This window comes from Afifella sp. YEN Y35 (assembly GCF_047553465.1).
Taxonomy (GTDB): Bacteria; Pseudomonadota; Alphaproteobacteria; order Rhizobiales; family Afifellaceae; genus Afifella; species Afifella aestuarii.
This window is the reverse complement of record NZ_CP180203.1, coordinates 1019830-1247267: the sequence shown is the minus strand read 5'-3', so window position 1 is coordinate 1247267 and position 227438 is coordinate 1019830. Positions and strand designations below refer to the sequence as shown.

At 62.2% G+C, this 227438-nt stretch carries 211 protein-coding genes, 4 tRNA genes and 4 pseudogenes (2 of these 219 only partly in view); 103 read left to right on the top strand and 116 right to left on the bottom strand.

Annotated features, from left to right (window positions below; all coding sequences use genetic code 11):
* A protein-coding gene (gene topA, locus ACK8CP_RS06025; RefSeq protein WP_414833671.1) for a type I DNA topoisomerase crosses the window boundary here: on the bottom strand, positions 1-1438 show its 5' portion. It extends 1196 nt beyond the left edge of the window; only the first 1438 of its 2634 coding nucleotides appear in the window; it begins with the start codon at positions 1436-1438; its stop codon lies off the left edge, out of view.
* 148 nt (positions 1439-1586) lie between these two features.
* Between topA and ACK8CP_RS06020 the strand changes: the two genes are divergently transcribed.
* A complete protein-coding gene (locus ACK8CP_RS06020) occupies positions 1587-1817 on the top strand; it encodes a hypothetical protein (RefSeq protein ID WP_234627908.1) in 231 nt (76 codons plus the stop codon).
* A gap of 27 nt (positions 1818-1844) precedes the next feature.
* Here ACK8CP_RS06020 and dprA read toward each other — a convergent pair whose 3' ends face one another.
* The 4 genes from dprA to ACK8CP_RS06000 are packed head-to-tail and all read right to left on the bottom strand — an operon-like array spanning position 1845 to position 5867.
* The gene (dprA, locus tag ACK8CP_RS06015) at positions 1845-2978 is read right to left on the bottom strand and encodes a DNA-processing protein DprA (RefSeq protein ID WP_234627909.1); all 1134 of its coding nucleotides are present in this window, start codon (positions 2976-2978) and stop codon (positions 1845-1847) included.
* Positions 2975-3589, bottom strand: a complete 615-nt coding sequence (plsY, locus tag ACK8CP_RS06010) for a glycerol-3-phosphate 1-O-acyltransferase PlsY (protein ID WP_234627910.1) — start codon at positions 3587-3589, stop codon at positions 2975-2977. Before plsY ends, dprA begins: the two co-directional genes overlap by 4 nt.
* A gap of 24 nt (positions 3590-3613) precedes the next feature.
* The gene (locus ACK8CP_RS06005; protein ID WP_128294009.1) at positions 3614-4921 is read right to left on the bottom strand and encodes a dihydroorotase; all 1308 of its coding nucleotides are present in this window, start codon (positions 4919-4921) and stop codon (positions 3614-3616) included.
* Positions 4922-4925: 4 nt separating this feature from the next.
* On the bottom strand, positions 4926-5867 hold the full coding sequence (locus ACK8CP_RS06000; protein ID WP_128294010.1) for an aspartate carbamoyltransferase catalytic subunit: 942 nt from the start codon (positions 5865-5867) through the stop codon (positions 4926-4928).
* A 163-nt stretch (positions 5868-6030) separates the two neighbouring features.
* Here ACK8CP_RS06000 and ACK8CP_RS05995 point away from each other — a divergent pair, with 163 nt between their 5' ends.
* Positions 6031-7686, top strand: coding sequence for an isovaleryl-CoA dehydrogenase (locus ACK8CP_RS05995; RefSeq protein ID WP_414833670.1), 1656 nt, complete (start codon positions 6031-6033; stop codon positions 7684-7686).
* A 3-nt stretch (positions 7687-7689) separates the two neighbouring features.
* Here the strand turns inward: ACK8CP_RS05995 and ruvX are convergent, their stop codons facing one another.
* Positions 7690-8172, bottom strand: a complete 483-nt coding sequence (gene ruvX, locus ACK8CP_RS05990) for a Holliday junction resolvase RuvX (RefSeq protein ID WP_261211722.1) — start codon at positions 8170-8172, stop codon at positions 7690-7692.
* A gap of 64 nt (positions 8173-8236) precedes the next feature.
* Here ruvX and parC point away from each other — a divergent pair, with 64 nt between their 5' ends.
* Positions 8237-10504 carry a DNA topoisomerase IV subunit A gene (parC, locus tag ACK8CP_RS05985; protein ID WP_414833669.1) on the top strand — a complete coding sequence of 756 codons (2268 nt, stop codon included), beginning with the start codon at positions 8237-8239 and terminating at the stop codon, positions 10502-10504.
* Positions 10505-10510: 6 nt separating this feature from the next.
* On the opposite strand, the gene ACK8CP_RS05980 is transcribed toward parC, so the two are convergent.
* The 5 genes from ACK8CP_RS05980 to hemB form a co-directional block, all read right to left on the bottom strand.
* A complete protein-coding gene (locus ACK8CP_RS05980) occupies positions 10511-11482 on the bottom strand; it encodes an endonuclease/exonuclease/phosphatase family protein (RefSeq protein WP_414833668.1) in 972 nt (323 codons plus the stop codon).
* On the bottom strand, positions 11476-12222 hold the full coding sequence (locus tag ACK8CP_RS05975) for an arginyltransferase (RefSeq protein ID WP_092812433.1): 747 nt from the start codon (positions 12220-12222) through the stop codon (positions 11476-11478). The genes ACK8CP_RS05980 and ACK8CP_RS05975 overlap by 7 nt, the downstream gene beginning before the upstream one ends.
* A gap of 11 nt (positions 12223-12233) precedes the next feature.
* Positions 12234-14036, bottom strand: a complete 1803-nt coding sequence (locus ACK8CP_RS05970) for an SLC13 family permease (RefSeq protein WP_414833667.1) — start codon at positions 14034-14036, stop codon at positions 12234-12236.
* A 92-nt stretch (positions 14037-14128) separates the two neighbouring features.
* Positions 14129-14620, bottom strand: coding sequence for an RDD family protein (locus tag ACK8CP_RS05965; RefSeq protein WP_234627917.1), 492 nt, complete (start codon positions 14618-14620; stop codon positions 14129-14131).
* Between the two features lie 70 nt (positions 14621-14690).
* Complete coding sequence (gene hemB, locus ACK8CP_RS05960) at positions 14691-15722, bottom strand: porphobilinogen synthase (protein ID WP_234627918.1); 1032 nt, start codon at positions 15720-15722, stop codon at positions 14691-14693.
* Positions 15723-15843: 121 nt separating this feature from the next.
* Here hemB and ACK8CP_RS05955 point away from each other — a divergent pair, with 121 nt between their 5' ends.
* The 16 genes and pseudogenes from ACK8CP_RS05955 to ACK8CP_RS05880 all read left to right on the top strand — a co-directional run bounded on the left by ACK8CP_RS05955 (position 15844) and on the right by ACK8CP_RS05880 (position 32297).
* Positions 15844-16008 (top strand): hypothetical protein, encoded by a 165-nt coding sequence (locus tag ACK8CP_RS05955; protein ID WP_414833666.1) that lies wholly within the window; start codon positions 15844-15846, stop codon positions 16006-16008.
* Positions 15990-17075, top strand: a complete 1086-nt coding sequence (locus ACK8CP_RS05950; RefSeq protein WP_414833665.1) for an enoyl-CoA hydratase/isomerase family protein — start codon at positions 15990-15992, stop codon at positions 17073-17075. The genes ACK8CP_RS05955 and ACK8CP_RS05950 overlap by 19 nt, the downstream gene beginning before the upstream one ends.
* The gene (locus ACK8CP_RS05945) at positions 17072-17479 is read left to right on the top strand and encodes a DUF6163 family protein (protein ID WP_234627920.1); all 408 of its coding nucleotides are present in this window, start codon (positions 17072-17074) and stop codon (positions 17477-17479) included. Before ACK8CP_RS05950 ends, ACK8CP_RS05945 begins: the two co-directional genes overlap by 4 nt.
* Before the next feature lie 257 nt (positions 17480-17736).
* Positions 17737-18252 (top strand): transcriptional regulator LdtR, encoded by a 516-nt coding sequence (gene ldtR / locus ACK8CP_RS05940; RefSeq protein WP_128294017.1) that lies wholly within the window; start codon positions 17737-17739, stop codon positions 18250-18252.
* A 241-nt stretch (positions 18253-18493) separates the two neighbouring features.
* On the top strand, positions 18494-19744 hold the full coding sequence (locus tag ACK8CP_RS05935) for a L,D-transpeptidase family protein (protein WP_234627921.1): 1251 nt from the start codon (positions 18494-18496) through the stop codon (positions 19742-19744).
* A gap of 166 nt (positions 19745-19910) precedes the next feature.
* Positions 19911-20822 carry a DMT family transporter gene (locus tag ACK8CP_RS05930; RefSeq protein WP_414833664.1) on the top strand — a complete coding sequence of 304 codons (912 nt, stop codon included), beginning with the start codon at positions 19911-19913 and terminating at the stop codon, positions 20820-20822.
* Positions 20823-20966: 144 nt separating this feature from the next.
* Positions 20967-23157, top strand: a pseudogene (locus ACK8CP_RS05925) (esterase-like activity of phytase family protein).
* A 177-nt stretch (positions 23158-23334) separates the two neighbouring features.
* Positions 23335-24642 carry a serine hydroxymethyltransferase gene (gene glyA, locus ACK8CP_RS05920; RefSeq protein ID WP_414833663.1) on the top strand — a complete coding sequence of 436 codons (1308 nt, stop codon included), beginning with the start codon at positions 23335-23337 and terminating at the stop codon, positions 24640-24642.
* Between the two features lie 10 nt (positions 24643-24652).
* Positions 24653-25177 carry a transcriptional regulator NrdR gene (nrdR, locus tag ACK8CP_RS05915; RefSeq protein WP_128294021.1) on the top strand — a complete coding sequence of 175 codons (525 nt, stop codon included), beginning with the start codon at positions 24653-24655 and terminating at the stop codon, positions 25175-25177.
* Positions 25170-26273 carry a bifunctional diaminohydroxyphosphoribosylaminopyrimidine deaminase/5-amino-6-(5-phosphoribosylamino)uracil reductase RibD gene (ribD, locus tag ACK8CP_RS05910; RefSeq protein WP_414833662.1) on the top strand — a complete coding sequence of 368 codons (1104 nt, stop codon included), beginning with the start codon at positions 25170-25172 and terminating at the stop codon, positions 26271-26273. Before nrdR ends, ribD begins: the two co-directional genes overlap by 8 nt.
* A gap of 1 nt (position 26274) precedes the next feature.
* A complete protein-coding gene (locus tag ACK8CP_RS05905; protein ID WP_414833661.1) occupies positions 26275-26874 on the top strand; it encodes a riboflavin synthase in 600 nt (199 codons plus the stop codon).
* An 18-nt stretch (positions 26875-26892) separates the two neighbouring features.
* Positions 26893-27339, top strand: coding sequence for a 6,7-dimethyl-8-ribityllumazine synthase (gene ribH, locus ACK8CP_RS05900; protein WP_234627926.1), 447 nt, complete (start codon positions 26893-26895; stop codon positions 27337-27339).
* 61 nt (positions 27340-27400) lie between these two features.
* Positions 27401-27829, top strand: coding sequence for a transcription antitermination factor NusB (nusB, locus tag ACK8CP_RS05895; RefSeq protein WP_414833660.1), 429 nt, complete (start codon positions 27401-27403; stop codon positions 27827-27829).
* Positions 27830-27835: 6 nt separating this feature from the next.
* A complete protein-coding gene (gene thiL / locus ACK8CP_RS05890) occupies positions 27836-28807 on the top strand; it encodes a thiamine-phosphate kinase (protein ID WP_414833659.1) in 972 nt (323 codons plus the stop codon).
* The gene (locus tag ACK8CP_RS05885; protein WP_414833658.1) at positions 28807-30030 is read left to right on the top strand and encodes an MFS transporter; all 1224 of its coding nucleotides are present in this window, start codon (positions 28807-28809) and stop codon (positions 30028-30030) included. The genes thiL and ACK8CP_RS05885 overlap by 1 nt, the downstream gene beginning before the upstream one ends.
* 152 nt (positions 30031-30182) lie before the next feature.
* Positions 30183-32297 (top strand): sodium-translocating pyrophosphatase, encoded by a 2115-nt coding sequence (locus tag ACK8CP_RS05880; RefSeq protein WP_234627928.1) that lies wholly within the window; start codon positions 30183-30185, stop codon positions 32295-32297.
* A gap of 325 nt (positions 32298-32622) precedes the next feature.
* Here ACK8CP_RS05880 and ACK8CP_RS05875 read toward each other — a convergent pair whose 3' ends face one another.
* A complete protein-coding gene (locus ACK8CP_RS05875; protein ID WP_414833657.1) occupies positions 32623-33396 on the bottom strand; it encodes a hypothetical protein in 774 nt (257 codons plus the stop codon).
* 461 nt (positions 33397-33857) lie between these two features.
* Positions 33858-34298, bottom strand: a complete 441-nt coding sequence (locus tag ACK8CP_RS05870; RefSeq protein ID WP_128294025.1) for an outer membrane protein assembly factor BamE — start codon at positions 34296-34298, stop codon at positions 33858-33860.
* A 110-nt stretch (positions 34299-34408) separates the two neighbouring features.
* Between ACK8CP_RS05870 and ACK8CP_RS05865 the strand changes: the two genes are divergently transcribed.
* From ACK8CP_RS05865 to ACK8CP_RS05840, 6 genes are all read left to right on the top strand, one after another.
* Positions 34409-34957 (top strand): ubiquinol-cytochrome C chaperone family protein, encoded by a 549-nt coding sequence (locus ACK8CP_RS05865; protein WP_414833656.1) that lies wholly within the window; start codon positions 34409-34411, stop codon positions 34955-34957.
* 1 nt (position 34958) lies between these two features.
* Entirely contained in the window at positions 34959-35516 is a 558-nt protein-coding gene (locus ACK8CP_RS05860) for a YceD family protein (protein WP_414833655.1), read from the top strand.
* A gap of 91 nt (positions 35517-35607) precedes the next feature.
* Positions 35608-36681 (top strand): phosphate acyltransferase PlsX, encoded by a 1074-nt coding sequence (gene plsX / locus ACK8CP_RS05855; RefSeq protein ID WP_234627932.1) that lies wholly within the window; start codon positions 35608-35610, stop codon positions 36679-36681.
* Positions 36678-37649: a beta-ketoacyl-ACP synthase III gene (locus tag ACK8CP_RS05850; protein WP_414833654.1), complete on the top strand. Its 972-nt coding sequence runs from the start codon at positions 36678-36680 to the stop codon at positions 37647-37649. Before plsX ends, ACK8CP_RS05850 begins: the two co-directional genes overlap by 4 nt.
* A gap of 84 nt (positions 37650-37733) precedes the next feature.
* Positions 37734-38150, top strand: a complete 417-nt coding sequence (locus ACK8CP_RS05845) for an integration host factor subunit alpha (RefSeq protein WP_234627934.1) — start codon at positions 37734-37736, stop codon at positions 38148-38150.
* Complete coding sequence (locus tag ACK8CP_RS05840; RefSeq protein ID WP_414833653.1) at positions 38147-38677, top strand: MerR family transcriptional regulator; 531 nt, start codon at positions 38147-38149, stop codon at positions 38675-38677. The genes ACK8CP_RS05845 and ACK8CP_RS05840 overlap by 4 nt, the downstream gene beginning before the upstream one ends.
* A 77-nt stretch (positions 38678-38754) precedes the next feature.
* On the opposite strand, the gene ACK8CP_RS05835 is transcribed toward ACK8CP_RS05840, so the two are convergent.
* A tRNA-Pro gene (locus ACK8CP_RS05835) sits at positions 38755-38831 on the bottom strand.
* 197 nt (positions 38832-39028) lie between these two features.
* Between ACK8CP_RS05835 and ACK8CP_RS05830 the strand changes: the two genes are divergently transcribed.
* Positions 39029-40306 carry an O-antigen ligase family protein gene (locus tag ACK8CP_RS05830; RefSeq protein ID WP_414833652.1) on the top strand — a complete coding sequence of 426 codons (1278 nt, stop codon included), beginning with the start codon at positions 39029-39031 and terminating at the stop codon, positions 40304-40306.
* A gap of 208 nt (positions 40307-40514) precedes the next feature.
* On the opposite strand, the gene ACK8CP_RS05825 is transcribed toward ACK8CP_RS05830, so the two are convergent.
* Entirely contained in the window at positions 40515-42035 is a 1521-nt protein-coding gene (locus ACK8CP_RS05825; RefSeq protein WP_414833651.1) for an undecaprenyl-phosphate glucose phosphotransferase, read from the bottom strand.
* A gap of 92 nt (positions 42036-42127) precedes the next feature.
* Positions 42128-42688, bottom strand: coding sequence for a polysaccharide biosynthesis/export family protein (locus ACK8CP_RS05820; RefSeq protein WP_370642299.1), 561 nt, complete (start codon positions 42686-42688; stop codon positions 42128-42130).
* A 152-nt stretch (positions 42689-42840) separates the two neighbouring features.
* On the opposite strand from ACK8CP_RS05820, the gene ACK8CP_RS05815 reads away from it, so the two are divergent.
* Positions 42841-44922: a GumC family protein gene (locus ACK8CP_RS05815; RefSeq protein ID WP_414833650.1), complete on the top strand. Its 2082-nt coding sequence runs from the start codon at positions 42841-42843 to the stop codon at positions 44920-44922.
* Positions 44923-44960: 38 nt separating this feature from the next.
* Positions 44961-46040: a polysaccharide deacetylase family protein gene (locus ACK8CP_RS05810; RefSeq protein ID WP_414833649.1), complete on the top strand. Its 1080-nt coding sequence runs from the start codon at positions 44961-44963 to the stop codon at positions 46038-46040.
* Here the strand turns inward: ACK8CP_RS05810 and ACK8CP_RS05805 are convergent.
* Complete coding sequence (locus tag ACK8CP_RS05805; protein WP_128294036.1) at positions 46006-46215, bottom strand: DUF2842 domain-containing protein; 210 nt, start codon at positions 46213-46215, stop codon at positions 46006-46008. The genes ACK8CP_RS05810 and ACK8CP_RS05805 overlap by 35 nt on opposite strands.
* A gap of 105 nt (positions 46216-46320) precedes the next feature.
* Between ACK8CP_RS05805 and ACK8CP_RS05800 the strand changes: the two genes are divergently transcribed.
* Genes ACK8CP_RS05800 through ACK8CP_RS05790 form a run of 3 tightly spaced genes read left to right on the top strand, consistent with a single transcriptional unit; the run spans position 46321 to position 49944 of the window.
* Complete coding sequence (locus ACK8CP_RS05800) at positions 46321-47400, top strand: COX15/CtaA family protein (RefSeq protein WP_414833648.1); 1080 nt, start codon at positions 46321-46323, stop codon at positions 47398-47400.
* A gap of 53 nt (positions 47401-47453) precedes the next feature.
* Complete coding sequence (locus tag ACK8CP_RS05795; protein WP_414833647.1) at positions 47454-49574, top strand: molybdopterin-containing oxidoreductase family protein; 2121 nt, start codon at positions 47454-47456, stop codon at positions 49572-49574.
* 46 nt (positions 49575-49620) lie between these two features.
* Positions 49621-49944, top strand: a complete 324-nt coding sequence (locus ACK8CP_RS05790; RefSeq protein ID WP_261211661.1) for a hypothetical protein — start codon at positions 49621-49623, stop codon at positions 49942-49944.
* 12 nt (positions 49945-49956) lie between these two features.
* Here the strand turns inward: ACK8CP_RS05790 and purN are convergent, their stop codons facing one another.
* Both purN and purM read right to left on the bottom strand, forming a co-directional pair.
* A complete protein-coding gene (gene purN, locus ACK8CP_RS05785; RefSeq protein WP_414834197.1) occupies positions 49957-50574 on the bottom strand; it encodes a phosphoribosylglycinamide formyltransferase in 618 nt (205 codons plus the stop codon).
* Between the two features lie 41 nt (positions 50575-50615).
* Complete coding sequence (gene purM / locus ACK8CP_RS05780) at positions 50616-51686, bottom strand: phosphoribosylformylglycinamidine cyclo-ligase (RefSeq protein ID WP_414833646.1); 1071 nt, start codon at positions 51684-51686, stop codon at positions 50616-50618.
* An 89-nt stretch (positions 51687-51775) separates the two neighbouring features.
* Between purM and ACK8CP_RS05775 the strand changes: the two genes are divergently transcribed.
* The 5 genes and pseudogenes from ACK8CP_RS05775 to ACK8CP_RS05755 all read left to right on the top strand — a co-directional run bounded on the left by ACK8CP_RS05775 (position 51776) and on the right by ACK8CP_RS05755 (position 57895).
* Positions 51776-52330, top strand: coding sequence for a CDP-alcohol phosphatidyltransferase family protein (locus tag ACK8CP_RS05775; protein WP_234627945.1), 555 nt, complete (start codon positions 51776-51778; stop codon positions 52328-52330).
* Positions 52330-53415 carry an AI-2E family transporter gene (locus tag ACK8CP_RS05770; RefSeq protein WP_234627946.1) on the top strand — a complete coding sequence of 362 codons (1086 nt, stop codon included), beginning with the start codon at positions 52330-52332 and terminating at the stop codon, positions 53413-53415. Before ACK8CP_RS05775 ends, ACK8CP_RS05770 begins: the two co-directional genes overlap by 1 nt.
* A gap of 5 nt (positions 53416-53420) precedes the next feature.
* Positions 53421-54104, top strand: coding sequence for an HdaA/DnaA family protein (locus ACK8CP_RS05765; RefSeq protein WP_414834196.1), 684 nt, complete (start codon positions 53421-53423; stop codon positions 54102-54104).
* 84 nt (positions 54105-54188) lie between these two features.
* A complete protein-coding gene (locus ACK8CP_RS05760) occupies positions 54189-56387 on the top strand; it encodes an RNA degradosome polyphosphate kinase (RefSeq protein WP_414833645.1) in 2199 nt (732 codons plus the stop codon).
* A pseudogene (locus tag ACK8CP_RS05755) lies at positions 56380-57895 on the top strand (exopolyphosphatase). The gene ACK8CP_RS05760 and the pseudogene ACK8CP_RS05755 overlap by 8 nt, the downstream one beginning before the upstream one ends.
* Before the next feature lie 5 nt (positions 57896-57900).
* Here ACK8CP_RS05755 and rnd read toward each other — a convergent pair.
* Positions 57901-59091 (bottom strand): ribonuclease D, encoded by a 1191-nt coding sequence (gene rnd, locus ACK8CP_RS05750; protein WP_128294043.1) that lies wholly within the window; start codon positions 59089-59091, stop codon positions 57901-57903.
* A 236-nt stretch (positions 59092-59327) separates the two neighbouring features.
* Here rnd and aspS point away from each other — a divergent pair, with 236 nt between their 5' ends.
* Positions 59328-61112, top strand: a complete 1785-nt coding sequence (gene aspS / locus ACK8CP_RS05745) for an aspartate--tRNA ligase (RefSeq protein WP_414833644.1) — start codon at positions 59328-59330, stop codon at positions 61110-61112.
* Positions 61113-61242: 130 nt separating this feature from the next.
* Here aspS and ACK8CP_RS05740 read toward each other — a convergent pair whose 3' ends face one another.
* From ACK8CP_RS05740 to ACK8CP_RS05730, 3 genes are all read right to left on the bottom strand, one after another.
* The gene (locus tag ACK8CP_RS05740; RefSeq protein WP_414833643.1) at positions 61243-63288 is read right to left on the bottom strand and encodes a hypothetical protein; all 2046 of its coding nucleotides are present in this window, start codon (positions 63286-63288) and stop codon (positions 61243-61245) included.
* Between the two features lie 32 nt (positions 63289-63320).
* The gene (locus ACK8CP_RS05735) at positions 63321-64454 is read right to left on the bottom strand and encodes a hypothetical protein (RefSeq protein ID WP_414833642.1); all 1134 of its coding nucleotides are present in this window, start codon (positions 64452-64454) and stop codon (positions 63321-63323) included.
* A 103-nt stretch (positions 64455-64557) separates the two neighbouring features.
* Positions 64558-66408 (bottom strand): PHA/PHB synthase family protein, encoded by a 1851-nt coding sequence (locus tag ACK8CP_RS05730; protein ID WP_414833641.1) that lies wholly within the window; start codon positions 66406-66408, stop codon positions 64558-64560.
* Between the two features lie 96 nt (positions 66409-66504).
* Between ACK8CP_RS05730 and ACK8CP_RS05725 the strand changes: the two genes are divergently transcribed.
* The 5 genes from ACK8CP_RS05725 to recJ all read left to right on the top strand — a co-directional run bounded on the left by ACK8CP_RS05725 (position 66505) and on the right by recJ (position 72583).
* On the top strand, positions 66505-66981 hold the full coding sequence (locus ACK8CP_RS05725; protein ID WP_414833640.1) for a hypothetical protein: 477 nt from the start codon (positions 66505-66507) through the stop codon (positions 66979-66981).
* A 61-nt stretch (positions 66982-67042) separates the two neighbouring features.
* The gene (locus tag ACK8CP_RS05720; RefSeq protein WP_414833639.1) at positions 67043-68260 is read left to right on the top strand and encodes an LL-diaminopimelate aminotransferase; all 1218 of its coding nucleotides are present in this window, start codon (positions 67043-67045) and stop codon (positions 68258-68260) included.
* A 30-nt stretch (positions 68261-68290) separates the two neighbouring features.
* On the top strand, positions 68291-69607 hold the full coding sequence (locus tag ACK8CP_RS05715) for a homoserine dehydrogenase (protein WP_234627954.1): 1317 nt from the start codon (positions 68291-68293) through the stop codon (positions 69605-69607).
* Positions 69608-69633: 26 nt separating this feature from the next.
* Complete coding sequence (gene glpX / locus ACK8CP_RS05710; protein WP_128294050.1) at positions 69634-70623, top strand: class II fructose-bisphosphatase; 990 nt, start codon at positions 69634-69636, stop codon at positions 70621-70623.
* A gap of 289 nt (positions 70624-70912) precedes the next feature.
* Complete coding sequence (recJ, locus tag ACK8CP_RS05705; protein WP_414833638.1) at positions 70913-72583, top strand: single-stranded-DNA-specific exonuclease RecJ; 1671 nt, start codon at positions 70913-70915, stop codon at positions 72581-72583.
* Positions 72584-72598: 15 nt separating this feature from the next.
* Here the strand turns inward: recJ and ACK8CP_RS05700 are convergent, their stop codons facing one another.
* Positions 72599-74389 carry a B12-binding domain-containing radical SAM protein gene (locus ACK8CP_RS05700; protein WP_414833637.1) on the bottom strand — a complete coding sequence of 597 codons (1791 nt, stop codon included), beginning with the start codon at positions 74387-74389 and terminating at the stop codon, positions 72599-72601.
* Between the two features lie 216 nt (positions 74390-74605).
* Between ACK8CP_RS05700 and ACK8CP_RS05695 the strand changes: the two genes are divergently transcribed.
* Positions 74606-74929, top strand: coding sequence for a YARHG domain-containing protein (locus ACK8CP_RS05695; RefSeq protein ID WP_414833636.1), 324 nt, complete (start codon positions 74606-74608; stop codon positions 74927-74929).
* A gap of 49 nt (positions 74930-74978) precedes the next feature.
* Here the strand turns inward: ACK8CP_RS05695 and fghA are convergent, their stop codons facing one another.
* Positions 74979-75812, bottom strand: a complete 834-nt coding sequence (fghA, locus tag ACK8CP_RS05690) for an S-formylglutathione hydrolase (RefSeq protein ID WP_414833635.1) — start codon at positions 75810-75812, stop codon at positions 74979-74981.
* A 32-nt stretch (positions 75813-75844) separates the two neighbouring features.
* A complete protein-coding gene (locus ACK8CP_RS05685; protein ID WP_414833634.1) occupies positions 75845-76972 on the bottom strand; it encodes an S-(hydroxymethyl)glutathione dehydrogenase/class III alcohol dehydrogenase in 1128 nt (375 codons plus the stop codon).
* A 197-nt stretch (positions 76973-77169) separates the two neighbouring features.
* Between ACK8CP_RS05685 and ACK8CP_RS05680 the strand changes: the two genes are divergently transcribed.
* From ACK8CP_RS05680 to ACK8CP_RS05665, 4 genes are all read left to right on the top strand, one after another.
* The gene (locus ACK8CP_RS05680; RefSeq protein WP_414833633.1) at positions 77170-79194 is read left to right on the top strand and encodes an acetyl-CoA carboxylase biotin carboxylase subunit; all 2025 of its coding nucleotides are present in this window, start codon (positions 77170-77172) and stop codon (positions 79192-79194) included.
* 90 nt (positions 79195-79284) lie between these two features.
* Positions 79285-80532 carry an SAM-dependent methyltransferase gene (locus ACK8CP_RS05675; RefSeq protein ID WP_234627962.1) on the top strand — a complete coding sequence of 416 codons (1248 nt, stop codon included), beginning with the start codon at positions 79285-79287 and terminating at the stop codon, positions 80530-80532.
* A 19-nt stretch (positions 80533-80551) separates the two neighbouring features.
* Positions 80552-80836, top strand: coding sequence for an acylphosphatase (locus tag ACK8CP_RS05670; RefSeq protein WP_414833632.1), 285 nt, complete (start codon positions 80552-80554; stop codon positions 80834-80836).
* Between the two features lie 192 nt (positions 80837-81028).
* On the top strand, positions 81029-81343 hold the full coding sequence (locus ACK8CP_RS05665) for a hypothetical protein (RefSeq protein WP_128294058.1): 315 nt from the start codon (positions 81029-81031) through the stop codon (positions 81341-81343).
* A gap of 19 nt (positions 81344-81362) precedes the next feature.
* Here the strand turns inward: ACK8CP_RS05665 and lipB are convergent, their stop codons facing one another.
* Entirely contained in the window at positions 81363-82124 is a 762-nt protein-coding gene (gene lipB / locus ACK8CP_RS05660) for a lipoyl(octanoyl) transferase LipB (protein ID WP_414833631.1), read from the bottom strand.
* A 215-nt stretch (positions 82125-82339) separates the two neighbouring features.
* On the opposite strand from lipB, the gene ACK8CP_RS05655 reads away from it, so the two are divergent.
* The 5 genes from ACK8CP_RS05655 (at position 82340) to ACK8CP_RS05635 (ending at position 85693) form a co-directional block, all read left to right on the top strand.
* A tRNA-Leu gene (locus ACK8CP_RS05655) sits at positions 82340-82424 on the top strand.
* Positions 82425-82527: 103 nt separating this feature from the next.
* On the top strand, positions 82528-83937 hold the full coding sequence (gene mgtE / locus ACK8CP_RS05650) for a magnesium transporter (RefSeq protein ID WP_234627966.1): 1410 nt from the start codon (positions 82528-82530) through the stop codon (positions 83935-83937).
* A gap of 116 nt (positions 83938-84053) precedes the next feature.
* Entirely contained in the window at positions 84054-84827 is a 774-nt protein-coding gene (locus tag ACK8CP_RS05645; protein WP_414833630.1) for a GH25 family lysozyme, read from the top strand.
* 4 nt (positions 84828-84831) lie between these two features.
* Complete coding sequence (locus ACK8CP_RS05640; protein WP_414833629.1) at positions 84832-85269, top strand: N-acetyltransferase family protein; 438 nt, start codon at positions 84832-84834, stop codon at positions 85267-85269.
* On the top strand, positions 85250-85693 hold the full coding sequence (locus ACK8CP_RS05635; protein ID WP_414833628.1) for a VOC family protein: 444 nt from the start codon (positions 85250-85252) through the stop codon (positions 85691-85693). The genes ACK8CP_RS05640 and ACK8CP_RS05635 overlap by 20 nt, the downstream gene beginning before the upstream one ends.
* A 31-nt stretch (positions 85694-85724) precedes the next feature.
* Here the strand turns inward: ACK8CP_RS05635 and ACK8CP_RS05630 are convergent, their stop codons facing one another.
* Entirely contained in the window at positions 85725-86132 is a 408-nt protein-coding gene (locus tag ACK8CP_RS05630; protein ID WP_414833627.1) for a methyltransferase family protein, read from the bottom strand.
* A gap of 13 nt (positions 86133-86145) precedes the next feature.
* Between ACK8CP_RS05630 and ACK8CP_RS05625 the strand changes: the two genes are divergently transcribed.
* From ACK8CP_RS05625 to ACK8CP_RS05570, 12 genes are all read left to right on the top strand, one after another.
* Positions 86146-87096 carry a glutathione S-transferase family protein gene (locus tag ACK8CP_RS05625; protein ID WP_414833626.1) on the top strand — a complete coding sequence of 317 codons (951 nt, stop codon included), beginning with the start codon at positions 86146-86148 and terminating at the stop codon, positions 87094-87096.
* Between the two features lie 45 nt (positions 87097-87141).
* Positions 87142-88509, top strand: a complete 1368-nt coding sequence (locus ACK8CP_RS05620) for a DUF2254 domain-containing protein (RefSeq protein WP_414833625.1) — start codon at positions 87142-87144, stop codon at positions 88507-88509.
* Between the two features lie 76 nt (positions 88510-88585).
* Positions 88586-89419 carry an aldo/keto reductase gene (locus tag ACK8CP_RS05615; RefSeq protein ID WP_414833624.1) on the top strand — a complete coding sequence of 278 codons (834 nt, stop codon included), beginning with the start codon at positions 88586-88588 and terminating at the stop codon, positions 89417-89419.
* Positions 89420-89516: 97 nt separating this feature from the next.
* Positions 89517-90314, top strand: coding sequence for a YdcF family protein (locus ACK8CP_RS05610; protein WP_414833623.1), 798 nt, complete (start codon positions 89517-89519; stop codon positions 90312-90314).
* Positions 90315-90472: 158 nt separating this feature from the next.
* On the top strand, positions 90473-91807 hold the full coding sequence (locus ACK8CP_RS05605; protein ID WP_414834195.1) for a mechanosensitive ion channel family protein: 1335 nt from the start codon (positions 90473-90475) through the stop codon (positions 91805-91807).
* A 465-nt stretch (positions 91808-92272) separates the two neighbouring features.
* Positions 92273-92398, top strand: a complete 126-nt coding sequence (locus ACK8CP_RS05600) for a hypothetical protein (RefSeq protein WP_255701274.1) — start codon at positions 92273-92275, stop codon at positions 92396-92398.
* Between the two features lie 152 nt (positions 92399-92550).
* Positions 92551-92976, top strand: a complete 426-nt coding sequence (locus tag ACK8CP_RS05595; protein WP_414833622.1) for a rhodanese-like domain-containing protein — start codon at positions 92551-92553, stop codon at positions 92974-92976.
* A 128-nt stretch (positions 92977-93104) separates the two neighbouring features.
* A complete protein-coding gene (locus tag ACK8CP_RS05590; protein WP_414833621.1) occupies positions 93105-95465 on the top strand; it encodes a glucose/quinate/shikimate family membrane-bound PQQ-dependent dehydrogenase in 2361 nt (786 codons plus the stop codon).
* A 154-nt stretch (positions 95466-95619) separates the two neighbouring features.
* Positions 95620-97041 carry a dihydrolipoyl dehydrogenase gene (lpdA, locus tag ACK8CP_RS05585; protein WP_414833620.1) on the top strand — a complete coding sequence of 474 codons (1422 nt, stop codon included), beginning with the start codon at positions 95620-95622 and terminating at the stop codon, positions 97039-97041.
* 43 nt (positions 97042-97084) lie between these two features.
* Positions 97085-97339, top strand: a complete 255-nt coding sequence (locus tag ACK8CP_RS05580; RefSeq protein WP_234627979.1) for a GlsB/YeaQ/YmgE family stress response membrane protein — start codon at positions 97085-97087, stop codon at positions 97337-97339.
* A 9-nt stretch (positions 97340-97348) separates the two neighbouring features.
* Positions 97349-98329: a lipoyl synthase gene (gene lipA / locus ACK8CP_RS05575; protein ID WP_234627980.1), complete on the top strand. Its 981-nt coding sequence runs from the start codon at positions 97349-97351 to the stop codon at positions 98327-98329.
* Between the two features lie 4 nt (positions 98330-98333).
* The gene (locus ACK8CP_RS05570) at positions 98334-98804 is read left to right on the top strand and encodes a type II toxin-antitoxin system RatA family toxin (protein ID WP_234627981.1); all 471 of its coding nucleotides are present in this window, start codon (positions 98334-98336) and stop codon (positions 98802-98804) included.
* Positions 98805-98812: 8 nt separating this feature from the next.
* Here ACK8CP_RS05570 and ACK8CP_RS05565 read toward each other — a convergent pair whose 3' ends face one another.
* Both ACK8CP_RS05565 and ACK8CP_RS05560 read right to left on the bottom strand, forming a co-directional pair.
* Entirely contained in the window at positions 98813-99325 is a 513-nt protein-coding gene (locus ACK8CP_RS05565; RefSeq protein WP_414833619.1) for a CinA family protein, read from the bottom strand.
* Positions 99318-100529 carry a bifunctional 2-C-methyl-D-erythritol 4-phosphate cytidylyltransferase/2-C-methyl-D-erythritol 2,4-cyclodiphosphate synthase gene (locus ACK8CP_RS05560; RefSeq protein WP_414833618.1) on the bottom strand — a complete coding sequence of 404 codons (1212 nt, stop codon included), beginning with the start codon at positions 100527-100529 and terminating at the stop codon, positions 99318-99320. Before ACK8CP_RS05560 ends, ACK8CP_RS05565 begins: the two co-directional genes overlap by 8 nt.
* A gap of 166 nt (positions 100530-100695) precedes the next feature.
* Here ACK8CP_RS05560 and dusB point away from each other — a divergent pair, with 166 nt between their 5' ends.
* The 9 genes from dusB (at position 100696) to hflX (ending at position 112088) form a co-directional block, all read left to right on the top strand.
* Positions 100696-101649, top strand: coding sequence for a tRNA dihydrouridine synthase DusB (gene dusB, locus ACK8CP_RS05555; RefSeq protein WP_414834194.1), 954 nt, complete (start codon positions 100696-100698; stop codon positions 101647-101649).
* On the top strand, positions 101649-102776 hold the full coding sequence (locus ACK8CP_RS05550; protein WP_414833617.1) for a two-component system sensor histidine kinase NtrB: 1128 nt from the start codon (positions 101649-101651) through the stop codon (positions 102774-102776). The genes dusB and ACK8CP_RS05550 overlap by 1 nt, the downstream gene beginning before the upstream one ends.
* Complete coding sequence (gene ntrC / locus ACK8CP_RS05545) at positions 102773-104212, top strand: nitrogen regulation protein NR(I) (RefSeq protein WP_234627985.1); 1440 nt, start codon at positions 102773-102775, stop codon at positions 104210-104212. Before ACK8CP_RS05550 ends, ntrC begins: the two co-directional genes overlap by 4 nt.
* 96 nt (positions 104213-104308) lie before the next feature.
* The gene (locus ACK8CP_RS05540) at positions 104309-106588 is read left to right on the top strand and encodes a sensor histidine kinase NtrY-like (RefSeq protein ID WP_234627986.1); all 2280 of its coding nucleotides are present in this window, start codon (positions 104309-104311) and stop codon (positions 106586-106588) included.
* Positions 106588-107949: a sigma-54-dependent transcriptional regulator gene (locus ACK8CP_RS05535; protein ID WP_234627987.1), complete on the top strand. Its 1362-nt coding sequence runs from the start codon at positions 106588-106590 to the stop codon at positions 107947-107949. The genes ACK8CP_RS05540 and ACK8CP_RS05535 overlap by 1 nt, the downstream gene beginning before the upstream one ends.
* 40 nt (positions 107950-107989) lie before the next feature.
* Positions 107990-109366: a Trk system potassium transporter TrkA gene (gene trkA / locus ACK8CP_RS05530; protein ID WP_092812276.1), complete on the top strand. Its 1377-nt coding sequence runs from the start codon at positions 107990-107992 to the stop codon at positions 109364-109366.
* Positions 109367-109487: 121 nt separating this feature from the next.
* Positions 109488-110351 (top strand): D-amino-acid transaminase, encoded by an 864-nt coding sequence (locus tag ACK8CP_RS05525; RefSeq protein WP_234627988.1) that lies wholly within the window; start codon positions 109488-109490, stop codon positions 110349-110351.
* A gap of 103 nt (positions 110352-110454) precedes the next feature.
* Positions 110455-110697, top strand: coding sequence for an RNA chaperone Hfq (gene hfq / locus ACK8CP_RS05520; RefSeq protein ID WP_092812272.1), 243 nt, complete (start codon positions 110455-110457; stop codon positions 110695-110697).
* Positions 110698-110762: 65 nt separating this feature from the next.
* Entirely contained in the window at positions 110763-112088 is a 1326-nt protein-coding gene (gene hflX, locus ACK8CP_RS05515) for a GTPase HflX (protein ID WP_414834193.1), read from the top strand.
* Here the strand turns inward: hflX and mazG are convergent.
* The 10 genes from mazG to ACK8CP_RS05465 all read right to left on the bottom strand — a co-directional run bounded on the left by mazG (position 112085) and on the right by ACK8CP_RS05465 (position 122463).
* Positions 112085-112918, bottom strand: coding sequence for a nucleoside triphosphate pyrophosphohydrolase (gene mazG / locus ACK8CP_RS05510; protein WP_414833616.1), 834 nt, complete (start codon positions 112916-112918; stop codon positions 112085-112087). The two genes, hflX and mazG, sit on opposite strands and share 4 nt — an antisense overlap.
* Positions 112919-113140: 222 nt before the next feature.
* Positions 113141-114505: a TrkH family potassium uptake protein gene (locus tag ACK8CP_RS05505; protein WP_414833615.1), complete on the bottom strand. Its 1365-nt coding sequence runs from the start codon at positions 114503-114505 to the stop codon at positions 113141-113143.
* On the bottom strand, positions 114505-115179 hold the full coding sequence (locus ACK8CP_RS05500; protein WP_414833614.1) for a potassium channel family protein: 675 nt from the start codon (positions 115177-115179) through the stop codon (positions 114505-114507). The genes ACK8CP_RS05505 and ACK8CP_RS05500 overlap by 1 nt, the downstream gene beginning before the upstream one ends.
* A 117-nt stretch (positions 115180-115296) precedes the next feature.
* On the bottom strand, positions 115297-116133 hold the full coding sequence (locus tag ACK8CP_RS05495) for an MBL fold metallo-hydrolase (RefSeq protein WP_414833613.1): 837 nt from the start codon (positions 116131-116133) through the stop codon (positions 115297-115299).
* A gap of 2 nt (positions 116134-116135) precedes the next feature.
* Positions 116136-116915 (bottom strand): TatD family hydrolase, encoded by a 780-nt coding sequence (locus tag ACK8CP_RS05490; protein ID WP_414833612.1) that lies wholly within the window; start codon positions 116913-116915, stop codon positions 116136-116138.
* A complete protein-coding gene (gene metG, locus ACK8CP_RS05485; RefSeq protein WP_414833611.1) occupies positions 116915-118477 on the bottom strand; it encodes a methionine--tRNA ligase in 1563 nt (520 codons plus the stop codon). The genes ACK8CP_RS05490 and metG overlap by 1 nt, the downstream gene beginning before the upstream one ends.
* A 15-nt stretch (positions 118478-118492) precedes the next feature.
* Complete coding sequence (locus ACK8CP_RS05480; RefSeq protein ID WP_414833610.1) at positions 118493-119584, bottom strand: DNA polymerase III subunit delta'; 1092 nt, start codon at positions 119582-119584, stop codon at positions 118493-118495.
* A 1-nt stretch (position 119585) separates the two neighbouring features.
* The gene (tmk, locus tag ACK8CP_RS05475; protein WP_414833609.1) at positions 119586-120236 is read right to left on the bottom strand and encodes a dTMP kinase; all 651 of its coding nucleotides are present in this window, start codon (positions 120234-120236) and stop codon (positions 119586-119588) included.
* Positions 120227-121402 (bottom strand): D-alanyl-D-alanine carboxypeptidase family protein, encoded by a 1176-nt coding sequence (locus tag ACK8CP_RS05470; RefSeq protein WP_414833608.1) that lies wholly within the window; start codon positions 121400-121402, stop codon positions 120227-120229. The genes tmk and ACK8CP_RS05470 overlap by 10 nt, the downstream gene beginning before the upstream one ends.
* Before the next feature lie 56 nt (positions 121403-121458).
* The gene (locus ACK8CP_RS05465) at positions 121459-122463 is read right to left on the bottom strand and encodes a septal ring lytic transglycosylase RlpA family protein (protein WP_414833607.1); all 1005 of its coding nucleotides are present in this window, start codon (positions 122461-122463) and stop codon (positions 121459-121461) included.
* 381 nt (positions 122464-122844) lie between these two features.
* On the opposite strand from ACK8CP_RS05465, the gene ACK8CP_RS05460 reads away from it, so the two are divergent.
* A tRNA-Ser gene (locus ACK8CP_RS05460) sits at positions 122845-122934 on the top strand.
* Between the two features lie 7 nt (positions 122935-122941).
* On the opposite strand, the gene ACK8CP_RS05455 is transcribed toward ACK8CP_RS05460, so the two are convergent.
* The 11 genes from ACK8CP_RS05455 to ACK8CP_RS05405 form a co-directional block, all read right to left on the bottom strand.
* Positions 122942-124042, bottom strand: a complete 1101-nt coding sequence (locus tag ACK8CP_RS05455; protein ID WP_414833606.1) for a tyrosine-type recombinase/integrase — start codon at positions 124040-124042, stop codon at positions 122942-122944.
* The gene (locus ACK8CP_RS05450; RefSeq protein ID WP_414833605.1) at positions 124032-124238 is read right to left on the bottom strand and encodes a hypothetical protein; all 207 of its coding nucleotides are present in this window, start codon (positions 124236-124238) and stop codon (positions 124032-124034) included. Before ACK8CP_RS05450 ends, ACK8CP_RS05455 begins: the two co-directional genes overlap by 11 nt.
* Positions 124239-124243: 5 nt before the next feature.
* Complete coding sequence (locus tag ACK8CP_RS05445; protein WP_414833604.1) at positions 124244-124534, bottom strand: hypothetical protein; 291 nt, start codon at positions 124532-124534, stop codon at positions 124244-124246.
* A gap of 52 nt (positions 124535-124586) precedes the next feature.
* The gene (locus ACK8CP_RS05440; protein WP_414833603.1) at positions 124587-124910 is read right to left on the bottom strand and encodes a DUF2190 family protein; all 324 of its coding nucleotides are present in this window, start codon (positions 124908-124910) and stop codon (positions 124587-124589) included.
* Between the two features lies 1 nt (position 124911).
* On the bottom strand, positions 124912-125127 hold the full coding sequence (locus ACK8CP_RS05435) for a phage head-tail joining protein (protein ID WP_414833602.1): 216 nt from the start codon (positions 125125-125127) through the stop codon (positions 124912-124914).
* Complete coding sequence (locus ACK8CP_RS05430; protein WP_414833601.1) at positions 125127-127055, bottom strand: prohead protease/major capsid protein fusion protein; 1929 nt, start codon at positions 127053-127055, stop codon at positions 125127-125129. Before ACK8CP_RS05430 ends, ACK8CP_RS05435 begins: the two co-directional genes overlap by 1 nt.
* Complete coding sequence (locus ACK8CP_RS05425; RefSeq protein WP_414833600.1) at positions 127055-128437, bottom strand: phage portal protein; 1383 nt, start codon at positions 128435-128437, stop codon at positions 127055-127057. Before ACK8CP_RS05425 ends, ACK8CP_RS05430 begins: the two co-directional genes overlap by 1 nt.
* A 121-nt stretch (positions 128438-128558) precedes the next feature.
* Positions 128559-129206 carry a hypothetical protein gene (locus ACK8CP_RS05420; protein WP_414833599.1) on the bottom strand — a complete coding sequence of 216 codons (648 nt, stop codon included), beginning with the start codon at positions 129204-129206 and terminating at the stop codon, positions 128559-128561.
* Positions 129196-129813 carry a hypothetical protein gene (locus ACK8CP_RS05415; protein WP_414833598.1) on the bottom strand — a complete coding sequence of 206 codons (618 nt, stop codon included), beginning with the start codon at positions 129811-129813 and terminating at the stop codon, positions 129196-129198. Before ACK8CP_RS05415 ends, ACK8CP_RS05420 begins: the two co-directional genes overlap by 11 nt.
* Positions 129814-129893: 80 nt before the next feature.
* Positions 129894-130286 (bottom strand): hypothetical protein, encoded by a 393-nt coding sequence (locus tag ACK8CP_RS05410; protein WP_414833597.1) that lies wholly within the window; start codon positions 130284-130286, stop codon positions 129894-129896.
* Positions 130283-131032 carry a hypothetical protein gene (locus ACK8CP_RS05405; protein WP_414833596.1) on the bottom strand — a complete coding sequence of 250 codons (750 nt, stop codon included), beginning with the start codon at positions 131030-131032 and terminating at the stop codon, positions 130283-130285. Before ACK8CP_RS05405 ends, ACK8CP_RS05410 begins: the two co-directional genes overlap by 4 nt.
* Positions 131033-131173: 141 nt before the next feature.
* On the opposite strand from ACK8CP_RS05405, the gene ACK8CP_RS05400 reads away from it, so the two are divergent.
* The 5 genes from ACK8CP_RS05400 to ACK8CP_RS05380 all read left to right on the top strand — a co-directional run bounded on the left by ACK8CP_RS05400 (position 131174) and on the right by ACK8CP_RS05380 (position 132545).
* Positions 131174-131368, top strand: coding sequence for a hypothetical protein (locus ACK8CP_RS05400; RefSeq protein WP_414833595.1), 195 nt, complete (start codon positions 131174-131176; stop codon positions 131366-131368).
* A 44-nt stretch (positions 131369-131412) separates the two neighbouring features.
* The gene (locus ACK8CP_RS05395) at positions 131413-131610 is read left to right on the top strand and encodes a hypothetical protein (RefSeq protein ID WP_414833594.1); all 198 of its coding nucleotides are present in this window, start codon (positions 131413-131415) and stop codon (positions 131608-131610) included.
* Between the two features lie 70 nt (positions 131611-131680).
* Positions 131681-131944 (top strand): hypothetical protein, encoded by a 264-nt coding sequence (locus tag ACK8CP_RS05390; protein WP_414833593.1) that lies wholly within the window; start codon positions 131681-131683, stop codon positions 131942-131944.
* A 20-nt stretch (positions 131945-131964) separates the two neighbouring features.
* A complete protein-coding gene (locus ACK8CP_RS05385; RefSeq protein ID WP_414833592.1) occupies positions 131965-132195 on the top strand; it encodes a hypothetical protein in 231 nt (76 codons plus the stop codon).
* A 17-nt stretch (positions 132196-132212) separates the two neighbouring features.
* Positions 132213-132545, top strand: a complete 333-nt coding sequence (locus ACK8CP_RS05380; RefSeq protein WP_414833591.1) for a hypothetical protein — start codon at positions 132213-132215, stop codon at positions 132543-132545.
* Positions 132546-132632: 87 nt separating this feature from the next.
* Here ACK8CP_RS05380 and ACK8CP_RS05375 read toward each other — a convergent pair whose 3' ends face one another.
* From ACK8CP_RS05375 to ACK8CP_RS05330, 10 genes are all read right to left on the bottom strand, one after another.
* Positions 132633-133223 (bottom strand): hypothetical protein, encoded by a 591-nt coding sequence (locus ACK8CP_RS05375; RefSeq protein ID WP_414833590.1) that lies wholly within the window; start codon positions 133221-133223, stop codon positions 132633-132635.
* A gap of 10 nt (positions 133224-133233) precedes the next feature.
* Positions 133234-135336 carry a phage tail tape measure protein gene (locus ACK8CP_RS05370; RefSeq protein WP_414833589.1) on the bottom strand — a complete coding sequence of 701 codons (2103 nt, stop codon included), beginning with the start codon at positions 135334-135336 and terminating at the stop codon, positions 133234-133236.
* 1 nt (position 135337) lies between these two features.
* The gene (locus ACK8CP_RS05365; RefSeq protein ID WP_414833588.1) at positions 135338-135808 is read right to left on the bottom strand and encodes a hypothetical protein; all 471 of its coding nucleotides are present in this window, start codon (positions 135806-135808) and stop codon (positions 135338-135340) included.
* Between the two features lie 107 nt (positions 135809-135915).
* Entirely contained in the window at positions 135916-137715 is a 1800-nt protein-coding gene (locus ACK8CP_RS05360) for a phage terminase large subunit family protein (RefSeq protein ID WP_414833587.1), read from the bottom strand.
* Entirely contained in the window at positions 137705-138208 is a 504-nt protein-coding gene (locus ACK8CP_RS05355) for a DNA packaging protein (protein ID WP_414833586.1), read from the bottom strand. The genes ACK8CP_RS05360 and ACK8CP_RS05355 overlap by 11 nt, the downstream gene beginning before the upstream one ends.
* Before the next feature lie 122 nt (positions 138209-138330).
* Positions 138331-138513: a hypothetical protein gene (locus ACK8CP_RS05350; protein WP_414833585.1), complete on the bottom strand. Its 183-nt coding sequence runs from the start codon at positions 138511-138513 to the stop codon at positions 138331-138333.
* Positions 138503-139210: a hypothetical protein gene (locus ACK8CP_RS05345; protein ID WP_414833584.1), complete on the bottom strand. Its 708-nt coding sequence runs from the start codon at positions 139208-139210 to the stop codon at positions 138503-138505. The genes ACK8CP_RS05350 and ACK8CP_RS05345 overlap by 11 nt, the downstream gene beginning before the upstream one ends.
* Positions 139207-139410, bottom strand: coding sequence for a hypothetical protein (locus ACK8CP_RS05340; RefSeq protein WP_414833583.1), 204 nt, complete (start codon positions 139408-139410; stop codon positions 139207-139209). The genes ACK8CP_RS05345 and ACK8CP_RS05340 overlap by 4 nt, the downstream gene beginning before the upstream one ends.
* The gene (locus ACK8CP_RS05335; RefSeq protein WP_414833582.1) at positions 139411-139788 is read right to left on the bottom strand and encodes a hypothetical protein; all 378 of its coding nucleotides are present in this window, start codon (positions 139786-139788) and stop codon (positions 139411-139413) included.
* A gap of 374 nt (positions 139789-140162) precedes the next feature.
* The gene (locus tag ACK8CP_RS05330) at positions 140163-140912 is read right to left on the bottom strand and encodes an SDR family oxidoreductase (RefSeq protein ID WP_414833581.1); all 750 of its coding nucleotides are present in this window, start codon (positions 140910-140912) and stop codon (positions 140163-140165) included.
* 279 nt (positions 140913-141191) lie between these two features.
* On the opposite strand from ACK8CP_RS05330, the pseudogene ada reads away from it, so the two are divergent.
* Positions 141192-142278, top strand: a pseudogene (gene ada / locus ACK8CP_RS05325) (bifunctional DNA-binding transcriptional regulator/O6-methylguanine-DNA methyltransferase Ada).
* On the top strand, positions 142275-142496 hold the full coding sequence (locus ACK8CP_RS05320) for a hypothetical protein (RefSeq protein ID WP_414833580.1): 222 nt from the start codon (positions 142275-142277) through the stop codon (positions 142494-142496). Before ada ends, ACK8CP_RS05320 begins: the two are co-directional and overlap by 4 nt.
* 162 nt (positions 142497-142658) lie before the next feature.
* Here ACK8CP_RS05320 and ACK8CP_RS05315 read toward each other — a convergent pair whose 3' ends face one another.
* Both ACK8CP_RS05315 and ACK8CP_RS05310 read right to left on the bottom strand, forming a co-directional pair.
* On the bottom strand, positions 142659-143219 hold the full coding sequence (locus tag ACK8CP_RS05315; RefSeq protein ID WP_414833579.1) for a DUF2269 family protein: 561 nt from the start codon (positions 143217-143219) through the stop codon (positions 142659-142661).
* Positions 143220-143367: 148 nt separating this feature from the next.
* Complete coding sequence (locus ACK8CP_RS05310; RefSeq protein ID WP_370642304.1) at positions 143368-144684, bottom strand: alanine/glycine:cation symporter family protein; 1317 nt, start codon at positions 144682-144684, stop codon at positions 143368-143370.
* Between the two features lie 423 nt (positions 144685-145107).
* Here ACK8CP_RS05310 and ACK8CP_RS05305 point away from each other — a divergent pair, with 423 nt between their 5' ends.
* Positions 145108-146286 carry an ATP-binding protein gene (locus tag ACK8CP_RS05305; protein ID WP_414833578.1) on the top strand — a complete coding sequence of 393 codons (1179 nt, stop codon included), beginning with the start codon at positions 145108-145110 and terminating at the stop codon, positions 146284-146286.
* Here the strand turns inward: ACK8CP_RS05305 and ACK8CP_RS05300 are convergent.
* Entirely contained in the window at positions 146261-147232 is a 972-nt protein-coding gene (locus tag ACK8CP_RS05300) for an NAD-dependent epimerase/dehydratase family protein (RefSeq protein ID WP_414833577.1), read from the bottom strand. The two genes, ACK8CP_RS05305 and ACK8CP_RS05300, sit on opposite strands and share 26 nt — an antisense overlap.
* Before the next feature lie 277 nt (positions 147233-147509).
* Here ACK8CP_RS05300 and ACK8CP_RS05295 point away from each other — a divergent pair, with 277 nt between their 5' ends.
* On the top strand, positions 147510-149201 hold the full coding sequence (locus tag ACK8CP_RS05295) for an HAD-IIB family hydrolase (protein WP_414833576.1): 1692 nt from the start codon (positions 147510-147512) through the stop codon (positions 149199-149201).
* 65 nt (positions 149202-149266) lie between these two features.
* Here ACK8CP_RS05295 and ACK8CP_RS05290 read toward each other — a convergent pair whose 3' ends face one another.
* From ACK8CP_RS05290 to ACK8CP_RS05255, 8 genes and pseudogenes are all read right to left on the bottom strand, one after another.
* Positions 149267-150214 carry a glycine betaine ABC transporter substrate-binding protein gene (locus ACK8CP_RS05290; RefSeq protein WP_164879711.1) on the bottom strand — a complete coding sequence of 316 codons (948 nt, stop codon included), beginning with the start codon at positions 150212-150214 and terminating at the stop codon, positions 149267-149269.
* A 53-nt stretch (positions 150215-150267) separates the two neighbouring features.
* The gene (locus tag ACK8CP_RS05285; protein ID WP_234629328.1) at positions 150268-150834 is read right to left on the bottom strand and encodes an ABC transporter permease; all 567 of its coding nucleotides are present in this window, start codon (positions 150832-150834) and stop codon (positions 150268-150270) included.
* A 990-nt stretch (positions 150835-151824) separates the two neighbouring features.
* Positions 151825-152877: pseudogene (locus ACK8CP_RS05280) on the bottom strand (quaternary amine ABC transporter ATP-binding protein); the annotation flags it as partial.
* 104 nt (positions 152878-152981) lie between these two features.
* Positions 152982-154157, bottom strand: coding sequence for an alpha/beta hydrolase (locus ACK8CP_RS05275; protein WP_414833575.1), 1176 nt, complete (start codon positions 154155-154157; stop codon positions 152982-152984).
* Positions 154158-154283: 126 nt separating this feature from the next.
* On the bottom strand, positions 154284-155015 hold the full coding sequence (locus ACK8CP_RS05270; RefSeq protein ID WP_234628082.1) for a TetR/AcrR family transcriptional regulator: 732 nt from the start codon (positions 155013-155015) through the stop codon (positions 154284-154286).
* Between the two features lie 20 nt (positions 155016-155035).
* Positions 155036-156562: an efflux transporter outer membrane subunit gene (locus ACK8CP_RS05265; RefSeq protein ID WP_414833574.1), complete on the bottom strand. Its 1527-nt coding sequence runs from the start codon at positions 156560-156562 to the stop codon at positions 155036-155038.
* Positions 156563-156571: 9 nt separating this feature from the next.
* Complete coding sequence (locus tag ACK8CP_RS05260) at positions 156572-158143, bottom strand: DHA2 family efflux MFS transporter permease subunit (protein ID WP_414833573.1); 1572 nt, start codon at positions 158141-158143, stop codon at positions 156572-156574.
* Positions 158140-159360: an HlyD family secretion protein gene (locus tag ACK8CP_RS05255; RefSeq protein ID WP_414833572.1), complete on the bottom strand. Its 1221-nt coding sequence runs from the start codon at positions 159358-159360 to the stop codon at positions 158140-158142. Before ACK8CP_RS05255 ends, ACK8CP_RS05260 begins: the two co-directional genes overlap by 4 nt.
* A 286-nt stretch (positions 159361-159646) precedes the next feature.
* On the opposite strand from ACK8CP_RS05255, the gene ACK8CP_RS05250 reads away from it, so the two are divergent.
* Positions 159647-160144 carry an Hsp20/alpha crystallin family protein gene (locus ACK8CP_RS05250; RefSeq protein WP_234628086.1) on the top strand — a complete coding sequence of 166 codons (498 nt, stop codon included), beginning with the start codon at positions 159647-159649 and terminating at the stop codon, positions 160142-160144.
* 95 nt (positions 160145-160239) lie between these two features.
* On the opposite strand, the gene ACK8CP_RS05245 is transcribed toward ACK8CP_RS05250, so the two are convergent.
* From ACK8CP_RS05245 to ACK8CP_RS05220, 6 genes are all read right to left on the bottom strand, one after another.
* Positions 160240-161091 (bottom strand): ABC transporter permease, encoded by an 852-nt coding sequence (locus tag ACK8CP_RS05245; RefSeq protein ID WP_414833571.1) that lies wholly within the window; start codon positions 161089-161091, stop codon positions 160240-160242.
* Positions 161092-161099: 8 nt separating this feature from the next.
* A complete protein-coding gene (locus ACK8CP_RS05240) occupies positions 161100-162386 on the bottom strand; it encodes an ABC transporter permease (RefSeq protein ID WP_128294103.1) in 1287 nt (428 codons plus the stop codon).
* Between the two features lie 68 nt (positions 162387-162454).
* Entirely contained in the window at positions 162455-163549 is a 1095-nt protein-coding gene (locus tag ACK8CP_RS05235) for an extracellular solute-binding protein (protein ID WP_092812216.1), read from the bottom strand.
* Positions 163550-163650: 101 nt separating this feature from the next.
* Positions 163651-164766: an ABC transporter ATP-binding protein gene (locus tag ACK8CP_RS05230; protein WP_414833570.1), complete on the bottom strand. Its 1116-nt coding sequence runs from the start codon at positions 164764-164766 to the stop codon at positions 163651-163653.
* Between the two features lie 259 nt (positions 164767-165025).
* The gene (locus ACK8CP_RS05225) at positions 165026-166222 is read right to left on the bottom strand and encodes a M24 family metallopeptidase (RefSeq protein ID WP_414833569.1); all 1197 of its coding nucleotides are present in this window, start codon (positions 166220-166222) and stop codon (positions 165026-165028) included.
* A 119-nt stretch (positions 166223-166341) separates the two neighbouring features.
* The gene (locus ACK8CP_RS05220; RefSeq protein ID WP_414833568.1) at positions 166342-167727 is read right to left on the bottom strand and encodes an aminotransferase; all 1386 of its coding nucleotides are present in this window, start codon (positions 167725-167727) and stop codon (positions 166342-166344) included.
* Between the two features lie 372 nt (positions 167728-168099).
* On the opposite strand from ACK8CP_RS05220, the gene doeB reads away from it, so the two are divergent.
* Entirely contained in the window at positions 168100-169110 is a 1011-nt protein-coding gene (doeB, locus tag ACK8CP_RS05215) for a N(2)-acetyl-L-2,4-diaminobutanoate deacetylase DoeB (RefSeq protein WP_414833567.1), read from the top strand.
* A gap of 211 nt (positions 169111-169321) precedes the next feature.
* Here the strand turns inward: doeB and ACK8CP_RS05210 are convergent, their stop codons facing one another.
* Genes ACK8CP_RS05210 through ACK8CP_RS05200 form a run of 3 tightly spaced genes read right to left on the bottom strand, consistent with a single transcriptional unit; the run spans position 169322 to position 171780 of the window.
* Entirely contained in the window at positions 169322-170299 is a 978-nt protein-coding gene (locus ACK8CP_RS05210; protein WP_414833566.1) for a quinone oxidoreductase family protein, read from the bottom strand.
* The gene (locus ACK8CP_RS05205) at positions 170296-171024 is read right to left on the bottom strand and encodes a TerC family protein (RefSeq protein WP_414833565.1); all 729 of its coding nucleotides are present in this window, start codon (positions 171022-171024) and stop codon (positions 170296-170298) included. The genes ACK8CP_RS05210 and ACK8CP_RS05205 overlap by 4 nt, the downstream gene beginning before the upstream one ends.
* An 18-nt stretch (positions 171025-171042) precedes the next feature.
* Complete coding sequence (locus tag ACK8CP_RS05200) at positions 171043-171780, bottom strand: CDP-alcohol phosphatidyltransferase family protein (protein WP_111328846.1); 738 nt, start codon at positions 171778-171780, stop codon at positions 171043-171045.
* A gap of 260 nt (positions 171781-172040) precedes the next feature.
* On the opposite strand from ACK8CP_RS05200, the gene ACK8CP_RS05195 reads away from it, so the two are divergent.
* Complete coding sequence (locus tag ACK8CP_RS05195; protein WP_414833564.1) at positions 172041-173213, top strand: FAD-dependent monooxygenase; 1173 nt, start codon at positions 172041-172043, stop codon at positions 173211-173213.
* A gap of 3 nt (positions 173214-173216) precedes the next feature.
* Here ACK8CP_RS05195 and ACK8CP_RS05190 read toward each other — a convergent pair whose 3' ends face one another.
* Positions 173217-174182 (bottom strand): AEC family transporter, encoded by a 966-nt coding sequence (locus ACK8CP_RS05190; RefSeq protein WP_414833563.1) that lies wholly within the window; start codon positions 174180-174182, stop codon positions 173217-173219.
* A gap of 215 nt (positions 174183-174397) precedes the next feature.
* Here ACK8CP_RS05190 and ACK8CP_RS05185 point away from each other — a divergent pair, with 215 nt between their 5' ends.
* Both ACK8CP_RS05185 and hspQ read left to right on the top strand, forming a co-directional pair.
* Complete coding sequence (locus ACK8CP_RS05185) at positions 174398-175240, top strand: lysophospholipid acyltransferase family protein (protein WP_414833562.1); 843 nt, start codon at positions 174398-174400, stop codon at positions 175238-175240.
* A gap of 75 nt (positions 175241-175315) precedes the next feature.
* Positions 175316-175636: a heat shock protein HspQ gene (hspQ, locus tag ACK8CP_RS05180; protein ID WP_414833561.1), complete on the top strand. Its 321-nt coding sequence runs from the start codon at positions 175316-175318 to the stop codon at positions 175634-175636.
* 24 nt (positions 175637-175660) lie between these two features.
* On the opposite strand, the gene ACK8CP_RS05175 is transcribed toward hspQ, so the two are convergent.
* Entirely contained in the window at positions 175661-176971 is a 1311-nt protein-coding gene (locus ACK8CP_RS05175; RefSeq protein ID WP_414833560.1) for an Nramp family divalent metal transporter, read from the bottom strand.
* Between the two features lie 185 nt (positions 176972-177156).
* Positions 177157-177795 (bottom strand): invasion associated locus B family protein, encoded by a 639-nt coding sequence (locus ACK8CP_RS05170; RefSeq protein ID WP_234628098.1) that lies wholly within the window; start codon positions 177793-177795, stop codon positions 177157-177159.
* A gap of 194 nt (positions 177796-177989) precedes the next feature.
* Between ACK8CP_RS05170 and ACK8CP_RS05165 the strand changes: the two genes are divergently transcribed.
* On the top strand, positions 177990-179819 hold the full coding sequence (locus tag ACK8CP_RS05165; protein WP_414833559.1) for an extracellular solute-binding protein: 1830 nt from the start codon (positions 177990-177992) through the stop codon (positions 179817-179819).
* A gap of 37 nt (positions 179820-179856) precedes the next feature.
* Positions 179857-180540, top strand: coding sequence for a DsbA family oxidoreductase (locus tag ACK8CP_RS05160; RefSeq protein WP_414833558.1), 684 nt, complete (start codon positions 179857-179859; stop codon positions 180538-180540).
* Positions 180541-180578: 38 nt separating this feature from the next.
* Here the strand turns inward: ACK8CP_RS05160 and ACK8CP_RS05155 are convergent, their stop codons facing one another.
* Complete coding sequence (locus ACK8CP_RS05155; protein WP_414833557.1) at positions 180579-181220, bottom strand: cation transporter; 642 nt, start codon at positions 181218-181220, stop codon at positions 180579-180581.
* Positions 181221-181286: 66 nt separating this feature from the next.
* Here ACK8CP_RS05155 and ACK8CP_RS05150 point away from each other — a divergent pair, with 66 nt between their 5' ends.
* Entirely contained in the window at positions 181287-181706 is a 420-nt protein-coding gene (locus ACK8CP_RS05150) for a MerR family transcriptional regulator (RefSeq protein ID WP_414833556.1), read from the top strand.
* Here ACK8CP_RS05150 and mfd read toward each other — a convergent pair.
* Together mfd and ACK8CP_RS05140 are read right to left on the bottom strand one after the other, a co-directional pair.
* The gene (gene mfd / locus ACK8CP_RS05145) at positions 181703-185212 is read right to left on the bottom strand and encodes a transcription-repair coupling factor (RefSeq protein ID WP_234628102.1); all 3510 of its coding nucleotides are present in this window, start codon (positions 185210-185212) and stop codon (positions 181703-181705) included. The genes ACK8CP_RS05150 and mfd overlap by 4 nt on opposite strands.
* Complete coding sequence (locus tag ACK8CP_RS05140; protein ID WP_261211462.1) at positions 185190-185486, bottom strand: succinate dehydrogenase assembly factor 2; 297 nt, start codon at positions 185484-185486, stop codon at positions 185190-185192. Before ACK8CP_RS05140 ends, mfd begins: the two co-directional genes overlap by 23 nt.
* A gap of 117 nt (positions 185487-185603) precedes the next feature.
* Here ACK8CP_RS05140 and recG point away from each other — a divergent pair, with 117 nt between their 5' ends.
* Entirely contained in the window at positions 185604-187697 is a 2094-nt protein-coding gene (gene recG / locus ACK8CP_RS05135) for an ATP-dependent DNA helicase RecG (protein ID WP_414833555.1), read from the top strand.
* 39 nt (positions 187698-187736) lie between these two features.
* On the opposite strand, the gene ACK8CP_RS05130 is transcribed toward recG, so the two are convergent.
* From ACK8CP_RS05130 to glmU, 3 genes are all read right to left on the bottom strand, one after another.
* Entirely contained in the window at positions 187737-188474 is a 738-nt protein-coding gene (locus tag ACK8CP_RS05130; RefSeq protein WP_234628105.1) for a DUF502 domain-containing protein, read from the bottom strand.
* 81 nt (positions 188475-188555) lie between these two features.
* A complete protein-coding gene (gene glmS / locus ACK8CP_RS05125) occupies positions 188556-190382 on the bottom strand; it encodes a glutamine--fructose-6-phosphate transaminase (isomerizing) (RefSeq protein WP_414833554.1) in 1827 nt (608 codons plus the stop codon).
* Between the two features lie 113 nt (positions 190383-190495).
* Positions 190496-191830, bottom strand: coding sequence for a bifunctional UDP-N-acetylglucosamine diphosphorylase/glucosamine-1-phosphate N-acetyltransferase GlmU (gene glmU / locus ACK8CP_RS05120; RefSeq protein ID WP_414833553.1), 1335 nt, complete (start codon positions 191828-191830; stop codon positions 190496-190498).
* A 104-nt stretch (positions 191831-191934) separates the two neighbouring features.
* Between glmU and ACK8CP_RS05115 the strand changes: the two genes are divergently transcribed.
* From ACK8CP_RS05115 to ACK8CP_RS05100, 4 genes are all read left to right on the top strand, one after another.
* Positions 191935-192894 (top strand): DMT family transporter, encoded by a 960-nt coding sequence (locus ACK8CP_RS05115; protein WP_414833552.1) that lies wholly within the window; start codon positions 191935-191937, stop codon positions 192892-192894.
* A 53-nt stretch (positions 192895-192947) separates the two neighbouring features.
* A tRNA-Lys gene (locus tag ACK8CP_RS05110) sits at positions 192948-193023 on the top strand.
* Between the two features lie 296 nt (positions 193024-193319).
* On the top strand, positions 193320-194498 hold the full coding sequence (locus ACK8CP_RS05105; protein WP_234628109.1) for an efflux RND transporter periplasmic adaptor subunit: 1179 nt from the start codon (positions 193320-193322) through the stop codon (positions 194496-194498).
* A 35-nt stretch (positions 194499-194533) separates the two neighbouring features.
* Positions 194534-197689, top strand: a complete 3156-nt coding sequence (locus ACK8CP_RS05100; protein WP_414833551.1) for an efflux RND transporter permease subunit — start codon at positions 194534-194536, stop codon at positions 197687-197689.
* An 88-nt stretch (positions 197690-197777) separates the two neighbouring features.
* On the opposite strand, the gene ACK8CP_RS05095 is transcribed toward ACK8CP_RS05100, so the two are convergent.
* Positions 197778-197999 (bottom strand): hypothetical protein, encoded by a 222-nt coding sequence (locus ACK8CP_RS05095; protein ID WP_414833550.1) that lies wholly within the window; start codon positions 197997-197999, stop codon positions 197778-197780.
* Between the two features lie 346 nt (positions 198000-198345).
* On the opposite strand from ACK8CP_RS05095, the gene ACK8CP_RS05090 reads away from it, so the two are divergent.
* A complete protein-coding gene (locus ACK8CP_RS05090) occupies positions 198346-198888 on the top strand; it encodes a hypothetical protein (protein ID WP_234628112.1) in 543 nt (180 codons plus the stop codon).
* Positions 198888-199016 carry a hypothetical protein gene (locus ACK8CP_RS05085; protein WP_414833549.1) on the top strand — a complete coding sequence of 43 codons (129 nt, stop codon included), beginning with the start codon at positions 198888-198890 and terminating at the stop codon, positions 199014-199016. The genes ACK8CP_RS05090 and ACK8CP_RS05085 overlap by 1 nt, the downstream gene beginning before the upstream one ends.
* Positions 199017-199110: 94 nt before the next feature.
* Here the strand turns inward: ACK8CP_RS05085 and tgt are convergent, their stop codons facing one another.
* The 8 genes from tgt to gyrA all read right to left on the bottom strand — a co-directional run bounded on the left by tgt (position 199111) and on the right by gyrA (position 206856).
* Positions 199111-200229: a tRNA guanosine(34) transglycosylase Tgt gene (tgt, locus tag ACK8CP_RS05080; protein WP_414833548.1), complete on the bottom strand. Its 1119-nt coding sequence runs from the start codon at positions 200227-200229 to the stop codon at positions 199111-199113.
* On the bottom strand, positions 200226-201326 hold the full coding sequence (gene queA, locus ACK8CP_RS05075; RefSeq protein ID WP_414833547.1) for a tRNA preQ1(34) S-adenosylmethionine ribosyltransferase-isomerase QueA: 1101 nt from the start codon (positions 201324-201326) through the stop codon (positions 200226-200228). Before queA ends, tgt begins: the two co-directional genes overlap by 4 nt.
* A gap of 38 nt (positions 201327-201364) precedes the next feature.
* Positions 201365-201829: a peptidylprolyl isomerase gene (locus ACK8CP_RS05070; RefSeq protein WP_414833546.1), complete on the bottom strand. Its 465-nt coding sequence runs from the start codon at positions 201827-201829 to the stop codon at positions 201365-201367.
* 128 nt (positions 201830-201957) lie between these two features.
* Entirely contained in the window at positions 201958-202209 is a 252-nt protein-coding gene (locus ACK8CP_RS05065; protein ID WP_414833545.1) for a hypothetical protein, read from the bottom strand.
* A 108-nt stretch (positions 202210-202317) separates the two neighbouring features.
* A complete protein-coding gene (locus ACK8CP_RS05060; protein ID WP_414833544.1) occupies positions 202318-202881 on the bottom strand; it encodes a peptidylprolyl isomerase in 564 nt (187 codons plus the stop codon).
* 45 nt (positions 202882-202926) lie between these two features.
* Positions 202927-203427 carry a pantetheine-phosphate adenylyltransferase gene (coaD, locus tag ACK8CP_RS05055; RefSeq protein WP_128294131.1) on the bottom strand — a complete coding sequence of 167 codons (501 nt, stop codon included), beginning with the start codon at positions 203425-203427 and terminating at the stop codon, positions 202927-202929.
* A gap of 61 nt (positions 203428-203488) precedes the next feature.
* Complete coding sequence (locus tag ACK8CP_RS05050) at positions 203489-204100, bottom strand: LysE family translocator (RefSeq protein ID WP_414833543.1); 612 nt, start codon at positions 204098-204100, stop codon at positions 203489-203491.
* A gap of 14 nt (positions 204101-204114) precedes the next feature.
* Positions 204115-206856: a DNA gyrase subunit A gene (gene gyrA / locus ACK8CP_RS05045; RefSeq protein ID WP_414834192.1), complete on the bottom strand. Its 2742-nt coding sequence runs from the start codon at positions 206854-206856 to the stop codon at positions 204115-204117.
* Between the two features lie 337 nt (positions 206857-207193).
* Here gyrA and ACK8CP_RS05040 point away from each other — a divergent pair, with 337 nt between their 5' ends.
* Complete coding sequence (locus ACK8CP_RS05040) at positions 207194-207829, top strand: MarC family protein (RefSeq protein WP_414833542.1); 636 nt, start codon at positions 207194-207196, stop codon at positions 207827-207829.
* A 75-nt stretch (positions 207830-207904) separates the two neighbouring features.
* Here the strand turns inward: ACK8CP_RS05040 and ACK8CP_RS05035 are convergent, their stop codons facing one another.
* Complete coding sequence (locus ACK8CP_RS05035) at positions 207905-208468, bottom strand: type 1 glutamine amidotransferase domain-containing protein (RefSeq protein ID WP_234628116.1); 564 nt, start codon at positions 208466-208468, stop codon at positions 207905-207907.
* Between ACK8CP_RS05035 and ACK8CP_RS05030 the strand changes: the two genes are divergently transcribed.
* Entirely contained in the window at positions 208467-209192 is a 726-nt protein-coding gene (locus ACK8CP_RS05030) for a hypothetical protein (protein ID WP_414833541.1), read from the top strand. The genes ACK8CP_RS05035 and ACK8CP_RS05030 overlap by 2 nt on opposite strands.
* A 103-nt stretch (positions 209193-209295) precedes the next feature.
* Here the strand turns inward: ACK8CP_RS05030 and ACK8CP_RS05025 are convergent, their stop codons facing one another.
* From ACK8CP_RS05025 to ACK8CP_RS05005, 5 genes are all read right to left on the bottom strand, one after another.
* A complete protein-coding gene (locus ACK8CP_RS05025; protein WP_092816670.1) occupies positions 209296-209454 on the bottom strand; it encodes a DUF1127 domain-containing protein in 159 nt (52 codons plus the stop codon).
* 176 nt (positions 209455-209630) lie between these two features.
* A complete protein-coding gene (locus tag ACK8CP_RS05020; protein WP_414834191.1) occupies positions 209631-210392 on the bottom strand; it encodes a potassium channel family protein in 762 nt (253 codons plus the stop codon).
* 265 nt (positions 210393-210657) lie between these two features.
* Positions 210658-211086: an NUDIX domain-containing protein gene (locus ACK8CP_RS05015; RefSeq protein ID WP_414833540.1), complete on the bottom strand. Its 429-nt coding sequence runs from the start codon at positions 211084-211086 to the stop codon at positions 210658-210660.
* 47 nt (positions 211087-211133) lie between these two features.
* Positions 211134-214016: an excinuclease ABC subunit UvrA gene (gene uvrA, locus ACK8CP_RS05010; protein ID WP_414833539.1), complete on the bottom strand. Its 2883-nt coding sequence runs from the start codon at positions 214014-214016 to the stop codon at positions 211134-211136.
* Positions 214017-214133: 117 nt separating this feature from the next.
* Complete coding sequence (locus ACK8CP_RS05005; protein ID WP_414833538.1) at positions 214134-214559, bottom strand: VOC family protein; 426 nt, start codon at positions 214557-214559, stop codon at positions 214134-214136.
* Between the two features lie 170 nt (positions 214560-214729).
* Between ACK8CP_RS05005 and ACK8CP_RS05000 the strand changes: the two genes are divergently transcribed.
* Positions 214730-215215: a single-stranded DNA-binding protein gene (locus ACK8CP_RS05000; protein WP_414833537.1), complete on the top strand. Its 486-nt coding sequence runs from the start codon at positions 214730-214732 to the stop codon at positions 215213-215215.
* Positions 215216-215312: 97 nt separating this feature from the next.
* Here ACK8CP_RS05000 and ACK8CP_RS04995 read toward each other — a convergent pair whose 3' ends face one another.
* Both ACK8CP_RS04995 and ACK8CP_RS04990 read right to left on the bottom strand, forming a co-directional pair.
* Positions 215313-216377 carry a cytochrome-c peroxidase gene (locus tag ACK8CP_RS04995; protein WP_370642307.1) on the bottom strand — a complete coding sequence of 355 codons (1065 nt, stop codon included), beginning with the start codon at positions 216375-216377 and terminating at the stop codon, positions 215313-215315.
* 224 nt (positions 216378-216601) lie between these two features.
* On the bottom strand, positions 216602-217561 hold the full coding sequence (locus ACK8CP_RS04990) for a cation diffusion facilitator family transporter (protein WP_414833536.1): 960 nt from the start codon (positions 217559-217561) through the stop codon (positions 216602-216604).
* A gap of 193 nt (positions 217562-217754) precedes the next feature.
* Here ACK8CP_RS04990 and trmFO point away from each other — a divergent pair, with 193 nt between their 5' ends.
* On the top strand, positions 217755-219155 hold the full coding sequence (gene trmFO / locus ACK8CP_RS04985; protein WP_414833535.1) for a methylenetetrahydrofolate--tRNA-(uracil(54)-C(5))-methyltransferase (FADH(2)-oxidizing) TrmFO: 1401 nt from the start codon (positions 217755-217757) through the stop codon (positions 219153-219155).
* Between the two features lie 33 nt (positions 219156-219188).
* On the opposite strand, the gene ACK8CP_RS04980 is transcribed toward trmFO, so the two are convergent.
* From ACK8CP_RS04980 to yajC, 5 genes are read right to left on the bottom strand one after another with little or no spacing between them, the layout of a single operon-like run.
* Complete coding sequence (locus tag ACK8CP_RS04980) at positions 219189-220028, bottom strand: phytoene/squalene synthase family protein (protein WP_414833534.1); 840 nt, start codon at positions 220026-220028, stop codon at positions 219189-219191.
* Between the two features lie 17 nt (positions 220029-220045).
* Entirely contained in the window at positions 220046-220459 is a 414-nt protein-coding gene (locus ACK8CP_RS04975) for an Mth938-like domain-containing protein (protein WP_414833533.1), read from the bottom strand.
* Positions 220459-221397 carry a protein translocase subunit SecF gene (gene secF, locus ACK8CP_RS04970; protein WP_234628128.1) on the bottom strand — a complete coding sequence of 313 codons (939 nt, stop codon included), beginning with the start codon at positions 221395-221397 and terminating at the stop codon, positions 220459-220461. Before secF ends, ACK8CP_RS04975 begins: the two co-directional genes overlap by 1 nt.
* 8 nt (positions 221398-221405) lie before the next feature.
* Positions 221406-223010: a protein translocase subunit SecD gene (gene secD, locus ACK8CP_RS04965; protein ID WP_414833532.1), complete on the bottom strand. Its 1605-nt coding sequence runs from the start codon at positions 223008-223010 to the stop codon at positions 221406-221408.
* A gap of 19 nt (positions 223011-223029) precedes the next feature.
* Positions 223030-223368 carry a preprotein translocase subunit YajC gene (yajC, locus tag ACK8CP_RS04960; RefSeq protein ID WP_092816151.1) on the bottom strand — a complete coding sequence of 113 codons (339 nt, stop codon included), beginning with the start codon at positions 223366-223368 and terminating at the stop codon, positions 223030-223032.
* A gap of 155 nt (positions 223369-223523) precedes the next feature.
* On the opposite strand from yajC, the gene ACK8CP_RS04955 reads away from it, so the two are divergent.
* The gene (locus ACK8CP_RS04955; protein WP_414833531.1) at positions 223524-224390 is read left to right on the top strand and encodes an ATP-binding protein; all 867 of its coding nucleotides are present in this window, start codon (positions 223524-223526) and stop codon (positions 224388-224390) included.
* 33 nt (positions 224391-224423) lie between these two features.
* Here the strand turns inward: ACK8CP_RS04955 and ACK8CP_RS04950 are convergent, their stop codons facing one another.
* The 4 genes from ACK8CP_RS04950 to serS all read right to left on the bottom strand — a co-directional run.
* Complete coding sequence (locus tag ACK8CP_RS04950) at positions 224424-225626, bottom strand: peptidoglycan DD-metalloendopeptidase family protein (protein WP_414833530.1); 1203 nt, start codon at positions 225624-225626, stop codon at positions 224424-224426.
* 95 nt (positions 225627-225721) lie between these two features.
* Positions 225722-226393, bottom strand: a complete 672-nt coding sequence (locus tag ACK8CP_RS04945) for a protein-L-isoaspartate(D-aspartate) O-methyltransferase (RefSeq protein ID WP_205649959.1) — start codon at positions 226391-226393, stop codon at positions 225722-225724.
* Positions 226390-227178, bottom strand: coding sequence for a 5'/3'-nucleotidase SurE (gene surE, locus ACK8CP_RS04940; RefSeq protein WP_414833529.1), 789 nt, complete (start codon positions 227176-227178; stop codon positions 226390-226392). The genes ACK8CP_RS04945 and surE overlap by 4 nt, the downstream gene beginning before the upstream one ends.
* A protein-coding gene (serS, locus tag ACK8CP_RS04935) for a serine--tRNA ligase (RefSeq protein ID WP_414833528.1) crosses the window boundary here: on the bottom strand, positions 227175-227438 show its 3' end. Its footprint extends 1038 nt past the window's final position; 264 of the gene's 1302 nt are visible here — the last part of the coding sequence; the start codon falls outside the window, past its right edge — the gene reads right to left on this strand; its stop codon occupies positions 227175-227177. Before serS ends, surE begins: the two co-directional genes overlap by 4 nt.

Below are 227438 nucleotides of genomic sequence, written 5' to 3'. Positions count from 1 at the left end.
CCATCTTCTTGATGAGAGAGGCTTCCGTGTAGCGGGGAGGTGGCTCGGTAAAGTGCTGATCGGCACTGACGGATTTCGCGTCGAGACCATCGCCGGCGGTGACGGCCGGCAGACGCCCATCCTCCTCCTCGTCGGGGTCGTCGCGACCCTCCTGGTAGAGGGTCAGAAAGCCGTCGAAGCGCACCACCGAACCCGTCGCTCGAAGGCCGAGGCGATGTTCGCCGTTCTTCGCATCGACTTCGATTGTCGTGCGCTCCATCTCTGCAGAGCTCATTTGGCTGGCGACGGTGCGCTTCCAGATGAGCTCGTAGAGCCTGGCCTGATCGCGATCGAGCTGACGTTCGACATGGGCGGGCAAGCGCGCCGGATCTGTCGGCCGGATCGCTTCGTGCGCCTCCTGCGCGTTCTTCGCCTTGACGAAATAGCGCCGCGGCTGGTCGGGCAGATAGCGCTTGCCGAAATCGCCACTGATCAGATCGCGCACGGCCGCGACCGCTTCCGGTGCCATGTCGACGCCGTCGGTTCGCATATAAGTGATGAGGCCGATCGTCTCGCCGCCGATATCCACGCCCTCATAGAGGCGCTGGGCGACCTGCATCGTGCGACTCGCATCGAAGCCGAGCTTGCGCTGCGCTTCCTGTTGCAGGGTCGAGGTGGTGAAAGGCGGCTGCGGATTGCGCGAATGCGGTTTCGATTCGACGCTCGCGACGGAAAAGTCTGCCCCTTCGAGAAGGGTCTTCAGACTTTTCGCCTGCGCCTCGTCACCAATGGAGAGCTTGGTCAGCTTCTTGCCGTCTGCAGCGACGAGACGGGCGACAAAGGTATCCTTGGCCGGTGTCGCGAGATTGGCCGCCAGCGACCAATATTCCTGCGGCCGAAACCGTTCGATTTCCGATTCGCGCTCGCATACGAGACGCAGCGCCACCGATTGCACGCGTCCGGCGGAACGCGCGCCCGGCAGCTTGCGCCATAGGACCGGCGACAGGGAAAAGCCGACGAGATAATCGAGTGCGCGGCGGGCGAGGTAAGCCTCTACCAGCGCATCGTCGATCATGCGCGGATGCGCCATCGCCTCTTCCACTGCGCGCTTGGTGATGGCGTTGAAGACGACGCGGGCCACGGGCTTGTCCTTCAAGCCTTTGCGGGAGCGCAGCACCTCGAGCACGTGCCAGGATATGGCTTCGCCTTCGCGATCGGGGTCAGTGGCGAGCAGGATGCGGTCGGCCGACTTGGCCGCTTCCGCGATGTCGCTCAAACGCTTCTTGGCCTTGTCCGCGACTTCCCACGACATGGCGAAGTCCTCGTCGGGCCGCACCGAGCCGTCCTTGGAAGGCAAATCTCTCACATGCCCATAGGAGGCGAGCACCCGATAATCGGGTCCGAGATACTTATTGATCGTCTTCGCCTTAGCGGGCGATTCGACAATCACGAGGTCCATACGGGTACTCCATTGGGCGGGGAAACAGGCGGCACGCGCACGGCCTCACTTGGATTGGGAAACAGGCGCGGTCAAGGCCACGGGACGACAAGGTGGGTCGGCGGCGCACTTTCGCCCCCTGTTCTCTTAGCTTAAAATCAACTAAAGCGTGTACATTGATTTACGAATCGTGCCGAAGATGCACCGCGCCTTGCAGACATTGAATGAACAGGAACGGCGGGATTTAGCCGAGGATATCGCTGTCGAGGCAAGCCAATGGCGCCGCCGCGCCGATGAGGCGAATCTGCCATTTCTCGCTTATCTCATCGAGATGGTCGTCCTTGAGGCCTGGCGGGAAGCCACGGAAGAAAATGTGAATGATATCAATCCTCAAAACTGAACGCAGAGGGTGGGTGGCGACCCTGCTTCAGTAGATGAGCGAGATCCGGCCACCCGGATGTCGCTCCAGGCGCCCGGCAAGCTCGAGTTCCAAGAGGACGACAGCCACGAGGCGGGCAGGCAGCCTTGTATGCGCGATCAACTCGTCGACATGCACCGGCGTCGGCCCGAGCGCCTCGAGGATGCGACTGCGATCATCATTTGCTGGTTCAATCAGAGGTTGCTTTTCGGGCTCCTCAGGCGGGAGTTCGAAACCCTCTCGCGTGGGCGGTGCGAGGACTTGCGGCAAGGCCTCGATGACGTCGGCAGCCTCCGTGATCAGATGGGCCCCCTGTTTTAGGAGGCGATTGGTGCCGGCCGCACGAGGGTCGAGGGGCGATCCGGGGACGGCCATGACCTCGCGGTTTTGTTCGAGCGCGAGGCGTGCGGTGATGAGTGAGCCCGACCTTTCTGCGGCTTCCACGACGACGGTCGCAAGGCTCATGCCTGCGATAATTCGGTTGCGCCGCGGAAAGTCGCGTGCCCGCGGCTGCCAGCTCATCGCCATTTCGCTGATTGCGGCGCCCCGCTGCGCGAGGATCTTGTCGAGAAGGGGACGATGTTCCTCCGGATAGACGACGTCGACGCCGCCGGCAAAGACGGCGACGGTCCCCGTCGCAAGAGCGGCCTGGTGCGCACTCTGATCGATGCCGCGGGCAAGGCCGGAAACGATCGAGAAACCGGCCTCTCCAAGCCCGGATGCGAGACGCTGCGCCATCCTTTGCCCGGCGAGGGAGGCATTGCGGGCGCCGACGATGGCAATGGCCGGGCGGGCCAGAACCTCGGATGCACCCCGCATGCAAAGAAGAGGCGGTGGCTGGTCGGCATGACGCAGCCACGGCGGGTAGTCCGGTTCGCCCATGCCGATGAAGCGTGCGCCGGCACGCTCTGCCGCGGCGAGCTCGCGGTCGATATCGTCCTCGCTGGCGATCCGGATGTTGCGTCTCGCGCCGCCCCGGCGGGAGAGATCAGGAAGCGCTTCGAGGGCCGCAGAGGCTGAGCCGAAATGATTGATAAGAGAACGAAATGTCTGCGGACCGACATTTTCGCTCCGGATGAGACGCAGCCAGGCCCGTCGCTGCTCTGCCGTCAGGCGAACGCCTTCCGGGGGCGGCGTGCTCACTTCTGCCCGATCTTCGATTCGGTGCCGTTGAGGAGACGCCGAAGGTTCTCCCGATGCCGGAACCACAAGATGAAAGTGACCGCGAGGAAGAGCTCGGCCAGGAGCGTCTGGCCGCTGACGAACAGGATGACAGGCGTCAATGCACTCGTCAGCAGCGCCGCAAGGGACGAATAGCGCGTGAACCAGGCGGTCCCGATCCAGATCGCCGCCGCGGCAATCAGCGTTGGCCAGGAGAGCGGCAGAAGAATGCCGAAGAAGGTGGCGACGCCTTTGCCGCCCCTGAAGCCGAGCCAGACCGGAAAGCAATGCCCGAGAAAGGCGCCGAAGGCCGCGGCCAGCGCTGGCTCAAAGCCCCATTGCCAGGCAATGAGAATGGGGATCGTACCCTTGAGCGCATCCGCCAGAAGCGTCGCGGCCGCGAGCTTCTTGTTGCCGGTCCGCAAAACGTTGGTGGCTCCGATATTGCCGGAGCCGATCTTGCGAATGTCGCCGAACCCGGCCAGCCGCGAGAGGATCAGGCCGGAGGGGATGGACCCGAAGAGGTAGCCGAGAACAAGGCCGCCGATCAGGGTTGGCAGGAGAAGTGTCCAATTGCTCGCATCGGCGGTCACAGCTTCTGCCCCCGTTTCTGTGGCCTAATTCCGTTGCCCTTCTCCATAAGGATAGACGGTTTTGCCGGCAACCAGTGTGCGAACCACCCGGCCAGTCAGTCGCGCCCCTTCGAAGCAGGTGTTCTTCGAGCGGGAATGCAGGCTTTCTTCCTTCACGACCCATGGCTTGTCGAGATCGACGATCGCGAGATCCGCCGGCGCGCCAGGGCGAAGTGTCCCAACCGGCAGACCGAGAAGGCGGGCGGGCGTCGTCGCCATCGCTTCGATGAGACGTATGAGAGGGACCTCTCCGCTATGGACGAGACGCAAGCCGACCGAGAGGAGGGTTTCCAGGCCCACAGCTCCGTCCGCTGCCTCCGCGAATGGCTGCCGCTTTCCTTCCACGTCCTGCGGATCGTGCCCGGAGACGATGACGTCGAGCGTGCCGTCGGCGAGCGCTGCCACCATCGCCTGCCGGTCATCCTCGCTTCTGAGCGGAGGCGACATTTTGAAGAACGTTCGGTACGACCCGATATCGCCCTCGTTCAAAGCGAGATGCGCGATCGCTGCTCCCGCTGTCACGCCCACACCATTCTCTTTTGCCTGGCGCAGCACGGCGATGGAGTCCGCGCAGGAGAGCTGGGCGGCGTGGTAGCGCCCGCGGGTGAGTTTCGCCAGCCGCAGGTCGCGGTCGAGCATGATCGTTTCCGCTTCCCGCGGAATCCCCGGAAGCCCGAGCCGCGTCGCAACTTCGCCGGCATTCATGACCCCCGCACGGGCGAGGTCGGCATCCTGGGTGTGATGGACGATGAGCGCGTCGAAATCGCGGGCATAGGTGAGGGCATTGCGCATCACCTGGGCGGAACGAAGGGATTTTCGCCCCTCGGAAAAGGCGACCGCGCCGGCGTCCTTGAGGAGACCGAACTCGGAGAGTTCATCTCCCTTGAGGCCCTTGCTGATCGCCGCCATCGGATGAACGTGCACGAGCGCGTTGTGCGTGGCGCGGCGCAGGACGAAATCGACGAGGGCGGGATCGTCGATCACCGGATCCGTGTCCGGCATGGTGACGATTGTGGTGACGCCGCCGGCCGCCGCCGCACGGCTTGCGGTTTCCAGCGTTTCCAGATGTTCGGCGCCGGGTTCGCCTACGAAGACCCGCATATCGACCAGGCCCGGAATGATCGTCTTGCCGGTGCAGTCGACCACCTCCCAGCCTTCGGGGACACCGTGGTTATGAGCTTCGGGACCCGCGGCGACGATGCGCCCGTCGGAGACGACGACGGCGCCTGGGCTGTCGAGACCGCGTGCGGGATCGACGATGCGGGCATTGGTGAGAAGAATTGGACGGGCCATTGGATCAGTGATTGGGCAGGTGTTGGGCGAGGGCTTCGAGGACGGCCATTCGGACGGCCACGCCCATCTCCACTTGTTCGCGGATCACGCTTTGCGGGCCATCGGCGACGAGTGGATCGATCTCAACGCCGCGATTCATCGGGCCTGGATGCATGACCAACGCATCCGGGCGGGCGAGGGCGAGCTTTTCCTCGTCGAGCCCGTAATAGCGGAAATACTCTCGGATGCTCGGGACGTAAGCGGCGGTCATGCGCTCCCGCTGGAGGCGCAGCATCATGACGACGTCGGCGTCCTTGAGGCCGGTGCGCATGTCGTTGAAGACGTCCGCGCCGTAGCATTCGATGTTGGACGGCAACAATGTCGACGGCGCGATCAGCCGGATCCGTGCGCCCATCACCATGAGCAGCAGGATGTTGGAGCGTGCGACGCGCGAATGACGAATGTCGCCGCAGATCGCGACGGTGAGCCCGTCGAGGCGGCCTTTGTGGCGGCGGATCGTGAGAGCGTCGAGGAGCGCCTGCGTGGGATGCTCGTGGGCACCGTCGCCAGCGTTGATCACCGAACATTCGACCTTCTGCGCAAGAAGCTCGACGGCGCCCGCCGCATGATGGCGGACCACCAGAATGTCCGGTCGCATGGCGTTCAGGGTCATCGCCGTGTCGATCAGGGTCTCGCCCTTCTTCACGGAGGAAGACGAGACGGCCATGTTCATGACATCGGCGCCGAGCCGTTTGCCGGCGAGCTCGAAACTCGATTGCGTTCGTGTCGACGCCTCGAAGAACAGATTGATCTGCGTGCGTCCGCGCAGGGTCTGCTTCTTCTTTTCAATCTGGCGAGAGACGGCGATTTGCTCCTCAGCGAGATCTAAAAGCGAACCGATCTCGAGCGGAGACAGCCCTTCAATACCGAGAAGGTGCTGATGGGGGAAAGAGGATGCTGGGGTCATTAAAGGGGTGCCTATAGGCACAATCGTCCAAGACGGCAACATGGGAGCCGCCCGCCGCGGCGTTTTTCCCCTACGTTTGCAGCCCCGACACGGGCCTGTGAGCGGCGCTTAAAGCTCTGCGGAAAAAGCTTTAATATTATGCAGATTCGTGCAGGCTCACCCTATGACAGAGACAATGAATCCGGGCCGGGATGCCACGCATGCGGTGTTCAATCAGACGCCGCCGCGCATCAATCTTGACCTGTTTCAAACGGACCCGCTCCTCGATCTGATGTGCGCCGGGTTCGCCGATCCGATCCGCGAGAATCTACAGCAGAACGGCCGCTTCTGGGGGAGCGGCGAGGCCCGCGAATTCGCGCGCCTCGCCAACAGCGATCTGCCGGAATTGAAGCGTTACGATGCCTGGGGCCGGCGCATCAACGAGGTCGAATTCCATCCGGCCTATCACGCCTTGATGCGTCGCTCGGTCGCCTCGGGCCTGCATTGCTCGGTCTGGGAGCGTGGCGGCGAGGAAGAACCCGTCCGCCACCGGGCCCGTGCCGCTCGGCTCTATATGACTGCGCAGGCCGAGTGCGGGCATATTTGTCCGATGACGATGACGAATGCGTCGGTCGCCAGCTTGCGCCACAGCCCGGATCTCTTGAGCGAATGGGGACCGCGGCTCCTGTCGCGCACCTACGACCGTGCCTCGCGCAATCCTGCGGAAAAGCAGGGCGTGACGATCGGCATGGGCATGACGGAAAAGCAGGGCGGCACGGATGTGCGCCAGAACCGCACCCATGCAGAGCCGACGAACCAGGGCTTCCACCGTTTGACGGGCCACAAATGGTTCATGTCGGCCCCGATGTCGGATGCCTTCCTCGTCCTTGCACAGACCGAAAACGGTCTGAGCTGCTTCCTGATGCCGCGTTTTTTGCCGGACGGAACGGCGAACACCATCCGCTTCGAGCGCTTGAAGGACAAGCTCGGCAATCGCTCCAACGCCTCGTCGGAGGCGGAATTCGATGGCGCTCATGCCTGGATGGTGGGCGAAGAAGGCAAGGGCGTGCGAACCATCATCGAAATGGTGACCTATACGCGCCTCGATTGCGCTGTCGCCTCGACCGGGCTCATGCGCGCCGGGCTTGCCGAAGCCGTCCACCATTGTCGCCATCGCCATGTTTTTGGTTCAGAACTTCTCGATAAGCCTCTGATGCAGAGGGTCTTGTGCGATCTGACGCTGGATCTTGCCGCGGCAGTTGCTTTGTCCTTCCGTCTTGCAGAAGCTTTCGATCTCGCCGCCGACAGGCCCGAGGAAGAAGCCTTCGCGCGGTTGATGACGCCGGTCGCAAAATACTGGATCTGCAAATCGGCGCAGCCCTTCCTGGCCGAGACGATGGAGTGCCTCGGCGGCAATGGCTATGTCGAGGAAAGCATCATGCCACGTCTGGTGCGCGAGGCGCCGGTCAACGCCATCTGGGAAGGCTCCGGCAACGTCATGGCGCTCGACGTCCTGCGCGTACTGGGCCGCGATCCTCAGATCCTGGCGATGGTTCTTGAAAGCTTCCGCCAGGAACTCGGCCACAATGGCCGTGCGGCCGTCGATGTTCTCGCGGCGGCGGCCGAGGTCGCCATGGAGGACGAGGGAAGCGCGCGCGTACTGACCGAGCAATTGGCGCTGACGGCGGCTGCGGCCGCGCTGCGGCGCGATTTCCCGCCCGTCTTCGCCGATGCCTTCATCGAGACGCGGCTCGGGCGGCCCTGGCGCTCGACCTATGGAATGCTGGACCGGCGCTTCAACATGCGGGCGCTCCTGGATTATGCATTTCCGGAGCCTTGATCCTCAGACGCGCTGGCGCCGCAATGTCGCCAGCCGATCGAGTGCACCTTGCAGAATATAGGCGGCCGCCGCGGCATCGACCCGCTCGGCACGTTTGCGCCGGGACAGGTCGGCCTCGATCATCGCCCTTTCGACCGCCATCGTGGACATGCGCTCGTCCCACAAGGTGATCGGCAAATCCGTGAGCGTCTTCAGATTGCGGACGAAGGCACGCGTCGCCTGACAGCGCGGGCCCTCGCTGCCGTCCATGTTGACGGGCAGGCCGAGGACGAGACCGCCGATTCTCTCCGTCGTGCACAGTGACAGGAGGCTCGCCGCATCCTGTCCGAACTTGACGCGGCGGATCGTCGTCACGGGGCTCGCGACGTTCTGTCCCGGATCCGAAACGGCGATCCCGATGGTCTTTGTCCCGAGGTCGAGACCCGCAAGCCGCGTTCCCATGGGGGCGGCGGTGGAAAACTCTTCGATTGTGAGGTCAGCAGCCATTCGATTCGCCTAGCACGGCCCGCGTGCATTGTCGCGGCTTCAAGAATTCGCCACATAGGGCGCCATGGGCAAGGAACTGATTCCGCCTCCAGGCGGAGGCGAGGGCGACGAGAACATCGTCCCCATCAATCTGCGTGAAGCGCTTGAAGAGCGCTATCTCGCCTATGCGCTGTCGACGATCATGAATCGGGCGCTGCCGGATGTGCGCGACGGGCTGAAGCCCGTCCATCGGCGCATCCTGCATGCCATGCGTCTGATGCGGCTTCTGCCGGGCTCGGGCTTCAAAAAGTCGGCGAAGGTCGTCGGCGAAGTGATGGGTAATTTTCACCCACACGGCGACCAGGCGATCTACGACGCCATGGTCCGCCTCGCGCAAAGCTTTGCGGTCCGCTATCCGCTCGTCGACGGGCAGGGCAATTTCGGCAATGTCGACGGCGATAATGCCGCTGCCATGCGCTACACCGAAGCGCGGCTGACCGAGGTTGCGAACCTTCTGCTTGAAGGCATCGACGAGAACGCCGTCGATTTTCGCGCCACCTATGATGGCGAGGACGAGGAGCCGGTCGTCCTTCCGGGAGCGTTCCCGAACCTTCTGGCGAACGGCGCGTCGGGCATCGCCGTCGGCATGGCCACGAACATTCCTCCGCACAACGCGGCCGAATTGTGCGACGCGGCTCTCCACCTCATCAAGCACCCGAATGCGAGTGCGGAGAAGCTGCTCGAATTCGTCCCGGGTCCGGATTTCCCGACCGGTGGCGTCATCGTCTCTCCCGCCTCCGATCGGCTGGAAGCCTATTCGACCGGGCGCGGCATGATGCGCGTGCGTGCGCGCTGGGAAAAAGAGGAAGGCAGCCGCGGCACCTGGTCCGCGATCATCACTGAAATCCCCTATCAGGTGCAGAAGGGGCGGCTGATCGAGCAGATCGCGAGCCAGATCGAGGCCCGCAAATTGCCCCTCGTCGGCGATGTTCGGGACGAGAGCGCGGAGGACGTGCGCATCGTCATCGAGCCGAAGAGCCGCACGGTCGATCCTGACCTGATGATGGAATCGCTTTTCAAGCGTGCCGATCTCGAAGTGCGCTTCTCGCTCAACATGAACGTCATCTCGCAAGGCCGCGTGCCGAAGGTGATGTCCTTGCGAGACGTCTTGAACGAATGGTTGCACCACCGGCGCGACGTGCTTCTGCGCCGCACCCGCCATCGTTTGGATAAGATCGCCCACCGTCTGGAAATTCTGGGCGGCTATCTTATTGCCTATCTCAACCTCGACGAGGTGATCCGCATCATCCGCGAAAGCGACGAGCCCAAGCCGGAGCTGATGCAGGCCTTCGATTTGACCGATGTCCAGGCGGAGGCGATCCTCAATATGCGCCTGCGCGCTTTGAGGAAGCTCGAAGAGATCGAGATCCGCAAGGAGCACGAGGCTCTGACCGCCGAGCAGACGGATCTGACGGGCCTCCTTGAATCGGAAGAGCGGCAGTGGAAATGCGTCTCTTTCGAAATTTCTTCAGTGAAGAAGAAGTTCGGTCCGGACACCGAGATCGGTCGCCGGCGCACGACGTTTGCCGATGCCCCGGAGATCGACGTCGAGGAGATCCAGCAGGCGATGATCGAGCGCGAGCCGATCACGGTCATCCTGTCTGAAAAGGGCTGGCTGCGCACCATGCGCGGCCATATGACCGATTTCTCGTCGCTGAGCTTCAAGGAAGGCGACCGTCTCAAGATCGCGTTCCCGGCGCACACGACCGACAAGATCTTGTTCTTTTCCACCGGCGGTAAGGCATTCACCCTCGAGGCCGCCCGGCTGCCCGGCGGCCGCGGCCAGGGAGAGCCGGTCCGGCTCATGGTGGAGATGGACAAGGACAGCGACGTCCTTGCCGCCTTCGTGCACGACCCTCAGGTAAAACGCCTCGTCGCATCATCCGTCGGAAATGGCTTCATTATCGCCGAAAGCGATATGGTAGCAAACACTCGTAAGGGCCGGCAGATATTGAATGTATCGGGATCGGATGAGGCCCGGATTTGCGTTCCGGCCGCCGGCGACCATGTCGCCGTCATTGGAGAGAACCGCAAGCTTCTGATTTTCCCAAGGGAGCAGCTGCCGGAAATGACCCGCGGCAAGGGCGTCAGACTGCAGCGCTACAAGGATGGCGGCATTTCGGACGTGCGCGTCTTCGAAGGCGAACAGGGTCTCTCCTGGAGCGATTCTGCCGGCCGTACGCATGCGCGCTCTTATGGCGATCTGTCTGAGTGGCTCGGTGAACGCGCGCAGGCGGGACGGATGGCACCGCAGGGTTTTCCGAAGTCGAACCGCTTCAGCCCCGCGTCCTGAGGGCGATCAGTCGACAAGTTTGAGGTCGGCGATCACCGGGTAATGGTCGGAACCGAGATAGGGGCCCCGTCTCACATCGGTTTTGCGGATGGCTTTTCCGATGAAGATATGGTCGAGCGGCATGAAGGGGCCGAAGGCGCGAACCGAGTGACGGCCGCGAAAGACGGCCTTTTCGCTCGGCCAGGTCGGCATAGCGCGCGTGATACGGTGCAACGGGATCGCCGCTCCGAATCTCTGCAAGGCAAAGGACCACGGCGTTGAATTGAAGTCGCCCGCGAGGATCGTGTTGGGTCCGGCATCCTGCAGATCCTTCCTCATGGCCTCAAACTGCATCGTCTGGCCGCGCGCCGGTACCGGCCAGTCGAGATGCGTGCCCCAGACGGTGACGGGAATGCCGTCCTTCTCAAACGTGACGCTCATGAGCGAGACGTTGTTTTCCCGCGGCTCGCCGGCAGGAGGATCCCACACATAGGTCTTGGTGAACGGATGGCGGGTAAGGATCGCGACGTCGCAGAAATGCGCTGAGAAGCAATCGAGCCGATAGGGCAGAAAAGGCTTCAGCTCCGCCAGAACATGCGCCGTATTGGGCCAGGCCTCGATCAAGACGAGGACGTCCGGGCGCTCCCGCTCGACCATCCGGGCGAGCCCCGCAGCGTCGACGCGTTTGTCGAGCATGTTGAAACTGATCACTTTCAGAGGAACGCCAGCGGTCTCGGCCGCGATGCTTCCGAAATGCGCTTCGGGCAAAATCTCCGCGATCAGGAACCAGCCTTGGGCGAGAACGAGGAAGACGCCGAGTGCGAAGGCCAGCCTCAAGCGGGCAAAGAGGGCGAGTGCCGCGACAAGCGCGAACCCAGCAAAGAGAAAGGGCCGGAAGTGATTGATGCTGTCGAGCGACGGCCACCAATAGCCGCCAAAGCTGATCAGGCTCGCCAGCATCACACCGACGAGCCCCACCCACACGAGAAATCTCAGCAAAAGCGTTCCCAGCCTCGCATGGTCAGCCGTTCCTGCGGTCGGAAACGCGATTTGTACGCCATCTTTCGGGAACCCTCGACCCAATAGCCGAGATAGACATAGGGCTTTCCGAGCCGCTTGGCGCGCTCGATGTGATCGAGGATGATGAAGGTGCCGAGGGAGCGGTCTTTCGCCTCCGGGTCGAAGAACGAATAGACCATCGAGAGCCCGTCGGCGAGCACGTCGGTCAGAGCGCAGGCGATGAGTTCGCCGTCGCCCCGCCGTCCGGTGGCGCTGTCGGCGGTGCGGCGCCGGTATTCGACGAGCTTCGTCTCGACATGGCTGTCTTCGACCATGAGCGAATAATCGAGAACCGTCATCTGCAGCATGCCGCCACCGGAATGGCGCTCTTCGAGATATCGGTAGAAGAGAGAATACTGATCGGTGGTTGCGATGTTGTCGCGCCAGTCGGAGACGAGATCGCGATTGCGCTGCGTGATTCGACGCATCGAGCGCGTCGGAGAAAAAAGGTCGGCGCAGACCCGAACCGACACGCAGGCCGCGCAGCGGTCACAGGCCGGGCGATAGGCGATCGTCTGACTGCGCCGGAAGCCGCCCTGGCTCAAAATGTCGTTCAAAGGCGCCGAATGCGGTCCCGCGAGCTGGGTGAAGACTTTGCGTTCCTGCCGACCGGGAAGATAGGGGCAGGGGCCGGGGGCCGTGAGATAGAATTGCTGAGCTTCTGCAATCGGCCGCGTCATATGAACCTCACTCAGATGCCATAATACCACGGCGCGAACAGTGAAAACACAAGCCATGAAATGATGGTGAGCGGTCCGCCCGCCAAGAGGAAATCGACGAAACGATAATTTCCCGGGCCCATGACGAGGAGATTCGTCTGGTACCCGATCGGTGTCGCAAACGATGCGTTGGCGGCGAAGATCACGGCCATGACGAAGGGCAGGGCCGGAGCCCCGATGGCCGCGGCCGCTGAGACCGCGATTGGCGTGAAAAGCACGGCTGTCGCATTGTTCGACAAGACGTTGGTGAGGATCGCGATCAACGCGAAGAGCGCCGAGAGCAGCAGACGCGGCCCTCCATGTTCCGTGATCGCGACGAGGTGCTCCGCCAGGAATTGCGCGCCGCCCGTCCGCTCCAGCGCGGTCGCCAGGGCGATCGAGGCGCCAATCAACATGAAAATGCGGCTGTCGAAGGCCCGCCGCGCCTGGCGAATGTTGAGGCAGCCGAAGACGAGCATCAGGAGGGCCGCACCAAGCGCTGCGATCGCGATGGGAACGAGCCCGGTCGCGGCGAGAACGACAAGACCTGTGAAGATGAGGATCGAGCGAAGCGAATCGCGTCGGGCCGGCAGAGGTGCGAACGATTTTTCGAGGAGAAGCAGATCGCGGCTGCCCCGCAGCCGATCGAACGATGCGTCAGTCCCCGAGAGCAGCAGCACATCGCCTTCTTCCAGGCGAACTTCCGAGAACGCCTGACGGGACATGCGGCCGCGGCGTTCGACGGCGACGACATTGATGCCGCTCGTCTGCTCGATACCCGTCTCGGCCGGCGAACGGCCGATGATGCGGCCTCCGGGCGCCACGATCGCCTCGCCGACGGAATGCGTGCCGCCGCCGGCGGTATCGGCTCCGCGTTCGCCACGCGCCGGTTTGATGATGCCGTGACGGGCCAGATCCTCGCGCACACCGCTGAACACGGCGAGGTCGCCCGGCTGCAGCTCGAGATCTTCGAAAGGAGGCAGGTGGATGGCGGTGCCGCGCCGCACCAGGCGGACGGTGACGTCGCGAAGCCCTGGGAACAATCCGGCGACCGAGCGCATGCCGACGAGCGGATGCCCCTCCGGCAGAACGATTTCGGTGATGAACTGCTTGCCGCTCGCGAACTTGACCGCTTCCTGGGGACGTTTCCCGAAGAACCGGGGAATGACGAACAGGATGTAGGGAACTGCCACAGCGGCGATTGCAAGTCCGGGCGCCGTGAGATCGAAGAGCCGGAGATTGATGCCGGCTTCGTGATGCGCCACCTGCGCGACCAGAAGATTGGTCGACGAGCCGATCAATGTCGTCGAGCCGCCGATGATGGTCGCAAAATTCATCGCCATGAGAAGCTTCGCCGGTGAGATCCGCTGCTCACGGGCGAGCGACATCAGCACCGGGATCATCATCACCACGACGGGCGTGTTGTTGAGGAAGGCCGAAAGTGCGCCCGCAAAGACGATGAGGAGTATGAAGACCGCAGATGGCGGCAGGCGGGTGTTGCGCGCAAGGTGCCGGCTCGGAGCGTCGAGCGCGCCGGTCTGAAACAGACCTTGCCCCACCACGATGAGGCTGAGCACCGCCACGAGGGCGGGGTTGGCGAAGCCCTGCAGCAGATCTTCAAACGACAACGGGGAGGACAGGCCGAAGGCCCCGGGAGCAACGACGAAGACGAGCGTCAGCAGAACCAGCGAGGCGAGCGCGGTCGTCTCGACCGCCACGCGCTCGAGCGAAAAGCCAACGATGGTCAGTGCGATCACCCCGAAGGTGAGCCACATCTGCAAATCGGAAAAAGTCATGCCCGGCTCCGTCGGCAAAGTACCGGCGGAGTCAAGACCCTACAATCCCAGATTGTCGCGGCGATCGGCGAGGGACGGACGCTTGGCGCGCCTCAAAGCCGGCCGTCATCCCTGCGGATGACCGTCGTTCCAAGAACGATGTCGTGGAGAAGCCTTTTGCGCGGAGAGAACAGGGAAACAAGCAGAACAAAGGGCGTCAGCACCGTCACCGAGAACCAGAAGAGGACAGCATGAACGAAGGCGAGGAGGCTGTACATGCGCCCGCCGTCGAACGTGCGCATCTCGATCCCCATGGCGCGCATCCCGGGCGTGGCCGATTCGGAGCTGCCCAGGGTGAACATCGTGTAGAGGATCGGGACGACGGGCCAGATCAGCCCGAAGAGAAGCCAGCCGAGGCCGAGTGTGAAGAGGCCAAGGAAGGTGATGGCGACGAACGATACGGTCATCAGCACGACCATGATGACGGCATCGACCAGAAAGGCCGAAATACGGCGCGTTCTGACATTGTCGTAGAGCTCGGGATGCTGTGTCGGATCAAGCATCCGAGTCTCGTCCAGGTCGATCACGTCGTGGATTGCAGTCATGGGCCTCTCCTTCGATCCTGAGGAAGTGGGGAGGCCCATGCTCGGCTTCAAGTTCTGCCAGGCGCAGCTTTCAGAGGCTGGCGCGTAGGATCTCTGCGGCGCGTGGCGCGAAATAAGTGAGGATGGAATCGGCACCCGCCCGCTTGAACGCGACCAGCTGCTCCATCATCGCCCGCTCGCCGTCGAGCCAGCCATTCGCGGCGGCTGCCTGGATCATCGAATACTCGCCAGACGTATTGTAGGCGACGGTCGGCATGCCGAACGTATCTTTCAGGCGTCGGATGATATCGAGATAGGGAAGCCCTGGCTTCACCATGATCATGTCGGCGCCCTCGGCGATGTCGAGTTCGGCCTCGCGCAAAGCCTCGTCCGAATTGGCGGGATCCATCTGATAGGTCTTCTTGTCGCCCGACAGCATGGTTCCGGAGCCGACGGCGTCGCGGAACGGCCCATAGAAGGCCGAGGCGTATTTCGCGGTGTACGCGACGATCTGCACATGACCGTAGCCGGCGGCGTCCAGCGTTTCGCGGATGGCGCCGACGCGCCCGTCCATCATGTCGGACGGCGCGACGATGTCGCAGCCGGCCTGCGCCTGCACCAATGCCTGACGGGCAAGCACCGACACGCTTTCGTCGTTGACGATCTGACCTTCGCGTAGAAGGCCGTCATGGCCGTGGCTCGTATAGGGATCGAGCGCGACGTCGGTCAAAAGGCCGACTTCGGGGACCGCTTTCTTGATCTCCCGGCATGCGCGGCAGATGAGGTTGGAATCGTTGAGCGCCTCGCTGCCTTGATCGTCACGCTTTTCCGGATGCGTATTCGGGAAGAGCGCGAGTACCGGAATGCCGAGATCTCTCGCACGCTCTGCGGCTTTGACTGCGAGATCGACCGAAAAGCGCTCCACGCCCGGCATCGAAGGGACGGATTCGCATGTGTTCTCGCCTTCGATGACGAAGATCGGCCAGATCAGATCGTCGAGCGAGAGACGGTTTTCGCGAATAAGACGCCGCGACCAGTCGGTGCGGCGATTGCGGCGCATGCGCCGCCGCCCGGTGATCCGGTCGACATCGGGCAGCGCGTCACTGTGAAAGGACAAGTTCATGGAAACCCCCGGTTTCGTCGCGCGGACCATAGACCCGCGTAAAGGCCGCGCCAAGGGAATGGCTCCTTTGCAAAACCGCGGCGTCATTGACGCTCGATCGGGTGCTGCATAAAGCTCCGGCATGGAATTTGACCTTTGCGGCGATCCGCTTCCGCTCATGGCGGGCGTGCAGAGCATCGAGCGCGACAAAATGGCGCTGCCTGCGGAGCTGCTCACCGAAGCGCCTCCGTCGCTTTCGCCCACGATGAAGAACGGATGCCAGATGAAATGGCCGCTGAGATGCTGAAAGCCGAAGACGACGTCCGTATCGAGAAGCGTGGCCGGCTGGGTCTCATCAGCCTCAACCGCGGCCGCGCCTTGAATGCACTCAACCTTGATATGGTCCAGGCCCTGCTGCGGGCGCTGAACGCATGGCGCGACGACGACGAGGTCGCGCATGTGGCGATCCGCTCGCTCGACGAGAAAGCCTTTTCAGCGGGCGGCGATCTGCACCGCCTTTGGGAGGCTGGATTCTGGGCGAAGGCGGAAGGTGGACCGCTTCCTCTGACCTTCTTTCAAGAGGAATACCGCCTCAACCACCTCATCAAGACCTATCCCAAACCCTACATCGCCTTGCTCGACGGCATCGTCATGGGCGGAGGTTTTGGCATTTCGGTTCATGGAAGCGTGCGTCTTGCCGGCGAACGGATCAGCTTCGCCATGCCTGAGGTCGGCATCGGTTTCTTCCCCGATGTCGGCGCGACGCATTTTCTTCCCCGGCTGCCATGTTCCATCGGGACCTTTCTCGCTTTGACTGGAAGCCGCATTGGTCGTGATGACTGCCTCTGGAGCGGTATCGCCACGCATGCCGTGCCAGGGCGAAGTTTCGACGCGCTGATCGACGAACTCGCACGCGAGGACGATCACTGGCAGGTCATCGAGAGATATGCGCAGGCCCCAGGGGAAGTCCGATCTGGCCTGGCCGGTGATGCCGAGCGGATCGACAGCGTCTTTTCAGCGACTTCGATTGCGGAGATTCGGAGCCGTCTTGCCGACCGGCCGGAATGGGAACGTGGCCAGAAGGCATTGCAGGCGATCGGCCGGATGTCGCCGACAAGCCTGGCGATCGCGCTGTGCCAGATGCGGCTCGGCCTTCAAATGGATTTTGCCGAGGCGATGCGTTTGGAATACCGCATCGTCAATCGCATCCTTGCCGGAGAGGATTTTTACGAAGGGGTGAGGGCGCAGCTGATCGACAAAGACCATGCTCCGCGCTGGCATCCTGCCGACCTTGCCGATGTGCAAGAGACCGAGATCAACGCCTATTTCGCACCGCTCGAAGAAGAGCTCGCTTTATCGGGAGATCGGGGATGAGTGACGCTGTCGATCTCCTTGACTACGACCCCAATCGCGGTCGCCTGACACGCTATTATCTGCGGGTCGTCGCGTTGCTTCTGCTTTCTGCGGGACTCGTGAGGGCGGCGCAGATCATGGGTGTCGGCTTTGATGCCGGTCACTTCCTGACCTTCGAGCGACCCTGGCAGGCCGCGATGGTCGTCCTTTGCATTCTCGACCTCCTCGCGGCCGTCGGCCTGTGGATCAGCGCCGTGTGGGGGCCGGTGATCTGGGCCGTGGCCGCGATCACCGAGATCGCAATGTACACGCTGTTCCGGGATATCTACGGACACCACCAGGAGAGAATTCTCGCGCACGCAACCTTGATGGGCCTCTACGTCGCGGTTCTCCTGGGCGACCGCCGTCGCCGTCGGGACGAGTAGCAAGGCTGTGACGCCCGCTCGTGGCGGTTGACGAGACGCGAGAGATGACGGCGTTTTGTCTCGTGTCGACAGACGAGTGGGCCCCCAAAAGGTGCCGGATGTCGGCGTTCAGAGCCTCTTGCCGTGAGGCAGCAGAAAATTTACCCTTTTTCGAGCAAGATTTCATTCATGCTGACGCTTAAATCTCCATTTAAATTGGCTCTCTATCCTGCACAAGTAACGGGGAGAAGGCTGAAGAAAAATGACGGAGAGGCGTAATGTTGCTAGCAGAGCGGACAGCGCTCGCCTACGAGAGGGGCGAGTCTGAGCCAGAGGACCTCAAGACACTCTATCTTGATGCTCTGACCTTGGTGGAGCGGCTGCATCGGCGGCTGCTTGATGTCATCAAAGATGAATTTGATCGGATGGGCCGCTCCGACGTGAACAGCGTCCAGGCGCTGCTTCTTTTCAATATTGGAGATGCGGAACTGACAGCCGGCGAGTTGCGGACACGCGGCTATTATCTCGGTTCCAACGTTTCCTATAACCTGAAGAAGCTCGTCGACGCCGGCTACATCTATCACGAGCGCTCGCGTGTCGACCGTCGGTCGGTGCGTGTCTCGCTGACGGAGAAGGGCAAGGAGGTCGCCGATGTCGTCGACCGCCTCTATGAGCGCCATATCGGTTCGATCGAAAAGGTCGGAGGCGTTTCGGAGGACGATTTCAAGCGCCTCAACAAGACCCTGCATCGGTTGGAGCGGTTCTGGACTGATCAGATTCTCTATCGTCTCTGACAGACCCACATTGACATCTTTGCAACAGGGCCCGGCATGACCGGGCCCTTTTGTTTTCGATCACGGATTGGCCATAAATCCATGAAAGGTGGGCATTTGAGCGCTTCGAATGATTCACAGTGTTGATCGCTGGGTGCGATGCATTTGTGGAGACCGGGTCCTTGATGGTAATCCCGTTCTCAAAGGGTGCGTTCGGGGGCGCATTCACCGGCATTTGTCTGACGAGAGGCACACCATTCCTATGACCGCTTTTTCGCTTCTGCGATCCTCCCTTTGCGCCGCGGCGCTTCTGTTTCCGCTGGCCGCACAGGCGCAGAACATGATGCCCGTCAATCAGTCGGAATGGAGCGAATCCTTTGATACGGGGCCCCGGACCGCTGCGCCGGTCACTTCGACCGTACCGATTCTGTCGCCTTACACGGTTCCTGCCATGGATCAGGCGATCGAATGGTACCAGGGCCTGGTCGATTCGGGCGGCTGGAATTCCGTGCCCTCCGAGCCGACGCTCAAAATCGGCATACGCCATCCGAATGTCGTGGCCCTGCGTCAGCGTCTCATCGCGTCCGGTGATTTGCGGCAGACGACAGGCTCCGATGCCTTCGATTCTTATGTGCAGTCGGCCGTCATGCGCTTTCAGGAGCGCCACGGCATTCCGGCCGACGGCGTCGTCGGTGCAGGCACCTTCAAGGCGCTCAACGTTCCGGCCGAGGTTCGCCTCAATCAATTGCGGGTCAATCGCGAGCGCATCGCCGCGATGAAGGATCCTGCCAGCCGGTATGTGATGGTCAACGTCCCGGGTGCCCAGATCGAGGTGGTCGAGGACGGACAGGTCGTCTCCAGGCACACTGCGGTGGTCGGCAAGGTCGACCGGCAGACGCCGCTTTTGTCCAGCAAGATCCATGAGATCAACTTCAACCCGTACTGGACGGTGCCGAACTCCATCATCCGCAAGGATCTGATCCCGAAGATGCAGAAGGATCCGGAGTATCTGACGCGCAACCGTATTCGTATCTTCACCCAGAAGGGCGAAGAGCTGCAGCCGAGCCAGGTGAACTGGCATTCCGACGAAGCGACCAATTACATGTTCAAGCAGGACCCAGGCGATCAGAACTCGCTCGGTTCGGTGCGCATGAACTTCTACAATCCGTATTCGGTCTTTCTGCACGACACGCCGTCGAAGGGCCTCTTCGGCTCGGACTATCGCTTCGAATCGTCGGGCTGTGTGCGTGTGATGAATGTGCGCGAGCTCGTTGCCTGGATTTTGCGGGATAACGGGTATACGCGCGCCACGGTCGATCAGACGATCCGCTCCGGCGAGCGTCTCGATGTGGATGTGGCCAACCCGCCGGCCCTCTACACGGTCTATTTCACGGCCTGGACGACAGGTGATGGCGTCGTTCATTTCCGCGACGACATCTACAATTTCGACGCTCCGGGCGAGGTAGCGCTCAATCAGCCGTCAGAACTGATCGGCTCGCCGCTGCCGCAATAAGCCTCGGCTCTATCGGATTTCCGACCCCGCGAGCCCGCCTCGCGGGGTTTTTTGTATGCTGAAACGTGGCGGTCGCGTGGGAGGTACCCTTGCGTTGCGAGGGCCGGCGTGCGTTGACCTGCCGCAGGGGTTCCCTTTACGTGTTCCTGAACGAACCAGGGACGTGATGACGGTACGAACCTCGCGGAAGCAGCCGGCTACCGCCGACAATCTCACCGCGGCGGCGGCCGTCATCTTGATGACGGACCTCGCATTGTCGCTCGGCGATGCGCTCATCAAGCTGACGAGCGGGACGATCGCCGTCTGGCAGCTCTTCCTTCTCCGCTCGCTGATGGCTTTGCCGCTGCTCGTTCCGGCGGTCCTGGCAAGCTCGGGCGCGACGCTTCGGCCACGGGCCCTGGCGTGGACGACGCTGCGCAGTCTGATGCTGGTTTTGATGTGGCTCGCCTATTATGCGGCGCTTCCCCATCTTCAGCTGTCTGTGGCCGCCGTCTCTTATTATACGCTGCCGGTCTTCATCACCTTGTTTTCCGCTCTGTTCGTCGGCGAACGTGTCGGGCCGATCGGTTGGATGGCGGTCGCATTGGGCCTTGCCGGCGTCCTCCTGATTCTGCGGCCGGACGCGGTGGCGTTCAACGCTTATGCCCTGCTGCCGCTTCTCTCGGCGGTCCTCTACGCCTTGGCGATGATTCTGACGCGTACGAAATGCCGCGACGAACATCCTCTGACATTGTCCCTCGCACTCAATCTCGCATTCGTGGTGGTGGGTCTCGGCGGTGTTGGTGTGTTCCAGGAGAGAAGTGGCGAGGGAGGCTACCTCACCACCGGCTGGTTGCCGCTCAGTGCCGCCGAGATCGGTACGCTCGTCCTCCTGTCTGCGGCGATGATCATCGGCAGTCTGGGTGCAGCTTTTTCCTATCAGCGCGCGCCGTCGAACGTGATTGGCACGCTCGATTTCTCCTATGTCGGTTTCGCCGCCATTTGGGGTCTCCTGCTGTTTCAGGAGATTCCCTCGCTCATCACCCTTTGTGGCATGGCGCTCATCGTTGGGGCCGGCATTCTCGCCCTTCGACGGTGACCGATTAACCGGTCAATCGTGTGCCAGGCCTGGCTAGATACTCAGGCTCCAGGGAGCGTTTCTGTCATCGAAGCGTGATCTCCCGATCATAAGAGGCTGGCAGCCACAACGGCTCGATGCCCATCCCGATTGAACGGAGATCCGATGCGCCTCTTCCTCTCCACCAGCGCGCTCGCCCTCGCTGCGGCCTGGAGCCTGCCTGCGGCGGCTCAGAACCCTGAAGTCTTCAATCGGATTGCGACCTTTCCCGTCGCAGCCAACATGCCGGCCGACCGCGATGCGGCCTTACCCACTGTGGCGGAGATCATTGCGGCGACCGAGGATGGTGAGACGCTGGTCTACACGGACGCAGCCCAGGAGGCCGTCGGCATCATCGATATCACCGACGCACATGCGCCGCAGCCCGGAGGCTTCGTGGCGCTTGCGGGTGAGCCAACTTCTGTTGTTGTGACGTCTGGCAAGGCGCTCGTGGCCGTCGTGACCTCGGAAAGCTATGCGAAGCCTTCCGGTGAGCTGGCCACGGTGGACATTTCCACGAAATCCGTGGCGGCGCGCTGCGCGCTTCCCGGTCAGCCAGATTCCGTCGCGCTGACGGCGGATGCCACGAAGATTGCAGTGGTCATCGAAAACGAGCGCGATGAAGATCTGAATGAGGGAGCGATCCCGCAGGCGCCCACCGGTCTTCTCGTGACCTTCCCGGTCGACAAGGGGGCAGTCGATTGCGCCGGAATGCAGGAGATCGATCTGACCCGGTATCTCGGAGATTGCCCCGGATGATGCCGAACCGGAATTCGTCGATGTGAACGAGGCGGGCGAAGCCGTCGTAACGCTTCAGGAAAATAACGCCATTGCCATCGTCGACATGGCGACGGGCGAGGTCACAGGCGGCTTTTCGGCCGGCTCCGTCGATGTCGATGGAATCGATACCGAAAAGGATGGCCGCATCTCGCCGACAGGCAGCCTGAAGGCCGTCAAGCGCGAGCCCGATGGCGTCCAATGGCTGAATGAGGATCGCTTCGTGACCGCCAACGAAGGCGATTACGAAGGTGGCTCGCGCGGCTTCACGATTTTCGAAAAGGGCGGCAGCGTCCTTTGGGATTCCGGCAATGCGCTCGAGCGTCTCGCAATGCGCATCGGGCATTATCCGGAAAAGCGCTCGGCCAAGAAAGGAACCGAGCCGGAGGCCATCGAAGTCGGGACATTCGGCAACGATCGGCTGATCTTTGTCGGCACGGAGCGGTCTTCGTTCGTTGCCGTCTATCGGGACACCGGCGCTGCGCCGCAGTTTCTCCAAGTGCTGCCGTCGGGCATGGGCCCGGAAGGGCTTCTCGCCATTCCCGCACGCAAGCTCATCGTCACCGCCAATGAGGAAGACCTGGTCGAGGAAGGCGGCGCCCGTGCCACGGTGATGATCTATGAGCAGGGCGGGGAAGCTGCCTCATATCCGATGATCGAGGCGGCTGAGGATGTGGGTGGCTGGGGAGCGCTCTCCGGTCTCACGGCGGATCCCGACGTTGCCGGCAGACTCTATGGCGTCTCCGACAGCTTCTACGACGAGGCCAAGATCTTCACGATCGATGCCGGCGCAACTCCCGCGCGGATAACCGCTGCAGTCACCGTCACCAAAGACGGGAAGCCGGTTGAGGATCTTGATCTGGAGGGCATCGCCGCCCGCCGCGACGGAGGTTTCTGGCTCGTCTCCGAAGGAAATCCGGAAAAAGAAAAATCCAACAGGCTCCTCCGCGTTTCTGCTGAAGGTGAAGTCGAGGACGACATTTTGCTTCCCGAAGAGATCGCCTCAAAGGCTTCGCGTTTCGGTCTGGAAGGTGTGACGGTCATCGGCAGCGGCGATGACGAGACGGTGTGGCTCGCTGTTCAGCGACCATGGGGTGATGACGGAGAGGATCTCGTCAAACTCCTCTCCTACAAGCCCGCAAGCGCCACTTGGGGCGTCGTGCACTATCCGCTTGAAAAGACCGAAAATGGTTGGGTCGGATTGTCCGAAATCACGGCGGCGGGAGAGGGACGTCTCCTGGTGATCGAGCGCGACAATCAGATCGGCGAGGCTGCCAGGATCAAACGGCTTTATGCCGTGTCGCTCGAGGGGGTGACGCCGGCCGCCCCAGGAGACAAGGCGCCGATCGTCGAAAAGACGCTGGTGCGCGATCTCTTGGACGACCTCAAGTCGACCCACGGCTATGTCGTTGACAAGGTCGAAGGCTTCGCACGCGACACGGACGGAACCGCTTACATCGTGACCGACAACGATGGAGTCGACGATTCCAATGGCGAGACGATCTTCATGCGCCTGGAGGATGTCGGTCTCACCAACTGATTGCAGGAACCGCATTTCGGATGGCCTCGAGCATCCCGCGACGTCGCCGTCCATGCGGGGGAGCGACTCCGGGCCTCCGCGCTTTCCGTCCCCGGGCGATTGTGTTATCGCCGCGTTGCCGGCCTGCCGCGCATTCGTGGCGCATAACGGCCGATGCCAGCCAACGGATTTTCGCCCATGCAAGATGTCGCCCGGCCTGTGAGCGCCACGCCCTCTGATTTCTTTTCTGCCTCTCTGCGCGATTCCGATCCGGATATCGCCGCGGCCGTCAAGGCCGAGCTTGGTCGTCAGCAACACGAGATCGAGCTGATTGCGTCTGAAAACATCGTCTCGCGCGCCGTCCTGGAAGCGCAGGGCTCGGTTCTGACCAACAAATACGCCGAAGGTTATCCGGGCCGTCGCTATTACGGCGGCTGCCAACATGTCGACGTGGTCGAAAACCTGGCGATCGAGCGCGTGACGAAGCTCTTCGGGTGCAACTTCGCCAACGTGCAGCCGAATTCCGGCAGCCAGGCCAATCAGGCGGTTCTTCTCGCGCTCGCAAGCCCCGGCGACACCGTCATGGGGCTGAGCCTCGATGCCGGTGGGCATCTGACCCACGGCGCCAAGCCGAACCTTTCGGGCAAATGGTTCAACGCCGTGCAGTACGGCGTCCGCAAGCAGGATGGGCGCATCGACGAAGACGTCGTGGCCGAGCTTGCCCAGGAGCATCAGCCGAAGATCATCATCGCCGGCGGCTCTGCTTATAGCCGCGAGATCGATTTCAAGAAGTTCCGCGAGATCGCCGACAAGGTCGGTGCATATTTCATGGTCGACATGGCCCACTTCGCTGGCCTCGTCGCAGGCGGCGTCCATCCGAGCCCGTTCCCGCACGCGCATGTCGTGACATCCACGACGCATAAGACGCTGCGCGGCCCGCGCGGCGGTCTCGTTCTGACCAATGACGAGACGATCGCCAAGAAGATCAATTCGGCGGTTTTCCCCGGCCTGCAGGGCGGCCCGCTCATGCATGTGATCGCGGCGAAGGCTGTCGCGTTCGGCGAGGCACTTCACCCGCAGTTCAAGGAATATGCGAAGCACGTCATTGAGAACGCGAAAATGCTTGCAGAAACGCTTCAGCGCGGTGGATGCGACATTGTCTCCGGCGGCACGGATACGCACCTTCTCCTGGTCGATCTGCGCCCCAAAGGCCTGACCGGAAAGGTGGTCGAGACGGCCCTCGGTCGCGCCAATATCACCTGCAACAAGAATGGCGTTCCCTTCGATCCGGAGAAGCCGACGGTCACTTCCGGCATTCGCCTCGGTACGCCGGCCGCGACCTCGCGGGGCTTCGGCATGGCGGAATTCCAAGAGGTGGGTGAGCTGATCGTGGAAGTGCTCGACGGACTTGCCGCCAACGGCGAAGATGGCAACGAGGCTGTTGAAGCGTCCGTGCGCGAGCGCGTTGCCGCTCTGACCGATCGTTTCCCGATCTACAACGACTGAGCGAGGCGCCATGCGCTGTCCCTATTGCGGGGCCGACAATTCGCAGGTGAAGGATTCCCGCCCGACCGAGGACGGGAATGCGATCCGCCGGCGGCGTGTCTGCGGCGATTGCGGTGGCCGCTTTACGACCTTCGAGCGCGTGCAATTGCGCGAGCTCACCGTCGTGAAAAAGTCCGGTCGTCGCGTACCCTTCGATCGCGACAAGCTGATGCGGTCGGTTCAGGTTGCGGTGCGAAAACGCGACGTCGACCCGGATCGCGTCGAGCGCATGGTGTCGGGGATTGTCCGACAGCTCGAATCGCGCGGTGAATCGGAAATTCCTTCAAGCGACATCGGCATCCTCCTCATGGAGGGGCTGCGTCGTCTCGATGACGTGGCCTATGTGCGTTTTGCCTCGGTCTATCGCGATTTCCGCGAAGCCAAAGACTTCGAGGAACTGCTGACGGAAATCAGCGGCGGGCGCCACGACGACCTCAATCGCGACATCAAGGAGCGTCTGGAGCTTCCTGAGCGTCCCTTCGACGACGATGTCTGAGGCGCAGCCTCTGGATCTCGACAGCCGCTTTCTCGCCGCAGCCATCCGTCTCGGTCGGTTGTCGCTCGGAGAGGCGGCGCCAAACCCGGCCGTGGGCGCCATCGTTGTGAAGGATGGCGCCGTTGTCGGGCGAGGGCGCACCGCGATCGGTGGTCGCCCGCACGCCGAGACAGCGGCTCTTGTCGAAGCCGGCAAACAGGCGCGGGGAGGGACGTTGTACGTCTCTCTGGAACCCTGCGCCCACCATGGCCGGACGCCGCCTTGCGCAGATGCGATCGTCGACGCGGGTATTGCCCGCGTGGTGATGCCGATCCGCGATCCCGATCCGCGGGTCGACGGCAAAGGCGTCGCGAAGCTTCAAGCGGCCGGCGTCGAGGTGCGGGAAGGTCTGCTGGCTGACGCCGCCAAAGATGCGCACCAAGGATATCTGACGCGCACCACGAAAGGCCGACCTTACGTTCTCCTGAAGCTCGCCGTCTCAGCGGACGAAGGCATCGGCCTCAACGGGAGCGGACAGATCGCCATCACCGGACCGCTCGCCCGACGCCACGTGCAGGCGCTGCGGAGCCGCGTCGATGCCATTCTCGTCGGCGCTGGAACCTTGCGGGCGGACGATCCGCTTCTGACATGCCGGCTGCCTGGCCTGTTGGCGCGTTCGCCGGTTCGCGCGGTCTTGAGCGGTTCAGGCGTTTTGCCGGAGCATGCCAAAATGTTTGTCGCGGGCCCTGACACCTGGGTCTTGAGCCCGAAATCTCCATCTCTTGTCATGCAGGAGCTGATAGATGCGCGAGATGGAGCTCTGCGCTGGCTTCAGCTCCCGGCCAACGGCGATGCGCCCGCAGAAGCGCTCGCCCAGCTCGCGGCGTGCGGGGTCAACACGTTGCTTCTCGAAGGCGGGGCGCAGACGGCCTCGGCGTTCCTTCAGGCGGGCCTCGTCGATGAGCTCCTGCTTTTCCGCAGCCCCATTCTGTTGGGCGAGGAGCGCATTGCCGCTTTTCCCAACGGCGCAGTTTCCGATATGATCATACCGTTTCGGGCCGTTGAGCGGCGGCGTTTCGGACCCGATGATTTCACCCGCTACAAGCGAGCAGCCTAAAATGTTCACAGGCATCATCACCGATGTCGGCGAAGTCCTGACCACATCTGACCTTGCGGCCGGACGTCGCTTCGAGATCGCCACCGCCTATGATCCTGAAACGATCGCGATCGGTGCATCGATCGCCTGCGCCGGCACCTGCCTGACAGTGATCGAGTTCGGCACGACCCAAGGCGGTGGCTGGTTCGCCGTCGAGGCCTCGAGCGAGACTTTGGAGCGGACCGCCCTGGGCGGCTGGGAGACCGGAACGCGGATCAATCTCGAGCGCGCGTTGCGCGCCTCCGACGAACTCGGCGGCCACATCGTGACCGGGCATATCGACGGTGTCGCCGAGATCATCGGGCGCACGGACGAGGGCGACATGGCGAAGTTCACCTTCGGCGTTCCCGACGACCTCGCCCGTTTCATCGCCGAAAAAGGCTCCGTCGCCCTGGATGGCACGTCGCTCACCGTCAACACGGTGGAAGGCGCAACGTTTACCATCATGCTCATTCCTCACACGCTCCAGGTCACCACCTGGGGCGAAAAGAAAGTCGGCGATCACGTCAACCTTGAGATCGATCTCATGGCGCGCTACCTCGCCCGTCTTCAAAGCGCATAAGGCTTCGGCAAAACTCAGATGAGTCATTTCCTTTTGATTGAGGCGCGGTTCTACCGCGACCTCTCAGACGAACTCGCTCGCGGCGCGATCGCGGAGCTGGAACGTCGTGGCGCGACGTACGATCGTATCGCCGTCCCGGGCGTCCTCGAAATTCCGGGCGCCCTTTCTATGGCCTTGATTGCGGCCGAAGAGGGAAACATAAGCTCTTATGACGGTTTCGTTCTCCTGGGCTGCGTGATCCGAGGAGAGACGTCGCACTACGATATCGTGGCCGTGGAATCGGCGCGCGCCGTGATGGATCTGGTATCTGCTTATGGCCTTGCGCTCGGAAACGGTGTCTTGACGGTCGAAAACGGCGATCAGGCATGGGCCCGCGCCGGCGTTGAAGGAAAGAACAAGGGTGCGGCTGCGGCTGCGGCGGCCTGTGACATGGCCGAGTTGCGCGAAAGGTGGGGCCTTGCCTGAGAGTGAGCCAGCCATAGCGGCCCGAGGGGCCAACCAACGCGGCGCCGCGCGACTCGCGGCCGTGCAGGCCCTCTATCAGATGGATGTCGGGCGGGTGAGCCTGCCCCGTGTCGTCGCGGAGTTCGAAGCCTTCCGCCTTGGCCAGGAGATGGAAGGCGAGACGCTGCGCAGCGCCGATGCTGCATTTTTCCGTCTGCTCGTGGCAGGCGTCGTCGAGGAGCAGGAGGTCATCGATCCCCTCATTCACGCGACGTTGCCGCCTTCCTGGCCTTTGGCGCGCCTCGATGTGACGCTTCGCTCGCTGTTGCGCTGCGGCGTGTATGAGCTGAAGTCGCGTCGCGACGTCCCGGCCCGCGTCGTCATCAGCGAATATCTCGACGTGGCCCATGCCTTCTTCGAAAAGGAAGAGCCCGGGCTTGTGAACGCGGTGCTCGACAAGGTCGCCCGGGATGTCAGGCCGGACGAATTCGGCAAAGCGGGTGCCGGCTAAATCTTCATGGATGAGCTGGAACTGATTGATCGCTTTTTCCGTCCGCTCGCCGGAGAAGGTGCGCTCGGGCTTCTCGATGACGCGGGATTCGTGAGCCCGTCTTCGGACCGGGATCTCGTCGTCACCAAAGACATGATCGCCGAGGGAGTACATTTCCTTCCGGGCGATCCTCCGGAAACGGTGGCCCGCAAAGCATTGCGGGTCAATCTGTCGGACTTGGCTGCGAAAGGGGCAAAGCCTCGCGGCTATCTTCTCGCCCTTGCCCAGGCGCCCCATTGCGACGAGCCCTGGCTCAAAGCTTTCTGCGAGGGGCTTGCCGGTGATCAAGAACGCTATCGTATCGCGTTGATCGGTGGCGACACGATCGCATCCCCGGATCGGATCACGGTCTCGATCACGGCGATCGGCACGCTGCCGACGGGCACCATGGTGCATCGCTCCGGAGCGAAACCTGGCGACATTCTGTATCTTTCGGGGACGATCGGCGGATCGGGCGCCGGTCTGGCGGTCCTTCAGGACCGTGCAGAGGCAGAACTCGCCGCAGACGACAGGGATCGTCTCGTCCTCCGCTACCGCGAGCCAGAGCCGCGCACAGGGCTTGCGGAGGCCGTCCGTCGCCATGCGAGTGCGGCCCTCGACATCTCTGACGGGCTCGCCGGCGACGCGGACAAGCTCGCCTCGGCAAGCGGCATCCGCGCCGTGATCGAGGGGCTGAACGTTCCGCTCGACCCGGCTTTGAGCCAGCTCTTCGGTCACGGTTTCTCACTGGAGGAGGCGCTGACCGGCGGCGACGATTACGAAATCCTCGCAGCGATTCCACCGGGCGAGGAGGGGGCTTTCAAGGAGGCCGCGGCGGGCGCCGACATCCCCGTGACGGCCATCGGACATGTCGAGGCGGGCGGCGACCGGGCCGTGATTCTCAAAGATGGGAAGGAAATGGCTTTTTCCCGTCGATCCTTCGTCCACGGCAGCCATTGATGGACGATTCCCGCGACGTGACCATGCATCCACCGGTGGACGACCGAGTCGCTCGGCGCAATGTGATGGTCCTTGCGACGGCTCAGGCGATCGCGGGGGCCGGAGCCCCGATCAACTTTTCCATCTCTTCGCTTGCGGCTCACATGCTGTTGGGGCCGGACAAGTCTTGGGCGACCTTGCCACTCAGCGCTTTCGTTGTCGGCACCGCGATCGGCACCATGCCGGCCGCGCTTCTGCAGCGGCGAATCGGTCGTCGTTTCGGTCTCATCTGCGGGATGCTGATCGGCGCAATGGGCGCACTCATGGAAGCAGTGGCCGTGACGGTCTTCTCGTTTCCAATCCTCTGCCTCGGCGCCTTCATGATGGGTTTTACGGCCGCCTTCGTGCAGCAGTTTCGTTTTGCAGCGGCCGATACGGCCAGTCCGTCCTTCCGGCCGAAGGCGATGTCATATGTGCTGATTGGCGGCGTGATGGCGGCCATTATCGGTCCTCAGACCGTCATCCACACGCGCACAGCCTTCCCGATCGAATTTGTCGGGGCCTATGTCGGCGCTGCCGGACTGATGGTGCTGGCGGCAATTGTTCTCGCGTTCTTGCATGCTCCGGCCGTGACGCCCGTCCACACCCATGCAGGACGTCCGTTGCGGAAGATTGCAGCGCAGCCGCGCTTCATCGTGGCCGTCGCCTGCGCCGTGACCGCCTATGCCCTCATGAATCTGATGATGACGGCGGCCCCGCTGGCGATGGTTGGCTGCGGCTTTCCGACCGATGCGGCCGTTCTCGGCATCCAGTGGCATGTCATCGCAATGTTCGCTCCAAGCTTCTTCACAGGGTCATTGATCCTGCGCTTTGGAGCAGAGCGTGTGGTTGCGGCCGGACTTGTGCTTCTCATCCTGTGCGGCTTCATCGCTCTTCAAGGCATAGACCTGATCAATTTCTGGGGCGCTCTCGTTGTTTTGGGCGTTGGCTGGAATTTTGGATTTCTGGGCGCGACGGCACTTGTTGCAACCACTTATGAGCCGGTTGAGAAGGAGAAGGTGCAAGGCCTCAACGACCTGCTCGTCTTTGCCACGGTGGCGCTGGCCTCGTTTTCTTCGGGTCAAATCCTGTCTATCGGCGGCTGGTCTGCAGTGGCGTTGACCGTGATACCGATCGCCGTCGTCGCTCTTCTTGGGCTTGCATTGCTTCTTTTGCGGAGTGGTCGCCAGGAGGCGTCCCGCTAAACCAAGCGGGCAGCGCGATTTTGCAGCCCTTGACGGGGCTTGTTCTTTCGTCAATACCCCGCCGCGATACAGGAAGCCGCCCCCGGCTCTGTCGGAGGGACCGGCCTCCATTCCCGGTCGGCAATCCGCCGGCCATCTTCCGGGGGAAATCAATGATTTTGCTTTATTTCGTTATAGCATGCGGTGTCTTGTCCATCGTCTATGCCATCTGGGCGATCCAGTCCGTCATGGCAGCCGATGCGGGCAATGCGCGCATGCAGGAGATCGCCGGGGCGATCCGTGAGGGTGCGCTCGCATACCTCACACGCCAGTACACGACCATCGCCATCGTCGGTGTCGTCGTTTTCATCCTGGCTTGGTGGCTTCTGTCTGCAGAGGCTGCGATCGGCTTCCTGATCGGTGCGGTGCTCTCCGGAGCTGCCGGCTTCATCGGCATGCTGGTATCGGTGCGTGCGAACGTACGGACGGCCCAGGCCGCGTCCATCTCGCTCGGCGGCGGTCTTGAGATTGCCTTCAAGTCGGGTGCCATCACGGGTCTTCTCGTGGCCGGTCTCGCGCTTCTCGGCGTCTCGGGCTACTTCACCATCCTGACCCAGTTCATCGGCTATGGCCCGACTGAACGCGTCGTGATCGATGCTCTCGTGGCCCTCGGCTTCGGCGCTTCGCTCATCTCGATCTTCGCCCGTCTCGGCGGCGGCATCTTCACCAAAGGTGCAGACGTCGGCGGCGACCTGGTCGGTAAGGTCGAGGCCGGCATTCCGGAAGACGATCCCCGCAACCCGGCCACGATCGCCGACAACGTCGGTGACAATGTCGGCGACTGCGCGGGCATGGCAGCCGACCTTTTCGAGACCTACGCGGTGACGATCGTCGCCACAATGGTTCTGGCCTCGATCTTCTTCACGGGCGAGCAGGCGACGACGCTGATGCTCTTCCCGCTGTTGATCGGCGCGACCTGCGTCATCACTTCGATCGCCGGCACCTTCTTCGTGAAGCTCGGTGCCAACAATTCCATCATGGGTGCGCTCTATAAGGGCTTCATTGCCACCGCCGGTCTGTCGGCCGTGGCTCTGGCTCTGATCGTGCTCTTCTTCACCGGCTGGGGCACCGAGTTCACGAGCCCCGTCGGCCCCTCCTTCTCGGGTGGCAGCCTGTTCTTCTGCGGCATCGTCGGTCTCGCCGTGACGGGCCTCATCATCTGGATCACCGAGTACTACACCGGCACGAACTACCGCCCGGTGCGCTCGGTCGCTGACGCCTCCGTCACCGGACATGGCACCAACGTCATTCAGGGCCTCGCGATCTCGATGGAATCGACGGCTCTGCCGGCGATCGTCATCATCGCGGGCATTCTGGCCTCTTATGGTCTTGCCGGCCTTTTCGGTATCGCCATTGCGGTGACGACGATGCTGGCGCTTGCCGGTATGGTCGTGGCGCTCGACGCCTTCGGACCTGTGACCGACAATGCCGGCGGCATTGCCGAGATGGCAGATCTGCCTGCTGAAGTGCGCAACACCACCGACGCGCTCGACGCCGTCGGCAACACGACGAAGGCCGTCACCAAAGGCTATGCGATCGGCTCCGCCGGTCTCGGTGCCCTGGTGCTCTTTGCCGCCTACACCTCGGACCTCCACTTCTTTGCCGAAGAAGCGGCGCCGGGCACCTTCTTTGACGGTGTTAGCGTCGACTTCTCACTGTCGAACCCATACGTCGTTGTCGGCCTGCTGTTCGGCGGTCTGCTGCCGTATCTCTTCGGCGGCATCGCGATGACGGCCGTCGGTCGCGCAGGCGGCGCGGTCGTGGAGGAAGTGCGTCGGCAGTTCCGTGAGAAGCCCGGCATCATGCAGGGGACGGAACGTCCGGATTATAAGCGCGCGGTCGACATGCTGACCAAGGCTGCGATCCGCGAAATGATCGTGCCGTCGCTGCTGCCGGTCCTGTCGCCGATCGTCTGCTTCTTCGTGATCTACCTCATCGCGGGCAAGTCGAACGGTTTTGCGTCGCTCGGTGCCATGCTCCTCGGCGTGATCGTGACCGGCCTTTTCGTCGCCCTCTCCATGACGGCTGGCGGCGGTGCCTGGGACAACGCCAAGAAGTACATCGAGGATGGACATCACGGCGGCAAGGGCTCCGATGCCCACAAGGCTGCGGTGACCGGCGATACGGTGGGTGATCCTTACAAGGACACGGCCGGACCGGCGGTGAACCCGATGATCAAGATCACCAACATCGTCGCGCTTCTGCTTCTGGCCGTCCTGGCCCACTAAGCAGATCGCTCGAAACAAAAACGAGGCCCCGCGTTACGCCGCGGGGCCTTTTTTGTGTCTGCAGCCCAGCGCTTGGGTCGTGGTCAGACGAGGCACGCTATCCCCGTATCCCCACCTAGAAGCAGGGTTTCAGGGTGGGATCGTCGTTGTCGATCGCCATCGCACTTGCGGCTCGTCGCCCCTTGGCCCGGCACGCCTGTCGCATCAATGCGCATCATCACCCCCAGAGCCAACACGTTTTGGCCAACACTCCGGGCACGGCGTGAGGGGCATCAGGTTGCGGGGGCCAGGTCGCCCCGAAGGATTTTGCGCGATCCGCAGCTGCTCATTTGAAGCACAACGCCGCGCTTTCGCGCTCAGGCGTCGTCGAATCGTCGAGCCAATCATCCACCGACGTTTTGTCGAGGCTTGCGAGCTCGTTGGCATAAGCGTGGATGAGGTCGGAGAGCACGGCATATTCGGTCCGATGGACCATGTATTCCTGCTCGTTGACCTCCGATTTCCCGTCCTCCTCGTGGCGCATGTAGAGCGTCGTATAATAAATAAAGACGCGCGGTCTCGAGAGATTGGAGAAATCAATCGTCGATTGCGAAAACAGATTGCGCCATTGCTCCGACTTGTTTTCACCGAACACTGATTTCGCCATGTCGGTGATATCCTCTTTGATCTTCTCCTGGTCTCCGGCGCTGACCGAATCGTAAAGGCTGACGACTTGATCGATCAGCTTGTTGTAGTCCTTCGAATAGAAGGTCTGTTTAACGTAATCGTGCTTCTCGAGGTGAAAGAAAGGCGTGTCGTCGACCTCGGTGATGTAATCATTATATCTCTCATAGAGATCCTCTGGTGGACTGCTGGCCGGGTGAAAGTTTGAGCGCTTCTGCGCATGGTTCATGATGCTCGATATCGCGGTCGGGAGATTTTCCGGCTCGGAGTAGATCTCAGTGCCATTGGCCTGGGGATCGGAATTGTCATCCCCAAGAGTTGAGCCGCGTGCGGTCGCGGCCGCGGCATCATCACTGAGCCGGGTTGCCGTCCGAGAGAGGCGAGGAACGATGTGGATCCATTCGCCGACGATTTGCGGGATCTTTGCGTTGGCCATAACCTTAACCTCCATGGCAAGATATGACGGGATGTGTCTTGTCTTTCTGTATTAAGAAAACACCGAAATGCGAGAAGCACTGTATTGCGGGAAAGTCATCACATATCGGATCTAAGACAGAAATAGAGCGCAAAAAATAGTATGAAAGGGTGTCGTGCAGAAAAATACAAAAGTATATTTGTCGTAGGAAATATTATAGACTTAGATATCGAACCATAGATAATTATAAGGTGTATTGAGTTTTTGGCAGCTGAGAACGTAACGCGATCCCCCGGCAGCTAAGAGCGGGAGATGTCACGGGCGCGAGCCAACTCCGGACAGCCGCCCATCGGCTCGGACACTAAAAAGGCGGCCGGATAGGGCCGCCTTTTGTCAATCCTGCGTCAAGCAGCGTTCGATCAAAGCGCTTCCACGCAGGAGCTTTGATCGGCTGAAGCCGGCCGATGAATGGCCGAGCGTGTCTAGAAGGCGACCCGTCCAGCGGCCGACAGAAGCTGCGACACGAACGAGAAGTCCTTGCCCGCCGTCGGAGTGGTGCGAGAGACGAAATCGAAGACCTTGCCGTCCTTCAAACCGTAATTGGCGACGCGCGTGACCGTCTGATCCTTGTCGAAATAGACAGCCAGAACGCGCTGGTCGACGATATGCGGGTTCAAGAAGGCGACCGGGCGCGAAGCCGTCTGCGAGATGTAGTAGAACACCTCGCCGCCGAAGTCGGCGGTCGTGGAGGGCGTGCCGAGCACGATCAACACCTGGTCGCGGCTCGATCCTTCTGGAATCTGTTCCAGGGCGAGCTCGTTGGCGATATAGCCGCGGTGCTGGGTTTCCCCGATGCAGCCCCCCAGGGCGCCGGCTGCGGCGACCGAAACGAGAAGGGCGAGAACGTGAGTTTTTTTGGTCATTGGCGGTCCCGTTGAACTCCGCTTGCTAGCGGGGTGAATGCGGCATTGCAATGGCCTTCGCGGGGCTCTGCCGCATTGTCTTGAAGGTGTAGAAGGGCATAGATGGCACGATGGGTTGGTTTCAAAGCCGCAAACGGCAGGAGCGCGAGCGCGCGGCGGCACTTTATGGCGCGGCGGCGGCTGCTGCGCGTCATCCGCAACTCTATGAAGAATATGGTGTCGATGACACGGTCGACGGTCGCTTCGAGATGCTCTCGCTGCATCTTTTTGCGGTCGTCCATCGGCTGACTTTTGGGGCCGACCCAGATCCCGAGCTGGCGCGGCTGACCACCGAAGCCTTCGTCGTCGATATGGATGCCACGTATCGAGACATCGGTGTCAGCGATCGACGCATCCCAAAGCGGATGAAAACGCTATTTTCCTCATACGGCGGCAGACTCGGAGCTTACGGATCGGCACTGTCTGCAGGCGGCGATGCGCTTGAAGGTGCGATTGCGCGCAATATCTTTGGAGAGGAAAGCGATTCGAATGCGTCGCGACGCCTCGCGGACTATCTGCGTGCGTTGCTCGCCTGGCTGGACAATGTTCCCAGCGCCGCCCTGAAAGAGGGACGCATCGTCTTCCCGGATCCCATCAGCCTCGCTGCGGAGAACAGTTGAAATGAACACCGCGTCTTTCGCCAAGCCGTTGCGCCTGGTCGAGATACCCGCCTCGGGACGCAGACTGCATTTGGAGGCGAACCCGGCGGAACGGGAAAAAATGGCGGACCAACTCGGCATCCCCTCCGTCGACGACCTCTCGGCCGACATCGACGTGACACCCATGGCTGGCGATCACTACCGCGTCGAGGCGAAGATCTCCGGCCATGTCACGCGGCGTTGTGTCGTGACGCTGGCCCCCGTCGAGGAAGAGATTTCGGAAGATGTGAGCCTTGTCCTGCGGCCACCGAAACCCGGCGAATCCCGGGATGGAGGCGGAGAGGCGAGCGGCGATCGCTCCAACGATCCTTTCGACGTGGAAGTCGACGGGGCGGAAGACACCGAGCCCTATTTCGGAGACAGGGTCGACCTCGGCGCCTTGCTCGTCGAATATGTGGCGCTTGGTCTCGACCCCTATCCGAGGGTTGCGGGCGCTGAATTTAAGGAACATGTGGAGGATGATACGGCGGAGGCGTCGCCATTTGCCGTATTGGAGCGTCTGAAGCAGCAACGTAACTGACGCACCTTACCAGCCTTTTTCTCCAAACGGCTTGTCATGACCGGGCGAGTGGGTATTGTCCCGCGGCCGGCGACCCGACCAGAAGAAAGCGATGCCGTCACCTCTCACCATCTCTCTTGACGCCATGGGCGGCGATGCCGGTCCCGAAATGGTGATCCCGGGCGCAGCCGTGGCGTTGAAGCGTCGGCCGGATCTGCGTTTCATTCTTTATGGCCAATCCGAAGCGGTCGAGCCGTTGCTCGCCCGCTATCCCGATCTCGTCGCCGCCTCGCGCTTCGTGCATTGCGAGATTTCCGTGCGCATGGACGACAAGCCGAGCCAGGCACTCCGCCTCGGGCGCTGGAAGTCGTCGATGTGGCGGTGCGTCCAGGCGGTGCGGGACGGGGAGGCGGACGTTGCCGTCTCCGCCGGAAACACCGGCGCCCTCATGGCGATGTCGAAATTCTGCCTCCGCACGCTTCCCGATATCGATCGGCCGGCGATCGCGGCCATGTGGCCGACGCTGCGCGGCGAAAGCATCGTCCTCGACGTCGGCGCCACGATCGGCTCGGATGCGAAGATGCTCGTCCATTTCGCCGTCATGGGCGCAGCCATGGCGCGTGCTCTCTTCGGGCTGGAGCGGCCGACGGTCGGTCTCCTCAACATCGGCGCTGAAGAGGTGAAGGGTGTCGAGGAGGTGCGCGAGGCAGGCCACATTCTGCGCGCCATCGACCATCCCAATTTCGAATATTATGGCTTCGTCGAGGGCGACGATCTCGGCAAAGGCACCGTCGACGTCGTGGTCACGGAAGGCTTTTCAGGCAATATCGCGCTGAAGACCGCCGAGGGGACCGCACGGCAGCTCGCCGAGTATCTCCGTTCGGCGATGACGCGGACCCTGTCTGCCAAGATCGGCTATTTCTTCGCGCGCTCAGCCTTCGCCCGACTCAGGGAAAAGATGGACCCGCGCAAGGTCAACGGCGGCCTTTTCCTCGGCCTCAATGGCCTCGTCGTGAAAAGCCATGGCGGCACGGATTCGGAAGGCTTTGCCGCCGCCATCGAGCTCGGCCGTGACATGGTGCTCGGAAGTCTCACCAGCAAGATCGCCAACGATTTGGAATACACCCTCGGATCGATGCGCAAGCAGTTCGCCGAGCAAACGGCCGCGCAGGCACAGACCGCATGAAACGCTCCTTGATCGCCGGCATTGGCAGCGCCCTGCCGGAGAAAGTCCTTACCAACCGCGATCTCGAAAGCATCGTCGACACATCGGACGAATGGATCGTACAGCGCACCGGCATTTCAGAGCGCCATGTCGCTGCCGAAGGCGAAACGACATCGGATCTTGCGCTGGCCGCGGCTGAGAAAGCGCTTGCAGACGCCGGCATGACCTCTGCCGACATCGATCTCATCGTCCTGGCGACCGCCACACCGGATCAGACGTTTCCGGCGACCGCCTGCACGGTGCAGGATCGGCTCGGCATGCATCACGGATACGCGTTCGATGTTCAGGCCGTGTGCTCGGGCTTTTTGTTCGCGCTCACCACGGCCGATGCGCATTTGAAGGCCGGCTCGGCAAAGCGTGCGCTCGTCATCGGAGCCGAAACATTTTCGCGCATTCTCGATTGGAGCGACCGCGGCACCTGCGTCTTGTTCGGCGACGGGGCTGGTGCGGTCGTTCTGGAAGCCCACGAGGCAGGCGAGGAGACGGCTCCGCGGGGCCTTCTTACCGCGCATTTGCGTTCAGATGGGCATTTCCGTGACAAACTGTTCGTCGACGGTGGCCCGAGCTCGACGAGGACCGTCGGACACTTGCGCATGGAAGGCCGTGAGGTTTTCAAGCATGCGGTCGCGACCATCACCGATGTCATCACCGACGCATTCGAAGCGACCGGCGAATCGGCGGAAACGATCGACTGGTTCGTTCCCCATCAGGCCAACAGACGCATCATCGATGCCAGCGCCAAGCGGCTCGGCATCGCCGAAGAAAAGGTCGTGGTGACGGTTCAGCATCACGGCAACACGTCGGCGGCCTCTATCCCGTTGGCGCTTGATGTCGCAGTGCGCGACGGGCGCATCAAAAAAGGCGATCTGGTGCTGCTTGAGGCGATGGGCGGCGGCTTCACTTGGGGCTCAGCTCTGATACGCTGGTAGCGGGCGATACGCATCGGGGGGTGCGTGTTGACCTCATTTCGACAGGCGAATACGTTGCTTAAGGACGTGCAGGAGGCGTGTTGCGTGGAGGCAAATGAACTACGCCCAGAGGGGCGCACCGTCACGCGAGCCGATCTCGCAGAGGCGGTTTATCGGGAGCTTGGCCTTTCCAGAACGGAATCGGCCGCCATGGTGGAAATGGTGCTCGCGGAGATTTCAGACACGATCATATCGGGGGAAACGGTCAAGCTTTCCTCGTTCGGTTCCTTCGTCGTGCGCAGTAAGGGGCAGCGCGTCGGCCGCAATCCGAAAACGGGCAAGGAAGTGCCGATTCCGCCGCGCCGCGTGACCGTCTTCAAGCCAAGCAACATCATGAAGCAGCGCATCAACGAGTGCCTCGCCCCGGAAGAAGAGACGGGCGGAGCCGCGGTCAGCACGGGCGCCGACGCCGGCAATGCGCGGCGTCTCAAGGCTGCTGAAGCAGACGTCGCAACGACGTGAGCGTGAAATCACCGGACGCGTTCAGGACGATCAGTGAAGTTGCGGAGGACCTCGATCTTCCGCAACACGTCCTGCGTTTCTGGGAAACGCGCTTCACTCAGATCAAGCCGCTGAAGCGCGGCGGCGGCAGGCGCTATTATCGCCCTGAGGACGTCGACCTTCTCAAGGGCATTCGCCTGCTTCTTTACGGCGAAGGTTTCACCATCAAGGGCGTGCAGCGTCTACTCAAAGAGAAGGGCGTGCGCTTCGTCATTGCCGTTGGGCAAAGCGGCAATGTGGAGACGGTGGCGCCGGCCGAGGCTGATTTTGACACCGAGCGACCGAGCGATGAGGCCCCGGCGAGGGCAGAGCCGATTCGCGAGGAAGCCCAGGACGAGGACGACGAACTGCAACCGTCCTTGCTGCGCGACGAGGCGGAAGAGCCCGTGTCTCGCCGCGTCGACCCCCATGGTCGCGAACGTCTTCAAGCCGTGCTCAGCGATCTGCTCGAGGCGCGGCGGATTCTGCACGACGCCATCTCCGGCTGACCGGATACCCCGGCGGCGCATCGTCCACGCGGCATACCGCCTTGGCGGCGTGATCTCATTTCAAAATCAGTGGGGAATGGTCGGAGCGGCGGGATTCGAACCCACGACCTCTTGCGCCCCATGCAAGTGCGCTACCAGGCTGCGCTACGCTCCGACGCGCGCGGACTATAGAGAGCACATAGGCTCGGCGCAATGCTCATAAGGCGCAGTTTTCGGGGATTCTTTCGCCGTCTTCTCGCAGCTCCATATGGGCCGAGGACGAGCATCGATATGCCACGGAATCAGCAAATCTTAAGGCTTTCCCGCCTAACTCGCGCGCATAGAACGTCTCCGCGCGAGAACCCGGCTTCCATGCAGCCAGACGCCGACCGTCCACGTCTTTATCCGACCTCCGTGAGGAACTTCGTTTTCTTTCTGGCGGTGCTGGCGATGAACTATACGCTGTCGCGGCCGTCGCCCGTCGACTTTCTGTTCATGCTCTCGCTCGCATTGTCGATCATGGTGCTGCAGAAGGTCCGGCTGACCTTCTTCATATTCTTTACGCTCTTGCTCCTGTGGACGCTTTCGTTCTGGTACGCCTCGGTCCCGTTCTTCGGCGATCCTGACGTACGCCAGGAGGCCTTCAAGAAAACCTTCGTCGTGGTTCTCGGCATAACGGCCTGCTACGTCTCCATGGATTGGGGTCCGCGGCAGTTGCATACCTTCATGCGTGTCTACGTTGTCTCCTGCGTGACTGCAGCGATTCTCGGAATCGTGGGCTTTGCGCTCGGAATCGAGGCCCTGCTTTGGGACGGCCGCTCGAAAGCCTTCATCGACGACCCGAACATGTATGCGTCGTTCCTCGTGCCGGGCGTGGTGATGGCGATCTACCTGGTCCAGCAGCGGTTGTGGCCGCGGGCCGCACTTTTTCCGATCATCGGGATCCTCTGCCTCGGCGTGCTGCTGTCATTCTCCCGGGCGGCGACCGTGTCGCTCATCCTGTGCTGCTCCGGCTATATGGTCTTCATCTATCGGCAGCACCTCCTGAGGCTTTTCGCCTACGCCGCTGCCATGGCGGTCTTCGGCGGCATCATTCTCGGAACCACGATCGTCGTCTCTCCGACCTTCACGAAGAAATTCGAGCAGCGCGCCACGCTGGAGGAATCTTACGATGCGGGGCGCGAAGGCCGATACGGCCGCTATGCGCGTTCCATCCCGATGATCCTCAGCAATCCCGTTGGTATCGGGATCAATCAGCAGAACCTGATCTTTCTGGAGCCCATCCATAACATCTGGCTGAGCTCTTTCATGAATTACGGCTGGCTCGCAGGCTTTTCATGGCTCGCGCTGATGTTCCTGTCGGTCCTTTTTGGCCTTGGGAACTACCGTATGACGGCGCATCCGGCAGCCGTCGCCGTTCTGGTCGCCTTCATGGCGCCGCTCATGTGCGCCTCGCTGCATGAAGGCGAGCACTGGCGCCATCTCTGGCTCCTTCTCGGCATCCTCTGGGGCTTCAATCCCGCACGCTTCCATAAGACGACGGAGGCGACCCCGAATGTTCGTGGGAGCGATGCCGTGGAAGCGATGAAACACGCCATCGCCCGCAACAAACACCGCGCCCAGAACGGCCGCTCGATCGTCTCGTCATAGCGTATTGAAGGAACAAAGGCCCCGTACGGGGGAGGGCGTCTTCGTCTGACCCATCCAAGGGACCGTCGGCGTTCGAATGCGTTGCGCCGCAGTCTTCCGGGCGCATCCTTCGACCGAGCGAGTTTCGTGCAAGGGAAGCCGGAGAGCGAGCCCAAAGAAGGCCTTCGGGACCCTACGAGAGTGGGTGAGCCTCATCCCCACGCAGCTCTCAATAGGCGTTCTCGCCGGTGACGAGCCGAATCGGTGTCAAAAGCAGGATGTAGAGATCGAAAAGAACCGACCAGTTTTCGATATAGAACTGGTCATGCTCGACGCGCCGCTCGAGTTTTTCCTGCGTATCGGTTTCGCCGCGCCAGCCGTTGACCTGGGCCCAGCCGGTGATGCCCGGCTTGACGCGGTGGCGGGCGAAGTAGCCGTCGACCACCTGTTCGTAAAGCTGGTTGGCCGCCTTGGCCTGCAAGGCGTGAGGGCGGGGTCCGACGAGGGAGAGATTGCCCTTCAGGACGTTGAACAATTGCGGCAGCTCATCGAGACTCGTTTTGCGGATGAAGCGGCCGACACGCGTCACCCGCGGATCGTCCCGGCTGACGAGCTTTGCTGCGTTGAGGTCCACCTGATCGACATACATCGAGCGGAACTTGAAGACCTTGATCAGCTCGTTGTTGAAGCCGTAGCGGTCCTGACGAAAGAGAACAGGGCCCCGGCTGTCGAGTTTGATCGCGGCTGCCACCGCCAGCATCACCGGCGACAGTCCGATGAGGGCGAGGCTGGCAAAGACGATGTCGAACATCCGCTTGACGACGGAATCCCAACCCGCGATCGGCCGATCGAACAGATCCAAAAACGGCACCGAGCCGATGAAGGAATAGGAACGGGGGCGGAACCGCAGGCGCGTCGTATGCGCTGCCATGCGGATGTCGACCGGTAGCACCCAGAGCTGCTTGAGCATTTCGAGAAGCCGGTTCTCGGCCGTCAGCGGCAGGGCGATGATCAAGAGGTCGATCTGCGCCTGGCGACCGAATTCGACGAGTTCGTCGATTCGCCCGAGCAGCGGGTAGCCTTCCTGAATTGCCGGCGCACGATCACCGCCGCGGTCGTCGAAAATCCCGCAAATACGGATGTCATTCTCGGGTTCGGCGTCGAGGGCGCGGATCAGAGACACCGCTTCCGGGCCGGCCCCGACGAGAACCGCGCGACGCTCCAGGAGACCGACGCGGGTCCAGACGCGCACGAGGCGTGCGAGCAGAACACGCGCCGCCGCAAGCGCTACAAAGCCCATAAAGAACCAGGCGCCGAGCCACAGACGGGAGAAATCGTCGCCGATTTTCAGAAAGAACGCGACGAGGGTGAAGCAGGCAAACACCACCGCCCAAAGCCCGGCGGCACGACCAATGTGTTTCAGCGGATGCCTGTAGGCCGGCAGCGTGTAGCCCTTGAACGTACCGATAAGCGAGATCGTGAACACCGGCAGCAGGATCAGCGGCAGGAGATAGCGCGGAGGCAATTCACCTTCGCTGGACGCGACCCAGAAATGGTAGATCAGTGTGCCGAGGCCGACGAGCGCCGTGAAGTCCGCCAGACGCAGAAGGGCGGCGAGAAAGCCCGCAGAAACGGGCCGGTATTTGAGGTTCGCGGCAACGCGGGCTGCGGCGAGATTGAGGGCCGAGCGACCTGCTCCGGGCCGCCTTGTGCCTGGCTCATTGTCCGCCGGTGCATTGCTCGATGTCACTGTGTAAAATCCCGCTTCGGCCTCGCCGGTAGCTGTCTGTCTTGCGCGATTTTATTCAATCTGTTCCGCCTGCTAGAGTTAATCAACTCGGATCAGAACAGGCGTTCTCCGACATAGACGGTATCGCCGGCACGAATCGGCTGCGTCACGGCAAGGCGGCCTTCGTAAAGGACGCCGTTCAGCTGGCGGCTCAGCCGCACCACCCGTTCGTTCGCACGGGGCGTGAAGCCTCCAGCGACCGCGACGGCGTTCTCCACCGTCATGCCCGGCACATAGGGATACTGGCCAGGACTGCTCACTTCGCCCAGAATAAAGAAGGGGCGATACGAGGCGACCTCGACGGTCACGTCGGGATTACGCACGAAGCGGGTCGAAAGCGCGCTCTGGATGCGTCCCTCGAGCTCGTCGGTGCTGGCACCGCGCGCCGCGATCTCGCCGACGAGAGGCATCGTGACGTAGCCGGCCTGATCGACCTTGTAGACGTTGGTGAGCTCGCTCTGGTCGAAGACGACGATGCGGAGTTCATCGCCGGTATCCAGTCGATAGGGCCCTTTGACTGTCGGTGAACCAGTCGCCAACGGTGCCCGCTCGCCCATGCAAGACGCGAGAAGACAAACAAGTGTGATTATAATGGCGACACGAACCGCGTTCATTGCGAGCACCCAACCTGTGACCGGCCGGAATATGCCGCGCCATAGTTAATGCCGCGCTAAAATTGCCTGAAGCTGGAGGTATGGCGGTCGTTAACCGCCTCCTAACCGTAATCGACGCATCTTGCCGTCAGCCAGCAAGGAGTCGCCACGCTATGGCCGAGCCGCGTCCTATGGAAATGGACATTTCTGCAATTGCCGCCGCGCTGTGGCGTCGCGCCTGGCTTTTTGGCCTGGTGGCGATCCTGGTGGGGGCAGGAACCTATTTCGGTCTCTCGCTCGTCGACCCGCTTTATACTGGCGACGCACGCATTTTGATCGAGGCACGGGAATCGCCGCTGACACGGCCTCGCGACTCGGGCGCAGAAAACCTGACGGTGCAGCTGGACGAATCGGCGATTGCGAGCCAGGTCGAGGTTCTGCGTTCGCGCGACATCGCCAATACCATCATCGACAAGTTCGACCTGACGCATCGTCCGGACTTTGATCCGGCTCTCTCACCGTCTCTGATTGATACAGTCTTGATCGCCTCCGGCCTCAAAAAGGGTCCGGCGGAGAACACGATTCGGCAGCGCGTCCTGGAAACGTATTACAACCGCCTGTCCGTCTATTCTGTCGTCAAATCACGGGTGATCGCGGTCGAGTTCAATGCGCATGATCCCGAGCTCGCGGCGCAAATCGCAAATGCCGTCGCGGAAGCATTCGTGAACCTGCAAAGCGAAGCCAAGAGGCAGTCGACGTCAGCTGCGACCGCATGGCTGCAGACCGAGATCGACCGCTTGCGCGAGCGGGTCGAGGAGGCGGAAGGCGCGGTCGCTGCCTACCGCTCCGAGAACAACCTGTTCGACGTCAATACGTCGAGCCAGCCGGAAACGACCCTGCAGAAGCAGGAGCTGAGCGAGCTCAATGCGGAGCTCGGTCGTGCCAAGGCCGCACAGTCGGAAGCTCAGTCGCGGGCCGAACTGCTGCGCTCGCTGCTGCGCGAGGGGAGCTCCTTCGATTCCGCCGAAGAGGTTCTGAATTCACAGCTGATCCAGCGGCTCCGCGAGCGCCAGGTCGCCTTGCGCGCCCAGATCGCAGAACTGTCGACGAGCCTTCTGCCGCAGCATCCGCGTCTGCAGGCCCTGCGCAGCCAGCTGGCGGATCTCGATGGGCAGGTTCGCACAGAAGTCCGCAAGATCCTGCAATCGCTGGAGACCGCCGCGCGCGTCGCGAGCGCCCGCGTGACTTCGCTCGAAGCGAGGCTGAATGAGGCGAAAGCCGCGGTCGCCCGCTCCAACGAGGAAAGCATCGAGCTCCGCGCGCTGGAGCGCGAAGCTGCCGCGCAACGCGATCTCCTGGAGACCTTCCTCGCGCGCTACCGGGAAGCGGCCGCGCGCACCGATTCCAATTATCTGCCGGCCGACGCACGGATCATTTCGCGGGCGATCCCACCGCGGCGTCCCTCCTGGCCGAAGAAAGGGCTGCTGACGGCCGCAGCCGTCCTCGGTTCCCTGTTCCTCGCCATGGCCATCGTCATTGTGCGCGAATTCGCTTCTGGTCGTGCGTTTCGTCCACTGGATGACATCGAGGTGCCGCCGGCCGGCGAGGTTCCGGCAGAGCCTCTCCTTGTCCTTGGCGCGATTCCCCCGGGCGGAACGCCGAGCCTCGATGCGGCGAAGGAAATCCCAGGCCTGGAAGAGCTCGCCGATCTCATTGCGACGGAAGGATTGAAAACGGTCCTGTTTGCCGGAGACGGTGGCCCAACTGCTGGCGATGCGGCCTTGGGTGCATGTCGGCTTGCAGTCCGTACGGCCTCGTTGCGGATCATTCTGCTCGATATCGGGGTCGAACCGGCCTCGGCGCTCGACCGCGACGGAGGCCCCGGCCTGGGCGATCTGTTAAGCGGGGATGCGCCGTTCGGCGACGCCATCCGCCTCGACGGCGATAGCCGCGTCCATTTCATCCCTCTCGGCTCGATGGCCGAGGATCCGCCCTTGCAGCGCCTCAGCCTCGTCATCGGAGCCTTGAGCAACACGTATGACCGTGTGGTTCTTCTGGCCGACCGTTTCGAGGATTGGCCGAGCGATTACGTGCGGCCGGATCTCGCTGTCATCGTCTGTGACGAAGACATGGGCGCGGAGGCACGCCGCAGACTTCACCGGCAGGCGATGGAGGCGGGTGCGCGCAACGCCATTCTTCTGCAGCGCTCGAGTGAAGAAGGTGCAGAGCCGCAGGCGGCGGAAGAGGCGGCCTGAAAGGCCGTCGCAGCACGTACCGAAAGCGGGGGCATGAGGTGAGCCGACGTCACCAGGCGATTCACGCGGCGCTGAAAACTCTCGCCGCCAGCAAGGCGACGCGATGGTTGCCGGCGGACCCCAAGAGCAGCGGGCTCGTTCTCACTCTTCACGAAGTGAAGCCGGGACTGCCCGCTGCGTTCGCGCCCAATGCCGGGCTCGTAATCGCGCCCGATTTCCTGGATGCGCTTCTGAGGCTCCTAAAGCGGGCGGATCGGCGGATCCTGCCTCTTGGCGAAATGGTGGCCAACCAGATCGCGGGACGTGCGTCGCCGAATGATGTGGCGATCACGCTCGATGACGGCTTCCGTAACAATCTCGAAGAGGCGCTTCCTGTCTTCCAGCGGCATCAGGCGCCGTTCACCGCCTTCATCTGCGCAGGCTTTTGCGATCGTAGCGCTGCACCCTGGTGGGTCGCTCTGGAACGCATGATCGCAGTGCATTCGGAATTCGGTCTGAAAGGCGAGGGGTCGGGGCTCATGCCGACCTCAACGACAGAAGAGAAGTACGCTGCCTTTGCCGCATGGCGGCATGCGCTCCTGTTCGAGCTGGACGGCCTGCGACACCGCGAGGTCATGGCGCGCCTTTACGAAGCTCATGAGTTCGATGAACGAGCGCTGACGGAGGAATTGGTTCTGGATTGGGACGGGGTGCGGCGGCTTGCAGAAGATCCGCTCGCGACGATCGGTGCCCACACCATGACCCATCCGGCCCTCGCCAGGTTGCCTGCCGATGGCGCGCTTGCAGAAATCCGGGAAAGTGCCGACCGCATTGAACAGGAGACGGGAAGAAGGCCCGACCTTCTGGCCTATCCCTACGGATTTGCGGGTGCTGTCGGAGGGCGTGAGGCCGAGCTTGCCGCACAGGCGGGAATGACGGCCGCCTTCCTGACGAGGCCCGGCACGCTTCGGCCGTCTTCCGATCCGCGCTTCCTGCCGCGGGTTTCGGTGAACGGCTATTACCAGGACGTCGATCTGCAGGAGGTTTTGCTCGCCCCGGGGCTGTGGCGGATCGCGGAGCCGCTCTTGGAGGCGAAAAATGCGCTCAGGCGCGGTCGGGACGTGCCATCCACCAGATGATAGCCCCGGCCGGGATCACCCAGGCGATCCCGGCGACCGCATAATAGGCAAGCTGCACGAGCCCGCTGGTGCCGGGAAGCTTCGCAGCTCCGATCGTCATCGCGGTGAGGCTGTAGAAGATCACCCACACGACAAGAAAAACGGTGCCGATCGGTTTGCGGTATTTCTGGCGCATAGAGGCAGCTAGCCGCAATGGACGTGGTTTTCAATCTCTTGTGCCGGGCCGCGGTGTCGCGTAGGCGAGAACTGGCCCACAGGCATATCAGACGGGACGACGCCGATGTCCTTTGACGACAGCATTTTGCCCTTTGCGCAGAGTTCCTTTGGGCCGCGTTCCGAAAAACTTGGCTCGTCGTGGATGCGGCTGCGCAGCGTCAGGCTTTGGCTGGCGATCCTGACCTTTCTGGTCTTCGTCATGGTGCTTGTGGGGGGCATGACGCGGCTGACCGATTCCGGTCTTTCGATCACAGAATGGAAGCCGGTCGTGGGCGCCGTGCCGCCGATGTCCGACCAGGCCTGGAGCGAGGAGTTCAATCGTTACCGGGCGACCTCCCAATACGAGCTGATGAACCGGGGTATGAGCCTTGGCGAGTTCAAACGGATTTACTGGTGGGAGTGGACGCATCGCCAGCTGGGTCGGTTCATCGGTGCGGTCTATCTCGTCGGCCTTGTCGGCTTCGCCATCACCCGGAAACTGACGCTCCGGCTCGGCCTATGGCTTTTCGCCGGCGGGCTCCTTCTCGGGCTTCAAGGCCTGGTCGGCTGGATCATGGTCGCGTCGGGTCTGAAACCGGGAATGATCGCAGTCGCCCCCGTCAAACTGTCGTTGCATCTGACGCTCGCGAGCCTGTTCTTTGCCTTCTTGATTGGCACGCATGCGCGCCTCGGTGGCGCGGAGGCTGTGCGGCGCGCAACCGCCGGCACTGTTGCGGCCTGGCTGATCGCTGTCGCGGCGCTCGTTCAGATCGCCCTCGGAGGCCTCGTCGCAGGCCACGATGCCGGCCTGACCTACAACACCTGGCCGCTGATGGACGGACGCTTCGTACCCGCCGGCCTTCTTGCGATGCAGCCGCTTTGGCACAATTTCACCGACAACATCACGACCGTTCAGTTTGATCACCGCATCGGCGGCTACGTGCTGGCCACACTCGTGATCGGATACGGTCTCTTGCGCCTTGCACTCCGCCGATGGTCCTCGGATCTCGCGCTGATCATGGCCGTCGTCATCGGTCAGGTGGCTCTCGGAATTCTGGCGCTCATTCTCGTCGTTCCCTGGCCGATCGCACTCGCCCACCAGGCGATGGCGCTGATCCTGTTCGGTCTGCTCGTGCGGCATGCGGCAAGACCCGCCTCCAGCTGAACAGCTTGACCTGCCGGAACTGGTAAGCGACTGTCGTCGCTTGGAGATTTCGAATGAATGACATGACGCCGGTGACAACCGGCCATTCCGCCTGCCCGCACGACTGCCCTTCGACCTGTGCACTTGACGTGGAAATTCTGCCTGATGGGCGCGTCGGCAGGCTCAGGGGTAATTCCGAGAACGATTATACGGCTGGCGTGATCTGCGCCAAGGTTGCGCGCTATGCGGAGCGGCTGCACCACCCGGACAGACTCACCAAGGCCCTGAAGCGCAAGGGCGCCAAAGGGGATGGCACGTGGCAGGAGATCTCCGTCGAGGAAGCGCTCGACGAGATTGCCGAGGCTTTCGTCAAGGCCGAGGCGAGACACGGGTCCGAAGCCGTCTGGCCCTATTATTATGCTGGGACGATGGGATTGGTGCAGCGCGACGGGCTCGACCGCCTTCGCCACGTCAAGCGCTATTCCGGAGAATTCGGGTCGATCTGCACCAACATGGCTTGGACGGGCTATGTGGCCGGGACCGGCAGCCTGACCGGACCCGACCCGCGCGAGATCGCAAAAGCCGATCTCGTCGTCATCTGGGGCACCAACGCGGTCGCGACGCAGGTCAATGTGATGACCCATGCGACGACAGCACGGAAGACCCGGGGAGCGAAGCTCGTCGTCGTCGACGTCTATGAAAACGCCACGATGCGGCAGGCGGACCTTGCGCTGTGTCTGAGACCAGGCACCGACGCGGCGCTTGCCTGCGCCGTCATGCATGTTCTCTTCCGTGACGGTCATGCCGACTGGGACTATCTCAATCGCTTCAGCGATCGTCCTCGGGATTTTGCCCGCCACCTTGAGGACAAGACGCCGGAATGGGCATCTGCCATCACCGGTGTCACCGTCGAGGACATCGAGACGTTCGCCGCCTGGATCGGCAAGACGCCCAAAACCTTCATGCGCCTCGGTTACGGCTTTACGCGCAGCCGCAACGGCGCCGTCGCCATGCATGCCGCCTCCTGCATCGCCACTGTCACAGGCGCCTGGCGCCATGAGGGGGGCGGGGCCTTTCACAACAACGGCGGGATTTATCATCTCGACGAGACGATGATCGCCGGTCTCGATCGCCTGGATCCCTCCGTGCGCATGCTCGACCAGTCACGCATCGGTCCGATCCTTTGCGGCAACGACGCCGATCTGAAGGGCGGTCCTCCCGTCGGCGCCATGCTCATTCAAAACACCAACCCGATGAACGTGGCGCCTGACCAGGAACAGGTGCGGCGAGGCTTCCTGCGCGACGATCTCTTCGTTGCCGTGCATGAGCAGTTCATGACGGACACCGCAGAAATGGCCGACATCGTCCTGCCGGCGACGATGTTTCTGGAGCACGACGACATCTACAAGGGTGGAGGTCACCAGAACATACTGTTCGGTCCGAAGCTCGTCGAACCGCCGCAGGGCTGCGTCACGAACCATCAGGTCGTGACGGGCCTCGCAAAGCGTCTTGGCGCGGAGCATCCCGGCTTCGCCATGAGCGCACGCGAGCACATCGATTGGCTGCTGAAGGCCTCGGGCTGGGGTGACCTTGCGAGGCTTGAAACGAACAAATGGATCGATTGTCAGCCGGGCTTTGAGGAGGCGCATTATCTCAAGGGCTTCGGCTTTCCCGATGGCAAGTTCCGTTTCGCGCCGGATTGGGGTCGTTTCGCGGCGCCGAACCGTCCGCAGGACGGCCAGGCGCTCGGCCCGTGGGAATCTCTGCCCGAGTTTCCCGATCAGTGGGAGGCAATCGAGACCGCCGATGAGGAGTATCCGTTCCGCCTCGTCACCGCGCCGGCCCGTTCATTCTTGAATTCCACCTTCTCCGAAACGCCGTCGGGCCAGACGCGCGAGAAGCGGCCCGAGGTGATGATGCATCCACTCGACGCGGAGGCTGCCCACCTGAACGACGGAGATCTCGTGGAGCTCACCAGTCGGCGCGGCGCCTGCCGGCTGCATATGCGGCTGAGTGACGGTCAGCAGCGCGGCACTCTCATTGCGGAGGGCATCTGGCCGAATTCCGCGCACCAAGGAGGGCGCGGCATCAATGCCCTGACAGGCGCCGATGCGGTTGCGCCTTATGGCGGTGCGGCCTTTCACGACAATGCGGTGCGAATTGCGCCCTGTGTTGCGGTGGCGCCGCTTGACTGAATGGGGAGTGCGGAGAATATCGCGCCTCCTTTTTCGGAGATCAAAGATGCGCGTCTCAGCGGTTCCTGCTTTCGTTTTTGCCACGCTTGCGCTGGCGGCCTGCCAGGGAGGTTCCGCGCCTACGACCCTGCCAGCCGGCATGACGCATGAGACGGTGCGCAATCGTCTCGCCGACGCGTGCGTTTACGCCGAATGGCGCAAGCGGGAAGGGGACGCGCTGAAGACCGTCACGCGGGATTGTTCGTGCCTAGCCAAGCGGCTGGAGCCGCAGATGAGCGAACCCGAAGCTGCCGCCTTCGTCGCAACTGGTCAGATCCCGAAGACGACCCAACCCAAATACGTTCAGGCTTTCGAGACCTGCACCCGCTGAGGCGGCTGATCCTCAATCCCGTGGGGCATCGGAGGGCACGATCAAGACGCTGTCCTCTGGCGTCGGCAGCCCCTCGAGAATGACCTTCTCGGCCACGACCCGGGCTTTGCGCCCGGCGACCCAGGAAAGCGCGAGCGGATAGATCCGATGCTCGGCTGCGAGGACGCGCGCGGCCAGGGTTTCTGCGGTGTCGTCGGCAAGCACCGGCACGGCACCTTGAACGATGATCGGTCCATCGTCCATCTCTGCGCGGACGTAGTGGACCGTTGCTCCGTGCACGCGCACGCCCGTCGCCAGCGCACGTTCATGCGTTCGCAGACCTCGAAAGGACGGCAGGAGCGACGGGTGGATGTTGATCACCCGATTGCGCCATCCCTCGACGAATTCATCGGACAGAAGGCGCATGAAGCCCGCCAGACAGATGAGTTCAATTCCGGCCTCGCGCAGCATCGTGTCGAGTGCGGCTTCAAACGCTTCGCGGCTTTCATAATCCCCATGCGGGAGGACCGCGGTGGCAATGCCCGCATCGGCGGCATAAGCGAGACCCGCAGCGTCCGCGCGATTGGAAAGGACCAGTTCGATCGAGGCGGGAAAGTCGGGCTTTTGCGCCGCATCGACGAGGGCGCGCATATTGCTGCCGCGCCCGGAAATCAAAATCGCTGTTTTCACTGTTACTTCTCGTCCAGCGCGAGCTTGCCTTCGAACACGACGGCGGCGTCTTTCCGTGGCTCGATCTCGCCGAGACGGAAGGTCTTTTCACCCGCTTCCGTCAGATGCGCCGTGATCCGCTCAGCCGCATCGGCCTCTGCGATGACGACCATACCGACACCGCAATTGAACGTGCGCAGAAGCTCAGCCTCTTCGATCGGGCCGCTCTTGGCGAGCCAGGGGAAAACCGGCGGCAGCGGGATCTCGTCGAGATGGATGCGAACCGCCTGCCCATCGGGCAAGACTCTTGGCAGGTTCTCCGGCAATCCGCCGCCGGTGATATGCGCCAGCGCCTTGACCGCGCCCGTCTCGCGGATCGCCGAAAGGAGAGGGCGGACATAGATGCGGGTCGGCTCCAAAAGCGCCTCCGCAAGGCTCCTGCCAGGCTCAAACGGTGCCGGAGCGTGCCAGACGAGGCCGCTTTTCTCGACCACCCGGCGGACCAGCGAAAAGCCGTTCGAATGAACGCCGCTCGCGCCGACGCCGATCACCACGTCTCCGGCCTTCACCGCGCGTGGCAGAATCGCTTCCCGTTCGACGGCCCCCACCGAGAACCCGGCGAGATCATAATCTCCGGCGGCATATAGTCCCGGCAGTTCCGCCGTCTCGCCGCCGACAAGGGCGGCACCCGCCTGTCGGCAACCTTCGGCGATGCCCGCGACCACGGATGCCGCCTCGTCGACCGAGAGAGCTCCGGATGCGAAATAATCGAGGAAGAAGAGAGGCTCTGCGCCCTGGACGATCAGATCGTTGACGCACATCGCAACGAGATCGATCCCAACCGTGTCGTGATGTCCGCTCTCGATGGCGATTTTGAGCTTCGTGCCGACGCCATCCGTCGCCGCCACCAGCACCGGATCGCGGTAACCGGTCTCCTTGAGATCGAAAAGCGCGCCGAAACCGCCAAGTCCGCCCATGACGCCGGCACGCCGGGTGCTGACGGCAAGCGGCTTGATGCGGTCGACGAGCGCTGCGCCCGCGTCGATATCGACGCCGGCCTGGCGATAGCTGAGTGTGGTGCGGTCTTCCCCCATGGCTCGAAAGCGGGTAGAGGCGATAGCCTGAATTTGCAAGCGGCGTTGTGCCATTAGGCACTGCGTTTTGGCTCCAGGCACCGTTCTCCTTGACCCTTCCCAACTTCATCACACTCGCGCGGCTCGTCTCCGTTCCGTTGATCGTCTGGTTGATCGTGATCCAGAATTGGACGGGCGCGACCGTCGTCTTCGTTCTCGCAGGGATCAGCGACGGCATCGACGGCCTGATCGCCAAGCGCTTCGGTGCGTCGTCCGATCTCGGCGCCTATCTCGATCCGATTGCCGACAAGGCGCTCCTCGTCTCGCTGTTTCTCGTGCTGGGGTTCCAGGCCGTTCTGCCGCCATGGCTGATAATCCTCGTCGTCAGCCGGGACATTCTCATCGTCGGCGGCGTGATCCTCGCATGGATGCTCGTCAATCCGATCGCCATGCGGCCGCTCTGGGTGTCGAAATTCAACACGACCGCCCAGATCGTTCTCCTCGCGCTGGTTCTCGCCGAACATGCCGGCATCAAATCGCTTTCGATCGCAATCTGGCCGATGATCATCACAACGGCCGGCTTGACCGTCGGCTCAGCCGGTGCCTATCTCGCGGAGTGGCTGCGCCACATGGCCGGCGAGGAGCCACGGCGGGAGGAAGGCTGATGTCGGCCCAGCGTCAGGCGATCTTCTGGCTGGGAGCGCTCGCCGCTCTCATCGTTTTCCTTTGGCTTTTCAGCGGCATCCTATTGCCGTTCCTGCTCGGCATGGCACTCGCTTATTTTCTCGATCCGGTCGCGGACTGGCTCGAGCGGCTCGGCATGAACCGCCTTCTGGCGACCCTCGCGATCCTGATCTTCGCACTCTTGCTGTTCATTGTGGTGTTGGTCGCGATCATCCCGCCGCTGATCGGTCAGGCGAGCGATTTTGCCGACAGGCTGCCCAATCTCATCGAGCGCCTGCGGCATCTCGCAAGCGAGATATTTGCCTCGCCGCTCGCGAAATATCTTCCATCCGGCGGAGAGTTCAACGCCGAGCCGCTTCTGAAGAGCGCCGCCACCTGGATGGCGGGCCTGGTATCCTCGCTTCTCGCCGGAGGTCAGGCGCTGATCAGTGTCGTCAGCCTGTTTATCGTGACGCCCGTCGTTGCCTTCTACCTTCTCTACGATTGGGACCGGATGGTGAAGATGGTCGACAGCTATCTTCCGCGCGACCACGCCGATGTCATCCGAGAATTGGCGGCGGACGTCGATCAGGCGCTCTCAGGTTTTCTCCGGGGGCAGGGGCTCGTCTGCACGCTCCTGGGCGGCTTCTACGTCGTCAGTCTGACCGCGGTCGGGCTCAATTTCGGGCTTCTGATCGGCGTCGTCGCGGGCGTCATCAACTTCATTCCCTATATCGGCTCGACCGTGGGCTTCATTCTGGCTGTCGGTGTGGCACTCGTGCAGTTCTGGCCGGAATGGCCCTGGATCGTCGTGGTCGCGGGCGTGTTCGTCACAGGGCAGGTCGTTGAAGGCAACCTTCTGCAGCCGCGCATCGTCGGCCATTCCGTCGGTGTGCATCCCGTCTGGCTGATGTTTGCGATGTTCGCCTTCGGTGCGCTGTTCGGCTTCGTCGGCCTGCTTGTCGCGGTCCCCGTCACGGCCGCCATCGGCGTGCTTGTCCGCTTCGGCCTCGAGCAATACCGGGAGAGCCGGATCTATCTCGGCACTGGCGATCCGCCGCCACCACCTCCAAGCGAGCTGCAGTGAACGCCATGATCTCGCAACGTCAGATCCCGATCCCGCTCGCGCATGAAGCCGCCTACGACAGCGACAGCTATCTGGTGACGGAAGCGAACCGTGCGGCCTACGAGGTCATCATGAGCTGGCCGAACTGGTCCGCGCCAGTCGTGCTGTTGTGCGGACCTGAAGGCTCCGGCAAAACCCATCTCGCCAGCCTCTGGGCGGAAAGAGCAGGGGCCGTGATCGTCGCGGGAGCGACGCTTGAAGAGAGAGAGGTGGGCGGCCCCGGCCGGCCCGTTCTCGTGGAAGATGTCGCCGCCGACGAAGTTCCCGAGCGCGCACTTTTCCATCTGATCAACCGGGCGCGTGAAGAAGGTTTTACGATCCTCATCACGGCACGCGAACCTCTCGCGCGTTGGCAGCTGTCGCTGAAAGACCTGATCTCGCGCCTGCGGCTTGCGATCCCCATCTCCATCGACCGGCCCGATGAACCCTTGTTGCGACAGGTTCTGGTCAAACTTTTCAGCGACCGTCAGCTTTCGGTGGAGCGCAACGTCGTCGACTACATGGTCGTCCGGATGGAACGCTCGCTGCGCGAGGCCCAGGCGCTCGTCGCAGCCATCGACGAAGAGGCGCTGAGCGAAGGACGGCGTATCACGCGACCTCTCGTTGCGCAGGTTCTCGCGAGCCGTGAAAACCAGGTGATCGGCTCCTGAGGTGCAAGAGCTTGGTTTCCGCGAGTGTCATCCAAGTGTTACGCTCCGCTGCGATCACGCGGTTCGCAGACTGAGAGAGGATCGATGGAAGAGAGCCCGATAGCCACGGATACGGTTGATTCCGAAAATGGGACGATCGCCGTATCGACCAGCGAGCTTCTCGGCGATCCCAAGCGCTTCATCAACCGCGAGATTTCGTGGCTGGAATTCAATCGCCGCGTGCTCGAGGAATCCGAGAACCCAAATCACCCGCTCCTGGAACGGCTGCGCTTTCTGTCGATCTCAGCAAACAATCTCGACGAATTTTTCATGGTCCGCGTCGCCGGTCTGAAGGGGCAGGAGCGCGAGAAGATTGCAACCGTCAGCGCCGATGGGCTGACGCCGTCGCAGCAGCTCATGGAAATCGATCGGAAGGTCGAGGCGCTGGTCAACGATCAGCAGGCGCAATGGATCGTTTTGCGCGAGCTCCTCGACAGGGAGGGGATTTCGATCGTTTGCGGCGAAGAGGTCACCTCTGACGATGCCGAATGGCTTGCGGAATATTTCATGGAGACGGTCTTTCCGGTCCTGACGCCGCTCGCCATCGATCCGGCGCATCCGTTTCCGTTCATTCCCAATCTGGGATTCACGCTGGCGCTTTCCCTGACCGACCCGGTCCATCATCGCTTCATGCGCGCGCTGGTGCGCATGCCGCATACGCTGTCGCGCTTCATCCGCCTGCCGCGCCAGGACGAGAAGCATCCGACACGCTTCATCAGCGTGGAAGAGACCGTCGGCCTTTTTATAGACCGGTTGTTTCCTGGCTATGAGGTCGTCGGAAAGGGCGTCTACCGGGTCATTCGCGATTCCGATATCGAGATCGAGGAAGAGGCGGAGGATCTCGCCCGCCTCTTCGAGCGCGCGCTCAAGCAGCGCCGCCGCGGTTCGGTTATCCGGCTGGAGGTCGAATCCTCGATGCCGGAAGATCTGCGCGCGGTCGTCCAGCAATCGCTTTCCGTCGATAATGACGAGGTCTACGTCATTCATGGCCTGCTCGGGATCAAGGATCTCGAACAACTCGTCGGGATCGACCGACGCGATCTCAAATTCAAGCCTTACACGCCGCGCTTTCCTGAGCGGATCCGCGAGCACGCGGGTGATTGCTTCGCCGCGATCCAGCAGAAGGACATCGTCGTCCATCACCCGTACGAATCCTTCGACGTCGTGGTGCAGTTCCTGCGCCAGGCGGCGAGCGATCCGGACGTGATGGCGATCAAGCAGACGCTTTATCGCACATCAAACGACAGCCCGATCATCAAGGCGCTGACGGAAGCCGCCGAGGCGGGTAAATCCGTGACGGCGCTCGTCGAGCTCAAGGCACGCTTCGACGAGGAAGCCAACATCCGCTGGGCGCGCGATCTGGAGCGCGCCGGTGCGCAGGTCGTTTATGGGTTCATGGAGCTCAAGACGCACGCCAAGCTCAGCCAGGTGGTGCGTCGCGAGCCGAACGGCCTCGTCAGCTATGTACATATCGGCACAGGCAATTATCACCCGATCACGGCTAAGATTTACACTGACCTTTCCTATTTCACCGCGGATCCCGCGATCGCGCGCGACGTCGCTCGCGTCTTCAATTTCATCACCGGCTATGCTCCGCCGCAGGACGTCGTGCGGCTCGCCGTGTCGCCCTACACGCTGCGCTCCCGCATCCTGGAGCATATCGACGCCGAGATCGGTCACGCGGCAGCAGGGCGTCCCGCCCGCATCTGGATGAAGATGAATTCGCTCGTCGATCCGCAGATCATCGATGCGCTTTATCGGGCGAGCGGCGCCGGGGTGAAAGTCGAGCTCGTCATCCGGGGCATTTGCTGCCTTAGACCCGGGCTTCCTGGCCTGTCGGAAAACATCCGCGTGAAATCGATCGTCGGCCGTTTTCTGGAGCATTCGCGCATCCTCTGTTTCGGCAACGGCCATGGGCTGCCATCGGATGAGGCGCTCCTTTATATCGGCTCCGCCGACCTGATGCCCCGCAACCTCGATCGGCGCGTGGAAACGATGGTGCCGATCACCAATCCGACGGTGCATATGCAGATCCTGGACCAGATCATGGTCGCCAACCTGAAAGACAACCAGCAAAGCTGGGAAATCCTCTCTGACGGCACCTCCCGGCGCATCGAACCGGAAGAGGGAGAGGAACTCTTTAACGCCCATCGCTATTTTATGACCAATGCAAGTCTCTCCGGCCGTGGAAAATCGCTCAAATCCGACACACCCCGCACCTTCGCCGACCGGCTTGATAATTGAGCCTGACGCGCCCGGCCGCATTGCCGGCTACGGGCCTGTTGCCGTCATTGACATCGGCTCGAACTCGGTTCGTCTCGTTGTCTACGAGCGAATGGCGCGTTCACCGACGCCGCTCTTCAACGAGAAGGTTCTCGCGGGATTGGGCGAGGGCGTCGCGACCTCGCGCCGTCTCTCGGATGCGTCTGTCGACAAGGCCCTTTCTGCGCTGAGGCGCTTTGCAGCTCTCTGTCGTCAGATCGGTGTTGTGGAACTCAGCGTTCTCGCGACGGCCGCGACGCGTGAGGCAGAGAACGGCTCGAAATTCATCGCCAAGGTAAGGGATATCTGCGGCTGTGACGTCACCGTGCTCACAGGTCCCGCGGAAGCGCATTATGCGGCCCTCGGCGTGGTCGACGGCTTTGAGGTCCCAGAGGGCGTCGCGGGTGATCTCGGCGGCGGCAGCCTCGAACTCACGAATGTCCGCGGCACACGAGTCGGCGATGGCGAAACATTTCCGCTCGGCGGCCTGCGTCTCAAGGACGATTCCGGCGGCGATCTCAAAGCTGCCAAAAAAAATCGCTCGTGCGGCCTTGGAAAACTCCAAGGCCCTTCAGCATATGGAAGGCCGCACCTTTTATGCGATCGGCGGGACCTGGCGGTCGATTGCCAAACTGCACATGCGCCAGACCGGCTATCCGCTTCACGTGATGCATGGCTACACGCTGGAGACCGAACGCAGTCGAGATTTCCTGAAGAGCCTTTACCGGCAGCCGGTCGCATCGATCGATTCCATCGACGCCGTCTCCAAGCAGCGACAGCCGCTCCTGGCATATGGCGGCCTCGTCTTGTCGGAGCTGGTGCGCGCCGGCAAACCCGCCCGCATCGTGATTTCCGCTCTCGGCCTGCGCGAAGGCTTTCTCTATTCCCGCCTGCCGGCCGAAGAGCAGGAAAAGAATGCGCTCATCGCCGCCGCGCGCGAACTCTGTTTTCTACGCTCCCGCTCGCCGGCGCATTCAGAAGAGCTGATCGCCTGGACGGGCGATGCGATGAAAGCGCTCGGCATCGACGAGACGAAGGAAGAGGAAAGGTTGCGGGCTGCGTCCTGTCTGCTCGCGGATATCGGCTGGCGTGCGCATCCCGATTACCGGGGCGAGCAGAGCCTGAATATCATTGCCCATGCTGGGTTCGTGGGTGTCGACCATCCCGGACGCGCCTATCTCGGCCTCTCGGTCTACTACCGCCATTCTGGCCTGTCGGACGATGAACTCGGACCAGGTCTGCGAGAGATCGTTCCGACGCGCTACAAGGAGCGGGCGAGGGCGCTCGCCGCAATCTTTCGCGTCGCCTACCTCGTTTCGGCCTCGATGCCGGGGGTGGTGCCACGTACCGCCTTGCGTCGCACGGACAACGAGCTCCAACTCGTCCTGCCGCCCGATCTCAGCGAACTTGCCGGAGGGCGTCTGGAGACGCGGTTGAAGCAGCTCGCGGCTCTCGTCGGATTGGAGAGCCGCATCGTCATAGACGGCTGAGGCTTTTATTCGGCCGCGGCCTGCATATCTTCGACCTGCACCGCCCGCACACGGCCATTCCCGAGCAGGAGTGCCATCTCCCCGCGCTTCAAGGCGAGGGCCTGGTCCCCGAAGAGCTGCCGTCGCCATCCTTTCATGGCGGGCACATCGGCATGATCGTCGGCTGCGATCTTCTCCAGTTCGTCGACCGTCGCGACGAGCCGCGAGGCGACGCCGTGCTCTTCTGAGACCATCTTCAAAAGCACTTTGAGAAGCTCGGCCGAAGCGCTTGCATGTTCAGGGGCCGGGCGCGGTTTCGGGATCGACGGAAGGTCTGCGTCCGGGACGGCGAGCGCCTCTTCGACTGCTGCAATCAACGCCTGAGCGGCGTGCGAGCGCTCGAAGCCGCGGGGCAGGGCGCGCAACCTTGCCATCTGTTCGGCATTGCGCGGCTGCTGCAGCGCGATCTCGTAGATCGCCTCGTCCTTCAGGACGCGCTGGCGCGGGACGTCGCGGCTCTGCGCTTCCTTCTCCCGCCAGGCGGCAACCTTCTGCATGACTGCGAGCTGACGCGGTTTCCTCACCCGCATCTTGAGCCGCTTCCAGGCATTTTCGGGGTGTGTCCGGTAGGTCTCGACGTCGTTGAGGACGGCAAGCTCCTCGGCGACCCAGTCGCTGCGCTTCTGCTCCTCCAGATTGGCTTTGAGGAAGCGGTAGACGTCGCAGAGATGCGTCACGTCCGAAACGGCGTAATCGAGCTGCTTCTGGCTGAGCGGTCGCCGTTGCCAGTCCGTGAAACGGGAGGATTTGTCGATCCGCACGCCCGTGACGCGATAGACGAGTTGATCGTAGCTGATCTGATCGCCGTAGCCGCACACCATGGCCGCAAGCTGTGTGTCGAAGAGAGGTTGTGGGACAGCACCGTCGAGCTTGACGAAGATCTCCACATCCTGCCGTGCGGCATGGAAGACCTTGGTGACCTTCTCGTTGCGCATCAGCTCGAAGAAGGGTGCAAGATCCAGCCCCTCAGCCAGGGGGTCGACGATGACCGCGACCTCCGGATCCGCCATCTGGATCAGGCAAAGGCGAGCCCAGAAGGTGGTCTCACGGATGAATTCCGTGTCGATCGAGACAAAAGGCGAGGCGGAAAAGCGGCGGCAGATCTCCGCAAGCTGCGCGCTGTCGGTGATGACTTGATAATCGTTTTTGGCACTCATTGCGCTGCTCTATAGCGAATCTGAAAGCAGCTGTCGCCACGCTTTCGTGGCGCACCTTAGGAGTTTTTCGCGGTTCGCAGGAGGATTTGCGTGGGCCATCCCGCCGGGTGCCGCTTGTGGGACGAGCACCCCGCCTGAGGCGGCGGCTCCCTTGACACAAGCCCGTGCTTCTGTGCTTCTCCGGCCGAATTTGTCCGTTTCGGACCACTGTCTCAAAACCCGAAAGAAGCGGTATCATGCATCGCTATCGTTCCCACCATTGCGGCGCGCTTCGCGCCAGCGATGTCGGTGAAAATGTTCGTCTCTCCGGCTGGGTGCACCGCGTGCGCGACCACGGCGGCCTGCTCTTCATCGATCTGCGCGACCACTATGGTCTGACGCAGATCGTCGCCGATCCCGATTCGCCTGCCTTCACGAGTGCTGAAAAGCTGCGCGCCGAATGGTGCGTGCGCGTCGACGGCGAAGTGAAGGCGCGCGCGCCGGAAGTCGTCAATCCGAACCTGCCGACGGGCGAGATCGAAGTCTTTGCCAACGAGATCGAGATCCTTTCCGAAGCGCCGGAGCTACCGCTGCCGGTCTTCGGTGAGCCGGAATATCCGGAGGATACGCGCCTGCGCTATCGCTTCCTCGATCTGCGCCGCGACACCTTGCACAAGAACATCATGAAGCGCTCGGCCGTCATTTCGCGTCTGCGCGAGCTTATGGGCGGGGTAGGCTTCAACGAGTTCCAGACGCCGATCCTTACGGCCTCGTCACCTGAAGGTGCGCGAGACTTCCTGGTGCCGTCGCGCATCCATCCAGGCAAGTTCTACGCGTTGCCGCAGGCGCCGCAGCAGTTCAAGCAGCTGATCATGGTGGCGGGCTTCGACCGTTACTTCCAGATCGCTCCCTGTTTCCGCGACGAGGATCCGCGCGCCGACCGTCTGCCGGGCGAGTTCTACCAGCTCGACATCGAGATGAGCTTCGTGACGCAGGACGATGTCTTCGCGGCGATGGAGCCGGTGATGCGGGGCATCTTCGAGAGCTTCGCGGACGGCCGCGACGTGACCCAGGTCTTCCCGCGGATCGCCTATGCCGATGCCATCCGCAAATACGGGACCGACAAGCCGGACCTCAGAAATCCGATCGAGATGCAGGCGGTGACGGAGCATTTCGCCGGCTCCGGCTTCAAGGTTTTCGCCGGCATGATCGAGCGGGATCCGAAGGTCGAAGTCTGGGCTATACCGGCTCCGGGCGGCGGCTCGCGCGCCTTCTGCGACCGCATGAATTCCTGGGCGCAGGGCGAGGGCCAGCCTGGCCTCGGCTACATCTTCTTCCGCAACGAGGCGGACAAGCTGACGGGTGCAGGCCCGGTCGCGAAGAACATCGGCGAAGAGCGTACGGAAGCAATCCGCAGTCAGCTCGGCCTCACAGAGGGCGATGCCGTCTTCTTCGTTGCGGGCAACCCGAAGATCTTTGCGGATTTCGCCGGCAAGGCGCGTGACCGTGCGGGCCGTGAGCTCAATCTCATAGACGAGAACCGTTTCGCGCTCGCCTGGATCGTCGATTTCCCGATGTACGAATGGGATGACGAGGAGAAGAAGGTCGACTTCTCGCACAACCCGTTCTCCATGCCGCAGGGTGGCCTCGAAGCGCTCGAGACCAAAGACCCGCTGACCATTCCCGCCTATCAGTATGACTGCGTCTGCAATGGCTACGAGATCGCGTCGGGCGCGATCCGCAACCACAAGGCGGAGATCATGAAGAAGGCCTTCGCCATCGCCGGTTATCCGGAAGAGGTGCTGGAGGAGAAGTTCGGCGGCATGCTGCGGGCGCTCCAGTATGGCGCACCTCCGCATGGCGGCATGGCGGCGGGCATCGACCGCATCGTCATGCTTCTCGTCGGCGCCAAGAACCTGCGCGAAGTGACGATGTTCCCGATGAACCAGCAGGCGCTGGATCTCTTGATGGGCGCGCCATCTTCCGTGACGCCGAAGCAGCTCCGCGAGCTCTCCATTCGCGTGACGGCGCCTCAGGACTGAGGCCACAGGATCGAGGTTGGGAGCCGCCAATGGCGGCTCTCTCGTCTCCTCGACATTTTTCCGAGATCACGATGACCCTGTCCCACTGACCGAAACGCCGGCGGGACAGGATGTCGTCCGGACGTCCGTCTTACTTGAGGACCGGCAGTTCAGGCGCCGTCTCACGTGTCTCCAGTGACGCGCCGACGAGCTTGAGCAAGGCTTCCGGATCGTCTTCCGCATCCACCAGAGCCGAGAGAGGCAGGGGCGCCCGCGGCGCCAGCGTCAAAACCAGCGTGTTCCCACTTTCCAGGAAGTCCTTGAGAGGGTCCGCCAGAAACTCGGCGATCTTCGGCGGAACCGCGGTGCCAATCAGGAACGGCAGCGCGCCGACGATTTGATCTTTGTACTGCTCGGCCGGTTGACCTTGCTTCTCCGCGGCCAAAGCGAACGACCGATCGATCAGCGAGTGGTCGGTGAGCGCGACGGTCATCTGCTCCAAACGCAGCTTCGACAGAAGTGTGAAGAACGCTGTGGGGTCATCGCTGTTCTCCATCTGCTGCATCATCAGATCGAGGACCCACTCCTCGGTGAGACCCGTAAGCTTCGCGCCGAATCGCAATCCCGCAGCGTCCGCGACCTCTAAAGCCGTGGTCGTCTCCAGTCTTCCGTCCTCGCTGAGCCGGCTCGCTCCATCGATGTCGATGTGGAGGCCATCATAGCCAAGACCGTCGAAGAAAAGGGCCGACTTCGGATCTCGACGCAGAAGAGCGCCCGGCACGGAGATGTCGGAGATTGCGAGCTCGCCCCGTTCAGGCAGAAGACGGTCCGAAGGGACACTCTTCGTCTGTATGCGATCGACCGAGACGGCCAGAATCCGGTTCTGGCCGACGACCAACCCCTCCATGTCGAGACTGCCGATCTGCGGCGTCATCTGGAAGGGAAGGGCGGCAAAAGCCCGTCTCTCGTCCTCCGAGAGCGAATCGCTTTCGGCCTCTTCCAGAGCGGCAAAGGCCTCCGGACTTGGTAGCGGAAAGACGAGATCGTTGAGTGCAAAGCGGTCGAGTTTCATATAAGCGTCGGGAAAATCCGACTGCAACGCCGTTCCCCAGGCCCGCTCGAAACCGTCTCGGGTGAGGTTTGAGACTCCGATCTCGGCAATCTCTGTGCGGCCTGCCTCTTCGCCAGTCTTTTCCACAATCAGCCGGTGCAACTTGAATTCGCCGAGCCGCATTGCCTCAAAGAAGGTCGTGAGGGCTCCCATCACCTGCTGGTCGTCGATGTCTCCCTCGGTTTCGCGATCCGCCTCTCGCATCGCCTGTTCGAGGGTCGCGATGTAGGGTTTGTCCGGGCGCCGCGTTTCAATGTCGGATAGGGTCATATCATCGATGGAGACCCGCACACCCTCTTCGGTCGTAATGCTGAGGCCCGCATAGGAGATCTCAGCGAAGGCATTCTGCCAGTCCTCGCGCGCGTCGCCATCTGATCCGGTGACATCGTCGGAAAGGAGACGCAGCACGCTGTTGAAATTTGTCTTCTCGACGTTCACCGAAGCAATGCGCGCCGTGGCGGGATCGTCGCCCTCCGTGCGCATCGTGATCGGACCGACCGACGAACGGGCGATAACACCGTCCTTCCAGTCTTCGAGCTCAAGCCCTTCGTAGGTGACGCTCTGCTTCCGCACTGTCGTCAGGCGCGGCAGGACCACCTGATGCAGCTCCGGAATCTCGGCGTGTTCAACCGACACTTCGGAAAGACGCTGATACAGCGTCCGCAGTGACGAGAAGGGGCGATACTGATCAAAACTCAGATCCGCGAGGGTCGGCACGGCAATCCCGGTCATGGAAAAGACCGGGGCCTCGAAGGCCACATCTTCACCAACGACGCTTATCCCGGCCCCCTGAATGCTATCGGCCGAGAGCCCTCCTGCAGCCTCGCGGGGCTGGTCCAGCCGCAGCTCATCGAAAGTGATGTCGAGCGGCGGCTCGGTGCGAACGAAATGCACACCGGTTCCCACGACGACCTCGTCCTCGCTGGTGATGCTGCCGACACTCGCGCTCCAGCCGGGAACGCCATCGAGCTCGCTGAGGAGGTCACGGAACACCTGCTCGCCGACCGGATCCGCCAAGGCTCCGGTCGGCGGCAGCACGGTCAGAGCCAAAAGAAGCGGTGTGCGAACAGAAAAGAAACAACGCATAAAACTATCTCTCAGCTCTGACAGGTCTGCAGTTAGCGGCTTTGGTTTGCGGTGACCGAGACGTTCAAGACATCCGGAAGCGTCTGCGGGGCGGAGCCTGCAATTTGAAGGATCTCGGCGCCAGACATGGGCTTGTCCGGAGCGATCGTGACCGTCAGCGACTGCGGATCGCGAAGGAACGTGCTGACAGCGTCAGAGACCTTTTTCTGGAAATCGGCGTTCTGCATGGCGCTCAGCATGAAGGGGACCGCGGCCGCCAACTGCTCGGCATATTTGTCGCCATCCATGCCCTGCTGCTTGCCGTAAAAGTCGAGAACGCGCCCCGTCAGCGAATCGTCTTCGTAGCGCAGCGTGAAGTCAGACACATTCATCGTGGCAATGCCCGCCATCGGCTGGGCAGCTGTTTCGGCGCCCGGCATCGCGACGTTGCCGAGATTGCCATCGATCATCAAAGTGCCGCCGTCTTTCAGGGTGAGCGCCACCTTGTCGAGCTTCAGATCCTGGCTTTCGGGATCGCGCGAACCGGCCCATTCGATGTTGAAAGCGAGCTCGTCGTAGCCGAGATCGGAAGGCTTCATCTTCTGGTCTGCCGGAACGTAGCTTCCGGGGACCACGAGATCCTCGACGCTGCCCTGGCTCGTCTGCGGCACGCCGTCGACGATATCCTCGCTCGTCATCGTGAAGCCGGACACCGTCACGGGCTCGTTGCGGTCTTTCGGTGTGACGCTGACGTCGCTGCCGACAAGGCGATGGAAGAGAAGGCCCGGGGTTTCCTGCTCAGCCTCTGCCGTCTCGCCGAAAGTCGCTTCTTCCAGCCTGACATTGCCGATCGTGCCAGTCGCATCGCCGGAGAGAGTGCCTCCGTCGAAGACGATTTCGTCGGCCGTGTAGCCGTCGTCTTCCTCGGCCACGCCGGTGAGAGTCACCTCGTCGAATGCGATCACGGTGCCGCCATCCTTCGGCGTCAGCGTGAGGCCGTTGATGGCGACCTCATCGCCACTGCCCGATACGTCCCCCTCATGGGAGACCGTCATCTTGCCGCCTTGCGCCAGGGTCGCTTCAAACGATTTGGCGACGGCTTCCGCATCCTGAGCGAAAGCCGTGCCGGTGAGGCTTAGGAAACCGGCCGCGAGAGCCGGGATGACCAGGGGGGTATGAACGCGCATAGTTGTCCTTCGCGGTATGGAATCATGCGGCGCATCATGCTGCGCCGTTTGCCGAGGGCAAGTGCACGCTCTCACATCGGGTCGGGACAACAATACGGCAAGGTCAGCACTTCATTTTGACGTAGGAGCCCGGAGCGTCCTCGAGCGGCTGGAGCTTGCCCCCGCCGATTTCACGCGCATCCACCCGTTTGTCGTCCAGTGTCTCGATCCAGCGCTGCCAGTCCGGCCACCAGGACCCGGGCTTCTCTTCGGCCTTCTCCATCCACGTTTCGATGTCGCCATCGGCGTTTCCGTCGATCCAGTATTGGTATTTGTTCTTCGCCGGCGGGTTGATGACGCCCGCGATATGGCCCGAGCCTGTAAGGACGAAGCGCACGGGTCCGCCGAAAAACTGGCTGCCGAAAAACACCGATTTTGCCGGCGCGATATGGTCCTCTTTGGTGGCGAGATTGTAGACGGGGATCGTCACGCGGCTGAGGTCGAGCGTCTTGTCGCCGATCTTCATGCGCCCCTGAGAGAGATTGTTCTCGAGATAGCAGTTGCGCAGGTAGAAGGAATGGTTCGCCGCCGGCAGGCGGGTGGAATCGGAATTCCAGTAGAGAAGGTCGAAAGGCAGCGGCTCCTTGCCGAGCATGTAGTCGCTTACGAAATACCGCCAGATGAGGTCGTTCGATCGCAAAAGATTGAAGGCCGTCGCCATCTTCGAACCGTCGAGATAGCCCCGCTCGGCCATGTCTTCCTCGAGCGTTTCGATCTGCTCCTCGTCGGCAAACAGCTTGAGGTCGCCGGAATAGGTGAAGTCGACCTGGGCGGCGAACATCGTTGCGCTCGCGATCCGCTGCTTGCTGCGTCCCTTTGCGAGGTAGGCGAGGGCGACGGCGAGAAGTGTGCCGCCGACGCAATAGCCGATCGCGTTGACCTTGCGCTCGCCGGTGGCGCGCTCGACGACATCGAGGGCATAGAAAATGCCCTCCTTCATATAATGCTCGAAAGTCTTGTCCGCGTGCCGCCGGTCGGGATTCACCCAAGAAACAACGAAGACCGTGTGACCCTGTTCCACCGCCCAGCGGACGAAACTCTTCTCGCTGTTGAGATCGAGAATGTAGAATTTGTTGATCCATGGCGGCACGATCAGGAGCGGGCGTTTCAGAACGCTCTTGGTCGTCGCCTCGTACTGAATCACCTGGCAGAGCTCGTTCTGGGCAACGACCTTTCCAGGCGTCGTGGCAATGTTCTGGCCGATCTTGAACGCCGTTGCGTCGGTCTGGCGCACGCGCAGATCGCCTTTGCCGGCAGCGATGTCTTCTGCCAGCATGTGCATGCCTCTGACCAGATTCTCCCCGTTGCTCTCTGCGGTGGCGCGGAGCACTTCGGGGTTGGTCATGGCGAAATTCGAGGGCGACAGCGCGTTGGCGATCTGCTGCACGTAAAAGCGTGCTTTCTGACGTGTGTGCGGATCGACGTCCTCTGCATCCTCCACCAGGTCCTCGGCCCAGCGCGAGGTTGCGAGATAGAGTTGTTTCAAGACGTCGAACATCGGGTTCTGCGACCAATCCGGATCGGCAAACCGCTTGTCGGCCATGGAGTCCTGCTGACCGTCTGCGCCATCGCCCATGGCTTTGCGCAGGCCGCTGTTCCAGATCGACAGATATTGTGCCCAGAGCTTGGTCTGCGCTTCGATGGTTCGCGCCGGGTCGGACATCCAATATTGCCCGACATGGCTCATCGTCTTCATCACTTCGGCCGTGTGTTCGGCGAGCTGGTCGGCCCCCGTCTGTCCGGTTTCGCGCGGTCGCAGATAGGCCGCGAGCGCCTTTCCGCCTTCCTCGAAGGCACGCGCCATATTGCGGGCAAAGACTTCCGGATCGGCGGCGATGTAAGAGGTGGGCAGCGGCTTGTCCGGCCGTTCCTCTGTGACATCCTCCCGCTCTTTGCGTGATTTTTTCTCCGCCATCCTGACACAATTACCTTATTAGGGGTGATCCGAGCGCCTTATGCGATATAGCACAGCAGCCAGCTCCTTCGAACTCAGCAAGGCCGAGAGCGTCAATTGCGTTTCCTAGCTCAACACTGTCATCAGAATCGCTCACATCCCGTTGGCGGATTGAGAGGGCTGACCGTTGCTGCCCTCGCACTCTTCGCGCTGACGGCCTGCGAAAGCCCCGCTCTCACAGGACTTAAGGAGAGCAGCACGCCGCCGCAAAGGCCGAGCGACCCTCAAAAGGCGGCGGCATACGACCGCACGGTCGCAGAAATCCGGGCACGCGCCGCCGCCGAAGACGCGAATCCTCAAGAGTTTCCAGGCGTGTTCGACACCGCCGTACCGCCGAGTATGCTCGTCAGGCCGACCCGGAATGTCGCTGCATTGAAGGCCGAGCTCGAACAGATTGCCGCCGCTCGCCGCGGTGCCAATGGCCGCAGGCAGCAAGAACTCGCTGCACGAGAGGCGGAGTTGCGGCGCCTCGTTCAGCAAAATCAAAAAGAGACGGCTGAGAAAATTCTCGAAAACTCTACAAACGTGCAATAACCTCGCGGCAGCGAAGCTGGCATAACCAATCCAGTCTTCGCCTGCAAATGGATGAAGGACAATGGACGAATTTCACAAGATCAAACGGCTGCCACCCTATGTTTTCGAGCAGGTCAACAGGCTCAAGGCCGCCGCTCGATCCGGTGGCGCCGATATCATCGATCTTGGCATGGGCAATCCAGATCTTCCGACGCCGGCCTTCATCATCGAGAAGCTGATTGAGACCGTTCAGAAGCCACGAACCAATCGCTATTCGGCCTCGAAAGGCATTCCGGGACTTCGCCGCGCGCAAGCCGCCTATTACGAACGCCGCTTCGGCGTGAAGCTCGATCCGGAACGCCACGTCGTTGCGACGCTCGGCTCGAAGGAAGGCTTCGCCAATATGGCCCAGGCCATCACCGCGCCGGGCGATGTCGTTCTCGTTCCCAATCCGAGCTATCCGATTCACGCTTTCGGCTTCCTGATGGCGGGCGGCGCGATCCGGCACGTGCCGGCCGAGCCGGGGCCGGAGTTTTTCCAGGCGCTGGAACGGGCCGTCCACCATTCCATCCCGAAGCCGATTGCCGTCATGCTCTGCTATCCGTCCAATCCGACGGCGCATGTCGCGGATCTCGAATTCTACCGCGACGTCGTCGCCTTCGCCCGCCGCAACGACATCTTCGTTCTGTCCGATCTTGCCTATGCGGAGATTTATTTCGACGACAATCCTCCGCCGTCGGTCCTGCAGGTGCCGGGTGCGATGGACGTGACCGTCGAATTCACGTCGCTGTCCAAAACCTTCTCGATGCCCGGCTGGCGGATGGGTTTTGCCGTCGGCAACGAACGGCTGATCGCGGCGCTCGCACGGGTCAAATCCTATCTCGACTACGGCGCGTTCACACCCATTCAGGTGGCCGCGGCAGCAGCGCTCAATGAGGAAACCAGCCCGGCCGATGAAGCGCGGCAGATCTACAAGAGCCGGCGCGATTGCCTCGTTGAATCGTTCTCGCGTGCAGGGTGGGACATTCCGGCGCCTGCGGCATCGATGTTCGTATGGGCGCCGTTGCCGGAGCGGTTCCGGGGCGTGAGCTCGCTGGAATTCTCTAAGCTCTTGATCGAGAAGGCGGATATTGCCGTCGCTCCGGGCATCGGCTTCGGGGAACATGGCGATGGCCACGTCCGGATCGCGCTCGTGGAAAACGAGCAACGCATCCGCCAGGCGGCGCGAAACCTTCGGCGTTTTCTTGCCACGGCCGATGAAACGTTGCACAACGTCGTCCCGCTCAAGGCGAACGCCTGACAATTACCAATTCTCTCCGGGAAGGCATCCATGGATCAGCCGCTCAGGCTCGGACTGGCCGGGTTGGGCACGGTCGGCACATCCGTCATTCGGCTTCTTCGAGATCATGAAGAGGCGCTGACGGATCGTGCTGGACGGCCGTTGCGGCTTGTCGCCGTCTCCGCGCGCAACCCGAACAAAGACCGGGGCATCTCGCTCGATGGGCTCAGCTGGCACAGCGATCCCGTCGCACTTGCCTCGTCGCCGGACATCGACTGCTTCATCGAGCTGATCGGTGGCGAAAACGGCGTCTGCCGCGAGGCGACACGTGCGGCCCTCGACTCCGGAAAGTCGGTGGTGACGGCAAACAAGGCGCTTCTGGCAAAGCACGGGCTTGAACTCGCGGCCGCCGCAGAAAAAGGTGGCGGCGTGCTCGCCTTTGAGGCCGCCGTCGGCGGTGGCATCCCGATCGTCAAGGCGCTGCGAGAGGCGCTGGCCGGCAATCGCATCACGCGTCTCTTCGGCATCTTGAACGGCACCTGCAATTACATCCTGACGCGCATGGAAGCCGAAGGGCTCAGCTTCGAGCAGTGTCTCGCCGACGCGCAGGAGCTCGGCTACGCGGAAGCAGACCCGAGCTTCGATATCGACGGACTCGATGCGGCCCATAAGCTCGCCATTCTCACCTCTCTGGCATTCGGGGTGGAGCTCAACAAAGACGCCATCTTCGTGGAAGGCATCGCCTCGATCACGGCCGAGGATATCGCCGCCGCAGAAGAGCTCGGCTACCGCATCAAGCTTCTCGCCGTCGCCCAGGAGACGGACAGCGGCATCGAACAGCGCGTGCATCCGACAATGCTGCCGAAGAACTCGCAGCTCGCCCGGATCTCCGACGTCACCAATGCGGTCGCCGTCGAAGGGGACTTCATCGGGCAGGTGGTCCTGTCGGGCCCCGGAGCCGGTGGCGACGCAACCGCCTCCGCCGTCGTTGGCGATATCGTCGACTGCGCTCGCGGTTTTCGGGCGCCGCCTTTCGGGCGTCCTGTCGCAAGCCTCAAACCGTATGAGCGGGCTCGGATGCGGGCTCATGCCGGCGGCTATTATCTGCGCTTGTCGGTGCCCGACCGCGTCGGTGCCTTCGCCGCGATCGCGCGCGCCATGGCCGACGGCGGTATCTCGCTCGATTCGATCGTGCAGAGAAATCGTCCCGCGGGCGCCGCACCGCGCGGCAATCGCGATGATCTCCGTTCTATCACCATCATCACCCACGATACGACCGAGCAGGCCGTGCGTGACGCATTGGGCCGTATCGAGGGGGAGGGTGACATTGTCGGCCGGCCCCAAATGATCCGGATTGAGGCGCTGTAAGCGCCAGAATTTTGAGGGAGGGCTAAATGGCCGATATCGATTTGTCCGCAATGGACCGGGTTCTGACTCTGGAGCTGGTGCGTGTGACCGAGCGCGCCGCCGTTGCGGCCGCCATGATGCGTGGCCGTGGCGATGAAAAGGCGGCCGATCAGGCGGCTGTCGATGCGATGCGCAACGAGTTGAACCGCCTGTCGATTCGCGGCCGTGTCGTCATCGGTGAGGGCGAGCGCGACGAAGCGCCGATGCTCTTCATCGGCGAGGAGGTCGGCAATGGCGATGGCCCCGAGGTCGATATCGCGCTCGACCCTCTGGAAGGCACGACGATCTGCGCAAAAAACCTTCCCAACTCGCTCGCCGTCATTGCGATCACGCATCGCAACGGCCTGTTGAATGCGCCCGATGTCTACATGGACAAGCTCGCCATCGGCCCGGGCTTCCCGGAAGATTTCATTGAGCTCGATATGCCGCCCGAGGAAATCGTGCGCCGCATCGCCAAGGAAAAGGACGTCCGTCCGCACGAGCTTACGGCATGCATTCTCGACCGGCCGCGTCATCAGAAGCTGATCGAGGCGGTGCGAGACACGGGTGTGGCCATCCGCCTGATCGGTGACGGCGATGTTGCCGGCATCATTCATACGACGGATCCAGAAACGACGGGGATCGACTTCTACATCGGCTCGGGCGGCGCCCCCGAGGGTGTTCTCGCCGCCGCCGCGTTGCGCTGCATGGGCGGACAGATCTGGGGGCGTCTCACGCTCGATACGGACGAGAAGCGCGCGCGCGCCGAACGCATGGGGATCAGCGAGCCGCGCAAGATCTACTCGACGGAAGACATGGCGTCAGGCGACGTGCTCTTTGCGGCCACGGGCGTGACAGATGGCAATCTTCTGCAGGGCGTGAGCTTCCGCCGTGGCGTGGCCATGACCCATACGATCGTCACCCGTTCGCATACGGGCACGCAGCGCTGGGTCCGCGCCAAGCACATCGTTGAGGACAAGTTCGAATTTATCGACTGATCCGTAACAGTCACACAATCCGGCTGCTCCCGGCCCGCCGCGTCGTCACCAGAACGGGTCGTCGCCAGAAAGGCGGGGATCGACGTCGTCAGCCTGTGGCGTCGTGGTGGTGGAGCGCGGGCTACTGCCGCATAATGCCGGCATGTGGGGTCGACCCGAATCATCTCTCAACTTAGAGACGCCGAGCCTCTGTCTCGGCGTCGATGCGTCTCTCAAGGGCCGCGCCTGGCGCATGCGCTTGGATGCGCGCGGTGAAGCCGCGGCCACGGCTCTCGCGCAACGCACCGGCTTGTCCGAGAGCATCTGTCGCGTTCTTGCTGGACGCGGCATCTCGGACGATGGTGCGGAGGCGTTTCTGGGCCCGTCGCTGAAGACGGACATGCCGGACCCATCCTGCCTCATGGATATGGATCTGGCTGCCGGGCGTCTCGCCGATGCCATCGAGCGCCGCGAAAAGGTGGCAATCTTCGGCGATTACGACGTGGATGGTGCGACCTCTGCAGCCCTTCTTTCGGACACGCTCTCCGGGCTCGGGGTCACGACCGAGATCTACATTCCCGACCGCCTGATCGAAGGCTATGGACCGAATCCTGAGGCGATCGACCGTCTCATCGATGCCGGTGCAGAGCTGATCGTCACCGTCGATTGCGGCGCGACGAGCTTCGAAGCTTTGGAGCGGGCACATGCGCGTGGCGTCGATGTCGTTGTCATCGACCACCATCAGATGGGGCTCGAGCGACCGAAGGCCGTCGCCCTCGTCAATCCCAACCGGCAGGACTGCCTGTCGGGCCTCGGCCATCTTGCCGCCGTCGGTCTCGTCTTCATGACGGCCGTCGCCCTCCTGCGGGAATTGCGCCGTCGACGCTACACTGGGGCTCTGCCGGATCTCCTCTCGGGCCTCGATCTCGTCGCCCTTGGCACGATCTGTGACGTCGTCCCGTTGACGGGCCTCAACCGGGCTTTCGTGACCAAGGGTCTTGTTGCGTTACGCCATGGAGGCCGCCCGGGATTACAGGCGCTCGCCGCCGCGGCGCGCCTCAAAGGACCTGTCGAAACCAGCCATTGCGGCTTTCTCCTCGGACCGCGCATCAATGCCGGCGGACGCATCGGTGACGCCGGTCTCGGTGCGCGGCTCCTGACGACGCGGGATGCCGCCGAGGCCGAGAGCATTGCCGCCACCCTCGAACGCCTGAATGCGGAACGCCAGGCGATCGAGGCGGAAGCTGTCGCTGAAGCCTGTGCGCAGGCGGATGCTGCCACTGCAAGGACCGGAGAAACGCCACCCATTCTCGTCGTTGTCGGAGAGACCTGGCATCCGGGCGTCGTCGGTCTCGTTGCCTCGCGTCTCAAAGAGCGCTTCCAGCGTCCGGCTCTCGCCATCACCTTTGACGGGCCGAGCGGAAACGGCACAGGATCGGCCCGCTCGATCGCGGGCGTCGATCTCGGCGCGGCCGTTCGCGCCGCACTTGCCGCAGGATTGCTGGAAAAAGGCGGAGGTCACAAAATGGCGGCGGGCGTGACCGTTCGCAGGGAAAAGCTCGATGAGCTGCAGCGGTTTCTGATTGCGGAGCTCGAAGCACCCGTCGAGACGGCGCTCATCGATGATTGCATGAAGATCGACGGGCTCGTCACCGCCGATGGCGCGAGCCGGGACTTTTTCGCCGAGATCGAAAAATGCGGCCCCTATGGCGCCGGGCACCCGTCGCCGGTATTCGTATTGCCCGCCCATCGCATTGCCTATGTGGATACCGTCGGCAACGGACATATCCGTCTCGAGCTCCGCTCCAACAGCGGAGGGCGGATCAAGGCGATGGCCTTTCGCGAAGCTGAAACGCCGCTCGGCCGCGCGCTTCTGTCGTCACGCGGGGAGGCGATGCATATCGCGGGCACGCTTTCTCTGAATCGCTGGGGCGGACAGGAGAAGGTGGAAATGAAGCTCCTCGACGCAGCCCCGGCCTAGAAGGGGGCAGGGCAATCAACCCGCCTTCGCCAGCGGGTTATCTTCCTTCGATGCCAGAACATGTCTCTGACGTCGATCTTCCGCCTGTCGCCGCGCCTTCTCGACCGCCGCTCGCGCCTGATCGTTGAGTGCGAACATCTCCAGCGTCTCCGTTTCCGCCTCGATGACCGGTGTGATCGCAAGATCGCTGTAGGATTTCGCCTCGGGGTCCCGTGCGATGCGTTTGCGCATGCGGTGGATCTTCCAGGCATAGGCGCCGAAGCGCAGATATTTTGCGGCACTTTCGGCAAGATAGAGAGGATAGAAGACCGCAGCGGCTGGCCGAGGCATGTCGGCGCGCCTCTCCAGACGATCCTTGCGGCGCAAATAGCCGCATTGCTGGGGATGGACGCCTTCGAACTTCGGTGCGCCATAAACCTGCAGGACGGAATGCCAGATCTTCACCGGCTTGATGCCGTAGACGAGGTTGCGGCGCATGATCCGCTCGATATGCGCATCCGTGTAGTACCAGTCCCAGATGTCGCGATAGGCCCGCTGCCACGCCTCGGCGCTCATTCGAGGATGCGCGATCGTCACCGATTCTAGATCGTATTTGTTGAGATCGGGATCCATCCAGATGCCCGCCTCGACGCCGTTCTTGTGATCTTCTGAACCCGGCAGGGGCGTCAGCATGGTGAATTCGAGCACATCGACCGGTAGTTCACGCTGCACGATTTCGATGTCGCGCTTGAGCGTCTCTGGCGTGTCACCGGGCAGACCCATAATATAGCCGGCATAGGTGATGACGCCCGCCGACTTCCACGCCTGGAACATTTTTCGATACTCGGTGATCCGGTTCTGATTCTTCTTCATCTGAAGAAGATTTTCCGCATTCACGCTTTCCAGTCCGACGAAGACGAATTTGCAGCCGGCGCGTGCCGCCTTTTGCACGAACCCCGGGATCTTGTGCGCCAGCGTGTCGACCTGAATGAGGAAGTCGATGCCGCATCCCTCAGCGCGCAGGGCGATCAAGCGATCGAAAATCGCTTCCCAGTTCTTGTTGCGCGCAAAATTGTCGTCGGTGACGAAGAAGCGCCTGATGCCTTCGGCGTGGTTCTTCCGCACGATGGCTTCGATATCGTCGGCGTCGCGCCAGCGGCTCTTGCGGCCTTGCACGTTGATGATGGTGCAGAACGAGCACTGAAACGGGCAGCCGCGCCCGGCATCGAAAGAGGAGACGACACCGTCATAGCGTTTCACGAGCCGCTGCGGCAGGTAGGGCGTGGTCTGACCCTGCAGGGAGGGTAAGTCGTCCATACAATTGTAGATCGACTGTGCGGTGCCGTTATCGACGTCGCGGAGCAAGCTGTCGAAATGCTCTTCGGCCTCTCCTGCAAACAGGATGATACCGAGATCGAGCGCCTCCTGAAGCTCCGCTGGCAGGTCCTTCAGCATAGCGAGGGAGCCGGAAACGTGAAAGCCGCCGATCGCGACCGGCACGCCTGCGGCACGAAACCGTCTGGCGAGAGCCATTGCGCGCGGAAACTGGTTGGACTGCACGCCCACCAGACAGACGAGACCCGAATGTCCGACACGCCCGATCCTCGCGGATATTTCCTCCACGGGCACCCGGATATTCATCTCGTCATAGGCATTCACCTCAATTGCCACATCCGGGCCGAGCACCTGGCGCTCGGCGCTCGTACGCGCAATGGCATTGAGGCAGGCCATCGAATTGGATGGGATCCATGCCTTCCACCATTGAATGACATAGCCATCCTTGTCGTAGTGTGATGGCTTGATGATCTCGACATGGAATGTGCGCACGAGCCCCTCCCTCTACGCCATTCCCCAAAGTTATAGCACAATATGTCTTGCCGGTCGCCCGAAGAAGTCGCCCGGTCAAGCAGATCGTGTTATCCGCATAGGATTTATAGTTATAATTAGTGTGCAATGAGCTTTTTTGCGAGGCGCAGACCGGAAAGCCACTTAAAATGCTTCGCCAAAGACCCCTGGGTTCGTTCGAATTGAAGGAGAAAGGGTATGTTGAAGGCCTTGCTGCCAATCAGTTTTCTGTTTGCGCTCGGCAGTGTCGCGCAGGCGGACTGCTTCGACGGTCTCGGCTGTACCGACACCCATCGTTTCGAGCAGGGCGCGTTGCGCACGATGCGTTGCAGCGACCTCTGGTATATCCGGAACCGGATTTTCGACGAAAATGGCTATTGCTTCAGCACAGCGCGTGGACAGGCCAACTTCGACAATTCCGATTGCTGGGAGCCTGATCAAAGCCGCGTCAGAATGAGCGCGATCGAGCGCGGCAACGTCGATGCGATCATTCGTGCCGAGCGCGCCCTTGGCTGTCGGTAGAAGCGGCCGGGCGCTGACGTGGCGGGGATGGGCTCGCCAGAACGGAGCTTCACGCTTTCAGGCGTTTGGCATGCCAGGCGAGATGGTCCTCCATGAAGGTGGAGATGAAATAATAGGAATGATCGTATCCCGGCTGCATTCGAAGGGTTAGCGGGATGCCGCCCCCGGCGCAGGCTTTCTCGAAGAGCTCGGGCCTCAGCTGCTCAGCCAGAAAATTGTCGCCCGTCCCCTGATCGACCAAGAATTCCGGAAAGCGCGCGCCGTCGGCGATGAGAGCGCAGGCGTCATACTGCCTCCAGCCCTGTTCGTCCCGTCCGAGATAGGCGGGCAATGCTTTCTGACCCCATGGCACGTCGATCGGTGCAACGATTGGAGCGAAGGCCGAACACGCCCGGTAGCGTTCGGGATTTTTGAGCGCCAGCGTCAAAGCACCATGCCCGCCCATCGAATGGCCGAAGATCGATTGCCGCTCGGTATCGACGGGGAAGTTCGCCGCAATCACAGCCGGAAGCTCGTCCCGGATATAGCTTTCCATGCGGAAATGCCGGGCCCACGGGTCTTCCGTCGCGTCGAGATAAAAGCCCGCGCCCTGACCCAGGTCATAGGCGTCGTCATCGGCAACGCCCTCTCCGCGGGGAGAGGTGTCGGGACAGACGACGATCAGGCCGTGTTCCGCCGCCGCGCGGCGGTATTCGCCCTTTTCCATGACGTTGGCATGGGTGCAGGTGAGCCCTGACAGATAGGTGACGACAGGGCAGGGCGCGACCTTCGCCTGCGGCGGGACGAAGACGGCGAAGGTCATCTCGGTTCCGGTCGCTTCAGAGGCATGGCTGTAGACGCCCTGCGTACCGCCATGAGCGGCCCAAGTCGAAATGGTCTTCACGGGGATCTCCCTTGGCTGCGGCGACGGACGCTTCAATAGACGACGACGCTGCGGATCGATTCGCCCGCATGCATCAGATCGAAGCCGCGATTGATCTCTTCGAGAGACAAGAGGTGGGTGATCATCGGATCGATGTCGATCTTTCCCTCCATGTACCAGTCGACGATTTTGGGAACATCGGTCCGCCCCCTTGCGCCGCCGAATGCCGTTCCCTTCCAGGTGCGGCCCGTCACCAGCTGAAAAGGCCGCGTGGAAATCTCCGCACCCGCAGGAGCCACGCCGATGACGATCGACTGACCCCAGCCACGGTGCGCCGATTCGAGGGCCTGGCGCATGACCGTGACATTCCCGGTGCAGTCGAAGGTGTAGTCGGCCCCGCCGATCTGGTCTGCGCCGCGCTTCGTCAGGTTCACGAGATAAGGGACGAGATCCTCGCCAATCTCCTTCGGATTGACGAAATGCGTCATGCCGAAGCGCTCACCCCATTCTTTTTTGGAATTGTTGAGGTCGACGCCGATGATCATGTCCGCCCCGACGAGCCGCAGCCCCTGGATGACGTTGAGGCCGATCCCGCCGAGGCCGAAGACGACGGCCGTGGCCCCGGGCTCGACTTTTGCAGTGTTGACGACCGCTCCGACCCCGGTCGTCACCCCGCAGCCGATGTAGCAGATCTTGTCGAAGGGAGCGTCCTCGCGGACTTTCGCGACCGCAATCTCGGGCAGCACGGTGAAATTCGCGAAGGTCGATGTGCCCATGTAATGGTGTAGCGGCTTGCCGTCGATCGAGAATCGCGAGGTGCCGTCGGGCATCAATCCCTGACCCTGCGTGGAACGGATCGCCGTGCACAGGTTGGTCTTGCGAGACAGGCAGGAGGGGCATTCGCGGCATTCGGGCGTGTAGAGCGGAATGACGTGATCGCCCTTTTTGACGCTCGTGACGCCCGGCCCGACATCGACGACGACGCCGGCGCCCTCGTGCCCCAGAATCGACGGGAAGAGCCCTTCGGGGTCGGCGCCCGACAAAGTGAATTCGTCAGTGTGGCAGATTCCGGTCGCCTTCACCTCGACGAGCACTTCGCCCTCTCTCGGGCCCTCGAGCTGAACATTGGTGATTTCGAGGGGTTTTCCGGCCTCAAAGGCCACCGCTGCGCGCACATCCATATTGGGATCTCCTCCAAACTCTGCAGGTCCATTTGCAAGGCAATCGCGTCTCGACAAGGCCGCATCGCATGGATGACATGCATTTTCGTCGGCAAAGCCACTTTGACCCGAAGACGCGCTTGCGCTCTTTTCGCTTGTCGAGGCGCGCCTTGCTCACATAAACGGGCACCACCGCAAGAGGGGGGAAGTTTTTTCGAATGTTCCGTAAGATATTGATCGCCAATCGCGGCGAGATCGCCTGCCGCATCATTCGTTCAGCCCAAAAGATGGGAATCGCCACTGTTGCGGTCTATTCGGAAGCGGACCGAAACGCGCTGCATGTGGAGATGGCGGACGAGAAAGTCGCGATCGGCCCGGCGCCTGCCGCTGAAAGCTACCTGAAGCCCGACAAGATCATCGAGGCTTGCCGCCAGACCGGCGCCGAAGCCGTTCATCCGGGCTACGGCTTCCTCTCAGAAAACGCGAACTTCGCGAAGGCTCTGGCAGAGGCCGGAATCGTCTTCATCGGCCCGCCGATCGGCGCCATCGAAGCCATGGGCGACAAGATCACCTCCAAAAAAGTCGCCAAGGACGCGGGCGTGAGTGTGGTGCCCGGGCATATGGGCCTGATCGAAAGCGGCGATGAGGCCGTACGTATCTCTGCCGAGATCGGCCTGCCGGTCATGCTGAAGGCATCTGCCGGCGGTGGCGGCAAGGGCATGCGCGTGGCCTGGAACGAACAGGAAGTGCGCGAGGGTTTCGATCTCGCCCGCCGTGAAGCCAAGTCCTCCTTCGGCGATGAACGAATTTTCATCGAGAAGTTCGTCGAGCAGCCGCGTCACATCGAGATCCAGGTCCTGGCCGACAAGCACGGCAACGTGATCCATCTGGGCGAGCGCGAATGCTCCATCCAAAGGCGCAACCAGAAGGTGATCGAGGAGGCGCCGTCTTCCTTCCTCGACCCGGAGACGCGCGCTGCAATGGGGGCTCAGGCTTGCGCTCTCGCTGCCGCAGTCGGCTATGAGACCGCCGGCACCGTCGAGTTCATCGTCGACCGCGATCGCAATTTCTACTTCCTGGAGATGAACACCCGGCTGCAGGTGGAACATCCGGTGACAGAGCTCGTCACCGGTCTCGATCTGGTCGAATTGATGATTCGCATTGCTGATGGCGAAAAGCTCCCGCTTGCGCAGGAAGACGTCGTCCTGAAGGGTTGGGCGATCGAAGCGCGCCTCTACGCAGAGGACCCCTTCCGCGGGTTTCTCCCGTCGACAGGTCGCCTGCGCCGCTATCGGCCGCCCGAAGACGCCGCTCGGGAAGGCACCATCATCCGCAATGATACGGGGGTCGTCGAAGGTTCCGAGATCACCCTCTTTTACGATCCGATGATCGCAAAGCTCTGCACCTATGCAGAGGGCGAGGGCATGGCCGCACGCGAAAAAGCGATAGACGTCATGTCGGATGCGCTCGACGCCTTCACGATCACCGGCATTCGCAACAACATCGCTTTCTTGAGCGGTCTGATGGCGCATCCGCGGTTCCGCCGCGGCGATCTCTCCACCGCATTCATCGCAGAGGAGTACGGCAAGAGCTTCGCGGGAGCCGAGGCGACCGACGAGGATGTACGGATTCTGGCGTCGATCGCCACCTGCGTCCAATTGATCGAGCGGGTTCGGCTGGACAATCTATCGGGTCGCCTGCGGCCCCATCCCGGCACCATTCGCCCGAATTGGGTGGTTCTGATCGATGGCGAAGCGGTCGATATCACCATCACCTCGGGGATGCCTTCGATCCCGTTCGACGTCGAAATGATCGTCGACGGCATCGAGCATCGGGTGGTGACGGCCTGGAAGCCGGGCGATCTTCTTTGGCACGGCATCGTCGACGACCAGGAGGTGTTTGCCCAGATCGAACGCCGCGGTGCTGCCTTGCGTGTCGAGCGACGCGGTGTCGCCCGAATGACGCAGCTCATCCGTCCCTCCGTTGGCCAGATTTATCGCCATATGCCGGAAAAGGCGGTGAGCGAGCTCGACAACCGCCTGGCGTGTCCGATGCCGGGGATCGTCGTGTCGCTTCCAGTTGAGGAAGGACAAAAAGTCGAGGCCGGCGAGACTCTCGCCACCGTCGAGGCGATGAAGATGGAGAACGTGCTCCGGGCCGAGCGCGATGTCGTCATCAAGAAGATCTGCGCGGCCCCGGGCGACGTCGTGGCCTTCGATCAGGTGCTCATCGAGTTCGAGTAAGCCGCCTGAATGATCACAACCGGGAGGGGGTTTCACTCGTCAGATTGCGCGCGATAAAATTGGGTGTGACAAAAAGGGAGATTTTTCCCGATGTGGCTCCTGAAAAGCATCCTTCGACAATTCGTGCGCAATGGTCGGCTCACTCTGATCGACGCCGAAGGTCGCGAGCATCTTTTTGGCGGCAAGAAGCCCGGCCCGGTTGTGACCATGCACCTGCATGATCCGAAGCTTCATTGGCAGATGGCGATGAATCCGGAGCTCGTCGCTCCGGAAGCCTATATGGACGGGACACTGACATTCGAAAACGGTGCCACGGTCCATGACTTCTTGAGGCTCTTTTCGATCAATCAGGATTACCTCTCCGCCCATCCGGCGCAGACCGTCGTCAACACCGGCTATCGCGCTCTGAGACGCTGGCATCAGAACAACATGCCAGGCAGGTCGAAGCAGAACGCCAAGCATCATTACAACGTCAAAGAGGATGTCTACCGCCTCTTTCTCGACGATCGGATGCAGTATTCCTGCGCCTATTGGCGTGACCCGGATCACGAGACGCTGGAGGAGGCCCAGCTCGCAAAGCTGCGCCATATCGGCGCGAAACTTCGGCTCCAGCCCGGAATGAAGGTCCTGGAGATCGGCTCCGGATGGGGAGGTCTTGCGATCTTTCTGGCCGAGACGTTTGATGTCGAGGTCGTCGGTGTCAATCCGGCAACGGAACAGCTGGCGGCGGCCCGCCGATGGGTCGAAGAAAAAGGCCTGTCCGACCGGGTCGAATTCGTCGAGAAGGACTACCGTGAAATCGAAGGCGAATATGACCGCATCGTCTCGGTCGGAATGTTCGAGCATGTCGGCTATCGTTTCTACGATGCCTTCTTCCGAAAGGTTTTCAGCCTGTTGAAGCCCGACGGCTTCATGGTGCTGCACTCGATCGGCCGCATGTCACCGCCGGGAATCACAGGGCCATTCCTCAACAAGTACATTTTCCCCGGCGGCTATGTGCCGGCCATATCGGAGGTTTTTGCGGCGACGCAGCGCAACCGCCTATGGGTCTGCGATGCGGAGGTGCTCCGCCTCCACTACGCCTATACGATCAGAGAATGGTACAATCGCTTCCAGGCCAACCGCGACAAGGCGATCGAATTGATGGACGAGCGCTTCGTCCGGATGTGGGAATTCTATCTGGCAGCGGTGGAACTCGGCTTCGTGCACGGCTCCAACATGGTCTTCCAGCTTATCCTGTCCCGCCAAAGGGATGCCGTCCCGATTGTGCGGGACTGGATCCAGGAGACCGAAGAGCACCTGCGCCAGGGTTCCCTCTTGGCCGACGCAGCGCAATGACGTCAAAGGCACGGTGATCGTGGCAGATAAGACCGTTCGAGTGGTCATAAAAGGACGTGTCCAGGGCGTATCTTACCGGGCGTGGACCAAAGGCAAGGCGCGTGACCTCGACCTTTCGGGCTGGGTGGCAAACCGGAGCGACGGGGCGGTGGAGGCTGTCTTCACCGGCCCGGTCGACAATGTGGACAAGATGCTCGCTGCGTTGCGCTCGGGACCGGCTCTGGCCTCGGTCGAGTCCGTCGAGGTGGTTGGCGGAGGGGAGCCCCAAAGCGGGCCCTTCCGCGTGGAGCATCTCGGCCGTTAACATTGATTTAAGTTTGAATTAACGTTTCAACTCTTCGTTAAGGTAGGCTTGCGCCTGCAAGGCGAACGGGTTGGGATGATGCCGTCTTCGAAAGGCTCAAGGCTGCGTTGGGCGCTTTTCTGCGGGCTCGCAATCGGTGCGGCCGCGGCATCCGGCGTGGCGTCCGGCAGACCTTTGGACGGCCGGAATACGATGCTTGCTGCGGACCATTCCAGCGACAGAGTGGCCAATGTGCGTCTGCATTTCATGCCTGAGGACGATCCTCGCGAGGGGCATGTGAAAGTGCTCCTGACACCCGAAAGCCGGCCTCTGAGCTTTTTCGAGGCTCGTCAGGCGGTTCAGCAGGCGTTTCTGGAGACGCTGAAGGAGCCGGGCTTGCCCGACAACCTGACCCGGGTCTCCGTGACGGTGCAGCTCGCCCCTGCCGGCACCGAGCCGGAACAAAGCCGCACCTACCTCTACATTCGCAAGACGGCCAAGACCTGGACAGTGATGGCCGCGCCGTAGCTCGTGCTCGAGCGCGCGCTCACGGTTCGCGGGCGAGGGGGCCGAAGACGTCTTCGAAGGCAGCGATGAGAGCCCGATCTGCATCCGCCATATTCGCGGAGATGCCGAGATCCTTGAGGCTGGTGACGCCGTAGGCCGTGATTCCGCAGGGGACAATCCCGGAGAAATGCTCAAGATTGGGCGCCACATTGAGCGATATGCCGTGAAAGGTGACCCAGCGGCGGACCCGCACGCCCAGAGCCGCGATTTTGTCTTCGGTCGGTGAACCGTCAAAGAGCGGGGGCTTGTCCGGCCTCTGCACCCAGATTCCGACCCGCCCGTCGCGGCGCTCTCCGGTCACGCCGAAACGCACCAGAGCCGAGATCAGCCATGCCTCCAGGCAGCGCACATAGACGCGGATATCCCTTTGCCGCTTTTCCAGGTCGAGCATCAGATAGGCGACCCGCTGGCCCGGCCCATGATACGTGTATTGCCCGCCTCTGCCGGTCTTGAAGACAGGAAAACGCTCGGGCGTCAGCAGGTCCTGAGCACGAGCGCTCGTTCCGGCGGTGTAAAGCGGGGGGTGTTCGAGAAGCCACAGGCATTCTGGAGCCTCGCCGGCACGAATCGCGGCAGCGCGCTCTTCCATGAAGGTCAGCGCGGCTTCGTACGGAATCGGTCCGTTGGAAACCCGCAGCTCGACCGGCGCACCTGGATGAGCGGGCCATAGACGTTCGGTTTGTCTCTCACCTCCGGCAAGAGATTGGACGCCCCGTGCAGGGGCTTCAGGCAATGAGGTCATGGCGGATCACATAATCCTCGGCGCCAGCAAAGGCGAGGGGTGGCAAAGGCCAGACCTGGCAAAGGCGACAGCGGCCGCCCCGTGCGCGTGACCCGTACCGAGCCCCGTCCGACCGCGTCATTTTGGGAAAGCGCATCTTGTGGCGAGACTGGCCTTGTTTCGGCTCCGACCATTTGCTACATGACCGCGCGCTGGCTTGACCGGCGCAGGATTTCGCGGTCGTGGCGGAACTGGTAGACGCGCAGCGTTGAGGTCGCTGTGGGGCAACCCGTGGAGGTTCGAGTCCTCTCGACCGCACCAATTTAAAAAGGTGGCTTCGGCCACCTTTTTTTATTGTCTGCAACACCGGCGTTTCTGGCCGGCTCCGCTGGACCCGGTCGAGCCGCAGCCCTAAAGACGTGCGATGCAGACAGATACGCTCCCACGCGAAGACGAAGAGACGGCGCTTCCGCAAGTTCGCGACGAGGAAGGCTCGCTCAACGGTGCCTACCTGGCGGCGGTCTCGGAGGCGATCGAGACGAGCGACGCCGAGCGACTGCGCGTTCTGATCGGCGATCTCCACGAATCAGATCTCGGCGATGTTCTGCAGGCGATCAGCCGCGAAGAACGCGAGGCGCTGATCGCCCTCATGGGCGGCGATTTCGACTGGACGGCGCTGACCGAGGTCGACGAAACCGTCCGCGACGAGATTCTCGAAACGATCCCCAATACGGCCATCGCCGAAGCCGTCCGCGAACTCGATTCGGACGATGCGATCGGCATCCTCGAGGATCTCGCGGACGAGGATCGTGAGGAGATCCTGGCCGCGCTGCCGCTTGCCGAGCGAATCAAGCTGGAGCGCAGCTTCGACTATCCGGAGGAATCGGCCGGTCGTCGAATGACGACGCGGTTCATCGCGGTTCCGCCCTTCTGGACCGTGGGGCAGACGATCGATTTTCTTCGGGAAGATGATCGGCTGCCCGACGATTTCACCGAAGTCTTCGTCGTCGATCCGCGGTTCTGTTTCCTCGGCACGGTGTCGCTCGATCGTCTGCTGCGCACGAAGCGGCCCGTGCGCATCGAAGAAATCATGGGCGAAGTCACCCATTCGGTCTCCGCGACAGACGACCAGGAAGAGGTCGCTCGTCTGTTCGAGCGCTACAACCTTCTCTCCGTCGGTGTCGTCGACGAAAGCGATCGGCTCGTTGGTGTGATCACCATTGACGATATCGTCGACGTCATCGAGGAAGAGGCCGACGAAGATATCAAGCGCCTCGCTGGTGTCGGCGACGAAGAGCTGACGGATACCTTCGTGAGCGCGGTTCGCTCTCGCTTCATTTGGCTGCTGCTCAACCTCGGCACGGCGCTGCTCGCATCGGCGGTCATCGGCCTGTTCGATGGCACCATCTCGCAGATGGTGGCCCTTGCCGTGCTCATGCCGATCGTTGCCTCGATGGGCGGAAATGCCGGCACTCAGACCATGACGGTGGCCGTGCGGGCTCTGGCGACACGTGACATCGAAACCATCAATCCGATACGCTTCATCTCAAGGGAAGCCCTCGTAGGCCTCGCCAATGGCGTCCTCTTCGCGATCATCATAGGGGTCGTGGCAGGCTTATGGTTCTCCAGCACCCAGCTGGGCGGGATTATCGCCGTTGCGATGATCATCAACATGGTGGCCGCTGGGCTCGCCGGCATTCTCATTCCACTCGCTTTGGAAAAAGCCGGTGCCGACCCCGCGATTGCCTCTTCCGTCTTCGTTACGACCGTCACCGATGTGGTGGGCTTCTTCGCATTCTTGGGCCTTGCAGCCTGGTGGTTCGCCATTTCGTGACGGCGCCGATGTCACGCAGAAAAAAGATTTCTCAGCGGCCGGGCCCCCAGGGTGCGTCATTAACGACCGATAAAGGCTAACCGTCCATGAAGGGCCGATCCTTGGGGACGGCTTACATGACGCGCGCATTTCCCGTTTCGTACCGCAGGCTGGCGCCTGTTTTTCTCGCAGGCCTCTTGCTCACCGGCTGCGGCGGAGCTGCAATCAAATATCTGCCGGATTCAGACCCGCATCCGGGCGTGGCACGCGCCCATGCCATGCCCGTCCAGGGCATCGACATCTCCAAATATCAGGGAGATATCGACTGGAATCGGGTCCGCGCCGACGGCATTCGCTTCGCCTACATCAAGGTGTCGGAGGGCGGTGACCATGTCGACGAGAATTTCTACGACAATTGGGAAGCCGCAGCCCGTGCGGGCGTCCCGCGCGGCGCCTACCATTTCATGTATTGGTGCCGAACGGCGGCCGAACAGGCGTTGTGGTACCAGCTCGCCGTGCCGCAGGATAAGACCCAGCTTCCCCCGGTTCTCGACCTGGAATGGAATCATCAATCGCAGAGCTGCCCTCACAAAATCTCCAAGGAAGAGGCTCTCGCCAAGATCGATGTGATCCTGAAGGCGATGGAAGAGCACACCGGCAAGAAGCCGATCATCTACACCGACATCAACTTCCATAAGGACATTCTGGAAGGACGCTATAAGGATTACCCGTTCTGGCTGCGCAGCGTCGCGGCCGAGCCGAAGGAGCGCTTCAAGAACCGGCCGTTCCTGTTCTGGCAGTTTACGGCCACCGGTCGCGTCGACGGAATCAAGGGCGCTGTTGACCGCAACGCGTTCAACGGTGACGAAAAAACCTGGAGACGCTGGTTGAGAAGTCAGACAGGGCTTTGATTCGATGACGGTCAATATCCGCAGATTGAAAGCCTCCGACCGTTCCGCCTGGGAGCCTCTGTGGCAGGCCTATCTCGCCTTCTATGGTGTCGATCTCGCGCCGGAAGTGTGCGATGTGACGTGGCGTCGGCTGGTTTTGGAAAAGGGCGCGATGTTCGCGCTTGGCGCCTACGATGCCGACCGGCTTGTCGGTTTTGCCCATTGTCTCTTTCATCCGGCAACGTGGGCGATCGCCGATCGGCTCTATCTCGAAGACCTGTTCGTGGCATCGGACGCGCGCGGGCTCGGTGCCGGCCGGGCTTTGATGGACGCCGTCTTCGCCGAAGCGGAAGCGCAGAATGCCGACAAGGTTTACTGGCAGACAGAGGCTTCGAACCGACGCGCACGTGCCCTTTATGACCAAGTTGGAACATTGACCGCCTATGTCAGATACGAACGTTGAGAAAGCTGCGGCCCCAAAGATCGAGGGCATTCTAGAAACCGCCGTCTATGTCGCGGATTTGGCGGCAGCCCATGGCTTCTACGGAGAAACGCTCGGTTTGGAGCGTATGACCGGCACGTCGCGGATGATGACCTACGCGGTGGGACCATCCGAGGTTCTCCTCGTATTTCATCGTGGCGATACGCTGGAAGACACAAAGACGGCGGGCGGAGTGATTCCGGGCCATCATTCTGAAGGCCCGGCGCATTTCGCCTTCCGCATCGCCACCGACAGCTACGGTAAGTGGAAACGCCATCTGCAGGCGAAGGACATCGCTATCCTCAGCGAAGTCAGCTGGCCGCGCGGCGGGCGCAGCCTCTATTTTCGCGATCCAGACGGCAACGTCGTTGAGCTCGCCACTCGCGGACTTTGGCCGAACTTCTGAAGCTGGCGGCCAGTCGGGCTCGCCGTAGCGCTTACAGCCACCGGCCGACGCGCGCCTTGTAGGCGAGATATTCTGCGCCGAAAGCGTCTTCGAGGTGCTTCTCTTCCGGCTGTGCAGCGAGGCGATCCATCAGCACCAACGCGACCGGCGCGAGCAAAACCAGCCACCAATTGGCGAAGGCGAGTCCGAGCCCGACAACGAGCATGACGTTGCCGACGTAAAACGGATTGCGGGAATATCGAAACGGGCCCTCGGTCACGAGGGCGGAGGCCGCCCGATCGGGTCGCAGGGTCGTTCTGTGGGGCTTGAAGGTTCTATAACCCCACAGGTCGATCGCGAGAGCGGCAAGAACGATCAAGCCTCCGAGACCACGCAGGGCGCCGTCTGAATCGGGCCAGGGCAGGGGCGCGATATAGGCGAGGAGCAGCCCGAGAAACACTGATCCGGCCACGATGATGGGTGGCCAGGGGACCGAGCTTGGCGCGGTCTGCGGATTTGAGTCGTTTTCCACGGTGCCTCCCGTCGAAGCTGTTGTGGTCGCCAGTCGGATCTGGTGGTGCCTCAACACAGTCTCGCCGACAATTAGACTTGCGTTCTTTCCCGGCGCTCAAAGCGCGCGAAAAATCGGCGCATCCCTTGGTGAGGCACACCACAGGGCGCCCGGACGCCCCACAGACCCGAACGTCCCACAGAAGAGTCCGAGCCTTTCAATCCCCCAGACATTTCGAAGATCGCAGCACGCCGTGATTGACGGATCGCTGTGCGGCGACGCATCTTCCTGCATGCTCAAAATCTACGGCCGCCCCAATTCGATCAATGTCCAGAAAGTGGTTTTCTGCCTGGACGAAATCGGTCTCAGCTACGATCTCGTTTTGGCGGGACGTCAGCATGGACATGTCGACACCCCTGAATTCCGCAAAATGAATCCCAACGGCCTCGTGCCGGTGCTGGTCGATGATGATTTCGTCCTGTGGGAATCGAATGCGATCGTTCGATATCTTTGCGCACAGCACAGCGCGGGCGCGTTGTGGCCGAACGACCTCAGAGTTCGCGCCGATGCGGACCGTTGGATGGACTGGCAGACGACCACGTTCGGTCCGGCGATCGGCCCCGCATTCTACAATCTCATTCGTCAGCCCGAGGATGCACGTGATCATGCGGCGGTCTCGGCCAGCCAGAAGAAGGGTGAAGCCTGCGCTGCGATTCTCGAGAAATGGCTGGGCGACCGGCCATTCGTCTGCGGGGAAACGTTCACCATGGGCGACATCGCCATAGGTGCGATCGTCTTGCGCTGGCTTAACCTGCCGCTCGAACGCGCGCCGGCGCCGAACGTTGAGGCCTATTGCGCGCGGATCATGGAACGTCCCGCCGCACGGAAGGCGCTCGTTCTGCCCTTAAGCTGAACCGAGAGAAGCGCTCATTGACGGGATGGAAAGTGTAGGCCGGCCTTGTTTCTAGATATTCGCGGCCTCCTCCGTCTGGAGCGATGGCGCTTCCGCCTGCAGAATATCCTGACGAGCTTTTGGTTCATCCCGCTTGTGATCGGTGCTGCGGGATGGGTTGCGGCTCTGATTTCGCTCGAGCTCGATCAGTGGCGCGCGCTGCAGAAACTGCTCGGGAATCACTTTTTCCGCGAGATCCAGCCGGATACGGCCCGCGCGATTTTGAGCACCATCGCCGCGGCGACGATCTCGGCGACCTCGATCGTCTATTCTCTGTCTCTCCTGATCCGGAACCTGGCGGCGACGTCGCTTGGGCCACGCCTCGTTCAGGACTTGCGGCAGGATCGGCTGACACGCCTGACGCTGGGAATGCAGCTCGCGGTTTTCACGTACAGTCTGACGATCCTCTACTACGTGGGCACCTTCATCGAGACCCGCACCATCTCGATCGGCCTCGCCATTCTGCTCGTCATCGTGGCGTTGTCGTTTCTCGTCGTCTTCGTCAATCACATCACCGATCAGGTCAGCGTCGATCACATTGTGGCGCGCGTCGCCGGCAATCTGCAGGAGGCTCTCCAGTCCCACCTGAAGGACGCGAAATCCACCGAGGGTCTCGCCCTCCCGGAGCCAAAGCCGGCCAACGGCGCCATCATTTTTGCCGACGCCGAGGGGTATGTGTCCTCCATCAGCTACGAGGCCATCGTCGACGCCGCGGACGACAATATCCGCATGATCGAAATGCTGGTGCAGCCGGGCGACTTCGTCATTAAACGCAAGCCTCTGGCGCGCATCGATTGCGAGGAAATGCCGGACGGCTTTGCCGGCCTCGTGCGTGACGCGGTCATCCTCGGTTCGTCGCGCACCTACTTTCAGGATCTGCCCGCACGATTCAGGCTACTGGTCGAAATCGCACTGCGGGCGCTGTCGCCCGGCGTCAACGACGTCTTCACGGCGGTCGCCTGCGCCAACCATCTCGCGGCCTCGCTTGCATTGCTCGACGGACGCGACCTGACCCCGGCAATTCGTTGGAACGAGAAGCGCGACGTGATGCTGGTGCCCCAGCCGATGCATTTTGAGGAGCTCGTGGGTTCGGTCATCAATCCGCTGCGTCAGGCGGGAAAGGAGGTCTTCGTGATGAACGAAGCGCTTCTGCGCACTCTGGGAGACCTCGCCGCAGCCTCCATCCAACCCAGTCTGCGTGAGGTCTATAAGCGCCATGCGCGGCTCGTCGCCGAGAGTGCCCTTATGAACGATCTCCAGGACGAGGAGCGCTCCATCATTCAGGCGCTGCTTCAGCGCGTGGAGGAGAGGGGCGCGGAAGGCGAGAAGATCGAGCGCGAATTGAGGAGCCGTCGCGCCGCGCGGCAGAGCTGATCGCCGAGCTCCCTTGCTGGCTTGAAGCCCGGCCGAGACGCGCCAGGTTGGGCTTCGAGAGACAAAGGAGCACACTATGACACTCACCGTCACGGCGAATGGCGCCGAGATTCCGGCGCTCGGTTTTGGGACCTGGCGATTGCGGGACGATGTCTGCCGCCACATGGTGGAGGTCGCGCTCGACGCCGGATATCGACACATCGACACCGCTGAAGCCTACGACAACGAGGAAGCGGTCGGCGACGCCCTCGCAAACCATGTCACGCCGCGCGACGACATCTTCATGACCACCAAGGTATGGCACGAGAATCTTCGCGACGGGGATTTCCAGAAATCTGTCGAGGGAAGCCTGAAGCGTCTCCAAATCGACCAGGCCGACCTCGTGCTGATCCATTGGCCGAGCCCGTCGATCCCGTTCGACGAACAGATCCAAAGCCTGTGCAAGGCGAAGAAGCAGGGGCTGACCAAACACATCGGCGTTTCGAATTTTCCGGCCACCCTCATCGAAGCCGCGATGCGCCACGCCGATGAGCCGATCGTCGCAAACCAGGTCGAGTATCACCCCTATCTCGATCAGAGCATCGTTCATGCGGCCTGCCGCAAACACGGCCTCGCGCTGACAGCTTACGCGCCGATCGCCCGCGGCGCGGTCTTGGATGAAGAGGTCGTGCGGGAGATCGCCGAAGAGAAAGAGCGGACACCCGCCCAGGTCATTCTGCGTTGGCATATCCAGCAGGAGGGGGTGGTTGCGATCCCGCGCTCCTCTAAGGCAAAAAGAGTAAACGAAAACAACGATATATTTGATTTTGCTCTGACACCCGATGAAATGGGGCGGATCTCGGCGCTGGCGCGTCCGGATGGCCGCACCATCGATCCGGATTGGGCACCTGACTGGGACGAGGCGGCCTGAGGCTTTGCATGACGGCACCCTTCGTCTGCGCCTTCCCGTGATATGAGCCATCATCTTCGGCCAGTCCGGAGATGATTCGTCGATCGGGCAGGAGCCGATGTTTTTCATAATCTCAAAGGTTGCGGGCTTCTTTCTCGCTCCCTCGAATGCGCTCGTCATTCTGACGATCTTCGGCGTCGTGGTTCAGATGCTGTGGTCGTTTCGCGTCGGCGCTGTCGTGGCGGCGGCCGGGCTCGTCGGCATCCTGGCCTGTGGACTTGGTCCGGTGGCCAACTGGTTGATCCTGCCGCTGGAGAACCGCTTCGAGCAGCCCGCGTCGGACGAACCTGCCCCGGATGGCATCATCGTCTTAGGCGGCGCTCTCTCTGATCGGGTGAGTGGGGAGCGCGACGCCGGGCTCGAGCTGACCGAAGCGGGAGACCGCATTCTCGCTCTCCTGCGCCTTGCGCGGACTTATCCGCAGGCCCGCATCGTCTTCACAGGAGGCAGCAGTGCATTGACCGGCGGGGGCAGGAAGACGGAGGGCGAACTCGTCGGAGAAGCCATTGAGCGTTTCGGGCTCTCGCCGGAGCGCGTGACGATCGAATCCAACTCCCGCAATACGGCAGAAAACGCTCGCTTCTCGAAGGAAATTGCCAAACCGCGAGCGGATGAAACCTGGTGGCTGGTGACATCGGCCTTTCATATGCCGCGAGCTGTCGGCGTATTTCGCGCCGCAGGCTTCCCGGTCACGGCCTATCCGGTGGACTTCCGGGCTGCGCCCGATGATTGGATGCGCCCCTTCGCCACCGTTAGCGACGGACTTCGGCGCACCGATGTTGCGTTCCGCGAATGGGTCGGGCTGCTTGCCTATTACTGGACGGGACGCATCGACACGCTCTTTCCCGGCCCGTAGCGATCGACGTTGCACCCATCCGAAAGGATCGTCTGAGAGCCTGGCTGCGTTAAGAACGTCATTGAAGGCGGAAGGTCTTGCCCTTGGACGAACTCATCGACGGAAATGTCGCCGCCTTGCTCGGCGATGCGGAGACGGGCCTGCTGGCTTTCGTCGAAATGCTCATGCGCCCTTGGATGTTGATCCAGGTCGCCATCATCGTCGCCGCAATCCTTTTGAGTATCGTTGTCGGGCGCTTTGCTGAAGCACGCCTCGAACCGCGGGTGAGGGCGATCCGAGGACAGCCCCGTCTTCTCAGATTCCTCGCACTCCTCCTGCGGCGCACCAACTGGATCGTTCTTTCCCTCATCTTGCTGGCCGTCCTGACGGTCATGCGCACGGTGACCTGGCCGAGCCGCACCTACCTCTTGACGATTGCGGCCTCGCTGGTGGCGGCCTGGGTGCTGATCTCCGTCGTCTCGAAGCTCATTCGCAATCGAGCGCTCGGCCGTATGGTCGCCGTTCTGGCCTGGGCCTTCGTGGCACTGCGCATCACCGGCCTCCTCGATGAGGCGACCACATTGCTCGATGCCGCTGCGCTCCAGATCGGCTCCTTCCGCCTGTCACTGCTCTTTCTGCTCCAGGCGATCTTCCTTTTGAGCGGGCTCTTATGGCTCGCCGTGACCTTCGGCAATTTCGTAGAGCAGCGGCTCGAGCGCGCCAGCGATCTGACGCCCACGATCCGCGTGCTTCTCGGAAAAGTCGTCAAATTCGCGCTCATCGTCGCGGCGGCGGCAACCGCTCTCTCGGCCGTCGGTGTGGACCTCACCGCGCTCACCGTCTTCTCCGGCGCGGTCGGCGTCGGCATCGGCTTCGGCCTCCAGAAGGTCGTGTCGAACTTTATCAGCGGCATGATCATCCTTCTCGACAAGTCGATCAAACCGGGAGACACGATTTCACTCGGCGAGACGTTTGGCTGGATCCGCGAGCTGCGTGCCCGTTTCGTGTCCGTCGTCACCCGTGACGGCAAGGAATTCCTGATTCCGAACGAGGATTTCATCACCCAGCAGGTGGTGAACTGGTCCTTCACCGACACCTTGATTCGCCTCGACGTACATTTCGGCGTCGCATACTCGTCCGATCCGCACCAGGTGAGCCGGCTTGCGATCGACGCGGCGAAATCCGTCGAGCGGGTTCATCAGGCGCCTCCGCCGGTCTGCTGGATGACGGGCTTCGGCGAATCCTCGATCGATTTCATTCTTCGCTTCTGGATCCGCGATCCCCAGAACGGTCTCACCAATGTGCGCGGCAAGGTGCTTCTCGCCTGCTGGGACGCCTTCAAGGAGGCGGGTGTGTCCATCCCATTCCCGCATCGGCAAGTCGTCTTGAGCGAGCCCGTCGAAGTGCGGGTTTCGCGGCCCCCGAGCGCAGAGGCCTCGCCGACAGACAAAGCGCGCTCGAGCCGGGCGAGGGGTGGCGCACGGCCACATGCCGACCCCAAGGCACCACTCTAAACATGTTAACTTTCAGAGGCTTATAGGGAGAAAGAAGCCCAGCGTCTTATGTATGGCTGCTATGTGGATGACGCAGCCGTTAACCTCTATTAAGACTTGCTTTCTCTCGCGCTCATCGCCACATTCCCGCCGCTGATCGGCCCAAGGCCATCAGCCTCTCGGTCACCCTCGAACGCCCCTGCAGCGTAGCCTGCGCAGGGGCGGACCGGCGGGAACGAAGGATGAAGTGGACCGCCCAACTTTTCTAGTCGCGAATGCTTTTTCATCGGCGCAGGCCTCGCGTAAGCCGAGGATGCGTTGATATTTGGCGACGGCGGGCAAGGTGGATGCCGAACGCGATTGAGGCGAAAAGGTGGCAAATTTGGGCCATCTTCAGCTTGAAGTCAGCTTTGGCAAATTGTAACGGTTTTCGGTGTCGGGAGGGTCCAAGGACTCCCTCCTCACCAGGGGACAAAGGGGAATTTGATGCCCGATTTGAACGAGCCGTCCTGCTGGCGGGCGGCGGCGATTACCTTTGTGGTCTGTGCAGGACTGCTGCTGGTGATCTCGCTGGTGGTCAGTGGCGGAGCGACTACGGTGGCGGTCAGCTGACCGCATTCATCCTAGGAAATCGCGCAGTACGCGGGGCCGAAAGGTCCCGCGTTTTTTATTGCCCTTAGCCGCGACGGCTCTCCCACGCCGAAGCGTTTGCATTTCTTCCTGAAGACTGCCTAGCTAAAGAGGCGGAGAAGCAGGAGAAACCCATGCCGCAGCAAATCGTCAAAGGCTACCGTCAGCTCATCGACGAGGCCGAGGCGACAATCGAAACCGTGGGCGCCGATGAGGCGTTCCGGCGGCAGGACCAGGCCAAGGCGGTCCTCGTGGATCTGCGCGATATCCGAGAGCTGCAGCGCGAGGGAAGGATCCCAGGCGCCATACATTGCCCGCGAGGGATGCTCGAATTCTGGATCGATCCGGCGAGCCCCTACCACAAGCCGGTCTTCGCCGAAGACCGCCCATTCATTTTCTTCTGCGCGGCAGGCTGGCGCTCGGCGCTGGCGGCTGGCCGCGCCGCCGAGATGGGCTTGACGCCCGTCGCACATATCGAGGGTGGCTTCGGGGCGTGGAAGAAGGCCGGACTGCCCGTTGAATCGCCCGCTGAAGACGCAAGCCCAAGCCCAAAGAAATGAACTGAAAAGGCCTCGTCCGGCGTAAGGACCCACCCGCAATCTCCGCCGGCAAAGGATTCTGGCGTTGGCGGGAAACCGAGAGCCTCCTTCCGTGTTGGTAAGACATCAACCATCCCGGAGGAGAGAATTTGGTCGCCACAATCACTGGCATCGCCATCGCATTGCTGGGCGCTGCCCTTGCCGTCGGGGGCATCTGGCTCGCAGCCCTCGGTGGCTCCTGGTATTACATTCTTGCCGCTGTCGGCTTTCTGGCCACCGGCATCCTTTTGTTCATGCATCGCGCGGCCGCGCTTTACGTCTACGCTGCCGTCGTCCTCGGCACGCTCGTTTGGGCGATCTGGGAGGCGGGCTTCGATTGGTGGCAACTGGCTCCGCGCGGCGACATCGTCGTCCTCATCGGTATCTGGCTGCTTCTGCCTTTCGTAACGCGCTCATTGAAGCGCGATTTTTTTGACCCGCGGCCTGCCCCCTGGCGCGGGGCGGGGATCCCGCTCGGCGTCTCGCTGGTTCTTGCCGTGGGCGTCGCCATCTATGCGCTCGCAACGCCGTCCGCCGATCTCCAGGGACAGCTTCCGGCGGCACGAATGGCCGACGCGGAGACCGGGCCCTCGGGCGAGGCCACAGAAGTGCCCGAGGCGGATTGGCCGGCCTATGGGCGCACCGAGTTCGGCCAGAAATATTCCCCACTCGACCAGATTCATGCCGGCAATGTCGACCATCTCAAGGTCGCCTGGCAGTATCATACCGGCGACACGAGGCGGCAGGGCGACCCGAAGGAAACCACCTACGAGGTCACGCCGCTCAAGATCGGCGACACGCTCTACCTCTGCACGCCGCACAATCTGGCGATCGCTCTCGACGCCTCGACTGGCGAGGAAAAATGGCGCTTCGATCCCGAAGTTGGGACCGAAGCGAGCCGGCAGCATCAGACCTGCCGCGGCGTATCCTATTACCAATCGCTCGAAGGATCTGACAGCGCGACCGCAACGGAGTGCCCGACGCGGATCTATCTGCCGACATCCGATGCCCGCCTGATCGCTCTCAATGCGGAAACGGGCGAGGTGTGTCGCAGTTTTGGCGAGAACGGCCATGTCAATCTTTGGGCGAACATGCCGAACCTCCAGGAGGGCTTCTATTATTCGACTTCCGCGCCGGTGATTGCGCGCGGTCTCGTGGTCGTGGGCGGCTCGGTCAACGACAACGTCTCGACGACAGAGCCATCGGGCGTCATCCGTGCCTACGACATCGACACGGGCGATCTCCTTTGGAACTGGGATTCCGGCCGGCCCGATGAAACGACGCCGATTGCTGACGGCGAGACCTATACGGCCAACTCGCCCAATTCGTGGACGACCATGAGTGCCGATCCGGAACTCGGTCTCCTCTACGTGCCGCTCGGCAACGCTCCACCCGACCAATGGGGCGGCAACCGCACACCGGAAACCGAGCGTTTCTCTTCTTCGATCGTGGCACTCGATCTCGTCACCGGCGAACTTCGCTGGGTGTTTCAAACCGTGCGCCACGATCTGTGGGACATGGATGTGCCCTCACAACCGAGCCTGATCGACCTTCAGATCGATGGGGACACGGTTCCAGCCGTCGTTCAGGCGACGAAACAGGGTGACATCTATGTGCTCGACAGGCGGACGGGCGATCCCATTCTCCCCGTCACCGAAGAGCCCGCGCCGCAAGGTGCGGCCAAGGGAGATCACGCAGCCAAGACGCAGCCCACATCGGCACTTTCGCTGAAGCCGCCGCGGCTCACCGAGCACGACATGTGGGGCGCCACCATGTTCGACCAGCTCGTTTGCCGTGTCGAATTCCACCAGTATCGCTGGGAAGGCCGCTTCACACCGCCCTCGACGGAAGGCAGTCTCGTCCATCCGGGCAATTTCGGCGTCTTCAACTGGGGCGGCGTCGCCGTCGACCCGGTCCGCCAGATCGTCTTCGGCACGCCGTCCTATCTCGCTTTCGTCTCCAAGCTCATCCCTCGGGAAAATCCGGAGAAGAACTACGTTTCGGAGGGCAAACCCGGCCTCAACGAGAATTACGGGGCCCCGTTCGCGGTGAGCCTGAAGCCCTTCACCTCACCGATCGGGCTTCCTTGTCAGGCTCCGCCCTGGGGCTACGTCGCGGGTGCGGACCTCACCACGGGCAAGGTGGCCTATATGCACCGAAACGGGACCGTGCGTGATCGCTCGCCCATCCCGCTGCCGTTCAAAATGGGTGTGCCGGACCTCGGCGGACCGATCCTGACGGCCGGCAATCTCGCCTTCATGAGCGGCTCGCTCGATTATTATGTTCGCGCCTTTGATGCGACGACCGGCGAGCAACTCTGGCGAGATCGGCTGCCCGCCGGCGGCCAGGCGACCCCGATGACCTATGCCGTTGACGGGAAACAATATCTCCTGGTCGTCGCCGGCGGTCACGGATCCCTCGGCACGAAAACGGGTGACTCAATCATCGCCTACGCGTTGCCGTCGACCTGATCTCGTCCCCGGTGCAGGACGAGCTTGAGAAAAGGAGAGGGCGGTGCATGGCAGCTTCCGCCCCCTTCCTTCTTGATCGAAACGCTGCGGCCATTACCTTGCAGCCTCCGGAGCAATCCGGCAGGACCATGAAAAGAGGATCAGGCGAGGCGAAATGGCGGATAAATCTTATGACGTAGTCGTCATTGGCGCAGGACCCGGCGGCTACGTGACGGCTATCCGTTCCGCGCAGCTTGGCTTCAAGACCGCCATCGTCGAAGCGCGCCACCTCGGGGGAATTTGCCTCAATTGGGGCTGCATCCCGACGAAGGCCTTGCTGCGCTCCGCCGAGATCTTCCATTACATGCAGAAGGCCGGCGATTACGGATTGACGGCGGAAAAAGTCGGCTTCGACATGGGCGCCGTCGTCAAGCGTTCGCGCAATGTCGCCGGTCAGCTCAACCAGGGCGTCGGCTTCCTCATGAAGAAGAACAAGATCGACGTCATCTGGGGCAGGGCGAAGCTTGCGGGCAAGGGCAAGATCGAGGTGTCGCCGAGCGACGAGCCCGCTCCGAAGGGGGCGCTCGAGCCCGGTCAGTACTCCGCCAAGCACATCATCGTGGCGACGGGCGCACGCCCGCGGGTTCTTCCTGGCCTCGAGCCCGACCAGAAGCTCGTCTGGACCTATTTCGAGGCGATGGCACCGAAGAGCTTGCCGAAATCGCTTCTCGTCGTCGGTTCCGGCGCGATCGGGATCGAATTCGCTTCCTTCTACCACACGCTCGGCTGCGACGTGACGGTGGTCGAGGTGCTGCCGCAGATCCTCCCCGTCGAGGATGCGGAAATCTCATCGCTCGCGCGGAAGCGCCTTGAAAAGCAGGGCATCAAGATCCTGACCGAAGCGAAGGTCTCGAAGCTTGAGAAAGGCTCAGACGACGTTACGGCAACGATCGAGACGAAAGACGGCAAGAGCGAGAAGAAGACCTTCGCGCGGGTCATCTCGGCGGTCGGCGTGGTCGGCAATATCGACGGTCTCGGCCTGGAAGAGCTCGGCGTGAAGACGGAGAGGGGGCTGATTGCGGCCGATCCCTATGGCCGGACGAGCGTCGAAGGGGTCTATGCGATCGGCGATGTCGCGGGTCCGCCGATGCTCGCGCACAAGGCCGAGCACGAAGGGGTCATCTGCATCGAGGCGATCAAGGGCATGGAGCCGCACCCGATGGACAAGCTCAAGATCCCGGGTTGCACCTATTGTCATCCGCAGATCGCCTCCGTCGGACTGACCGAAGCCAAAGCCAAGGAAGCCGGACGCAAGGTTCGCGTCGGGCGTTTCCCCTTCATCGGCAACGGCAAGGCCATCGCGCTCGGGGAGCCGGACGGGCTCGTCAAAACGATTTTTGACGCAGAGACAGGGGAGCTTCTGGGTGCTCATATGATCGGTGCCGAAGTGACGGAACTGATCCAGGGATTCGTTGTCGCGATGAACCTCGAAACGACGGAAGAAGAGTTGATGCACACGGTGTTCCCGCATCCGACCCTCTCGGAAATGATGCACGAGAGCGTTCTTGACGCGTATGACCGCGTTATCCACGTATGAACTCGTGCCCGACAGGGCTGAAAGCAATCTAGAGGAGACGGGGATGGAAGGTTTTGGTTGGATTATGACGATCCTTATCGGCGGTCTCGCCGGCTGGATCGCCGAAAAGGTCATGAAGGCCGATCACGGCCTGCTGACGAACATCATTTTGGGTATTCTCGGCGCCGTTATTTTGAACGCCATACTGGTCGGTCTCTTTGGTTCGACGCTGGGTGGTTTCATCGGCCAGCTGGTCGTTGCCGTGATCGGCGCCTGCCTTCTCATTTTTGGTTACCGCGCAGTTCGCGGCCGCAGATAGTCAAGAGTTTTGGTCACTCTCATCAACACAATCGAACCTTCTGAAGATGGCGCGCCCGAGACAACCGCTCGGCCGCGTCATCCAGAGAAGGCCCGCAGGCCGGATTCGCCGATCCAGCGCAAACCCGCTTGGATCCGCGTCAAGGCTCCCGTCTCCCAAGGCTACCGCGATACGGCCGGCATCGTTCGGTCGAACAAACTCGTCACGGTGTGCGAGGAGGCGGGCTGTCCCAATATCGGCGAGTGCTGGGAAAAGAAGCACGCCTCGTTCATGATCCTTGGCGAGACCTGCACGCGCGCCTGTGCGTTCTGCAATGTGCGCACCGGCATGCCGGGGCCTGTGGATCCGGACGAGCCGGAGAATCTCGCGCACGCCGTCGCCCAGATGGGCCTGCAGCATGTGGTGGTGACCTCTGTCGACCGAGACGACCTCGAGGATGGCGGCGCGGCGCATTTCGCAGCTGTCATTCGCGCCATTCGCGAGGCGACGCCGGAGACGACCATCGAGGTTCTGACACCGGACTTCTTGCGCAAGAAGGGTGCGCTCGAGATCGTCGTCGAAGCGCGTCCCGACGTCTTCAACCACAATCTGGAGACGGTGCCGTCACTTTATCTCAAGGTCCGGCCGGGTGCCCGGTATTTCCATTCGATCCGGCTTCTGCAGCGCGTGAAAGAGCTCGACCCGGAGATGTTCACCAAGTCCGGCATCATGGTCGGGCTCGGGGAGACACGCAATGAAGTGCTGCAGCTCATGGACGATCTCAGGACGGCCGAGGTCGACTTCCTGACGATGGGCCAGTACCTGCAGCCCTCGCGCAAGCATTATCCGGTGAAAGAGTTCGTCCCCCCTGAGGGCTTCAAAAGTTACGAGGCAATCGCCTATGCCAAAGGCTTTCTCATGGTGTCGGCGAGCCCTTTGACGCGGTCTTCCCACCACGCCGGAGACGATTTCGCTCGCCTGCGCAAGGCCCGCGCTGCACTCGCCAGCTGATCCCATGCATCATCACGAGACTTCCCGCACCGTCAGCCACTCCGCGGAGGAGATGTTCGATCTCGTCGCGGACGTGGAGAAATACCCGCAATTCGTGCCGTTCTGCGAAAGGCTGAACGTGCGGGGAAGAAAGCAGATCGAGGGTCGTACGATCCTCGTCGCCGACATGACCGTCGGCTACAAGATGCTGCGCGAGACGTTTACCAGCAAGGTGACCCTGGACCGTGAGGCTCTGTCCATCCGGGCCGATTACCTCGATGGGCCGTTTCGGACGATGGAGAATATCTGGACCTTTGAGCGCCTCGGGGAAAACCAGGCGAAGATCCATTTCTGCATCGATTACGAGTTCAAGAGCCGGACGCTCGCCACCCTGATGGGCGCGATGTTCGACCGCGTCTTCCGGACGTTTGCCTCATCCTTCGAGCGGCGCGCAGACGCCCTCTACGGGACAGAAGCCGCGCCTTCCCGCGCCTGAGCGGAGGCTTAATTCGCTTTCTGACCAGGCGCCGCCTGCACCATTCCAATCAGAAAATTGAGTGCGAGGATCGCACTTTCGCGCCGGATCCCTTCGCGACCGAGGAGAGGATCGAACCGGCTCTCGCGGTGAGCGGTCGCGCCATGGCGCTGTGCCACCGCAAAATGGACAAGCCCGACAGGCTTTTCCTCGGTTCCGCCGTCGGGCCCTGCAACGCCTGTGACTGAGACCGCCATATCTGCATGCGAATGGGCGAGGGCACCTTCCGCCATCGCCCGCGCCACGGCTTCACTGACTGCCCCCTCAACGTCGATGAGCGTCTTCGGCACGCCGAGAAGCTCTGTCTTGGCCTCGTTGGAATAGGTGACGAAGCCGCGCTCGAAGACGGAGGATGAGCCGGGGATATCGGTGAGCGCGGCCGCGATGCCGCCGCCGGTGCAGGATTCGGCCGTTGCCAGCCGAATGCCCTTGTCCTTGCAGAGATTAAGAAGTTCGATCGCCTTGGTTTCGAGATCACGCATCGCCGTCTCCCGGCAGCGCGACGCTGACGGCGGCGAGAGCAGCGATCCCTTCGCGCCGACCGGTAAAGCCGAGCCTCTCGCTCGTCGTCGCCTTGACGTTGATACGGTGCCGGGCGATCCCGAGCATCTCGGACAGTCGTTCCGACATGGCTTCGCGATGCGTTCCGACCTTCGGTGCTTCGCAGATCAGCGTCACGTCGACATTGACGATCGCTCCCCCGCGAGCGGCCACGCGTTCAACAGCAGCCTTCAAAAAGATCTCTGAATCTGCACCCTTCCATTGCGGGTCGCTCGGCGGGAAGTGCTGTCCGATATCGCCTTCGCCGATCGCGCCATAGATGGCGTCGGTGAGGGCATGCAGCCCGACATCGGCATCCGAATGACCCTCCAAGGCCATGTCGTGATCGATCTTCACGCCGCATAGGAAGACGTGGTCGCCCGGACAAAAGGCATGCACGTCAAAACCCTGACCTGCGCGATATTCGCGCGCCGGAGCCAGATGGGCAGCAGCTCGCGCAAAATCTTCGGAAGTAGTCAGCTTGATGTTCCTTTCATCGCCTTCGACGGAGCGCACATGGAGGCCGGCCGCCTCTGCGACCGCCGCATCATCGGTCAGGTCGTCGCGTTCCGCAGCGGCCCGGTGCGCGTCCAAAATGGGTTGGAATGGAAAAACTTGCGGCGTCTGGACGGCGCGACAGCTCGATCGCTCGATCGTCCCCAAGACGACGCCGTCCTCGACGTGCTTCAACGAGTCAGAGAGCGCGAGCGTCGGAACCGCTCCGGTCTTGTCGTCGGTTGCCGTCGTCATCCGGGCTATGAGCTCGCGCGAGACGAAAGCGCGCGCCGCATCGTGGATGAGGACGATCTCCGGCCGCTCGTCCGAAAGTGCTTCGAGCCCGAGACGCACCGAGATCTGTCGTGTCGCTCCGCCGGCGATCGGCTCTCCGATCCCGAACAAACCAGCCACCGCCTCGTCGTAAAGAGCACGGTCATCCGGATGGATGACACAGCGGATGACGTCGATCTCGGCGGCCTCCTGGAAAGCGAGCAAGGTGCGACGCAACACCGCCATCCCGCCGATTTGCGCATATTGCTTCGGCAGGCCGAGCCCGGATCTGTGACCCCGCCCGGCAGCCACGATCAGGGCTGCATATCTGGGTCGTGCGGACGAGCGTGGCGCAACATTGCCTTCTTCACCGTTCATGTGTACCGAAACCTCGCTCACGGACTTGCCGAAGCCGTAGACATGACTAGATTATCGGCAAACATAGTTTTTGCCGGATTTTTCATCATTGCCCGACGCAGATCTCACCACCGATAGCTTGAAGATTGCCGGGCTGTCGATTCCCAATCGCGCCCTGCTGGCGCCCATGTCGGGGGTGTCCGACCTCCCGTTTCGGCGGCTCGCCGCGCGTTACGGCGCGGGGCTCGTGATTTCCGAGATGGTCGCCTGCGACGCCGTGCAGCGGCAATCGGAAGAGGCGCGGCTGCGTGCGGAAGGCGAGGGCCTTTCCCTCCATGTCGTGCAGCTCGCCGCGCGCGACGAGGAGGCCATGTCCGAGGGCGTGCGGATCGCCGAAGCGGCGGGAGCCGCAATCATCGACATCAACATGGGATGCCCCGCCAAACGCGTGACCGGCGGCTTTGCCGGGTCCCATCTCATGCGCGATCTCGACATGGCCGAGCGTCTGATCGCCTCCGCCGTGCGCGCCGCCAAAGTGCCGGTCACGCTGAAAATGCGCCTCGGCTGGGACCATACCTCGCTCAATGCGACAGAGCTGGCGCAGCGTGCGGAGAACGTGGGCGTGGCCATGGTGACCGTCCATGGACGCACACGCAGCCAGTTCTACAAGGGCAAGGCCGATTGGGATGCTATCCGGCCCGTGGCTCAAGCGGTCCGCATTCCGCTCATCGCCAATGGCGACCTGACGACGCCCGAAGATGCGCCAGACATGCTGCGGCGTTCGGGAGCGGCGGGAGTGATGATCGGCCGCGGCGCTTACGGGCGCCCGTGGATCGTCGGTCAGGTGGGCGACGTCCTCAAAGGCAAAACCCCGCGACCCGATCCGAAAGGGAGAGAGCGTGCCGACCTCATTATGGAGCATTACGATATGATCCTGGCTCACTATGGGCCGGTTCCAGGCGTTCGCATCGCCCGAAAACACCTTGCCTGGTACCTCGACGATTTTGCGATGGACGCACCGGCGCAGGCTGCTCGCGGCAGGCTTCTGCGCGAAACGGAGGCACGGTGCGTAAAGGCCGAACTCGCAGCCCTCTTGCCCGATCTTCGGGCGGATGCCGCTTCCTTGCGCGAGGCCGCCTGATGAAGCCTTACGCAGAAGAGGGGGTGCCGGCGCTCGCGATCCTCAACGCGCTGCCGCATCCGATTTTCGTGGTCGATGCCGACAACACCATTTTGAACGCGAACCAGGCGGCGGAGAGTTTTTTCGGCGCAAGCTCCGCGGTCATGCATCGCGACGGCCTCGAACGCCTCGTGCCTTTCGGCAGCCCATTGTTTCCCTTGCTCGACCAGGTCCGTTCGCGCGGCGCGGCGATCGCCGAATACCGCGTCGACATGAGTTCGCCACGCATCGGCTCCGACAAGCTCGTCGATATCTACGCAACGCCGGTCTCCATGACGGATGCCTGCGTCTCGGTTCTCCTCCTCCCACGTTCCGTGACGGAGAAGATCGACCGACAGCTGACATATCGCGGGGCCGCGCGCACCGTCACCGGCCTTGCCGCCATGCTGGCGCACGAGATCAAGAATCCGCTGTCCGGCATTCGTGGCGCTGCCCAGCTCCTGGAAGCGTCCGCGAGCCCGGAAGATCGCCCATTGACCCGCCTCATTTGCGATGAGACCGACCGCATCGCAGGGCTGGTCGATCGCATGGAGACCTTCACCGACGCCCGCCCGATCGAGCGTGAACCGGTCAACATTCACCGCGTCCTGGAACGAGTGAAGACACTCGCCACATCCGGCTTCGCGCGCGGCATCCGCATCACCGAAGAATACGATCCGTCGCTGCCGCCGGTCCTGGCAAACCGCGACCAGCTTCTGCAAGTCTTCATAAATCTCGTGAAGAATGCGGCAGAAGCCCTTGCAGATCAAAAAGATTCAGAAATAACATTTCGCACGGCTTACCGGCCTGGGATTCGCTTGTCGGTTCCCGGGACGCAAAGCCGTGTCAGCCTCCCGCTGGAATTCACCGTCATGGACAACGGACCGGGCGTGCCCGACGACGTACTGCCTCATCTCTTTGATCCGTTCGTCACCTCGAAGGCGAATGGCACGGGTCTTGGATTGGCGCTCGTAGCCAAGATCATCGGCGATCACGGAGGCATCATCGAGTGCGAATCCCAGCCCCGCCGCACGCTTTTCCGCATTCTTATGCCGACGCTCGAACAGACGTCGGACGAGCTCGACCTGAAGGAGGATGGAGCCTCGTGAGTCAGAGCACGATTCTCGTCGCCGACGACGACACAGCGATCCGAACAGTCTTGAACCAGGCGCTGTCGCGCGCCGGCTACAATGTCCGTCTGACCTCGAACGCCGCCACGCTGTGGCGCTGGGTGGCGGAAGGCGAGGGCGATCTCGTCGTCACCGACATCGTCATGCCGGATGAAAACGCTTTCGAGCTCTTGCCGCGCATCAAGCGCGTGCGGCCGGAGCTGCCGATCATCGTCATGAGCGCACAAAACACCTTCATGACGGCGATCAAGGCATCTGAACGCGGCGCTTATGACTATCTGCCGAAGCCCTTCGATCTGAAGGAGCTTATCGCGACGATCGGTCGGGCACTGTCCGAACCACGTTCGAAAGTGATGGCCGAACACGACCAGCAGGATGAGGCCATCCCGCTCGTCGGTCGCTCGCCGGCGATGCAGGACATCTACCGCGTTCTTGCCCGGTTGATGCAGACGGATCTGACCGTCACGATTTTCGGCGAATCCGGCACCGGCAAGGAGCTGGTGGCGCGCGCGCTCCACGATTACGGCAAGCGCCGCAAGGGCCCCTTCGTCGCCGTCAACATGGCCGCCATCCCGCGGGAGCTCATCGAATCGGAGCTCTTCGGCCACGAACGCGGCGCCTTCACCGGCGCCCAGCACCGATCCGCCGGCCGCTTCGAACAGGCGGAGGGCGGCACGCTCTTCCTCGATGAAATCGGCGACATGCCGATGGATGCGCAGACGCGCCTGCTACGGGTTCTGCAGCAGGGCGAATATACGACCGTCGGCGGCCGTACGCCGATCCGCACCGATGTCCGGATCGTCGCGGCGACCAACAAGGACCTGAAGAACCTGATCCGCCAAGGCCTCTTCCGTGAGGATCTCTTCTTCCGCCTGAACGTCGTGCCGATCCGCCTGCCGCCATTGCGCGAGCGCACCGATGATATTCCCGATCTCGTGCGCCATTTCCTTGTCCAAGCCGAGCGCGAAGGCTTGCCCGTCAAGACGATGGAGAATGACGCGCTCGATGTGCTCAAACGCCATCGCTGGCCGGGGAATGTGCGGGAACTCGAAAACCTCATCAGGCGCCTGACCGCGCTCTATCCGCAGGAGACGATCACCTCGGACCTGATTCGTCACGAGCTCGATCCGATCGGCGACGTGGAAGAATCCGCGCGCCCAGCGGAGGAAGAGAGCCTCTCGAATTCCGTCGCGCGGCACATGACCAATCTCTTCAACGAGTTCGGCGACGCTTTGCCGCCGCCTGGGCTCTATCATCGCGTGTTGCGTGAGATCGAAGTTCCCCTGATCGGCGCAGCACTGGGCGCCACCAACGGCAACCAGATCCGCGCGGCAGAGCTCCTCGGCCTCAACCGCAACACGTTGCGTAAGAAAATTCGCGATCTGCAGATCCTGGTTGTGCGTGGTCCGAGATAAAAGGGCCGCGCGCACTGTGCGGGCGCCGTTTTTGTGACATATTAGCCACGTTCTGTGCCCACGCATGAGCGATCAATCCGATCGACCGTAGGATCCATGTCCGTCGCCACTAGCCCTGATCTGCCACCCGAACGCATCCGTCCGGGCTTTGGCGAACGCAACCGCATCGCGCGCATGGTCGGCCTGCTCGCGGTTCTGTTGGCGCTTTCAAGCGCCATCGGCACGTTTCTGATCCTCACCGGACAGACCACGATAGAGCCGACGCCCGCGGTCGTGCGCGCGGCCGGCCTTCTGAACGGCATCGTCGTTCTTTTCCTCATTGGGACGGTCGCGTTCGAGGCAACTGGGCTTTGGATTGCGCGCAGGCACGGACGCGCCGCCGCCCGGCTGCATGTGCGCATCGTAGCGCTGTTTTCGATCATCGCGGCTCTGCCGGCGATCCTGACGGCCGGAATCGCGTCGATCACGCTCAACAAGGGCCTCGACCGCTGGTTCGCCGAGCGCACCGAAGCGATCATCGAAAATTCGCGGGAGGTCGCGCAGGCCTATGTGCAGGAGCACAGCCGCATCCTGGCAATCGATCTTCTGGCGATCGCAAGCGAGTTCAACCGCGTCGCTCCGGATCTGGAGCTCAACAAAAAGGCGATTGCCGCCTACCTGTCCAATCAGGCGCAGCTGCGCGGCCTGTCCGCGATCGCGCTCATCCGGCGCGACAGATCCGTGATCGTCGAAGGCAAGACCTCGACCAACCTCAAGGTGCCGCCACCACCGCAGCAGGTGTTCGAAGATGCCGACGAAGGCCGTCCGGCGCTGATCGCACCAGGCACGACCAATCTCGTCGGCGGTGTGCTGAAGATCACCAGCCTCGACGACGTCTATCTCTACCTTGCCCGTCCATTGGACCCGAAGGTGACGCGACAAGTCCGCCTCACGGAGGAGAGTGCCGCCGAATACGGCCAATTGCAGGAGAACCGCTTCGGCGTGCAGATCGCCTTTGCCATCCTCTTCGTCGGCATGGCTCTGGTGGTGCTTTTGTCCGCCATCTGGATCGGTCTCGGCTTCGCCAACGGGCTCGTCGCGCCGATCCGACACCTGATCGGCGCCGCCAGTAAGATTTCAGGCGGCAATCTCGACGTCAGCGTGCCTGTTCAGGAGAAAGCCGGCGACCTCGGCATTCTGTCGGCAACCTTCAATCGAATGGCCGGGCAGCTGCGTTCGCAGCGCAACGCGCTCCTCTCCGCCAACAGCCAGCTCGACGAGCGGCGCCGCTTTACCGAGGCTGTGCTGTCGGGCGTCTCGGCGGGCGTTATCGGCCTCAATGCGGACCGTATCGTCACACTCGCCAATCACCCGGCACTCGAAGCGATCGGCGAAGAAGAGACCGGCATCGTCGGTCGTCACGTCAACGAGCTCCTGCCCGAATTGCAGAACGTTCTCGACGAGGTCGCCAACCGTGGTCGCGGTTCGGCACGCGATCAGATCATCATTGCGCGCGAAGGCGAGCCTCGAACGCTCAATGTGCAGGTGACGATCGAGCAGTCCGACGACAGCTCGCATGACGGGTTCGTCGTCACGCTCGATGACATCACGGACCTCGTCGCCGCGCAGCGCCGGTCGGCCTGGGCCGATGTGGCCCGCCGCATTGCCCACGAGATCAAAAACCCGCTCACGCCGATCCAGCTTTCGGCCGAACGCATCCGCCGCCGTTTCGGACCGCGCATCGACGAAGAGAAAGATCGTGTCGTCTTCGATCAGTGCACGGAGACGATCATCCGCCAGGTCGGCGATATCCGCCGCATGGTGGACGAGTTTTCCGCTTTTGCGCGGATGCCGAAGCCGGTCATGGAAGCGCGCGATCTGCGCGAACTCATCCGCGAAGCCGTCTTCCTCCAGGAAGTCGGCAACCCGAACATCAGCTTCGCACTCGATCTGCCGGAAACGCCCGTCGAGGCGCCGGTCGATCATCGCCTGGTCACGCAGGCGCTCACCAATATCGTCAAGAATGCCACCGAGGCGATCGAGGCCGTTCCCGAAGATGAAAACGTGAGCGGCGAAATCCGCGTGCGCGTGCGCGACGATGTCGATCACGCGATCGTCGATGTGATCGACAACGGCAAGGGTCTGCCCCAGGAGGGTCGCGAGAAGCTTCTCGAGCCCTACATGACAACCCGCCAGAAAGGCACCGGCCTCGGCCTTGCGATCGTGCGCAAGGTGATGGAGGAACACGGAGGCTCCATTGAACTTCTCGACGCACGAGCGGCCGGCGTGGATGCCCGCGGCGCCTGCGTTCGAATGAACTTCCCACATACCAACCATCCGGCCGCGACCGAGGCAGAGACGAAGCCTGCGGAACGCGCCGAACAGGAGAGCAAGTGATGGCTACCGACATCCTTGTCGTCGACGATGAAGCCGATATCCGCGAACTCGTCGCCGGCATCCTTGAAGACGAAGGCCACGGAACACGCACCGCCGCCAACAGCGACGCCGCCCTGGAAGCGATCGCCGAACGCAGGCCCGGCCTCATCTTTCTCGATATCTGGCTGCAGGGAAGCCGGCTCGATGGACTGGCGCTTCTCGATGCCATCCACACCGAGCACCCGGCGTTGCCGGTGGTGATCATTTCCGGTCACGGCAACATCGAGACGGCCGTCTCCGCCATCAAGCGTGGCGCCTACGACTATATCGAAAAGCCGTTCAAAGCCGACCGTCTCGTGCTTGTGGCGCAGCGCGCCCTGGAGGCGTCTCGGTTGAAAAAGGAAGTGGCCGAGCTCAAGCAGCGCTCGGGCGTCACCAACGATCTCGTCGGCTCCTCGTCCGTCATGCACCATCTGCGCCAGACGATCGAGCGTGTCGCTCCCACCAACAGCCGCGTGATGATTTTCGGAGCTTCAGGAGCAGGCAAGGAGCGCGTGGCACGTGCCATCCACGCCGCCTCCCGGCGGGCCAACGGTCCCTTCGTCGTGTTGAGCTCAGCCGCCATCACGCCCGAAAACATGGAAATCGCTCTCTTCGGCACAGAAGCCGCCGAGGGCGAACATCGCCGTGTCGGGGCGCTGGAAGAGGCGCATGGCGGCATCCTCTATCTGGAGGAGGTCGCGGACATGCCGCGCGAGACGCAGAACAAGATCCTGCGGGTTCTCGTCGAGCAGACGTTCGAGCGGGTAGGGGGCAGCAAAAAGGTCAAGGTCGACGTCCGCATTCTCTCTTCCACGGCCCGCGACCTCGAAGCGGAAATCAAGGAAGGGCGGTTTCGCGAAGACCTGTTCCATCGCCTGAGCGTCGTCCCGATCCGCGTTCCGTCATTGGCGGAGCGTCGCGAGGACGTCCCCGAACTCGTCGACTATTTCATGGCACAGATCGCCCAGACGGCCGGTCTGCCGACCCGGCGCATCGCCGATGACGCGATGGCCGTGCTTCAGGCGCACGACTGGCCGGGGAACATCCGTCAGCTGCGCAACAACGTCGAACGGCTGATGATCCTGACTCAGGGAGACGCGGAAGCGATGGTGACGGCCGCCATGCTGCCGCCGGAGATTGGCGAGATCCTTCCTGCGAGCCCCGCCGATGGATCGGCCCACATCATGTCCCTGCCTTTGCGGGAAGCCCGCGAGGTGTTCGAGCGAGAATATCTCTCCGCGCAGATCAACCGTTTCGGCGGCAATATCTCACGCACGGCCGAGTTTGTCGGCATGGAACGCTCGGCCCTGCATCGCAAGCTGAAGAGCCTCGGGGTATAGAGCCTCACGGCGGCGGGATTCTCGCAACAAAGGACATTTCATGCGCGTCATCATTTGCGGCGCTGGCCAGGTCGGATACGGCATCGCGGAGAAACTGGCGACGGAGAACAACGACGTCACGGTGATCGATCGTTCGCCGCATCTGGTGAATGCCATTCGTGACACGCTGGACGTGCGCGGCTTCGTCGGCCACGGATCTCATCCGGACGTTCTGGCGCGTGCAGGCGCCGACGAGGCTGACATGCTGATCGCCGTCACCTTGTACGATGAAGTCAACATGGTCGCCTGCCAGGTTGCCCATTCGTTGTTCAATCTGCCGACCAAGATCGCCCGCATCCGCTCACAGACCTATCTCGCCAAGCACTGGAGCAACCTGTTCTCACGCGATCATCTGCCGATCGACGTGATCATTTCTCCAGAAGTGGAAGTGGGCGAGATGGTGCTCCGCCGCCTGGCGCAGCCGGGCGCCGTCGAGACCATCCCTTTTGCCGACGACAAGGTGACGGTCCTCGGCATCGTCTGCGACGAGAACTGCCCGGTCATCGACACGCCTCTTCGTCAGCTGACCGAGCTCTTTCCCGACCTCAATGCCATCGTCGTGGGCGTTTTCCGCAACGGGAACCTGTTCGTGCCGCGCTCGGCCGACCAGATGATGGCGGGAGACCTCGTCTACGTGATGACCGACACGGGGAGGGTGAAGCGCACCCTCACGATTTTCGGCAAGCAGGAGACGCTCGGATCGCGCGTCGTCATCGGCGGCGGCGGCAATATCGGCCATTACGTTGCCCACCATCTGGAGAAGCGCAATCCGCGCGCCAAGATCAAGGTGATCGAGATGGACCGCGATCGCGCCGTCGAGATCGCCGAGGCGCTCGACCGCACCGTCGTGCTGCACGGTTCGGCGATGGACGACGTCATCCTGAAAGAGGCCGATATCGCTGAGGCCGACACGATGCTCGCCCTCACGAACGACGACAAGGTCAACATTCTCTCTTGTGTGATGGCGAAGAAGCTCGGCTGCCGACGCGCGATGAGCCTTCTGAACGATTCCGCCTTCCCGCCGTTGGTGCGCACGATCGGCATTGACGCTTTCGTCGATCCGCGCGCCGTCACCATCTCGCGCATCCTGCAACACGTCCGCCGCGGCCGTATCCGCAACGTCCACACGATCCAGAACGGCGCCGCCGAGGTGATCGAGGCGGAAGCTCTGGAGACGTCGCCGCTTGTCGGCCGCCCCTTGCGCGAGCTCGATCTGCCGGGCGGCATCCGGATTGGTGCGATCTTGCATGGCGGCGAGGTCATCGTCCCGACGGGCGCAAGCCAGATCCGAAAGGGCGACCGCCTCGTCATCTTCGCCATTGCCAATCAGGTGCACCGTGTCGAGCAGATGGCGCGGGTGAGCCTCGAGTACTTCTGATTGCGCATAGCCGGCGCCTGCGCGTCGAAGGGCACACGCCTTGTCGTGCGGCCTTAATCTTGCTTAGTGCCGTTGCGTAAATCGCGCACGCACGAATCCTGCGTTGTGGAGGAGTTTTCCGATGTCGAGAGTGGCCTATGTCAACGGCCGGTATGTTCCGCACGCCCATGCGATGGTCCATGTCGAGGATCGCGGATACCAATTCGCCGATGGCGTCTACGAAGTCTGCGAGATCTGGCACGGCCGTCTTGTCGATATGAAAGGCCATCTCGACCGTCTCGAGCGCTCGCTGCGTGAGCTTTCGATCGCCATGCCCATGACCCGCTCGGCCCTGACGGCGGTCATGCGCGAAACCGTGCGCCGCAACCGCGTGACCGAAGGCATGGTCTATCTGCAGATCACGCGCGGCGTGGCCCCGCGCGAACACATTTTCCCGCCGGCGAGCACGCGCCCGGCCGTCGTCATCACGGCCAAGACATTTGACCGCATCAAGGCCGACAAACAGGCAGAGGAGGGGGTTGCCGTCATCACGACGCCGGACAATCGCTGGGAACGCGTCGATATCAAGACCGTCGGCCTCCTGCCGAACGCGATGGCGAAGCAGAAAGCCAAAGAGGCCGGCGCCAAAGAAGCCTGGTTCGTGGACGCGGAAGGCTACGTCACCGAAGGCTCATCGACGACGGCCTGGATCGTCACGCAGGATGGCGCGCTCGTCACCCGTCCGAACGGCACGGGAATCTTGCCTGGCGTCACGCGGCAGACGGTGGAAGAGGTTGCCCGACGCGACGGGCTGAAACTTGAAGAAAGAAAATTCACCCCAGAAGAAGCCAAGGGTGCCCGCGAAGCGTTCATGACGGCAGCGACGACCCTCGTCATGCCCATCGTGGCGATCGACGGGCAGAGCGTGGCCAATGGTCGCCCCGGCTCCATTGCGACGGCTCTCCGACAGCGTTTTCATGAGGTGGCGCAACTGGAAGCGCACTAGACGCTACCTATATCTGGGTAGGTCTTGTTGAGGGGTGACAGGCCGAAGCGAAACAGGCAATCTGTTTCGCGCGGCGCAACAACAATAAAGGTCGACGGAGACAATGGGCGACAAAAACCAAAACTTGCAAGATACATTTCTGAACCACGTCCGTAAGGCAAAAACTCCGCTCACAGTTTTTCTCATCAACGGCGTCAAGCTGCAGGGAATTGTCACGTGGTTCGACAATTTTTGCTTGCTTCTAAGGCGTGATGGGCATTCGCAGCTTGTCTACAAGCATGCGATTTCCACGGTCATGCCCAATCAACCTGTGCAGCTGTTCGAACCTGAAGACGACAACGGATAGGCTGATTGCAACCCAAAGACCGCAACACGCTCGACCTGGAAGCCGGACCGGAAGATTCGCTCGATATGTCTCGGGCGCTCATACTTTTGCCGGAGATGCGCGGGCGTGAAGACGAGGCGACCCAGCAACGGCCACCGGAAGCGCGACGGGCGGAAGCGATCGGCCTTGCCGAAGCGATCAAGCTCGACGTTGCCGAGGCCCTTGCCGTCCCTCTGCGAAAGGCGACGCCGGCGACACTGTTCGGCCCGGGCAAGGTCGAGGAATTGTCCGTTCTCGTGCGGACGCTGGCGACGGGCCTCGTCATCATCGATCATCCGATCACGCCCATCCAGCAGCGCAATCTGGAGCGAGCGTGGAACGTCAAGATCCTCGACAGAACCGGCCTCATTCTCGAAATCTTCGGTGAGCGTGCCCACACCAAGGAAGGCACGCTGCAGGTGGAATTGGCCCACCTCAATTACCAGAAGAGCCGGCTCGTTCGTTCATGGACGCACCTTGAGCGTCAGCGCGGTGGTTTTGGCTTCCTCGGCGGGCCCGGCGAGACGCAGATCGAGGCCGACCGGCGCCAGATCCAGGACCGCATTCGACGTATCGAGAAACAGCTGGAGAGCGTCCGCAATACGCGCAGCGTTCACCGTGCCAAGCGCCAGCGCGTGCCTTATCCGGTCGCGGCGCTTGTCGGCTACACCAATGCTGGCAAGTCGACGCTCTTCAATCATCTGACGGGGGCTGAGGTCCACGCCGAGGACCAGCTTTTCGCCACGCTCGATCCGACGATGCGACGGGTCGGCCTGCCACATGGCGAAACGCTGATCATCTCCGACACGGTCGGCTTCATCTCACATCTGCCGACCTCGCTCGTGGAGGCGTTCCGCGCAACGCTCGAAGAGGTTCTCGACGCCGACCTTATCGTTCATGTGCGCGATATCGCATCACCGGATGCTCAGGCGGAGGCGGAAGACGTCAACGAGGTGCTGTCCGAGCTTGGGATCGAAGCGGGGTCCGACCCGCGTCTCGTGGGAGTCTGGAACAAGATCGATCTTCTCGACGCCGATGTCGCCGAGGCGCTCAGACGCAAGGCGGCCGGAGCGACGGACAAGGTCGTTGTTTCAGCGTTGACGGGCGAGGGGTTGTCCGATCTCCTCCATGTGCTGGAAGAGCGCCTGTTCAAGGAACGCGCCGTCGTTGAGGTGGTTTTCCAGGCCGCCCGGTCGGGCGAAGCCGCCTGGCTCTATGACAACGGCGAAGTTCTTTCACGTTCCGACGACCCCAAGACAGGCGAAACGCGCCTCGTTGTGCGTCTGGCGAGCGGGCGTCTCCAGAAGCTTCAGGAACGTGCGCGAGGCGACGGCGTGACGCTCAACGTGCCGAAGGAAGCACAGACCGCTTAATCGGATCCGGGCGAACCTTCGCGCAATTTCGCGGCCTGCCACAGCGCTTCCATCTCATCGAGCGCGGCGTCTTTCATGGATCGGCCGTCCTTCGACAGCCCGTGTTCGACAGCTTCGAAACGGCAGCGGAATTTTTCGTTCGTGCGCCGCAACGCGGCGTCGGGGTCGATCCCGCTCTTGCGAGCGACGTTAACCATAGCGAACAAGGCGTCGCCGATTTCGCCGGTCAGCCGCTCGCGATCGTCAGCGGCGATTTCCGCCTCGACCTCTGCGATCTCTTCCTTGAGCTTGTCGAGAGCGCCCGAAACGTCCGGCCAGTCAAAACCGACTTTCGCGGCTTTCTCCTGCATCTTGAGGGCCTGGAGAAGACCGGGAAAGCTGCGCGGCACATCCGCCAAGAGCCCGGGATCGGCAGGAAGACCCTGGCGCAGCCGCTTTTCCCGACGTCTGGCTTTTTCCTCGGCCTTGATCTCGTCCCAGCGGACTTTCACCGCAGCCGGATCGGCCGCCGTGCCATCGCCGAAGACATGCGGGTGGCGTCGCACCATCTTGTCCACGATCGCATCGGCAACGTCGTCGAAGGCGAAGACACCGGCTTCCTCGGCCATGCGGGCGTGAAAAACGACCTGCAGGAGGAGATCGCCGAGCTCCTCGCGCAGATCTTCGAGATCGGCACGCTCGATCGCATCGGCAACTTCATAGGCTTCCTCGATCGTGTAGGGCGCGATGGAGGAGAAATCCTGCTTCACATCCCACGGGCAGCCGCGTTCCGGATCACGCAGGTCGGCCATAACGGAGATGAGACGATCGATGGGGCGTTGTTCTGACATGAGAACGCCTTAGCGCTCGCCAGGCTGTGCGCCAAGGGGAAGAGCAGTCTGAACGCGCCTCAGCGCAATAACGTGATTCGCATAAGATGCATTATGGAACCTATATGATGCGCTGATTATCGGCAAATCCGCCCCTGGCGCCAACACGGCATTGACGGCCGATGTGTCATCAGCCTGCAAGCGCTGCCAGAACAGCCGAAGAAACAATCCGAGCGTTCTCCCTCAGCCAAGATAGATCCGGCTCGACGGATAACGGATGCGTGGCGGCACCTTCGTCGCGAGAAAGAAGCCCAGGGTGAGCGGCCCGACCCGTCCGATAAACATCACAAGGATGATGACGAACCGCCCGAGCGCGTCGAGCTCGGCCGTGGCGCCCCGCGACAAGCCGACGGTCCCGAAGGCCGACGTCACCTCGAATGCGAGATCGAGGAAGTCGCCGTCGTGCGACAGCGAAATCGTGAAGATCGCGCCCATCACCACCATGACGCTCACGATGCTGAGCGCCAGCACCTTCATGACCTCCTCACGCCCGAGGCTGCGTCCGAAGGCATGCAGGTTTGGCCGCTGCCGGAAAAACGCGACCGTGGCGAGCAGAAGCACGACGAAGGTCGTGACCTTGATGCCGCCCGCTGTCGACGTGCTGCCGCCGCCGATGAACATCAAGGACATGAACATCAGCGCCGTCGCATCGTGGATGCCCGACATGTCGATCGTGTTGAAGCCGGCGGTGCGCGTCGTCAGCCCCTGAAACCAGCTCGCCGTCAGCTTCTCGATGATCGAGTGGTACTGACCTAGGGTCGCAGGATTGGTCCATTCGAGCGCGGCAAAGCCCACAACCGACCAGACGATCAGCGCGAGCGTAACGACCAGCATCAGCTTCGTATGCAGCGTGAAGCGTCGCCACTGGCGCTTCTTCATGATGTCGGAGGTGACGATGAAGCCGATCCCGCCGATGACGAAGAGCGCCGGGATGACGAGGTTGATGATCGGATCGAATACGTAACCGCTCAGGTTGTCGGCAAAGAGCGAGAACCCAGCATTGTTGAAGGCGGAGATCGAATGGAAGATCGCCTGCCACAAACCCTCCCACGGCCCGAAATCGGGCACGAAGACGAATGCCAGAAGGACGACGCCGGCGACCTCGCAGACGACCACCACGCGCAGGATTTGGCGCACCAGGCGCAGAAGATCCGCAAAAGACGTCTGATTGAGTTCTTCGCGGAGGAAGACGCGCTGGGAGACACCGACGGGCAGCCCGAGCATGGTCAGAACGAGGACGGCAAAGGTCATGAGACCAAGCCCGCCGAGCTGGATCAGGACGAGGATGACGAACTGACCGAAAAAGGTAAAATGGCTGCCGGTGTCGACCACGGAGAGACCTGTCACGGTGACAGCGGAGGTCGCGGTGAAGAGCGCCTCAGACCAGGTGGGAGGCAGCCCCCTCGCCGCCCATGGCAGCTTCAGAGCGAGCGCGCCGACGATCACAAGGCCCGCATAGAGAAGAGAGAGTACCGCTGGCGGCGGAAGATCGACCGTGCGACGCCAGATACGCGGGAAAAAGAAACGCTGCAAAAGCGGAAAGCCCATCACGCAAATCGAAGGCTGTCGCCGAGTGATCTGAGATCTTCCCGCCGTCCTAGGAGAAGCAGCTTGTCATCGGTTTCAAGGAGCGTGTCGGCGCCGCTGCAGGGAATATAGTCGCTCTCGCGCATCAAACCGAGGCACCGAACCTCGAACTTCTCGCCAAGCTTCAGCTCACCGATCGATGTCTGATCGAGCTCCTCCGGCACGCGCAGATCGATGATGTGGAAGCCGTTCCCGAGGCTCACGTAATCGCGCACCAGCGGATTGTAGAGCATCTGGGCGATGTGCTGACCGATCTCGCGTTCCGCCTGAATGACCCGGTCGACACCCAGTTTCGTGAGAATGCGATGATGCGTCCGGCTCGTCGCCTTGACCCAGACGGTCGGCACGCCGAGCAGCTTCACATTCATCGTGCACAGAACATTCGCCTCGAGATCCTCTCCGATCGCCACAACGGCGACATCACAGGCTCCGACGCCGGCCTCGCGCAAAGCGTCCTCGTCGCTACCGTCGGCGATGATCGCTTCGGCGATATCGTCGGCAAGGCGTGCGACGTTGCGCTCGTCGATATCGATACCGAGCACATGGTTGCCGAAGCGGGCGAGTTCAGATGCGACGGTGCTGCCGAATGTTCCGAGGCCGATGACGGCAAAACTCCGGTCTTTGCGCCAGGTCATGACAGCCCCTTATGCGTGTTGTTTTGCTCGAACTTATCGCAGCGAGCCACGCGATCCAGCCGTTCCTGCGCCGGCCCCGCGCAACGCCTCCGTGCACGTGAATGCGCGAAGCGTGGTTCAGCTCGCATAGCCTGACGGAAGGTCGGCCCAAGGCAAATCCACACTCAGTCCGTCAAAGGCAGGCGCGACGCCTTCGGGCAGCTCTTCACGCAACGCGTTGTAGTCGAGGTCGACATGCATGTGTGTGAGGAGCGCGCGTCGTGGGCGCAGCGTCTCGATGCAATGGAGAGCCTCCGCGACGGAGAAATGCGACGGATGCGGTTTGTAGCGCAATGCATCCAAGATCCACAGGTCGGAACCTTCGATCGCGGCCATGGCTTCAGGCGTCAGCCGGTTCACATCGGGAGAGTAAGCGAAGTCGCCGATACGGTAACCGAGGGATGGAATGGAGCCGTGCTGCTGCCGGAAAGGCAGCGCTTGGATCGGCCCGCCGGGCCCGTCGATCGTCACGGGCGTCCCGGCCTCGATCACGTGCGCGTTGACGATCGGCGGATAGTCGCTGCCTTCGGGCGTCTTCAGGCAATAGCCGAAGCCTTCTTCGAGACGATCCATCGTCGGCCGATCGGCGTAAATATCGACGCGCGCCTTCATCATCATCACGAAACCACGGAGATCATCGATCCCGTGGATGTGGTCGGCGTGAGGATGCGTGTAGAGCACGCCGTCAATCCGCTTGAGGTCGGCGGACAGCGCCTGTTCGCGGAGATCCGGCGACGTGTCGATCAAGACCTGCGTTCTGTCTCCCGAGGCGGCGATGCGCTCCACGAGAACCGAACAACGACGCCGACGATTCTTCGGCTCGCTCGGATCACACGCCCCCCAATCGCCGCCAATGCGCGGAACGCCGGGCGATGAGCCACAGCCCAGAATGGTGATACGCAGAACGTCCGTCACTGTCAGGGCCGCGGAACTTTGCCGAAAAGACGGAAGAAGTTGTCACTCGTGAGGTCGCCGATCTCCTCGACCGACACGCCGCGACATTCCGCCAGCACCGAGGCTGTGTGGGCGACGAAGGACGGCTCGTTGCGTTTGCCGCGATAAGGCATCGGCGCGAGATATGGGGAATCGGTTTCGACAAGCAGACGGTCGGCAGGCAAATCACTTGCGATTTCACGAAGTTCCGTCGACTTCTTGAAAGTCAGAATACCCGAGAAAGAGACATAAAGACCGAGCTCGATGCCCGTTTCCGCCAAAGCCCGCCCCGATGAAAAGCAATGGAGGAGGGCCGGAAAAGCCCCCTTCCCCATCTCATCCTTCAAAATTGCCGCCATGTCGTCGTCGGCATCACGCGCATGGATGATGAGCGGCAGGCCCGTTTCACGCGCAGCACCGATGTGTCGGCGAAGGCCTGCGGCCTGACCCTCACGCGAGGCTTTGTCGTAGAAATAGTCGAGCCCGGCCTCGCCGATGCCAACGACTTTCGGGTGCTTCGCCAAAGCGACGAGATCCTCAGTCGTCACGTCCGGCTCTTCGTCGGCGTTGTGCGGATGCGTGCCGACCGAGCAATAGATGTCGTCATAGGTTTCGGCGATGCCTCGGATCTTGTCGAACTCCAAGACCCGCGTCGAGATCGTCACCATACGGACGATGCCGGCCGCCCTCGCCCGTTCCACGACAGCGTCGCGTTCCGGCTCGAAATCGGGAAAATCCAAATGGCAGTGGCTGTCGACAAGCATCAGGCAGCCCCCGCCGGAGCCTCGCTCTCGACATAGCGCGGGAAGACCCCCGAGGGCGGAGGCAGCGCCGTTCCCGGAACGAGACGCCCCGATTTGCCGAGGAATTCGAATGTGCGGTTTTCTTCCGCCACGCCCAGAAGGTCGAGCAGCTTGCCGGCCGAACCCGGCATCACCGGCTGAATCAGGATTCCGACCTGGCGGACCACTTCCGCGGTGACATAGAGGACAGTCGCCATCCGCGCGGGATCGCTCTTGCGCAGCGCCCACGGTTCCTGGCCGGCAAAATAGCGGTTTGCATCGCCGACGACCTGCCAAATGGCGGTGAGCGCCTGATGGATCGCCTGCTCGTTCATGGCCTCGCGGCAGCGCTCCAGGAGCGCGTCGGCGGCCTGCAGCATCTCGTTGTCGGCCTCTGAGAACGCACCGGGCTCAGGGACGCTGGCGCCGCAATGCTTGCCGACCATCGAAAGCGAGCGCTGGGCGAGATTGCCGAGATCATTGGCGAGATCGGCATTGATGCGGCCCGCGATCGCGTCATGGCTGTAGGAGCCGTCCTGGCCGAAGGAGACTTCGCGCAGGAAGAAGTAGCGGACGGCATCGAGGCCATAATGTTCGACGATGGCGAAGGGATCGACGACGTTGCCGACCGACTTCGACATCTTCTCTCCCTTGTTGAACAGGAAGCCATGCGCAAAGACGCGCTTCGGCAGCGGCACGCCGGCCGACATCAGGAAGGCCGGCCAATAGACGGCGTGAAAACGCACGATATCCTTGCCGATCAGATGGAGATTGGCCGGCCAGTAGCGCCAGCGCGGAGCCTCCTCGTCCGGAAAACCAGCCGCGGTGATGTAGTTCGTCAGGGCGTCCACCCAGACATACATCACATGGCGCGGATCGCCCGGCACCTTCACGCCCCAATCGAAGGTCGTGCGAGAAATGGAAAGATCCTTCAAGCCCGACTTCACGAAGCTGATGACTTCGTTGCGCCGCTCCTGCGGGCCGATGAAATCCGGATGCGCTCCGTAATGGGCGAGAAGCTTCTCCTGATAGGCGGAGAGACGGAAGAAGTAGCTTTCCTCCTCCACCCATTCGACGGGTGAGCCGAGCGGCTCGCGCCGAACCCCATCTTCGCCGACGGTGGTTTCCTTTTCGTCGAAGAAGGCTTCCTGCCGGACGGAGTACCAGCCCGAATATTTGTCGAGATAAATGTCTCCCGCCGCCTTCATCCGCTCCCATATCGCCTCGCAGGAGCGGTGATGGCGCTCCTCGGTGGTGCGGATGAAATCGTCGTGCGACGTGTTGAGGACGCCCATCATGTCGCGAAAACGCTGCGAATTGCGGTCGGCGAGCTCGGCGGGAGTAATTCCCTCCTTCGCCGCCGTCTGCTGCATCTTCAGCCCGTGCTCGTCGGTGCCGGTCAGGAAGAAGACATCCTTGCCGTCGAGGCGCTGAAAACGCGCCAGCGTATCGGTCGCGAGCGCCGTATAGGCGTGGCCGATATGCGGCACACCGTTGGGGTAGAAGATGGGCGTGGTGATGTAAAAAGTCGGCTTACCGGTCATGGGTGGTGCCCGCGGTCACATGAAAATAGGGCGGTGGGGATGGCGCACGGCGTCGGCGACTGCCTCGAAGACGTTGAGCACGAACTGCCTGCGGTCGAGATTGAAGGTTTCCACCTCCGCCGAGCGTCGGTGGATCTTTTCCCATAGCTCCGCCCACCTGGCAAGCGGGAGCTCGGGCGGCGAAACGCCCTTTTCGGGCTCCGGCAACTGCCGGATGCGTCGGTCGAGATAGCCACCGACGAGATCGAAGAATTCCGCCCATGCTGCGCCACGGGCCGCGGCCGCCTGATTGGCGACAGCGCTCAGAACCGCATGATCGTCACTCGCGAACGCGCGATTGATGGCCCGGTAGAGGCTCAATCCATCGCCGCGTGCCAGTTCGATCGCCCGCCGCGCACTTCCCGAGGCGAGCGACAGGATCGTTTGAAGATCCTTCTCCGGCGGCTGTGGCACGTCGAGCGCTTCGAACACATGAGCGATCGCCTCGGGGCTGAGAAGACCGAAATGGAAGCTGCGGCAGCGGGAGCGAATCGTCGGCAAAAGCTGGCCCGGACGCGCCGTCACCAGCACGAAAATCGTTCGCACAGGCGGTTCTTCGAGCGCCTTGAGGAGAGCATTCGCGGCGCTTCGGTTCATTTCCTCGGCACCGTCCACGATGACCATGCGCCACAGGCCTTCCCCCGCCGTGGTGCCGACGAAAGGTACGATCCGCCTTATCGTTTCGACCGAAATGACGGTACGAAAGGTCTTGCGCTTCTCGTCCCAAGGGCGCTGCAGATGAAGAACGTTGGGGTGCGCCCCCTCCCCGACCCGCCGTTGGATGGGATGATTGGGGGCAATCGCAAGCGAGGTGGCCTTCTGGACCGTGTCCGCCGAAGGATCGGGCTCGGCGAGCAGGAACTTTGCAAGTCGGAACGCGAGCGTTGCCTTGCCGACGCCAACGGGTCCGGACAGAAGCAGCCCGTGCGGCAGGCGGTTGCCCCGATAGGCCGTCAGAATCTGTTCCTCTGCGTGCTCCTGTCCGAAGAGATGCGGATTTTCCTGCGGCAGCGGCACGCCTTCGAGCGCGCTGGGGCTCGGCACCTCCTCGGCTGGCTTGCGAGCCATGTCAGCTGGCTCCGGCGGGACGGGGGAGACGCGCGGCGACCGTCGCTTCGATCTGAGCTGCGATCGCATCCATGCTCAGCCCGGCGTCGATGACGACACAACGTTGAGGTTCGGCCTTGGCAATATCGAGAAATGCCCGCCGTCGCGCTTCGTGAAGTTCGAGTTCATCACCCTCGAACCGGTCGGCCGCACTGCGACCGGCGGCGCGCGCCAGGCCCACCGACGGATCGATGTCGAGAATGAGCGTCAGATCGGGATGAGTGCCGCCGAGCGCCGTCTCTTCCAGCCGCAGGATCGTGTCCTGCGCGACACCAGCAACGCCCTGATAGGCGCGGGTGGAATCGGCGAACCGGTCGCAGATGACGACTTGGCCGTGCTCGAGCGCCGGACGAATGAGATGCAAGACATGCTCACGCCGCGCGACGGCGAAAAACAGCGCCTCCGCTTTGCTGCCGAAAGGCCGGATAAGCCCGGAAAGCAGCATCTCGCGAATTGCCTCGCCATGCGCTGTCCCTCCCGGTTCCCGGGTCAGAACGACATCCCAGCCCTTGCGGCGCAGGAAGGCGTTAAGACGGCGTGCCTGGGTGGACTTGCCTGAGCCTTCACCGCCTTCCAGCGTGATGAAGAAGCCTTGCTGCGGATCTACAGCCATCCGAGAAGAAGCTCGCCAAGAGCATCGAAGGCCCGCTGATGCAGCGTGCCGCGGCCGACCGCCTCCGCCGTATAAAGCGGGGTCTCCTGGATCAGGCGATCACCCTGCCAGACCTTCAGGCTACCGACCCGCATATCGGCCTGGACGGGCGCTTCGAGCGGACCTTGATAGACGACGCGTGCCTTCAAAGGTTCATCTGAGGCGCGTGCAACCAGAATCCGCACAGGGCCTTTGGCCTTGAGCTCGACATGGCCTTTTACGCCACCGAAGACGCTCGCCTCGGCAACCGTCTCGCCGGCCTGAAACGCCGTCACCTGGCGGAATGAGCGGAAGCCCCATTCCAGCAGCTTGCGCGCCTCGCTCGCGCGCTCACGCGAGGTCTTCAGACCGTTGACGACGACGATGAGACGCTGGGTATTGGCGACGGCCGACCCGACGAGGCCGTAGCCCGATTCCTGTGTGTGCCCGGTCTTGAGCCCGTCGGCTCCAATCCCTTCGCGCAGAAGCGGGTTGCGGTTGCGCTGGGTGATGTTGTTCCAGGTGAATTCCGGCTCGGCGAAAATTTTGTAGAGCTCGGGATATTCCGCGATGATCTGGCGGGCGAGGATCGCGAGATCGCGCGCCGTCACCCGCATGTCCGGGTCCGGCAGTCCGGTCGCATCACGGAACGTCGAGTTCTTCATGCCGATCTCGAGCGCCCGCTTGTTCAGGAGGTCCGAAAAAGCGATCTCCGAGCCGGCGATGCCTTCCGCGACCGCCATGGCCGCATCGTTGCCCGACTGGATGATGATGCCGCGCAGAAGATCTTCCAGCCGCACCCGCGAGCCGAGCTTCGCGAACATCGTCGACCCACCAGAGGATGCGCCGCCTTTGCGCCAGGCATGCTCGGAGATGACGAACTCGTCGTCGAGAGAAAGACGGCCTTCCTTGATCTCGTGGAAGATGTACTCGACCGTCATCAGCTTCGCCATGGAAGCCGGCGCCATCGGCTCATCCGCGTTCTTGTCGAGGAGAACCGTGCCGCTGTCGTAATCCATCAGGATGGCGAACGGCGCCTGGGTATCGAAGGTCTGCGCCGAGCCAAGCTGCGGCGTCAGCGCCAGCAGACTGCCCAGGAATAAGGCGAGCAGACGGATGCGGCGAACCTGAAAGGTGATGCTCTTCATACTCGCTTACGTCGTTTTAGCCCCTCCACGCCATAAAGCGCGCTTAAAGCGGGGAATCAACGGGTCGCAAGCCCGGAAGCGTCGGCTGTCCTGGTAAAACGCGCGGTCTCGGCGCCTGAGAGAACCTGGTCGAAAGCCGAAAAGGCCTCATCCACACGCTGATCGGCCGCCTCGGTCGGCCAGAACGAATTGCGCATTTCAGCCTCGGCCGGACGCGCCTGGGGCAGCTCGAAACTCGCCTCCTGAGGCAAGGACGTATCGGCTTCCGCCATCTTGGTGGCTGCGGTGAGAGCCGAATAGGGATCGAATGGCGTGCCGGCGGCGACGTCTTTCATATCCACGGCAACGCCCACATCCGCTGTCTCGTCTTCGGCCGGGCTCGTTGTCGGCGCTTCGGCCGCATAGGCTACCATGATATTCGCGGCCGCGTCGGCCGGATCAGGCCCGGACGGAACATCCGGCCCCACGTAAGAGGCCAGCAGGAACTTCGAATCGTCCTCTTTCAGAGGCGCCGCATCGACATATTCCACTTTTACGTTCGCGGTGCCGATATGTTTGAAGCCGAGCATTTCAGCGGCGTGTTTCGAGACGTCGATCACACGGTCGGACGAGAATGGTCCGCGATCATTGACCCGCACGAGCAGCGAACGATCGTTGTCGAGATTGGTGACGCGGACATAGCTCGGCAGCGGCAAGGTCGGATGCGCCGCGGAGAGCGCGTTCATATCGAAGACTTCACCATTGGCCGTCATCCGGCCGTTGAAGGCGTCACCGTACCAGGATGCCTTGCCGACGCGTTCATACTCTTCGTCGTGCTTGGGCTTATAGAGGCGCCCAGCGACTTCGTAGACTTTTCCGAGATGACGTCGGGCATTGGCCCGCAGCGAATTGTCGGTTGATCCGCCATCGGTCTCGCTGCCTTGAACCTCCGCCGTCTTGGTGGCGCTGTCGGCGAGACCTGCCCCGTCCTGGGTGGAGGACACACATCCTGCAAGGACGGCGCAGGATGCTGCGAAGGCAAAATGGATGACGAAATGCGGCCGGCGGGTTTTTGCCTGCACCCTGTTCTTCCCCGATATTCCGAAGCCCGGCGCAACTCACCGGCACGTTCGAACGCCTCGTTCCTCCGCCTGCGGCCTTATACGCGACCGTCTCGGCGAAGCACTTAACCCCTTACCTCGGGGACCTCCTGGCGAGCAATTGTGACGAAGCTGGGGCAGATCTTCGACACCGAATCTGAGGCGTGCGACACCTTAGCGGATGTTCTTGCGAAAACTCCCCAAAATCTGCTGATCCGGGACGTATCACCGCAATTGTGCATTTCGGGCGATTTCCAGCGATTGTGGCTTCGGCGCCACACGCTTTCGCCATCTTTGCCGCAGCCTATGACCCCCCTTCGGGGGCTGGCCTTTTTCGTAAGGTTCTGCCATGTCTCGCTCGATGGATGGGTGGCCGAGCGGTTGAAGGCACCGGTCTTGAAAACCGGCGTGCGCGAGAGCGTACCGTGGGTTCGAATCCCACCCCATCCGCCACCCGCATTTAATTCTCCTTTGGTTTCAGGGGCTTCGCCCCGTCGTTGGCAAACTTTTCCGCTTGGTTTGCCAATTCCTGTTCTTCATTCTCCCTCAGGAGCTTCCTGATCGCGCTGTCGCCAAGGCGCTTGCGCTCGGCTTCCCGTGTGTATCGTTCCACCTCTTTCAGGGTCTGGTGACCGGTCACGGCCATGATTTCGTGCGAGCTGCATCCGGCCTCGGCAAGCCGGCGCGCGGCCGCCTTGCGCAGCCCGTGCGCCGAGCAATGCCGCAGACCCGCCGCGTCGCAGCATTCGCGGAACCAGTTGCCGAAACCGGCCGGTGTGAACGGTTCACCGCTCTGCGTCCGCAGAAAGGTCAGATCATCGAGGGGGGTCGCATCGAGGATATCGGCAAGCTCAGGGTGAAGCCAGATCGCCAGCCGCGCCCCTGTCTTTTGCTGCTTGACGCGGATGCGCGGGGCCTCGACATGCTGCCACCCCATTTTCACCACATCGGAACGACGCTGGCCCGTATAGAGAAGAAGCGCCAGCGCAAGCCGGGCACGCGAGCCGACGCCATGGGTTCGCTCGAAAGCCTCGATCTCGCTTTCTGTCCATGTATGATAGCCGCCGCCCTTGGTGCGGAGATTGCGAATGCCGATCGTCGGATCGTCGCGCCGCCATTCCAGGTCGATCGCGTAGCGCATCAGAAGGCGCACCATTCGCAAGAAATTGTTGGCCGCCGCAGGCGTTGCCGCCTTTTTATCGATCATCGCCTTCACATGGCGCCGCTCAAGCGCCGCGACGCTCTTGTCGCCATGCTCGGCGCGAAAGCGTTCGATGATTCCGCGGTACGTGGCTTGCGTGCTTGGCGCGAGCTGCCGGAATTCGCCGCTCTGATAGTAGCGCTGCACCAGAGCATCGATTGTGCCAGCCTTCACGCGCCCCGCCCCGACCGGCAGCGGCGTGGCAGCCTTCGCTGCCTCATAGGCGACCACGAATTCGCGCGAGCCGACAGGCCAGGGCAGCGAGACGCGCTTGAAGCCGGGACGGCGAAAATAGAGACGCGGCCGGCCATGCCGGTCCGTGAACTCGTGCACGTAGGGATATGGCGGCTTAGTCTTCATTGAGCACCGTGTCCCAATCGTTGCGGGCGCCCTCGCCCGTTCTCACCGTCGATCCGTCCGCCAATGTGGATGTCACCACGATGCGCCCCGTGCGCGGATCGATTTCGACGCGCTCAACGGGAAGTCCCGCCGCGGCGACGCCTTTCAGCGCTCGCGTAATCTCGCTCTGAGTGACGGCGACGGCCCGGCGCGACATGGCTCCTACTCCCTCTCCGCCGCGTTCAGCGGCTTGCCGGTCAGCGCCTCGTAGGCCGCGATCGCGGCAGCGTTGATCTGGCTTGCGGTTTCGCCGTCACGGCGCCAGGCGACAGGCATGTAGCGGCTGCTCCGGTTGCCCCGCGGCGGCAAGACGATCAGGCCCTCCGCCCTTCTTGCGAGCGCGCATTTGCGGATCAGGAACTCGCCGTCGATGTCGATATCGACGCTCGCCAGCGCGTCCTTATGTGGGCTCGAAAACCCGCTCACTTTGATCGCTGTGACCTTGATCTGCATGCCATTCTCCCGCGACTTCGCGAGGATGGGGCGCCGGCGGCGCCCCGCCTCGTCAGTTGCCCAAGCGCACGTCCATTTCGGTGACCGTATCGGCATAGGCGCCGACGGAATGGCCGATCAGGGTGTTGCCGGAAGCCGTGGTCGTGACGTTGCCGGCGCCCGAGGCCCAATAGACCTTGACGCATTCGGCGACCGCGACCGCCGCTTTCGGCAAGGTGAACACGCCGGCAACGGCAAGCTCGAAGGGCTCGCCTTCGGCCGCGCTCGTGGCCGGAACGCCGAAAAGGTCGCCGATCTTCACGCCGACGCCGGAAACGACGCCGCCTTCCGGCGCGGTGCAGGGCACCATGTTTCCTTCATGTCGAAAATTCTTCATCTCACCAGCCTCGCTGATTTCGGATGTTGACGATCTGGACGGAGGGCCTGCCCTCCGCCGCTGCCAATTGTCTTTCGAGATCCGCGATCGCCCCGGCCATTTCGCCGTCCGACTTGAACGTCACTTCGTCCTCGCCGAAGCGCGTCGTGCGGATACCCGCCGCCCGCAATTCGCGAAGCGTATCGAGCCGGGCGCGGAGCGTCGCAGGATCACTCATCACGCATCGCCCGGGTTGCGGTACCAGCCGCGCCAATCGACGAAGCCGGCCCCGAAAGTAATCTTGAGCTTGAACTCGATCCCCTCGATCTCCCAGCCGACGCGGCTCTCGATCGTCGGCCCTTCCTCGCCATCGATATGGGCGTATTCCAGCGCCGGGGCCGAAACCGGATCGGCCACGACATACCAGGCTTTGGTGTCGGTGAGCCGAGGCTCGACTACGAGCTGCAGCCGCGACGGGAACGGATTCACGTCCCCGACCTTCGCCGCCGTGATCTGGGTCAGCACCTTCTCGCCCCAGGCTTCGCCTTCAGGCGGCACCACGATGAACTTCGGGACGATTGAGACCGGCTGACCCTGGAGGCCTTTCTGCCGCCGCATCGCCGTGCGGATGGCGGCGAGAACGGCGACATCGTCGGATTCGGTCAGCCACGGCGTCACCCCGGGCGCGGCAATGTTGCCATGGTCGGCGTGGAAGACGTTCTTGCCGTCGCTCATCTTCGGACCGCTGCCGCCATTCGCGGTGATCAGCTTGACCAAGAGATCGCCTTCGGTCCCTGCGGCGAGCGAGCCGAAGGCCCGTCCCATCTGTTCGAGCAATCCAATGTCGTCATCAATGATGACGCGGTCGGTCACGCCGAAGCGCAGAGCGTGCTTGTCGACGCTGAACGTCTCCCTCGCATCAATGAACTTGCCGGCCTTGACTTCGCCGTGTTCGTTGACCTTCTCCAGAAGCTGGCCTTCGGAAAGCTGCAGGCTGTGCAGCGGCCGGAAGTCTGGCGCCGTCACCTTCCGCCCCAGCGGTTTCAGCTCGGAACCGAGCACGCGGTAGTGATCGCGCAACACCCGCTGCCCGGTGTCTGCCAGGATGTTGGCGAAATCGCTCGTAGTGGCCATGCGCACCAGGAAACGATTGCGCGACATACCCTCACGGCGGATGCCCCGCATGCCGGCGATCCTCTCGGCGATTTCGCAGAGCGCGAGCCCGGCATAGGGGCGTGCGGGCTCGGAAGGCTCGTGATCGGGATTGAGCCGGGTATACTGCCCTTCGGCCATGGCGCGGAGAACGAAATCCGGATCGGTATAATCGTTGCCGATCTGCACGCGCTGCGTCTGCACGTTGCCGTTTTGCCCGCGCTGGATCATTTCATCGAGCGCCGCGCGGCGTGCGTCTTCGACGGAACGCCCGGCATCGATCTGGCTGTCGATCCACGTTTGCGACAGGCCGAGCGGCCTGGCGATCGCCCGGATCTGCGCATTCACCTCCGCGCGGTTCTGGCCGCCCGGCGTTTCGGAGCGGCTTTCGCTCCTGTTGTCGACGGCCGCCCGTTCGGCGGCGGCCATCGTCTCGTCTGCCGGGGCCGTGCCCGGGTTCGCCGGTGCGTTGCCGCCCGGCTGGTTTTCGACCGTCTCAGGCATCGAAGGGTTGCTCCTCGTGCTGGCGAGCGGGTCGGCAGGGACTGGGACGACGGAAATCTCGCGCACGGTCCACCGGGTCGCAGTCTTCGTGCGCCGTCCGGTTTTCGGGTCCGTGCTTTCTTTCCAGTCGGAAGGCTCAACGGTGTAGCCGACGGAAATGCCGAAGCGGATACCGTCGGCGAGATCGCCGGCGATGCGTTCGGCCTTGGGATGGTGGCGCGACAGCCTGACAATCGCCCGGGCTTCCCTGCCGACCGTCCTCGCAGACAGAACGACACCCAGTTGATCGTCGACGCTGCCGCGCCTGTGGCCATCGAGGACGGGCGTGCCGGGAGCAACCGCATATCCGTCGGCGGCAAGAAACTCGGTATAAGGACCGCGGCTGTCGAAACGCTCGACACCCGCCCCGGCCGCGAAGACGACCTCCACGGTCCGCGCTTCGGCGTCGAAGGTGGACGCCTCCAACGGCGCGCGCCGTTCGATCAGCTCGGGTGCATCACTCACGGGCATCACGCGGCCTCCTTCTGTTGCACCGGCGGTGCGGCGTCCTGGCGGATTTCTTCATCCACCACGTCCGGGTCGCGCCCGCGCGCGCTGATCACTTCGAAGCGGCTCTTGAGCCGCGCCTCGATCGCTTTCGCGTCCGCCTGCGTCTCTTTGAGCGGGTCGATCTGCGCCCAGCCGGGGAAGACGAACTCGGCGCCCGCCGACATGGCGACGCCCATCTCGATCCGTCCGGCAAGCCCTTCCAACAGGAGGAACCGCCGCCACACCGGCAGGAGGAAGCGCGCAATGATCAGGTTGCGCTGCAGCGCCGCGATGCGCCGGCGAAACTCCAGGAGGCCGAGCCGGGCCGACGAATAGTTGACTTGAGAAAGATCGCCGGAAACGAGCTCGTAAGGCATGCCGACACCGGCAGCGATCGAGCGGATTTCCGCCCGCAGGAAATCGACCGCGCCTTCCGTCGACGGCGGCTCGGTGAACTCCACCTGATAGCCCGGGGGCGCGAAGATCATCGCGCCGGGCTCCATCCCATATTCGCCATCGGCCCCTTGCGCCGGCAGCGCCTCGCCGAAGCCGCCGCCGTCCGGCCGGTAGAAGACGCCACCGAAGAGCGCGGCCGTGTTCGCCTTGGCGACGAGCGCGTCTTCCAGCTTGTCGACTTCGGTGATGCGCGTCGCCACCGGCGCGAGCCGGCTGATGCCACGCATTTGCCCCGGAAAATTCGGCTCGAAAATATGGAGCACGTCTTCGGCCGGAATGCGCTTCGTGCCGTAGGGGGTCGCGAAGGGCATGTCGGCGTTTTCGCGCACATGATAGGCGACGCGCCGGCCGAAAGCGTCGATCTCGATCCCGGCGACGATCTTCACCCCATTACCGAGATCGCGCGTGAGATGGGGATCGATCTGTTCCGGCGACCACAGCCTCAGCCGCAGAGCGCCGGTCTCGGGATCGGCGAGAAGGTGCACGAAGGCCTCGCCATAGACGAACTCGGAGCGCGCGACGCGCTGCAGGAAGCCGCCGAGATCGGAAAGCCCGTCGGCGTCGCAGACGTCCCACCACACCGAGAACTCACTCTGCAGCCGCGTCCGCCGACGCTTGCTGACGCCGGTGACGCGCATCGACGGCCCGTCGGCGATCAGGTTCGTCACCCAGGCGGAAAGCACCGCGGCGGCATAGGGAGAATTGGCGACCAGCCAGGCCGCACGCGCTCCGGCGAGCTGGCGGCGGCGAAGGATCTCGCTCGAAGGCGCCCGCAATCCGGCATGCGGCCAACGCCGCCCCGTCCCGCCCGCCTCGATCGACGAGCGGCGGAGGAGCTTGTCGGCGGCACGCTTCGCCTGCCGCCTGACCTGCCGCGAAATGCCGAGAAGCGAGGGCATTGCATTCATCTCCGATCGCCTGAATGAACGCCGCAACGGCGCGTCTGTGATGGGCGGAGAGTATCGGCCCCGCGCACGGCGGGGATTTCCCGGGCCGCATATTCCTCAGTGGGGCCGAAGAGCAGGACCATCAGGCGTCTCCTTTCTTGTCGAGAGGATCGCCTGTACGCACATCAACACCGCCGGCTCGAAGACGGATGACGGAATTCAGGGCGGCCGCGAAGAGGATGTCGAGTTCGATGACAATCGTCACGTATGCTTGGACGACGAGTGCGCGGTTAATGTAGTCGCCCTCGGGATCGGCGGGGATTTCGTAGAACGTATACTCGTCGGGATCGCCGGGCTTCCGATAGATACGGAAGCGGCGATACTCGCCCATGCGCTCGCCCTCGATCCCATACTCCAGAACGCCGGTATCGGTTGGCCTCCGTTCGAAACGCTCAATGAACGAACCGATCTCTTGGATCAGCTCTTCGGCGATCGTTGCCGCCTGAGACGGCTTCAGTCCGACCTTGATCAGCTCGATCATGATGCGGAAGCCCGCCACCGAGATCGCCGACCAGTAAGCTTTCGCGTGCTTGTGTGGCTTCTTATCCACCTTAATCACGCCACGAGCGATCCAGTTCTGAAGCGTCCCAACCGAAAGGCCGGGCACCATCTTCAGGAGGTCGCCCTGCAAGAAGCAGCATTCCTCAATGTCGAAATCCAAAGCCATGCTATGTTTATCGTCCGATAATGATGCGCGGTCAACGGAGATTATCACACGATCAACATCCAACAGGGGGATAACCGCAGCCCTCAGCGGAAATCGTCGGGAAGAAGGAGCCGATAGAAAGACCCAGCTCCCTGCCTGCCTGGTGCGCGCGCCTTACAATGATGGAAAGGTTAAACAACGCGAGATTGTCGACCTTGCCTCCTTCTGCCTCGGTGCGCCGCTGTTCTTCACGGATCTCGTCGACAAGTTCGTCGAAAGCGCCGACCTCAACCCAAGTCCAATGCGCGCGGCTGCCATCCTCGTCTGCTTGCTTCTCGTCGCCGAAATCCCAGGAGCCGACGGCGTACCAGATATCTTCACCGGCCTCCGCACGGCGAACCGCGCCAGGAAGCACGTTCCAAAAACTTTGTGTGATCCTCTTGGCGGCAGCCCGCGAGAATGAATTTTGGGTGACCATGTGCTCGGCTATTGCGAGCAAGATCGCATCAGCCGGCACATAGCCGCGCTCTTCCACCCTCGCATGAAAGGCGACGGCTTCTTCCTCGCTCGGCTTGCGCAGATCGGAGATTGCAGCGCCCAGTAAGGGCACTTGGTTTCGCCGCTGGAGAGCCTTGAATTGATGCGTCTCAACACCGGCGAGAGCAAGATAGTGACGACGTGGTAGAAACATTCGCGGAATACCTTTTGGCGACATTTGTATCCACCGTAGTCGATATCGCGTAAGGATACAAGTGTATCCCATTCGCCTCCCTAGCCTAACTCCGCATCGTCGGCGCACGGCGCGTATCGGCCAAAGGCCTCTTCGCAGCCCGCCGATCCAAGGAACGCTTCGCCGTCGATCACCCGCCCGTCCGGCCCGTCCGGCCACGAAAGCCGCTGATCGACCTCCACGGTCGCACCGAGCCACGGCTCGCCGTCCTCGTCGGGTTCCCCGTCGCCCTCGTCCTCGAACTCGCCGTCGAGCGAGGAGAGCATGCGGCCCGGATGGCCGGAGGCATTCCAGCCGAGCGTCGGCTCGTCGACGTCGTCGTCCTCGAAATCCGGGTCCCCGTCGAGCGTATCGAGAAGCGCGATCAAGCGCTCGATCTCGTCTTCCAGCCGGGCGCGAAGGGCAAGCGCAGTGCGGGTGTCATGGGCCGTCATGATGGGCCCCCCTCAAGAAACGCCATCGCGGCTTTCAGGAACGAGAGGTTGACATCGTACTCAAGGTACCGGCCGGGCTGGTGCCCTTCTCGCATTGCGTCGAAGACGGACCTAAGCGCGGCCACCGCATCTTCGACGTTCGTGATCGGTCGATCGAGCATGTGGCAGTTGACGGCCTCAATCTCCGCCCACCGCGGATCATCATCGTCGATGTCGCCCGTATCGGTGTCGTCCAAAGACCGGTAAAGCGCGGCGCGCCGATCGAGGAGCCGCACAAGCTCAGATCTGGTGAACCCCGCAATTGCGGGCTTTTCGACCTCAGCATCCATCGCCACCATGTCACGAACAATCCCAGCCGCGAGTAGCGCATTCAGGGCGCCATCCGACCCGTCGCACAAATCGCTGAGGTCGCCGCGATGTATCCAATCAATCGCCCGGGCCTTGACCCGAAGCCCCTCGAAGGATCTCGCGGGCACTTTTTCAATCCTCCTGCAAAGAGCCACACCGCGCGTGATCACCTCTTCGCGCACGCGCTCATCATTCAGGTCGTCGGGAAAATCCCCGAGCGTCGCGATAATCTGCTCTTCCTCGATCGAAATTGCTTTGAGAGCCTGGCCTAAGCGGAGCAGCACGTCGTCGACGGAAACTTGCTCCGTCGCTCGAACTGGGATTGTGGGCAAAATCCGGGTGCTTTCCAACGACCTTTTGGCGGCCGAGCTCTCCCATGCGCGGTCATGACTACCCATGCGCGTCCTCCTGTGGTATATCTTGCGGCATCGCTTGCAGCATCACTTCTAGCTTGACTTCCAGCATCACGTCAAGCATCAATCGGGGCATAGTTTCGGATGGATCAGGAGACGAAGGTGAGAGAGAACCGATTGAGGAGAATGGCCGACAGGCGCGGCATGAAACTCGTGCGCTCTCGGCGGCGAGATCCCGAAGCCATCGACTACGGGTGCTACTATCTCGCCGACATCGACACCAATGGCGTCGTTTTCGGGATCGGGGCCCACGGCCGGCCGAGCGCTGATCTTGACGAAATCGAACGCTTCCTGACGGAAGGATCGAGACAAGATCAATAAGTTCTCAGGCAGGCCATAGACGCGCTCAAGCAAAGGACGGTGACATGGACAACGACAACAATTGCGATGAGAATGAGCGAGATTTTACTGACGCGATTGAGCGATATATCAAAGAATTGCAGAAGCGAGGACTCTCTCTGGACGAATCATGCCGAATAGCACAGCAGAAATTCGCCATCGGATATCAAAAATTTCAAGCGACGCGCGCCCAGAACACCAATGTTCGAAAGTGCGACAGGTAGAAACAGGTAAGCGACCTCTTAACTGAAGGCCGAAGTGCTTGTCCGAGGTCGCGCAATGGAGGGGCAGGAGATGCACAAATTTCTCAATTTGATGGCCGTCCTGGAGTTTCTCGGCGGCCTCTCCGTCTTCCTGTCGGCACGAAGCGCGATCCACGAGATCCTCGCAACCTTGATGCTCGGCTTCGCGATCCTGACCTTCGCGCTCGCCGCGATCCTCAAGGAACTGCGGGCGACACGGCCAGAGCCGGCTCCCGCGCCCGCTGCGACGGAAGGCCGGGCTTTCGCCGAAAACGCACGAGGACGCACCAAGAAGGGCTGGGCGCCTTATTTGTAAGAGCTTCGGAAGGAGGACTAATGACCAATTACAATCACTTGCATAAGCCGCGCGGGAGAATGGTGACGTCTTCAGACGGCGGCCTCACGGTCGGCGACATCCGCGATGCAATCGCTGGCTTTCCCGATGACACAGAAGTCATTCTCTCACCATGCAGCGAGTGCGCCGCTAAGCCCTCTCTGTCAGGCTTCGATCAGAAGGGACCTAAAGAGATTCTCTTCAACACCGCCTCACGCGAGATCGACGATTGAAGGCCAACGGATACGATATGAACGTTGCGGCCCTGGACGAGTTGATCGAGCATCTTCAGGATCTCCTGCAGGAGGCCCTCCCAGAAAATATCGCCTTTTTTTACATTGATTGTGACAGGCTTCAGTCCGCCCTCGTGCTCTGCGACCGGATTGAGCGTGGGCTTCGGGACACCGATCCAGGCAGCTACGCAGCCGGCAAAATCGCCGGCAGTCTCCGCCCCGCAATAAAGGCATGCATGAAGAGCTACGCGAATCCCGACAACGTGGCGGCCGTCAACTGGGCCCTGATTGAATTTGAGGGAGCGTGGTGGACGACGCGAAGATGGCGGTTGGATAAGGAGCAATCTTGAAGCGTCCAGCGGAACGTGATGGGCCAAATCACCGACGTGACACGTTGACCCCCTCGCCTTCTAAAACCCGCAAATTTGCCGGTTATCTCAACTCACCACCCCGCCCGTCGCACGCTTGATCTCGTGCGCGATGCGCTCTTGCAGCACCCTCGTGCCGACCTTTTCCCAGGCTGCGGCGGTAGCGCCCTTCACCAGCTCGGTCGGCAGAACGACGCCCGATTTTTTCTTTTCGAACGGCCGTCCCCAGGCTCCGATATCGGTCGCAGCCTCGAAGACATGCCCGCCCATATTGAGCACCTTGCGCCGTGGGAAGAGGCCGCCTTTGATGAAGCTGTGCTCGAAGACCTGGCGCTTGCCGAAGGGCTTCGCCGAGACCCCCTTTCGCGTCTCCTTCGCATCGAAGTATTTGAGCGGCACGTCGCCGCCCTGGACCTTGATCGTATAAAGTAGCCGGCCGGCCTTGGCGCGGGTCGTGCCATCCCTGAGCTTCTTCCCCGTATAGGCTTTTTTCAGGCCCGTTTGCCCGGCAAGCTCACGCCCGGCGGCCGTGCGCGCCTGATCGCCCGCCCGGTTGAGCGCCCTGCGCTTGACGCCGGCGCCTTTCTTCTCGCCGAGCACCTCCACGGCGTCCGCGAAGCGGTCGAAGGATTTCTTGTTCCGCCATTCCAACTTCAGCATTCTCGCCTCCTTATCCGACGGAATATTCGCGGTCGACCTGCAGCCCGGCGAGATCGTCGTCGAGCGCGCGCTGCAGGTTGCGCTCCACTCGCCGGCTGACGCGTTCCACCGCTGCATCCATGTGATTGCCGAGCGCGGCGATCCGGTTTTCGAGAGCACTGAGTTTCTGCATGGCACGCGAGACATCCGCATCGACCGGAACGATCCGGCGCGCTTCGAGCCGCGTTGCCTGATCTTCAACCGCGGACGCCTTGGCTTTGAAGGGTTCAGAATCAGCGTCGATTTCGATCGTCTGCGGCCGCGGTCGCGGCAGATCCTGCGGCCGTGCTTGCGGCAGGTTCGGGCCGTGTCCTGTCGGAAGGCCCGCGCGCTTCGTCACCTCCGCCGTCGTCGCCGGCGTGCCGGTCGCTTTGGCGATCGCCGCGGTCGTGGTCAGCACGACGCCGGCGAATTCTTCCAGCGCTTCGTCGACAAGATCCTGAGTATCCGTCCGCGGTGAGATTGCCTGTCCGTCCGGCATCAGGTATCGGCCGAATTCCTCCTTGAGCGCCTGCATCGACTGCCGCTCGGCGTCGCGATAGGTCACCGCATTGCGCTGGTATTCCCGCCGCGCCTGTTCGCCATGCGTGTCGCTCCTCGCGCGCCGAATCTCGTTGGTGACGCCGGCGAGCACATTGCCGGCGACGACGCCGCCCATGTCCCGCGCACCGAAGGCGCCGACCGCCGGGGCCGAAGGCGTCTTGTCGGCGAGCTCGCGCATGCGCTGCGCTTGCAGGAGTTCCGCCTTGCGCCGGCGGGCGTTGCCCAGCGGGTCGACGATATCGGCGGCCGTCACGCCCTTCTTGTCGAAGTCGCCTTCCGGCCGGCGCCCCATCGCCGTTTGCAACGCGTTCCAGGTATTCTGCAGGGCCTTGATCGCATCCGAGGTTTCGTTGACAGCCCGCCTGGCGTCACCGAGAAAGTCGCCGCCCGGCCCGATGATGAGATCGCCGAGGTCGATCTTCAGCTTCTCCAGATTCGCCTTGAAGATCGCCCACTTTGCTTCAAGCGTATCGAGCTTCTTCTGATATCCCGCCTCGAGTGAACCGGCATAGAGCCGCGGGGTCACAGTGATATCGAGGTTGCGCTCGAGCTCCGGCAGCGCCGCGATCAGCCGGTTCACTTCGTCGGAAAAGCCCTGGCCGAGAATATTCGTCAAAAGCTCCGCACGCTTGAACTTATCGAGTTTGGAAAGCCGCTTGAGGAAGTCCTGTACCGCCTCATTGGCGTCTTCCTTCAGGAGCTCGGTGAAGCTGTCGGCGTCCCCGTAGAGTTGTGCAAAAGCCTTCCGTGACGCCTTCGTCGCCTTCGGCGTCAAAAGCTTCGTCGACAGCGTGTTCATTGCCCGCGACGCAACTTCGGCCGGCATTTTCAGGTTGAGAAGCGAGGCGCCGTAAGCCGCGATCTGCTCATTCGTGAGGCCCAGCATCTTGAGCTGAGCGCCGGAGCGATCGACGAAATCGACGATATCGCTCTCGTCGGAGATGCCGCTGTCTGCGAGCGTGTTGATCAGGTCCGCGAAGCGCCTCGCATCCTTGATCGCCAGGCCAAGCGACTGCTGAAATCCGGCGAAGGCGTTGCCCGTTGCTTCGCCCGACATGTCCCAGGCGTCAGCGGCCTGTGCCGACAGAATGACGAATTCCTTCATCTGCGCGACCGGCAGACCGGCGGCGATTCCGCGCTCGTAGGCCTGCGCGATCTCCAGCGGAGACATCGCCACGCGGCCGCTCTCGACAATGCCGAGGATCTCCGACTTCACTTTCGCGAGGGCATCTGCCGACAATCCGCCTTTCTTGGCGATCTGAACGAGCTGGCTCTCGAAGGCGGCAGCCGTCTTCACCGTCTCCACGCCCGCAAAGCCAGCGGCAAGCGGTCCGGCGGTGGCGGCCATATTGGCAGCGGCGACGCCCATCGCGGCGCCCATTTTCGTCGTCAGAGCTGAACCGCGCGCGAGCCCCATCTGAGCCTTGCGCGCCCGGCTCTCGAACCTGTCGAGCGACGACGAGGCGCGTCGGGCTGGGCCGCTGACGCGATCGGAAAGCTTGAGAATAACCTCGGAGCTGAGACGCGCCATGTCACACCTCGCTTACGGCTGGCTCGATCGCTTGCGCGAAATCCGGCGTCATGTCGAGCGCTGCGGAGATCACCCGTTCCGCATCAGGCATGCGCAGACCGTTCACGACTTCGACCGGCACCCCAGCCATGGCCGCGACCAGTTCTGCCCGGCTCATCTCGCCTTTCGTCACCGCGAGGATGTCGCCGTATGCCGGCGGCAAGAGATCGATCTTCTTGATCTTTTCGCGGACGCTGCCGACCGTGACTTCGAGCGGATAGGCAAGCCGGATAGCGACCGGGGCGACGGCGCGGGAATAGCCCACTTCGACCGGAAGTCTTTCGGCTTCAACGCCTGGCGTCTCTGCGGCTCGCGCCGCCCATTGCTCCTGGGCCTCCGGCGTCATGGCGTCCCATCCCACAACCGGCGGCCCTTCCGTCGGCTCTGTCGCAGCCGTTCGCTCATCGCCGATTTCATCAGTCTCGATCATCATGTGCTCCATAGCTGGCTTGAGAGGCGGCCCCGCCGGCGGTCCAGCTCCCGCCGGCGAGGCCTGCGGCGCGCGTAAGGAGAAAACGCACGCCGGATCTCTGCGAGGAATCATCGCTGCATCCATCGCGACTTCACGCGCCGCGGCGGTGAGCTGGCGACGGCGGCGACCGCCTCGCCTCGCTTCAGCGCCGCGGCGCGTTCCTCGAAATTGACGTTGACGATCTGTCGGGCTGCGAAGCCGTAGACGACGCAATCGAGCGCCTCGGCACGCCGGCCCGGAATACGCTCGAAGCGCCGCACCGGCTGGCCGCGCGTGTAGCGCACCACGACGCGCTCGCTCGCGAGTTGTTCGAACCACACTTCCGGCAAGGTATCGGAGAAGCGGATCGCGTCGCCCCGCGACAGCCTGGCCGTGATGTTCGCCTTGATCCCGTCGACGCCGACGATCCATATCCGGCCGCCGCCCTTGATCTTGCTCTTCGACGCTTCGATCCACGGCCGGTTGCCGCTCGCGCCTTTGATCGCGACAACCTTTCGCGAGATGCGCGGGAACGCGAAGGCATAGACGAGCTCCATCGTCTCACCGTCGCCGCTGTCGATCGCCGTCGCATCGACACCGAGCGAACCTCCCGAGGGATGCGTGAAGCGCATCTTCAGAAGCTCATCGAGCTCGGCCCAGGTCGCGTCATCCTCCGGCAGGCCCCACACCACGCGGTGACCGAGCACGAAGGGCTTGTCGTCGCGGCTGAAGCCGAGGAACGTCGCCTCCAACCGGTCGCGCTGCACGTCGACGCCGACGACGATCACGAGAACCTCTTCCGGCAGCGCATCGAGCGAGAAGGCTTCGGCCCGCGCGGCAAGCGCCGTTTCGTCGATCTCTTCCCCGGCCTCCCGCCAGCCTTGCGCGAGGATCGTGTTGACGAAGGTCTGAAGGAGGCCCGGATCGTTCTTGGCCACCAGAAACTCGGCGGCAAGCTTGCCCCAGGAGGCGTTCGCAAGAAGCGAGACGAGGGCGTTCAAGCGGAAGCCGGCGTGCCCTGCGATCTTCGGCTGCGTCGCCCGCCATCGGCCGGCGGCAACCATTTCAAACTTATGGTTCTCTTCCACGACGGAGCCGCAAGCCGAGCACACATAATGCGCCCGTTCCGGCTCCCCTTCCGGCCATTGGATATCGGCCCAGGAGATTTCGTGGAAGGCGCCGCATTCCGGGCACGGCACTTCGAAGATCCGCGCGTCGGACCGCGCGTAGGATCGCAGCACGTGGCTTGTCTCTTCGAAGACCGGGGTCGAGCCGACGACGATCTTGCGGTCGTCGTATGAGAGGGTGCGCCGCTCTGCCAGCAAGAGCGGCGATCCTTCGACGCCCACCTCCATCGCGTCGACCTCATCGCAGAAGAGCACGCGGGCGGTATGCCGGCGGAGATTTCGCGGCGCCTTGGCAGCAACGAGTTTGAGCGAGCCGCCGGGGAAGCGCCGTGACAGGATGGTGTTGCGACCGCCTTCGTCTTTGGCACCACCGATCAGCCCCGTGAGCGCCGGCGAGGCTTCGAAGATCGGCTCGATCTCCGAAACCATGTGATCCCGGCAGTCGGCTTCGGTAGGCAAAAGACACAAGATCGGCGCCGGGTCGTTCGCGACATAGGCACCGATCGCGCCGATCAGCAGCGTCGTGAAACCGACGCGCACGGGCTTCACGAGCGTGACTCGCTCGATCGTCGGATCTCCGATCGCATCGGCGATTTCCCTTTGAAACGGCCACAACCGCATCTGACCGAAGGTGGAAGCTCCGCCTTCCGGCAGGACGAAATTGTCTTTCTCCTCCAGCCATTCCGAGAGGAGCCGCCGCGGCGGCGGCAGGAGCGCGGTCAGTGCATTACGGCGGAGGGCGACAAGGGCTTCACTCGGCATGGGCGAGCTCCTCTAAAGCGGCCCGAAGCTCTGCCTCGATCGCGGCGACATCGGCGGCCGAGAGATGCGCGCGCGCCTGGCGGAGGCGGGACGGCACGGCGAGGATGCGCGATCGGACACGCCGAAGGACGTTCGTCCATTCGCGCTCGACCTCTTCCGCCTTCACCAGCTCGCGCCGAAGCACCCCGTTCCTCAGCGCGGCGTGGTCGGCCTGTTCCTTGGCGAGCCGGGCACGTTCGGCGGCCGCATCGGGGCGCGCCGCAAACGGCATCTCGCCTTGGGCGGCCTGTGCGGCCGCGCGCCGGGGATCGACGTTGTCGCGCACCCACAGCCGGCCGCGGGCGACATCGATCCGGCCATCCGCTTCCACCGGCAGGCCGTCGCGCACCATCTGCGAGACACGCCCCGCCGAGACGCCGATTGTCTTGGCGAAATCGCTTTTCCGCAGAGTTTTCGGCTCCCCGAGCGGGGTTGAGCTATGCGCGGCTTGCATAACTAACCCCTTGATCGCGTTTCACTTTAGCTTTCAATTTGAGTTCAGCGCGTGAAATCTCGGGCCCTCGCTGACCCGCGGCGGCCAGCCGCCGGGAAGGACCCGCGCGCGTTCGGAAGGCCTCAGCCACGGCGCGCCTCCATCGACAGTGATCGAAGGCGCGCGACGAGCTCGCTCTTGTCTTCGTGGAAACGCTCCGGGTTCCGGTGCGAGGGCGAGAGCCGCTCGGCACGCCGAGCGCAGTCGGCAAGCTGTGCCGCCAGGTCTGCCGGGGGCTTCGTGCCCTTTTCCGCGCTAAGCTGCATGGCTTCGCCCTCCCGGCTCAAGCTGCAACCGCTCGGCTCGCCTCCCTTCATCCCAAGACCAGCCACCTTTGCCGCTCGTGGGGGCGGTGCGGTTCCAGTCTCGGGGATGATTTATCTCTCTGTTCTCCTTGGTGCGCATCGCTTTGCACCCTATGGCCTTCGGCCGCGGCCCATTCGATCGCGGCTTTTCAAAGCGAAGCCAGGCCAGCCAGTCGCGCGCCACAATCTGAACGACGTTGGGCTTGCTCTTCCGCCCGCGCTGCGGCCGATGGATCACATCGACGTGCCCGTTCTCGGAGGCCTTCCCCAGCGCGTATTGCACCGTCCTGCGGCAAACTCCGGCGCGGCTCGCAATGGCATCATTGGTCAACTCACACCGGCCGTGGCGCTTGACCTCGATCGCGACGACGGTCAGCGCCGCGCGCTCGCCTTCTGTGTAATGAGCGCGGATTCGATCCGGCATGCGCCCGCTGCCACCCATCTTGCGCCGGCGCCCGTAGGCTGCCGCTCGCCTCTCGCTCGCGATTTGCCGAGACAGACCGCGGCGCTGCCGCTCGTCGGTCTCGATCGCGGCAGGCGTCGGCACCGCCCCCGCCTCCAACTCGTCAAGGAACGACGTGGGCGGCGGCGCCTTCCGCATGAGCGGCGAGTTCAGGAGAGCCGCGCTCGGCGCGGGCATAGCTCGGCCGAAGCTCATTGCCTCGCCCTCCGGATCGCGTCGGCGGCCTCGTTGGCATTATCGAAGCGCCCAAGGCTTTCGCCGGCCGCCGTGACGGCTTCGAAGCGGCAGCCGGCCTCATAGACTTCCCCGAGACCGCGCATGCCGAGCGTAACCCACATGACGGGCTCGGCGCGCTTTCCGCCCTGCTTTGAAGCGGCCTGTTGCGTCGTGCGCATTCAAGCCTCCCCGAGCTGGAGCATCAGGCGGCCCGGGCGACGATCGTCGACGGCGAAGACTGACCACCACGGTTGGCCCGGTCGCGCCATCGCGCGCACCTTGTCGCGAACACGCACGACGATGTCGGGATAAACGAGGCGATTGATATGAAGCTCGCCTTTTCCGGCGACGATCCTCGTGTTCCAGCTTTCGCCCGGCCCCGCCCGCGTGCTCTCGCCTTCGCCCACCCGAAGAATGGCTTCGATATCGAGCGGTCCAGGCCGGTCGGGATCGACCATGCCATCACGCAAGAAGAAAAGCCGAACCGGCTCGGAGAAGGTCTGATCGACAGCCTTAAGCGCGCGCGCCTGCAGCTCGTGGAAGCGGGCCGTCATCATGACAGCCGCCCTTCGAGAGGTGCGCCGCAGTTTGCCACTGCGCCGAGAAACGCTGTTGTCTCAGGAGGGCTAAAGGTCGCGGTTTGCCGAACTAAGCCGTTGGTTGTGTTGCTGTGGGGCACAACCACCCCATCCGCCAAACACCGCCAATTATCTTCGAAAACAGCCTCTGGGCGCGCCGATCGTCGCAAAATGTCAAAGGGCGTCCTGTTGGCAGCACGCCCAGCGCATAGGTGCGCCGGAAGTGGGTATCCGGCGACGGCGAGCGTCTGGATCCGCGAGGCCATGGGAATGCGCCCGCCAGAATGCGCGGAGGGTTGCCTGTGATGCGCGTTGTTGAGCTGTCCCCTCCGCACTCGCGACCAATCGCTTGTCTACTTCACGGCAGCGTTGCCACCATCGGCGAACAGAGCTGATCCGGTGACGAAGCTGGCCATGGAACTGGCAAGGAAAAGTGCCGCAGACGCGAGCTCCTCGGGTTGAGCGATCCGCCTCATGGCATGGAGCCCGGCTGCCCAATCCTTCTGGCTTTGATCGCCTGCCATCTCGGTATCCACACCGCCCGGCAAAAGAGCGTTGGCCCTGATGCCCTGAGCGGCATAGTCGGCGGCGATGCCCTTCACCAACCCCATCAGTCCGGCCTTCGACGCACCGTAAGCGGCCATGCCGGGAATGCCGACGCTGGTTCCCACGAAGCTGGACGTGAACACGATGGAACCACCGCCGCGCTCAAGCATCGCGGGAATCTGGCTGCGTGCGCCCAGGTAGGCGGCTGTCAGGTTCACGGTCAGGGTGTGCTGCCAGTCTTCCGGCGCGATTTCGGCCAGCGGCTTCGCCGGACCCACAGTGCCGGCATTGTTGATGGCGATGTCGAGGCCGCCAAATTCGCGTCTCGCCTCCGCGACGATCCGCTCATGGGTTTCGGGAAGGCCGATGTCTCCCGCAGACGCATAGGCGCGTCCTCCCTTGCTGCGGATCTCGTTCGCAACCTCATCCAGCTGAGCCTGGCGTCGCGCCGTCAGGACGACTGCCGCGCCGTGCTCGGCAAACATCAGCGCAACGGCCCGCCCGATGCCGGAAGACGCGCCGGTGACAACGGCAACTTTGCCCTCAAGTAAAGTCATGTCTCGAACACCTTTTCTGCTTTGGTTCGTGGCAGCGACCTATTTGAGCGCGATCCGCCAGCCACTCCGCTTCTTGCTGTCAAAACATTCCTTGTCAGAGCCACAGGCCGGACCGCTGGCGGCAACACGCGGGTCATCGAAATTTGAAAGCAAGATGCGGAATTTCAGAGGGGCTGCCGTCTGCCAAGGAAACTGACCAACCCGCGGAAATCGGGTTGCGAGCAGAGTTGGGCCATGTGCACTGGCCGACAAGGCAACGACTTTTCGAGGGGAGTGGACATGCGACCCGCCACGCGGAACGGCACCAGGCACTCTGACCACGCTGATGAAAACCGGTATTGGGACGCGGTCGCTCGCCGGGATACGGCGTTTGAGGGGAAGTTCGTCTATGCCGTGACATCAACCGGCATCTATTGTCGGCCGGGCTGCCCGTCGCGCCTGCCGAAAAGAGAGAATGTCGCCTTCTTTTCAGACTGTCAGTCTGCCGAAGCAGCAGGGTTCCGCGCGTGCAGACGGTGCAATCCCGATGGCATTTCCATTTCCGAAAAAAAGCGCGACAGCCATCAGCGAGGCGTGCCGTTTGATCGAGATTGCCGAGGAACTTCCAACGCTTGACGAGTTGGCTGCCGCTGCCGGGATCAGCCCCTTCCATTTTCATCGCCAGTTCAAGGCAATCACGGGTCTTACACCGAAAGGATATGGGGCTGCTCATCGAGCGAAGTCTGTTCGCCATGCGCTGGCTGAGACGCGCAACACGGTTACGCAGGCGATCTATGATGCCGGATACAGCTCGGGCAGCCGTTTCTACGAAAAGTCGTCCCAGATGCTCGGCATGACGCCCACCGCCTACAGGAACGGTGGTGTCGGCACGGTTATAAAGTTCGCCGTCGCCGAGTGCTCGCTAGGCTCCATTCTCGTCGCTTGCAGCGCGAAAGGCGTATGCGCGATCCTGCTGGGCGATGACCCCGATAGGCTGGCGCGCGATCTTCAGGATCGCTTCCCGAACGCGGCTCTGATCGGCGGCGATGCTGTATTTGAAAGGCTGGTCGCCCAGGTTGTGGGGTTTGTCGAAGCCCCCGGCATCGGACTCGACTTGCCGATCGACATTCGCGGAACCGCCTTTCAGCAAAGGGTCTGGCAGGCGTTGAGAGAAATTCCCGCTGGCCAGACTGCCAGCTATGCCGAAATCGCTGAGCGGATCGGAGACCCCAAGGCGGTGCGTGCCGTCGCCCAGGCCTGCGGTGCCAACAAGATTGCCGTCGCGATTCCCTGTCATCGGGTGGTCAGGACGGACGGCTCACTGTCGGGCTATCGCTGGGGGGTGGAGCGCAAGCGTGCCTTGCTAGAGAAAGAGGCTCACCTATGAACGCCACCTTCAACCAGCCGGTTGGCAATTCCGCGCCCGTTATGATCGAGGATCGCATCCGGTCTTTCCGTTGGGACGATCTCTGCGGAGAGCTTGACGCACAGGGATGTGCTGTCATGGCCGGGCTGCTGACGCGGGACGAGTGCCGGGGCATTGCCGGGCTCTACCCGCAGGAAGAGCATTTCCGAAGCCATATCCACATGGCCTCCATTTTGTAGGTCTATAGCGTAGGTGTAGTTCTCTGTTTCGTCGGCTTCGGCCCGCCATCAACTCGAAAATACCCGGCAGCAGGTCGCCGGCCCGCTCCTCTTGCGGCTGGCACGTGTGAGGTTTCTCCCACACCGGATTGTCGCCCCGAAAGCAGGCTGTTCTCGGCCGGCCTAGGCCGCGGGCAGGCTGTGCTCACTCTCAGCCACAGGATCCTGGCCAACAGGTCCCGTCACCTGCTGCCTTTCTCCCGGTCTGGCCCATTTCGGGCGCAGATGTTTTGGACGCCAGATGCCGAGGATGACGTTCGCGACCGACAACGCCATGACCACGATGAGGGCGCCCCACTCATGCCCGATCGCTTGCTGCAGAACATCGGCCGCAGGTTCACCGTTCGCGACCCGGCGTGAGACCGCAGCCACATAATCCGCCTTGCCCCCCACGACGGTCAGCACGCCTTTGAACATCAGGATGCCCATGGCGAGCTTGAGCAAGGCCCAGCCTTTGTCCTGGTAAGGCCGATGGACCGCCATTGAGAGAAGGCCGGACACGATGGCGACACCCATCGAGGGAATGAGGACGTAATCGGCGATGGCTGCGATTGCCTGGCGCATGTCGGCGTAATTGGCCGGCGTTTCCTGAGGCGCAAAGACGAGCAGGATCATGTAACAGGCGATCCCGCCGATCAGGCCGCAGGAAGCCAAGGTGTGCAGCACTTTGAGGAATTTGCGCATGCGCGAATTCTATATGGCTCGCGTCCGCGATGGCAACCACAGGTCGTCGCCCCGGGGTACGAGGGCTCGAAGGTCTCCAAATGAAAAGGCCGGCCGCAGAACCTGCAGCCGGCCTTCCGCTTGGAAAACCCCAGAGAGCCGCTGGCGCTCAGCTTTGCCCGTTCTTGAAGTAGGCCCTGCTGATGGCGAAGACCGTGCCACTGAGCGCGATCAGCGCGACGAGGTTCGGGATTGCCATCAACGCATTCATGATATCGGCCACCGTCCAGATGAGACCGAGGTCGGCGACAGCCCCGACGATGAGCGCCGCCACCCAGAGAAGGCGGAACGGCAGGATGATCTTCGAACCGAAGATGAACTCTGCGGCCCTTTCGCCATAATAGCTCCAGCCGAGAATGGTGGTGAAGGCAAAGACCACGAGCCCGAAGGTGACGATCCAGCTGCCGCCGGGCATTCCCGTGTCGAAGGCAAGCGCCGAGAGTTCGGCGCCCGTCTCGCCGCTCGTCCATGCACCCGTCGTGATGATGACGAGAGCCGTCATGGTGCAGACCACGATCGTGTCGATGAATGTGCCGAGCATCGCGATGCTGCCCTGCCGGACTGGGTCGCTCGTTTTCGCGGCGGCATGGGCGATCGGCGCGCTACCGAGACCGGCCTCGTTGGAGAAGACGCCACGCGCAACGCCGAAACGGATCGCGGCGAGCACCCCTGCCCCGGCAAAGCCGCCCGCGGCTGCCGTCCCGCTGAACGCATCGGAGAAGATCGTCGCAAGAGCCGCCGGCACGTCGGCGATGTTGAGTGCCAGAATGACGAGCGCGCCGCCGACATAAAGGATCGCCATCAGCGGCACGAGATGCTCCGCCACGCTGCCGATGCGTTTCACGCCGCCGATGATGACGAGGAACGTCAGAACGGCAAGGACGAGACCTGTGGCGACATATGGCACGCCGATCGTGCTCTCGAGCGCACGCGCCACGGAATTCGACTGCACCGTATTGCCGATACCGAAGGCGGCAATTGTCGCAAAAAGCGCGAAGAGCCAGCCGAGCCAGGCGAAGCGTGGCCCGAGCCCGTTGCGGATGTAATACATCGGACCGCCGACATAGCGGCCGTTTTCGTCGCTCTCGCGATAGCGAACGGCCAGCACCGCCTCGGCATATTTTGTCGCCATGCCGACGAGGGCCGTCAGCCACATCCAGAAGACGGCGCCCGGACCGCCAAGGAAGATGGCGGTCGCAACACCTGCAATATTCCCTGTACCGATCGTGGCGGAAAGTGCCGTTGTCAGCGCCTGAAACGGCGTGATCTCGCCTTCGTCACCATGTTGAGCCTTGCGCCCGCCAAGCGCGAGCCGGAAGCCGTAACCTAGCTTTCTTTGCGGCAGAAAGCCGAGACCAAGCGTGAGGTAAAGGCCCGTTCCCAAAAGCAGGACGAGCATGACCGGGCCCCAGACAAAAGAGCTCACACTCGCCAAAAAAGACGACAAATCTTCCATTGTGTATGTTTATCCCGCTGACTTGCAGATGTCTCCTCAACCATCCTGTGAGGCCCGAAACGTCAGACAGCTTTCGTTCGGACAGTTGCTCTTTTGAGCTCGCAGAGGATGATCTCCCAGCGTCGGTATAGGTCAGGGCCGCAGGGTGGGGGCAAGCCTTCCGGCGAAATTGTCGCAGGCAAGCTTACGGGCAGACGAGGACATGCTCTTTCTGTCGCCGCTCAGTCATGGCGTGCTCCGCCCATGGAAGAGCCGGGTTGGATGAGCCCTCCTCACATCATTTGCTCCCTTATCAAATAGTCAAACGCGGTGCGCGCCCGCGGCTTGACCTCAGAGAATGAACGCCGCTTATGGTAACCTCTAGGTATTTCGTCCTGGTGGGAGGCGCAGAAGATGCGGGCAGACGGCGGCCCATCGGCACACCAGCCGACGCTTTCGGATATCACGATCACCTCTGAACTATGGCAGCGCAGCGAACCCGGGGCGAGCAACCTCGACGAGACCACAGCGATGCGCCGGATTGCCGATATCGTGGGCGCGGCTCCCGAAGAGGTGTTTCGGGTTTGTGCCGAGGTGGTGCGAGATCTCTGCGACGCCGGCAGCAGCGGCATCACCCTCTGCAACGCCGGCGACAAAGCACCGACATGCTCTTGGGTCGGTCTTGCCGGAAAACTCGCGGAAACCCCTCCCCCCGACCTGCCGCGTGCAGTCTCCCCGTGCAAGAGCTGCGTGGAAAATCGCCAGCCCGTTCTGTTGCGCCAGCCTCACCGGGTCTTTCCGGACCTCACAACCAAAGTGCCTTTCTGTGAAACGCTGATCGTTCCCTTCGGATATGACGGAAAGGCGCTGGAGGGCGCAATCTGGGCAATCGCTCATGACGGGGAGACGCGCTTTACCGCAGAACATGCGAAAATCCTCGAGCGCGTCGCAATCTTTACCGCCACGACGCTGCATCTCCACAAGGGCACGCGGCAGGCGGACGCTGAGCGTCAGGAACTCGAACTGAACTACCGTGAGCTCGAGCATCGCACCAAGAACATCCTCGCGATCACGGTTGGTCTCCTACGCCATCAGATGAGGGAAATGAACGAACCGGCAGCGCAAGAAGCCATCGAGACGGCAAGCGCACGCGTGGCCGCCATGGGCAATCTGCATGGGCTGGAGAAGGACGGCACTTCCGACAGGCTCGATACCGTCGTTGCCTCCGTCTGCCGCACTCTCGTCGATCCGGACCCGCGGTTTCAGCTGGATCTGGATCTCGATCCCGCTGTCATAAAGCCGCAGCGGGCCGCAACCGCTGCCCTCGTCGTCAGCGAGCTGGTGATCAACGCACTGAAGCACGGCCTCGCCCGGCGTAAGACAGGCACGATTGCGGTTCGACTGAAAGAGGCGGGCGACAACCGCCTGCGCCTTTCCGTTTCCGACGATGGCGCGCCGCTCAACCGAGACCCCGATCAGAAGGAAGGCGGTGCCGGTCTGAACTTACTGGATCAGCTTGCCAATCAGATCGGAGGAAGCATGAGCGTCGAGGCGGAGCCGAAGCGCTTCACGCTGACGTTTCCGGCGCAATAGCGTCGTTATCGGTGCGATCGGTCTCACCGCTTGAACGCGCAAGGCTGGCGAGCCCCTCGACGCTTGCAATACGGGGACGCCAACCGAGACGCTTGAGCGCACGGCAATCGACCACCAGATTGCCGGCAAGCCGCTCTAGGATCTCTGTCCGTCCGGCAAGCCACGCCCCGGCCCCGAAAAGGAATTCAGGAACTGGCCAAAGCCTTGGCGGCCGGCCGAGACCGGAGCGCATCGCCCGGAGCATCTCTGGAAGCGTCAACGGCGTGTCGTCGGCGACGAGATAGGCGCCCGAGAGACGCATCGGATGGGAGAGGCTCCAGCGCACGGCTTCCGCCAAATTCTCGACCGCCAGCAATGAGCGACGCGCCTTGAGGCCCGCAAACGGCAAGGGATGAGGGCTCTTCGCCAGACGCAAGAGAGCGGCCATATTTCCCTTCACCCCGGGGCCGTAGACCAGGACCGGACGGAGGCTGACGCAATCGATACCGAGCCCCGCAAGCCCTTCTTCGGCCGCAAGCTTGGAGCGGCCGTAAGCATCCGTCGGTTCGGGCGGCCGGCTTTCATCGAGAACACCTTCCGCCGATGGACCGCTCTGAGCTCGCACCGATGACAGAAACACGAACCGTTTCGCCCCTGCCCGCGCTCCGGCTTCCGCCAACCTCAAGGTCGCGTCCGTGTTGATGGTGCGATAATCCATCTCCGGCAATCCGGACGCGGCATGCGCGATACCGGCCGAGTGAACGATCGCATCGACGCCTTCGAGTGCGCGCGACAGGTTTGAGGGCTGCGCAAGGTCGCCGATCAAGGCGGAATCGGCCGTCAGCATCTGATCGATGGGACGACGCAGGAGCACACGCACGCGAAACCCATACGCACGAAGATCCTCGAGAAGGTGGCGGCCGACAAAGCCGGAGGCTCCCGTCAAAGCTATAAGCGGAGCTTCCATCTCTGTCCCTCCTCAACGCCCTCGTGGCACTCTTGTAGCGCCCTTGTCTTGAGATCGCGGCCAACCCAGCGGACGAAGGGTTCGGCCGAGACGCCCATAGCACGAAGGAGGCGGGCAGAAGAAAGCCCCTCCCGGATCAAAGCCGCGCTGAACAGAAAGGGTCCGTGGTGGACCTCTCCGAGACAATTCGCGGTATGGCGAAATCCGCTCCGGGGCTTATGATGCGCAATCGGCATTGGTTCGTTGGGCCAAGCGCCGACAGGCAGGGAGACCGTGCATGCACTTCCTGGCCCTTGCGACCGACTATGACGGCACGCTCGCCCATGACGGGTTCGTCGCTCCCGAGACGTGCGAGGCACTTCGGCGGCTGAAGGAGAGCGGCCGCCGCCTCATCCTCGTGACGGGGCGCGAACTTGTGCCGCTCAAAGCCGCTTTTTCCGAATTCGCACTCTTCGACCTGATCGTCGCCGAAAACGGCGCCGTTCTCTACAATCCCGGGGATGGAACGGAGACGACGCTGGCAGCGCCACCCCCGCACGCTCTCGTCGAAAGGCTGCTCGACCGCCAGGTCGGACCGCTTTCCATCGGCCGTGCGGTCCTTGCGACCTGGGAGCCACACGAACGAGAGGTTCTTGCAGCCATCCACGAGCTGGGGCTAGAGCTCCAGATCACGTTCAACAAGGGTGCGGTGATGGTTTTGCCGCCCGGCGTGAACAAGGCTTCGGGGCTCAGGGCCGCCCTCCGACATCTCGACATCTCGGCACCAAACGTGGTCGCGGTGGGCGATGCGGAAAACGATCACGCCTTTCTTGGCGCCTGCGGCTGTTCGGCCGCCGTTGCGAACGCGTTGCCTGCGCTTCGGAACGCGGCCGATATTTGCCTGAGGCACGATCACGGCGCAGGAGTGGTTGAACTCATCGACGCAATCCTTCGCGAGGATGCACGGATCCTGCCACCCGCCCGGCGCGGCCTCAAAATTGGCAATGACGAGGATGGCAACGACATCTACCTCGAACCCGAAACGCGGGTTTTGATCGGCGGCGATTCCGGAATCGGGAAGTCACGCTTTGCGAAACTCCTGACCGAACGGATGGTGGACAGAGGCCTGGAGTTTTGCGTCATCGATCCTGAGGGGGATTATGAGGATCTGGCCCATGCGGTCCAGATCGGCAGCCTCACAGAACCGCCTGTGCCTGGAGAAGCACTGCGCCTCTTGCACGCTGCCGACCTCAACGTCGTCGTCAACGCAGTCGCTCTGTCTCTTGCCGAACGCAGGCAGCTTTTTGCCGATTTGCTGCCGTCGATCACGGAGCTGCGTCGTCGGACAGGACGTCCGCATTGGTTGATCATCGACGAGGCACATCACATTCTGCCGGCGGGCCATGAGAATGTGCACGAGCTTCCGGAGAATACCCCGGCCGTCGTTATGATCACGGTCAGTCCGCGTTCGCTCGCGCGTCAGGCGGTGGCGACGGCGGAAACGATCCTCGCTTTCGGCAAGACCGCTCCCGAAGTGATCGAGGTCACCGCCTCCATCCAGCGCCACGACGTCTCCCCTCCCGGCGCCTGCAGCGAAAACGAAGCGCTCTGTTGGTTGGTCGGCGAGCCAACACCACGGCGGATAACAATCGATCTGCCGCGACAACTCCATCGCCGCCATTCCGGAAAATACGCGGTCGGCGATGTCGGCCCGGAACACAGTTTCTATTTTCGTGGACCGAAGGGCAGCGTCTTCCTGCGCGCCCACAACCTGTCGAGCTTCTTGGAGCTTGCGGACCAGATCGACGACGAGACCTGGAAATATCATTTGAGGGCAGGCGATTATTCGGCCTGGTTTCGCCATGTCATCAAAGACGAGGCCTTGGCGAGAGAGTGCGAGGCCATTTCATTCGAGCGCGCGCTCACGCCCCGCGAGAGCCGCCAGCGCATTCGTGAAGCCGTCAGACAGCGCTATGTCGCCACCATCTAGGTCGAGCGCGCAGCAAAGGCTGCCGCGCTCGAAAGCGCGGCAGTTCTTCATTCAGATTGAGCCCTCTACAGGCCCAGCCACTTGTCCACGACATCCGGATGGTCGGCGATCCATTCCTGGGCGAGTTCGTTCTCATCCCGGCCCTTCACCGCGATCTGGTATGTCCAGTCGGCGACCATGTCACTCGTGGGGCTGTAATTGTCGAAGAGCGTGATCAGCTCGGGGGCGCGTTCTTCGAGCGACTTCGAGTAGGCGAGATGGATCTCGGCCGGCTTCCAGGCCGTCGACACGCTCGATTTCTCGTACCACTGCGGATCTTCGTCCGGCTGGATCATGTTCCATTTCGCGTCGTCGTGCGCCGGCTCGTCGAGCATCACGAGGTCGTACTGCGCGAAAATGTGGTGCGGCGTGTAGCAGTAGAAGACGTAAGGCTCGCCCTTCTTCTCCTTCTCCCCGATCCGCGCATAGGCGAGTGCTTCATCGATGGTCTCAGGCTCGTAGAGCTCGGCCAGCCCATAGCCGCGCATCTTGACCTTTTCGGTGTTTGCGGAGGCCCAACCGGTCGCGCCCACCCAGAATTCACCCTTCCCGTCCCCATCGGAATCGAACTGTTTTGCGATCTCCGGGTCCGCAAGATCGGTGATGGACGAAATGCCGAGCTTGTCGGCGGTCGCCTTCGTCACGCAATCGCCCTGCTCGCCTTGGAACATCGTTTTGCCGAGAACGACGTTGTCCTGGTACTCGTCGACGATGCCCTGAATGTTCGGCAGCCAGACTTCCGGATGCACGTCCATATCGCCCTTGCCAGACGCCATGGCGGCGAAGATGACGGGGTTCGTGCCGGGCGTCAGCGTGACACTGGCACCGAATTCCCGCTCCGCGAGGTTTTTCAGGATTGCGGCGCCGGCCTTGGCCGACGGCCAGCTCGGCACACCGATGGTGATATCAGCGGCCTGCGCGCTGCTGCCGATCAGCAAGGCTGCGGCAGCAGCCGAATAGATAAGCGGTCTCATACTGTGTCCTCTCATAGGTTCGTTTTTGGGCTGCGCCGTAGCGCAGCCGGCCCTCAGGCCGATTTTGCGGGCGCGCGTCCGGCGACGATCCGGTCAAGCGCCATCGCACAGAAAAGGATGGCGAGACCCGCGAGCATCCCCTGTCCTTCAGCCGCATATTGCAGGGCTTCGAGAACGTCCTCCCCGAGACCCTTCGCGCCAATGAGCGAGGCGATGACCACCATCGACAGACACATCAGGATGGTCTGGTTGATGCCCGTCTTGATGGATGGCATGGCGAGCGGCAGCTCGACCTTCCAAAGCCTGAAGGTCCGCGTCGCGCCGAAGGCGGACGCCGCCTCGGTCACATCATAGGGCACACCTTTCATGCCGAGCGCGGTCAGCCGGATGACAGGTGGCATGCCGAAGACGAGTGTCGCCAGAATGCCGGGAGGCTTGCCGGTTCCGAAGAAGGCGATGACCGGGATCAGATAGACGAAGGCCGGCATGGTCTGCATGAAATCGAGCACCGGCCTGGCGGCCGTGTAGGCGCGGTCCGACTTTGCAAACCAAATGCCGAGCGGCACACCAATGACGACGCAGATGACCGCGGCAGCCCCGAGCAGCGCCACGGTCGCCATGGATTTTTCCCAGAAACCGAAGAGTGCGAGATAGGCCAGAGCAGCCGCGGTAAAAATCGCCACCCGCGCGCCGGCGAGAAGCCAGGCGATGGCGCAAATCGCCACCATGACCACGGGCCAAGGCGTCGCCACCAGCATCAGCTCGAGAGTGTCGAGGAGCGCACGCACGACCGCCGTGACGGAATCAAAAAACCCTTCCCCGGCGATCGCGAGCCAGTCGAAAGCGTGATCGATCCAACGTGCCGCGCTCGCGCGGATCGCATTGTCGGCGGGAAAGGTCGTCAGCCATGTCGGCGGTTCGGCGGCCGAGAAACGATAGATCGTGACGGGATAGATAAAGGCGACGAGCAAGGTCGCGATCGCTGCGCCCACCCAGGAGAGGCCGGAGCGGATTGACCGGTCCGAACGCCAATGGGTGAAGCGCCATTCGAGCGCGCGATCTGCGGTCAGACCTTCAATGAGTTTGACGACGATAAAAATGCCGAGACCGATCAACGCGACCTGGGTGGACTGCGCCGAGAGCGCATCCGCTTCCGTCTGCGCCGAGGCCGCAATATCACGCAGCCGGTCCGCACTGGCGGCAAGGCGAGCGGCATTGTCCGCGCCGGAAGCGGCCGCCTCCGCAGCGCGTTCCGCCCGTGAATCGGCACGCGCAAGAAGCGAGGCCGCTCGCGCCGCTGCCTCACTGCCCAAATCTCCTAGAAAGCCTCGGCCAATTTGGACAAGGCCGATCAGTTCAAGGATTACAAACGCCCAAAAGACGGACCAGAGCGATCGAGCGCCAGCCCATATCGGACCGAAGACGACAGCACCTAAATTGAAGACGTTCCAACGTCCCTCCCCGATCCGGCGGAATGCGGGGATGTAATGGCCGGCCCCGCGACCGACGAACTCAGCGATGAGCGCGTTCTGTTCCTTGCGGGAGGTTCCTGCCCCGACCTCGAAGGCAGCGGCCGATTGGGTTTCGACCTCGACCGGTTGCTCTTTGCCGCCCTGGACCCCGCGCAGGAGATCCGTCTGCGTGACGAGACCGACCTCCGCGCCATTCTCGTCGACGATGACGATGTCTTCTTTTTGTGACAGCACGAGATCGACAAGGCTATCGAGATCGGCACCGACCGGAGCGCGCGGCGCAGACCTCAAATCCATGCCCGTCTCGCCGAGCGTCGGCAACGGCCGCATAATCTTCGCGGCATGAACCAGCTTGAGCCGCGAGATGCCCGAGACGAAATCGGCCACATAATCATCGGCCGGGTCGGTCACGATCTCCTCGGGCGTCCCGGTTTGCACGATACGGCCGTCTTTCATGATGGCGATGCGATCGCCGATGCGGATCGCCTCGTCGAGATCGTGCGTGATGAAGACCGTCGTCTTGTTCAGCTCTTTCGATAGAGCCATGAACTCCGCCTGCAGCTGCCGGCGGATCAAAGGGTCGAGCGCCGAAAACGGCTCGTCCATGAGAAGGATGTCGGGATCGGCCGCAAGAGCGCGCGCCAGACCAACACGCTGCTGCATGCCGCCAGAAAGCTCATGGGCGAAACTGTCGCCCCAATCGCCGAGATCCACGAGGTCGAGGCAACGTTCGGCCTGATCGAAACGGTCGAGCTTGGGAACGCTCTGAACCTCGAGCGGCAGCCCGACATTGTCGCGCACGGTGCGGTGCGGCAGGAGACCGAAATTCTGGAAGACCATGCCGATCGTCTGAGCTCGCAGACGGCGCAGCGCATCGTCGCCCATAGCCATCACATCCTCGCCCTCGACCTCGATTCGACCCGACGTCGGTTCGAGGAGGCGGTTGATGTGGCGCACGAGAGTGGACTTGCCTGAGCCAGACAATCCCATCACGCAGAAGATTTCGCCGCGCGCGACCTCTATGCTCGCATCGGCGACGCCGACGATGCAGTTGAAGCGAGATTGGACCTCGGCTTTGTCGAGCTGCCCCTTTTCAATTGCCTCAAGAGCCTCTTCCGAGCGTTCGCCAAAAATCTTCCAGACATTCGACAAGACGATCGCAGGGTCGGTCGTGCCCCCCGGCATTGACATGGGCGCTCCTTTGTTTGGTGTGGCGCCATCCTCATGATCGAAGCCCGGATGTCAACGTGAGCGCGTGCCGGAACACGAAGGCAGCCACAAGATGGTCGCTGCCCTTATTGGGAAAGCACGTCGCTCGCAATCCTGAATGGGCTCGCCACGGTGTTGCCGACGGCGTCGAAAACGAAGGCGCCGGCTTCGCCGAGCTGGCCGAAACCTCGCCGCCCGGTCGAACCCAGCCGGGCCGCAAGTGTCACAAATTGGTCGTGTCCGAGAAAGTCCGTTTTCGGGAGCTGCGAGATATCGATGATCCGCAGATCGTACTGCACCGCCAGCTGCTGGATCTCGGGGTCATCGACGTCCACGCCGCCGAGCCGCGGCCGTCCGCCGCCAACCCGCCTGGAAATCGCGAGTGCCCGGTCATGCTTCGAGACGAGGATCGTCATCGGGGGATGCTTGCGGCCGATGACCGCGATCTGGGTTCTGAAAACGTCGATATCGATATCCGGAGACGCAAGGATCACCTCCTCGATCCCGGAGATCACGTCACCATGCCCAGAAAGGCGCAATTGCCTCAGCACCTCCATCACGAGCCAGCCGCCCATGCTGTGACCGAAGAGGGTGATATCTCCTACCTTCCGATCTCTAGCGAGATGCGTCAAAACACCGGCCAGATAATCGCGCGAATAGGTCACAGCGTCCTTGTCTGCGACATATCCGGTCACAGCAGCTTCCGACGGCCAGGCAAACAGGACCGGGACGTCATTGGGATCGGAATCGACCGTGATCTGAGCCAGACGAAACAACGATTCGGCAAAGCTCGTGTTGTAGCCGTGGACGAAAACGCCGACATCGTCTCGCCCGGGCGACAGCTCGCCTTTTCCATTCCGCGCTGTGATTTGCTGATAGAACTCGGCCTCTGTGAGCCGTTCTTCCTTGACGGTTGCAAAGCTCCGCTTGGGATCCGCCTTGCCGTCCGGCCACTCGATTTCCGTCGGCTTATGCCCGGGCGGAACCGAGACCGTGTAACGGGCGAAATTGAGTTGAGCAGCCGGCTCGGAAGTGTAGAGCACGCTCTGCGGTCCCTTCCGCTCTCGCGTCGTGGCCGCATAGATGGTGACGAGCTGTGCGCCCGGCACGGTCGTCTGAACGGGTGTCAGAGCCGCTTCGTCGGGCAGCCCGGCGCAGGCCCCCAATAAGGAGACGACGCAGAAGACCAGAAATGCCGATAATGCTCCGGGTGTGAGCAGGACGCTACGTCCCGTCTCGTCCCCCCTGCCCCGATGCCGCATGCTCTCTTCCGAAATAAATGGAACGCGCCAGGTGCTTTTAGCGTCTAGTCCCAGCCTCCGCTATGACCTGAAGGCAACACTCTGGCGATGCGACCTTGCGCCAGTCTTATCCCGAATAGCACGATTTTATTGAGATGCGGACAGACCCCGGCTTCCTTTCAGGAATAGCTGCACCGACCGGTGCACGTCCGTGCGCATCTCGTCGGTCACCTCGGCCGGCTGAAGCCCGAGCGTCGCGCGGCGGAAATACGGCTCCACCATCATCCCGAAGAACCGAGTCGCCAGCCATTCGCAATCTTCGAACGGCTCATTGTAGCGAACGCTCGCCTGCTGCAGGACATCGGCTACGAAAAGACGAAACTGCGTCCAGGCCTGCTCGTTGACCGTGCGTGCCAGCTCTGGAAAGTTCTCGCCTTCGCAGGCCATCAGGCGATGAAGACGGATGACCTCCGGCGTCATCGCACCTTCCAGGAGCCGCTCCCCAGCGCTGATCAGCGTTTCTTCGAGCCCGTCATCGCGCCGGATCGTCAACTGCATTTCCGTCAGCCGCTCACGGAGGAATTTCAGGATCACGGCCTCAAACAATGCGTCCTTGGAGGCGAAACGAGCATAAAGCGTCCGTTTGGAACTGCCCGCGCGTGCAGCGACAGCATCCATATTGGTTTCGGCGAAGCCACGCTCGAGGAAGAGCTCGGTTGCGACCGCCACAATCCGCTCGGTGACGAGGCCGCTCGTGCCCTTGCGCGGCCGACCTCGGCGGGCCACAGCGCCTGCCTCCGCAAGTGCGCTCTCGCCACAGCCATCGACGACGCAGCAACTGCGCCTGCCATCCTCGGACTGATCTTGCTTCGGCGTCATGATCGGTTCTGCATGTTGTTTCAACTGGCCTTGGCGACAGTGGTTGCTGCCGGTTGCCGCGTCGTCGCCGGTTCCCATCCAAGCCCCAAGCTCTTCTCTAACGCAATGAACGCATTCGTTAGTTCCGTCTCGGCCTGAGCGAGGTTCTGTTCCGTCTGCAAGCGCTGGCGCTCGATATCGAGCGTATCGATCAGGCTGAGCGCGCCCGCTTCGTTCATATCTCGGGTGAGAGCCGCCGCCCGTGCCGCCGACGCGCTCGCCCGCGCCAGATGGGCAACGCTCTCCTTCCGCTTGCGGAATTGTGTGAGCGAGGATTCCGCATCCTGGAGAGCTGCAAGCACACTTTGCCGGTATTCGGCGAGCGCCGCCTCTGTCGCAGCTTCGGATTGTTGGACCTTGGCGTCGATGCGTCCGAAACTCAGAAGGTTCCACTGCAGCGTGGGGCCCCCGAGGAGACTGAGCGAGGCGGTGTCAGCGAGATCACCAGGCTGAGTTCCCCCTGCGACGGCAAGTCCGGCGAGTTTGATCCGCGGGAAATACTGCGCCACGGCCTCGCCGATTGCAGCATTGGCTGAGGCGAGCTGTCGCTCCGCCTGCCGAACATCGGGCCTTCTTCGGAGCATCGATTCCGGATCGCCGACGGGCACGGACTTCGGCGGGGACGGAATCGGCCTGGGCTTCGACAGCCTTGCATCGAGCGCACCCGGCTCCAGTCCACACAGGACCGCAAGCTGGCCGAGCGCCTCCTCCACCTGCGCTTCAAGCAAGGGAATATCGGCCTGCGTGCTGGTGAGCTGCGTTTCGAGACGCGCCAGATCGAGCTTGGCAGACGTTCCCTGTTCCACCTGCTGCCTCGTCAGGTCGAACGTCTTTTGCTGCAACGAGACCGAATGGCGCACGATGCCGAGCTGTCTCTGCGCGGCGCGAAGACCGACATAGGCGCGTGCCACCTCCGCCGACAGCTGAACATAAGCGTCCGCCAGCGCAGCTTCCGCCGCCTGGGCTCTGGCCGTGGAGCGCTCGACGGCGCGTCTCCTGCCGCCGAAAATGTCGATCTCCCAGGACGCATCGAAAGCCGCGTTGTAGAGCCCCGTGCTCACATGTTCGGGAATAGTGGGCGCTGCGGCAGCGGCCTCCGGGCCGAGCGTGGCCGCTGCTGCAGCGAGTTTGTTGTTGAGACCGTCGGTGTCGCCGAGCCCCGCTCGAACCCCGCTTGCTGCTCCAAGACCAGCGGCTGTGGGCATCAGATCGGCGCGCGCACCGGCCACGCCGGCTCGTTCCTGCTTCAGCCGCGCGATCGCAAGGTCCACATTCGGGCTCTTCGACAAAGCGAGCACGATCAGCGCGTCGAGCTGTTTGTCCGACAAACTCTCCCACCAGGCGGCCGCAGGATAATAGGCCGGCGTCGTTCGGTCCGCATGCCGGAAGGAACCAGCCAGACGCGCAAGCGGGGCCGCATCCGGCGGCCCCTGATAATCCGGGCCGACCATGCAGCCGGACAAGGCCAGCGTGCAGGCCAAAGGTGCGAACAGGCGCCAATTCGACATGACGGCCCCTTAGTGCATCGCCACGCCCTGCCCGCGCGGCAAAGGCCGCAGGAGCAGGACGAGCGGGATGGAAACGAGAAGGATGATCCCGAAGACGAAAAACAGGTCGTTGTAGATCATCACGACGGCCTGCTGACGGATCGTCCCGAAGAGCATCTTCAAGGCCTGCAGCCGCTGATAGGCGTCATTGCCGCCAAGCTCCTGCAGGCGCTCTTGGACCTGAACCGAATTGGCGTTGACGGTCTCGCTGATCCGCTCGACGTGGAACGTAACGCGTCGGTCCTGAAGCGTGGAGATGAGAGCAAGCCCGAAAGAGCCGCCCAGGTTTCGTGCCGCATTGAAGAGCCCGGAGGCGTCGTCTGCCTTTTCGCGCACCACTGAACTCGTCGCCGCTTGATTGAGAAAGAGCAGCGCAAATCCCTGACCGACGCCGCGAAGCAGCTGCGAAAAGTAGAAATCGCCGCCGTCGGACTGGGCCGTCATCGCGGTGTCGGCGAAACAGCTCAACGCATAGATGAAAAGCCCGATCGCGATCGCCAGACGGAGATCGAGCGTACGCACAAGGAAAGGAAAGAACGGCATGATCATCAGGGTCGGAATGCCGCTGATGAGCACGATGAGACCGGCCTGATAGGCGTTATAGTCCGGGATCTGGGCCAAAAACTGCGGGATGAGATAGAGGATGCCATAAAGTGCGGCACCCGTGACGAGGCTCATCAGAAAGACACTGCCGAAGCTCCGCTCAAACAGGATCGACAGGTCGATGACGGGCTCGGCCGCCCTTCTCTGCCCGATGATGAGCAGGACGAGCCCGACGAACGAAGCGAAGCTGAGGCCCACGATCAGCTCCGACTGGAACCAGAGCTCGCGCTGCCCCTCCTCCAAAACCGTGGTCAGACACCCAAGAAAGAGCGCCAGCCCGAGAATACCGAACCAGTCGGCCTTGAAGAACGCCCGAAGATGCGCCTTCGCCGGCGGCATGCCGACGACAAGCAGAAGGACGAGCCCGAGCCCCACCGGCAGGTTGAGGAAAAAGGCATAGTGCCAACTGACATGCTCCGTCAGATAGCCGCCGATGAGCGGTCCGAGGATCGGCCCGAGCACGATCGTCAGACCAAAGAGTGCAATCCCGATCGGTTGCTTGTCCGGCGGCAGCCGCGTCGAGACGATGGTGAGCGCCGTCGGTATCATCGCACCGCCGGTAAATCCCTGCCCCACACGGCCGATGATCATCATCGTCAGCGACGAAGAGAGACCACAAAGAACCGAGAAAACGACGAAAAAGATCGTCATGAGCAGGAGAAACGTGCGCAGCGTCAGGACTCGCACGAACCAGCCCGTCAGCGGGATCATGACGATCTCGGCGACGAGATAGGCGGTGGAAATCCAGGTGCCTTCGGTGCCGCTCGCACCGATCTCACCCTGGATCACCGGCAAAGCCGCGTTGACGATGGAAATATCGAGCGTCGCCATCAACGCGCCAATCGTGCCGGCAGCAACTGCCAGCCAGGCCGCAGCATCGGCGCGCGGCTCGCTTGAGGCGGATGCGCCGTCGTCCGCTGTGGCCTCGGCCGAGCTCACTGTGCCGCCTCTTCCGAGCGCCGCCCCTCTTCCTGCATTTCTTCGTATTCGTCGCGAGCGCCGCGCGTGTCGACTTCGACCGTGACCGAGAGGCCGGGAACGAGAACCTTGCTCGCGGCGGGTCCTGGATCGACCGCGATGCGAACCGGCACACGCTGCACGATCTTGGTGAAATTGCCGGTGGCGTTTTCCGGTGGGATCAGAGCGAATTGCGCACCGGTTGCGGGCGAAAAGCTCTCCACATGCCCGTGCAGCTCTTCGGCGGTCAGTGCATCGACCGTGATCGTTGCTGGCTGGCCGACACGCATCAGCTCGATCTGTGTCTCTTTGAAATTCGCTTCCAGATAAAGCTGATCGACTGGCACGATCGTCATCAGCCGCGTTCCGGGCTGGACGAGCTGCCCGACATTCACCGTCTTGTCGCCGACCCGCCCCGAGATCGGGCTCTTGATCAGCGTATTCGCCAGCTGATTGTTGGCATCCTTCAGCTGAGCCTGAGCCTGGTGGACGGCGGCACGCGCCTGGAGGATTTGAGCGTCGGCCGTATTGGTCGCTTCATGCGCAGAGGCGAGAGAGGCGGAAGCGACCTTCACCTGCGCTTCGGCCTGGTCGCGCTGGTTGATCAACTGCGACAACCGCTCTTCCGGCTGCGCCCCAGTCTTCACGAGAGGTGCGTAGCGCTCCACCTGGCTTTGCGCAAAAGCCTCGTTCACCTTCGCCTGAGCGAGCTGGGCTTCCGCCTGCTGGACAGCCACCCTGGATCGTCCCGCCTCGGCTTTCGCCTTCGCAAGATCCGCCCGAGCCGCCTGCAGGCCGGCGCTCGCACGTGCCACGCCGGCAAGATAATCCTCGTCATTGATCTTCACGAGCACATCGCCAGCCTCGACGCTGGCATTGGCCTTGACCATGACGTCCTCGACATAGCCGCCGACCTTCGGCGCAATCGTGACCTGATCGGCCTGCAAATAGGCGTCGTTCGTGCTCTCGATGAAGCGGCCGACCGTCCAATAGTGCCACAGCCACCAGCCGCCGCCGACAAGCAACGCAATGCCAGCGACCACAAGGAAAACCCGCGCCCAGGGCTTCTTCAGGGGCGATCGTCCGGCATCTTCCTCCGAAGAAGCGTGCGCCCCCTCCGTATGCCCTTTCTCCTCGCCGTCTTGAGGGTCCGCTAGAGACCGTTGGCCGTCGTCAGCGTTGGACGCTTGCTCGCTCATCAACACACCGAAAAAGAAAGGTACCTTCCGGTGCATTTATCTGTGCGTGTGGTGGGAGACAAGCCCGCTCTCCGCCCCTTATCCGAAAGATCAAGTCGCGAAGAGCGACGAGACCGCGTCCGCGTGTGAAGAGACCCGGCGGCCGGGGCGATGCGCAGGGGTCAACGGAGCTCGCGCGGAGGCTTGAACGGCAGGATTCGCAACGCCACATAAAGAGCGTGATGACGTGGCCGACACTGGTCACCCAGTTGTCCGGCGTCGGCCTTTTTTATCAGGAGGTGACGTCATGGATTTCAGATCGATGATTCCATTTGGTCGCCAGACCGCGCTGACCCGCGGGCCTGAGACCGATCCTTTCCTCGCAATGCGGCGCGAAATGGACCGCCTCTTCGACGACTTCACGCGCGATTGGAGTGCTCCGGCCAATCCGGCCGCGGGCGGCTTTCTGTCGCCAAAGGTGGATGTTGCCGAAACCGAGACGGGCCTTGAGCTTACCGCCGAACTTCCAGGTATCGACGAGAAGGATATCGAACTCGACCTTACCGACGGCGTGCTGACGCTGAAGGCGGAAAACAAGGTCGAGCGAGAGGAAAAAGACGAGAAGAAACAGTATCATCTCGTCGAGCGCTCCTACGGCACATTCATGCGCCGTTTCGCTCTTCCGTTTGAGCCGAAAGCCGACGAAGTGACGGCGAGCTTCGACAAGGGCGTTCTCAAGGTGACGGTCCCTCGCGCCAAGGAGCTGGAGGCCAAGGGACGCAAGATCACGGTCAACGGCCACTGACAAAGGTGCGCGGCGGCAGATGAACAATCGCTGCCGGCAAACATCCGCGGAGGCGCTTCGGCGCCTCCTTTTTTGTGATCGGCTCAGCCGGATCCCTAACCCGGGCTCATGCCGCGCTGACGTTCGGAGCGCCGACGCAGCAATTCCATCGACGAGAGAAGCAGGATAGAGATCGCGACCAGGATCGTCGCGAGCGCCAGGATCGTTGGCGAAATCTCTTCTCTGAGCCCCGAAAACATTCGCACCGTCATCGTCACCTGCTCCGGCCCGGCGAGGAACAGGACCACGACGACCTCGTCCAGTGAGGTGATGAAGGCGAAGAGCGCGCCGGCGACGACGCCCGGGAGAAGCAGCGGCAGAATGACCTTGAAGAAGGTGGTGACCTGGTTGGCGCCAAGGCTCTGCGCCGCTCGGATGAGCTGCTGATCGAAGCCCGAGAGAGACGCGGTCACCGTGATCACGACGAAGGGGGTGCCCAGGACCACATGCGCCATGATGATCGAGAAATACGAATTGGCAAGATCGAGCCGGGCATAGAAAGAAAACAGCGCCGCTGCCGTGATGATCAGCGGCACGATCATCGGAGAAATCAAAACGGCCGTGATGAAGCCCTTGGCCGGCATATTGGGGCGCGAAAGGCCGAGCGCGGCAAGCGTGCCGAGCGTTGTCGAGATGATCGTCGCCGATATTGCGATGAAGAAGGAATTGCCGATGGCGCGCATCCACTCACGGCTGGAGAGGAGCTCCTCGTACCAGCGCAGCGAATAGCCGTCCGGATCGAAGGAGAGCATCTCCTTGGTGAAAGTGAAATAAGGCTGCGCGTTGAACGACAGTGGCACGATCACCAGGATCGGCACGATCAGAAAGATGAAGATCGCCGCACAGATGACGCGGTAGCTGTAGTACCAGGTGCGCTCAAGCGGTCCGGCATAGGTAGGAAGGGGCATGGCTTACCTCACCCGAACTTCAGCCGGTCGACACCGACAAGCTTGTTGAAGAGCCAGTAGAAGAAGAGAACCAGCACGAGGAGGATCGTCGCGAGCGCCGAAGCCAGTTTCAGCTGCGCGCTCGTTCCCTGCATGTTGGAGGCGATCAAATTCGAAATGAAGATACCGCTTTCGCCGCCGACGAGCGCCGGGGTGATGTAGTAGCCGATCGCCAGGATGAAGACGAGGAGAACACCCGCCGCAAGCCCGGGAATGGTGAGCGGCATGTAGACCTTCACGAAGGCTGTAAACTGATTGGCGCCAAGCGAGCGCGCCGCCCGCATGTAGGACGGCGGGATCGTCTTCATCACCGAATAGAGCGGTAAGATCATGAACGGCAGCAGGATGTGCGTCATCGCGATGATCGTACCCAGCTGGTTGTAGATCATGCGGATACGACCGTTGTCATTGATGATTCCGGCCCATACGAGCAGGTCGTTGACCACCCCCTCCTGCTGCAGGAGCACCATCCAGGCCGAAGTCCGTACGAGAAGCGATGTCCAGAAAGGCAACAGCACCAGGATCATCAAGAGGTTCGATGTTCTGAGCGGCAGCGTCGCCAGGAGATGCGCGACGGGATAGCCGAGAAGCAGGCAGGCGCCGGTGATGACGATACTCATCCAGGCGGTGCGGATGAAGAGCAGACGGTAGACCTGATAGATCTCAGGCCGCTCCACGATGTCGCCGCGCGGCGTGTATTCGAAATCGAGCGCCAGAAGATAATAGGCCGGCGTGATGAGGCGCGTCTCACGCTTGAGGAGGCGCCAGAGTTCGAGATCGGACCAGTCCTCGTCTTCCTCCAGGAAGGCCTCGCGGTAGGGTGGCTGCATCTCATCGACGTGACGCGCCGTCCCCATTACCAGGCTGCGAGCACCCGGAATTTCGCGATTGATTCGCCCTGCGGCGCGTCCGATCGTGCGGTTTTCGAGACCAACTTCCATATCGGCGGCCATGGCCGCGAAAACCTTTTCGGGCGGCAGCTCTTCCCCGTCCCAGTCACCGATTGCCGCGGAGGTTTCGGGCAGATAATTGGCCACTTCGGGGTTGTAGACTGAGCGCACGATCATCCCGACGATCGGGATCGTGAAGGTGATGAAGAGGAAGGCAAGGAGTGGAACGACGAGATAGAAGGCTCGCCGCTTGGCCCGTCTTTGCGACTTTCGCAACGAAACTTTGAGCGGCGTCCCGTCGACAGTCGTCAACGCTCCGCTTTCGTCTCGCTCCGGCACGTAGCCGTCTGCCGCTATATCCGCCATATCCTGCGCTCCACGTTCATGCCCGGCGCGGGAGAACCGCGCCGGACGTGTTTTCCGACCAGGTTCGCTTACTGAGCGAGCCAGGCGTTGAAGCGCTCTTCGAGCTGGTCGCCGTAATCGGCCCAGAAGGAGGTGTCGAACTGCACCGCCGTCTCGAAGTTTTCGGGCGTCGTCGGCATATGCGGCTTCATGTCGATGTCGGTGCCCTCCATCTTCCCGACGAGAGGCACAGACGACTTCCGCGCCGGCGCGTAGGCGATGTATTTCGCCTGGTCCGCAAGCCGCTGCGTATCGGTGGCGAAATAGAGATAGTCCTTTATCAGCTTCAGATCGTCTTCGCTCTGATCCACGGGAACGACCCAGCCGTCGACCTCGAACATCTGGTGGTCCCACATGATCTTGAAGGGCTGGTCCTCGTTCACCTGCGCATTGAAGATACGGCCGTTATAGGCAGTGGCGATGACAGCTTCCTGGTCGGCAAGCATCTGCGGCGGCTGCGCGCCTTCCGACCACCAGATCACGTTATCCTTGATCTCGTCGAGCTTGGCGAAGGCGCGGTCCTGCCCTTCGCGCGTTGCGAGCACCTCGTAAACCTCGTCCGCAGGCACACCGTCGGCGATGAGAGCCCATTCAAGGTTTTTCTGAGGAATTTTCTGTAAGGACCTAGTTCCCGGGAATTTTTCGAGATCCCAGACATCTGCCACCGTCTTGGGGCCGCCATCCGGAAACGCTTCCTCGTTATACGCGAACATGGTCGCGTAAAGGATCTGCGGAATGAAGCAATCGCCGAGCGTGCCGTCGATGAAATCCTCTGTGGGTTTGGCTCCATCCGGGCCCGGAGCGAGCCACTCGTCGTGCGGGATCTCCATGATGAGACCCTCGTCGCAGGCGCGCTGCGCATCCGCCTGCAGCATATCGACGACGTCCCAGGTGACGTTCCCGGCCTCGACCTGCGAGCGGATGCCCGCAAGCGCATTTGCCGATTTATCCTCACGCAGGATCTGCGTGCCGGTCTTCTCGCTGTAGGGTTCGTGATAGGCCTTTTCCTGCGACATCGTATAGGCGCCGCCCCAGGATACGATCGTCAGGCTGTCACCTTCTGCGGCCAAGGCCATGCTCGGCACAATCGCCACTGCGGCCATAAGGGATAGGGTTCGCTTCATTCGGACTGACCTCCGTTGCTGTTGGTCCCCGTTTGGGAGCTTTTGCCGGCATTATTCATGTCCTGCCGGTCGGGAAATGGGCGCCAGATATGGGCGCTTTGTCAGGCGTCGAGTGCCCGACAATCTTCAATCGTCCAGCCGAGACGCGCGGCCTGGCCGCGCTGAAGGCTCGGATGCCCGGCCGCATTCGGGATCTTGACGATGAAATCATCATGGCCTGCCACGGCAAGCCGGGTGCGGATGTGATCACCGAGATAGATCACTTCCTGCACAGTGCCTTCCAGGACATTGGGAGTGGCCCCCTCGTCCGGATTGATGAGCACGCGCTCGGGCCGCAAAGACAGGGTCGTGCGGTCCCCGCCATTGAGATTGACCGGAAGTGCGCGCACGTCTTCGCCCGTATCGAGCTTCACCCGCACTTCCTGATCGCTGACGCGCTCCACGATACGCCCCGAAAAGCGATTGTTCTCGCCGATGAACTGGGCGACGAAGGCGTTGTCGGGCGCCTCGTAGAGAACTTCAGGCGTCGACAATTGCTGGATGATGCCGTCGTTGAACACCGCAACGCGGTCCGACATGGTCAGCGCTTCCGTCTGATCATGCGTCACATAGACGACCGTCACCCCGAGATTGTCGTGGATGTGCTTGATCTCGAACTGCATCTGCTCGCGCAGCTGCTTGTCGAGAGCGCCGAGCGGTTCGTCCATCAAGACGAGATCCGGCTCGAACACGAGCGCTCGCGCCACGGCCACACGCTGCTGCTGTCCGCCCGAAAGCTGCGCCGGCCGCCTGTCGCCGAATTGCGGCAGCTCGACCATCTCCAGCGCCCGCTTCACGCGTTCTTCCGTGTCGCTTTTCGAGACACCGCGCACCTTCAGCGGAAACGCCAGATTCTCCGACACGGTCATGTGCGGAAAGAGCGCGTAATTTTGGAACACCATCCCGATACTGCGCTTGTGCGGCGGCACGTTGTCGATGCGCTGATCGTGCAGATAGATCGCGCCGTGGGTGGTGGATTCGAAACCTGCCAGCATCATGAGGCAGGTGGTTTTCCCGGACCCGGACGGCCCAAGCATGGTCAGGAATTCGCCGCGCTCAATCTCGAGGTTCAGATTTTTGATGACGAGCGTTTCGCCATCATAGCTCTTCTGAACGTCCTCGAAGCGCACATAGGCGCGATCTTCGGCGCCTTCGGCGACGCCGTTCTCGTCCTGCATGAATGCCTTTCTGCCACACTGTCGACGGCTCCCGAGCGAAGCCTCGACGCTGCTGCTGTTCAACCCATTGTCTTTTTTGGACGGCTTAAGCCGTCTTTGATCCACCACCGAGCGTCTGCCGCTGGCGAAGGACTTCGTCTCTATTTCGTCACTTTTCCAAGAAATGGCGCCAAAAGCAAGCCGCAGCGCACAGAACCGCCGCGACTTTGGGATAATTGCCGTTCTCGACGAGCGCCATAAACGGCGCCAAACCCTTGAACTACTTGACGACTAGCTCGCGCGAAAAAGTGCAGAACTGCTCCACACCCGATTGGGTGATCCGGATGGGTTCGGAAATCTCGATACCCCAATCGTCGAGCCAGAGCCCCGGCATGAAGTGAATCGTCATATTGGGTTGAAGCACCGTTTCGTCGCCCGCCCGCAACGACAACGTCCGCTCGCCCCAGTCCGGCGGATAGTTCAGACCAAACGAGTAGCCACACCGGGATTCCTTGAAGATACCGTGGCGCGCAATGACCCCGCTCCACCAGGCATAGACATCATGCGCCGTTGCACCCGGTCGCGCGGCCTCAAGCGCCGCCTCGATACCTTCGTCGACGATTTTTGCCGCATCGAGCATCTTCTGCGGCGGCGTTCCGAGATAGACGGTTCGGCTCATCGGGGCATGGTAGCGATGCCGGACGCCAGCGATCTCGACCGTCGTTCCGGTCTGGGCGAGAAACGGCTCGTCCCGCCAGGTGATATGAGGGCAGGATGTGCTAACCCCGCTCGGCATCAACGGCATGATGGCGGGATAATCGCCGCCATATCCCCCCTCGCCCGGTATGCCACGGACCCCCGTCTCGAGAATGGCGGCCGCCACCTCGCTTTGCGGAACACCGACATCGATCAGGTCGACGGCCTTCTGCATGATACGCTCGGTGATGCGGGCCGCCTGCCGGATCAGCGCGATTTCGGCATCCGACTTCACGCATCGCAACCAGTTCACCAGAACGCCGGCATCGGCGAAGACCGCGTCGGGCAACTCCTGAACGAGCACGGCCTGAGCCCGTGCCGTGAAATAGTAGGAATCAGCCTCGACACCGATTCTGCCCGAGCCGAGCCCCCGTTCGGCGATCGTACTGGCCAGCACCTGCATCGGATGCCGCGTCAGCGACTGCACATATTCGTCGGCATAACCGATGACGTTTTCTACCGGGAGAATCGTCGTCAGATGCGCGCCGTTCACATCCTGATTGCGGCCCACCCACAAAGGCTGTTCGAGGGCCTGCGCGACGATCACAGCCTGATGCACATAAAACGACCAGCCATCATAGCCGGTCAGATAGTTCATGTTCGCCGGATCACAGACGATGAGAACGTCCAGGCCGGCCGCGTCCATCGCCCGTTTCGTGTTGACAAGCCTCTGGGTAAACTCGTCCTCGCTGAACGGAGTGTTGTTCTTGCCAAACTCCATACCGGCTCTCCCTCCGCGGCCCAAAATCTCCGCCGACGGCGGTCTTCCACCGCCGTGCAGTTTCCGGGCCAAGCCTCTGGCTTTATCCGCCCAGGCTGGGCGAATGCATCAACGCGGCCTCAAAGGCTTTCGGAGACGCGCTCGATGGCCCGTTTCGTTGCCGAGACGACCTGGTCGACCTCGTCGCGGGTGATCACGAGCGGAGGCGAGAAGCCAAGACATTCGCTGTGCGGCATCGCGCGGGCGATCACCCCCTCTTCCAGGAGCGCGGCCGACATTTTCATGCCGACTTTCAAGGACGGATCCGGCGCGGCCTTCGTATCCTTGTCACCGACGAATTCGACGGCCGCCATCAGGCCGACACCACGGACCTCGCCGACAAGCCGGTGATCGCCGACCGCCTCCTGCAGGGATTTGACAAGATAGCCGCCTGTGTCACGGGCATTTGCGGTGAGATCTTCGCGGTCGATGATATCGAGGTTGGCGTTCGCCGCGGCCGCACAGGTCGGGTGCGCGGAATAGGTCCAGCCATGACCGATGACGCCGAGATCGTCGGTCCCCTTTTCGAGCCCCTGCCAGACTTTTTCGCCGACGATGACGCCCGACAAAGGCAGATAGGCTGAGGTCACGCCTTTGGCGATGGTGATAAGATCCGGCTCGATGCCGTAGGTGTGCGAACCGAAATATTCGCCGGTGCGGCCAAATCCCGTGACGACCTCATCGGCAATCAGGAGAATGTCGTACTTTTTCAGAACCGCCTGAATTTCCTGCCAATATCCCTCAGGCGGCGGAATGATCCCGCCGGTTCCCATGACGGGCTCACCGATGAAGGCCGCGACCGTCTCCGGTCCCTCGGCAAGGATCAGTTCTTCGAGCTCCGCCGCCATGCGTTTGGAAAAGTCCGCCTCGCTTTCCCCTTCCCGGCCGTAGCGCCAGTAATGCGGGCACGACGTGTGCAGGATCGGCGAGCGTGGGAGATCGAATGCGTTGTGGAAGAGCGCAAGACCCGTCAGGCTTCCCGTCATGATGCCCGACCCGTGATAGCCGCGCTGCCTGGAGATGATCTTCTTCTTTTCCGGTCGCCCCATCACGTTGTTGTAGTACCAGACGAGCTTGATGTTGGTCTCGTTGGCATCCGATCCGGAAAGCCCCCAATAGATGCGCTGCATCCCGAGGCCGACTTTGTCGACGATCCGACTCGACAGCCGGATCACCTGCTCGTTCGAATGGCCCGCATAGGCATGGAAATAGGCAAGCTCCTTCGCCTGGGCGTAGATCGCATCTGCGATTTCCTGACGTCCGTAGCCGACGTTCACGCAATAAAGGCCCGCAAAGGCATCAAGGCTTTTGCGTCCGTCCCGATCGACGATGGTGCAGCCTTTGCCCCCGGTCACAATTCGCGACGGCGCCTCGCCGCGCGCAAATTGCGCAAGATGCGTCGAAGGGTGGAAGACATGCGCCCGGTCGAGTGTTTCCAGGTCATTGGCGGTGACGTGTTCGTCCATGACGGGGTCCTTTCGGTTGGCGGGAGGAGACGATTTAGGGGCCGGCCGGGCAAGGGCTGGCCGACGGGGTCGAAGTTGCCCACGGCAGAGGGAATGTCTTCCGACGGTCGAACACCGCCATGTCTGAAGGCGCGCGCGAGCCATTCCTTTTCCGAAACGGGCCGACAGGCGGCGCGACGCCTGGCACGAACCGTGTGAAGACGGACAAAGGAAGCCTAGGCGTTGAAATCCGAAGGGGCAAGCAGGTGCCGGCCCCGCATAGTCGGCCGGAGGTTTCCGAAAGCAATTCTCCCAATAGACGCGTTGAAGCTTGCGAGGATCTCCAATCCTATGCTTTCGACCAGAAAGCATGGAAGCTCGAACGAGACCGCGATGATTGACAGCCCCATCGTTCCGACCGTCGATTTTGAGCGCGAAGGCATCCAGCACGGTTATCTGAGACTGCCATGGAGCCGCGACGAAAGCGCATGGGGCAATCTCATGATCCCGGTCACGGTTGTGAGCAACGGCCCCGGCCCGACCGCCCTCGTCACCGGCGGCAGCCATGGCGACGAATATGAGGGACCCGTCGCACTCGCCGATTTTGCCCGGAAGATCACGCTCGATGACATCACCGGGCGCATCATCCTCGTTCCCTTCATGAACTACCCGGCGTTTCGTACAGGAACCCGCCTCTCGCCCATCGACACGTTCAATCTCAACCGCACCTTCCCAGGACGCGCGGACGGCAGTGTGACGGAGAAGATCGCCGATTACATTCAGCGCGTTCTGCTGCCCATGGCGGATCTGGTGCTCGACTTCCATTCCGGCGGAAAGACACTCGATTTCCTGCCTTTTGCGGCCTGTCACGTGCTCGAAAACAAGGCGCAGGAGGCGCGTTGCCGGGAAGCCCGAGATGCATTCTGCGCGCCCTATTCGATGACCATGTTGGAGATCGACGCCGTCGGCATGCTCGACACGGCCGCAGAGGCGCTCGGCAAAGTCTTCGTCACGACGGAAATCGGCGGGGGTGGAACCTCCACGGCGCGGACATTGGCGATCGCCCGGCGCGGCCTCGCAAACGTCCTCAAACATGCGGGCATTCTGGCAGGCCCGATCGACCACCAGCCATCCATATTTCTGGATATGCCCGGACCGGAGTGTTTTTCCTTCAGCCAGTCCGAAGGCTTCATCGAGCCCGCGATCGATCTTGGGGCGCATGTCAGAAAGGGGGATCTCCTCCTTTCAGTGCATCCGATCGAACGTTTGGGCGGAAAGCCTCAAGAGTATCGAGCCGGTCTCGACGGGATCCTCGCCGCTCGTCATTTTCCTGGGCTCGTCGGTCTTGGTGACTGTCTCGCGGTCGTCGCAACCACGGAGCCTGATAAGCCAGCCGAGGAATAGCTTGAGCCCGTCCAGCCCGGGCTATGATGCGGCGGATCGCCATAGGAGCCCGCAAGCCTTCGCCTGGTAAGGTCGAAGCCTTCTCACTCCAAATCCTGCCGGGCCCCGCGCCCGGCTTCTTTGTTGAGGGGGACAGAGCCACCCCGATATGGTGCGGCTCGCATTGCGATCGTGTCAGACGAACTTAGATCACGGGCGCAGTTTCAACTCCTCACGGAACGAGGACGGTCGCTCCCGTCGTCGCCCGGCCTTCAAGCGCACGATGGGCGTCTGCCACATCCTTCAACGCGAATTCCTGGTTGACTTCGATCTTCACGAACCCGCTCGCCACGACGTGAAACAGATCGTCCGCCATCGCCTGCAGGCTTTCGCGCTTGGCGATGTAGCTGAAAAGGGTGGGCCGACAGGCGTAAAGCGACCCCTTCTGGGCCAGCAATGCGAGGTTGAAATCCTTGATCGGCCCCGAGGATTGGCCGAAGGACACCCACATGCCCCGTGGCTTCAGGCAATCGAGCGACCCGGGATAGGTACTCTGACCGACGGAATCATAGACGACGTCGCACAGGCGGCCATCTGTGATGTCCTTGACGCGAGCGACGAAATCCTCCTCGCGATAATTGATCGTGTGCGTACAGCCGTGCGCTTTGGCGAGTTCGGCCTTGTCGGCCGATCCAACGGTCCCGATGACGGTCGCGCCGAGATGCTTCGCCCATTGACAGGCGATCAACCCAACCCCACCGGCAGCCGCGTGAAAGAGGATCGTCTGCCCGCGTTCGACCCGAAACGTCTGGCGCAGGAGATACTGGGCCGTCAGTCCCTTCAGCATCATCGCCGCGCCGGTCTTGAAGTCGATCTCGTCGGGAAGCCGCACCAGACTATCGGCAGAAATCAGTCGCTCCGCCGCATAGGCGCCGAGTCCGCCGACATAAGCGACCCTGTCGCCCGCCCGAAAACGCGAAACCCCGGCCCCGACGGAGACAACGGTACCAGCCCCTTCATTGCCAGGCGTGAGCGGCAAGCCGTTTGGCGCATTGTAGAGGCCGGTGCGGTAGTAGGTGTCGAGGTAGTTGAGCCCGATCGCCTCATGCCGGATCTTGACTTCGCCCTCCCCCGGCGCGCCGACCTCTTCGTCTTCGATCTGCAGCACCTCCGGCCCGCCATGCGCGTGAACCCGAACGACAATCGTCACTCTCCGCCTCCTGCAATCTTCTGCCGGCGGCGCCGCGCAAGGACGTTGAACACCTCGACCACCGCCGCAAATGCCATGGAAAAGTAGATATAACCGCGCGGGATGTGGAAACCCAAACCGTCGGCGATGAGGGCCACGCCGATCAGAAGCAGAAAGGCGAGCGCCAGCATTTTGGTGGTCGGATTGTGCTTGATGAACTCGGCGATCGGTCCCGACGCGGCATACATGACTGCAATCGCCACAATGACGGCGGCGATCATCACCTCGACATGTTCGGCCATCCCGATCGCCGTGATGATGGAATCGACGGAAAAAACCATATCGATGATCAGCACTTGGGCGATGATCCCGCCAAAGGACGCGGTCTTGGCCTCCGCAAGCGTCGCCGTCTCATGCTCGATCTCGGCATGGATCTCATGCGTCGCCTTGTAGATCAGGAAGAGCCCGCCACCGATCAAGATGAGATCGCGCCACGAGACGTCCTGCCCGAACGCGGTGAAGACCGGCGCCGTGAGCCCAATCAGCCACGACAGGACGAGCAGAAGCAGGATGCGGAAGACGAGTGCCAGAAGAAGCCCGATCTGGCGTGCCTTTTTGGCCTGCTCCTCCGGCAGCCGGCTGACGACGACCGAAATGAAGACGATGTTGTCGATGCCAAGCACGATCTCCATGACGCAAAGCGTCAGGAAACTCGCCCAGATCTGCGGATCCGACAGAAGCTCCATGGCCTCAGCTGGCCAAGGCTAAAAGCGTGCCAGAAGCTGCTGAACGCCAGCGACACCGAGAAGATAGAAGCTCGTGACGAGCAGCAGCATCTCGACCGTCGAATTCTGATCGAAACCGGTCGCGATCAAAATGCCGGCACAGATCATCCACAGCACCATCATCAACAGTGTGAGCCAGCGCCATTTGGTGACACGCACGGGATGCACGAAATTGACCGGAAGAAACGTGCCGACAGCGAGGAGCACCGTCACCATGAAGGTTACGAAAGGATGCGGCTGCAAAGCGAAGAGGACGAAGACGGCGAGATTCCAGGCGGCCGGGAACCCTCTGAACGAATTGTCCGGCTCCTTCATCCGCGTGTCGGCGAAATAGAGCGCGCCGGTGATCGCCACGATCATCGCGGCGAGAATGCCGAAAAAAGTTCCGAGTCCGCAGCCGCTCGCCAGGATGATGGCCGGCACGAAGACATAGGTCGTGTAATCGATGACGAAATCGAGCGCGCTGCCATCCCAGCGCGGCAGGCGCGAGCCCACCTGGTAGCGGCGCGCGATCGGCCCGTCGAGCGCATCGACGATGAGCGCGATCCCAAGCCACACGAATGCGGCGCGCCATTCTCCGCGCGCGGCCGCAAGCGTCGCAAGCAATGCCAGCGCCGCCCCGCTTGCCGTCAACAGATGGATGGCGAAGAGCGACGCGGCGGCGCGCAGATGCTCCAGTTGCTGCCCGAGCTGCAAATCTCTAGACCCCGTCAACATAGTGGCTCCTCATGCCGCGTTCGGCGCCAAAACACCAGCCCTCCGGCAAGGGCAAAAAGATCCACCGGTTGTCTGCCGGCGAGGCATTGGCCCGGTTGCGGCAAACGATGCAAGCTTTTTGCGTCACGGAGAGATTCTTTTCCTCGTTGTGGTCTTTGCTTGCGCTCCCGCAAGAGGCCATATGCCTGGAAACGCAACCCATAGGGCAATAAATGCTCGGCAGACAATCTGGTTCGAGCGAAGATATGGCAGGATTGAGGATGAAGCCACGCGACGATTTCGAAATCTGCATCGTCGGAGGCGGTGCCACCGGCTGGGCGGCGGCTCTCGCGGCGGCAGAAGCCGGACGCACCACTGCCATCATCGCTCCACCTGCAAACTTCCCCATCGGGCGCACCGCCGCGCTTTTTGCTGGCTCGATCGAGCTTCTGGAACAGTTCGGCGCCATGCCCGATCTCGTCTCGGCCGCCGCACCTTTGCAGGCTATGCGGCTCATCGACGACACCGGGCGGCTCATTCGTGCGCCCGAGGTGACGTTCTACGCCGGCGAGATCGGTTTGAACGCCTTTGGCTACAACATTCCCAATCGCCGCCTCGTCGAAGCGCTCTCCGAGCGCGCACGCAACAGCCGCTACATCACCATTTTCGAGGATACGGCCAGCGAACTGAGCTTCCAGACCGACTGCGTTCACATCACCACCGGTCGCGGCGCCTCCTTGAAGAGCGACCTCGTTGTCGGTGCCGACGGCTCCCGCTCTCTCGTTCGAGCCAAAACCGGCATAGCGGTCAGACGGTGGCGCTATGCCCAATCGGCTCTGGTCACGACCTTATCCGTCACTCACCCCCACCATTCCGTCTCAACGGAGTTCCACACGGATCGAGGTCCGTTCACGCTCGTCCCGATGCAGGGCAACAATGTCAGCCTGGTCTGGGTCGAACGCCCGCGAGAAGCTGCCCTTCTTTGCGAGATTCCCGAGGAAGAATTCGCGCGGCGCGCAGAACGCTCCGCCCACTCGCTCCTGGGGGCCATGCAGGTCACCTCGCCGCGCGTCAGCTATCCTCTTTCGGCTGGTCTCGCCGACCGCTTCGCCTCGGGGCGTGCACTTCTGATCGGCGAGGCCGCGCATATTTTTCCCCCGATCGGAGCTCAGGGCCTCAATCTCGGCTTGCGCGACGTCGAAGCCCTCAAAACGGTCCTGTCGCTCAATCGCAACCGGCTCGACGAAGGCACCGCCACAGAATTTCATCGCCTTCGCCAGGCCGATGTTCGCAGCCGTACGCTTGCGGTCGATCTTCTGAACCGATCGCTGCTGACCGGGCTTCTGCCGGTCCAGGCGTTGCGCGCGGTCGCGCTCTCGGCAGCCGGCGGCTTTGCACCCTTCCGACGGTTTCTGATGCAGCAGGGTCTGGCGAAGACGTTCCGGGGTCTCTGAGGCCTAGGATCCGAACGGATCAAGCGGCAGAAGGCCCGTGGTGACGAGATAAAGAACGAGACTGAGAGTGATCACGGAGGCCGCGGTTCCGAGCAGGATCCCCGACGAGCCTTCCAGCACATAGGTGCGATACTGCGCCGCGATGACGTAGATCGTGGCGGCAGGCGGCAGTGCCGCCATCAAAACCCCGGTCTGGATCCAGACCGGGTCGAACCCTCCGATCCAGGTGAGGAGAAGATAAGCGATCAGCGGGTGCACGAGGAGCTTGATCGCGATCAGAAACGGCAGTTCGCCCGGCACCCGCCGCAGCGGCCGCAGGCCAACCGTCACGCCGAGAGCGAAGAGCGCGCAGGGCGCGGCAGATCCCCCGAGGAGCGACAGAAATCGCTCGAGCGGCGCGGGAAGTCCAACATCGACGAAGGCGGCCAAAACGCCGGCAAGCGTCGCAAGGATAAAGGGATGCAGGAGCACTTTGCGGGGAATCGACTTCAAGATTGAGCCGATCGGCTGATGACTGGCCCCGCTCATCGCCATCATGAGGGGCGCCAGCGTGAAGACGAGGGTCACGTCGAAGCTGAAGATCAGCGCGGCCGGTGCGGCCGCCTGTGGCCCAAGCGCGACGATCGCCAGCGGCGCGCCCATATAGCCGACATTGCCGTAGCCCCCGACGAGCCCCTGAACGGTCGCCTCCGGAATGCGACCGTCGTTCTTGAGCACCGCAAAGGCAAAGGCGAAAGCAAACGCAGTATAGGTCGCAAAAGTGGTCGCGAATATGAAGCTGCCGTTCGTCAGCTCTTCGATCGGCGTCTTCGAGAGCACCTCGAAGAAGAGCGCGGGGAGCGCGAAATAGATCACGTAGATGTTGAGCCAGGCGAGCGCCTTCTCGTCCTCATGCCAGATGCGGCCGGCGACGAAACCGAGAAGGATCAGACCAAAGAACGGCAGGGCAAGGCCCACGACATCACTCATCCTGAACCGGCGCTTTCCTTCTTCATGGGTGACAGACGACGGGTCGGCTCGTGTTGCATCCGCGTGCGAGCTTCGCTAAGCGGTCCGCCGACCCTGCGGGCTAGATGGTTGGACCCATCTCGTCAATTGACGCAGGCTTCCGCGGGCAAGCCATGACCTCCGGCCGATCATTGTCACCGACACGTCGCGCACGCTACTTCGCCGAGTACGCTCTCATGCGTCTCGTCGCGGTACTCCTGCGATCGTTACCAATCGATGTCGCGTCGAACATGATGGGCCGCGCCTGGAGTTTGGTCGGACCTCGAACGCATCGGCATCCGCGGGTGATGCAAAATCTGGCGATCGCCTTTCCCGAAAAGAGCGAATCGGAGCGCGAGGAGATCGCACGCCAGCAATGGGACAATTTGGGACGGACATTCGCCGAGAGCTTTCTCATCGACCTCATCTTGGCGAGCGACCGCGTGACGATCGACATCGACCCGAAGCTGCGTCAGAGCTTTGTCGACCGCGGTGCGGGCCTGCTGGTCGTCGGCCTCCATTCGGCCAATTGGGAGATCGCCTCGATCGCCATTCCCAAAGAGCTCAATGGGATCGGCCTCTACCAGAGGCTCAAGAACCCCTACTCGGACGCCTACGTCACGAGCTTGCGGTCAAACGTGTTTCCGGGTGGTCTCATCGCGAAAGCCAAGTCCACACCGAAGCGCGTGATGGCCCATGTGCGTGCGGGTGGTGCCGTCGCACTGCTCGGCGATCAGCGTGAAGCGAAAGGCATCAAGGTCGTGGTCTTCGGCAAGGAGACGACCGCCAATCCCTTTCCTGCGATGGTGGCACGTCGTTTGCATAATCCTGTGGTTGCTGGCCGCGTCCTTCGAGGCGAAGGTGCACGCTTCATCGTTCAGGCGAAGGTGCTCGAATGCCCCCAAACTGGAAACCAGATGGAGGACGTGGCCGTATTTACTCAGACGATCCAGACACAATTCGAAGCCTGGATCCGAGAGAGGCCGGGAGAGTGGATGTGGGTTCACGACCGCTGGAAATCAGCCCGAGCGCGCAGTTGAGGAGCCCGCAGCCGCGCCTTGACTTTCCCTCACGATGCCCGATCTTCGAGTTGTTAGGTTGAACTTATGGACAACATGCGATCAGCCAAATTCAATATCGGTGACGTCGTCAAGCATCGCTTCCTGCCGTTCCGCGGGGTGATTTTCGACGTCGATCCCGTCTTCGACAACACGGACGAATGGTACGATGCCATTCCGGCCGAGATCCGGCCGTCGAAGGACCAGCCATTCTATCATTTGCTGGCCGAGAATGCGGAGACCGAGTACGTGGCCTACGTCTCCGAACAGAACCTCGTCCCGGATGATTCGGGCGAACCCGTCCGTCATCCGCAGGTGACCGAGCTGTTCACCTCGTTTGAGAACGGACAATACCAAATGCGTGAGGCCATCAACTAGGGCTTCGCGGTCTCGTTCGCCCGATTAGAGAGGCGGCAGACCGGGTATGTCGATGCCGAAAATGTCGAGCAAGAGCACCAGATTGAGTGCCAGAACGACAACCGTTCCCGTCACGGCGATGACGCTGATCAAGCGCCGCGCAACGAACTGCCCCATGATCTCGCGGCTGGCGCTGAAGTAGACGAGTGCGATCATCGGCACAGGCAGTGCGATCGACAGAATCACCTGGCTGATGACGAGCGCCTTCGTGGCGTTGATGCCGAGCGCGACGACGACAAAGGCCGGCAGCATGGTGACGAGGCGCCGGACCCAGATCGGAATACTGAAGCCGACGAATCCTTGCATGATCATCTGTCCGGCCATCGTTCCGACGACGGAGCTCGATACGCCGGACGCGATCAGGGAGATCAGGAACACTTCGGCCGCCGCCACGCCGAGAAGCGGCGTCAGCGTGTGATAGGCGGTCTCGATCTCCGCAACCTCGCTGTGACCGGCATGGAAGGCGCTCGAGGCCATGACCACCATGGCCATGTTCACAAGCCCCGCCACCGCCAGGGCCAGCACCACTTCGCGATTGGAGAATCGAACGAGCGTGCGCCGCTCCTGATCGTTGGTCGCCGGGGCACGGTTCTGCGTCAGACCCGAATGCAGATAGACAGCATGCGGCATGACGGTCGCGCCGATGATGCCGACAGAAATCAGCAGCGCCTCGCCATCCGGCATCTCCGGCACAAAGACATGCAGACCGGCCGCCGCCCAATCGACGGGCGCAATGAACATCTCGATCAGGTAGCAAAGCCCGATAAGGCCGACGAGCGAGCCGATGATGAGTTCCATCGGCCGGAACCCTCCCCGCTCGAAAAGCAAGATCGCGAGCGTAACGACGGCCGTAATCGCCATGCCGACGAGGAGTGGCATGTCGAAGAGGAGCGCGAGCCCGATCGCTCCGCCGAGGAACTCGGCAAGGTCGGTCGCCATCGCGGCAATCTCGCTCACCACCCACATCACGAGAACGACTGGCAGCGGGAATCTGTCTCGACAGAGTTCCGCAAGATTGCGCCCCGTGACGATGCCGAGCCGCGCAGACAGGGCCTGAAACAGCATGGCGATCAGGTTCGCCATCAAGACGACCCACAGAAGCGTATAGCCGTACTTCGCGCCCGCCTGGATGTTCGTGGCGAAATTGCCCGGGTCCATATAGGCGATCGAGGCGATCACTGCCGGGCCGGCAAAGACCATTCCGGAGAAAGGCCCGCGGCGCCTGCCGGCAAGCGTCTCGCGGATCGCCACCGTTGTGCGGTCGGATAAGGAAGAAGAGCGAGGGGACGCGGTCACGCGGGAGCTTCTTTTGCTGTAAGGCGAGAAATGTAGCCCCGGCTAAATCATTGTCAACTGCACGCCACCGCACGATTTTCGATCTCCTGCGACGAGCGACCTCTCTCAGAAGACACAAGCGAGCCCCAAAACAAAAAAGGCCCCGGCGATGCCGGGGCCCTGAAACGTCTCATGAAGAGCCGGACTTACTGACCGGAGCTCTGCTGCTGCTTCTCGATGAGCTGCTTGCGGGCCTGCTCGGCCTTGCGCTTTAGCTCGTCCTGCAGCTTCTGCTGCTCGGCCTGCAGCTCTTTCGGGTCGATCGCTTCGCCCTCATAGGAGGCGGTGAAGCCCGACAGGCTGACGTCGAAATTGATCGGCTTGGCCTGCTGGTTGAGCGTGGTGATGACGAGCTTGCTGCCGCGCTTCATGGAAGCGAGAAAATCGTCGTTCACTTCCGCTTCTGCGAAGCAGAGATTCGGGAAGCAGATCGAGTACTGCACCTTGGTGGGCTTGCCGCCGTCGATCTGAACCTGCAGCCCCGGCCGCAAGAGCATTCCCGGCGGCACGGCGGAAACCAGGAACTTTTTGCCTTCCGTCTCGCGCAACGAGACGGCTGCAAGCAGCTGCCCGGTGGCGGCACGACGCTCGCGTGTAACCACGCAGACCTGCTTCTTGTTCTGCGGGTTTTCGCTGCACAGCTTGACCCATTCCGGCTGCTGCTGATCCTGGTTCGGCTGCTGGTCCTGCGCCCAGGCGGGCGAGACTGCAAGAACCAGGAGCAAGGGCGCCGCGACCTGCGCAATGGAACGCGACCGCCGCATCGCGGCCTGAAGAAATTGCATGGATGATCCTCGCACTGACTCGGCGCCCGCGGCGCCCTTTCATTCTGTCCGGGTTGGAAGACCTCAGAATGCGGCGACACCATGTCGGAGCCCCGCGGCCAACTCCATAGTCCGCAATTGCACGCTATGCCAGATTGGCGCAAGGTCCGATTCTCGCCCTTAAACGATAGACGATAACTGGAGAGCCATCCCAAATGGTGCCTTGCCCTCGCCTCACGAGCGCGCTCGCGGCGCTGCTCTTGGGGTTTGTCGCGTCGATCCTCCCAGCCAGCGCTCAAGAACCCCAGCACGGGATTGCCATGCATGGCGACCCGAAGCTTCCGGCGGACTTCGATCACCTCCCCTATGCCAATCCGGAGGCTCCGCAGGGAGGGCGCATCGCCTACGCGATGGTGGGCAGTTTCGACAGCCTCAATCCCTTCATCCTCAAGGGAACGGCGCCGCGCGCTCTATGGGACGACGAATGGGGCAACAATGTCTGGGAAAGCCTCATGGTGCGAAACCGCGACGAGCCGTTTTCGCTCTATGGGCTGCTCGCTGAGAGCGTCACCGTCCCTGACGACCGCTCGTGGATCTCGTTTTCCATACACCCGCAAGCGAAATGGGCCGACGGTGAGCCGGTCACGGCGCACGACGTCGTCTATTCTTTCAACCTCCTGAAAGACCATGGGCGCCCGAAAACCTGGTATGCCATGGTGGCAGATGTCACAGCCGAGAGCGAACGCACGGTGCACTTCACCTTCGGTGAGGGCGCCAGCCGCGAATTGCCGCTTCTCGTCGCGTTGCTTCCGATCTTCCCCAAACACGCCGTTTCGGAAGAAGAGTTTTCCCGAAGCAGCCTCACGCCGCTTATGGGCTCCGGCCCCTACGAGGTCGCAGAGACCCGCCCGGGCACCTCCATCATCCTGAAAAAGCGGGCCGACTATTGGGGCGAGGATCTGCCGGTGAAGCGCGGCTTCGACAATTTCGACGAGATCCGCTTGGAGTATTTCCGCGACACCAACACCTACTTCGAAGCCTTTAAGAAAGGGCTCTTCGACTATCATCGGGAAAAGGATCCGAGCCGCTGGCAGACCGGTTATCGCTTCCCGGCTGTGGAACAGGGCCTGGTCAAACTCGAAAAGTTCGATACGGGCATCCCCAAGGGGATGAATGGCTTCTTCATGAACACCCGGAAGCCGGTTTTCGCCGACAAGCGCGTGCGCCAGGCGCTCGGCTATTTTCTCGACTTCAAATGGCTCAACGAAAACCTCTTCCTCGGCGCCTACGACCGCACCGCAAGCTATTTCGAGGGCTCTGAACTCTCGGCAATCGGTCGCCCCGCCTCCGAAGAAGAAAAAAAGCTCCTCGCGCCCTACCCTGATGCGGTCCTCCCATCTGTGATGGACGGCAGCTATCGTCCGCCCGAAGGCGACGGCAGCGGCCGCGACCGCGACAATTTCCGCAAGGGCCTCGCCTTGCTGAAAGAGGCCGGCTGGGTCCGCCAGGGCGGCAAGATCGTCAACGAGAAGACGGGTGAGCCCTTCGCCTTCGAAATTCTGGTGATGACGCGCGAGGACGAGCGGCTGGCTCTCGCGTACCAGAACGCGCTGGCGCTCGTCGGCATCAGCGCAAATGTCCGGCAGGTCGATGCAAGCCAGTATTGGGAGCGGCTGAAGTCGTTCGACTTCGACATGATCAGGTACAATCTCGCCTTCGCGTCTCTCTCTCCCGGGAGTGAGCAATCCTTCCGCTGGTCCTCCGCAGCTGCAGAAAGCCCGGGAAGCTTCAATTTCTCCGGCGCCTCCGATCCCGCCATCGACGCGATGATCCAAAGCCTGCTGTCGGTCAGAGGCCGGGAGACCTTCGTCGCCGCGGTCCGCGCGCTCGATCGGGTCCTCATTTCCGGCTTTTACGTCGTGCCGCTCTTTCATGCCCCCGCCGAGTGGGTCGCCTATTGGAACAGGCTTTCCCATCCCTCGCACGGGTCGCTTTATGGACCGGAGCCGACCACCTGGTGGTCGGCCGAGGCCTCGCAGCATTGACGCTGGCCAGACAGGTGCCTCGCGCTAAGTTCCTCGCATGAGAGACGAACTTCCTCCGACCAGCCGCCTTTCCGTAGACGTCATCTCCGATGTGATGTGCCCTTGGTGCTTCATCGGCAAGCGACGCCTGGAAAAGGCCGCGAGCCAGACCGACATTCCGCTCGACATCCGCTGGCGCCCCTATCAGCTCGACCCGACCTTGCCGCCGGAAGGCAAGGACCGCAGCCTCTATCTTGCGGAGAAATTCGGCTCGGCTGAAAGAGCGCGCTCTCTCTACGTCGACGTGCGCGCCGCGGGAGCGCAGGAAGCGATTCCCTTCGATTTCGATGCGATCGAGGTCTCACCCAACACGCTCGACGCTCACCGCCTCATCCGCTGGTCGGCAAGCGCCGGCGTGCAGGACGTGATCGTCGAGGCGCTGTTCAATGCCTATTTCATCGAGGGCCGGCGTCTCAACGAGCCGGAGACGCTGACGGAGATCGCCGGCAACGCCGGCATGGATCGCGACATCGTCTCGAATCTTCTGGGCAGCGGCGCCGACCGAGAACTGGTCGAGGAGGAAATCGCCCTCGCCCGTCAGATGGGCGTGAGCGGCGTGCCGACCTTCGTTGTCGGCAACCGCTATGTCGTCGTTGGCGCACAGGCGCCTGAGGTCCTCGTCGAGGCTTTCAACGCGGCTTTGGCGGCGTCGCACAACGCCAACGACAACGGACCGGCCTAAGAGGGCCGGCTTACGGCTCACTCAGCTCCAGCTATCTTCTAGGCGGGCTTCTGCTCACGGGCTTCGTCCTGAAGTTCGAGAAACGCGTGGCGCACGATCATCGTCGCAGCCTGGAGCGCGAGCGAAGCCATCACGGCCGCGACGATGAGATCAGGCCAGGCCGTCTGCGTCCCGAAGACGCCGGCGGCTGCAACGAGCACGACGAGATTGCCGATCGCGTCGTTGCGCGAACAAAGCCAGACGGAACGCATATTGGCATCGCCCCCGCGATAGGCCCACAGAAGGCCGGCCACACCGAGATTGGCGATGAGCGCGAGGAGCCCGACCCAGGACATCGTCAGGGGATCCGGCGGCACCGCATTGAAGGCACGCCAGACGGTTGCAGCCACGATCCAAAGACCAAAGAGCCCCATCGTGGCGCCTTTCAAAAGCGCGGCCTTGGCTCGCACGGCCGGTGCCGAGGCGACGACCATCAGACTGACGGCATAATTTCCCGCGTCGCCGAGGAAATCGAGCGAATCGGCCTGCAGCGACAGCGACCCGGCGGCAAATCCCGCTCCTGCCTCCACGACGAACATCCCGGCATTCACAACAAGCGCGATCCAGAGAAGCCGGGCAAAGCGTCCGTCATCACCGCGGATTGCGTTCCCACAGCATTCGTCCTCGCAGCAACCGCTCATCTCGGCCTCACATCCGATCCAATAGGCTGCTAGGCTGCACTCTCTAGCCGCTATAGGGTCAAGAGCGTGACAGAGCCGTCGCTTCTGCGAATTGGCGATCTTGCTGCCGCAACAGGCACGAAGATCGTCACCATCCGCTATTACGAGAAAATCGGGCTTCTGCCGGCTCCGCCACGCACGGGCGGGAATTATCGCGCCTATTCAAAGATGCATCAGGAGCGGCTGAGCTTTATCAGGCGCTCCCGCGCTCTCGGCTTCACCCTCGACGAGATCCGGGAACTCCTCGAGCTATCAGCGGATACCGAGCGCGACTGCACCGCCGTCGACCGGCTGGTCACCGCCCACCTCGTCGAGGTGGAGGACAAGATCGCCGACCTTCGGCGCCTCGCACGCGAGCTCCGGCGGATGAAGGAGAGCTGTCGGGGCGGCACGATCGACGAATGCCGCATCATCGAAGCGCTCTCTTCGCAATCAGCCGTGCCTTAAGCGGCTTTCTGCGCCCCTTCCTCGGCAATCTTGGCAAGACGCGTCAAAAGCGAGGCCGTGCCCTTCAACCTGTCTTCAGGCCGCGGCCAATCGCGTGACAGAACGATACGCTGGTCGGGACGGATTTTCGCCATCGAGCCCTGCTCGCCGATATAGCGCACGAGGCCACCGGGATTTGCGAACTCGTTGTTGCGGAAGGCGATCACCACGCCCTTCGGCCCGGCATCGACCTTTTCGACATTGGCTCTGCGGCACAACGATTTCACGTAGACGACCTTCAGAAGATGATCGACCTCATCCGGCAACGGCCCGAAACGATCGATCATCTCCGCCCCAAAAGCGTCGATGTCGCCAGCGTCTTCGAGGTCTGCAAGACGTCGATAAAGGCTCATGCGAAGCGTCAGGTCCGGGACGTAAGTCTCTGGAATCATGACCGCCATGCCGATCGTGATTTGCGGAGACCACTTGCCCTCGGCAAGCTCCTCGTCGCCGGCCTTGAGACTTGCCACCGCCTCCTCGAGCATCTGCTGATAAAGCTCGAAACCGACCTCCTTGATATGGCCGGACTGCTCTTCGCCGAGAAGATTGCCGGCGCCACGGATATCGAGATCGTGGCTGGCGAGCTGGAAGCCAGCGCCGAGCGAATCGAGGGACTGCAGGACCTTGAGGCGCCGCTCGGCCGTCGTCGTCATGGTCTTCTTCGCCGGCACCGTGAAATAGGCGTAGGCGCGGTTCTTGGACCGGCCGATGCGTCCGCGCAGCTGATAGAGCTGCGCCAGACCGAACATGTCGGCGCGATGGATGATGAGCGTGTTCGCGGTCGGAATGTCGAGGCCCGATTCCACGATCGTCGTCGACAGGAGGACGTCGTACTGGCCGTCGTAGAAGGCGTTCATCACCTGATCGAGCTCGCTCGCGGGCATTTGGCCATGGGCGACGGCAACCCGCGCCTCCGGCAGATTCTGGTCCAAAAACTCCTTCACTTCGGCAAGATCGGAAATCCGCGGCACAACGTAGAAGGACTGGCCGCCACGGAGGCGTTCGCGCAACAGAGCCTCGCGCACGATCAGGGGATCGAACGGCGAGATGAAAGTCCGCACCGCCAGCCGGTCGACCGGCGGCGTCGCGATGATGGAGAGGTCGCGCACACCCGTCAGTGCGAGCTGCAGCGTGCGCGGGATGGGTGTCGCCGTCAGCGTCAGGACGTGCACGGCCGAGCGCAGCTCCTTCAGGCGTTCCTTGTGCTTGACGCCGAAATGCTGCTCCTCGTCGACGATGACGAGGCCGAGATCGCGGAAATTGACAGATTTCGCGAGAAGCGCGTGCGTGCCGACGACGATATCGATCGTGCCGTCGGTGATCCCCGCCTTGACCCGTGCTTTCTCCGCCGTGCCGACGAGTCTGGAAAGGCTGCCGATGTGCAGCGGCAATCCGCGAAAACGCTCGACGAAGGTTTTGTAGTGCTGTCGGGCGAGCAAGGTCGTCGGCACGACCACGGCCACCTGTTTGCCGCTGATCGCGGCGACGAACGCGGCCCTGAGCGCAACTTCGGTCTTGCCGAAACCGACATCGCCACAGACCAGCCGATCCATCGGCCGGCCGGAACCGAGATCGCCGATCGCGGCCTCGATCGCAGCATCCTGATCATCCGTTTCCTCATAGGGAAAACGGGCCGCGAATTCTCCGTAGAGGCCGTCTGGCGCAATGAGCTTCTCACCCTGACGGAGAAGCCGCGCTGCGGCCGTCTTGATGAGAGCGTCGGCAATTTCGCGGATGCGCTTCTTGAGCCGCGCCTTGCGGTTCTGCCAGGCGACGCCGCCGAGCTTGTCGAGCGCAGTCTCCGAACCTTCCGCGCCATAACGCGTCAGAAGATCGATATTTTCGACCGGCAGAAAGAGCTTGTCGCCACCCGCATAGACGAGTTGGAGGCAGTCATGCGGTGCACCCGCGGCCTCGATCGTGACGAGACCGTCGAAACGCCCGATGCCGTGATCGACATGGACGACGAGATCGCCTTCCGAGAGGCTCGCAGCCTCGGTCAGAGCATCGGCGGCGCGCTTGCGCTTGCGTGCCGGGCGCACGAGGCGGTCGCCGAGCACATCCTGATCGCCAATGAAGACGCTGTCGGGCGTCTCGAAACCGGTTTCGAGCGGCATCACGGCCATGCCGGTGATGCCTTTGGCGAGCGCCTCTGTCTCAGCCCAGGTTTCGACCGGCTGCAACCGCTCCATGCCGTGGTCGCTCAGGACCTGAATGAGACGGTCTCGCGCGCCCACGCTCCAGGTCGCAAGCACGATACGTTTGCCGGCCTTGCGGCGATCGGCGACATGCGCGACGAGCGCATCGAAGACATTGACGTCACCGGCTGCCCGTTCGGCAGCAAAGGTGCGGCCCGCCCTGCCCTCGACATCGTAGACGGAGCCCGCATCGCCCGGTGATGCGAAAGGCGTCAGCCGGGCGGACGCATGATCGTCCACTTTGGCCTGCCATTCCTCGGGCGTCAGATAGAGGCTGTCGGGCGCCGCTGGCTTATAGGGCGCCGCGCCGGCGAGCTTCTGATCGGCGTTTTCCTTGCGCGCTTCGTAATGGTCGCCGATCTGCTCCCAGCGATCCTTGAGCGTATCTGCTGCCAGATGATCGACCGCCACCAGCGTGTCGCCGGCGTAATCGAGCACCGTCTCAAGCCGTTCATGGAAGAAGGCGAGCCAGTGCTCCATGCCCGCAAAGCGTCGCCCGGCGCTCACCGCCTCGTAAAGCGGATCGTCGCTCGTCACCGCGCCGAAGGCTTCGCGATAGTTCTGGCGAAAACGCGCGACGACCTCGTCATCGAGGATGATCTCGCTCGCTGGCAGGAGGTCGAGGCGCGAGACCTGTCCGGTCGTGCGTTGATTCTCCGGATCGAAGGGACGGATCGTCTCCAGCGTGTCGCCAAAGAAATCGCAGCGGATTGCCCCCGTATCCCCTGGAGCGAAAAGGTCGACGATACCGCCGCGCACGGCGTATTCGCCAACCGCCCGGACCGTCGGTACGCGCTCAAAACCGTCGGCCGCCAGACGCGCGACCAACCCTTCCATGGGCGTCACGTCACCAGCGCGGGCACTCCACACATGCCGCGCCACCCACTCATGCGGCGGCACCCGTTGAATGATCGCATTGGCTGTCGTCAGAAGGATGAGCGGCGCCTGCGGACCTGCATCGACGAGCGCCTTCAGCGTCGCCATCCGGCGCGCCACGACGTCGGCGTTAGGCGAGACCCGGTCATACGGCAGACAGTCCCAGGCGGGAAACGTCAGGCGCCGGATATCCGGAGCAAAGAAACGCAGGCTCTCTTTCGCCATCTCCAGATGACGCGCGTCCCGCGCAACGAACGTGACCGGGAGGCGACGCAAACGCACGAGATCGGCAAGGACGCGCCCCTCAAGCCCGTCCGGCACACCGGACAGGGTGAGATGGCGGTTTTCCGCCAGAAGATCGCTCAGCCGCTCAGCGCTGGAGGATTTCGACATCCGAATTTCGTTCTCTTTTGTGGAAGGCAATCAATCCTGAAATCATCGCGCTCTGATGCTCGGCCGGCACCTCTTCGCGCCCGACGATCCAGCTGTAGAGAGCGAGATCCGGCAGTTCGAGAAGCCGCTCGAATTCCGCAAGTTGCCGCTCGTCGGCAGATGGCAAAACGCTGTCGCCGAAGCGCCCGACGAGAAGGTCCAGCTCGCGCGTACCGCGGCGCCAGGCGCGAAAATGGGCGCGTCGGCGCCGCTCTTCAAATTTTTCGTCTGCCATATCGGGTGTCACATTCCTTATGGGCGGGAGCTCACGCCCTGCCAAGATTTATCCACTCAGACCAAGCGGGCAAGAGATGCATCTTGCCGCCGCGCGCAGCGCAAGGCAGGAAGAGGTATGCGCCCCGCCCTTCTTGATCCGGTTTTTGCAGAGGCCGCCTCGCTGCCTGGGGTGGGACCGAAAGTGGAGAAGCTTCTCGCACGGGTGACCGGCGTGGCCGAGGGGCCACCTCTTGTGCGCGACCTGCTCTTCCATCTGCCGGTTTCAGCGATTGCGCGACAGCAGATCGCTAGCCTGGACGAGCTTCCACAGCAAGGCCATGTCGTCGTAACCGGCAAAGTGGAACATCACGAAGCGCCACGCCGGCATTCGCGCGCGCCTTATCGCGTCATTCTCGACGACGGCCGCGGCACCGTGGAGCTCATCTTTTTCAACATTCGCAACCAGTGGATCGAAAAAATCCTGCCTCTCGGCGCGACCCGCACGGTTTCGGGACGCCTCGACTGGTTCGATTATCGCGCCCAGATCGTGCATCCGGAGGTGATGGAGCCGGGCGCGGCCGACAAGATTCAGATGGTCGAGCCGATCTACCCGCTGACGGAGGGTCTGTCCTCCCGGGTCCTCGGCAAAATCATACGGGCGGCGCTCGAAAGGGCGCCGGCATTGCCGGAATGGATTACGTCGGACCTGATGGCGCGAGAGAAATGGCCCTCGCTCACCGAGGCTCTCGCGACGATGCACCGGCCGCAGGAGGCCGCAGCCCTCCTGCCCGAAGCGCCTGCCTGGCGGCGCCTCGCCTTCGACGAATTGCTTGCAAGCCAGCTCGCCCTCGGGCTGGTGCGCCGAAGCGCTCGCAAGACTGCTGGCAAAGCGCGTCAATTCTCTGGCTGCCGCGCCGCAAAGCTGCACGAGATCTTGCCCTTTGCGCTCACGCAAGCCCAGCAGGATGCCGTCGCCCACATCCGCAAGGATCTGCGTTCGCCGGAGCGGATGCTGCGTCTCCTCCAAGGCGACGTCGGGTCCGGCAAGACGCTGGTCGCACTGACCGCGATGCTCGATGTCAGCGAAGATGGCGGACAAGCCGCCTTGATGGCACCGACGGAGATCCTGGCACGCCAGCATTTTGCGACGATCGCACCGCTTGCCGATTCGATCGGGCTGACGACCGCCCTTTTCACCGGCAAGGACATCGCCGGCCGCGGCGAGAAACTTGCAGCGCTCGCAGCCGGTGACATCGATATCGCGATCGGCACACACGCCCTCTTTCAGGAGAGCGTGGCTTTCAAGGATCTCGGTCTCGTCATCGTCGACGAGCAGCATCGCTTCGGCGTCCACCAGCGCATGCTCCTGTCGGCCAAAGGGAGCGCGCCGGATCTGCTCGTCATGACGGCAACTCCGATCCCGCGCACGCTCGTCCTCACCTATTTCGGCGACATGGAGACTTCCGAGCTGCGTGAAAAGCCGGCAGGACGACGTCCCATCGACACGCGTGTCGCCTCCTCCGAGCGGCTCTTAGAAGTGAAAGAGCGAATCCGTTCCGCCGTCGACAAAGGGGAAAAGGTCTATTGGGTCTGCCCGCTCGTCGAAGAATCGGAATCGCTCGACGTGGCGGCGGCGGAAGAGCGCTTTCGCGACCTCGAAAAGATGTTCGGATCGCGGGCCCTGCTCATCCACGGGCGCATGAAGGCTGCCGAAAAGGCCGCAGCGATGCAGCGTTTCCGAGAGGCCGGCGGCGCCGTTCTCGTGGCGACCACGGTGATCGAGGTCGGCGTCGATGTCCCCGATGCGTCCATCATCGTCATCGAACATGCCGAACGTTTCGGCCTTGCCCAGCTTCATCAGCTGCGCGGCCGGGTCGGGCGCGGCGACAAGCCCTCGAGCTGTCTCCTGCTCTACAAGCCGCCCTTGAGCGAAACGGCCCGCGAACGGCTCAAGGTGATGCGGGAAACGAATGACGGCTTCGTCATCGCCGAAGCGGATCTGAAGCTTCGCGGCGAAGGCGACCTTCTCGGCACGCGGCAGTCCGGCATGCCGGGTTTCCGGCTCGCCCGGCCGGAATTCCATGGTGATCTCCTGGCGCTCGCGAGAGACGAGGCAAAGCTCATCCTCGCCCGTGAAGAAAAGGGCGGATATGCGGGTCGCGAGGCCGTCCGATGTCTTCTCTATCTTTTCGGAAGAGACGAAGCGATCCGGCTTATGCGCTCGGGCTGAGCGCATAAGCGCAGGAGACGTGCGGAAATTCCCTCTCGTCTATTCCGCCGCCTCTCTCTCATCATCTGCCGCTTCCTTGGCCTCGCGGGCGAGAGCCTTGGTCTTGCGCTGATATTCCGGGGCGACGAGCCCTGCAGAAATGACGAGCTTGGCGCCCTCCTCGACTGTCATATCGAGCAGAATGACATCCTGGCGCGGCACGATGAGCAGAAAGCCTGAGGTCGGATTTGGTGTGGTCGGCAGAAAGACGGCCATCGTATCCGTATCGCTTTCCTGGAGACGCTCGGCGATCTCCCCCTTCGTGTCGGTGGCGATGAAGACCAGCGCCCACAGCCCGCGCCTCGGATATTCGATCAGCCCGACCTGCTGAAACGAGCGGCTCGATTGTGAAAGGGCCGTCTCGAAGATCTGCTTCAGCGCCCGGTAAAGATTCCGCACGAGCGGCATACGATCGAGGAGGAGCTCCCCGTACGCGACAATCGTGCGCCCGACCAGGTTGGCTGTCAGAAAGCCCAGCATCGTCAGAAGGAAGATGGCGACGATGAGCCCGAAACCCGGAACCGAGAAGGGCAGATAATTGTCGGGATTGTAAGCGTGGGGGATGAGCGGCTTCACCCATCCGTCCACCCACGCCACGAAAGCCCAGGTGAGATAAAACGTGATGCCGATCGGCGCGGCAACGACGATACCGGTCAGGAAATAGTTGCGAAGCCTGAGCCCCGCTTTCGAGTGCCGCCGCTGCGGCTTTGCCCCCCGCTCTGCGTCCTCGGTTTCCATCCACAAAACCCCACTGGCGAAGGTGCCAGGTCACCCATCATAACGCCCGTCGCGCCGGACCGCGCGCGAAAATTTTGGGCTCTATTCGACCGTTACGGACTTGGCGAGATTGCGGGGCTGGTCGACGTCGGTGCCCATAAAAACCGCGGTATGGTAGGCCAACAGCTGCACCGGCACGGCATACACGATGGGCGCGATCGCGGCCGGCATGCTCGGCAGGATCAGAGTCTTCATCGTATCGACAGCAGCGCTCCGCGCGCCCTCTTCGTCCGTCAGCAGAATGATTCGTCCGCCGCGCGCCGCGACTTCCTGCATGTTGGAGACGGTCTTGTCGAAGACCTTGTCGTAAGGCGCCACCACGATGACCGGCATCGTCTCATCGATGAGCGCGATCGGCCCGTGCTTCAGTTCGCCCGCCGCATAGCCCTCGGCATGAATATAGGAGATTTCCTTGAGCTTCAGAGCGCCTTCGAGCGCCAGGGGAAAGCTCTTGCCGCGACCGAGGTAGAGCACATGCTTGACGCGGGACAGCTCTTTCGCCAGCCCCTCGATCTCGTCCTCGAGTTTGAGAGCCTGCGAAAGATGCCGCGGCATCTCGATTGCAGCCTGAACGAGCTGTTCCTCGTCTTCGCGCGAGAGATGTCCGCGTTGACGTCCGGCGCCGATTGCAAGCGCGAGGAGTGTCGTGAGCTGGCAGGTGAACGCTTTCGTCGAGGCGACGCCGATCTCGGGTCCGGCGAGTGTCGGCAAAATGTAATCGGCCTCGCGCGCGATCGTGGATGTCGGCACGTTGACGATCGCACCGATCTTCTGCCCATGCTCCCGGCAGTAGCGGAGCGAGGCAAGCGTGTCGGCCGTCTCCCCCGATTGCGAGATGAAGAGCGACAGCCCCTTATCGCCGAGGGGAACCTCCCGATAGCGGAACTCCGAAGCGATATCGAGATCGACCGGCAGGCGAGCCAACTGCTCAAACCAATATTGGCCCACAAGCGCCGCGTAAAACGCCGTTCCGCAGGCCGACATGGCGAGACGGTCGAGCCCCGCAAAATCGATCTCGGCCCCCTCCGGCAGCGCCACGCGGCGTTCAGCGAAATCCACGTAATGGCCGAGCGTATGCGCCACGACCTCGGGCTGCTCGTAAATCTCCTTGAGCATGAAGTGCCGATGATTGCCCTTGTCGACCATCAAGTTCGAGGCGACGAAATGCTGGACCGGTCGCCGCACTTCGACGCCGTTCTCATCATAGATGGTGACGCTCTTACGCCGTACGACCGCCCAATCGCCGTCTTCCAGATAGGTGATCCGGTTGGTGAACGGGGCCAGCGCGATGGCGTCGGAGCCGAGATACATCTCGCCGTCGCCATAGCCGATGGCGAGCGGACTGCCCCGGCGTGCCGCAATGAGAAGGTCGTCCTCATGCGCAAAAAGGATGGCGAGAGCGAAAGCACCTTCGAGTTTTGCCAGCGTCTCCGCCGCGGCCGCCACGGGATCGAGCCCGCGGGCGAGCGCCAGAGTGATGAGATGCGCGACGACTTCCGTGTCGGTGTCGGTCTGAAGCGCCCGTCCGGCGGCCCGTATCTCGGCCCGCAATTCCTGAAAATTCTCGATGATGCCATTGTGGACGACGGCAACGCTTTCCGTTGCATGCGGATGCGCATTGACTTCCGTCGGCGCCCCGTGCGTCGCCCAGCGCGTATGGCCGATGCCGATCAAACCGGAAAGCGGGTGCTCGTGCAGGCGGTTTCCGAGATTGACGAGTTTCCCCTTGGCGCGCTCGCGCGTGAGCTCCTTGTTCTCCAGCGTCGCAACACCTGCCGAATCGTATCCTCGGTATTCAAGCCGCTTGAGCGCATCCAACAGCCGCGGTGCGACCGGGGTCGTTCCGACGATTCCGACAATGCCACACATATTTAGAAATACTCCCCTTCCAGCGGCGCGATCATGCCGAAGCCGAGCGCACCGAGGAAATCAATTGCCATGACACAGTGTGACGAAGACGCCCTGCACCCTGGTGAGCGGCGTCACTTTTTTTCGTGACGCGCCCGAAAGGTTTTCGCCCAGTCCGGCTTCTCCACCTGTCGGCCGCGCGCAATCGCCAGCGCATCGGAGGCAACGTCATCGGTAATGACACTGCCGGAACCGACATAAGCGCCGTCTCCGATAGAGACCGGTGCGACCAGAGATGAATTGGAACCGATAAAGGCCCCCTCTCCGATCTGCGTGCGAGATTTGCTGAAGCCGTCGTAATTGCAGGTGATGGTGCCGGCCCCGATATTGGTTCCGGCGCCGACGGAAGCATCCCCGAGATAGGTCAGATGGTTGACCTTCGCGCCATCGCCCAGCGTGGTTGCCTTCACCTCGCAGAAATTCCCGACCTTCGCTCTCGCGCCGACATCGGCTCCCGGCCGCAGGCGGGCAAACGGCCCGATCTCCGCATCGGCCTTCACGACGCAGCCTTCAAGATGCGAAAAGCCATGGATCCTGACCCCGTCTTCAACGCGAACCCCAGGGCCGAAGAAGACGTTCGGCTCGATGGTCACGTCGCGACCAAGCACAGTGTCGTGCGAAAAGAAGACCGTCTCCGGCGCAACGAGGCTGACGCCCTCCATCATCGCCTGTCGGCGACGGGCGCTTTGGAAACGCGCTTCGGCCTCGGCAAGCTGCGCCCTGTCGTTGACGCCGAAGACCTCGTCAAAGGCGATCTCAGCGGCCTTGACCGAAAGACCTTTCTGATTGGCGATCGCAACCGCATCCGTCAGATAGAACTCGCCCTGTGCGTTGTCGCTATCGATCGCCTCGAGCAAGGACGGCATATCAGCCGCACGGAACGCCATCAGGCCCGCGTTACAGAGGCCGATCTTCTTCTCTTCCGGTGAGGCATCCTTGTCTTCGCGGATCGCGAGAAGGCGGCCCGCTTCGGTGATGAGCCTGCCGTAACCTGCAGGGGACGGTGGACGCATGCCTGCGACGGCGAGCGCGGCACCGTCATCTATGAGACTGGCGAGGCACGAAACCGTCTCAGCCGTCACGAAAGGCGTGTCTCCGAAAAGAACGAGCACCACGCCTTCGGCACGCTCCAGAAGCGGACGCGCCTGCATGACGGCATGCCCCGTGCCGCGTCTCTCCTCCTGCACGAAAACTTCAGCCTGCGGCATTTCTTGGGTGACCAGGGCCCGAACAGAATCGTGTCCCGGACCGACGACGACGCCGAGATGCGCCGCACCAGCCGCCTGGGCCGCGCGCATCGCAAAGGCCAGCATGGGAAGCCCGCCGATCGGGTGCAGAACTTTTGGATAGGCCGAGCGCATGCGGGTGCCCTCGCCCGCAGCCAGAATGATGGTCGTAAGCTGAGACATATGTCCCTTTCCTGATGCAGCGCCGCTTGAGGGAGCCGCAGCTTGCGCAAATTCTGCCAGCCCGTTAGCGCAGGTATGTCGAAGCCGAAAGCCCCTCCGAAACGATGCAAGCTTCCTCAAACCGCCTGCGTGACATCACTCTTCTGGCGCTCATGCCGCTGTTCTTCTCGTCCAATCTCGTGATCGGGCGCGCAGCGGTGAGCACCGTCGAGCCGTTCACCCTCGCCTTCTTGCGCTGGACGGTGGCCCTTCTTCTGCTCCTCCCGCTCGCCGCCGCGGGATTGAGACAACACCGCAAGACGCTCCTGGAAAACTGGCGTCTGCTTCTTGTTCTGGGCTTCCTCGGCATGGGTGTGTGCGGGGCGATCGTCTATCTCGCTCTCCGCCACACCAACGCCACCAACGCCACACTGATCTACACCTCGTCCGGTGTGATGATCCTGGTTCTGGAATGGCTGTTTCGCGGCAAGCGCATTGCGCTGCGCCAGGCACTCGGCGTGGCCCTCGCATTCATCGGCGTTGCCGTCATCGTGCTGCGGGGAGATCTCAGCCGGCTCATCGCGCTCGAATTGAATGCCGGTGATCTGTTGATCGCGCTCTGCGCCTTCTCGTGGGCCGTCTATTCGGTCCTGTTGCGCCGCGGCTCCCTTCACACCGTCCCGACCCTGCCGCTGTTTACAGCCATAGTCGCCGCCGGCGCGGTCGTTTTGCTGCCGTTCTTTGCGGTGGAAGCGGTCGTACGAGAGGCCTTTCCTTCAACCTTCGCCGCGTGGCTGTCGATCGCGGGTCTCGCCTTCATCTCCTCGGTGCTCGCCTTTCTCGCCTACCAGCACGGCGTCAAAGTGTTTGGACCGGGCGTCACCGGCATGTTCCTCTATCTGCTGCCACCCTATGGCGTCCTGCTCGCGATGATCTTCCTCGGAGAGGAATTTCACACCTATCACGCGCTCGGACTGGCCCTGGTTCTACCCGGCTTGATGCTCGCGACCCTGCCGTCCACATGGCCGCGGCCGTGGCACGGCATCCGACGATGGGCAAAAGCCCGGCATACGGGGCTCTCCTGAACCAAAACGGCTTGACCCGCACCGGCCGCTTCCATAGGGTCCGCCCGCGCTGAGAGCCCTTAGCTCAGCCGGTAGAGCAACTGACTTTTAATCAGTAGGTCGTGGGTTCGAGTCCCACAGGGCTCACCATTGCCTATTTGTCCGATGTGACGACATGGGTAAGAGATCGCACCCGAGACACGGATGACGAACCTCGACCCACTCGTCTCCTGCGAGCAGAGAGCCAGGAGAGCGTCGTCGCCGTCGGATCACATACTTGTGTAGATGCGTCAGGCCCACGGCCTTCAAGGTCACCGTACGTCTATTTGGTAACCCCTACACTGGAATCGGTACTCGACTGTTTGCTTTTCTGATGGCAGGAATTATGTCATCGCCGGAAGTGAGCGCACCGAAGTGGCGCCTGCATTCGAACTGGTAGCTCCTAGATGATCGATCTTCGCCTTCCCTCCCCGGCAACGGGGCGTCGCACCTTTCCTATGCGCGCCGCACTCGCATTGGCGCTGGCGCTCGCACCTGCCCCGCTCTTGGCTCAGGGGGCGCCGGGGGCCGGCGCTCCACCCGCAGTCAGTGTCGAGCAGGTTCGCCTCGGTGACGTGACCGAGCAGCAGGTCTTCACCGGCCGGATTGAAGCCGCAGAAAGCGTCGAAATCCGCGCCCGCGTGCAGGGATATCTCGGAGAGCGTCAATTTGAAGAAGGCGCCGAGGTCGAAAAAGGCCAGGTACTCTTCACCATCGATGCAGCACCTTATGAAGCAGCAGTCTCTCAGGCCGAGGCAGCGGTGCAGAATGCGCGTGCCGCCCTCGAGCTCAACAATCTGAGCTACGAACGGCAGCAGACGCTGCGCGAGCGCAATACCGGCTCGCAGGCCTCGCTCGACGAAGCGCGCGCCAACCGAGATCAGGCGGAGGCAACTCTTCGTCAGAACGAAGCAGCTCTCAAACTGGCGCAGCTCGATCTGGGTTACACGAAGATCACGGCACCGATCAGCGGGCGCATCGGCGTCGCGGCCTTTTCCGAAGGTGCTTTCATCGGTCCCGATAGCGGCGCCCTTGCACGTATCGTGCAGCAAGACCCGATGCGCGTGGCCTTTCCGGTGCCGCAGCGCCGCCTCATGAATATCGGTCAGACGGAGACCCAAAGGAACGAGGTCGTCATCAAACTGCGCCTCGCCGATGGCAGCATCTACGATCAAGAGGGCGAGATTCTCTTCACCAACATTGAGGCGAACGAGGGGACCGATTCAGTGATGGTGCGTGCCCGCGTCCCAAACCCTGACCGAGTTTTGTACGACAAGCAGCTCGTCGATGTGATCGTCGCCGCGCGCAAGCCCGAAGAAAAGCTCCTGATGCCGCAATCGGCCATGCTCATCGATCAGCAGGGCACCTACACCCTCATCGTCAATGACGAGAACAAGGTCGAGCAGCGTCGCATCGAAACAGGCGAGCAGCGTGGTCCGGCAATCGTCGTCACCGAAGGCCTGGAGGCCGGTGACCGGGTGATCGTCGCAGGTCAGCAGAAAGCGCAGCCAGGCATGCAGGTCGCACCGCAGGACGTTACCCCGAAGGAGCAGGCGTCGGCCGCAGCTCCCTCGACGAACCAGTAAGCCGCAGCGCGTGACATTTTGAAGGCCCACACGGCATGATTTTTGACGTCTTCATCCGCCGGCCGCGACTGGCCTTCGTCATCTCGATCCTGATCACTCTGGTCGGGCTCATTTCGATCGCCGTGATTCCGGTTGCCCAATATCCGGACATCGCGCCTCCGACGATCAGCGTGTCCACGCAATATATCGGCGCAAGTGCCGAAACCGTCGAACAGGCCATCGCGCAGCCACTCGAAAGTGCCATCAACGGCGTCGAGGACATGCGCTACATGAAGTCGACGTCGAGCTCGGACGGTTCCTATGAGCTCAACGTCACATTCGAGCTCGGCACGGATCCGGATGTTGCCGCCATTAACGTGCAAAACCGCGTGGCCCAGGTCGAAAGCCAGCTGCCGGCGGAAGTGCGTTCGGTCGGCATCAACGTGGCCCGAGCCTCACGGGACCAGCTCCAGGTCTTTCTGTTCTATTCGCCGGACGATCGCTTCGATGAATTGTTCATCGCGAACTTCGTTGCCCTCAACGTCATCGACGAGCTGAAACGCGTCAACGGCGTCGGCAACGTTCAGGTCTTCGGTGAACGCGATTACGCCATGCGGATCTGGCTCGATCCGCAGAAGCTCAGCAATCTCAAGCTGACGCCCGCCGATATTGCCGCTGCGGTCGAATCGCAGAACCTGCAGGCGGCCGCCGGCAAGCTCGGCGCAGCTCCCCTCGTCGACGCACAGCGGCTCGAGCTGACGATCAACACCAAGGGGCGCCTGAGCGACGCGGAAGAATTTCGCAACATCATCCTGCGCTCCAATCCGGACGGCTCCGTCGTCCGCCTGGGGGATGTTGCACGGGTCGAGCTGGCGTCTGAGAGTTACGGCGTCATTGCCCGCTACAACGGCAAGCCGATGGCGGCCGTCGCCACCTATCTTTCCCCGGGCGCCAATGCGGTGACGGTCGCAACCAACGTCACGAAGCGGCTCGAAGAGCTGTCGGAGCGCTTCCCCGAGGGGCTCGAGTACAGATACATCTACAATGCGTCCGATTTCGTCGGAACGATGATCGAGAAGGTCGTGTCGACCCTGATCGAGGCGTTCGTTCTGGTCGCGATCGTCGTGTTTATCTTCATCGGACGTTTCCGAGCGACCCTCATTCCGATGATCGCCGTACCTGTCGCCATCATCGGTGCGCTCGCGATCATGTATGCCTTCGGGTACAGCGCGAACACGATCTCACTTCTCGCTTTGGTGCTCGCCATCGGTATCGTCGTCGACGACGCCATCATCGTCGTCGAGAACGTCGAACGCGTGATGGAGGAGGATCCGCATCTCACGCCGAATGAGGCCACGCATAAGGCGATGAGCGAGATCGTCGGGCCGATCATCGCCATCACCCTGGTGCTTCTCTCGGTTTTCGTGCCGGTTGCCTTCCTGCCCGGCTCCTCCGGTGCGCTGTTCCGCCAGTTTGCTGTCGCGATTTCCGCCGCAATGGTGATTTCGGCCATCAACGCGCTGACCTTGTCACCGGCGCTGTGCGCCCTCTTCCTCCGCTCCGGCGAACCGATGCGGATCATGCGCGGCATCACCCATGCCGTTGACAAAATCGGGCACGGATATGCGTGGATCATCAGCAAGCTGATGAACGTGGCCGTCATCTCGCTCGTGGTTCTCGTCGCCCTTGGTGCGGCCACTGGCTACATGTTCTTGCGTACGCCCGCGGGCTTCCTCCCGAACGAAGACAAGGGCTTCGTCATCGTCATCATGAACCTGCCGCCGGGCGCTTCCCTGAATCGCACCGATATCGCTGCGAAGAAGGCGGAAGCGATCATCCGGCAGGATCCGGGCGTGGAGAGCATCGGCACCGTCCTGGGCTTCGATCTCCTTGGCGGTGGCGCAGCCTCGAATGCAGGCCTGATGTTCCTGGGATTGAAGCCGTACGACGAGCGTCAATCGCCCGACCTTGCGATCGGCTCTGTCATCGGCCGGCTCTATGGTGGCCTGTCGACCATTCCGGATGCCCAGTTCATTCCGCTGCAGCCGCCAGCAATTTCTGGCGTCGGCTCTTTCGGCGGCTTTGAGTTTGTGCTCGAGGCTCTGCAGGGACAGGAGCCGTCAGAGCTTGCGGCCGTCATGCGTGGTTTGCTGGTGCAGGCCAACCAGCAGCCGCAATTGACGCGGGTCTACGCCAACTTCGAGGCCGAGACGCCACAGATCCGTCTGGATATCGACCGCACGAAGGCGCAGACGCTCGGCGTGCCGATCAACGAGATCTTCGCCGCCCTGCAATCCACCTTCGGCGGGTACTATATCAACGATTTCAATCTGTTCGGCCGCACCTGGACAGTCCGTATGCAGGCGGAGAAGGAATACCGCACGTCGATCGATGACATTTATGACATCGAAGTGCGCAACAATTCCGGCGAGATGGTGCCACTTTCCACCTTCGCACGCGCCGAACTGACCGTCGGCCCACGCAGCCTGACGCGCTACAACAACTATCGCTCGGTCTCTATCCAGGGCTCTCCCGCGCCAGGCTTTGGCGACGGTGATGCAACCGACGCCATGGAGCAGGTGGCGAAATCCCTTCCGAGTGGCTACGGCTATGAATGGACGGGCCAGGCGCTTGAACAGAAGCAATCGGCAGGACAGACGCCGATCGTCCTTGGCGCGGCCGTCGTGTTTGCCTTCCTGTTCCTGGTTGCGCTTTACGAGAGCTGGAACGTGCCGATCCCGGTGCTGCTGTCGACGATCAGCGCCATGTTCGGCGCCATGTTGGCGATTTGGTGGGTCGGGGCAAACTTCAGCCTCTATGCGCAGATCGGCGTTGTCGTGCTGATCGCACTGTCAGCGAAGAACGCAATCCTGATCAACGCATTCGCGCTCGAACAACGCGAGTTCGGTATGGATCTGCACGACGCTGCGGTTGAAGGCGCCCGGTTGCGTTTCCGCCCGGTGATGATGACGAGCTTCGCCTTTATCGCCGGTCTCGTCCCGCTGGTCCGGGCGACTGGTCCTGGCGCGGGCTCCATGCAGGCTGTGGGTATTCCAGTCTTCGCCGGCATGATCGGTGCGGCGACGATCGGCATCTTCCTCATCCCGCTCCTCTTCGGCGTCTTCCAGTGGATGCGCGAAAAGACCGGTTGGAAGCCGCATCGTCCGCCGACGTCCGAACGGGGCGAAGAAAGCACGGCGCCTGCCGAATAAAGCCGAAAGATCAGATCGCGGGCTCTTTCAGCCCGCGATCTCAATTTTGAAAACACGTCGCTTTTGAAGACAAGGCTCAGGCCTCAAGCTAGCCAGCGGCGTCAGCAGCCTGCAACTCGGCCGACCGAACCTCTCTCTTACGGATCTGGAAGGTCTGAAACGGGCCGTTGAGCACCAGACCCTTCGCGTCGTCGCGATGCGCGAGACCTTCCTCGACCAGCCCGTCCATCACCCAGTTGGGGAGCGCGCTCCGGGGCGTGTGCGCGTAGAGTTCGAGCAGGATTGTCTGGTAGAGGGACGTTTCGGTCATTGCGCCAAGGCCTCCGCTATTTCTTGGGAACGCAGAACAACGCAACTGACTGCGTCCAAGATAGCTGAGTCGGCTTCAAGATCGTATCCGCGCCCGAACGTCTGCCTGAGGCTGCATCCAACCCCACAGGGGGCCTCTCATTCCGTGCCGGCGGGAGACCGTTTCACACGGAAGTGAAGAGGCGCAGATGCAAGCTCAAGCTCGTCGAGACCCAGCCAAAGCCGGGGCGCCGGAGGCTTTCGCAACACGGCGAGCAATCAACTTCTTAACGACAACCACATCTTCACGGAACTGAACGGCGGGTTAACGAATTATCCTGTCGAAGTTCTTGAAGAGGTGCAATCCCATGTTCAGTCTGAAAGCAGGCTGGGGGCGAAACCTGGCAGTTGCTGCAACAGGCATTCTGGCGACGGTGCTGATCGGCACGGTCCAAGTGAACTCGTTGAACGCACCTCTTCCAAAAGCCCTTCCTCAGGCCGCACCGAAAGCCGATCGCCTGGATCTCGTCGCCTACCACCCCGAGCCGCGTGCGCTCACCAAGGGCCAGGAAGATGCCGTGCGCGGCGCAGTCGAAACCTTCGTCTGGGGTCTCTCGAACAAGCAGCCGAAGGCCGTCTGGCGCTTTGCGACGGAGTACGAGCAGGATCGCTTCGGAACCGAGGAAGCGGCCTACACATTCTTTTCCAAGATCCACCCACCGCTCGTCTATGCGAAGCGGCTGACGGTGGACAGTGTCACCCAGGATGGCGAGGCAACCATGGTGAAGACCTATGTGCGTGACCGCATTGGCTTGCAATGGTCCGCCGATTTTGCTCTCCTGCAGGATGACGCAGGCGACTGGAAAATCGTTGACTGCAAATTGAGGCCGGCTCCGGGAGAATTGATCTGATGCCGAAAGCACGTGCAAAAGCCATCGCCGTTCAGGCCGACAAGGAGGCCCGAAGCGCACAGCTCTTCTGGTGGAGCTCTTTGGGCGCTATAGCGGCAATCGCTCTCGCCGCCGCCATCAGCCGCTAATTTCTGGAACGTTGAAGCCCCGGTACCGCCGGGGCTTTTTCATATCGGCCGTGCAATCGCCTCTGCCGCGCGCCCGAGCGAATGGAGCTGGCCGTTACGGCGCTCCCCTCTCCCAGTTCTCCCGCACCTCTGCGACATAATCCGTATAGCGTCCTTCGCTGATCGCCTGCCGGGCTTCTTTCATGAGCGTCTGGTAATAGGCGAGGTTCGACCAGGTCAGCAGCATCGCCCCGAGCGTTTCCTGCGTACGGAAGAGATGATGAAGATAGGCGCGGGAATAATCGCGCGCCGCCGGGCAATCGCTCGAAGGGTCGAGCGGACTTAAATCCTCCGCGTGCTTGGCATTGCGCATATTGAGGCGTCCGTAGCGCGTAAACGCCTGGCCGTGCCGTCCGGCGCGGGTCGGCATCACGCAATCGAACATATCGATGCCGCGCGCGATCGACAGCAAGATATCCTCAGGTGTCCCGACGCCCATCAGGTAGCGAGGCGCCTCGTCTGGCAGTGCGGGCACCGTCTCCTGGAGAATTTCCAGCATGACCGACTGAGGTTCGCCGACGGCGAGGCCCCCGACTGCATACCCGTGGAAACCGATCTGGCGCAGCCCCTCGGCTGATCGCAATCGCAAATCGGCCTGGTCTCCGCCCTGCACGATCCCAAAAAGCGCCCTTCCCGGTTCGCCACCAAACGCCGCCTTCGAGCGCTCACCCCAACGCAGCGACAATTCCATCGCCCGCTCGACCTCGGAATAGTCCGCCGGCAATTTCAGGCATTCGTCGAGCTGCATGGTGATATCGGCGCCGAGGAGCCCCTGAATCTCCACGGAGCGTTCCGGCGTCAGACGATGTGTCGATCCATCGACATGCGATTTGAAAGTGACGCCGTCCTCGTCGAGCTTCGTCAGCTGGGCGAGCGACATCACCTGAAAGCCGCCGGAATCCGTCAGGATCGGATGCGGCCACCGCATGAAAGAATGCAGCCCACCCAATCGTGCCACGCGCTCCGCGCCCGGCCGCAGCATCAGGTGATAGGTGTTGCCGAGGACGATATCGGCCCCAAGCTCCCTCACCTGCTCGGGATACATGGCTTTCACAGTGGCCTGCGTCCCGACCGGCATGAAGGCGGGTGTGCGGATGAGACCGCGCGGCATGGAGATCGTGCCGCGACGGGCATTCCCGTCTCGCGCCTGAAGAGTGAACGAGAATTCGGTCATTTGGGCCTGATGGAGGGCGTCGCCGGTTCGAGGAGCGAGGCATCGCCGTAGGAGTAGAAGCGATATTTTTCCTCGATCGCATGGGCATAAGCGGCCTTCATACGGTCGAGACCCGAAAACGCAGACACGAGCATGAACAGCGTCGAGCGCGGCAGGTGAAAATTCGTGAAAAGCCGGTCGATGATGCGGAAGCGATAGCCGGGCGTGATGAAAATCCCGGTCTTGCCGGAAAAAGGCTGCAGAAGACCATTCTCGTCGCCGGCGCTTTCGAGGATACGCAAGGCCGTGGTCCCGATCGCGACAACGCGCCCACCACGCCGGCGTGTCTCGTTGACGGCTTCCGCCGTCTCCTCGCTCACCTCGCCCCACTCTTCGTGCATGACGTGGTCGTCCGTCTCTTCGCTTTTCACCGGCAGAAACGTGCCGGCCCCCACATGCAGCGTCACCAGACGGCGTTCGATGCCCTTGTCAGCGAGAGCGGCCAAAAGATTGTCCGTGAAATGCAGCCCTGCCGTCGGCGCAGCGACAGCGCCCTCCTTCGCCGCATAGACCGTCTGATAATCTTCCAGATCGGCCGCATCGGCCTGGCGGCGCGAGGCGATATAAGGCGGAAGCGGCATAGCCCCCTGGCCGTGGATGGCTTCGTCGAGCACCGGCCCGGCAAGCGAAAAGCCGAGTGTGATGGTACCGGCCTCGCCTTTCTCGACAACGCGCGCGTCGAGCGTTCCGGCGATACAGGTCTCGTCCTCCCCGCCGAAACGAAGCATATCGCCGGGCTTCAGTTTGCGGCCCGGCTTGGCGAGTGCCATCCAATGGGATTGATCCAGCCGCTCGATCAGGGTCGCTTCCACGCGGATCGCCTGACCGTCCGGCGTGCGCGGGAGACGGCGTCCGGCGAGCCGCGCCGGAATGACGGCCGTGTCGTTCAAGACGAGGAGATCGCCGGGCTCCAAAAGTGCGGGAAGATCGAAGACTCGGAGATCGCGGAAAGGCCCTTCAGAGGGCACGACGAGAAGCCGCGCGGAATCGCGCGGCCGCGCCGGACGAAGCGCGATCCGCTCTTCCGGCAACTCGAAATCGAAAGCATCGATACGCATGGGGAAAAAGGCGGCGGCGAGAGGCCGCCGCCAAATTATCAGGCGTCTGCGGCGACCTTGATCGACTGGACGGTGTCAGGCTGCCGCGGCGGCTCGCCCTTGTTGATCTGATCGACGACATCCATGCCGTCCACGACTTCGCCCCAGACGGTGTACTGGCGATCGAGCCACGGGGCCTCGGCAAAGCAGATGAAGAACTGGCTGTCGCCGGAATTGGGATCCATGGCGCGCGCCATCGAGACGGTGCCACGCGTGTGCTTCTCCGACGAGAATTCCGCTTTGAGCTTCTTGCCGGATCCGCCCGTGCCGTTGCCCTGGGGGCAGCCGGTCTGAGCCATGAAACCGTCGATGACGCGGTGGAACTTCACACCGTCATAGAAGCCGTCGCGCACGAGCTCCTTGATCCGCGCCACATGGTTGGGCGCGAGATCCGGGCGCATGGCGATGGTCACCTGCCCCTTGCTGGTTTCCATGATGAGTGTGTCTTCGGGTTCTGTAGCCATGATGTCCTGGGTTCCTGTGGTGTTTTGGTTCGCACGCTGCATGCGAACCAGCTTGTCGAGTTTTGCCTGGCTATCGGCTTTGTGAAGGTTCTCGGTGCCAGCGCAGGAACCGCGTATCTGTTGCGGACCTATCCACCCGGATTTTTCGGGATGCCAGCCGGAGTCAAGTACGCGCCGAGCACATTTGTCGTCCAACTGCGCCCACCACGATCACGAATATGCATCGCAGCACGGTCAAAATGAATCGCTTGGTTCGAGAGCTCCCGCGTATAACGCATATTTTGCAGGATACCGAGACCGCTCATCGCAGGCTCGTCCCCTGCAATATGCCACTTGCCAACGTTATTCTTCCCGGCCGTGCAGCGCGTAATGTCAGCCATCTAAACCTCCCCTTCAGGCAGCATTCTCTGAAGGGAAACAATGTCACGTTGCAAACCGTGATACGAACTCGCAAATCGGTTGATAATGTCGCAGTACTTATAATTTGACTATTTCTTGTTTGAAGGGGTGTCCGCCGCAACCTTCATGCTGATGATCTTGTCCGGATTGTCCACTTTGCCATTGGCACTGGAACTTCCCTTCTTGATATTGTCGACGAGGTCCATGCCGTCGGTGACTTCGCCCACGACGGTGTACTTGCCGTCAAGGCTCGGGGCCGGCGCGAACATGATGAAGAATTGCGAGTTGGCGCTGTCAGGATTGCTCGAGCGCGCCATGCCGACGACGCCGCGCACGAAAGGCTCATCGGAGAATTCTGCCTTGAGGTCCGGCAGATCCGATCCCCCCATGCCGGTGCCGGTCGGATCGCCGGTCTGTGCCATGAAGCCGTCGATCACGCGATGAAACGGCACACCGTCGTAGAAACCCTGGCGCGTCAACGTCTTCAGGCGTTCGGCATGGTTCGGCGCGAGATCCGGACGCAGGTGAATGCTGACAGTGCCGTCCTTCAACTGCAGCAAGAGCGTGTTTTCGGCATCCGCAGATTGCGCCAGCACGGGCTGTGACAGCGTGCAGGTGACGGCAAAGGCGACCGTGGCCAGCCATTTCAGCATGAAATATCCTTCCTTGAGATCTGAACCCGCAGGCGGAGCAATCGTTCAGCGGCTGGCGAGCGCCACGCGTACGGCGTCGGCCGCTGAAGCCGGCACGAAGGGCCCGATGTCGCCGCCCATGGCTGCGATCTGACGCACGAGCGTGGCCGTGATGTGACGATGATGCGGGCTCGCCGGCACGAAAACCGTCTGCAGCCAATGGGCCATGGTGCGGTTCATGCCGACCATCTGCATCTCGTAATCGAGATCCGTTCCGTCACGCAGACCGCGGATCAGGATGGTCGCGCCGACCTCCTGCGCGAGGTCGACGACGAGATTGTCGAAGCTCAGAACCTCGAGCGTCACTTCGCTGCTTTCCGCCAGCGGACCCGCGACTTCCTCGATGAGCGCGATGCGCTTGTCGATGTCGAGGAGGCCCGACTTCGTCGGATGGCGCCCGACGGCCACGATAACCCGATCGACCAGCCCAAAGGCCGCCTGGAGGATATCGATATGCCCGTTCGTCAGCGGGTCGAATGAGCCCGGGTAGAGTGCAGTGCGAATCATGGGGTCCGCTTAGCGTCACCTGCGGTGAACCGCAATGTGTAGGATGTCGGTTCGATACGCGTCACCGGCGGCCCAGCGCCATCCAAAGGCCGCCTCCGACAAGACATGTCCCGCCGAAGATCTCCACCAGGCGTACGTTGCGCCTCGACAGAAGCAGACCCGTCCGGCCCGCGGCAAGCGCGTACACGCTATCGAGGCATGTCGCCACCACCATGAAGGTGCCGCCGAGTAGAAGCGTCTGCGTCACCGCCGATCCCGTCGGATCGATGAACTGCGGAATGAGAGCGCCGAAGAAGAACAAAGCCTTCGGATTCGACCAGATGACGACGAAGCCCTGCCAGAACCAGTTGCGCGTGGCCTTCGCGGCATCGGCATTCCCGAGCGTACCGTCGGCACGCCAGAGCTTGATCCCAAGCCAGATGAGGTAAGCGGCGCCGACAAGCTTCAGCCAGAAGAACGCCTCGCCCAGGAGCGCGACGACCGCCGAAAACCCGAAAGCGAGGATCGCGACCATCATGGCGATGCCGGCCTGCGTGCCAGCGACGTTCATCAAACCGGCCCGTGCACCGTGGCGCATGGAATTGGCGATAATGACCGTTACCGTCGGTCCAGGAACGATCACGACGGCGATGCACGCCGCGAGATATGTCAGCCAGCTTGCAAGCTCAATCATCGGCCCCTCGACCTTTACTCCGTTGGCGGCTCTCCCGCGGCTCCGCCGTTATCGCCGTCCTGCGGATCGGATTCGGGGGCACCCTCTTCGCCCCCCTCTCCATTCCCGTTGAGCTCGTCCTGCGCGCTCGCCTCCGTGATCCGCTCGACGGATACCACTTTTTCGTCTTTCGCGGTGGAAAAGACAATAACGCCCTGCGCCGCGCGCCCGGTGATGCGAATGCCGGCGACCGGCACACGAATGAGCTGACCACGATCGGTGACGAGCATGATCTGGTCGCCTTCCTCTACAGGGAAGGACGCCACCAGCGGCCCGTTCCGCTCGTTCACGACCATGCCGATGATGCCTTTGCCGCCGCGTCCGGAGATCCGGTATTCGTGCGACGACGTCTGCTTGCCGTAGCCGTGTTCGGAAACGGTGAGGATGAACTCTTCCGCAGCGCTCATCTCGGCGTAGCGCTCCGACGACAATGCGCCGGCCTCCGCCTCGACCTCGTCGCCCTCCTCGATGACGTCTCCGGCATCGCCGTTATCGGCTTCTCCGGCGACAGCACGCCGCATCTTCAAATAGGCGCTGCGCTCCTCCGGAGTTGCCTCGAAATGCCGGAGGATCGACATGGAGATGACGCGGTCACCCTTTCCGAGACGAATTCCGCGCACGCCGACGGACGAGCGTCCGGCAAAGACACGCACATCCGTCACCGGGAAGCGAACCGATTGCCCGAAAGCGGTGGTCAGCATGACGTCGTCGTCTGCGGAGCACGTCCAGACGCCCGCGATCGCATCGCCATCGTCGAGCTTCATCGCAATCTTGCCATTGCGATTGATGTTGACGAAGTCGGCAAGCGAATTTCGCCGCACCGTTCCGCCCGTCGTGGCGAACATCAGATCGAGCCGCTCGAACTCTTTGTCGTCATCGGGAAGCGGCAGGATCGTCGTGATCGTCTCGCCTTCCTCCAGCGGCAGGATATTGACGAGTGCCTTGCCGCGCGCCTGCGGCGCAGCCAGCGGCAGACGCCAGACCTTGAGCTTGTAGACGATGCCGCGCGAGGAGAAGAACAGCACGGCCGTATGCGTGTTGGCGACGAAGAGGCGGTTGACGAAATCCTCCTCGCGGAAGGACATGCCCGACCGTCCCTTGCCGCCGCGACGCTGAGCCCGATAGGTCGCAAGCGGGACGCGCTTGATGTAGCCGGCGTGGGACACGGTGACGACCATGTCTTCGCGCTGGATCAGATCCTCGTCCTCGAGGTCGCCACCCCCCTCTTCGATCACCGTACGACGGGGCGTTGCGAATTCCGCCTTCACCGCCGACAGCTCGTCTTTGACGATGCCGAGGATCCGCACCCGCGAAGCCAGGATTTCGAGGTACTCTTTGATCTCGACCGCGAGCTTGTTCAATTCGTCGGCGATCTCGTCTCGGCCGAGAGCCGTCAGGCGCTGCAGACGCAGATCCAGGATGGCGCGCGCCTGTTCTTCCGAAAGGCGCACGGTCCCGTCTTCCAGAACCATATGCCGCGGATCGGCGATCAACCGCACGAGAGGCGCAACATCCTTGGCAGGCCAGGCCTTTGCCATCAATTGCTCACGCGCCGTCTGAGGATCGGGCGCAGCCCGGATCAGAGCAATCACCTCATCGATATTCGCCACCGCGATGGCCAGACCGACGAGGACATGCGCGCGATCACGGGCCTTGCCGAGCAGGAATTTCGTACGACGACCGACCACTTCCTCACGGAACGAGATGAAGCTCGTCAGAATGTCTCTCAGGCCGAGCTGCTCGGGGCGTCCGCCGTTGAGCGCCACGAAATTCGCCCCAAACGTCGTCTGAAGGGGCGTGAAGCGATAAAGCTGATTGAGCACGACATCGGCGACGGCGTCGCGCTTCACTTCGATGACGACGCGCACACCCTGCCGATCGGATTCGTCGCGGATGTCCGAGATGCCCTCGAGCCGCTTCTCTCGCACGAGCTCGGCGATTTTCTCGATCATCGCTGCCTTATTCACCTGATAAGGCACCTCGGAGATGATGATCGCCTCGCGATCGCGAGCCCCCGTTTCGATCGCCACCTTGCCGCGCATGACGATCGAGCCGCGGCCGGTTTCGTAGGCAGAGCGAATGCCCGCTCGCCCAAGGATGACACCGCCTGTCGGAAAGTCCGGACCAGGGATGAGATCCATGAGATCGAGATCGGAAACCGTGGGGTCGTCGATGAGAGCGACGCAGCCGTCGATCACTTCGCCGAGATTGTGCGGGGGAATGTTCGTCGCCATACCCACGGCGATGCCGCCGGCGCCATTGACGAGGATGTTTGGGAAGCGCGCGGGAAGAACGACGGGCTCCTGCTTGCGCCCATCGTAGTTCTCCTGGAAATCGACGGTGTTCTTGTCGATGTCCTGCAGCATCGATTCCGCCGGCTTCGCCAGGCGGCATTCGGTGTACCGCATCGCCGCGGCAGGATCGCCATCGAGCGAACCGAAATTGCCCTGCCCGTCGACGAGCGGCAGGCGCATCGAAAAATCCTGCGCCATGCGCACGAGCGCGTCGTAAATCGCCTGGTCGCCGTGCGGGTGATAGTTACCCATCACCTCACCGACGACGCCCGCGCATTTGCGGTACGCCCGGTTCGAGGCGATCCCCATTTCGTTCATCGAATGGAGAATGCGGCGGTGAACGGGCTTCAGGCCGTCGCGAACGTCAGGCAGCGCACGGCTCACGATCACGCTCATGGCGTAATCGAGATACGAGGTGCGCATCTCATCTGTGATGGAGATGGAACGGATGTCGCCGCCGCGGCGTCCGTCGGAAGGAGTCTTGGCGTCAGTCAAGGAAAGAATCGAGTGCTGTGATGTGTGGCCCTCTTTCTAGCCGGAATCGGCCGATAAGCCAAGTCGAGAGCAAGTGTAATACATTAAACAAATCAAAGACTTATAAAGGTGTCTGACAGTTTCGTTGCGCCAGGCCGCGACGAAGCCCCGATTCCGTCCACAAAAGCCGCCTGAAACGGCGACGACAGGCGCGAAGCCGCGGCTTTTCGGGGGATCTCCATCGCAGGCATTTCTCCCTTATCGCGGGAGTGATAGGAGCTCGCGCATGGAACAGCTCGTTACCGCTTTCGTCACGCTCTTCGTCACCATTGATCCCGCCGGATTGGCGCCTCTCTTCCTGGCGCTGACGGCGGGCATGAACCGTGACCAGCGTCAGCAAGTGGCGCTGCGGGCGACGTTGATCGCACTTCCGATTCTGGTGATCTTCGCGCTCGCCGGATCGGCGATCCTGACGGTCTTCGGCATCACGCTGCCAGCCTTCCGCATCGCAGGCGGCATTCTTCTCTTCGTCATCGCCTTCGAGATGATCTTCGAAAAACGCCAGGAACGCCACGAGCGCAGCGCGACGCGCGTCCTCACCTCGGAAGATATCGGCCACATCGCCGTCTTCCCCCTGGCGATTCCGCTCATAGCCGGCCCCGGAGCCATCTCGGCGACGATCCTCGTCGCCGGCAAGAACCCGGGATTCGTCGGCGTGGCCGAGCTCATCCTGGTGATCTTCGCCATTCTGGGGCTCACCTTTTTCGTTCTCACGCTCGCAGAGCGAATCGAGAAACTGATCGGCGAGACCGGGCGCATCGTCATCACGCGGCTTCTCGGCGTCATTCTGGCGGCGCTCGCCGTCCAATATGTGGCCGACGGCGTGCTCGCATTCCTGGATGCGCACCAGAGCCCGCTGTGACCCCAAAAGAAAAGGCCGGCGTAATGCCGGCCTTCCCATAACCTCTGACGAGAGCATTCTCGTCGAGAACTCCTCTTACGCAGCCTGACGCTGCGTATGCCGGCCCTCGGCGATTTCCTCAGCCACTTTCGCACAAAACGCGTCGAGATCGCCCGGATTGCGGCTCGTGACGATGCCTTGATCCACGACGACTTCCTTGTCGTGCCAGTTGGCGCCGGCGTTCATCACGTCGGTCTTGATCGACTTGTAACTCGTCATGTCGCGGCCCTTGGCGACACCTGTCTCGATGAGCAGCCACGGCGCATGACAGATGGCGCCAATCGGCTTCTTCTGCTCGTAGAACGCGCGAATGAGGGAGAGAGCCTTCTCTTCCACACGCAACAGGTCGGGATTGATCTGGCCGCCCGGAAGTACGAGAGCATCGTAATCGTCCGCACTGACGGTATCGAGTTTGCGGTCGACGGGGATTTCTCTGCCCCAATCGCTCTTGTCCCAGCCCTTGATGGAGCCTTCCTGCGGCGAAACGACATGGACTTCCGCGCCCGCGTCGCGCAACTGCTTCAGCGGCACCTCGAGCTCCGACTGCTCAAATCCGTTGGTGGCAAGAATTGCGACTTTCTTTCCGGTGATATCGTGCATGTTTGAACTCCTCGAATTCATCAAAAAGCCCGCCCGTCTCTTTGGTGAATCAACGACATACCCGAATACGAGTTCCGCCATTTCTCGTTACGCCGGCTCACCGAGACGGGCCAACACCTGGCGGTGGACGACCCTGGTTCTTGCGCTCGCCGGTCTCACCGTCGCCGGCTGCACGAGCGATTCCGAAACCATGCGGATGCGCTGGTACGAGGCCCGCAAGGCGCAGCCGCCAAAGGGCGACAAGATCTATGTCTGCCACGCCTTCAGCTGTCTCCTGACGACACCGGTGCGGTTTTCGCCGAAGGAGATCAAAATGCTCTCAGGGCCTTTCCGCGGCGTCGCCAATGCGCAGGAAGAGCGCCGCGCCATCTCCAAAGCCGTGCAGATTTTCGAGCGCAACGTCGGACGGAAAATCGGCACCTCATCAGATCTGGGCGGCTTTGAGAAAGTCGGCGGCGGAGATCCGACCCAAATGGACTGCATCGACGAGGCCACCAACACAACGAGCCTGCTCGTCTTTTTGCAGGAGCACGGAGTGCTCAAATATCACATGGTCGCCGAGCCGGTCGCCAGAGGCTTCTTCCTCGACGGGCGCTATCCCCATGCGACCGCCGTCGTGACCGAAAGCCGGTCGAAGCAACGCTGGTCGATCGATTCCTGGCCCAACGCCAACGCCGAGCCGCCCGTGATCATGCCGCTCAAGGATTGGTTCGCCGAGCGGTAAGGCGGGGCGAACACCTCTCCACAAACGAAGCGCACAAACGAAGACCGCCGGCGAAGTCTCGCCGGCGGTCTTCAACCCAAAACCTGGCCTCAGAGGCCGTAAATCAGAACGTGGCTTCCCGCGCCACGCGGCGGATTTCGCCCGGAGTGATGCCGATGTCGTGCAGCTCACGAACGGAGAGCCCCTGCAACTCCTTCAGAGTGCGCTGATAGCGGCGCCAGCGGCGGAAACGACCAAGCAGGCCCTTGGAGGACGTGCCCATAATGAACCTCGGAATGTTTTATCTAGCGTTTGACGAGGCGGATATAGCGATACCTGCTCCGCTTTTGCAGTGCACAAATCGCATGGCTGGAATGCCGAAAAGGGAGGCAGTTGCCGCAATTTTGTAACGTTATCCGCCTGCGTAAGAGGCAGTTTCCGATTGCGGGGATTTTGGGTTCAGAAACGGCCCTCATCCGGGATGTTGAGGAGCTCGCCGCAGGCCTTGCAGTGAACCGCATCGGCCTCGTGGCGTTGCAGACCGCAGCTCGGGCACGTGAAGCGGATCTTGCGGGGGCGTAGGAGGACCTGCACGAGGCGCAGGAACAGCGTGACCCCAAAAATCATGATCACGACGGCAACCAGCCGCCCGCTCGTGCCGCCGAGCGTGATGTCGCCAAAACCCGTGGTCGTCAATGCGGTGACGGTGAAATAGAGCGCATCGACGTAGTTGCCGATTTCCGGATTCTGCCGGTGCTGCGTCTCATAGACGATGCCCGTCATGATGAAGAGAAACACGGCCAGATTGGCGAGTGCGATGACCGCGTCCTCATTGTGCCGGAAGAAACGGCTGCGTTTTCGGAAGCGGACGAGCACATGATATGTGCGCAAAAGCCGCAGGGTTCTGAGGACCCGCAGGAAGCCCGCCCCTTCGTCGGCAAGCGGCAGCAAAAACGAGACGATCGCGGCCACATCCGCCCAGGTCGTGGGATAGGTGAGATCCGAAAGGCGATGCCGGCTGATGAAGAGCCGGGCCAGAAAGTCTGTCAGGATGACGAGGCCCAGTCCGAAATCGAACCACATGAGCGGGCGCGAATACGGGACGAAAGACGTGACGACGACGAACAGGAGGGTCGCGCAGTCGAAGATCAAAAGCCCTGCGCGAAAATGATGGGCACGCCGGCTATCGCCCTCGTAAAGCCGCGTCAGGAAACTTCGCAGCCCCGGCGGGCTACGCCCTGAGGATGAGCCTCGTCGTCTCTTTTCTGGCAATCGCCGCTCTCGTCTTTCTGTCACAGCGATTCCCCCTCACCCCCCTGCGGCCAACGCGCTTGCCCATCATGGGTTCGCCGTCACGGCGACGCAACGCGCCGAGGCGACTGCAGAGCCTTTGAAGCAAAAGAGCCACGGGGGCCCGGCAAGAGGACCGCAATGGCTGAAACGCTGCGAAGGCGACGCACACCCCGCAGGGGCGCATGCCAGCCGCTCACATCACGTCTTCCAAGGCAGCGAGGATTGGCTGCTGGCTTTTGAGGATCTTGCTTCGCGCCGCCTCGAGGGAAAACCACCCAGCGCGATCGGCCTCGGGAAAGGCCCGTCTTCGTCCCGAATGCGGCGGCCATTCCATTTCAAAGACATTGCTCTTGAACGCGCCGAGGTCGAAATCTCCCTCAAGCGCGAAGACTTCGACACGCTTGCCACCTGCCTGCCTGAACTCGCCGAGCCAAAGGAGCACGCCCGCGGGCACGCATCCTGTTTCTTCAGCAAACTCGCGTCGGGCGGCCACCTCCGCAGCCTCCCCGTCTTCTCGCAGCCCTTTGGGGATCGACCAGGCGCCGTCATCCTTCTTCGCCCAGAACGGGCCACCTGGATGAACGAGCAGCACTTCGAGGCCGAAGGGTTTCCGGCGGAACATCAGAATGCCTGCGGAGCGGAGAATCGTGCGCCTCGTCGCCGGACGCGCTATTCCGCGGCTTCCGAGCGCCGCATGCCACGTTCCAGAATTGGCTTCAGAAACTGACCTGTGTAGCTCCGCGGCTCCGCCACCACCTCTTCCGGCGTCCCGGCCACCACGATCTCGCCGCCGCCGTCGCCACCCTCCGGCCCGAGATCGATGATGTAATCGGCCGTCTTGATGACATCGAGATTGTGCTCGATCACCGCCACCGTATTGCCCTGCTCCACCAGCTCGTGCAGCACTTCCAGAAGCTTCGCCACATCGTGGAAATGCAGACCCGTGGTCGGCTCGTCGAGGATGTAGAGGGTGCGTCCGGTCGCGCGTTTCGACAGTTCTTTCGCAAGCTTCACGCGCTGCGCTTCGCCGCCGGAAAGCGTCGTCGCCTGCTGGCCGATGCGCACATAGCCAAGCCCCACGCGCGCCAGCGTCTTCAGTTTGTCGCGCACGGCGGGGATCGCCTGGAAGAAGCCGACGCCTTCCTCGACCGTCATGTCGAGGACGTCCGCGATAGACTTCTCCTTGAATGTGACTTCCAAAGTCTCGCGATTGTAGCGTTTGCCGTGGCAGACATCGCAGGTGACATAGACGTCCGGCAGGAAGTGCATCTCGATCTTGACGACGCCGTCGCCCTGGCAGGCCTCGCAGCGTCCACCCTTGACGTTGAACGAAAAACGGCCCGGCTGGTAGCCGCGCGCCTTCGCCTCCGGAAGCCCCGCAAACCATTCGCGGATCGGGGTGAACGCCCCCGTATAAGTCGCGGGATTGGAACGCGGCGTGCGCCCGATCGGCGATTGATCGATGTCGATCACCTTGTCGAGATGCTCGAGCCCGGCAAGCTCCGCATGCGGCGCGGCCTGTTCGCGCGCACCGTTGAGGCGTCGCGCGACCGCCTTATAGAGCGTGTCGATGAGAAGCGTCGACTTGCCCCCGCCCGAGACGCCGGTCACGCAGGTGAAGGTGCCGAGCGGAATTTTCGCCGTAACATCCTTGAGATTGTTGCCCGTCGCGCCGACGAGCTTCAGCCAGCGCTTCTTGGCAGCCTTGCGGCGCGTCTCCGGGACCTCGATCGCCCGCGCGCCGGACAGGTACTGGCCCGTGAGCGAGGCCGGACTTGCCATGATATCGCCGGGCGTGCCCTCCGCCACCACCTCGCCGCCATGGATGCCCGCGCCGGGCCCCACATCGACGACATGGTCGGCGGCCATGATCGCATCCTCGTCGTGCTCGACGACAATGACGGTATTGCCGAGGTAACGCAGATGCTTGAGGGTCTCCAGGAGCCGGGCATTGTCGCGCTGATGCAGACCGATCGACGGCTCGTCCAGCACATAGAGAACGCCGGTCAAGCCCGAACCGATCTGGGAGGCGAGCCGGATGCGCTGGCTCTCGCCGCCCGACAACGACCCGGAATTGCGCGACAAGGTCAGATAATCGAGCCCGACATCGTCGAGAAAGCGAAGGCGCTCGCGAATTTCCTTGAGAATGCGCAGCGCGATCTCATTCTGCTTTCCGCTCAGCTTTTCCGGCAATTCCGTGAACCAGCGGTTCGCCTCGCGGATCGAAAAATGCGACACCTCGCCGATGTTGAGGCTTGCGATCTTCACCGCGAGCGCTTCCGGCTTCAGCCGCAGGCCGTTGCAGGACGCGCATGGCGTCGAAGACATGTACTTGCCGATCTCCTCGCGCATCCAGGCGGAATCGGTTTCCTTCCAGCGCCGCTCCAGGTTCGGGATGATGCCCTCGAAGGTCTTCTTCGCCTGATATTTTCTGAGCCCGTCGTCGTAGACGAGAGCGACCTTATCCTTGCCGGTGCCATACAGGATGGCCTGGCGGGCATTTTCCGGCAGCTCCTCGAACGGAACCGTCAGGCTGAAGCCGTAATGCTGGGCGAGCCCCTCGAGCGTCTGCAGATAATAAGGCGAGCTCGATTTCGCCCAAGGGTGGATCGCCCCCTTGCGCAGGCTCAAGCGCGGATCGGGAACCACGAGATCGGGATCGATGCGCAGTTCCGATCCGAGACCGTCGCAGGTCGGACAGGCGCCGAAGGGATTGTTGAACGAAAACAGTCGCGGCTCGATCTCGGGGATCGTGAAGCCGGAGACGGGACAGGCAAACTTTTCCGAAAACACGATCGGTGCCGGCGGCTTCCCGCCTTCGCCCATATCCGCGAACTCGGCGACGGCGATGCCATCGGCAAGTCGCAGAGCCGTCTCCAGAGAATCGGCAAGCCGGCTTCCGGCATCCGCTCGCACGACGACACGATCGACGACGATATCGACGTCGTGCTTCAGCTTCTTGTCGAGCGCCGGCGCCTCGGCGATCTCATAGAAGGTTCCGTCGATCCGCGCGCGCTGAAAACCACGTTTCATATATTCGGCGAGATCCTTGCGGAATTCGCCCTTGCGGCCACGCACCACCGGCGCGAGCAGATAAAGCCGCGTTCCCTCCGGCAAAGCCAGAATGCGATCGACCATCTGGCTGACCGTCTGGCTTTCGATCGGCAAACCCGTCGCCGGCGAATAAGGAACACCGACGCGCGCAAACAAGAGCCGCATATAATCGTAGATTTCCGTCACCGTGCCGACGGTGGAACGGGGATTGCGCGACGTCGTCTTCTGCTCGATCGAAATTGCCGGTGACAGGCCGTCGATCTGGTCGACGTCCGGCTTTTGCATCATCTCCAGAAACTGGCGCGCATAAGCCGACAGCGACTCGACATAGCGCCGCTGTCCCTCGGCATAGATGGTATCGAAGGCGAGCGAGGATTTGCCCGAGCCAGAAAGGCCCGTCATCACGATCAGACTGTCTCGCGGCAGATCGAGATCGACGTTTTTGAGATTGTGTTCGCGCGCGCCCCGCACGGAGAGCGTCTTTTGCGGATCCGTCATGGCCGTTCCGGAGGATGGTGATGCGGGCGGGCTCGCCCGATGCTTATTTAGTGCAGCCGGAGTGATGGAAAAACCCCGTCCTTCCCGCTTCGCGATATGTGCGCTCTCGGACGCCGATCATTCGCCAAGAAGGACACGCCCATCCACATCGATTGTCCAAAACGGGTTGTGCGCAACCTCCCACAAATGCCCGTCGGGATCGGCAAAATAGCCCGAATATCCGCCCCAGAAGACTTCCTCGGCCGTTTTGACGACCTCGGCTCCCGCCGCCTCCGCCTCCTTCAAGACGACGTCGACCTCTTCGCGACTTCTCGCATTGAAGGCCAGCGTGATGCCCGAAAATCCGGACCCGTCCGGGTCGACTTTGGCATCGGCCGCCAGCGACGTCCGCGGATAGAGCGCCAGAACGAAACCGTTCAAATCATAGAACACCACTTCCTCGTGGGCATTCGCACGTTGCCAGCCGAGCCCATCTTCATAAAACTGCCGCGCGCGTGACAGGTCGACAACGCCCAGCGTCACGACACTCAGTCTCTGTTCCATAGGCTCGCCCCTCGTCCGATGATCTTGCGTGATATCGGCAAGGAACATACAGTGAACGGCATTCCGCGACAAGCGTCTTTGCAGGGGCCCGTTTACAGTTCGGCGGCGCTTGAGTGAAAAGGGGCAACCTTTGGCCGCTCTCGGCGGCTCCAGAAACGAGGGAGAATTTCATGGCCGGCAGCGTCAACAAAGTCATCTTGATCGGCAATCTCGGGGCCGATCCCGAAATCCGGCGCCTGAACGATGGCCGTCCGGTGGTCAATCTGCGGGTCGCGACGTCTGAGAGCTGGCGCGACCGCAATTCCGGAGAACGGCGCGAGCGCACCGAATGGCACCGCGTGGTGATCTTCAACGAAGGTCTGGCAAAGATCGCCGAGCAATATCTGCGGAAGGGCTCGAAGGTCTATCTCGAAGGCCAGCTGCAGACGCGCGAATGGGAAGACCAGTCGGGCCAGAAACGCTTCACGACCGAGGTCGTGTTGCAGGGCTTCAATTCGGCCCTCACCATGCTCGACACGCGTGCCGGCGGCGGCGGTGGCAGCTATGACGCCCCCTCCTCCGACCGGGGCGGACGTTCGGATTTCGGCTCCTCCGGTCCGATGGAAGGTGGCCGCGGCTCCTTCAAGGACGACCTCGACGACGAAATCCCGTTCTGATTTCGGGTCGACAGAGAAACAGCAGACAAAATGAAGGGCCGCTCACGCGGCCCTTCGCTCATGTGCCCAGGGTTGGGCCTTTCGGAAAACGTTTGGCTCAGTTGTTTTCCTGTCCCGGAACGGTCAGCACCGGACGCGGGGTCTCGTCCGTGCTCGCCGGCAGGATCGGATAATCGACCTGCGGCTGCTCGCCCGTCAGCGTGTGCAGGAACGCCACCATGGAATCGACCTCATCCTCGGTGAGCTCTGTGCCAAGCTGGGCCGTCGCCATCACCTGCACCGCCTGACGCAGGCTCCAGACCTGGCCACTGTGGAAATAAGGCGCGGTCAGCGCGATATTCCGCAATGTGCCGGCACGGAAGACATATTCATCCGTTGCCGTATGCGTCACCGCAAAGCGGCCCTTGTCGTCCGGCGGAAGGATGTCCGCACCCGGCTTTTCCACGACGCCGAACGGGAAATAATCCTGACCACCGACATTCACGCCGGAATGGCAGGACACGCAGCCCTTATCCATGAACAAGGAGAGACCGTGCTTCTCCTTGTCGTTCAGGGCATTCGCGTTGCCGTCGAGGAATTGATCGAAGCGGGAAGCCGGCGTCACCAGCGTCACCTCAAAGGCCTCGATCGCCTTTGCGACATTGTCGAGAGTGATCGGATCCTCGTCGCCTGAAAACACGACGTCGAAGCGATCCTTGTACTCAGGCATGCTGTTCAGAACCGCAACCACCTCATCAGGGGTGGAGTTCATCTCCACCGCCGCCTGCATCGGCCCGACGGCTTGCGCTTTCAGATCTTCCGCCCGTCCGTCCCAGAACTGGGCGATGTTGAAGACGGAGTTGAGAACCGTCGGCGCATTGCGGGGCCCGCGCTGCCAGCCGTGTCCGACAGAAGTCGGCTGCAGGTCCGTCCCGGCCAGGCCGAGATTGTGGCAGGTGTTGCAGCTCAGAAGGTGAGAAGAAGACAACCGCGGATCGAAATACAGCATCTTGCCGAGTTCGACCTTCTCGCGGGTGATGGCGTTGTTTTCGGGGGCCTGCACCATCGTCGGAATCGGATCGAAGAAGCCGTTGGCGTCTTCCATCAATTTCTGGTCGTCCGCAGCATAGGCCGCAGTGCCTAGCCCGGCCGTAAGTAGGAGCGAGACCAGCAAACGTGTCATCGCGCTCTCCATTCATTTGCGAGAGAGCCACGGGATATGAGACGTCAAGGCGAGCACGACCGGCGACCGTCGGGTCGGCTCGTGGCTTTTGGCGTTCAAGGCCCGCGACCCAGATCGCTGCCTCAGGTCGCGGGCCAACTCTAGCAGCGGGGGATGGGCTACTTTTGACTTAGATCAATTCTAAGGTAAGCTCGCTATTCTGTCGCATCTGGCCGCTCCTCGCCTCAGTGCGACGCAGCACCGCTCCGGCGTTCTTCCTCCACCGCGATTTTGTGATCCCCTGCAGATTGCACCTCGATGAAGAGACGGCGGATTGTCGGAATGCGTGCCTTGATGGCCTTTTCCAGACGCGTGATGGCGGCTTCGACGCGCCCGGCCGGCATATCGTCCTCAAAGTCGACCGAGAGCGCCAGCAGGATGTCATTGGGCCCGCGGTGCAATGTCCTGAGCTCGTTCAGCGCACGCACGCCCTCCTCTCCCTCGACGATCTCGCGCACCGTGGCGACCGTTTCCGGTGCCGCCGATTCCCCGATCAAGAGGCCTTTGGTTTCGATCGCGAGAAGGATTGCGGTCGTACCAAGAATGATGCCGATCCCGATCGAGGCGGCACCATCGAGCCACGGAAGATCGAGATAGCTGGCGAGGAACACGCCGATCAACGCGACGACGAGACCAAGGAGGGCGGCAGTATCTTCGTAAAGCACCGTGAAAACGGTGGGATCCTTGGAATGCCGAACGGCCTCGAAGAAATTGTGCCCTTCGTTCCTCTGGTTGCGAAACTCACGGTAGGCAACGGTCCACGACGCACCTTCGAACACGATCGCCAACGACAGAACGATGTAATTGACGAACGGAGACGTGATCTCGTTGGCGTCGGCGATCTTGTGCACGCCCTCATAGACGGAGACGCCAGCGCCAACCGCAAAGATCAGGATCGCCACCACGAAGGCCCAGAAATAGATCTCCGCGCTGTAGCCGAAGGGATGCGCGCGATCCGCCGGACGAGACGCCCGCTTCATCCCATAGAGAAGAAGCCCCTGGTTGCCGGTATCGACAACCGAATGGATGCCTTCAGACAGCATCGCCGAGGAGCCCGTATAGGCGGCGGCGCCGAACTTCGTGATGGCGATCGCCAGGTTTCCGACAAGCGCCGCATAAATTGCCTTCTTCGAGCTTCCGGCCATCTCAATCCCCGTTTTGTCGCCTTGGACGGCTATTGTTGCGCTGCCTGACAAGCATCATATGGATTCGCGCAGGCACCCTGCCTCTCCCCTTGCGATCTCGTTGGCAAGCGTCAACATGCACGGGCGTGAAGCGTTGCATTCGACATATTTCCCCCCAGCGACGAACGAAGCAGCAGAAGCTGAGAGACACGAAATGACGAGACCCATCCATGTTATCGGCGGCGGCCTCGCCGGCTGCGAAGCCGCCTGGCAGATCGCCGAAGCCGGCATCGCCGTCGTGCTGCACGAAATGCGGCCCGAGGTCGAGACGCCGGCCCACAAAAGCGACGGTCTCGCCGAGCTCGTCTGTTCGAACTCGTTCCGCTCCGACGATTCCACGAGCAACGCCGTCGGTGTCCTGCATGCGGAGATGCGAGCCGCGGGTTCACTCATCATGCGCGCGGCCGACCGCCATCAATTGCCTGCGGGCTCGGCGCTTGCTGTCGATCGCGACGGTTTCTCCGAAGCTGTAACACAGGCCATTGCCGATCACCCCTTGATCCGGATTGAACGCGGCGAGATCTCCGGCCTGCCCAATCCCGACCAGCCGACCATCATCGCCACCGGCCCTTTGACGAGCGGCGCGCTCGCGACCGCAATCCGCGAAGCGACGGGCGAAGACCAGCTTGCCTTTTTCGACGCAATCGCACCGATCATCCATCGCGACAGCATCAACATGGATATCGCCTGGATGCAGTCCCGCTACGACAAACCCGGGCCCGGCGGTGACACGGCCGCCTACCTGAACTGTCCGATGGACCGCGCCCAGTACGAGGCCTTCATCGAGGCGCTGCTTCAGGCGGAGACGGCCGATTTCCGCGAATGGGAAAAGGACACGGCCTATTTCGAAGGTTGTCTTCCGATCGAGGTGATGGCGGCGCGCGGAGCCGAAACCCTGCGCTGGGGTCCGATGAAGCCGGTCGGCCTCACCAATCGGCACAAACCCGAGGAGAAGCCGTGGGCTGTGGTGCAGCTCCGCCAGGACAACAAGCAGGGCACGTTGTTCAATATGGTCGGCTTCCAGACCAAAATGAAATACGGCGAACAGACCCGTATTTTCCGAATGATTCCGGCTTTGGAGAATGCTGAATTCGCGCGGCTCGGCGGCATTCACCGCAATACGTTTCTGCGCTCACCAAAAATCCTCGACGAGACGATGCGCCTGAAGGTGCAACCCCACATTCGTTTCGCCGGCCAGATCACCGGCTGCGAAGGCTATGTCGAATCGGCCTCCATCGGGCTTCTCGCCGGCCGCTTCGCGGCCGCTGAGGCACTTGGCGATCAACCGGCTCTGCCTCCGGATACGACAGCCCACGGAGCGCTCCTCGCCCACATTACCGGCCGCAATCTCGTGGATAAGGAGAACGGCGACTTTCAGCCGATGAACGTCAATTTCGGCCTTTTCCCGGACATCGAGGCGCCCACAAAAGACGAGGACGGACGCAGAATGAAGGGCAAGGAGCGCGGCGTGGCACGTAAGCGCACGCTCGCTGCACGCGCACTCGCCGATTTTACGAGATGGCTTGCGGCCAACGAGTTGCGGAAGCCCGCCTGAGACGCGAAGCGTCTTCCGTGAAGCTCAGGTGGATCAGCGGCCCTTGCCGAAACCGGCAAACACCATCCGGCTCAGGACGCTGAGCGCAGGCATCCGCTGAGGAGACGTGACGAATCTGGCTGGATCCCGCCCGATTCGGGCAAGCAGGACATCCGCGGCTTTCAATGGCAGAAAGGCCGTTCGGGCCTCCCTGCGAACCTGCTTCAGCGCTGCGGCCGCGCGGCTTCGGTGCATGCGCCCGAAGGCGACGAGTTCGTCGATTGGCGCGACGAGCTGTTTCACTTCGGCGGAATAGACCTCCTCCGGAGAGAGCCCCACCCTCTGGAGAAGCTCGGCGGGAATGACGAGACGCCCCCTCGCCCGCGCGCGTGCGCTGTCCCAGAGGCTCATGGCGACGCCATAGGCAATGCCCGCATGCCCCGCCGCCTCGGCAAGCTCACTGGCCTCTCCGCCCAGAAACAATCCCCCCAGCTGAAAGAGGCTCGACTGCGTCTCCCCCATTCTCCCTTCGAGATCGGCAAGTGTCGCAGGAGGATCGGCGTAAAGGTCTCCGTGCCGCGCTTCCGTAAGTGCGGCAAGGGCGTCGGCCGAAAGTCCTTTTTCTCGCAGCGCCAAAGCCAGCCGATCGACGATCGGCGAGCCGCTCGCCTGCCCCGCCACCGCCAGGTCGAGCGAATCGCGCCACCAGGTCAGACGGATCTCCCCGAGCGTCGCCTCTTGCACGATATCGGCGACCTTTTCCGCCTCGACTGCGAAGGCGTAGAGCGAGAAAAGTTCTTCGCGCACATTTTGCGGCGCGAACAACACCGAGTAGTAGCGCGGAAGATCGCGCTCGCGCACAGGCTCAACGAGGGTGGGATCGGGCTCGGCCATGAGCCGGAGCTAGGGCTTCATTCCGGATCGTCGACAGCAATCAGCGCCGCAGCAACCGCCCGCTCTTCCGCAAGCAGGATGTTGTAGGTTCGCGAGGCCGCGCCCGTCGCCATCACTTCCGGCCACAGACCGGCAGCTTCGAGATCCGATTTCACCTTCGGATCGAGGGGAACGAGATTGCGCCCCGTCCCGATCAGAAGCACTTCGATCGAAGAGACTTCGGCTATTGCCGGTTGAAGCGCCTCGAGGCTGATTTCCTCCGGCCTGGTGACACCCCAGCCGAGGATCGCCGAAGGCAGCATCAGGATCGATCCACGATGCGACATGCCGGCAAAACGGAAACCGCCATTCCCGTACGCATCAACAGGCGCGCGTCCCGGGAAACGACCGCCCTCGGGCGGCCCAGACTGTCTGTCTCCGCCCGCTGGCATCAGCTTGTCGCGGGCTTCTTTGCGGTTTCCGGCGGGGCCACCTTCTCAGGCCGCAGATTGAAGAAGATCAGCATCGGCGCGGCAATGAAGACCGTGGAGTACGTGCCGATAAAAACGCCCCAGATCATCGCCGCCGTGAACGAACGGATGACCGCTCCGCCGAAGAAGAACAAAGCCGCCAACGCGATCAGCGTGGTCAGAGACGTCAGCAACGTCCGAGACAGGGTCTGATTGACCGACAGATCGATGATGCCCCGGATCGGCGTCTGCTTGAACTTCCGCAGCATTTCACGCACGCGGTCGAAGATCACCACGGTGTCGTTCAACGAATAGCCAACGATCGTCAAAATCGCCGCGATCGAAGACAGGTTGAACTCGATCTGCGTGATCGTGAAGAACCCGATGGTCAAGATGACGTCGTGAAGAAGCGAGGCGATGGCACCGATGGCGAACTGCCATTCGAACCGGAACCAGATGTAAAACAGCACGCCCACGAGCGTCACGAGGACCGCGATCGTCCCGGTCTCGGCGAGCTCGCCGGACACACGCGGCCCCACGACTTCGACGCGACGATAATTGTAATCGTCGAAGCCAAGCGCGTTCTGCACCTTCTGCACGGCCGCCTGCTGCGCCTCGTCTCCGCCGGGCTGCGTCGCGATCCGAATGACGGCTTCGTTGCCGGAGCCGAAGCCCTGAACCTCGAAATCGCCCAGTTCGAGCGGTTGCAGCGTCTGCCGCACCGCGCCGATATCGACGGCTCCGCTCTGGCTCTGCACCTCGATCAGGGTTCCTCCCCTGAAATCGATGCCGAGATTGAGGCCGACGACGAAGAACAAGACGAGCGACGCCACCATCGCGACCACCGAGGCAGGAAAGCCCCAGCGCGCAAAGCGCATGAACGGGATCGTGGTTTCGTCGGGAACGATGCGGAATGGCATAGCGATACTCAGATCGGCACTGTCTTGGGGCGCTGCGAGCGAACCCAGACGGCGACGATGAAGCGGGTCAGAACAAAGGCGGTGAAGACGGTCGTCAGAATGCCGAGAGCAAGGGTGACCGCAAAACCACGGATCGGACCGGAACCCAGAGCGAAAAGCGCGAAGGCAGCGATCAAGGTCGTGATGTTGGCATCAAGGATCGTGCCGAGCGCCCGATTGAAACCGGCCTCGATCGCATTGATCGCGGACCGCCCAAGCTTCGATTCCTCGCGTATTCGCTCGAAGATCAGCACGTTCGCGTCCACCGCCATACCGACCGTCAGCACGATGCCGGCAATGCCCGGAAGCGTCAGAGTCGCCTGCAACAGCGTCAAGAGCGCGAGCAGAAGCACGATATTGCAGATCAACGCGACATTCGCGAAGACGCCGAAGAGGCCGTAGACGAGCACCATAAACACGACGACACCGGCCGTGCCGATCAACGCGGCGATTTCGCCAGCGGCAATCGAATCTCGACCGAGGCTAGGTCCCACCGTGCGCTCCTCGACGATGGTGAGGTCGGCCGGAAGGGCGCCGGCCCGCAGCAGAACAGCGAGATTCTGCGCGCTTTCGACGGTGAAATTGCCCTCGATTTGGCCGGAACCGCCGAGGATGGGCGAGCGGATGACGGGGGCCGTGATGTATTTGTTGTCGAGGACGACCGCGAAGCGGCGCCCGACGTTCTGCTGCGTCAGCTGTCCGAAAATCGATCCGCCGCGGGAATTGAAGCGGAAGGTGACGATCGGCGTGTTCGTCTGCTGATCGAAGGCCGGCTGAGCGTCGACGAGATCGTCGCCGGAAAGCCGCGCCCGCGATTCGACGAGAACCGGACCGTCATTGGGATCGGCCGGCTCGACGATCTCACATCCGGCGGGAGGACGCCCCTGCTGCGCGGAGACGACGTCGCCCTCCGGGCACTCCAGATGGAATGTCATCTTCGCCGTCTGGCCGAGAATTTCTTTCAGCCGGCTGGTATCTTCAAGACCCGGGACCTGAACGAGAATGCGATCGTCGCCTTCGCGCTGGATCGTCGGCTCGGTGGTCCCGAGCGCGTTGATACGGCGTCCGAGAACGGACAGGCTCTGTTCGACGGCCGAGCGGGTACGCTCTTCAAGCCCCGCCTCGGTCAGGTTCAGTGTCACCTGCGCGCCGTCACGAGAGACTTCGACCTCGCTCACAGACCCCTGTCCGAAGAGCCCCGATTGCACGGGATTGGTCAGCGGACGCAGAAGCTGCATCACACGATCTGCTTCGCTCGGCTCGCGCAACGTGAACGTCACGCTTTCTCCGCGGCTGCGCAGATTGCGGTAGCCGATGCGTTCGTCACGCAAAGTCTGCCGAACATCGCCGACCAGTGTCTGAAGCCGATCTTTGACCAGCGAATCGCGCTCCACCTGCAAGAGCAGATGGGCGCCGCCTCTCAGATCGAGGCCGAGGACGATCTGGCGCTTGGGCATGAAAGACGGCCAGGCCTGAACCGTCGCGGCGGAAAAAAGATTGGGAAGCGTCACGATCACCCCCGCCACGAGGACGAGGATGATGAGAACGATCTTCCAACGAGCGAAATAGAGCATGAAAAGGCGGATCCTGAGGTCAGGCGGCGGAGCCGCTCACCGGCTCGGCCTTTGCTCGAACCTCATAAATGAGGCCTCTTTGCGCCCGCACCTTCACGCCTTCGGCAATTTGCACTTCGAGCTCGTTGTCGTCGATCACCTTGGTGACCTTGCCGATGAGCCCGCCGCCGGTCACCACCGTGTCGCCACGACGGATCGCCTTCAGCATCTCTTCCCGCTTCTTCGCCTGCTGGCGCTGCGGACGGATGATGAGAAAATACATGATCACGAAGATCAGGATGAAAGGCAGAAGCGAAATCAACATCTCACCGCCGCCACCTGCGCCTGCGCCTTGCGCATAGGCCGGAGTCACGAACATAAAGGCCTCGGAATTTGCTTGCGGACCCGTCGGTCCAAACCGGCGCGGACTATAGCTGTGGCGCGCCCCTTTGCAACCGGTCCCGGCACGAGCGATCTGTCGACCCCTCGATCCTTATGTTACCGAGACGCCCCGCCTGTAGGACGTGAACCCAAGTGACTCAAGACCAAACCCAAAACCTCATTCCTCTCCTTGAACGGATTGCCGGCGCTCTGGAGCGGCTCGCTCCGCCCGTCGCACCGCCGCTCGACCTCTCCGCCGATGCCTATGTGTGGGATCCGCAGCCACCTCGCCTCGTCCCGGTGAAACACGTCAACCGGCTCGAAATCGAGCTTTTGCAGGGCATAGACCGCTCTCGCGAGACGCTGCTTGAGAATACGCGGCACTTCGCCAAAGGCTATGCGGCCAACAACGCCCTGCTTTGGGGCGCGCGCGGGATGGGAAAATCCTCGCTGGTGAAATCCGTCCACGCGCAGGTCTCGGCCGAAGCGCCAGAGACGCCTCTCAAGCTCGTCGAAATCCATCGCGAGGACATCAACACGCTGCCCGACTTGATGAACACCATCCGCGATCGAGCGGAGCGATTCATCTTTTTCTGCGACGACTTGTCCTTCGATGCCGACGACACGTCCTACAAATCGTTGAAAGCAGCACTCGAAGGCGGCGTCGAGGGCAGGCCGCGCAACATGATCTTCTACGCCACCTCGAACCGCCGCCACCTGCTCCCCCGCGACATGATCGAGAACGAGCATTCGACAGCGATCAATCCATCGGAGGCAGTGCAGGAAAAGGTGTCGCTCTCAGACCGCTTCGGCCTGTGGCTCGGCTTCCATCACTGTGATCAGACGCAGTATCTGGCGATGGTGCGCGCCTATGTGGAGCACTTCGGCATCGCCACGCCAGAAGAGGAATGGCGTCCTCGCGCCCTTGAATGGGCAACGACGCGGGGCAGTCGTTCCGGCCGCGTCGCCTGGCAATTCATTCAGGATCTTGCAGGACGGACGGGTCAGTCGCTCGGCTGACTGACCCGTGACCGCAACCCGGAAGGCGCCCGCTCAAGCGGACGCCATATGTCCCACCGGATTGACCGGGGTCGCTCCCTTGCGGAGCTCGAAATGCACCTGCGGCGAGGTGACGTTGCCGCTCATTCCGGACTTCGCGATGATCTGACCGCGCCGGATCTTCTCACCGCGCTTCACCAGCAGCTCGCTGTTGTGGGCATAGGCCGAAACCCAGCCGCCCTCGTGCCGCACGAGAATCAGATTGCCGTAGCTCTTCAGCTCGTTGCCCGCATAGATGACCGTGCCGTCTTCGGCGGCCTTGACGGCTGTACCCTCCGGCACGGCGAGATTGATGCCGTCGTTGCGTTCACCGTTCGGCTTGCTGCCGAACTCCGCAATGATGCGCCCGTGCACCGGCCAGCGGAAGCCCGCGCCTCCAGATTTGGCCGTGGTATCGGCTGCAGGCGCCGTGCTTTCTTGCTTGGGTTCCGCCGATGGCGGCGTGTAGCTCACCGGCGTCTTTTCGGGCCGCACCTCAGGCTTCGCTTCCGGCTGTGCATCCGACATCGTTCCATCTTTTGGATCGACGCGAGCAACCTGTGTTCCACCGCCGGACGGAATTCGCAGCGTCTGACCGGGGCGGATATTGCCGCCTTCAATGTTGTTGGCCGAGGCGAGCTCGCTCGTCGTAACGCCATGCGCATGGGCGATACTCCAAAGCGAATCACCGGAGCGAACTGTATAGCCCCCACTCGAGGCCACGTTGCTTTGCTGGCGCGGCTGCGGGGCTTCGGTCCGCGCAACCGCAGGCTCCGCACGGCGCGGCTGAGGCGTGCCTTGCGAATCGACGGTCACCTTCCCGAGAGGCTTCGGCATGCCGCTCGGCGCGTAAGGCTTCGGCGGCGTATAGGGTTTTGGAGCGGCTGCCTGCTGTTGCGGGTAGCTCGTCGGCGCGCTCGAATAGCTCTGCTGCGTCCCGGCGGAACCCGGATAATTGTAGGCGGTCTGATAACCGCCAGAGGGTGGCGGCAACTGCCGCGACTGGACCGCGGGCGATGGCGCCGCGAACTGTTGCGGTGCCTGATAGGCATTCGCCTGGGCAGTAATTGTCTGCTGCTGATTCGCCGTTGAGCCGGTGTAGATGGGCTCAGTCAGACGTATGGCATCGGCGCTGCACCCGGCACCGAGCCCGGTAATCAGGGCGAGCGCGCTAATGCGGGTGAACCAGAAGCTGGCAGACTGACGGTATGACCTCATCGAACAAACTCACGCAGGCATTGGGGATGCTGACGTGATGTAAAAGCATTAACATTGAAAAGGCGTTAAGGGACGCCGGCAAAACGAACCGAAAATCAAAGATTGCGGGCAATTCCTTCGATCAGCGGCACGAAACGGACGGCGCCGAGATCGCGGGTGTCCACCCGTGTCCCCTCTTTGCGAAAAAGCGTCAGCCGCTGCACGGCGTCGACCGGTCCGACCGGCGCAACGAGAATGCCGCCATCGACCAGTTGCGCGACGAGTTTGGCGGGTGCGACGGCCGCCGCGGCCGTGACCAGGATCCGATCGAAGGGCGCCTGTGTCGGCCATCCCTTCGACCCGTCGGCGACAATGCCGGCGATATTTGTGATGCCGAGAAGATCCCAGCGCGTCTGCGCCAGCTCCAAAAGTGTCCGATAGCGCTCGAGCGTCGTGACCCGGCGCGAAAGCCTAGCGAGAATGGCGGCCTGGTAGCCTGACCCGGTACCGATCTCCAGGACATGGTGACGCGGTTCCAGCTCAAGAGCCGCCGTCATCATCGCGACCACCGAAGGCGCACTGATGGTCTGCCCGCATTCGATCGGCAAGGCGCGATCGAGATAGGCATCGTCTCGATACAGATCCGGGACGAAAGCCTCGCGCGGCACCGTCTCGATCGCCCCGAGCACCTTTCGGTCGGAAATACCGAGTTCACGCAGCCTCAAAATGAGGCTGGCCAGCCGAACCCGCGCCTCCGGATCTGGCTCGATGGCAGGATCGTCGTTCACGAAGAGGCCCGTTTTGCCCCGCTTGGAGCCGTGAAATGCCGCGTGAGCTCCTGGCGGGCAGGCTCATCGGTCATGTCCAGAGACAAGGGCGTGACGGAAATATAGCCCTGCGCGAGCGCCGCCAGATCGGTCTCAGGGGGCGGCTCCATCTTCGAGTGCTTGAAGGCGATCCAGAAATACGGCCGCCCGCGCCCATCGCGACGTTCGTCGATATGCATCCAGTCGGCGGCGCGCTTGCCCTGGCGCGTGAGAAGAACGCCCGAAACATCGTCAGCTGTTCGATTGGGAAAGTTGACGTTGATGAGAACGCCCGGCGTCAGCTGCAAATCGAGCACGCGCTGGATGATCCCAGGGGCATGCGCTCTCGCGCAATCCCATCTCGGATCGTCGATCGTGTCCGCTCCGAACGCCTGCGACAGAGCAAAGGACCGGATCCCGAGGATCGTCCCTTCGATCGCACCTGCAACCGTACCGGAATAGCTCACATCGTCGGCGATGTTCTGTCCCCGATTGACGCCAGAGATCACCAGATCCGGCTTTTCGCCGATGACGACCTTCGAGGCCATGATCACGCAATCCGTCGGCGTTCCGCGCACGGCGAAATGGCGCTCGTCCACCTCTCGCAAGCGCAGAGGATCGCTCAGGGTCAACGCATGCGCCACGCCGGATTGATCCGTCTCAGGCGCGACCACCCACACATCGTCCGAAAGCGCGCGAGCGATCTCCTCCGCGACCTTCAGGCCCGGAGCATGGATTCCATCATCGTTGGTGACGAGAATCTTCATGCGCCGATCCGCTCCATGCCACCCATATAGCGCCGCAGCACCTCCGGCACCGTGATCGAGCCGTCGTCATTGCGGTAATTCTCCATGACGGCAATCAGGGCACGCCCGACGGCCACGCCGGAACCGTTCAACGTATGCACGAACTTCGGCTGCTTTTCGCCTTCGGCCCGGTAGCGGGCATTCATCCGACGCGCCTGGAAGTCTCCGCACACGGAACACGACGAGATTTCCCGGTAGGCGCCCTGCCCCGGCAGCCAGAC

Coding starts and splice junctions, on each gene's coding strand:
- ACK8CP_RS06005 (WP_128294009.1), bottom strand. CDS start 4,921: ATGGCCCGTCCAATTCTTCTCACCAATGCCCGCATCGTCGATCCCGCA.
- ACK8CP_RS06000 (WP_128294010.1), bottom strand. CDS start 5,867: ATGACCCCAGCATCCTCTTTCCCCCATCAGCACCTTCTCGGTATTGAA.
- ACK8CP_RS05995 (WP_414833670.1), top strand. CDS start 6,031: ATGACAGAGACAATGAATCCGGGCCGGGATGCCACGCATGCGGTGTTC.
- ruvX (WP_261211722.1), bottom strand. CDS start 8,172: ATGGCTGCTGACCTCACAATCGAAGAGTTTTCCACCGCCGCCCCCATG.
- parC (WP_414833669.1), top strand. CDS start 8,237: ATGGGCAAGGAACTGATTCCGCCTCCAGGCGGAGGCGAGGGCGACGAG.
- ACK8CP_RS05975 (WP_092812433.1), bottom strand. CDS start 12,222: ATGACGCGGCCGATTGCAGAAGCTCAGCAATTCTATCTCACGGCCCCC.
- ACK8CP_RS05970 (WP_414833667.1), bottom strand. CDS start 14,036: ATGACTTTTTCCGATTTGCAGATGTGGCTCACCTTCGGGGTGATCGCA.
- ACK8CP_RS05965 (WP_234627917.1), bottom strand. CDS start 14,620: ATGACTGCAATCCACGACGTGATCGACCTGGACGAGACTCGGATGCTT.
- hemB (WP_234627918.1), bottom strand. CDS start 15,722: ATGAACTTGTCCTTTCACAGTGACGCGCTGCCCGATGTCGACCGGATC.
- ACK8CP_RS05955 (WP_414833666.1), top strand. CDS start 15,844: ATGGAATTTGACCTTTGCGGCGATCCGCTTCCGCTCATGGCGGGCGTG.
- ACK8CP_RS05950 (WP_414833665.1), top strand. CDS start 15,990: ATGGCCGCTGAGATGCTGAAAGCCGAAGACGACGTCCGTATCGAGAAG.
- ACK8CP_RS05945 (WP_234627920.1), top strand. CDS start 17,072: ATGAGTGACGCTGTCGATCTCCTTGACTACGACCCCAATCGCGGTCGC.
- ldtR (WP_128294017.1), top strand. CDS start 17,737: ATGTTGCTAGCAGAGCGGACAGCGCTCGCCTACGAGAGGGGCGAGTCT.
- ACK8CP_RS05935 (WP_234627921.1), top strand. CDS start 18,494: ATGACCGCTTTTTCGCTTCTGCGATCCTCCCTTTGCGCCGCGGCGCTT.
- ACK8CP_RS05930 (WP_414833664.1), top strand. CDS start 19,911: ATGACGGTACGAACCTCGCGGAAGCAGCCGGCTACCGCCGACAATCTC.
- glyA (WP_414833663.1), top strand. CDS start 23,335: ATGCAAGATGTCGCCCGGCCTGTGAGCGCCACGCCCTCTGATTTCTTT.
- nrdR (WP_128294021.1), top strand. CDS start 24,653: ATGCGCTGTCCCTATTGCGGGGCCGACAATTCGCAGGTGAAGGATTCC.
- ribD (WP_414833662.1), top strand. CDS start 25,170: ATGTCTGAGGCGCAGCCTCTGGATCTCGACAGCCGCTTTCTCGCCGCA.
- ACK8CP_RS05905 (WP_414833661.1), top strand. CDS start 26,275: ATGTTCACAGGCATCATCACCGATGTCGGCGAAGTCCTGACCACATCT.
- ribH (WP_234627926.1), top strand. CDS start 26,893: ATGAGTCATTTCCTTTTGATTGAGGCGCGGTTCTACCGCGACCTCTCA.
- thiL (WP_414833659.1), top strand. CDS start 27,836: ATGGATGAGCTGGAACTGATTGATCGCTTTTTCCGTCCGCTCGCCGGA.
- ACK8CP_RS05885 (WP_414833658.1), top strand. CDS start 28,807: ATGGACGATTCCCGCGACGTGACCATGCATCCACCGGTGGACGACCGA.
- ACK8CP_RS05880 (WP_234627928.1), top strand. CDS start 30,183: ATGATTTTGCTTTATTTCGTTATAGCATGCGGTGTCTTGTCCATCGTC.
- ACK8CP_RS05875 (WP_414833657.1), bottom strand. CDS start 33,396: ATGGCCAACGCAAAGATCCCGCAAATCGTCGGCGAATGGATCCACATC.
- ACK8CP_RS05870 (WP_128294025.1), bottom strand. CDS start 34,298: ATGACCAAAAAAACTCACGTTCTCGCCCTTCTCGTTTCGGTCGCCGCA.
- ACK8CP_RS05865 (WP_414833656.1), top strand. CDS start 34,409: ATGGGTTGGTTTCAAAGCCGCAAACGGCAGGAGCGCGAGCGCGCGGCG.
- ACK8CP_RS05860 (WP_414833655.1), top strand. CDS start 34,959: ATGAACACCGCGTCTTTCGCCAAGCCGTTGCGCCTGGTCGAGATACCC.
- plsX (WP_234627932.1), top strand. CDS start 35,608: ATGCCGTCACCTCTCACCATCTCTCTTGACGCCATGGGCGGCGATGCC.
- ACK8CP_RS05850 (WP_414833654.1), top strand. CDS start 36,678: ATGAAACGCTCCTTGATCGCCGGCATTGGCAGCGCCCTGCCGGAGAAA.
- ACK8CP_RS05830 (WP_414833652.1), top strand. CDS start 39,029: ATGCAGCCAGACGCCGACCGTCCACGTCTTTATCCGACCTCCGTGAGG.
- ACK8CP_RS05820 (WP_370642299.1), bottom strand. CDS start 42,688: ATGAACGCGGTTCGTGTCGCCATTATAATCACACTTGTTTGTCTTCTC.
- ACK8CP_RS05815 (WP_414833650.1), top strand. CDS start 42,841: ATGGCCGAGCCGCGTCCTATGGAAATGGACATTTCTGCAATTGCCGCC.
- ACK8CP_RS05805 (WP_128294036.1), bottom strand. CDS start 46,215: ATGCGCCAGAAATACCGCAAACCGATCGGCACCGTTTTTCTTGTCGTG.
- ACK8CP_RS05800 (WP_414833648.1), top strand. CDS start 46,321: ATGTCCTTTGACGACAGCATTTTGCCCTTTGCGCAGAGTTCCTTTGGG.
- ACK8CP_RS05795 (WP_414833647.1), top strand. CDS start 47,454: ATGAATGACATGACGCCGGTGACAACCGGCCATTCCGCCTGCCCGCAC.
- ACK8CP_RS05790 (WP_261211661.1), top strand. CDS start 49,621: ATGCGCGTCTCAGCGGTTCCTGCTTTCGTTTTTGCCACGCTTGCGCTG.
- purN (WP_414834197.1), bottom strand. CDS start 50,574: ATGCGCGCCCTCGTCGATGCGGCGCAAAAGCCCGACTTTCCCGCCTCG.
- purM (WP_414833646.1), bottom strand. CDS start 51,686: ATGGGGGAAGACCGCACCACACTCAGCTATCGCCAGGCCGGCGTCGAT.
- ACK8CP_RS05770 (WP_234627946.1), top strand. CDS start 52,330: ATGTCGGCCCAGCGTCAGGCGATCTTCTGGCTGGGAGCGCTCGCCGCT.
- ACK8CP_RS05765 (WP_414834196.1), top strand. CDS start 53,421: ATGATCTCGCAACGTCAGATCCCGATCCCGCTCGCGCATGAAGCCGCC.
- ACK8CP_RS05760 (WP_414833645.1), top strand. CDS start 54,189: ATGGAAGAGAGCCCGATAGCCACGGATACGGTTGATTCCGAAAATGGG.
- rnd (WP_128294043.1), bottom strand. CDS start 59,091: ATGAGTGCCAAAAACGATTATCAAGTCATCACCGACAGCGCGCAGCTT.
- aspS (WP_414833644.1), top strand. CDS start 59,328: ATGCATCGCTATCGTTCCCACCATTGCGGCGCGCTTCGCGCCAGCGAT.
- ACK8CP_RS05740 (WP_414833643.1), bottom strand. CDS start 63,288: ATGCGTTGTTTCTTTTCTGTTCGCACACCGCTTCTTTTGGCTCTGACC.
- ACK8CP_RS05735 (WP_414833642.1), bottom strand. CDS start 64,454: ATGCGCGTTCATACCCCCCTGGTCATCCCGGCTCTCGCGGCCGGTTTC.
- ACK8CP_RS05730 (WP_414833641.1), bottom strand. CDS start 66,408: ATGGCGGAGAAAAAATCACGCAAAGAGCGGGAGGATGTCACAGAGGAA.
- ACK8CP_RS05720 (WP_414833639.1), top strand. CDS start 67,043: ATGGACGAATTTCACAAGATCAAACGGCTGCCACCCTATGTTTTCGAG.
- ACK8CP_RS05715 (WP_234627954.1), top strand. CDS start 68,291: ATGGATCAGCCGCTCAGGCTCGGACTGGCCGGGTTGGGCACGGTCGGC.
- glpX (WP_128294050.1), top strand. CDS start 69,634: ATGGCCGATATCGATTTGTCCGCAATGGACCGGGTTCTGACTCTGGAG.
- ACK8CP_RS05695 (WP_414833636.1), top strand. CDS start 74,606: ATGTTGAAGGCCTTGCTGCCAATCAGTTTTCTGTTTGCGCTCGGCAGT.
- ACK8CP_RS05685 (WP_414833634.1), bottom strand. CDS start 76,972: ATGGATGTGCGCGCAGCGGTGGCCTTTGAGGCCGGAAAACCCCTCGAA.
- ACK8CP_RS05680 (WP_414833633.1), top strand. CDS start 77,170: ATGTTCCGTAAGATATTGATCGCCAATCGCGGCGAGATCGCCTGCCGC.
- ACK8CP_RS05675 (WP_234627962.1), top strand. CDS start 79,285: ATGTGGCTCCTGAAAAGCATCCTTCGACAATTCGTGCGCAATGGTCGG.
- ACK8CP_RS05665 (WP_128294058.1), top strand. CDS start 81,029: ATGCTTGCTGCGGACCATTCCAGCGACAGAGTGGCCAATGTGCGTCTG.
- lipB (WP_414833631.1), bottom strand. CDS start 82,124: ATGACCTCATTGCCTGAAGCCCCTGCACGGGGCGTCCAATCTCTTGCC.
- mgtE (WP_234627966.1), top strand. CDS start 82,528: ATGCAGACAGATACGCTCCCACGCGAAGACGAAGAGACGGCGCTTCCG.
- ACK8CP_RS05645 (WP_414833630.1), top strand. CDS start 84,054: ATGACGCGCGCATTTCCCGTTTCGTACCGCAGGCTGGCGCCTGTTTTT.
- ACK8CP_RS05640 (WP_414833629.1), top strand. CDS start 84,832: ATGACGGTCAATATCCGCAGATTGAAAGCCTCCGACCGTTCCGCCTGG.
- ACK8CP_RS05635 (WP_414833628.1), top strand. CDS start 85,250: ATGTCAGATACGAACGTTGAGAAAGCTGCGGCCCCAAAGATCGAGGGC.
- ACK8CP_RS05625 (WP_414833626.1), top strand. CDS start 86,146: ATGATGGGTGGCCAGGGGACCGAGCTTGGCGCGGTCTGCGGATTTGAG.
- ACK8CP_RS05615 (WP_414833624.1), top strand. CDS start 88,586: ATGACACTCACCGTCACGGCGAATGGCGCCGAGATTCCGGCGCTCGGT.
- ACK8CP_RS05610 (WP_414833623.1), top strand. CDS start 89,517: ATGTTTTTCATAATCTCAAAGGTTGCGGGCTTCTTTCTCGCTCCCTCG.
- ACK8CP_RS05605 (WP_414834195.1), top strand. CDS start 90,473: ATGCTCATGCGCCCTTGGATGTTGATCCAGGTCGCCATCATCGTCGCC.
- ACK8CP_RS05600 (WP_255701274.1), top strand. CDS start 92,273: ATGCCCGATTTGAACGAGCCGTCCTGCTGGCGGGCGGCGGCGATTACC.
- ACK8CP_RS05595 (WP_414833622.1), top strand. CDS start 92,551: ATGCCGCAGCAAATCGTCAAAGGCTACCGTCAGCTCATCGACGAGGCC.
- lpdA (WP_414833620.1), top strand. CDS start 95,620: ATGGCGGATAAATCTTATGACGTAGTCGTCATTGGCGCAGGACCCGGC.
- ACK8CP_RS05580 (WP_234627979.1), top strand. CDS start 97,085: ATGGAAGGTTTTGGTTGGATTATGACGATCCTTATCGGCGGTCTCGCC.
- ACK8CP_RS05570 (WP_234627981.1), top strand. CDS start 98,334: ATGCATCATCACGAGACTTCCCGCACCGTCAGCCACTCCGCGGAGGAG.
- ACK8CP_RS05565 (WP_414833619.1), bottom strand. CDS start 99,325: ATGCGTGATCTCGAAACCAAGGCGATCGAACTTCTTAATCTCTGCAAG.
- ACK8CP_RS05560 (WP_414833618.1), bottom strand. CDS start 100,529: ATGAACGGTGAAGAAGGCAATGTTGCGCCACGCTCGTCCGCACGACCC.
- dusB (WP_414834194.1), top strand. CDS start 100,696: ATGTCGGGGGTGTCCGACCTCCCGTTTCGGCGGCTCGCCGCGCGTTAC.
- ACK8CP_RS05550 (WP_414833617.1), top strand. CDS start 101,649: ATGAAGCCTTACGCAGAAGAGGGGGTGCCGGCGCTCGCGATCCTCAAC.
- ACK8CP_RS05540 (WP_234627986.1), top strand. CDS start 104,309: ATGTCCGTCGCCACTAGCCCTGATCTGCCACCCGAACGCATCCGTCCG.
- ACK8CP_RS05535 (WP_234627987.1), top strand. CDS start 106,588: ATGGCTACCGACATCCTTGTCGTCGACGATGAAGCCGATATCCGCGAA.
- trkA (WP_092812276.1), top strand. CDS start 107,990: ATGCGCGTCATCATTTGCGGCGCTGGCCAGGTCGGATACGGCATCGCG.
- ACK8CP_RS05525 (WP_234627988.1), top strand. CDS start 109,488: ATGTCGAGAGTGGCCTATGTCAACGGCCGGTATGTTCCGCACGCCCAT.
- hfq (WP_092812272.1), top strand. CDS start 110,455: ATGGGCGACAAAAACCAAAACTTGCAAGATACATTTCTGAACCACGTC.
- hflX (WP_414834193.1), top strand. CDS start 110,763: ATGTCTCGGGCGCTCATACTTTTGCCGGAGATGCGCGGGCGTGAAGAC.
- mazG (WP_414833616.1), bottom strand. CDS start 112,918: ATGTCAGAACAACGCCCCATCGATCGTCTCATCTCCGTTATGGCCGAC.
- ACK8CP_RS05505 (WP_414833615.1), bottom strand. CDS start 114,505: ATGGGCTTTCCGCTTTTGCAGCGTTTCTTTTTCCCGCGTATCTGGCGT.
- ACK8CP_RS05500 (WP_414833614.1), bottom strand. CDS start 115,179: ATGACCTGGCGCAAAGACCGGAGTTTTGCCGTCATCGGCCTCGGAACA.
- ACK8CP_RS05490 (WP_414833612.1), bottom strand. CDS start 116,915: ATGCTTGTCGACAGCCACTGCCATTTGGATTTTCCCGATTTCGAGCCG.
- metG (WP_414833611.1), bottom strand. CDS start 118,477: ATGACCGGTAAGCCGACTTTTTACATCACCACGCCCATCTTCTACCCC.
- ACK8CP_RS05480 (WP_414833610.1), bottom strand. CDS start 119,584: ATGGCTCGCAAGCCAGCCGAGGAGGTGCCGAGCCCCAGCGCGCTCGAA.
- tmk (WP_414833609.1), bottom strand. CDS start 120,236: ATGGCTGTAGATCCGCAGCAAGGCTTCTTCATCACGCTGGAAGGCGGT.
- ACK8CP_RS05470 (WP_414833608.1), bottom strand. CDS start 121,402: ATGAAGAGCATCACCTTTCAGGTTCGCCGCATCCGTCTGCTCGCCTTA.
- ACK8CP_RS05455 (WP_414833606.1), bottom strand. CDS start 124,042: ATGAAGACTAAGCCGCCATATCCCTACGTGCACGAGTTCACGGACCGG.
- ACK8CP_RS05450 (WP_414833605.1), bottom strand. CDS start 124,238: ATGTCGCGCCGGGCCGTCGCCGTCACTCAGAGCGAGATTACGCGAGCG.
- ACK8CP_RS05445 (WP_414833604.1), bottom strand. CDS start 124,534: ATGCAGATCAAGGTCACAGCGATCAAAGTGAGCGGGTTTTCGAGCCCA.
- ACK8CP_RS05440 (WP_414833603.1), bottom strand. CDS start 124,910: ATGAAGAATTTTCGACATGAAGGAAACATGGTGCCCTGCACCGCGCCG.
- ACK8CP_RS05435 (WP_414833602.1), bottom strand. CDS start 125,127: ATGAGTGATCCTGCGACGCTCCGCGCCCGGCTCGATACGCTTCGCGAA.
- ACK8CP_RS05430 (WP_414833601.1), bottom strand. CDS start 127,055: ATGCCCGTGAGTGATGCACCCGAGCTGATCGAACGGCGCGCGCCGTTG.
- ACK8CP_RS05425 (WP_414833600.1), bottom strand. CDS start 128,437: ATGAATGCAATGCCCTCGCTTCTCGGCATTTCGCGGCAGGTCAGGCGG.
- ACK8CP_RS05415 (WP_414833598.1), bottom strand. CDS start 129,813: ATGTTTCTACCACGTCGTCACTATCTTGCTCTCGCCGGTGTTGAGACG.
- ACK8CP_RS05410 (WP_414833597.1), bottom strand. CDS start 130,286: ATGACGGCCCATGACACCCGCACTGCGCTTGCCCTTCGCGCCCGGCTG.
- ACK8CP_RS05405 (WP_414833596.1), bottom strand. CDS start 131,032: ATGGGTAGTCATGACCGCGCATGGGAGAGCTCGGCCGCCAAAAGGTCG.
- ACK8CP_RS05400 (WP_414833595.1), top strand. CDS start 131,174: ATGGCCGACAGGCGCGGCATGAAACTCGTGCGCTCTCGGCGGCGAGAT.
- ACK8CP_RS05395 (WP_414833594.1), top strand. CDS start 131,413: ATGGACAACGACAACAATTGCGATGAGAATGAGCGAGATTTTACTGAC.
- ACK8CP_RS05390 (WP_414833593.1), top strand. CDS start 131,681: ATGCACAAATTTCTCAATTTGATGGCCGTCCTGGAGTTTCTCGGCGGC.
- ACK8CP_RS05385 (WP_414833592.1), top strand. CDS start 131,965: ATGACCAATTACAATCACTTGCATAAGCCGCGCGGGAGAATGGTGACG.
- ACK8CP_RS05380 (WP_414833591.1), top strand. CDS start 132,213: ATGAACGTTGCGGCCCTGGACGAGTTGATCGAGCATCTTCAGGATCTC.
- ACK8CP_RS05375 (WP_414833590.1), bottom strand. CDS start 133,223: ATGCTGAAGTTGGAATGGCGGAACAAGAAATCCTTCGACCGCTTCGCG.
- ACK8CP_RS05370 (WP_414833589.1), bottom strand. CDS start 135,336: ATGGCGCGTCTCAGCTCCGAGGTTATTCTCAAGCTTTCCGATCGCGTC.
- ACK8CP_RS05365 (WP_414833588.1), bottom strand. CDS start 135,808: ATGATGATCGAGACTGATGAAATCGGCGATGAGCGAACGGCTGCGACA.
- ACK8CP_RS05360 (WP_414833587.1), bottom strand. CDS start 137,715: ATGCCGAGTGAAGCCCTTGTCGCCCTCCGCCGTAATGCACTGACCGCG.
- ACK8CP_RS05355 (WP_414833586.1), bottom strand. CDS start 138,208: ATGCAAGCCGCGCATAGCTCAACCCCGCTCGGGGAGCCGAAAACTCTG.
- ACK8CP_RS05350 (WP_414833585.1), bottom strand. CDS start 138,513: ATGCAGCTTAGCGCGGAAAAGGGCACGAAGCCCCCGGCAGACCTGGCG.
- ACK8CP_RS05345 (WP_414833584.1), bottom strand. CDS start 139,210: ATGAGCTTCGGCCGAGCTATGCCCGCGCCGAGCGCGGCTCTCCTGAAC.
- ACK8CP_RS05340 (WP_414833583.1), bottom strand. CDS start 139,410: ATGCGCACGACGCAACAGGCCGCTTCAAAGCAGGGCGGAAAGCGCGCC.
- ACK8CP_RS05335 (WP_414833582.1), bottom strand. CDS start 139,788: ATGATGACGGCCCGCTTCCACGAGCTGCAGGCGCGCGCGCTTAAGGCT.
- ACK8CP_RS05330 (WP_414833581.1), bottom strand. CDS start 140,912: ATGACTTTACTTGAGGGCAAAGTTGCCGTTGTCACCGGCGCGTCTTCC.
- ACK8CP_RS05320 (WP_414833580.1), top strand. CDS start 142,275: ATGAACGCCACCTTCAACCAGCCGGTTGGCAATTCCGCGCCCGTTATG.
- ACK8CP_RS05315 (WP_414833579.1), bottom strand. CDS start 143,219: ATGCGCAAATTCCTCAAAGTGCTGCACACCTTGGCTTCCTGCGGCCTG.
- ACK8CP_RS05305 (WP_414833578.1), top strand. CDS start 145,108: ATGCGGGCAGACGGCGGCCCATCGGCACACCAGCCGACGCTTTCGGAT.
- ACK8CP_RS05300 (WP_414833577.1), bottom strand. CDS start 147,232: ATGGAAGCTCCGCTTATAGCTTTGACGGGAGCCTCCGGCTTTGTCGGC.
- ACK8CP_RS05295 (WP_414833576.1), top strand. CDS start 147,510: ATGCACTTCCTGGCCCTTGCGACCGACTATGACGGCACGCTCGCCCAT.
- ACK8CP_RS05290 (WP_164879711.1), bottom strand. CDS start 150,214: ATGAGACCGCTTATCTATTCGGCTGCTGCCGCAGCCTTGCTGATCGGC.
- ACK8CP_RS05285 (WP_234629328.1), bottom strand. CDS start 150,834: ATGGCGACCGTGGCGCTGCTCGGGGCTGCCGCGGTCATCTGCGTCGTC.
- ACK8CP_RS05275 (WP_414833575.1), bottom strand. CDS start 154,157: ATGCGGCATCGGGGCAGGGGGGACGAGACGGGACGTAGCGTCCTGCTC.
- ACK8CP_RS05270 (WP_234628082.1), bottom strand. CDS start 155,015: ATGACGCCGAAGCAAGATCAGTCCGAGGATGGCAGGCGCAGTTGCTGC.
- ACK8CP_RS05265 (WP_414833574.1), bottom strand. CDS start 156,562: ATGTCGAATTGGCGCCTGTTCGCACCTTTGGCCTGCACGCTGGCCTTG.
- ACK8CP_RS05255 (WP_414833572.1), bottom strand. CDS start 159,360: ATGAGCGAGCAAGCGTCCAACGCTGACGACGGCCAACGGTCTCTAGCG.
- ACK8CP_RS05250 (WP_234628086.1), top strand. CDS start 159,647: ATGGATTTCAGATCGATGATTCCATTTGGTCGCCAGACCGCGCTGACC.
- ACK8CP_RS05245 (WP_414833571.1), bottom strand. CDS start 161,091: ATGCCCCTTCCTACCTATGCCGGACCGCTTGAGCGCACCTGGTACTAC.
- ACK8CP_RS05240 (WP_128294103.1), bottom strand. CDS start 162,386: ATGGCGGATATAGCGGCAGACGGCTACGTGCCGGAGCGAGACGAAAGC.
- ACK8CP_RS05235 (WP_092812216.1), bottom strand. CDS start 163,549: ATGAAGCGAACCCTATCCCTTATGGCCGCAGTGGCGATTGTGCCGAGC.
- ACK8CP_RS05230 (WP_414833570.1), bottom strand. CDS start 164,766: ATGCAGGACGAGAACGGCGTCGCCGAAGGCGCCGAAGATCGCGCCTAT.
- ACK8CP_RS05225 (WP_414833569.1), bottom strand. CDS start 166,222: ATGGAGTTTGGCAAGAACAACACTCCGTTCAGCGAGGACGAGTTTACC.
- ACK8CP_RS05220 (WP_414833568.1), bottom strand. CDS start 167,727: ATGGACGAACACGTCACCGCCAATGACCTGGAAACACTCGACCGGGCG.
- doeB (WP_414833567.1), top strand. CDS start 168,100: ATGATTGACAGCCCCATCGTTCCGACCGTCGATTTTGAGCGCGAAGGC.
- ACK8CP_RS05205 (WP_414833565.1), bottom strand. CDS start 171,024: ATGGAGCTTCTGTCGGATCCGCAGATCTGGGCGAGTTTCCTGACGCTT.
- ACK8CP_RS05200 (WP_111328846.1), bottom strand. CDS start 171,780: ATGTTGACGGGGTCTAGAGATTTGCAGCTCGGGCAGCAACTGGAGCAT.
- ACK8CP_RS05195 (WP_414833564.1), top strand. CDS start 172,041: ATGAAGCCACGCGACGATTTCGAAATCTGCATCGTCGGAGGCGGTGCC.
- ACK8CP_RS05190 (WP_414833563.1), bottom strand. CDS start 174,182: ATGAGTGATGTCGTGGGCCTTGCCCTGCCGTTCTTTGGTCTGATCCTT.
- ACK8CP_RS05185 (WP_414833562.1), top strand. CDS start 174,398: ATGCGTCTCGTCGCGGTACTCCTGCGATCGTTACCAATCGATGTCGCG.
- hspQ (WP_414833561.1), top strand. CDS start 175,316: ATGCGATCAGCCAAATTCAATATCGGTGACGTCGTCAAGCATCGCTTC.
- ACK8CP_RS05170 (WP_234628098.1), bottom strand. CDS start 177,795: ATGCAATTTCTTCAGGCCGCGATGCGGCGGTCGCGTTCCATTGCGCAG.
- ACK8CP_RS05165 (WP_414833559.1), top strand. CDS start 177,990: ATGGTGCCTTGCCCTCGCCTCACGAGCGCGCTCGCGGCGCTGCTCTTG.
- ACK8CP_RS05160 (WP_414833558.1), top strand. CDS start 179,857: ATGAGAGACGAACTTCCTCCGACCAGCCGCCTTTCCGTAGACGTCATC.
- ACK8CP_RS05155 (WP_414833557.1), bottom strand. CDS start 181,220: ATGAGCGGTTGCTGCGAGGACGAATGCTGTGGGAACGCAATCCGCGGT.
- mfd (WP_234628102.1), bottom strand. CDS start 185,212: ATGTCGAAATCCTCCAGCGCTGAGCGGCTGAGCGATCTTCTGGCGGAA.
- ACK8CP_RS05140 (WP_261211462.1), bottom strand. CDS start 185,486: ATGGCAGACGAAAAATTTGAAGAGCGGCGCCGACGCGCCCATTTTCGC.
- recG (WP_414833555.1), top strand. CDS start 185,604: ATGCGCCCCGCCCTTCTTGATCCGGTTTTTGCAGAGGCCGCCTCGCTG.
- ACK8CP_RS05130 (WP_234628105.1), bottom strand. CDS start 188,474: ATGGAAACCGAGGACGCAGAGCGGGGGGCAAAGCCGCAGCGGCGGCAC.
- glmS (WP_414833554.1), bottom strand. CDS start 190,382: ATGTGTGGCATTGTCGGAATCGTCGGAACGACCCCGGTCGCACCGCGG.
- glmU (WP_414833553.1), bottom strand. CDS start 191,830: ATGTCTCAGCTTACGACCATCATTCTGGCTGCGGGCGAGGGCACCCGC.
- ACK8CP_RS05115 (WP_414833552.1), top strand. CDS start 191,935: ATGCAAGCTTCCTCAAACCGCCTGCGTGACATCACTCTTCTGGCGCTC.
- ACK8CP_RS05105 (WP_234628109.1), top strand. CDS start 193,320: ATGATCGATCTTCGCCTTCCCTCCCCGGCAACGGGGCGTCGCACCTTT.
- ACK8CP_RS05100 (WP_414833551.1), top strand. CDS start 194,534: ATGATTTTTGACGTCTTCATCCGCCGGCCGCGACTGGCCTTCGTCATC.
- ACK8CP_RS05095 (WP_414833550.1), bottom strand. CDS start 197,999: ATGACCGAAACGTCCCTCTACCAGACAATCCTGCTCGAACTCTACGCG.
- ACK8CP_RS05090 (WP_234628112.1), top strand. CDS start 198,346: ATGTTCAGTCTGAAAGCAGGCTGGGGGCGAAACCTGGCAGTTGCTGCA.
- ACK8CP_RS05085 (WP_414833549.1), top strand. CDS start 198,888: ATGCCGAAAGCACGTGCAAAAGCCATCGCCGTTCAGGCCGACAAGGAG.
- tgt (WP_414833548.1), bottom strand. CDS start 200,229: ATGACCGAATTCTCGTTCACTCTTCAGGCGCGAGACGGGAATGCCCGT.
- queA (WP_414833547.1), bottom strand. CDS start 201,326: ATGCGTATCGATGCTTTCGATTTCGAGTTGCCGGAAGAGCGGATCGCG.
- ACK8CP_RS05070 (WP_414833546.1), bottom strand. CDS start 201,829: ATGGCTACAGAACCCGAAGACACACTCATCATGGAAACCAGCAAGGGG.
- ACK8CP_RS05065 (WP_414833545.1), bottom strand. CDS start 202,209: ATGGCTGACATTACGCGCTGCACGGCCGGGAAGAATAACGTTGGCAAG.
- ACK8CP_RS05060 (WP_414833544.1), bottom strand. CDS start 202,881: ATGCTGAAATGGCTGGCCACGGTCGCCTTTGCCGTCACCTGCACGCTG.
- coaD (WP_128294131.1), bottom strand. CDS start 203,427: ATGATTCGCACTGCACTCTACCCGGGCTCATTCGACCCGCTGACGAAC.
- ACK8CP_RS05050 (WP_414833543.1), bottom strand. CDS start 204,100: ATGATTGAGCTTGCAAGCTGGCTGACATATCTCGCGGCGTGCATCGCC.
- gyrA (WP_414834192.1), bottom strand. CDS start 206,856: ATGCGCACCTCGTATCTCGATTACGCCATGAGCGTGATCGTGAGCCGT.
- ACK8CP_RS05040 (WP_414833542.1), top strand. CDS start 207,194: ATGGAACAGCTCGTTACCGCTTTCGTCACGCTCTTCGTCACCATTGAT.
- ACK8CP_RS05030 (WP_414833541.1), top strand. CDS start 208,467: ATGTTTGAACTCCTCGAATTCATCAAAAAGCCCGCCCGTCTCTTTGGT.
- ACK8CP_RS05035 (WP_234628116.1), bottom strand. CDS start 208,468: ATGCACGATATCACCGGAAAGAAAGTCGCAATTCTTGCCACCAACGGA.
- ACK8CP_RS05025 (WP_092816670.1), bottom strand. CDS start 209,454: ATGGGCACGTCCTCCAAGGGCCTGCTTGGTCGTTTCCGCCGCTGGCGC.
- ACK8CP_RS05015 (WP_414833540.1), bottom strand. CDS start 211,086: ATGTTCCGCCGGAAACCCTTCGGCCTCGAAGTGCTGCTCGTTCATCCA.
- uvrA (WP_414833539.1), bottom strand. CDS start 214,016: ATGACGGATCCGCAAAAGACGCTCTCCGTGCGGGGCGCGCGCGAACAC.
- ACK8CP_RS05005 (WP_414833538.1), bottom strand. CDS start 214,559: ATGGAACAGAGACTGAGTGTCGTGACGCTGGGCGTTGTCGACCTGTCA.
- ACK8CP_RS05000 (WP_414833537.1), top strand. CDS start 214,730: ATGGCCGGCAGCGTCAACAAAGTCATCTTGATCGGCAATCTCGGGGCC.
- ACK8CP_RS04995 (WP_370642307.1), bottom strand. CDS start 216,377: ATGACACGTTTGCTGGTCTCGCTCCTACTTACGGCCGGGCTAGGCACT.
- ACK8CP_RS04990 (WP_414833536.1), bottom strand. CDS start 217,561: ATGGCCGGAAGCTCGAAGAAGGCAATTTATGCGGCGCTTGTCGGAAAC.
- trmFO (WP_414833535.1), top strand. CDS start 217,755: ATGACGAGACCCATCCATGTTATCGGCGGCGGCCTCGCCGGCTGCGAA.
- ACK8CP_RS04980 (WP_414833534.1), bottom strand. CDS start 220,028: ATGGCCGAGCCCGATCCCACCCTCGTTGAGCCTGTGCGCGAGCGCGAT.
- ACK8CP_RS04975 (WP_414833533.1), bottom strand. CDS start 220,459: ATGCCAGCGGGCGGAGACAGACAGTCTGGGCCGCCCGAGGGCGGTCGT.
- secF (WP_234628128.1), bottom strand. CDS start 221,397: ATGCCATTCCGCATCGTTCCCGACGAAACCACGATCCCGTTCATGCGC.
- secD (WP_414833532.1), bottom strand. CDS start 223,010: ATGCTCTATTTCGCTCGTTGGAAGATCGTTCTCATCATCCTCGTCCTC.
- yajC (WP_092816151.1), bottom strand. CDS start 223,368: ATGTTCGTGACTCCGGCCTATGCGCAAGGCGCAGGCGCAGGTGGCGGC.
- ACK8CP_RS04950 (WP_414833530.1), bottom strand. CDS start 225,626: ATGAGGTCATACCGTCAGTCTGCCAGCTTCTGGTTCACCCGCATTAGC.
- surE (WP_414833529.1), bottom strand. CDS start 227,178: ATGAAGATTCTCGTCACCAACGATGATGGAATCCATGCTCCGGGCCTG.